At 64.7% G+C, this 223,963-nt stretch carries 228 protein-coding genes, 9 pseudogenes and 2 riboswitches (2 of these 239 cut by a window edge); of the genes and pseudogenes, 115 read left to right on the top strand and 122 right to left on the bottom strand.

The window, feature by feature from the left end; genetic code table 11:
• Window positions 1–919, top strand: the 3' end of a protein-coding gene (locus LWC34_RS46570; RefSeq protein ID WP_372496787.1) for an iron ABC transporter permease. The gene continues 1,103 nt to the left of window position 1, outside the view; only the last 919 of its 2,022 coding nucleotides appear in the window; its start codon lies beyond the left edge, outside the window; the stop codon is at window positions 917–919.
• A 24-nt stretch (window positions 920–943) separates the two neighbouring features.
• Here the strand turns inward: LWC34_RS46570 and LWC34_RS46575 are convergent, their stop codons facing one another.
• Entirely contained in the window at window positions 944–2,395 is a 1,452-nt protein-coding gene (locus LWC34_RS46575; RefSeq protein WP_372496788.1) for a long-chain-fatty-acid--CoA ligase, read from the bottom strand.
• An 85-nt stretch (window positions 2,396–2,480) separates the two neighbouring features.
• Here LWC34_RS46575 and LWC34_RS46580 point away from each other — a divergent pair, with 85 nt between their 5' ends.
• Together LWC34_RS46580 and LWC34_RS46585 are read left to right on the top strand one after the other, a co-directional pair.
• Complete coding sequence (locus tag LWC34_RS46580; RefSeq protein WP_233731756.1) at window positions 2,481–3,704, top strand: PucR family transcriptional regulator; 1,224 nt, start codon at window positions 2,481–2,483, stop codon at window positions 3,702–3,704.
• 105 nt (window positions 3,705–3,809) lie between these two features.
• On the top strand, window positions 3,810–5,096 hold the full coding sequence (locus tag LWC34_RS46585; protein WP_233731758.1) for an MFS transporter: 1,287 nt from the start codon (window positions 3,810–3,812) through the stop codon (window positions 5,094–5,096).
• A 67-nt stretch (window positions 5,097–5,163) separates the two neighbouring features.
• Here the strand turns inward: LWC34_RS46585 and LWC34_RS46590 are convergent, their stop codons facing one another.
• Window positions 5,164–7,947 (bottom strand): RICIN domain-containing protein, encoded by a 2,784-nt coding sequence (locus LWC34_RS46590; RefSeq protein ID WP_233731760.1) that lies wholly within the window; start codon window positions 7,945–7,947, stop codon window positions 5,164–5,166.
• Window positions 7,948–8,186: 239 nt separating this feature from the next.
• Here LWC34_RS46590 and LWC34_RS46595 point away from each other — a divergent pair, with 239 nt between their 5' ends.
• The 3 genes from LWC34_RS46595 to LWC34_RS46605 all read left to right on the top strand — a co-directional run bounded on the left by LWC34_RS46595 (window position 8,187) and on the right by LWC34_RS46605 (window position 14,250).
• Window positions 8,187–9,242 carry a hypothetical protein gene (locus LWC34_RS46595; protein ID WP_233731761.1) on the top strand — a complete coding sequence of 352 codons (1,056 nt, stop codon included), beginning with the start codon at window positions 8,187–8,189 and terminating at the stop codon, window positions 9,240–9,242.
• A 109-nt stretch (window positions 9,243–9,351) separates the two neighbouring features.
• On the top strand, window positions 9,352–13,602 hold the full coding sequence (locus LWC34_RS46600; RefSeq protein WP_233731762.1) for a DNA/RNA non-specific endonuclease: 4,251 nt from the start codon (window positions 9,352–9,354) through the stop codon (window positions 13,600–13,602).
• A gap of 108 nt (window positions 13,603–13,710) precedes the next feature.
• Complete coding sequence (locus tag LWC34_RS46605; protein ID WP_233731763.1) at window positions 13,711–14,250, top strand: SMI1/KNR4 family protein; 540 nt, start codon at window positions 13,711–13,713, stop codon at window positions 14,248–14,250.
• 308 nt (window positions 14,251–14,558) lie between these two features.
• On the opposite strand, the gene LWC34_RS46610 is transcribed toward LWC34_RS46605, so the two are convergent.
• The gene (locus tag LWC34_RS46610; RefSeq protein ID WP_233731764.1) at window positions 14,559–15,149 is read right to left on the bottom strand and encodes a carboxymuconolactone decarboxylase family protein; all 591 of its coding nucleotides are present in this window, start codon (window positions 15,147–15,149) and stop codon (window positions 14,559–14,561) included.
• 72 nt (window positions 15,150–15,221) lie between these two features.
• On the opposite strand from LWC34_RS46610, the gene LWC34_RS46615 reads away from it, so the two are divergent.
• A complete protein-coding gene (locus LWC34_RS46615; RefSeq protein ID WP_233731766.1) occupies window positions 15,222–16,214 on the top strand; it encodes a LacI family DNA-binding transcriptional regulator in 993 nt (330 codons plus the stop codon).
• On the opposite strand, the gene LWC34_RS46620 is transcribed toward LWC34_RS46615, so the two are convergent.
• Window positions 16,194–16,910 carry a GNAT family N-acetyltransferase gene (locus tag LWC34_RS46620; RefSeq protein ID WP_233731768.1) on the bottom strand — a complete coding sequence of 239 codons (717 nt, stop codon included), beginning with the start codon at window positions 16,908–16,910 and terminating at the stop codon, window positions 16,194–16,196. The genes LWC34_RS46615 and LWC34_RS46620 overlap by 21 nt on opposite strands.
• 128 nt (window positions 16,911–17,038) lie before the next feature.
• Between LWC34_RS46620 and LWC34_RS46625 the strand changes: the two genes are divergently transcribed.
• Window positions 17,039–17,833, top strand: coding sequence for an SAM-dependent methyltransferase (locus LWC34_RS46625; protein WP_233731769.1), 795 nt, complete (start codon window positions 17,039–17,041; stop codon window positions 17,831–17,833).
• An 8-nt stretch (window positions 17,834–17,841) separates the two neighbouring features.
• Here LWC34_RS46625 and LWC34_RS46630 read toward each other — a convergent pair whose 3' ends face one another.
• Window positions 17,842–18,321 (bottom strand): hypothetical protein, encoded by a 480-nt coding sequence (locus LWC34_RS46630; RefSeq protein WP_233731770.1) that lies wholly within the window; start codon window positions 18,319–18,321, stop codon window positions 17,842–17,844.
• A gap of 161 nt (window positions 18,322–18,482) precedes the next feature.
• On the opposite strand from LWC34_RS46630, the gene LWC34_RS46635 reads away from it, so the two are divergent.
• Complete coding sequence (locus tag LWC34_RS46635) at window positions 18,483–18,872, top strand: hypothetical protein (RefSeq protein ID WP_233731771.1); 390 nt, start codon at window positions 18,483–18,485, stop codon at window positions 18,870–18,872.
• Between the two features lie 187 nt (window positions 18,873–19,059).
• A complete protein-coding gene (locus tag LWC34_RS46640) occupies window positions 19,060–19,359 on the top strand; it encodes a hypothetical protein (protein ID WP_233731772.1) in 300 nt (99 codons plus the stop codon).
• Between the two features lie 34 nt (window positions 19,360–19,393).
• Here the strand turns inward: LWC34_RS46640 and LWC34_RS46645 are convergent, their stop codons facing one another.
• Genes LWC34_RS46645 through LWC34_RS46660 form a run of 4 tightly spaced genes read right to left on the bottom strand, consistent with a single transcriptional unit; the run spans window position 19,394 to window position 23,790 of the window.
• On the bottom strand, window positions 19,394–20,509 hold the full coding sequence (locus tag LWC34_RS46645) for a lipase family protein (protein ID WP_233734089.1): 1,116 nt from the start codon (window positions 20,507–20,509) through the stop codon (window positions 19,394–19,396).
• Between the two features lie 28 nt (window positions 20,510–20,537).
• The gene (locus LWC34_RS46650; RefSeq protein WP_233731780.1) at window positions 20,538–22,016 is read right to left on the bottom strand and encodes a flavin-containing monooxygenase; all 1,479 of its coding nucleotides are present in this window, start codon (window positions 22,014–22,016) and stop codon (window positions 20,538–20,540) included.
• Entirely contained in the window at window positions 22,013–22,858 is an 846-nt protein-coding gene (locus LWC34_RS46655) for an SDR family oxidoreductase (protein WP_233731782.1), read from the bottom strand. The genes LWC34_RS46650 and LWC34_RS46655 overlap by 4 nt, the downstream gene beginning before the upstream one ends.
• The gene (locus tag LWC34_RS46660) at window positions 22,855–23,790 is read right to left on the bottom strand and encodes a patatin-like phospholipase family protein (protein WP_233731785.1); all 936 of its coding nucleotides are present in this window, start codon (window positions 23,788–23,790) and stop codon (window positions 22,855–22,857) included. Before LWC34_RS46660 ends, LWC34_RS46655 begins: the two co-directional genes overlap by 4 nt.
• 49 nt (window positions 23,791–23,839) lie before the next feature.
• Here LWC34_RS46660 and LWC34_RS46665 point away from each other — a divergent pair, with 49 nt between their 5' ends.
• Window positions 23,840–24,475: a TetR/AcrR family transcriptional regulator gene (locus LWC34_RS46665; RefSeq protein WP_233731787.1), complete on the top strand. Its 636-nt coding sequence runs from the start codon at window positions 23,840–23,842 to the stop codon at window positions 24,473–24,475.
• Here LWC34_RS46665 and LWC34_RS46670 read toward each other — a convergent pair.
• A complete protein-coding gene (locus tag LWC34_RS46670; RefSeq protein ID WP_233731789.1) occupies window positions 24,444–25,556 on the bottom strand; it encodes an RNA ligase RtcB family protein in 1,113 nt (370 codons plus the stop codon). The genes LWC34_RS46665 and LWC34_RS46670 overlap by 32 nt on opposite strands.
• Before the next feature lie 192 nt (window positions 25,557–25,748).
• On the opposite strand from LWC34_RS46670, the gene LWC34_RS46675 reads away from it, so the two are divergent.
• Entirely contained in the window at window positions 25,749–26,708 is a 960-nt protein-coding gene (locus tag LWC34_RS46675; RefSeq protein WP_233731791.1) for an alpha/beta fold hydrolase, read from the top strand.
• On the opposite strand, the gene LWC34_RS46680 is transcribed toward LWC34_RS46675, so the two are convergent.
• Both LWC34_RS46680 and LWC34_RS46685 read right to left on the bottom strand, forming a co-directional pair.
• A complete protein-coding gene (locus LWC34_RS46680; RefSeq protein WP_233731792.1) occupies window positions 26,645–27,694 on the bottom strand; it encodes a glycoside hydrolase family 113 protein in 1,050 nt (349 codons plus the stop codon). The two genes, LWC34_RS46675 and LWC34_RS46680, sit on opposite strands and share 64 nt — an antisense overlap.
• Window positions 27,695–27,749: 55 nt before the next feature.
• On the bottom strand, window positions 27,750–28,193 hold the full coding sequence (locus LWC34_RS46685) for a nuclear transport factor 2 family protein (protein WP_233731794.1): 444 nt from the start codon (window positions 28,191–28,193) through the stop codon (window positions 27,750–27,752).
• A gap of 128 nt (window positions 28,194–28,321) precedes the next feature.
• Between LWC34_RS46685 and LWC34_RS46690 the strand changes: the two genes are divergently transcribed.
• Complete coding sequence (locus LWC34_RS46690; protein ID WP_233731795.1) at window positions 28,322–29,053, top strand: helix-turn-helix transcriptional regulator; 732 nt, start codon at window positions 28,322–28,324, stop codon at window positions 29,051–29,053.
• A gap of 47 nt (window positions 29,054–29,100) precedes the next feature.
• Here LWC34_RS46690 and LWC34_RS46695 read toward each other — a convergent pair whose 3' ends face one another.
• The 10 genes from LWC34_RS46695 to LWC34_RS46740 all read right to left on the bottom strand — a co-directional run bounded on the left by LWC34_RS46695 (window position 29,101) and on the right by LWC34_RS46740 (window position 37,128).
• Window positions 29,101–29,322 (bottom strand): hypothetical protein, encoded by a 222-nt coding sequence (locus tag LWC34_RS46695; RefSeq protein WP_233731796.1) that lies wholly within the window; start codon window positions 29,320–29,322, stop codon window positions 29,101–29,103.
• Entirely contained in the window at window positions 29,323–30,150 is an 828-nt protein-coding gene (locus LWC34_RS46700) for a siderophore-interacting protein (RefSeq protein ID WP_233731798.1), read from the bottom strand.
• A 14-nt stretch (window positions 30,151–30,164) separates the two neighbouring features.
• On the bottom strand, window positions 30,165–30,479 hold the full coding sequence (locus tag LWC34_RS46705) for a DMT family transporter (protein ID WP_233731808.1): 315 nt from the start codon (window positions 30,477–30,479) through the stop codon (window positions 30,165–30,167).
• Window positions 30,480–30,514: 35 nt separating this feature from the next.
• Window positions 30,515–30,580: riboswitch (guanidine-III (ykkC-III) riboswitch) on the bottom strand.
• 28 nt (window positions 30,581–30,608) lie between these two features.
• Complete coding sequence (locus LWC34_RS46710) at window positions 30,609–31,166, bottom strand: hypothetical protein (RefSeq protein WP_233731810.1); 558 nt, start codon at window positions 31,164–31,166, stop codon at window positions 30,609–30,611.
• A complete protein-coding gene (locus tag LWC34_RS46715; protein WP_233731812.1) occupies window positions 31,124–31,603 on the bottom strand; it encodes a redoxin domain-containing protein in 480 nt (159 codons plus the stop codon). The genes LWC34_RS46710 and LWC34_RS46715 overlap by 43 nt, the downstream gene beginning before the upstream one ends.
• A 236-nt stretch (window positions 31,604–31,839) precedes the next feature.
• Window positions 31,840–33,183 (bottom strand): IS701 family transposase, encoded by a 1,344-nt coding sequence (locus tag LWC34_RS46720; protein ID WP_443667751.1) that lies wholly within the window; start codon window positions 33,181–33,183, stop codon window positions 31,840–31,842.
• 130 nt (window positions 33,184–33,313) lie between these two features.
• Window positions 33,314–33,586 (bottom strand): hypothetical protein, encoded by a 273-nt coding sequence (locus LWC34_RS46725; RefSeq protein ID WP_233731814.1) that lies wholly within the window; start codon window positions 33,584–33,586, stop codon window positions 33,314–33,316.
• Between the two features lie 16 nt (window positions 33,587–33,602).
• Entirely contained in the window at window positions 33,603–34,010 is a 408-nt protein-coding gene (locus LWC34_RS46730) for a transposase domain-containing protein (RefSeq protein ID WP_284051942.1), read from the bottom strand.
• A gap of 6 nt (window positions 34,011–34,016) precedes the next feature.
• The gene (locus LWC34_RS46735; protein WP_233722715.1) at window positions 34,017–34,847 is read right to left on the bottom strand and encodes a transposase family protein; all 831 of its coding nucleotides are present in this window, start codon (window positions 34,845–34,847) and stop codon (window positions 34,017–34,019) included.
• A gap of 1,249 nt (window positions 34,848–36,096) precedes the next feature.
• On the bottom strand, window positions 36,097–37,128 hold the full coding sequence (locus LWC34_RS46740; protein WP_233725474.1) for an IS110 family RNA-guided transposase: 1,032 nt from the start codon (window positions 37,126–37,128) through the stop codon (window positions 36,097–36,099).
• 299 nt (window positions 37,129–37,427) lie between these two features.
• On the opposite strand from LWC34_RS46740, the gene LWC34_RS46745 reads away from it, so the two are divergent.
• Window positions 37,428–38,525 (top strand): AI-2E family transporter, encoded by a 1,098-nt coding sequence (locus LWC34_RS46745; protein WP_233731816.1) that lies wholly within the window; start codon window positions 37,428–37,430, stop codon window positions 38,523–38,525.
• Window positions 38,526–38,574: 49 nt separating this feature from the next.
• Here the strand turns inward: LWC34_RS46745 and LWC34_RS46750 are convergent, their stop codons facing one another.
• Window positions 38,575–39,240: a TetR/AcrR family transcriptional regulator gene (locus LWC34_RS46750; RefSeq protein ID WP_233731818.1), complete on the bottom strand. Its 666-nt coding sequence runs from the start codon at window positions 39,238–39,240 to the stop codon at window positions 38,575–38,577.
• 111 nt (window positions 39,241–39,351) lie between these two features.
• On the opposite strand from LWC34_RS46750, the gene LWC34_RS46755 reads away from it, so the two are divergent.
• The 3 genes from LWC34_RS46755 (at window position 39,352) to LWC34_RS46765 (ending at window position 40,836) form a co-directional block, all read left to right on the top strand.
• The gene (locus LWC34_RS46755; RefSeq protein ID WP_233731820.1) at window positions 39,352–39,732 is read left to right on the top strand and encodes a hypothetical protein; all 381 of its coding nucleotides are present in this window, start codon (window positions 39,352–39,354) and stop codon (window positions 39,730–39,732) included.
• Between the two features lie 188 nt (window positions 39,733–39,920).
• Window positions 39,921–40,562, top strand: coding sequence for an MBL fold metallo-hydrolase (locus tag LWC34_RS46760; RefSeq protein ID WP_233731822.1), 642 nt, complete (start codon window positions 39,921–39,923; stop codon window positions 40,560–40,562).
• On the top strand, window positions 40,468–40,836 hold the full coding sequence (locus LWC34_RS46765; RefSeq protein WP_233731824.1) for a hypothetical protein: 369 nt from the start codon (window positions 40,468–40,470) through the stop codon (window positions 40,834–40,836). The genes LWC34_RS46760 and LWC34_RS46765 overlap by 95 nt, the downstream gene beginning before the upstream one ends.
• 57 nt (window positions 40,837–40,893) lie before the next feature.
• Here the strand turns inward: LWC34_RS46765 and LWC34_RS46770 are convergent, their stop codons facing one another.
• A complete protein-coding gene (locus tag LWC34_RS46770; RefSeq protein ID WP_233731825.1) occupies window positions 40,894–41,562 on the bottom strand; it encodes a GntR family transcriptional regulator in 669 nt (222 codons plus the stop codon).
• 105 nt (window positions 41,563–41,667) lie between these two features.
• On the opposite strand from LWC34_RS46770, the gene LWC34_RS46775 reads away from it, so the two are divergent.
• From LWC34_RS46775 to LWC34_RS46790, 5 genes are all read left to right on the top strand, one after another.
• Window positions 41,668–44,007 (top strand): helix-turn-helix transcriptional regulator, encoded by a 2,340-nt coding sequence (locus LWC34_RS46775; RefSeq protein WP_233731826.1) that lies wholly within the window; start codon window positions 41,668–41,670, stop codon window positions 44,005–44,007.
• A gap of 119 nt (window positions 44,008–44,126) precedes the next feature.
• Window positions 44,127–44,249, top strand: a complete 123-nt coding sequence (locus LWC34_RS57540; protein WP_284051893.1) for a hypothetical protein — start codon at window positions 44,127–44,129, stop codon at window positions 44,247–44,249.
• 57 nt (window positions 44,250–44,306) lie between these two features.
• Window positions 44,307–45,038: an ABC transporter ATP-binding protein gene (locus LWC34_RS46780; protein WP_233731827.1), complete on the top strand. Its 732-nt coding sequence runs from the start codon at window positions 44,307–44,309 to the stop codon at window positions 45,036–45,038.
• Window positions 45,038–46,264 (top strand): ABC transporter permease, encoded by a 1,227-nt coding sequence (locus LWC34_RS46785; RefSeq protein WP_233731829.1) that lies wholly within the window; start codon window positions 45,038–45,040, stop codon window positions 46,262–46,264. The genes LWC34_RS46780 and LWC34_RS46785 overlap by 1 nt, the downstream gene beginning before the upstream one ends.
• A complete protein-coding gene (locus tag LWC34_RS46790) occupies window positions 46,261–46,851 on the top strand; it encodes a hypothetical protein (protein WP_233731830.1) in 591 nt (196 codons plus the stop codon). The genes LWC34_RS46785 and LWC34_RS46790 overlap by 4 nt, the downstream gene beginning before the upstream one ends.
• Here the strand turns inward: LWC34_RS46790 and LWC34_RS46795 are convergent.
• Window positions 46,834–48,117 (bottom strand): cytochrome P450, encoded by a 1,284-nt coding sequence (locus tag LWC34_RS46795; RefSeq protein WP_233731832.1) that lies wholly within the window; start codon window positions 48,115–48,117, stop codon window positions 46,834–46,836. The genes LWC34_RS46790 and LWC34_RS46795 overlap by 18 nt on opposite strands.
• The gene (gene sigJ / locus LWC34_RS46800; protein ID WP_233731834.1) at window positions 48,114–48,974 is read right to left on the bottom strand and encodes an RNA polymerase sigma factor SigJ; all 861 of its coding nucleotides are present in this window, start codon (window positions 48,972–48,974) and stop codon (window positions 48,114–48,116) included. The genes LWC34_RS46795 and sigJ overlap by 4 nt, the downstream gene beginning before the upstream one ends.
• A gap of 50 nt (window positions 48,975–49,024) precedes the next feature.
• Between sigJ and wrbA the strand changes: the two genes are divergently transcribed.
• From wrbA to LWC34_RS46820, 4 genes are all read left to right on the top strand, one after another.
• Window positions 49,025–49,666: an NAD(P)H:quinone oxidoreductase gene (gene wrbA, locus LWC34_RS46805; protein WP_308200248.1), complete on the top strand. Its 642-nt coding sequence runs from the start codon at window positions 49,025–49,027 to the stop codon at window positions 49,664–49,666.
• Window positions 49,663–50,130: a nuclear transport factor 2 family protein gene (locus tag LWC34_RS46810; protein WP_233731836.1), complete on the top strand. Its 468-nt coding sequence runs from the start codon at window positions 49,663–49,665 to the stop codon at window positions 50,128–50,130. The genes wrbA and LWC34_RS46810 overlap by 4 nt, the downstream gene beginning before the upstream one ends.
• A 71-nt stretch (window positions 50,131–50,201) precedes the next feature.
• A complete protein-coding gene (locus LWC34_RS46815; protein ID WP_233731839.1) occupies window positions 50,202–53,189 on the top strand; it encodes a 3-keto-alpha-glucoside-1,2-lyase-like domain-containing protein in 2,988 nt (995 codons plus the stop codon).
• Between the two features lie 132 nt (window positions 53,190–53,321).
• Window positions 53,322–54,491 (top strand): integrase core domain-containing protein, encoded by a 1,170-nt coding sequence (locus tag LWC34_RS46820; protein WP_284051782.1) that lies wholly within the window; start codon window positions 53,322–53,324, stop codon window positions 54,489–54,491.
• A gap of 100 nt (window positions 54,492–54,591) precedes the next feature.
• Here the strand turns inward: LWC34_RS46820 and fgd are convergent, their stop codons facing one another.
• The 3 genes from fgd to LWC34_RS46835 form a co-directional block, all read right to left on the bottom strand.
• A complete protein-coding gene (gene fgd, locus LWC34_RS46825) occupies window positions 54,592–55,590 on the bottom strand; it encodes a glucose-6-phosphate dehydrogenase (coenzyme-F420) (RefSeq protein WP_233731840.1) in 999 nt (332 codons plus the stop codon).
• Between the two features lie 40 nt (window positions 55,591–55,630).
• Window positions 55,631–56,554 (bottom strand): CE1 family esterase, encoded by a 924-nt coding sequence (locus LWC34_RS46830; protein WP_233731842.1) that lies wholly within the window; start codon window positions 56,552–56,554, stop codon window positions 55,631–55,633.
• A 90-nt stretch (window positions 56,555–56,644) separates the two neighbouring features.
• The gene (locus LWC34_RS46835; RefSeq protein WP_233731844.1) at window positions 56,645–57,430 is read right to left on the bottom strand and encodes an SDR family NAD(P)-dependent oxidoreductase; all 786 of its coding nucleotides are present in this window, start codon (window positions 57,428–57,430) and stop codon (window positions 56,645–56,647) included.
• A 24-nt stretch (window positions 57,431–57,454) separates the two neighbouring features.
• Between LWC34_RS46835 and LWC34_RS46840 the strand changes: the two genes are divergently transcribed.
• The 4 genes from LWC34_RS46840 to LWC34_RS46855 all read left to right on the top strand — a co-directional run bounded on the left by LWC34_RS46840 (window position 57,455) and on the right by LWC34_RS46855 (window position 62,760).
• Entirely contained in the window at window positions 57,455–58,042 is a 588-nt protein-coding gene (locus LWC34_RS46840) for a nitroreductase family protein (RefSeq protein WP_233731846.1), read from the top strand.
• 37 nt (window positions 58,043–58,079) lie between these two features.
• Window positions 58,080–60,710, top strand: coding sequence for an AAA family ATPase (locus LWC34_RS46845; RefSeq protein WP_233731852.1), 2,631 nt, complete (start codon window positions 58,080–58,082; stop codon window positions 60,708–60,710).
• Between the two features lie 62 nt (window positions 60,711–60,772).
• A complete protein-coding gene (locus LWC34_RS46850) occupies window positions 60,773–61,537 on the top strand; it encodes a creatininase family protein (RefSeq protein ID WP_233731854.1) in 765 nt (254 codons plus the stop codon).
• Between the two features lie 203 nt (window positions 61,538–61,740).
• Entirely contained in the window at window positions 61,741–62,760 is a 1,020-nt protein-coding gene (locus LWC34_RS46855) for an alpha/beta fold hydrolase (RefSeq protein ID WP_233731856.1), read from the top strand.
• Between the two features lie 46 nt (window positions 62,761–62,806).
• On the opposite strand, the gene LWC34_RS46860 is transcribed toward LWC34_RS46855, so the two are convergent.
• Window positions 62,807–63,184 (bottom strand): ADP-ribosylglycohydrolase family protein, encoded by a 378-nt coding sequence (locus LWC34_RS46860; RefSeq protein ID WP_233731858.1) that lies wholly within the window; start codon window positions 63,182–63,184, stop codon window positions 62,807–62,809.
• A gap of 18 nt (window positions 63,185–63,202) precedes the next feature.
• Window positions 63,203–63,373, bottom strand: a complete 171-nt coding sequence (locus tag LWC34_RS46865; protein WP_233731860.1) for an ADP-ribosylglycohydrolase family protein — start codon at window positions 63,371–63,373, stop codon at window positions 63,203–63,205.
• A 50-nt stretch (window positions 63,374–63,423) separates the two neighbouring features.
• On the opposite strand from LWC34_RS46865, the gene LWC34_RS46870 reads away from it, so the two are divergent.
• Both LWC34_RS46870 and LWC34_RS46875 read left to right on the top strand, forming a co-directional pair.
• Window positions 63,424–63,741 (top strand): transposase, encoded by a 318-nt coding sequence (locus LWC34_RS46870; RefSeq protein WP_233722568.1) that lies wholly within the window; start codon window positions 63,424–63,426, stop codon window positions 63,739–63,741.
• Window positions 63,738–64,649 (top strand): IS3 family transposase, encoded by a 912-nt coding sequence (locus LWC34_RS46875; RefSeq protein WP_233722569.1) that lies wholly within the window; start codon window positions 63,738–63,740, stop codon window positions 64,647–64,649. The genes LWC34_RS46870 and LWC34_RS46875 overlap by 4 nt, the downstream gene beginning before the upstream one ends.
• Before the next feature lie 177 nt (window positions 64,650–64,826).
• On the opposite strand, the gene LWC34_RS46880 is transcribed toward LWC34_RS46875, so the two are convergent.
• Genes LWC34_RS46880 through LWC34_RS46890 form a run of 3 tightly spaced genes read right to left on the bottom strand, consistent with a single transcriptional unit; the run spans window position 64,827 to window position 66,387 of the window.
• A complete protein-coding gene (locus LWC34_RS46880) occupies window positions 64,827–64,970 on the bottom strand; it encodes a hypothetical protein (protein ID WP_233731862.1) in 144 nt (47 codons plus the stop codon).
• Window positions 64,967–65,557, bottom strand: a complete 591-nt coding sequence (locus LWC34_RS46885) for a DedA family protein (RefSeq protein ID WP_233731864.1) — start codon at window positions 65,555–65,557, stop codon at window positions 64,967–64,969. The genes LWC34_RS46880 and LWC34_RS46885 overlap by 4 nt, the downstream gene beginning before the upstream one ends.
• Window positions 65,554–66,387, bottom strand: coding sequence for a hypothetical protein (locus tag LWC34_RS46890; protein ID WP_233731867.1), 834 nt, complete (start codon window positions 66,385–66,387; stop codon window positions 65,554–65,556). The genes LWC34_RS46885 and LWC34_RS46890 overlap by 4 nt, the downstream gene beginning before the upstream one ends.
• Before the next feature lie 91 nt (window positions 66,388–66,478).
• On the opposite strand from LWC34_RS46890, the gene LWC34_RS46895 reads away from it, so the two are divergent.
• The 3 genes and pseudogenes from LWC34_RS46895 to LWC34_RS59185 form a co-directional block, all read left to right on the top strand.
• Window positions 66,479–67,078, top strand: coding sequence for a TetR/AcrR family transcriptional regulator (locus LWC34_RS46895; RefSeq protein ID WP_233731868.1), 600 nt, complete (start codon window positions 66,479–66,481; stop codon window positions 67,076–67,078).
• 93 nt (window positions 67,079–67,171) lie between these two features.
• Window positions 67,172–67,825: a GntR family transcriptional regulator gene (locus LWC34_RS46900; protein WP_233731870.1), complete on the top strand. Its 654-nt coding sequence runs from the start codon at window positions 67,172–67,174 to the stop codon at window positions 67,823–67,825.
• A gap of 52 nt (window positions 67,826–67,877) precedes the next feature.
• Window positions 67,878–67,961 (top strand): annotated as a pseudogene (locus LWC34_RS59185) (xanthine dehydrogenase family protein molybdopterin-binding subunit); the annotation flags it as partial.
• Between the two features lie 45 nt (window positions 67,962–68,006).
• On the opposite strand, the gene LWC34_RS46905 reads toward LWC34_RS59185, so the two are convergent.
• Both LWC34_RS46905 and LWC34_RS46910 read right to left on the bottom strand, forming a co-directional pair.
• Complete coding sequence (locus LWC34_RS46905; RefSeq protein WP_233731872.1) at window positions 68,007–68,600, bottom strand: MarC family protein; 594 nt, start codon at window positions 68,598–68,600, stop codon at window positions 68,007–68,009.
• Between the two features lie 8 nt (window positions 68,601–68,608).
• The gene (locus LWC34_RS46910) at window positions 68,609–70,189 is read right to left on the bottom strand and encodes an MFS transporter (RefSeq protein WP_233731883.1); all 1,581 of its coding nucleotides are present in this window, start codon (window positions 70,187–70,189) and stop codon (window positions 68,609–68,611) included.
• Window positions 70,190–70,372: 183 nt separating this feature from the next.
• On the opposite strand from LWC34_RS46910, the gene LWC34_RS46915 reads away from it, so the two are divergent.
• Window positions 70,373–71,416 (top strand): class I SAM-dependent methyltransferase, encoded by a 1,044-nt coding sequence (locus LWC34_RS46915; RefSeq protein ID WP_233731884.1) that lies wholly within the window; start codon window positions 70,373–70,375, stop codon window positions 71,414–71,416.
• Here the strand turns inward: LWC34_RS46915 and LWC34_RS46920 are convergent.
• Genes LWC34_RS46920 through LWC34_RS46935 form a run of 4 tightly spaced genes read right to left on the bottom strand, consistent with a single transcriptional unit; the run spans window position 71,406 to window position 74,985 of the window.
• Entirely contained in the window at window positions 71,406–72,410 is a 1,005-nt protein-coding gene (locus LWC34_RS46920; protein ID WP_233731892.1) for an LLM class flavin-dependent oxidoreductase, read from the bottom strand. The genes LWC34_RS46915 and LWC34_RS46920 overlap by 11 nt on opposite strands.
• The gene (locus LWC34_RS46925; RefSeq protein WP_233731894.1) at window positions 72,388–73,557 is read right to left on the bottom strand and encodes an MAB_1171c family putative transporter; all 1,170 of its coding nucleotides are present in this window, start codon (window positions 73,555–73,557) and stop codon (window positions 72,388–72,390) included. Before LWC34_RS46925 ends, LWC34_RS46920 begins: the two co-directional genes overlap by 23 nt.
• Window positions 73,547–74,476 carry an ImmA/IrrE family metallo-endopeptidase gene (locus LWC34_RS58440; protein WP_233731895.1) on the bottom strand — a complete coding sequence of 310 codons (930 nt, stop codon included), beginning with the start codon at window positions 74,474–74,476 and terminating at the stop codon, window positions 73,547–73,549. The genes LWC34_RS46925 and LWC34_RS58440 overlap by 11 nt, the downstream gene beginning before the upstream one ends.
• Window positions 74,473–74,985: a hypothetical protein gene (locus LWC34_RS46935; RefSeq protein ID WP_233731896.1), complete on the bottom strand. Its 513-nt coding sequence runs from the start codon at window positions 74,983–74,985 to the stop codon at window positions 74,473–74,475. Before LWC34_RS46935 ends, LWC34_RS58440 begins: the two co-directional genes overlap by 4 nt.
• A 344-nt stretch (window positions 74,986–75,329) precedes the next feature.
• Between LWC34_RS46935 and LWC34_RS46940 the strand changes: the two genes are divergently transcribed.
• Window positions 75,330–76,562, top strand: coding sequence for an MFS transporter (locus tag LWC34_RS46940; protein WP_233731897.1), 1,233 nt, complete (start codon window positions 75,330–75,332; stop codon window positions 76,560–76,562).
• Here LWC34_RS46940 and LWC34_RS46945 read toward each other — a convergent pair.
• Window positions 76,447–76,818, bottom strand: coding sequence for a winged helix-turn-helix transcriptional regulator (locus tag LWC34_RS46945; RefSeq protein WP_233731898.1), 372 nt, complete (start codon window positions 76,816–76,818; stop codon window positions 76,447–76,449). The two genes, LWC34_RS46940 and LWC34_RS46945, sit on opposite strands and share 116 nt — an antisense overlap.
• A gap of 97 nt (window positions 76,819–76,915) precedes the next feature.
• Between LWC34_RS46945 and LWC34_RS46950 the strand changes: the two genes are divergently transcribed.
• Window positions 76,916–77,311 (top strand): nuclear transport factor 2 family protein, encoded by a 396-nt coding sequence (locus LWC34_RS46950; RefSeq protein ID WP_233731899.1) that lies wholly within the window; start codon window positions 76,916–76,918, stop codon window positions 77,309–77,311.
• On the opposite strand, the gene trpC is transcribed toward LWC34_RS46950, so the two are convergent.
• Window positions 77,303–78,091 carry an indole-3-glycerol phosphate synthase TrpC gene (gene trpC, locus LWC34_RS46955; RefSeq protein ID WP_233731900.1) on the bottom strand — a complete coding sequence of 263 codons (789 nt, stop codon included), beginning with the start codon at window positions 78,089–78,091 and terminating at the stop codon, window positions 77,303–77,305. The two genes, LWC34_RS46950 and trpC, sit on opposite strands and share 9 nt — an antisense overlap.
• Window positions 78,092–78,159: 68 nt before the next feature.
• Here trpC and LWC34_RS46960 point away from each other — a divergent pair, with 68 nt between their 5' ends.
• A complete protein-coding gene (locus LWC34_RS46960) occupies window positions 78,160–78,771 on the top strand; it encodes a phosphoribosylanthranilate isomerase (protein WP_233731901.1) in 612 nt (203 codons plus the stop codon).
• A 15-nt stretch (window positions 78,772–78,786) separates the two neighbouring features.
• Here LWC34_RS46960 and LWC34_RS46965 read toward each other — a convergent pair whose 3' ends face one another.
• Window positions 78,787–79,443, bottom strand: a complete 657-nt coding sequence (locus LWC34_RS46965) for a TetR/AcrR family transcriptional regulator (RefSeq protein WP_233731903.1) — start codon at window positions 79,441–79,443, stop codon at window positions 78,787–78,789.
• Window positions 79,444–79,695: 252 nt separating this feature from the next.
• Here LWC34_RS46965 and LWC34_RS46970 point away from each other — a divergent pair, with 252 nt between their 5' ends.
• The 5 genes from LWC34_RS46970 (at window position 79,696) to atzF (ending at window position 87,290) form a co-directional block, all read left to right on the top strand.
• A complete protein-coding gene (locus LWC34_RS46970; RefSeq protein ID WP_233731905.1) occupies window positions 79,696–80,532 on the top strand; it encodes an urea amidolyase associated protein UAAP1 in 837 nt (278 codons plus the stop codon).
• Between the two features lie 25 nt (window positions 80,533–80,557).
• A protein-coding gene (locus LWC34_RS46975) for an IS5 family transposase (RefSeq protein WP_233723324.1) occupies window positions 80,558–81,435 on the top strand; the annotation gives its coding sequence in 2 pieces (ribosomal slippage) (window positions 80,558–80,896 and window positions 80,899–81,435; 876 coding nt in all).
• Between the two features lie 28 nt (window positions 81,436–81,463).
• Window positions 81,464–82,081, top strand: a complete 618-nt coding sequence (locus LWC34_RS46980) for an urea amidolyase associated protein UAAP2 (RefSeq protein ID WP_233731906.1) — start codon at window positions 81,464–81,466, stop codon at window positions 82,079–82,081.
• Complete coding sequence (gene uca / locus LWC34_RS46985; protein ID WP_233731907.1) at window positions 82,078–85,632, top strand: urea carboxylase; 3,555 nt, start codon at window positions 82,078–82,080, stop codon at window positions 85,630–85,632. The genes LWC34_RS46980 and uca overlap by 4 nt, the downstream gene beginning before the upstream one ends.
• Window positions 85,629–87,290, top strand: coding sequence for an allophanate hydrolase (gene atzF / locus LWC34_RS46990; protein ID WP_233731910.1), 1,662 nt, complete (start codon window positions 85,629–85,631; stop codon window positions 87,288–87,290). Before uca ends, atzF begins: the two co-directional genes overlap by 4 nt.
• Window positions 87,291–87,335: 45 nt before the next feature.
• On the opposite strand, the gene LWC34_RS46995 is transcribed toward atzF, so the two are convergent.
• On the bottom strand, window positions 87,336–88,190 hold the full coding sequence (locus LWC34_RS46995; protein WP_233731912.1) for a lactonase family protein: 855 nt from the start codon (window positions 88,188–88,190) through the stop codon (window positions 87,336–87,338).
• 326 nt (window positions 88,191–88,516) lie between these two features.
• On the opposite strand from LWC34_RS46995, the gene LWC34_RS47000 reads away from it, so the two are divergent.
• A complete protein-coding gene (locus LWC34_RS47000) occupies window positions 88,517–88,663 on the top strand; it encodes a hypothetical protein (RefSeq protein ID WP_233731914.1) in 147 nt (48 codons plus the stop codon).
• A gap of 64 nt (window positions 88,664–88,727) precedes the next feature.
• Here the strand turns inward: LWC34_RS47000 and LWC34_RS47005 are convergent.
• Window positions 88,728–89,210: pseudogene (locus tag LWC34_RS47005) on the bottom strand (phosphatase PAP2 family protein).
• Between LWC34_RS47005 and LWC34_RS47010 the strand changes: the two are divergent.
• The 7 genes from LWC34_RS47010 to LWC34_RS47040 all read left to right on the top strand — a co-directional run bounded on the left by LWC34_RS47010 (window position 89,209) and on the right by LWC34_RS47040 (window position 93,612).
• Window positions 89,209–89,430 carry a hypothetical protein gene (locus LWC34_RS47010; protein WP_233731915.1) on the top strand — a complete coding sequence of 74 codons (222 nt, stop codon included), beginning with the start codon at window positions 89,209–89,211 and terminating at the stop codon, window positions 89,428–89,430. The pseudogene LWC34_RS47005 and the gene LWC34_RS47010 overlap by 2 nt on opposite strands.
• Before the next feature lie 219 nt (window positions 89,431–89,649).
• Window positions 89,650–89,874: an AfsR/SARP family transcriptional regulator gene (locus tag LWC34_RS47015; protein ID WP_233731916.1), complete on the top strand. Its 225-nt coding sequence runs from the start codon at window positions 89,650–89,652 to the stop codon at window positions 89,872–89,874.
• Window positions 89,875–89,976: 102 nt separating this feature from the next.
• On the top strand, window positions 89,977–90,339 hold the full coding sequence (locus tag LWC34_RS47020) for a hypothetical protein (protein ID WP_233731919.1): 363 nt from the start codon (window positions 89,977–89,979) through the stop codon (window positions 90,337–90,339).
• Between the two features lie 20 nt (window positions 90,340–90,359).
• Window positions 90,360–91,028, top strand: a complete 669-nt coding sequence (locus LWC34_RS47025) for a TetR/AcrR family transcriptional regulator (protein ID WP_233731920.1) — start codon at window positions 90,360–90,362, stop codon at window positions 91,026–91,028.
• A 137-nt stretch (window positions 91,029–91,165) separates the two neighbouring features.
• On the top strand, window positions 91,166–91,411 hold the full coding sequence (locus tag LWC34_RS47030) for a hypothetical protein (protein WP_233731922.1): 246 nt from the start codon (window positions 91,166–91,168) through the stop codon (window positions 91,409–91,411).
• Between the two features lie 3 nt (window positions 91,412–91,414).
• Window positions 91,415–92,635, top strand: a complete 1,221-nt coding sequence (locus LWC34_RS47035; RefSeq protein ID WP_233734092.1) for an alpha/beta fold hydrolase — start codon at window positions 91,415–91,417, stop codon at window positions 92,633–92,635.
• A 38-nt stretch (window positions 92,636–92,673) separates the two neighbouring features.
• A complete protein-coding gene (locus LWC34_RS47040) occupies window positions 92,674–93,612 on the top strand; it encodes a Dyp-type peroxidase (RefSeq protein WP_233731924.1) in 939 nt (312 codons plus the stop codon).
• Here LWC34_RS47040 and LWC34_RS47045 read toward each other — a convergent pair.
• Window positions 93,609–94,928, bottom strand: coding sequence for a neutral zinc metallopeptidase (locus tag LWC34_RS47045; RefSeq protein WP_233731927.1), 1,320 nt, complete (start codon window positions 94,926–94,928; stop codon window positions 93,609–93,611). The genes LWC34_RS47040 and LWC34_RS47045 overlap by 4 nt on opposite strands.
• A 240-nt stretch (window positions 94,929–95,168) precedes the next feature.
• Between LWC34_RS47045 and LWC34_RS47050 the strand changes: the two genes are divergently transcribed.
• Entirely contained in the window at window positions 95,169–96,140 is a 972-nt protein-coding gene (locus LWC34_RS47050) for a MucR family transcriptional regulator (protein WP_233731929.1), read from the top strand.
• Here the strand turns inward: LWC34_RS47050 and LWC34_RS47055 are convergent.
• Complete coding sequence (locus LWC34_RS47055; RefSeq protein ID WP_233731931.1) at window positions 96,109–96,624, bottom strand: PadR family transcriptional regulator; 516 nt, start codon at window positions 96,622–96,624, stop codon at window positions 96,109–96,111. The genes LWC34_RS47050 and LWC34_RS47055 overlap by 32 nt on opposite strands.
• Before the next feature lie 51 nt (window positions 96,625–96,675).
• Here LWC34_RS47055 and LWC34_RS47060 point away from each other — a divergent pair, with 51 nt between their 5' ends.
• A complete protein-coding gene (locus tag LWC34_RS47060) occupies window positions 96,676–97,551 on the top strand; it encodes an MBL fold metallo-hydrolase (protein ID WP_233731944.1) in 876 nt (291 codons plus the stop codon).
• Here the strand turns inward: LWC34_RS47060 and LWC34_RS47065 are convergent.
• The 7 genes from LWC34_RS47065 to LWC34_RS47095 all read right to left on the bottom strand — a co-directional run bounded on the left by LWC34_RS47065 (window position 97,536) and on the right by LWC34_RS47095 (window position 104,453).
• Window positions 97,536–98,879 (bottom strand): DUF6297 family protein, encoded by a 1,344-nt coding sequence (locus tag LWC34_RS47065; protein WP_233731945.1) that lies wholly within the window; start codon window positions 98,877–98,879, stop codon window positions 97,536–97,538. The two genes, LWC34_RS47060 and LWC34_RS47065, sit on opposite strands and share 16 nt — an antisense overlap.
• Complete coding sequence (locus LWC34_RS47070) at window positions 98,879–99,463, bottom strand: ABC transporter ATP-binding protein (RefSeq protein ID WP_233731946.1); 585 nt, start codon at window positions 99,461–99,463, stop codon at window positions 98,879–98,881. Before LWC34_RS47070 ends, LWC34_RS47065 begins: the two co-directional genes overlap by 1 nt.
• Window positions 99,464–99,503: 40 nt before the next feature.
• On the bottom strand, window positions 99,504–100,463 hold the full coding sequence (locus tag LWC34_RS47075) for a glycine betaine ABC transporter substrate-binding protein (protein WP_233731949.1): 960 nt from the start codon (window positions 100,461–100,463) through the stop codon (window positions 99,504–99,506).
• A complete protein-coding gene (locus LWC34_RS47080; RefSeq protein ID WP_233734094.1) occupies window positions 100,460–101,170 on the bottom strand; it encodes an ABC transporter permease in 711 nt (236 codons plus the stop codon). Before LWC34_RS47080 ends, LWC34_RS47075 begins: the two co-directional genes overlap by 4 nt.
• Window positions 101,171–101,208: 38 nt before the next feature.
• Window positions 101,209–102,306 (bottom strand): ABC transporter ATP-binding protein, encoded by a 1,098-nt coding sequence (locus LWC34_RS47085; RefSeq protein WP_308200250.1) that lies wholly within the window; start codon window positions 102,304–102,306, stop codon window positions 101,209–101,211.
• Window positions 102,296–102,946, bottom strand: a complete 651-nt coding sequence (locus LWC34_RS47090; protein ID WP_233731950.1) for an ABC transporter permease — start codon at window positions 102,944–102,946, stop codon at window positions 102,296–102,298. The genes LWC34_RS47085 and LWC34_RS47090 overlap by 11 nt, the downstream gene beginning before the upstream one ends.
• Before the next feature lie 397 nt (window positions 102,947–103,343).
• Complete coding sequence (locus LWC34_RS47095; RefSeq protein ID WP_233731953.1) at window positions 103,344–104,453, bottom strand: hypothetical protein; 1,110 nt, start codon at window positions 104,451–104,453, stop codon at window positions 103,344–103,346.
• An 82-nt stretch (window positions 104,454–104,535) separates the two neighbouring features.
• Between LWC34_RS47095 and LWC34_RS47100 the strand changes: the two genes are divergently transcribed.
• Window positions 104,536–106,128, top strand: a complete 1,593-nt coding sequence (locus LWC34_RS47100; protein WP_233731955.1) for a hypothetical protein — start codon at window positions 104,536–104,538, stop codon at window positions 106,126–106,128.
• Here LWC34_RS47100 and LWC34_RS47105 read toward each other — a convergent pair.
• A complete protein-coding gene (locus tag LWC34_RS47105; protein ID WP_233731959.1) occupies window positions 106,118–107,059 on the bottom strand; it encodes a helix-turn-helix domain-containing protein in 942 nt (313 codons plus the stop codon). The two genes, LWC34_RS47100 and LWC34_RS47105, sit on opposite strands and share 11 nt — an antisense overlap.
• A gap of 118 nt (window positions 107,060–107,177) precedes the next feature.
• Between LWC34_RS47105 and LWC34_RS47110 the strand changes: the two genes are divergently transcribed.
• Together LWC34_RS47110 and LWC34_RS47115 are read left to right on the top strand one after the other, a co-directional pair.
• Window positions 107,178–107,987 carry an alpha/beta hydrolase gene (locus LWC34_RS47110; protein ID WP_233731961.1) on the top strand — a complete coding sequence of 270 codons (810 nt, stop codon included), beginning with the start codon at window positions 107,178–107,180 and terminating at the stop codon, window positions 107,985–107,987.
• 54 nt (window positions 107,988–108,041) lie between these two features.
• Window positions 108,042–108,266, top strand: coding sequence for a hypothetical protein (locus LWC34_RS47115; protein ID WP_233731962.1), 225 nt, complete (start codon window positions 108,042–108,044; stop codon window positions 108,264–108,266).
• 39 nt (window positions 108,267–108,305) lie between these two features.
• Here LWC34_RS47115 and LWC34_RS47120 read toward each other — a convergent pair whose 3' ends face one another.
• On the bottom strand, window positions 108,306–108,782 hold the full coding sequence (locus LWC34_RS47120; protein ID WP_233731964.1) for a carboxymuconolactone decarboxylase family protein: 477 nt from the start codon (window positions 108,780–108,782) through the stop codon (window positions 108,306–108,308).
• Window positions 108,783–108,908: 126 nt separating this feature from the next.
• Here LWC34_RS47120 and LWC34_RS47125 point away from each other — a divergent pair, with 126 nt between their 5' ends.
• From LWC34_RS47125 to LWC34_RS59190, 9 genes and pseudogenes are all read left to right on the top strand, one after another.
• Window positions 108,909–109,790 carry an RNA polymerase sigma-70 factor gene (locus LWC34_RS47125; RefSeq protein ID WP_233734096.1) on the top strand — a complete coding sequence of 294 codons (882 nt, stop codon included), beginning with the start codon at window positions 108,909–108,911 and terminating at the stop codon, window positions 109,788–109,790.
• Between the two features lie 102 nt (window positions 109,791–109,892).
• On the top strand, window positions 109,893–111,080 hold the full coding sequence (locus tag LWC34_RS47130; protein ID WP_233731966.1) for an LLM class flavin-dependent oxidoreductase: 1,188 nt from the start codon (window positions 109,893–109,895) through the stop codon (window positions 111,078–111,080).
• 38 nt (window positions 111,081–111,118) lie between these two features.
• Window positions 111,119–111,508, top strand: coding sequence for a MarR family winged helix-turn-helix transcriptional regulator (locus tag LWC34_RS47135; RefSeq protein WP_233731968.1), 390 nt, complete (start codon window positions 111,119–111,121; stop codon window positions 111,506–111,508).
• Window positions 111,505–112,170, top strand: coding sequence for a CE1759 family FMN reductase (locus LWC34_RS47140; protein ID WP_233731981.1), 666 nt, complete (start codon window positions 111,505–111,507; stop codon window positions 112,168–112,170). Before LWC34_RS47135 ends, LWC34_RS47140 begins: the two co-directional genes overlap by 4 nt.
• A 48-nt stretch (window positions 112,171–112,218) precedes the next feature.
• Window positions 112,219–112,782, top strand: a complete 564-nt coding sequence (locus LWC34_RS47145; protein WP_233731983.1) for a hypothetical protein — start codon at window positions 112,219–112,221, stop codon at window positions 112,780–112,782.
• Between the two features lie 186 nt (window positions 112,783–112,968).
• Window positions 112,969–113,208, top strand: a complete 240-nt coding sequence (locus LWC34_RS47150) for an MFS transporter (protein WP_233734097.1) — start codon at window positions 112,969–112,971, stop codon at window positions 113,206–113,208.
• Window positions 113,209–113,232: 24 nt separating this feature from the next.
• A complete protein-coding gene (locus LWC34_RS47155) occupies window positions 113,233–113,868 on the top strand; it encodes an MFS transporter (RefSeq protein ID WP_233731986.1) in 636 nt (211 codons plus the stop codon).
• Window positions 113,865–114,281 (top strand): Dabb family protein, encoded by a 417-nt coding sequence (locus LWC34_RS47160; RefSeq protein ID WP_233731991.1) that lies wholly within the window; start codon window positions 113,865–113,867, stop codon window positions 114,279–114,281. Before LWC34_RS47155 ends, LWC34_RS47160 begins: the two co-directional genes overlap by 4 nt.
• Window positions 114,282–114,283: 2 nt before the next feature.
• Window positions 114,284–114,583 (top strand): annotated as a pseudogene (locus tag LWC34_RS59190) (nuclear transport factor 2 family protein); the annotation flags it as partial.
• Window positions 114,584–114,691: 108 nt separating this feature from the next.
• Here LWC34_RS59190 and LWC34_RS59195 read toward each other — a convergent pair.
• A pseudogene (locus tag LWC34_RS59195) lies at window positions 114,692–114,913 on the bottom strand (hypothetical protein); the annotation flags it as partial.
• A gap of 84 nt (window positions 114,914–114,997) precedes the next feature.
• On the opposite strand from LWC34_RS59195, the gene LWC34_RS47170 reads away from it, so the two are divergent.
• Window positions 114,998–115,210 (top strand): hypothetical protein, encoded by a 213-nt coding sequence (locus LWC34_RS47170; protein WP_233731994.1) that lies wholly within the window; start codon window positions 114,998–115,000, stop codon window positions 115,208–115,210.
• Between the two features lie 157 nt (window positions 115,211–115,367).
• On the opposite strand, the gene LWC34_RS47175 is transcribed toward LWC34_RS47170, so the two are convergent.
• The 3 genes from LWC34_RS47175 to LWC34_RS47185 form a co-directional block, all read right to left on the bottom strand.
• Window positions 115,368–115,877: a hypothetical protein gene (locus LWC34_RS47175; RefSeq protein WP_233731997.1), complete on the bottom strand. Its 510-nt coding sequence runs from the start codon at window positions 115,875–115,877 to the stop codon at window positions 115,368–115,370.
• A 68-nt stretch (window positions 115,878–115,945) separates the two neighbouring features.
• Window positions 115,946–117,145 (bottom strand): ATP-binding protein, encoded by a 1,200-nt coding sequence (locus tag LWC34_RS47180; protein WP_233732000.1) that lies wholly within the window; start codon window positions 117,143–117,145, stop codon window positions 115,946–115,948.
• A gap of 10 nt (window positions 117,146–117,155) precedes the next feature.
• Entirely contained in the window at window positions 117,156–117,497 is a 342-nt protein-coding gene (locus tag LWC34_RS47185) for a nuclear transport factor 2 family protein (RefSeq protein WP_233732002.1), read from the bottom strand.
• Between the two features lie 104 nt (window positions 117,498–117,601).
• On the opposite strand from LWC34_RS47185, the gene LWC34_RS47190 reads away from it, so the two are divergent.
• The 7 genes from LWC34_RS47190 to LWC34_RS47220 all read left to right on the top strand — a co-directional run bounded on the left by LWC34_RS47190 (window position 117,602) and on the right by LWC34_RS47220 (window position 122,988).
• Entirely contained in the window at window positions 117,602–118,096 is a 495-nt protein-coding gene (locus tag LWC34_RS47190; RefSeq protein WP_250109475.1) for a nitroreductase/quinone reductase family protein, read from the top strand.
• Window positions 118,091–118,230: riboswitch (cobalamin riboswitch) on the top strand. It overlaps the preceding gene by 6 nt.
• Window positions 118,231–118,261: 31 nt before the next feature.
• The gene (locus tag LWC34_RS47195; RefSeq protein WP_233732004.1) at window positions 118,262–119,203 is read left to right on the top strand and encodes an ABC transporter substrate-binding protein; all 942 of its coding nucleotides are present in this window, start codon (window positions 118,262–118,264) and stop codon (window positions 119,201–119,203) included.
• Window positions 119,200–120,231: a FecCD family ABC transporter permease gene (locus LWC34_RS47200; RefSeq protein ID WP_233732005.1), complete on the top strand. Its 1,032-nt coding sequence runs from the start codon at window positions 119,200–119,202 to the stop codon at window positions 120,229–120,231. The genes LWC34_RS47195 and LWC34_RS47200 overlap by 4 nt, the downstream gene beginning before the upstream one ends.
• Window positions 120,228–121,013, top strand: a complete 786-nt coding sequence (locus tag LWC34_RS47205; protein WP_233732006.1) for an ABC transporter ATP-binding protein — start codon at window positions 120,228–120,230, stop codon at window positions 121,011–121,013. Before LWC34_RS47200 ends, LWC34_RS47205 begins: the two co-directional genes overlap by 4 nt.
• Window positions 121,014–121,102: 89 nt before the next feature.
• Entirely contained in the window at window positions 121,103–121,594 is a 492-nt protein-coding gene (locus LWC34_RS47210) for a winged helix-turn-helix domain-containing protein (protein ID WP_233723037.1), read from the top strand.
• On the top strand, window positions 121,573–122,178 hold the full coding sequence (locus tag LWC34_RS47215) for an IS630 family transposase (protein WP_233732007.1): 606 nt from the start codon (window positions 121,573–121,575) through the stop codon (window positions 122,176–122,178). The genes LWC34_RS47210 and LWC34_RS47215 overlap by 22 nt, the downstream gene beginning before the upstream one ends.
• 30 nt (window positions 122,179–122,208) lie before the next feature.
• Window positions 122,209–122,988 carry an HAD family hydrolase gene (locus tag LWC34_RS47220; RefSeq protein WP_284051895.1) on the top strand — a complete coding sequence of 260 codons (780 nt, stop codon included), beginning with the start codon at window positions 122,209–122,211 and terminating at the stop codon, window positions 122,986–122,988.
• Window positions 122,989–123,073: 85 nt separating this feature from the next.
• Here the strand turns inward: LWC34_RS47220 and LWC34_RS47225 are convergent, their stop codons facing one another.
• The 4 genes from LWC34_RS47225 to LWC34_RS47240 form a co-directional block, all read right to left on the bottom strand.
• Window positions 123,074–123,895, bottom strand: coding sequence for a chitosanase (locus LWC34_RS47225; protein ID WP_284051896.1), 822 nt, complete (start codon window positions 123,893–123,895; stop codon window positions 123,074–123,076).
• Window positions 123,896–124,107: 212 nt separating this feature from the next.
• Window positions 124,108–125,151 (bottom strand): right-handed parallel beta-helix repeat-containing protein, encoded by a 1,044-nt coding sequence (locus tag LWC34_RS47230; protein ID WP_233732008.1) that lies wholly within the window; start codon window positions 125,149–125,151, stop codon window positions 124,108–124,110.
• Entirely contained in the window at window positions 125,151–127,067 is a 1,917-nt protein-coding gene (locus LWC34_RS47235) for a hypothetical protein (RefSeq protein WP_233732014.1), read from the bottom strand. Before LWC34_RS47235 ends, LWC34_RS47230 begins: the two co-directional genes overlap by 1 nt.
• Window positions 127,068–127,120: 53 nt before the next feature.
• Window positions 127,121–128,320 carry a family 8 glycosyl hydrolase gene (locus LWC34_RS47240; RefSeq protein WP_233732015.1) on the bottom strand — a complete coding sequence of 400 codons (1,200 nt, stop codon included), beginning with the start codon at window positions 128,318–128,320 and terminating at the stop codon, window positions 127,121–127,123.
• A 292-nt stretch (window positions 128,321–128,612) separates the two neighbouring features.
• Here LWC34_RS47240 and LWC34_RS47245 point away from each other — a divergent pair, with 292 nt between their 5' ends.
• On the top strand, window positions 128,613–129,470 hold the full coding sequence (locus LWC34_RS47245) for a hypothetical protein (RefSeq protein WP_233732016.1): 858 nt from the start codon (window positions 128,613–128,615) through the stop codon (window positions 129,468–129,470).
• Between the two features lie 3 nt (window positions 129,471–129,473).
• Here LWC34_RS47245 and LWC34_RS47250 read toward each other — a convergent pair whose 3' ends face one another.
• Together LWC34_RS47250 and LWC34_RS47255 are read right to left on the bottom strand one after the other, a co-directional pair.
• A complete protein-coding gene (locus LWC34_RS47250; RefSeq protein ID WP_233732019.1) occupies window positions 129,474–130,931 on the bottom strand; it encodes an aldehyde dehydrogenase in 1,458 nt (485 codons plus the stop codon).
• Window positions 130,932–130,947: 16 nt separating this feature from the next.
• Entirely contained in the window at window positions 130,948–131,391 is a 444-nt protein-coding gene (locus tag LWC34_RS47255) for a MarR family winged helix-turn-helix transcriptional regulator (protein WP_233732022.1), read from the bottom strand.
• Window positions 131,392–131,556: 165 nt separating this feature from the next.
• Between LWC34_RS47255 and LWC34_RS47260 the strand changes: the two genes are divergently transcribed.
• The 3 genes from LWC34_RS47260 (at window position 131,557) to LWC34_RS47270 (ending at window position 133,112) form a co-directional block, all read left to right on the top strand.
• Window positions 131,557–131,763 carry a hypothetical protein gene (locus LWC34_RS47260; protein WP_233732023.1) on the top strand — a complete coding sequence of 69 codons (207 nt, stop codon included), beginning with the start codon at window positions 131,557–131,559 and terminating at the stop codon, window positions 131,761–131,763.
• Window positions 131,764–131,773: 10 nt separating this feature from the next.
• The gene (locus tag LWC34_RS47265; protein ID WP_233732026.1) at window positions 131,774–132,088 is read left to right on the top strand and encodes a hypothetical protein; all 315 of its coding nucleotides are present in this window, start codon (window positions 131,774–131,776) and stop codon (window positions 132,086–132,088) included.
• Window positions 132,089–132,449: 361 nt separating this feature from the next.
• On the top strand, window positions 132,450–133,112 hold the full coding sequence (locus tag LWC34_RS47270) for a C39 family peptidase (protein WP_233732039.1): 663 nt from the start codon (window positions 132,450–132,452) through the stop codon (window positions 133,110–133,112).
• Window positions 133,113–133,138: 26 nt separating this feature from the next.
• Here the strand turns inward: LWC34_RS47270 and LWC34_RS47275 are convergent, their stop codons facing one another.
• Window positions 133,139–134,170: an ArsR/SmtB family transcription factor gene (locus tag LWC34_RS47275; RefSeq protein ID WP_233732042.1), complete on the bottom strand. Its 1,032-nt coding sequence runs from the start codon at window positions 134,168–134,170 to the stop codon at window positions 133,139–133,141.
• 50 nt (window positions 134,171–134,220) lie between these two features.
• On the opposite strand from LWC34_RS47275, the gene LWC34_RS47280 reads away from it, so the two are divergent.
• On the top strand, window positions 134,221–135,252 hold the full coding sequence (locus LWC34_RS47280) for a Gfo/Idh/MocA family protein (RefSeq protein WP_233732044.1): 1,032 nt from the start codon (window positions 134,221–134,223) through the stop codon (window positions 135,250–135,252).
• On the opposite strand, the gene LWC34_RS47285 is transcribed toward LWC34_RS47280, so the two are convergent.
• Genes LWC34_RS47285 through LWC34_RS47295 form a run of 3 tightly spaced genes read right to left on the bottom strand, consistent with a single transcriptional unit; the run spans window position 135,237 to window position 137,128 of the window.
• Window positions 135,237–135,761, bottom strand: coding sequence for a MaoC family dehydratase (locus tag LWC34_RS47285; protein ID WP_233732046.1), 525 nt, complete (start codon window positions 135,759–135,761; stop codon window positions 135,237–135,239). The two genes, LWC34_RS47280 and LWC34_RS47285, sit on opposite strands and share 16 nt — an antisense overlap.
• 12 nt (window positions 135,762–135,773) lie before the next feature.
• Complete coding sequence (locus LWC34_RS47290) at window positions 135,774–135,998, bottom strand: hypothetical protein (RefSeq protein WP_233732047.1); 225 nt, start codon at window positions 135,996–135,998, stop codon at window positions 135,774–135,776.
• Window positions 135,999–136,012: 14 nt separating this feature from the next.
• Complete coding sequence (locus tag LWC34_RS47295) at window positions 136,013–137,128, bottom strand: inorganic phosphate transporter (RefSeq protein WP_233732049.1); 1,116 nt, start codon at window positions 137,126–137,128, stop codon at window positions 136,013–136,015.
• A 540-nt stretch (window positions 137,129–137,668) separates the two neighbouring features.
• On the opposite strand from LWC34_RS47295, the gene LWC34_RS47300 reads away from it, so the two are divergent.
• Complete coding sequence (locus tag LWC34_RS47300; protein ID WP_233732051.1) at window positions 137,669–140,767, top strand: ATP-binding protein; 3,099 nt, start codon at window positions 137,669–137,671, stop codon at window positions 140,765–140,767.
• Between the two features lie 16 nt (window positions 140,768–140,783).
• Here LWC34_RS47300 and LWC34_RS59200 read toward each other — a convergent pair.
• Window positions 140,784–141,880, bottom strand: a pseudogene (locus tag LWC34_RS59200) (RNA-guided endonuclease TnpB family protein).
• A gap of 107 nt (window positions 141,881–141,987) precedes the next feature.
• On the opposite strand from LWC34_RS59200, the gene LWC34_RS47310 reads away from it, so the two are divergent.
• The 3 genes from LWC34_RS47310 (at window position 141,988) to LWC34_RS47320 (ending at window position 146,663) form a co-directional block, all read left to right on the top strand.
• Window positions 141,988–142,134 carry a hypothetical protein gene (locus tag LWC34_RS47310; RefSeq protein WP_233732056.1) on the top strand — a complete coding sequence of 49 codons (147 nt, stop codon included), beginning with the start codon at window positions 141,988–141,990 and terminating at the stop codon, window positions 142,132–142,134.
• Window positions 142,135–142,211: 77 nt separating this feature from the next.
• Window positions 142,212–143,600: a lipase/acyltransferase domain-containing protein gene (locus tag LWC34_RS47315; RefSeq protein ID WP_233732058.1), complete on the top strand. Its 1,389-nt coding sequence runs from the start codon at window positions 142,212–142,214 to the stop codon at window positions 143,598–143,600.
• Between the two features lie 3 nt (window positions 143,601–143,603).
• Window positions 143,604–146,663: a CHAT domain-containing protein gene (locus LWC34_RS47320; RefSeq protein WP_233732061.1), complete on the top strand. Its 3,060-nt coding sequence runs from the start codon at window positions 143,604–143,606 to the stop codon at window positions 146,661–146,663.
• A 56-nt stretch (window positions 146,664–146,719) separates the two neighbouring features.
• Here the strand turns inward: LWC34_RS47320 and LWC34_RS47325 are convergent, their stop codons facing one another.
• Both LWC34_RS47325 and LWC34_RS47330 read right to left on the bottom strand, forming a co-directional pair.
• Window positions 146,720–147,283, bottom strand: coding sequence for a DJ-1/PfpI family protein (locus LWC34_RS47325; RefSeq protein ID WP_233732063.1), 564 nt, complete (start codon window positions 147,281–147,283; stop codon window positions 146,720–146,722).
• 255 nt (window positions 147,284–147,538) lie between these two features.
• A complete protein-coding gene (locus LWC34_RS47330; protein WP_233732066.1) occupies window positions 147,539–147,832 on the bottom strand; it encodes a hypothetical protein in 294 nt (97 codons plus the stop codon).
• Between the two features lie 24 nt (window positions 147,833–147,856).
• On the opposite strand from LWC34_RS47330, the gene LWC34_RS47335 reads away from it, so the two are divergent.
• Genes LWC34_RS47335 through LWC34_RS47350 form a run of 4 tightly spaced genes read left to right on the top strand, consistent with a single transcriptional unit; the run spans window position 147,857 to window position 150,921 of the window.
• Window positions 147,857–148,903 (top strand): Gfo/Idh/MocA family protein, encoded by a 1,047-nt coding sequence (locus LWC34_RS47335; protein WP_233732068.1) that lies wholly within the window; start codon window positions 147,857–147,859, stop codon window positions 148,901–148,903.
• A gap of 36 nt (window positions 148,904–148,939) precedes the next feature.
• Complete coding sequence (locus LWC34_RS47340; protein WP_233732071.1) at window positions 148,940–149,989, top strand: hypothetical protein; 1,050 nt, start codon at window positions 148,940–148,942, stop codon at window positions 149,987–149,989.
• The gene (locus LWC34_RS47345) at window positions 149,986–150,291 is read left to right on the top strand and encodes a hypothetical protein (protein ID WP_233732074.1); all 306 of its coding nucleotides are present in this window, start codon (window positions 149,986–149,988) and stop codon (window positions 150,289–150,291) included. Before LWC34_RS47340 ends, LWC34_RS47345 begins: the two co-directional genes overlap by 4 nt.
• 39 nt (window positions 150,292–150,330) lie before the next feature.
• Window positions 150,331–150,921 (top strand): hypothetical protein, encoded by a 591-nt coding sequence (locus LWC34_RS47350; protein ID WP_233732077.1) that lies wholly within the window; start codon window positions 150,331–150,333, stop codon window positions 150,919–150,921.
• Here the strand turns inward: LWC34_RS47350 and LWC34_RS47355 are convergent.
• Together LWC34_RS47355 and LWC34_RS47360 are read right to left on the bottom strand one after the other, a co-directional pair.
• Window positions 150,813–151,340 (bottom strand): siderophore-interacting protein, encoded by a 528-nt coding sequence (locus tag LWC34_RS47355; protein ID WP_233732079.1) that lies wholly within the window; start codon window positions 151,338–151,340, stop codon window positions 150,813–150,815. The two genes, LWC34_RS47350 and LWC34_RS47355, sit on opposite strands and share 109 nt — an antisense overlap.
• Window positions 151,341–151,567: 227 nt before the next feature.
• The gene (locus tag LWC34_RS47360) at window positions 151,568–151,972 is read right to left on the bottom strand and encodes a hypothetical protein (RefSeq protein WP_233732082.1); all 405 of its coding nucleotides are present in this window, start codon (window positions 151,970–151,972) and stop codon (window positions 151,568–151,570) included.
• Window positions 151,973–152,244: 272 nt separating this feature from the next.
• Between LWC34_RS47360 and LWC34_RS47365 the strand changes: the two genes are divergently transcribed.
• Both LWC34_RS47365 and LWC34_RS47370 read left to right on the top strand, forming a co-directional pair.
• A complete protein-coding gene (locus LWC34_RS47365; protein ID WP_233732084.1) occupies window positions 152,245–153,501 on the top strand; it encodes a GTPase domain-containing protein in 1,257 nt (418 codons plus the stop codon).
• Between the two features lies 1 nt (window position 153,502).
• Complete coding sequence (locus LWC34_RS47370; protein ID WP_233732087.1) at window positions 153,503–154,138, top strand: hypothetical protein; 636 nt, start codon at window positions 153,503–153,505, stop codon at window positions 154,136–154,138.
• Window position 154,139: 1 nt separating this feature from the next.
• Here the strand turns inward: LWC34_RS47370 and LWC34_RS47375 are convergent, their stop codons facing one another.
• Window positions 154,140–155,159, bottom strand: a complete 1,020-nt coding sequence (locus tag LWC34_RS47375) for a LacI family DNA-binding transcriptional regulator (protein ID WP_233732088.1) — start codon at window positions 155,157–155,159, stop codon at window positions 154,140–154,142.
• 73 nt (window positions 155,160–155,232) lie between these two features.
• Entirely contained in the window at window positions 155,233–155,712 is a 480-nt protein-coding gene (locus tag LWC34_RS47380; RefSeq protein ID WP_372496793.1) for a winged helix-turn-helix transcriptional regulator, read from the bottom strand.
• A 73-nt stretch (window positions 155,713–155,785) separates the two neighbouring features.
• Here LWC34_RS47380 and LWC34_RS47385 point away from each other — a divergent pair, with 73 nt between their 5' ends.
• Together LWC34_RS47385 and LWC34_RS47390 are read left to right on the top strand one after the other, a co-directional pair.
• Complete coding sequence (locus LWC34_RS47385) at window positions 155,786–156,946, top strand: MFS transporter (RefSeq protein ID WP_233732090.1); 1,161 nt, start codon at window positions 155,786–155,788, stop codon at window positions 156,944–156,946.
• Window positions 156,943–157,791 carry an alpha/beta fold hydrolase gene (locus LWC34_RS47390; protein ID WP_233732092.1) on the top strand — a complete coding sequence of 283 codons (849 nt, stop codon included), beginning with the start codon at window positions 156,943–156,945 and terminating at the stop codon, window positions 157,789–157,791. The genes LWC34_RS47385 and LWC34_RS47390 overlap by 4 nt, the downstream gene beginning before the upstream one ends.
• Window positions 157,792–157,816: 25 nt before the next feature.
• Here the strand turns inward: LWC34_RS47390 and LWC34_RS47395 are convergent, their stop codons facing one another.
• The 4 genes from LWC34_RS47395 to LWC34_RS47410 are packed head-to-tail and all read right to left on the bottom strand — an operon-like array spanning window position 157,817 to window position 162,188.
• Window positions 157,817–159,127 carry a GH1 family beta-glucosidase gene (locus LWC34_RS47395; protein ID WP_233732097.1) on the bottom strand — a complete coding sequence of 437 codons (1,311 nt, stop codon included), beginning with the start codon at window positions 159,125–159,127 and terminating at the stop codon, window positions 157,817–157,819.
• A 3-nt stretch (window positions 159,128–159,130) separates the two neighbouring features.
• Window positions 159,131–159,946 (bottom strand): carbohydrate ABC transporter permease, encoded by an 816-nt coding sequence (locus LWC34_RS47400; protein ID WP_233732099.1) that lies wholly within the window; start codon window positions 159,944–159,946, stop codon window positions 159,131–159,133.
• A complete protein-coding gene (locus tag LWC34_RS47405) occupies window positions 159,943–160,917 on the bottom strand; it encodes a carbohydrate ABC transporter permease (RefSeq protein ID WP_233732101.1) in 975 nt (324 codons plus the stop codon). The genes LWC34_RS47400 and LWC34_RS47405 overlap by 4 nt, the downstream gene beginning before the upstream one ends.
• 2 nt (window positions 160,918–160,919) lie before the next feature.
• A complete protein-coding gene (locus LWC34_RS47410) occupies window positions 160,920–162,188 on the bottom strand; it encodes an ABC transporter substrate-binding protein (protein WP_372496794.1) in 1,269 nt (422 codons plus the stop codon).
• A 152-nt stretch (window positions 162,189–162,340) separates the two neighbouring features.
• On the opposite strand from LWC34_RS47410, the gene LWC34_RS47415 reads away from it, so the two are divergent.
• Window positions 162,341–163,351, top strand: a complete 1,011-nt coding sequence (locus LWC34_RS47415; protein ID WP_233732104.1) for a LacI family DNA-binding transcriptional regulator — start codon at window positions 162,341–162,343, stop codon at window positions 163,349–163,351.
• Here the strand turns inward: LWC34_RS47415 and LWC34_RS47420 are convergent, their stop codons facing one another.
• Both LWC34_RS47420 and LWC34_RS47425 read right to left on the bottom strand, forming a co-directional pair.
• Window positions 163,352–163,789: a hypothetical protein gene (locus tag LWC34_RS47420; RefSeq protein WP_233732106.1), complete on the bottom strand. Its 438-nt coding sequence runs from the start codon at window positions 163,787–163,789 to the stop codon at window positions 163,352–163,354.
• A gap of 63 nt (window positions 163,790–163,852) precedes the next feature.
• Window positions 163,853–164,458 carry a class I SAM-dependent methyltransferase gene (locus LWC34_RS47425; RefSeq protein ID WP_233732107.1) on the bottom strand — a complete coding sequence of 202 codons (606 nt, stop codon included), beginning with the start codon at window positions 164,456–164,458 and terminating at the stop codon, window positions 163,853–163,855.
• A gap of 66 nt (window positions 164,459–164,524) precedes the next feature.
• Here LWC34_RS47425 and LWC34_RS47430 point away from each other — a divergent pair, with 66 nt between their 5' ends.
• A complete protein-coding gene (locus tag LWC34_RS47430) occupies window positions 164,525–165,115 on the top strand; it encodes a helix-turn-helix domain-containing protein (RefSeq protein ID WP_233732109.1) in 591 nt (196 codons plus the stop codon).
• Here LWC34_RS47430 and LWC34_RS47435 read toward each other — a convergent pair.
• Window positions 165,109–165,735 (bottom strand): maleylpyruvate isomerase family mycothiol-dependent enzyme, encoded by a 627-nt coding sequence (locus LWC34_RS47435; RefSeq protein ID WP_233732111.1) that lies wholly within the window; start codon window positions 165,733–165,735, stop codon window positions 165,109–165,111. The genes LWC34_RS47430 and LWC34_RS47435 overlap by 7 nt on opposite strands.
• Before the next feature lie 107 nt (window positions 165,736–165,842).
• On the opposite strand from LWC34_RS47435, the gene LWC34_RS47440 reads away from it, so the two are divergent.
• Window positions 165,843–166,634, top strand: a complete 792-nt coding sequence (locus tag LWC34_RS47440; RefSeq protein WP_233732113.1) for an NHL repeat-containing protein — start codon at window positions 165,843–165,845, stop codon at window positions 166,632–166,634.
• Window positions 166,635–166,686: 52 nt separating this feature from the next.
• Here the strand turns inward: LWC34_RS47440 and LWC34_RS47445 are convergent, their stop codons facing one another.
• The 4 genes from LWC34_RS47445 to LWC34_RS47460 form a co-directional block, all read right to left on the bottom strand.
• Complete coding sequence (locus LWC34_RS47445; RefSeq protein WP_233732115.1) at window positions 166,687–168,348, bottom strand: cellulose binding domain-containing protein; 1,662 nt, start codon at window positions 168,346–168,348, stop codon at window positions 166,687–166,689.
• A gap of 243 nt (window positions 168,349–168,591) precedes the next feature.
• Window positions 168,592–169,539 (bottom strand): hypothetical protein, encoded by a 948-nt coding sequence (locus LWC34_RS47450; protein WP_233732119.1) that lies wholly within the window; start codon window positions 169,537–169,539, stop codon window positions 168,592–168,594.
• 47 nt (window positions 169,540–169,586) lie between these two features.
• Window positions 169,587–170,555, bottom strand: a complete 969-nt coding sequence (locus LWC34_RS47455) for a LacI family DNA-binding transcriptional regulator (RefSeq protein ID WP_233732123.1) — start codon at window positions 170,553–170,555, stop codon at window positions 169,587–169,589.
• A gap of 259 nt (window positions 170,556–170,814) precedes the next feature.
• Window positions 170,815–171,177, bottom strand: coding sequence for a VOC family protein (locus LWC34_RS47460; protein WP_233734102.1), 363 nt, complete (start codon window positions 171,175–171,177; stop codon window positions 170,815–170,817).
• Window positions 171,178–171,319: 142 nt separating this feature from the next.
• On the opposite strand from LWC34_RS47460, the gene LWC34_RS47465 reads away from it, so the two are divergent.
• A complete protein-coding gene (locus LWC34_RS47465) occupies window positions 171,320–172,003 on the top strand; it encodes a DJ-1/PfpI family protein (RefSeq protein ID WP_233732128.1) in 684 nt (227 codons plus the stop codon).
• Between the two features lie 76 nt (window positions 172,004–172,079).
• Here the strand turns inward: LWC34_RS47465 and LWC34_RS47470 are convergent, their stop codons facing one another.
• The 4 genes from LWC34_RS47470 to LWC34_RS47485 all read right to left on the bottom strand — a co-directional run bounded on the left by LWC34_RS47470 (window position 172,080) and on the right by LWC34_RS47485 (window position 176,420).
• Entirely contained in the window at window positions 172,080–173,348 is a 1,269-nt protein-coding gene (locus LWC34_RS47470; protein WP_233723845.1) for an IS110 family RNA-guided transposase, read from the bottom strand.
• A 218-nt stretch (window positions 173,349–173,566) separates the two neighbouring features.
• Window positions 173,567–174,880, bottom strand: coding sequence for an NAD(P)/FAD-dependent oxidoreductase (locus LWC34_RS47475; RefSeq protein WP_233732130.1), 1,314 nt, complete (start codon window positions 174,878–174,880; stop codon window positions 173,567–173,569).
• A gap of 76 nt (window positions 174,881–174,956) precedes the next feature.
• Complete coding sequence (locus LWC34_RS59205) at window positions 174,957–175,610, bottom strand: cytochrome P450 (protein WP_233732135.1); 654 nt, start codon at window positions 175,608–175,610, stop codon at window positions 174,957–174,959.
• A gap of 48 nt (window positions 175,611–175,658) precedes the next feature.
• Window positions 175,659–176,420: a class I SAM-dependent methyltransferase gene (locus LWC34_RS47485; RefSeq protein ID WP_233732136.1), complete on the bottom strand. Its 762-nt coding sequence runs from the start codon at window positions 176,418–176,420 to the stop codon at window positions 175,659–175,661.
• Window positions 176,421–176,479: 59 nt separating this feature from the next.
• Here LWC34_RS47485 and LWC34_RS47490 point away from each other — a divergent pair, with 59 nt between their 5' ends.
• From LWC34_RS47490 to LWC34_RS47500, 3 genes are all read left to right on the top strand, one after another.
• Window positions 176,480–177,121: a TetR/AcrR family transcriptional regulator gene (locus tag LWC34_RS47490; protein WP_233732146.1), complete on the top strand. Its 642-nt coding sequence runs from the start codon at window positions 176,480–176,482 to the stop codon at window positions 177,119–177,121.
• A 74-nt stretch (window positions 177,122–177,195) separates the two neighbouring features.
• Window positions 177,196–177,576: a hypothetical protein gene (locus tag LWC34_RS47495; protein WP_233732147.1), complete on the top strand. Its 381-nt coding sequence runs from the start codon at window positions 177,196–177,198 to the stop codon at window positions 177,574–177,576.
• Entirely contained in the window at window positions 177,569–177,985 is a 417-nt protein-coding gene (locus LWC34_RS47500) for a hypothetical protein (RefSeq protein WP_233732150.1), read from the top strand. Before LWC34_RS47495 ends, LWC34_RS47500 begins: the two co-directional genes overlap by 8 nt.
• 154 nt (window positions 177,986–178,139) lie before the next feature.
• Here the strand turns inward: LWC34_RS47500 and LWC34_RS47505 are convergent, their stop codons facing one another.
• Window positions 178,140–181,280: an AfsR/SARP family transcriptional regulator gene (locus LWC34_RS47505; protein ID WP_233732153.1), complete on the bottom strand. Its 3,141-nt coding sequence runs from the start codon at window positions 181,278–181,280 to the stop codon at window positions 178,140–178,142.
• A 95-nt stretch (window positions 181,281–181,375) separates the two neighbouring features.
• Between LWC34_RS47505 and LWC34_RS47510 the strand changes: the two genes are divergently transcribed.
• Entirely contained in the window at window positions 181,376–181,618 is a 243-nt protein-coding gene (locus LWC34_RS47510; RefSeq protein ID WP_233732157.1) for a hypothetical protein, read from the top strand.
• 210 nt (window positions 181,619–181,828) lie between these two features.
• Window positions 181,829–182,158, top strand: a complete 330-nt coding sequence (locus LWC34_RS47515) for a winged helix-turn-helix transcriptional regulator (protein ID WP_233732159.1) — start codon at window positions 181,829–181,831, stop codon at window positions 182,156–182,158.
• Here the strand turns inward: LWC34_RS47515 and LWC34_RS47520 are convergent.
• Window positions 182,155–182,508 (bottom strand): nuclear transport factor 2 family protein, encoded by a 354-nt coding sequence (locus LWC34_RS47520; RefSeq protein WP_233732160.1) that lies wholly within the window; start codon window positions 182,506–182,508, stop codon window positions 182,155–182,157. The genes LWC34_RS47515 and LWC34_RS47520 overlap by 4 nt on opposite strands.
• Window positions 182,509–182,748: 240 nt before the next feature.
• Between LWC34_RS47520 and LWC34_RS47525 the strand changes: the two are divergent.
• Window positions 182,749–183,081 (top strand): annotated as a pseudogene (locus tag LWC34_RS47525) (helix-turn-helix domain-containing protein); the annotation flags it as partial.
• Window positions 183,082–183,142: 61 nt separating this feature from the next.
• The gene (locus LWC34_RS47530) at window positions 183,143–183,958 is read left to right on the top strand and encodes a helix-turn-helix transcriptional regulator (RefSeq protein ID WP_233732161.1); all 816 of its coding nucleotides are present in this window, start codon (window positions 183,143–183,145) and stop codon (window positions 183,956–183,958) included.
• Here LWC34_RS47530 and LWC34_RS47535 read toward each other — a convergent pair.
• Entirely contained in the window at window positions 183,955–184,392 is a 438-nt protein-coding gene (locus LWC34_RS47535) for a nitroreductase family deazaflavin-dependent oxidoreductase (RefSeq protein ID WP_233732163.1), read from the bottom strand. The two genes, LWC34_RS47530 and LWC34_RS47535, sit on opposite strands and share 4 nt — an antisense overlap.
• A gap of 359 nt (window positions 184,393–184,751) precedes the next feature.
• Between LWC34_RS47535 and LWC34_RS47540 the strand changes: the two genes are divergently transcribed.
• Together LWC34_RS47540 and LWC34_RS47545 are read left to right on the top strand one after the other, a co-directional pair.
• Window positions 184,752–185,756 (top strand): ABC transporter substrate-binding protein, encoded by a 1,005-nt coding sequence (locus LWC34_RS47540; RefSeq protein WP_233732166.1) that lies wholly within the window; start codon window positions 184,752–184,754, stop codon window positions 185,754–185,756.
• Between the two features lie 312 nt (window positions 185,757–186,068).
• On the top strand, window positions 186,069–186,479 hold the full coding sequence (locus tag LWC34_RS47545; RefSeq protein ID WP_233732169.1) for a MarR family transcriptional regulator: 411 nt from the start codon (window positions 186,069–186,071) through the stop codon (window positions 186,477–186,479).
• A 2-nt stretch (window positions 186,480–186,481) separates the two neighbouring features.
• Here LWC34_RS47545 and LWC34_RS47550 read toward each other — a convergent pair whose 3' ends face one another.
• From LWC34_RS47550 to LWC34_RS47605, 12 genes are all read right to left on the bottom strand, one after another.
• The gene (locus tag LWC34_RS47550) at window positions 186,482–186,808 is read right to left on the bottom strand and encodes a hypothetical protein (RefSeq protein ID WP_233732172.1); all 327 of its coding nucleotides are present in this window, start codon (window positions 186,806–186,808) and stop codon (window positions 186,482–186,484) included.
• 15 nt (window positions 186,809–186,823) lie between these two features.
• A complete protein-coding gene (locus tag LWC34_RS47555; protein WP_233732175.1) occupies window positions 186,824–187,486 on the bottom strand; it encodes a methionine ABC transporter permease in 663 nt (220 codons plus the stop codon).
• Window positions 187,486–188,499, bottom strand: a complete 1,014-nt coding sequence (locus LWC34_RS47560) for a methionine ABC transporter ATP-binding protein (protein ID WP_233732177.1) — start codon at window positions 188,497–188,499, stop codon at window positions 187,486–187,488. The genes LWC34_RS47555 and LWC34_RS47560 overlap by 1 nt, the downstream gene beginning before the upstream one ends.
• A complete protein-coding gene (locus LWC34_RS47565) occupies window positions 188,496–189,437 on the bottom strand; it encodes a MetQ/NlpA family ABC transporter substrate-binding protein (RefSeq protein WP_233732188.1) in 942 nt (313 codons plus the stop codon). The genes LWC34_RS47560 and LWC34_RS47565 overlap by 4 nt, the downstream gene beginning before the upstream one ends.
• Window positions 189,438–189,581: 144 nt before the next feature.
• A complete protein-coding gene (locus LWC34_RS47570) occupies window positions 189,582–190,595 on the bottom strand; it encodes a methyltransferase (protein ID WP_233732189.1) in 1,014 nt (337 codons plus the stop codon).
• Between the two features lie 207 nt (window positions 190,596–190,802).
• Window positions 190,803–191,792: an ABC transporter substrate-binding protein gene (locus LWC34_RS47575; protein WP_233732190.1), complete on the bottom strand. Its 990-nt coding sequence runs from the start codon at window positions 191,790–191,792 to the stop codon at window positions 190,803–190,805.
• Window positions 191,793–191,862: 70 nt separating this feature from the next.
• The gene (locus LWC34_RS47580) at window positions 191,863–192,801 is read right to left on the bottom strand and encodes an NtaA/DmoA family FMN-dependent monooxygenase (protein ID WP_233732203.1); all 939 of its coding nucleotides are present in this window, start codon (window positions 192,799–192,801) and stop codon (window positions 191,863–191,865) included.
• Window positions 192,798–193,202: an LLM class oxidoreductase gene (locus LWC34_RS47585; RefSeq protein WP_233732205.1), complete on the bottom strand. Its 405-nt coding sequence runs from the start codon at window positions 193,200–193,202 to the stop codon at window positions 192,798–192,800. The genes LWC34_RS47580 and LWC34_RS47585 overlap by 4 nt, the downstream gene beginning before the upstream one ends.
• Window positions 193,195–194,313: an acyl-CoA dehydrogenase family protein gene (locus LWC34_RS47590; RefSeq protein WP_233732208.1), complete on the bottom strand. Its 1,119-nt coding sequence runs from the start codon at window positions 194,311–194,313 to the stop codon at window positions 193,195–193,197. The genes LWC34_RS47585 and LWC34_RS47590 overlap by 8 nt, the downstream gene beginning before the upstream one ends.
• 16 nt (window positions 194,314–194,329) lie before the next feature.
• Window positions 194,330–195,475: a cytochrome P450 gene (locus tag LWC34_RS47595; RefSeq protein ID WP_233732221.1), complete on the bottom strand. Its 1,146-nt coding sequence runs from the start codon at window positions 195,473–195,475 to the stop codon at window positions 194,330–194,332.
• A 95-nt stretch (window positions 195,476–195,570) separates the two neighbouring features.
• Entirely contained in the window at window positions 195,571–196,590 is a 1,020-nt protein-coding gene (locus tag LWC34_RS47600) for an alpha/beta hydrolase (RefSeq protein WP_233732222.1), read from the bottom strand.
• A gap of 31 nt (window positions 196,591–196,621) precedes the next feature.
• Entirely contained in the window at window positions 196,622–197,971 is a 1,350-nt protein-coding gene (locus LWC34_RS47605; protein WP_250109476.1) for a cytochrome P450, read from the bottom strand.
• A gap of 140 nt (window positions 197,972–198,111) precedes the next feature.
• Here LWC34_RS47605 and LWC34_RS47610 point away from each other — a divergent pair, with 140 nt between their 5' ends.
• On the top strand, window positions 198,112–198,936 hold the full coding sequence (locus LWC34_RS47610; protein ID WP_233732224.1) for an SAM-dependent methyltransferase: 825 nt from the start codon (window positions 198,112–198,114) through the stop codon (window positions 198,934–198,936).
• 39 nt (window positions 198,937–198,975) lie between these two features.
• The gene (locus LWC34_RS47615; RefSeq protein ID WP_233732229.1) at window positions 198,976–199,302 is read left to right on the top strand and encodes a DUF6191 domain-containing protein; all 327 of its coding nucleotides are present in this window, start codon (window positions 198,976–198,978) and stop codon (window positions 199,300–199,302) included.
• Here the strand turns inward: LWC34_RS47615 and LWC34_RS47620 are convergent.
• Window positions 199,244–199,618 (bottom strand): YccF domain-containing protein, encoded by a 375-nt coding sequence (locus tag LWC34_RS47620; protein ID WP_233732231.1) that lies wholly within the window; start codon window positions 199,616–199,618, stop codon window positions 199,244–199,246. The genes LWC34_RS47615 and LWC34_RS47620 overlap by 59 nt on opposite strands.
• Window positions 199,619–199,820: 202 nt before the next feature.
• Between LWC34_RS47620 and LWC34_RS47625 the strand changes: the two genes are divergently transcribed.
• Window positions 199,821–200,639 (top strand): hypothetical protein, encoded by an 819-nt coding sequence (locus LWC34_RS47625; RefSeq protein ID WP_233732237.1) that lies wholly within the window; start codon window positions 199,821–199,823, stop codon window positions 200,637–200,639.
• Window positions 200,640–201,130: 491 nt separating this feature from the next.
• On the opposite strand, the gene LWC34_RS47630 is transcribed toward LWC34_RS47625, so the two are convergent.
• The gene (locus tag LWC34_RS47630) at window positions 201,131–201,952 is read right to left on the bottom strand and encodes an NAD(P)H-binding protein (RefSeq protein ID WP_233732239.1); all 822 of its coding nucleotides are present in this window, start codon (window positions 201,950–201,952) and stop codon (window positions 201,131–201,133) included.
• 91 nt (window positions 201,953–202,043) lie between these two features.
• On the opposite strand from LWC34_RS47630, the gene LWC34_RS47635 reads away from it, so the two are divergent.
• Complete coding sequence (locus LWC34_RS47635; protein ID WP_233732240.1) at window positions 202,044–202,205, top strand: hypothetical protein; 162 nt, start codon at window positions 202,044–202,046, stop codon at window positions 202,203–202,205.
• On the opposite strand, the gene LWC34_RS47640 is transcribed toward LWC34_RS47635, so the two are convergent.
• A complete protein-coding gene (locus LWC34_RS47640; protein ID WP_233732241.1) occupies window positions 202,192–202,599 on the bottom strand; it encodes a VOC family protein in 408 nt (135 codons plus the stop codon). The two genes, LWC34_RS47635 and LWC34_RS47640, sit on opposite strands and share 14 nt — an antisense overlap.
• Before the next feature lie 135 nt (window positions 202,600–202,734).
• Here LWC34_RS47640 and LWC34_RS47645 point away from each other — a divergent pair, with 135 nt between their 5' ends.
• The 5 genes from LWC34_RS47645 (at window position 202,735) to LWC34_RS47665 (ending at window position 207,637) form a co-directional block, all read left to right on the top strand.
• On the top strand, window positions 202,735–203,199 hold the full coding sequence (locus tag LWC34_RS47645; protein ID WP_233732243.1) for a carboxymuconolactone decarboxylase family protein: 465 nt from the start codon (window positions 202,735–202,737) through the stop codon (window positions 203,197–203,199).
• Window positions 203,196–203,936, top strand: a complete 741-nt coding sequence (locus LWC34_RS47650; RefSeq protein ID WP_233732244.1) for an isocitrate lyase/PEP mutase family protein — start codon at window positions 203,196–203,198, stop codon at window positions 203,934–203,936. Before LWC34_RS47645 ends, LWC34_RS47650 begins: the two co-directional genes overlap by 4 nt.
• Window positions 203,937–204,114: 178 nt before the next feature.
• A complete protein-coding gene (locus LWC34_RS47655; RefSeq protein WP_233732253.1) occupies window positions 204,115–205,323 on the top strand; it encodes a helix-turn-helix domain-containing protein in 1,209 nt (402 codons plus the stop codon).
• Between the two features lie 83 nt (window positions 205,324–205,406).
• On the top strand, window positions 205,407–206,573 hold the full coding sequence (locus LWC34_RS47660; protein ID WP_233732255.1) for an ATP-binding protein: 1,167 nt from the start codon (window positions 205,407–205,409) through the stop codon (window positions 206,571–206,573).
• Window positions 206,574–207,349: 776 nt separating this feature from the next.
• Window positions 207,350–207,637: a response regulator transcription factor gene (locus tag LWC34_RS47665; protein WP_233734105.1), complete on the top strand. Its 288-nt coding sequence runs from the start codon at window positions 207,350–207,352 to the stop codon at window positions 207,635–207,637.
• Here the strand turns inward: LWC34_RS47665 and LWC34_RS47670 are convergent.
• The 3 genes from LWC34_RS47670 to LWC34_RS47680 are packed head-to-tail and all read right to left on the bottom strand — an operon-like array spanning window position 207,585 to window position 210,093.
• Window positions 207,585–208,379 carry an ABC transporter permease gene (locus LWC34_RS47670; RefSeq protein ID WP_233732256.1) on the bottom strand — a complete coding sequence of 265 codons (795 nt, stop codon included), beginning with the start codon at window positions 208,377–208,379 and terminating at the stop codon, window positions 207,585–207,587. The two genes, LWC34_RS47665 and LWC34_RS47670, sit on opposite strands and share 53 nt — an antisense overlap.
• Complete coding sequence (locus LWC34_RS47675; protein WP_233732257.1) at window positions 208,376–209,116, bottom strand: ABC transporter ATP-binding protein; 741 nt, start codon at window positions 209,114–209,116, stop codon at window positions 208,376–208,378. The genes LWC34_RS47670 and LWC34_RS47675 overlap by 4 nt, the downstream gene beginning before the upstream one ends.
• Window positions 209,113–210,093, bottom strand: coding sequence for an ABC transporter substrate-binding protein (locus LWC34_RS47680; RefSeq protein ID WP_233732260.1), 981 nt, complete (start codon window positions 210,091–210,093; stop codon window positions 209,113–209,115). The genes LWC34_RS47675 and LWC34_RS47680 overlap by 4 nt, the downstream gene beginning before the upstream one ends.
• Before the next feature lie 171 nt (window positions 210,094–210,264).
• Between LWC34_RS47680 and LWC34_RS47685 the strand changes: the two genes are divergently transcribed.
• Window positions 210,265–213,108: a CARDB domain-containing protein gene (locus LWC34_RS47685; protein WP_233732266.1), complete on the top strand. Its 2,844-nt coding sequence runs from the start codon at window positions 210,265–210,267 to the stop codon at window positions 213,106–213,108.
• Window positions 213,109–213,162: 54 nt separating this feature from the next.
• On the opposite strand, the gene LWC34_RS47690 is transcribed toward LWC34_RS47685, so the two are convergent.
• Window positions 213,163–213,999, bottom strand: coding sequence for an ADP-ribosylglycohydrolase family protein (locus LWC34_RS47690; protein ID WP_233732268.1), 837 nt, complete (start codon window positions 213,997–213,999; stop codon window positions 213,163–213,165).
• A gap of 83 nt (window positions 214,000–214,082) precedes the next feature.
• Here LWC34_RS47690 and LWC34_RS47695 point away from each other — a divergent pair, with 83 nt between their 5' ends.
• A complete protein-coding gene (locus LWC34_RS47695) occupies window positions 214,083–215,555 on the top strand; it encodes a PQQ-dependent sugar dehydrogenase (RefSeq protein WP_233732270.1) in 1,473 nt (490 codons plus the stop codon).
• A gap of 107 nt (window positions 215,556–215,662) precedes the next feature.
• Here the strand turns inward: LWC34_RS47695 and LWC34_RS47700 are convergent, their stop codons facing one another.
• The 8 genes and pseudogenes from LWC34_RS47700 to LWC34_RS47735 form a co-directional block, all read right to left on the bottom strand.
• Window positions 215,663–217,237 carry an ABC transporter ATP-binding protein gene (locus LWC34_RS47700; protein WP_233732273.1) on the bottom strand — a complete coding sequence of 525 codons (1,575 nt, stop codon included), beginning with the start codon at window positions 217,235–217,237 and terminating at the stop codon, window positions 215,663–215,665.
• Window positions 217,234–218,112: an ABC transporter permease gene (locus tag LWC34_RS47705; RefSeq protein WP_308200293.1), complete on the bottom strand. Its 879-nt coding sequence runs from the start codon at window positions 218,110–218,112 to the stop codon at window positions 217,234–217,236. Before LWC34_RS47705 ends, LWC34_RS47700 begins: the two co-directional genes overlap by 4 nt.
• Before the next feature lie 5 nt (window positions 218,113–218,117).
• Window positions 218,118–219,068 (bottom strand): annotated as a pseudogene (locus LWC34_RS47710) (ABC transporter permease).
• Window positions 219,065–220,615: an ABC transporter substrate-binding protein gene (locus tag LWC34_RS47715; protein WP_233732279.1), complete on the bottom strand. Its 1,551-nt coding sequence runs from the start codon at window positions 220,613–220,615 to the stop codon at window positions 219,065–219,067. The pseudogene LWC34_RS47710 and the gene LWC34_RS47715 overlap by 4 nt, the downstream one beginning before the upstream one ends.
• Window positions 220,616–220,631: 16 nt before the next feature.
• The gene (locus LWC34_RS47720; protein ID WP_233732281.1) at window positions 220,632–221,045 is read right to left on the bottom strand and encodes a thioesterase family protein; all 414 of its coding nucleotides are present in this window, start codon (window positions 221,043–221,045) and stop codon (window positions 220,632–220,634) included.
• Window positions 221,038–221,960 (bottom strand): annotated as a pseudogene (locus LWC34_RS47725) (3-hydroxyacyl-CoA dehydrogenase NAD-binding domain-containing protein). Before LWC34_RS47725 ends, LWC34_RS47720 begins: the two are co-directional and overlap by 8 nt.
• A complete protein-coding gene (locus LWC34_RS47730) occupies window positions 221,957–222,835 on the bottom strand; it encodes a beta-keto acid cleavage family enzyme (protein WP_233732284.1) in 879 nt (292 codons plus the stop codon). Before LWC34_RS47730 ends, LWC34_RS47725 begins: the two are co-directional and overlap by 4 nt.
• A gap of 791 nt (window positions 222,836–223,626) precedes the next feature.
• Window positions 223,627–223,963, bottom strand: a pseudogene (locus LWC34_RS47735) (TetR/AcrR family transcriptional regulator); its annotated part runs 320 nt beyond the window's last position; the annotation flags it as partial.

Raw genomic sequence — 223,963 nt, forward strand, 5'->3', positions numbered from 1 at the left:
GATGCTCGGCGACCGCATGGTGTTGCTCGGAGACCTGGTGAACTGGGTGTCCGGTAAGACCGGCAACGCGCTGACGTTCGTGCTGGACCAGCGTCTGCCTCGGGTCCTCGCCGCTCTGACCGCAGGTGCCGCGCTCGCGGTTTCTGGCTGTGGCATCCAGGCGGTGAGCCGTAACCCGCTCGCCGAACCGGGCCTGCTAGGTATCACGTCCGGTGCCGGTCTCGGCGCCATCGCCCTGATCACGTTCGTGCCGCTGGCTGGCGCGTTGGAGATCACGGGCGCGGCGGCGTTGGGTGCGGCCGTGGCGTTCGCCCTGGTCTACGGCTTGGCGTGGCGTTCGGGGTTGGACACGGACCGCCTGGTGATCATCGGTATCGGGCTGTGGTCGGGCGGGATGGCCCTGATCACGCTGCTGATCGTGACCTCGGACCCGTGGAATACCGCGAAAGCCCTGACCTGGCTGTCCGGTTCGACGTACGGCCGCACGATCGAGCAGGTGCTGCCGAGCGCGATCGCCCTGCTCGTGCTGGTTCCGCTGCTGTGGACGCGGCACCGCGAGATGGACCTGCAGAGCCTCGACGAGGACACCCCGCGGATCCTCGGCCTGCCATTGGAACGTTCCCGCACGCTGATCCTCATCGCCTCGGGCATCCTCGCCGCGACCGCCGTGGCCGGGATCGGTGTGGTGGCGTTCATCGGCCTCGTCGCGCCCCATCTCGCCCGATCCCTTGTCGGCGGACGCAATGCGCGCGTCCTGCCCGTCGCCGCGGCACTGGGCGCGATCTTGGTCAGTGCCGCGGATACATTGGGCCGCACCGTGATCGCGCCCGCTCAGATACCCGCGGGCCTGGTGATCGCGCTCGTCGGCACGCCGTACTTCGTGCTCGTGCTCTGGCGCATGCGCCCAACTACCTCGTGAGTGGTTAGTCGTGTTCTAACACGACTAACCACTCACGAGCTTGATCTGGCGTTTCAGGATCTTGCCGGTGGCGTTGCGGGGCAGTTCGGCCGTGATCCGCACGATCCGCGGGTACTTGTAGGCGGCGACTTTGCCTTTGACGAAGTCCCGCAGCTCGTCGGCGGTCGCCGTGGCTGCGGGCTTCAGCGCGACGAACGCGGCGACCTCCTCGCCGAGCGAGTCGTGCGGCACGCCGATCACCGCCGCCTCACCGACCGCGGGATGCTCGTGCAGGACGTCTTCGATCTCCCGTGGATAGACGTTGTAGCCACCACGGATGATCATGTCCTTCTTGCGGTCCACGATGTAGTAGAAGCCGTCCTCGTCCTGGCGGCCGAGATCGCCGGTGTGGAACCAGCCGTCCCTGATCGCCTTCGCGGTCTCGTCGGGCTTGGCCCAGTACCCCTTCATCACGTTGTGGCCCTTGATCACGATCTCGCCGATCTCCCCACGCGGCACGTCAACGCCGTCCTCGTCGACGAGCCGGAACTGAACGCCATCGACCGGTGTGCCGATTGAGCCTGCCCGGCGCTTGCCAATCACGTTGAACGACGCGATCGGCGAGGTCTCCGACAGCCCGTAGCCCTCCATGATCGCGCAACCAAACGCTTGCTCGAACCCGGTGATCACGTCCATCGGCAACGGCGCCCCACCCGCGAGACAGACACGCAGCGACGACAAGTCGTAGGACGCCCGGGAAGGATGATTCGCCAGCGCCACGTACATCGTCGGCACACCCTCGAACACCGTCACCTTGTCCCGCTGCACAACCTCCATCGCCTTCACCGCGTCGAACCTGGACAGGAGCGTCAGGCATCCGCCGACGGCCACGGCCACGTTCAACCCGACGGTCTGGCCGAAAACGTGGAACAGCGGCAACGCGCCGAACACCACGTCCCCGGCGACGGCCTGGGTGAGGGCGCGCACCGCGATCTCCACGTTGCGAACCAGATTGGCGTGCGTCAGCTCGGCGCCTTTCGGCTGTCCGGTGGTGCCCGAGGTGTAGAAGATGACCGCGGTGTCCTCATCGGACCTGTCGACCACGCCTTCGATGGGCGCGCCCGAGGTCAACGACTCATCGACTACGACGCAGGGCGCGTCCGGCACGTCAGTCATAGCGAAGATGACCTTGGCACCGGAGTCGCTCAGGTAGTACGCCACCTCGCGCTCTTTGAACATCGGGTTCATCGGCACCACGACCGCGCCCGCGCGCAAGGTCGCGTAGTACAACACCGCGAACTGCGGCACATTCGGCAACATGATGCCGACCCGGTCACCTGGCCCCACCCCGAGCTTGGCAAGCAGTCCAGCGGCGCGTTTGGTGGCGTCGTCGAGCTGCGCGTACGTCAGCACGGTGTCATCCAGCCTGATCGCGGGGCGATCCGGATGCAGGGCGGCAGTTCGGACAAGGTTCGCGGCAAGGTTCACGGGGGTCATAGTCGACAGAGATCGCACGCCACGCCTATGTTCAGCGGTACAAAACATCCACGAGTTCGGTGTGCGGCGATGACACACTTGGTCCGTGCGTAGCAGTCAACGAGGACTTCCCGACGAGGACGTGGCCAAGCTGGTGGCTGAGGCCGAACGACGGCTGCCCGAGCTGTCCGAAAGCACGTTCAAGAAGGTCCAGACGACCATCAAGGTGTACCGGGCCGGCGTCGCCGTACCGTCCGACGAGCTGCGGCAGTTCGTGGAAGCCAATCTTCGCGAGATCGTCAACGGCCTGCTGGCGCCGGGTGAACCCGAACTGACCATGGCGCGCACGACCGGCAAGCGCCGTGCCGAGCAAGGCCTGCCGCTGCCTGAGGTGGTACGCGCGTTCCGGATCGGGTTCGCCGAAGTCTGGAAACTTCTGGTCGAGGCAGCCGAACGCGGCGGACCGGGCATGGTCAAGACACTGGTGTCGGCGGCCACCATCCTCTGGGACCGCGCCGACGACTTCGCCGAGGCGATCAGCGAGACGTATCGCGCGACCGCCGCCGAACTGGCGGCGCGGGAGCGTGAGCAGCGCTCGGCGCTGTTGGAAGCGTTGTTCTCCGGGCAGCGGCTCGATCAGGCCGCGCTGTGGCAGATCTCGGAGTTGCTGCAGATGCCGATCGACGGCGTGTTCCTCGTGGTTGCCGCGGAGTCCCCGGAGCTGGGCAAGGAAGCGTTGCCGAGCATCGAATCCAGGTTGGACGCGAGCAACCTGGGCTCCGCGTGGCGGCTGACGCCGGAGGCGCAGGTCGGCGTGATCTCCCTGCGTTCCATGGCCGCGCAGGCCTCCGTGCTCGAGTTGTTGCGGCGCCACGCCACCTCGCGCATCGGCGTGAGTCCCGCGTTCAGCGGCCTGGTGAACACGCCGCGCGCGTTGCATTTCGCCACGGTCGCGGTCGCCGGTTTGCCGTCGACCCAGCCAGGCGTGTTCCAGTTCGACGATTCCCCGCTGACCGCGTTGGTGGCCAGCGCGCCAGAGGAAGCGACCCAGCTTGCTCACCAAGTGCTCGGCGCGGTCCTGCGGCTCGAAGATGAAGGCGTTGTCCTGCTTGAGGCCCTGCAGGCATGGTACGACTGCGCGGGGTCCACAAAGGACACAGCGGACCGGCTGTTCTGCCACCCGAACACCGTCCGGTACCGGTTGCGCAGGCTGCAGGACCTAACCGGACGTTCGCTGACAAATCCGGCACACCAGGCGGAGCTGCTGACCGCGTTGCGCGCGATCGGGACGTACCCGAAAGGGGAGCCGTTGCCGCCGCCCTTGGCATGACGTGACAACCGGACGACGTGGATGCTGTGGCGCGACACATGGGCCACAGCAGGTCGCCGCTTCTACGGTTCGAGAGGATCCCACCCGCTCGCACCGAGGTGATTCATGTCCGTTAGCAGCAGCACAGTTTCGCCAACCCGCGGCCGCAAAGCCGCGGTCGCCGCGATGGCGGCGGCGTCGATCGAGTGGTACGACTTCTTCATCTACGCCACGGCCGCGGCACTCGTGTTCGGCAAGGTCTTCTTCCCCGGAGTCAGCCCGGTCTCGGCGATCCTGGCCTCCTTCGCCACCTTCGGTGTGGGGTTCGCGGCCAGGCCATTGGGCGGTGTCGTGTTCGGACACTTCGGCGACAAGCTCGGCCGAAAACCCATGCTGGTGGCGTCCCTGCTGCTGATGGCCGTGTCGACGACGCTGATCGGCCTGCTGCCGACGTACGCGACGATAGGTGTGTTCGCGCCATTCGCACTGGTACTGCTGAGAATCTGCCAAGGACTGGCGATCGGCGGCCAGTGGGGCGGAGCGATGCTGCTGGCGATCGAGTCCGCGCCGCCAGGAAAACGCGGGCTGTACGGAAGTTTCGCGCAGGTGGGCGTGCCGATCGGAATGGTGCTGGGCAACACGGTCTTCCTGGTGGTCGCGGCCTTCGTAAGTCCGGCCCAGTTCGACGCCTGGGGCTGGCGAGTGCCGTTCCTGCTGAGCTCGGTGACGGCATTGGTCGCCTTCTACGTCCACCGCCGGATCGACGACCCGCACGAGTACACCCAACCGCCGGGCAAGCGCCGTTCACCGGTGATCGAAGTGGTCCGCCAGCACCCGAAGGCAGTGTTGTTCGCGTCCAGTGTGTACATCGTGTTGAGTGCCGCGTTCTACATCCTCGCGGCCGGTCTGCTCGACTACGGCACCCGAACGCTCGGCATCCCGAAAAGCTCGATGCTGCTTGCGGTTCTGGTCAGCGTCAGCTCGATGGTGTTGACGCTGCCGCTGTTCGCGGCGCTGTCGGATCGCGTTGGCCGTAAGCCTGTGTTCGCGGTGGGTGCGGTGGCCACCGGGATATCGATCTTCGCCGTGTTCCCGTTGGTCGAGACACTGAACGTGGGACTCGCCATCCTCGGCCTGGTGATCACGATGACCACGATCGCCATGATGTACGGGCCGCAGGCTGCGTTGTTCGCTGAGATGTTCCCGGCGCACCTGCGGTATTCGGGGGCTTCGCTGGGGTATCAGATCGCCAACGTGATCGGCGGCGGCTTCGCCCCGTTCGTGATGGTGCTGCTGCTGGAATCCACCGGAAGCTCGATGTCGGTGGCCGTGTACGTCGCCGTGCTCGCAGTAATCGCCTTGGTAGCACTGGCTTTCATCTCCGACAACCATGAAGTGGAAGCCCGCCAGTAAAGTGCCTGGTCAGCCCTCGTGAGTGGTTAGACGTGTTCTAACCCTGCTAACCACTCACGAGGTTTTGTTAGCTGACAGGGACGATCGTCCAGCGCTGGTTCGGCTTGACCAGGTCGACACCCATAACGACACGCGGGCCGTCGACCGAGATTTGCTGCGCTTCAGCCACGTTACCCTGCAGGTCGCGCAAGGCCACCGTGCCGTCAGGGGCGGTGGTGAACTCGAAGACTGCCGACGCGTCGGCACAATCGGTCGTCACCAGCCGGATAGACGGTGTGGCTGCCATGTTCGTCCTGGACAGCAGGCACTTCCCAGTCTCACGGTTCTGCAGCTTGTACTGGTTGTTGCCCAGTTTCTGCAGGTTCCAGGTCTGGCGGCGCACCAGTGGCCCAGTTTGGCAGCTAGCCAGTCCCGCGTCCTCCGCGACGTTGGGTGCCTGAATGCAGTGCCCGGACTCGAAGCTCTTGATCTGAACGGCGTTCGCGGCGACATCGACCGTGCTGTAGGCGATAGTGAGACCGCCCGAGTGGTTCTTGTCGATCCGGCCCTTCTCGAACTTTTGCCGGAACAACGAAAGCGTGTTGAAGCCGTTGTCCAGCGGAGCGCCCATGCCGGTCTCGAAGCCCATCTCGGCGAACTTCTTGTGGATGTCGCCGTTGACAACCAGGTTGCCGACGTTGGGTACGTGGTAGATGGAACCGCTGACGAACCGCTGGAAGACGATTCCCTTGTCGCCGTGGGAAGTCGGGTCGTTCAGCGGGTAGCCGTACGTGCCGGTCTCCCCGCCGGTGGCGGTCCACGTGTTGCCGACGATGCCGTAGATCATGCGGGCGCCCGTGTCCGGGCTCCAGATGAAGTACAGGTTGTCCCCGCCTGCCTTCGGCTTCTGGATGCGGATCACCTGACCCTTGCCGTCCTTGGTCGGGGCCTGGTCACTGAGGAAGCCGCCGAGGGTCAACGGATGCGGGCCACCCAATTCGAGCAGCTTGTCGAGTACTGGGCCGTTGTAGGCCACGTTCGCGCCCCACAGTGGATACGGGCTGTGGAACTCGTAGGTCTGGAACAGCCGCCCCTTCTCGTACTGCTGGTATCCGGTATACCACCCCGGCCAGTCGATCACCGGGTCACCGATGGGCTTGCCAAGGCTCTCGCGCAGCTTCGCGTCCGCGAGGTAGCGCCTCTGGATGGGCAGCAACAGCTGCGGCGGCTCGACGAAGTAGACGGCCGACTGGCCCGCGCGCTCGTTGTCCAGTGCGGTGCTGATGTGCAGGTAGCTCGACGGGTCCGTGTGCGGGTGGAAGGAGATCCCGGCACCGTTGCGCTTCACGCACCACGTGGACTCGGCCTTGAACTCAGGGGTGCCATCGATCGGTTCGACCTTGGTGCCCACGCGGTACTTCGGCGGCACGGAAGGCTCGGACTCGGCATCGTCCGCAGCCTCGGACCTGGCCTCGCCCGCAGCCGGGTCGGACTCGGCAGGCGGGCCGCCCTGTGCCGGAACCTCTGCCTGCGCTTTGGCCTCGGGCCGCGGGCCAACCCGCAGGTAGTGGTTGGGGCGGGTGACCGACTGGAACGAGAAACAGGCCGGGTTGGCAAGGCCTGCCTCGATCTTCCAGAGTCCCCGCTGATAGTTGGACGGGTTCCAGCGCGCCCAGGTGCCGGAGTCGAAGATGTAGTGCTCCTGACCCTGGTGAGTCTGGAGGCGGAACGACTGGGTCTGGTGTTCGTACTGGCCTGTGCGCAGGAACTTCTCGCGGTCGATCGGGCTGCCTGCGAGTGCGGCGTCGGCGGCCTTGACCAGTTCGAGGTATACGAGGCTGTTGACGGCCCGGGTGCGTACCTCGGTGATCTGGCGGATGTACTCCTTGTCGCGCCGGTCAAGCTCGATCTCGATGTCGCGCAGGCGTGCGTCGCGTGCACCAGTGTCGATGAACTTCTTCCACTCCACCGGGTTGCGGCTGCGGACGGCTGCTTCGGCTGCGCCGTAGACCTCGGAGGAGCGTGGTGCGCCATTCCAGACCTCGATGACGAAGTCCTGGTCGCTCAGGTCACGTACTCGGTTGTCCGCGACCTTGCCCAGTGCGTGGTACCAGGCGTTGGCCTTGGCCTCCCGCGCCAGTGCGGCGGCCTTTTCCGCCTCGGTCTTCTCCTTGTCCTCCCGGATCAGCCGGTCGAGGTCCTTGCGGTGCTCGTCGTGGATGCCGACGGTGAGGAAGGTCCACTGCGCCTCGGCGCTGCCCGCCAGCGCGACGCGTGCGGCTTCCTTGACGGCGATGTCCTTGTGGTTGTCGGCATTGAGCTCGAGGTGGACGATGAAGTCGAAGACGGGCTTTGCCAAGATCGTGTTGTCGACCTGGATGCTCAGCGCCGCGGCGGCTTTGGCTTTGGCTTCGCGCTCTTCGGCCTGCCGCTGCCGCCGTTCGTCGACGATCCGCAGATCCTCGTTGTGCGCGGTGTAGATCCCGGTTTTGATGAACTCGTTGCACGCGGCGTCATCGGCGGCGAGCGCCGCGATGGCCGCTTCCCTCAGTTTCTGGTGTTCTGGTTCGAGCGGCCGCTGCTTGTCCAGATCGTCGGCCTTGTAGTACATCGCGGCGACGAAGTCGCGATCGTTTAGGACCAGCAACTCAGGGCCCGCAACAATGCCAAGCACTCTGGCCGCTTCGCTCTTCTCCCGTTCCGAGGCCTGCACCGCGGCTGCGGACCGGACTGCGGCGACAACCGGCGTAGCGATCACTGTGGACAGTGTCATGCCTGCAGCCGCGGCGATCGCGGTGCAGGCTATGAGCCTTCTCAGGCCACCCCGGCGCCGTGCTCTGGGCACGGCGGATGAACCCCTGCGTCTACTCACGGACGAACCTCCCCTTGACAACGCGTGCGACCGAACTTTGTCGGTTACTCACTCGCGCTTCGAGAAGCCTTTCCGTTGAGCTGTGCCCAGGCAAATCATTTCAGGTCAGATGTAACCATTTCGTGATCTGCATCGTGATGCACATCACCGCGCTTTACGTGCGTAGCGTGACTGTGTCATAGTCAGCGCGCTGTGTACGCACACAATTCCAGGGGGGACTTGGAATGAATAGGCGCACGATGCTCAATGCTGCCCTTGTCGCAGTATTGAGCATCGGCATAGGGACCACAGTTACTGCGACAAATGGATTAGCCGAAGGCGGTTTGTCAGGCTTTTCGGCGGTCGAAGATTCACCCTTGTATCCCATCGTGAGGCAGAACGCGGTCTATCATCCCGAGGCGTTCGTTCGAGTAGCCGCATGGCACGCGATATGGTCCGATGAGTGGGAAACGGCGCTACCCGAATACATCGCTACGGGCTACAACGAAGCCAGGCAGCGCGCCAGCCAGAACCACGCGCGCAATCGCGACTTCATCCAGCGTGTCGTGAACACCTACAGCCCCCGGTACTCCCCGAAGGTCCATAGCGAAGCGCAACGCGCGCTGCGGGGGACGGACGCGGATCGCGACCAGTTCGTCCGCACCGGGTTCGCCGCGGCGAAGGCGATGGACGAAGCCGCGCGTGAGGCCGATGAAGAGCGCAAACAGCAGATTCTCCAAGCCGATCGTGACTTCGTGTCGTCGTTGGCCGTGAAGGATCCAGGCGAACATGTGCGGCTGGCGGCCCAGCACGCGATGCGCGCCGGTGGCATGGATGTCGACCTCCGCGCCTTCTATGCGTCCGAGTGGATGGCGGCCGCCGCGGTGGATCTCGACGTTTTCCGGCTCCGCAGCCAGGAAGCCGGTATTCGCTATCACGCGGTGATTCCCCGGTTGATCGCAGATGCCCAAGACGCTGAGCGAGAGGCGCTGGCGGCCAGTGGCGCGGCGGCCGAACAGGCACGCGCGGTCGCGGCCCGGGCGTGGGCGACGACAAAGGAAAAGGCTGAAGCGGCCCGTCAGACCTGGGAAGACGAAGCAGCGGCTTGTGCTGAGCAGGCACGATACTGGCGAACCATCATCGAACGGGCCAAGGCCAATATCGGCCCTGAGTGGGCGGCGATCGCGACAACTGCCGACAAGAATCGTGGCAGCTGGGCGACGGAAGGAAACTTTGCCGACGGTCAATCGACACACTTCGGCGAAGTTCAGCAGCAGGCGCAAGACGGCTACGACCGTATGACGAACCCCGTCTAAACCCGTCAACTTCTTTCATTCCTGAATAACTCATTCCCTCTTTCGGCTTGGAGAGCAGGGTCGCTTTCGCATGAGAAAATTACCTAAAAGATCGGTCATTCTCGCCGTGGTGTTCGCACTCATGGCGGGAATTGCCGGCCAGGACGCGGCCGCGGCACCGCCGGAGCCACAGGCCTCTCAACAACAGCAGCGGCAACAACCGCCGCAGCCCGCAGCCGCGGAACCAGACCCCGAGTTGGAGCGGCTGATCGCGCAGCTGGAGCGCGACCTGATCGCCGACATCGTCGGATCTGACAACGAGGACACGGAAGTCCGCGCGGCCGCGCAGGACACACTGCGCAAGATCGACGCAGGCGACCGCGGCGCGTATCACGTCTTCTTCAACCAGAAGTACCAGGAAGCCAAGGCACAGGCCAAGAAGCGCAAGGAAGCGGCCGACGCTGCCAACCGGGCACAGATCGAACCCCTGCGCGGCACAGGTGGACCGGCATTTCGTGCGGCGGTCGAGCGCGCGTTGCAAGGCGATGCCCGGGAACGCGAGTCCTTCCTGGAGTACGGACGCGACCTTGCCGCAGAGCAGGACCGCAAAGCCGGTGCGCACGAGAAAGAACTCGCCGACCGTCGGCGGTCACTTGTCCAGATGGCCGCTGCACTCGGTGGCCCAGAGGTGACAGCTGCCGCGAATGCCGCGTTGGCGAAGGGGGACGCGGCGATCGCGGAGTTCCTCAAGACCGGGTACATCGCGGCAGCCACGCGGGATGCGGAGAACCGGGAGAAGCATCTCGCGGAGTTGGAGCGTCAGCGCAAGGAAGCCGAGGCCGCCTCGGAGCTGGCGCAGCGGACCGCGCGGGCGATGCGTGCCCGGCAGAACCTGCTGGCGGCCCACGCCGATGGTGTGAAGGCGCTTGAGCGTACGGCCAATGACATGACCTCAGCGGCGATCGCATCGCGGGAGGCATCCAGAGTTCTGGCCGCGGATGTGGCCGGGGGTACGTATCACCCGGAGTTGTACCAGCGGGCCAAGGATGAGGTGGCGCGGCAGCTGCGTTACGCGGTGACCGATGCCGAGCAAGCCCGGGTCGCAGCAGCCGGAGCACGCACGCAAGCCGCCATTCTGGTCGAGAACCAGATGCCGCATGGCACGCAATGGGCCAAGGTTGTCGAGGGTATGGCCGCGTCGGCCGAGGCGGCGAAGTTGGCTGCGCAGTCAGCGGTGCACGCGGTGGACGCGATCGCTGCGGAAGCCGCGGCCACCGACGCCACAGAGAAGGCCAAGGCGCATTTGGAAAATGCCAAGCGGTGGAGGGAAACCGCTGAGTCTCACGCCGCGTCGGCAGCGAAACTTGCTGCGGCTGCTAAGGAAGAGGCTGTGGCCGCGGCAGACGCGGCAGCTCGCGCGAAGCAAGCTCGTGCGGACGCGGAAGCCGCGTTGCGCAGTGCTCAGACGCATGCGGCGAACGTGAAGCGGGCGCGTGCGGACGCTGAACGTGAGCGCGATGTTGCTGCGGCCAAGCGGGCTGAGGCGGAGCGGTGGCGGGACGAGGCCGCGCGCAAGCGCGCGGAGGCCGAAGCCAAGGCCCAAGAGGCCAAGCAGCATCGCGACGTCGCACAAAGGGAAGCTGACAACGCTGAGCAGAAGCAGCGGGAAGCCGAGGCGCAGCAACGTATTGCCGCGGAGAAGCGGCAGCACGCACAGGGCCAGGAGCAGATCGCCGCGGACGCGTCGCGCAATGCCCGTGCGCAAGAGAAGATAGCCATGGACGCCGATCGGGATGCTCAAGCTCAAGACGCCAAGGCCCGGCAGGCCAAGGAGAACGCTCTGGAGATCAGGCGTTCGGCAGACACCTTGGAGCAGAAGGCCAAGGGGTTGGAAGAGTTGGCGCGTAGGGCCTCGCAGGCCTCCGAGATCGCCCAAGCGGATAAGGACAAAGCTTGGGCTGCGGCACACCAGGCCCGCGCCGAGGCCAACACCGCACACGAAGCAGCCCGCCAAGCAGATATCGCCGCTGGCGAAGCGGGAGTGGCCGCACAGCGGTCACGTCAGGCTGCAATCGAAGCCGACGCCCACGCAGGTCGTGCGCGAGCGGCCGCGGATGCCGCACAAGCGGCCGCATCGGCGGCTCGGGCTGCTGCGAATGAGGCTGAGGCTGCGGCGGAAAAGGCTCGTTCAGCAGCCAATGAAGCGCGAGCCGCCGCGGCGCGCGCGGATCACGCGGCTGACCGGGCTGAGGCTGAAGCGGCAGCCGTACACGCGGCAGCGATGCGCGCCAACGCTGCGGCGGAGGAAGCCACCGCGCAGGAAGCGCGTGCGGCCGAGCACGCCCGCAAGGCCGCTGATTTGGCGAACCAGGCGGCGTGGGAGTCAGCCAAGGCGTTGGACGCGGCGCATCGAACGCAGGACGAGGCCAACGCGTCGGCGATCGAGGCAGCCACCGCAGCCAGCCAGGCAGGCATCGCTACTCGTGCGGCGGCTGCGGCGCGGCTGGCCTCGTCGGGTATCGCCGATCCGGCGAACCGGGCGATCGAGCTGACCAGCCCGTTCGCCGCGGACGATCTGGACTCCGACTTCGTGGCCATGGTGGCCGCGCGCGCCAAGGACATTGGCAACTCACAGGTCGAGGCCGCGAACCAGTCGGCGCAACGGGCGAACGAGCAGTCGCGGATCGCGGCAGAGGCAGCAGCGGCCGCCCAGGGTGAAGCGAAAGCGGCCTTCGAGGCTGCTGCCGCTGCGGCGAAATCGGCGGCGGAAGCAGCTAAGTCCGCGGCAGAAGCACAAATGTCGGCAGCGGCGGCTGCGGTTGACGCGGCTGCGGCACGTGCGGCGGCTGCGCAAGCCAACTCCCTTGATGCCGAGGCGCAGGCTGATGCCCGTGCCGCTCGATCGGCGGCGAACCAGGCAGCGGCGGACGCGGCATTGGCCGGTCGTGCCGCGGACAAAGCCGAAGCCGACGCTCGCGCGGCCCGGCAAGCCGCAGATCAGGCCACCCGTGCGGCGAACGAAGCCAGCGCTGCCGCTACCCGCGCGGAACAGGCCGCTGCAGCGGCGAAGGCTGCCGCCGACCAGGCACAGATCGACGCCGAGGAAGCCCGTAAAGCGGCCGATCGCGCACTGCAGCATGCCAAAGATGCTGAGGAAGCGGCCAAGAGGGCAGAGGAGTACGCCAGGAACGCCGAGAAGCAAGCCGCGAACTCCGAGGCCAGTGCCAAGGACGTCATGGCGATGCTAGCTGAGATCGACGCGGAACTCCGTAAAGAGAACGAGGAACGCCAGCGGCGCGAAGTGGAGGAGGCGATCAACGACGACAGCGAGGTTCTGGACCTGACCGCGGAGGAGGAAGACGCGCTCCGCAAGGCGAAGGGACAGTCGGCTGTCGACGAATTTCGCGCGAACAGGGGCAAGGCCAACAAAAAGCTCGAGAGGTTCATCGTCGAGCAGGGCGGGCAGATCCTCCTCGATCTGATCGGCTGGCCCGACGCTAAACGCTGCTTCATGGAAGGCGACTTCATCTCCTGCGTGTTGACCGCGATCAACGCGATACCCATCCTGAAGCTGGCGAGGGTCCTCACCCAGATCCCCGACGCCGTCACCGCCACGATCCGGATCGTCAAGGGGCTACGTACCTTTAAGGACGTCATGGTCGCCGCCCGCAAGGTGACCACAAAACTCAGGGATCTGGCACAGAAGTGGATCAGATGCAACAAGACCGGTGGGAAGAACAGCGCGGCTTCCGACTGTGACCTGGGAGAAGAACCATGGCCTCCCATTCGTGACGCCAATGTTCAACCCTTCGACGATTTGCCGGCTGACCCATTGCCAATTCCTCACCCGCACAATCTCTACATCGCAAAGGCCGAACCTGAGTGGGATGACGACAACAATTGCCGCGAGGGTGGTGCTCCGTGGTCGACGAACAGTGACGTCGCCCCCTTCGACTACAACGGTGGACGCGACAACGAAGTGCGCGCAACTGGCGGATTTGCGTGTACAACCCATGTCGTTCATCGGTGGGGGGAGCCAGCTACTCCCGTTGGTTATCAATCGGGACGGCATAACCGAGGTCATCTCATTGCGTCGACATTCGGCGGCGAGTTTGTTCTCAAGAACATCGTTTTGCTTCACAAGGAAGCGAACTCTGTCATGAACATTCACATTGAAGAGAAGATTAGACGTGCTCTCGATGTGCAAGACGGGCGGCGTGATCAAGTGTATATGCGAGTCATTCCCGTGTATGACAAAAAGACTGACGTCGAGCCTAAAAAACTGTACATCAAGGCTTGGGGAATGGATCGAAAGAAAAAGTTCCGGTGCATCGCAATTGTTGAGAACAATCCCAATCCGAAGCAGCCCGTCTGTCGATAGGGTTGAAATGGTATAGCATGTCGTCACGCCTGGCCGATGCTAGTCGTCGGTCAGGCGTGATAGTGTCGACATCATCATTGCGTGCCAAGTTCAAGGGGTTGTGTGTCGATGGCTGACTATCGCGAGATTGTCGACCGAATCGCGCTTGTCGTCGGCTGGACTGACTCTGTTTCCCCTGCGTTCGATTGGGCTACGGTCGAGCATGATCTGGGGTTTCAATTCCCTGGCGACTATAAAGAATTTATGGCGCGATTTCCTTCTGGGCAGTTTCGCAACTCGATCGAGCTGTACAACCCGGTGCAGGATGTCGGCAGTCTTGCCGAGTTCAAGAGGCATTTCGAGCGAAAGCTGAACGCGCTTCGAGTGGTCCGCGAGGGGCGAGAGGATGACATGCATCCGCCGTTCCCTGAGCCGGATGGTGTCGTTCCTTTCGCTGATGACGCGGAGGGTGGGACGCTCTTCTGGGTTCCACGGTCACCAAACCCAGACGAGTGGTCCGTTGAGCATCAGGCTCGCGGCAATCCTGCCGAGTGGACGAGAACGAAGCCGACGATGACGGGAGTGCTCCTCGAACTCGTGACCAGTCGCGGCGAACGCAACATAATGCATTGGGATGTGTCCCGTCATCCGGGATTCCTGCCTTATTGACAGATTCATCGAGCAATCGTTGATCGGTTCCGGTGGTTTACTGTGACCGCGCTACGCGGAATAGCCTGTAGTCGTTGACAGTCTCGAAGCCGATACGGGCGTAGACCGGTGATCCGGAGGAGTGGCGAGTTTTGTGTTAGGGCAGACGCAGCCCGGATGGCTGGACGAGGATGAAAACGTCGATGACGGCGATCTTGCTCGAACTCGCGATTAGTTGAAGCGAAGGCAACATCTCGGCGTGGACATGTCCAAGCGCGGCAAATCATTCGAGCCTTTCATCCTCGGATAGATAATCGTGATATGCCCCGTCAGTCACGGTGGAGTGAGGCCGCGACTTCCGGTGTGAGCCCGGCGAGGGACTCGGTGCCGAGTTCGCCGTGCTTGAGGCCCAAGGTTTTGAGGAACTTCTGCTGGCCCATTGTCAGGCCGATGAAGTAACCAAGTTCGACGAGTTCGGGCTCGGTGAAGTGCTTGTGCAGCTCCGCCCACACCTCGTCGTCGGCCATGGCCGGGTCCCACGCGATCGCTTCCGCCCAACGCAGTGCGGCCTTCTCGCGGTCGCCGAGGACGGTCGACTTTCGAAACTCGATGACCTCGTCGAATTCACGCTCCGTCAAGCCAGCCTCGGCTCCCAGGTGCGATCGCTGGCCTGCGCAGTAGCCGCAATCGAGGGTTTTGGCGATGAAGACTCGTGCCAGTTCCTTGATGCTGTGATCGAGGACGCCTTCTCTGAACACGAGCTGCCAGGACTTGGTGAAGGTGCGCAGGACGTCCGGCACGTGCGCGCGGATGGCCTGGCTTTCCAGGCGTGGAGTTCCGTACTTGCGGGACTGCTCAAGCGCTTCGGCCAGTTCTGGGTCGGTTACCGACTCCGGCGGTACGTAGCTGATCCTCGGCATGGTCGGCCTCCTTGTGGCAATCGATTGCACCTCTAGCATAGTATGTTGGCAATCGATTGCCAAGGAGTGAGTATGCCGAGACCGACCCTCGCTGATGTCGCCCGGGCGGCTGGCGTGCATCCGGGAACGGCATCGAGGGCGTTGAATCCCGATCTGCGCGGTCGGATCGCGGAGGAGACGACGAAACGGGTCCGCGAGGCCGCTGAGCGGCTCGGTTACGTTGTCGACTCGGTCGGCCGCAGCCTCCGGACCGGGCGAAGCCGCACGATCGGCGTCCTTGTCCCCGATCTGACCAACCCCGCGTTCCCTGGAATGATCCGGGGCATCGAGGACGAGTTGCGCGTGCACGACTACGCGGCACTGCTGGCCAATACCGACAACGAGGTCGAGCGGGAAGCCGAGCTTGTGGCGACGTTGAAGGCGCGGCAATGTGACGGCTTCATCATTGCCTCCGCTATGCGCGATGACCCGGTTGTCCGCGAACTCGTGACAGCGGGGGACAAGGTCGTGCTGATCAACCGTCTCCTCGACGACACGACGGCATCCGCGGTCGTGAGTGACGACCAGTCGGGCATCGCCGCGGCGGTCCATCACCTGCACGGCTTGGGGCACAACGCGATCGGGCACATCGCAGGCCCACGAGATCTGTCGATCACGCGGACAAGGCGCGTCGCCTACGCCCAAAGCATGAAGGCTCTCGGGCTGCGCGGCTACGTCGTGCTCGCTGAGGCGTACACCGCACCGGCCGGACACGATGCGGCGCTACGCCTGCTCAAGCGGTCCCGAGTCACCGCGATCGTCGCTGGCAACGACATGCTCGCGGTCGGCTGTTTCAAAGCCATTGAACAACTTGGGCTTTCTTGTCCCGAGGACATCTCTGTGGTCGGCTTCAACGACATGCCGCTGGCGGCTCATCTTCGTCCGGCGCTGACCACAGTGCGAATGCCGCAGTACGACATGGGCGTGCAAGCGGCGCGACTGGTCATGAAAGCTGACTTGTCACCCGAAACTGTCGTCCTGCCGACGGAACTCGTGGTGCGTGCTTCAACTGGGCACGTGGAATAGGTTGTATTCGCCGACAGTTTCGAAACCCATCCGGGCATAGACCGGAGTGCCTAAGGGGGTCGACTGCAGCGTGCCGATTCGAAGCCCGCGTTCCTGCCCGGCGCGTAACGCGGCCACGGTCAGCGCGGTTCCGATGCCCTGGCAGCGGTGCGGCTCGGCGGTGGTGACCACGTAGATCCCGGCAACATCGTGTGCGTCGAGCATTTGGGCGGTGCCGACGGCTTGACCATCGATGCGTGCGACGACCCGGACGGTGTTCTGCCACTCTGTCTCGACACGCACGCAGTCGTCGACCAGTTCCGGCGCCACGCCAAGGGAAGGCGCCCAGGTGGACACGAACTCGCCCACGTTGTCGTCGACGGTTTCGATCTTCACGCGCGGCGGACATTCGACCTCGGCGACACGGTCGAGCCGGATTGTCATGATGGGCCACGTGAGGATCTTCGCCGCTCCTCGATCGGTAAGGCGGCGCGCAGTTTCCGGGGCGCTGTCCGGGCCTACCCACCACACCCATGGCACGCCTGCCAGCTGCGCGATGGCGTCGTCCACGTTGTCGTCCGATAACCGGAGGACGCCGTTGAGCATGGGATTGGCTAATCCGCTGCGGTAGTAGACGAGGCTGTCGGCCGAGCGGTCGGCGATTCCCCAGCCGAGCCAGTAGTCCCGGCAGTTGGCCAGTTGTGGGTCCAGATCCATGACTTTTTCCTTCGTCGTCGCGAGGCGTTGTGTGCTCATTCGCAGCAACGGCGGAGAAAGTTAACCGGGCATTCGTCGAATCCTGTTCAACAAAGGACAAACGGTGTCCGTCGTGAGATCATCGGCTGGTGATCGAGGAGAACGCGTGGATCCCCGACGGTGTCGACCAAGGCCTGCCCAGCGCCGCCAGGGTCTACGACTTCCTCCTTGGCGGGGCGCACAACTTCGCCATCGACCGGATGGTCGGTGAGAAGGTTCTCGCCGTGCAGTCCAACGGACGGCAGATCGCCGGGTCGAACCGGGCCTTCATGGGCCGCGCGGTCCGCTACATGATCGATCAGGGCATCACCCAGTTCCTCGACCTCGGCTCCGGTATCCCGACAGCGGGGAATGTCCACGAGGTCGCCCAGCGGGCCAATCCGGATTCCCGTGTGGTGTACGTGGACTACGACGAGGTCGCGGTGTCGCATAGCGCGTTGATACTCGCGGGCAACGACAACGCGACTGTTGTCCGCGGCGACCTGTGTGAACCGAGCGAAGTGCTTGAGACGCCTGAGGTTGGCAGGCTGCTGGACTTCAAGAAGCCGATTGGTTTGCTGATGGTCGCGGTGTTTCATTTCGTTGCGGATGAACGTGATCCGGCCGCGATCGTGGCTCGATACCGCGATGCCTTGGCGCCAGGGAGTTTGTTCGCGTTGTCGCACTTGACCGCCGACCACGCGCCAGAGGCGATGGCCGGGGTTGTCGAGGCGATGCGCAACAGCCGCGATCCGATGTACTTCCGGCCGTACAACGAGGTCGCGGCCTTGTTCGACGGGTTCGAACTCGTCGAGCCAGGCGTGGTCAGTGCTCCACTGTGGCGCCCTGATTCAGGGATTCAAGAACCTGTCGAAGGTGTCTACGCCGGGGTTGCCCGTAAGTAGGGCGCCGCTCACCAGGTATCACTGACCACCCACCAGCGTTGCCCGTCGTGCATCAGGATCGCCTGCGTCTCGCCTTCCTCCTCTGGCTCGCCACCAGGGGTTTTCGCCGCGATACCGGCATAGTGGACCACGGCGAGCGCGCCGCCCTTTTTGTCCACCTTCGACACGCTGATGATCTTGGTGATGCGTTCGTACCAGCCGGTCTGGTCGTGCACTTCCTGGACGTCCTTGATGAACGTGTCCAGCGGGCGGTTGTTGACCACCGGCAGGCCTTGCTCGTTCTGGCCGATGTACGCGAACAGGACGTTGGGCAGGCACAGCGAACGCAACCGGTCGCTGTTCCACGGGCCTTGGGGGCCGTTCACCGACTCGTGCAGAGCTCGCACGATCGCTTCCGGCGAGGCCACGTCCTCCGGACGCGGGGTGGGCACCATGGCCGCGAGCTCCTCGTGCGTATAGCTCCATGGCTCGTAGCGTTGATCGGCCATAATGGACCACCATTCAATGAACGTCAGAGGTTCTCATCCCGCAGAATGATTCTGGCTTAACACTATCGATCTATCCTGCTTCACGCCGCAGGGCGACGCGCCCGCGCCGATGGTGTCTTTAGTGTCTGATGTGGAGTCCCGGACTGAGGAGAGATGGTCGAATGGACGCAAGGATGTTGTTGGGCGCCACCGCCGTCATCGGCGTGCTCGTCGGTGCTTCGGCGTGTTCGAATCCCAGCGGCAAGTCGTGGGCCATCACCTACGAGGTGACCGACCAGGCTGGTGGCACGTTGTCGGAGGTCAACTACTCGAAATCGCCCAACCGCTATCAGGACGAGGTCACCCAAAGCGCCGTGCCCGGCCCGGTCGGCGTGCCGTGGAAGATGGAGGTGGTGGTGACCGCGGGCCAGAGGGCCGAGGTGACCGCCAAACCGACCGGGAAACTCCGGTTGACCTGCCGGATTCTGTTGGACGGCACGAAGGAACTCGCCCGCGCTACCGCGCCCGCGACTGGTGAGCCAGTGACGTGTGCGAAGCAGACGGATTCGTGACGAGCCGAGCGCCGGTGATCACGATGAGTGTCATGCGCGGCAGCGCTGCGATGAATGGTCCGCATTGTCTTCGCTGGGAGCGGCAGGCCAATAGCGCCGGACCATGCCGCCAGGCCTATGGGCGGGGCCGCGTGACCGGCATCGCGGACGCGCACCTGTGTCCCGCTTGATGTGGGAGAGTTGGTGCGTGGGGAAGCGTGAGATGGACGATGAACAGCGCGAGCGGATGCACGCCCTCAAGCTGTTGACCTGGCGGGGAGTGGTGATCGGTGGCGCGATCCTTGGCGCCGCTATCGTCGCGGGGATGGTTCTCGACGACGACTGGACGGCGTACCTTGTCTCGGGCTCACTGAGCCTCGTGCTGACCGTCATCACGTTCGTATCCCACTGGCGTTACATCCGGCGCGGGCCGTTTCCCCGACTGCCCGCGAGCATGCGTGATCGAACCACCCCTTCGTCCGGTCAGGATGGGGATCTCGCTGGGTGACCTCGAAGTCTGTGGCGCCGCGTCGGCGTGCTGGTTAGCGGCAGGTAGTGGGCGCGGGTGTGCCGGTGAAGCGGTGTGCTAGCCAGTCGAGTGCGGTGGGCATCGCGGCGAGGTAGTTGACGATGTGACCGATGGCTGTGCCTGGCAGCACGGTCGGGGCCTGGATTTCATGCAGCTGCACGGTCGCCCCGAGCCGGCACCAGTCGACAGCTGTGGCCCTGATCGCATGTGCGGGAACGATGTCGTCGTTGTTGCCGGTGACCATCAAGACGGGGGCGGCTGGTTTGGTGGTGCCGAGTTTGTGGGCGGTGAGGATTGCGCGAGTTTTCGGCGACGCGGTCAGCATGGCGGTGATGGACTGGCCGTTCGTGGTGAAGTCGCTGTGTCGGCGGAAGCCATAGGTGAGTGCGGTTTCGACGATGCACTGGGTGGCAGTCTTCGTGAGCATGGTCTTGCCCGTAGCGTTCAGACCCGCGGCGATGACCGGTTTGGCTTCGGGGTATGCCGCGATGATTCCGTTGAGGTAGTAGCCGATGGCACCGGTGAGCAGGGTGCCGGACGCCTTGTCGGCAAGTGCGGCGATGTCGGTTGGGGCTGCGCCGCCTGCGGCGCCGCCGCCTTGCGAGTAGCCCCAGAATGCCACTGGGCCAACCCGGGATGTCAGGCGTTGGGCGGCGCGGGCGGCGTCGATCATGGCGTGGGCTTCGGCGATGGGGTTCAGATATGTGTGCGTTCCTGGTGTTCCGAGGCCTTGGTAGTCGGTCACGACGACCGCGTATCCGAGGCGTAGCAAGGAGTCCATGGCGAGCAATTCGTAGCCGACCATGAGGTCGAACGGTGGCTGGTAATGCACGGCCGTGTTCAGCAGTTTTGACGGCGCGCACTGGTCGCCTTGGCCGTGGGTGCCGATGGCGAGGCTTACCAGCGGGCCGGACCACCGCGTGAGTGGGAGCAGCAGGGTGCCGGTGACCGCGATCGGGGCGCCGTGCACGTCCGTGCTGCGGTACATGATCCGCGTTGCCTTCGCGGGGAGTGGTACGCCGAGCGGGGACGATTCGCTGCGGATGATGTCGCCTGGCCTGCCAGGCCACAGGGGCGGTGGCGTGTAGAAGTCCGTGGTGGCGAGCGCGGGAGGGCTGAGTGCCAGCATCGCGGCCACGACGATTACCCCGCGCGCTTCATCGGGTCAGGGTGTAGTCGGCGATGGGGAAGCTGCCCGCTTCACGCAAGGCGCTGACGGTCGACGATGGCCGGAGCAATGTGGCTTCGCCGTGCGGGTTGAAGTAGTAGCTGTTCGCCGTGGCGCAGTGGCCAAGCACGAATACCGAGTCGCCGAGCTTCTCTGTCATCCGGGTGAGGAACGCGTCGTTGGCTGACTGGGTGACTTCGAAGTCCGTCGCGCCGCGCTTGTGCATCGCGGTGAACAGGCGGTCGATGTGCCGCATCTGGGTTTCTATGGTGGTGAAGTAGGACAGTCCCGAGTACGAATATGGGCTGTTGAGGGAGATGAAGTTGGGGAACTTCGGAATCGTCACGCCCTCGTAGGCTTGGAACCTGTTGTCGCGCCACCATTTTCCGAGGTCACGGCCTTCTTTGCCGATGATCTCGAACGCGGGGAAGTTCGCGTCCCACAGGTCGAAGCCGGTCGCGAGGACCAGGACGTCGATATCTCTGCGCTGGCCGTCGGTTGTGACGATTCCGGTTGGGTCGATCTTGGCGATCGAGGTCGTCTCCAGGGTGACATGCGGGCGGGTGAACGCGCGGTAGTAGGTATTCGAAAATGTCGGGCGTTTGCAGCCGAACGAGTAGTCCGGCGTCAGTTTCCGGCGCAGTTCAGGGTCACGGACCTGGCGGCGCAGGTGGGCGCGGCACCACAGCTCGCCGACCCGGTTGGCCGCACGGAGCTGCTTGTAGTGCAGTACGCCGGACACCATCAGCAACTCGAGGATGGCGCTTCCGGTGAACCGGGCGAGACGTTGAGTCAGCGGGACAGTTGCGAAAGCGCGCCGCAAAGCGGGTGGCACGGGGAAATCCAGCTTTGGGCTGACCCAGATTGGGGTTCGCTGGTAGACGGTTAGTTCGGCCGCTACTTTCGAAAGTTCTGGGATTAGTTGAACTGCGGTGGCTCCTGTGCCGATCACGGCGACACGCTTGCCCGCGAGGTCGTAACCGTCATCCCAGGCAGCGGTGTGGATGACCTTGCCTTCGAATGTGTCGACTCCCGCAATGTTCGGCATCTTCGGCTGGGACAGGAAGCCGGTTGCGGTGAGCAGGTACTTCGCGGTGACGGGCATGCCGTCGCGCAGCGATACGACCCAGTGGTCGGTGTCCCACACCGCGCCCGTCACCACGGTGTTGAACCGCATGTATTTGCGTAGGCCGTACTTGTCGGCGACGTGGGAGGCGTAGCGCTTGAGTTCCTGGCCGGGCGCGAACAGGCGGGACCAGTTCGGGTTCGGTTCGAACGAGTACGAATACGTGGCCGACGGGATGTCGACGGCCAGGCCGGGGTAGTGGTTGACGTGCCACGTCCCGCCGAGGTCCGACTCACGTTCGAGAATCAACAGGTTGTCGAAGCCGAGCCGGGTGAGCTGGATCGCCGCACCCATACCGCCGAACCCCGCGCCGACGACGACGGCGTCGTACTGCGTGCTCATGCTTCCTCCCGGTTGGCGTGCTGGTTGAGGCGGGCTCGGTAATCCGCCCGTGAAGGAGTGTCGGGTCGCAGCGCGCGGTCGCCTCGGACGAGCTTGCGCACGGCGTTGAGCGCGGGTTCAGGCAGAAGGTTGGAAAGGGTCGCAAGGCCGCCGACATAGCCAGGAACAGCGACTTCAGCGGCACGCGTCCGCACGGTGTCCACCACGGCACCCGCGATACGTTCCGGTTTGACCTTGGGAATGGGACGCATGTCCAATCCGGACGACAGTGCAGTGTCCACTGCGGAGGGAAGCACCGCGGTCACGCTGATGCCGTTCTTCGCGTACTCAAGGCGGGTTGCGGCGGTGAGGCCGACAACGGCGAACTTGCTGGCGTTGTAGATCGCCAGCCCTGGTACGGGGAACTTTCCGGCGAGGGACGCGACGTTGACGATGTGCCCCCGGCCGCGTTCCAGCATTCCCGGCAGGGCCAGGCGCATGCCGTGGATCACGCCAAACAGGTTGATGTCCATGGTCGCTCGGTTGATCTCGTCGGACAGGTCGTGAAAAGCGCCGTTGGGCATGATTCCGGCGTTGTTCACCAGAACTGTCAAAGGGCCGTTGGCTTCGGTGGCTTCGGCGAGGAACGTTGCGAAGGAGACGGGGTCGGTCACGTCGAGATGGTGCGCGGTGCCGCCGATCTCTGTTGCGGCGCGCTTGGCGGACGTGACGTCAATGTCGCCAATGGACACACGGGTGCCCTTGGCGGCCATGAGTTGGGCCGTCATACGGCCGATGCCCTGACCGGCGCCAGTGATCGCCACGTGCGCGCCGGACAGGTTGATCACCGGATATCGAGTCATGCCTTCACTCCCTGTCGCTCAAATGCCTGAGCCACGGTCACGGCCGCGGTCGACAACGCGGTGCTGAGCACGTGTTCGCGGCGCCGTGCGTCCATGAAGTTCGCGCCCATCGCATCGAGGTCCTCCGGCCCGGGCTCGATGCGCACCACCCGGATACCGGCTGCTCGCAGCATTCGTGCCTCGCTGTCCACGCGTCTGGTCATCGCTGTCCTCAGTAGACGTTCCACACGGGACAGACCGCTCGCAGGGGCGCCGCCTTCGCTTGACATTGGGGCGATGATGACGACCTCGTCGAGCCCGCGCCCGAGAAGCAGGTCGGCCGAGGTCGTGGACACCGTGCCGCCGTCGAGGAAACGCTGTCCGCCTACAACAACCGGCGGGAACCAGCCTGGAATTGCCCAGGAGGCAGCGATCGCCTCGCCAAGCCGTGCCTCAGGCGCGCCTGGAGAGCCGAACGCGACGCGATGCCCGGCCAAATCCGTGGCGATGCACCAAGTCGCTGGATGAGGAACCCAGCCATCTGGCGCCAAGGCGGCACCGAGGTCACGCAACCACGTCGCGTCTCCACGTCCCTGGGGCAGCAGACCGGCGAGACCGGCGAGCCGGTCCACTTCGCCACGGCGTGCTGCCCGCGTCAGCCCAACTGCTGGCCAGCGTGGCGACGGGACCGGAGGGAACCGTCCGGGCGAGCGGCCCACATGCGCCGCGACCAGGGGATTGGCGTCCGAAGAGCCGGTGAGTGCGCCGAGGATCGCGGCGCTGGAGATGCCCGCGCCCAGCATGGCCACCGCTTCCGCCCCGGCGGAGGTCCCGACCAGGACGTCAGCGGTCCGCGGGTCCGTCGGCAGCGCGTCGAGGATCGCGGCGGTCCAGGCGAAGCCCAGCGTGCCGCCACATCCGACCACCACAGCCCGTGCGGAACGGTGTGTCATTTTCAGAACGATATGTCATTCCTGAGTCCACGGCAATAGGATGGGAGCCATGACGACGGAGACGACGCCGGTCAGCCGGGCCGAACGGAAGAAGCAGGAACTACGCCGCGAGATCATCGAGGCCGCGTTCGACTGCTTCGCCGAACGCGGCTACCACGCCACCGGCATCGCCGACATCGCCGCCCGCCTTGGCATGGGCCACGGCACCTTCTACCGGTACTTCCAGAACAAGCGGGACATCGTCGACCACGTCATCACCGACCTCGTCGAAACCGTGGTCGCCGCGCTCGCCGCCGAAAACGCGCCAGAAGCGGTCAACAGCCTGGCTGAATACCGCGTGCAGAGCGCACGGATCGGCGACGCGCTCGGCGTGATCTTCGGCAACGACCCCCGGATGGCCCGGTTCCTGCTGCTCGAAGCCGCGGGCATCGACGCCGAAATGCGCGAACGCGTCCTGGACTTCTACGAGACGGCAGCCCAGTTGACCGCCGCGTACCTGTACCACGGCGTCAACCTGGGCTACCTGCACGCGGACCTCGACGTCGACGCGACCGCGCGAGCCATCAACGGGATGGTCATCGCGGGGGTCCTCACGTCATTGCGCGACCCGGGCCCAGGGGTTCAAGCCCGGATGAGCGCCGCGATCCGTCGCGTCATGTACGACGGGATCGCCGCTCGCGCTTAGCCGCGTCGGGCGTCTTGTAGGTGACCAGGGGAAGTGTAGTGGCCACGGGCGTGGCCAGCTTGTGCTCGACGAGGTCGCCGATCACTTGCTCGATGCGCTTGTAGGCAGTCGGCGCCTCTTCGAACAGGAGCTGACGGTCGCCGCACACCACGTAAGACCCCACTGGCGTCTTACGTAACTGTTCGACCGTGTGCTTGACCTTGCCGCGCCGAAGAGCGTCGGCACGCGACATCTTCCGGCCGGCGCCGTGGGCCACCGAGTAGTTGGCCTCCGCTCCGGCGTGTGCGGCCACGAGGTACGAATGGGTGCCGCGAGTGCCAGCGATCAGCACGTCACGGCCGTCACCAGGCGCCACTCCCTTGCGGTGTAAGTAGATACCGTCACGGATCTCCACCAGGTTGTGGCATTCGTCCACGATCGGCTCGGTAGGTTCGGCTCCCAGGGCAAGGGCGACCCTGGCCGCCATCAACCGCCGGTTGAGCGATCCCCAACGCACGGCGTTGTCGTGCGCCGCAAGGTATGCGGGTGGGTCTGCGGCTGGACCGGCACCGTGGACTTCGGTGTGGGCGCGCAGGATCCGTTCGCCGAGCCCACGTGATCCACTGTGGACGATCAGGACCAGGTCCTTGGCGGCAAGTCCGAGCCGGGAGGCGTGGTCCGGCTCGAACACGGTGTCGATCCGGGCCAGCTCGACGAAGTGGTTGCCTCGGCCCAACGTGCCAAGTCCTTCGGTGTGGCCGCCGGGAATGTCAGTGTCGACAAAGGACCAAGCGGGGTCGTTGGGGTCCGGTTCGCTGTCGAGATCTGGGAACCGCGCGGCCAGCCGTTCAGGGATGGCGCGCTTGAGCTTGATGGGGAAAACAGCGATACCGCAACCGATGTCGGAGCCCACGAGGAATGGATACAGCACGCTCGATGCCATGGCGGCGCCGATGGGCGCGCCCTTGCCGGGGTGCAGATCCGGCATGGCGGCGACGTGCAGCATGCCGTCGAGGGCGGCCACTTGGTGGCACTGCGCGACGGCATCGGACTCGATCCAACTCGTCGGCGAAGCGAACACGGTAACGGTGGACTGCTTCACAGGCTGGGTAGACAAAGACGCTCACTTCAGGGAAAGGGGATGGCATGAGGCCACTGATCACTGGGATCTGTCCGTCAGAACGTCATGCGCACACGATCTCGCAGCCCATCGCGGGAAGCAACCGATTTTCGGGTTGCCAGGCGTCAACAGCCTGTCCACAAAAGAGCAACGCGGCCGTCATAGGTTCGGCTTATGCCGAACGTATCCAGACGCACGCTGATCCGTGGCACAAGCGCAGGTGCCCTATCGCTTGGTCTAGGCGCCGCCAACGCTCCGGTGGCTGCCGCTGACCTGCCGAAACTTCCAGCAGGCTTTGTGAGCCGGTTCGTGGATACGGGTGCGTTGCGTCAGCACGTGGTCGTCGGCGGCGACGGCCCGCCGTTGCTTCTGGTGCACGGCTGGCCGCAGACCTTGTACGCCTGGCGCCTGACAATGCCCGCGCTGGCCAAGAAGTTCCGTGTCATCGCCGTCGACCAGCGGGGCATGGGCCTGACCAGCAAGCCGAAAACCGGCTACGACACCGGAACTCTTGCCAACGACATGGTCGCGCTGATGGACGCCCTTGGCCACCAGCGCTTTGCCATGGTCGGGCATGACACCGGGATGTCGATCGGCTATGCCGTGGCCACCGATCACCCGGACCGTCTTGATCGCCTCGTCGTTGCCGAGGCGATCATCCCCGGTTTGACTGAATCACCGCCATTGTTGTTGCCCAGCAAGGCAAACGAGCGGCTGTCACATTTCGGCTTCAACCGGCTTCCCGCCGAGGTGAACGAAAGGCTTGTCCGTGGCAGGGAAGATGTCTACTTTGGAGCGAAGTTCGCCGGGTCAGCCGTGCGGAAACTGCCCGATTACGCCGTCAGGTACTACATCAGGACGCTCGCGCGTGATCCTGAGGCGCTGCGCGGAAGTTTCGAGTGGTACCGCGCGCTTGACGAGACGATCGCGCAGAACGAGCGGCGCAAAACCCGGCTGCTGACGTTGCCCGTCCTGGCGGTCGGGGGAGCGGGCAGCGCCGGTGAAGGTGTTGCGAACACAATGAAACTCGGCGCGTCCGATGTCCATAGTGTAGTGGTTCCGAACTGTGGTCACTGGGTTCCCGAAGAGGCTCCTGTTGAGCTGGTGGCCGCGTTGACGGCTTTCCTGTTGTAGTCCGCGATGGCGGCGAACGCGGCCTTTGGCTCCCAAGGCATGTCGGGATAGGTCGTGCCGTGTTCGCCGTCAAGCATCTTGACGATGCTGGGACTGGCCATGTCGAGCTCATCGAAGAAGCCGTCGAGGGCGAACAGAAACACAAAGGTGCTGTCCACGCCGCCGTCATTGAACGTTTCCAGTAGCTCGCGGATGTATCTGGCCTGGCCAGCTTCGTCGCGGACGTACTCGCCGTTCAGCCGGGCTGGCTGGCCGTTGTCGTATTCGACGATCTCCATGAAGCGGGCGCCCGCGTCACCCGCGCCACGGTAGGCGCCGCTGCCGAACTCCGTGATCGCGACCGGTTTCCCTTGCGCGACAATGTTTCGGACGCCGTCAGCGAACTGGTCGGCGACCTCGGCCGATCGGTAGAGGTCCACGCTCACGATGTCCAAAAGCGACCAGTCCACACGCTCCAGTGGTATGGCCGCGTATGTGACTCTGCCGCCGAATCGTTCCCGCACAAGCGGAACTGCCTTGCCAAGGAACTCGTTCACGCGCGCGCTGATCTCGCTGACCCGCTCGGCCAGACGGTCCCGCTCGGTCAACAGCGCTTCGAGCCGATCTTCCTGCGTGTCGCCGGGCAGGAATCCCTTGTTCATCAACGTCAACTCGGCTCCGGCGACGAACACGACCTCCGCGCCTTGCTCTCGGAGCTGTTCCGCGCGCTCGGCGCAATCGGTGAACAGCGCCAGCATCTCGTCGGCGGTCAGTTCAAGCGGGTAGGGCGAGAACCAGACCTCTAAGCCCAGGTCAGCGGCAATTTTGGCGGCCTGCTCCAGTCGCTCGGCGTTGCCGCCGGTGATCCGCACGGCGGTGCAGCGCAGGTCGTCGCGGATGATGCCGAGCTCGCGTTTGACCAGGTCAAGGTCGAAATTCTGGCGAGAGATCGTCCCGTCGCGGACGAATCCCGTGTCATAGGTGATTGCCGTGTGCTCGCATGGCACCACGCTAGGAGAAAATATGCGTGCACGCAAGTTTGCGTGCACGCAGGTAGTGTGTTCACTCCCAGGCTGGCAGGTCGTCGTTGAACGCCTGCATCACCGCGTAGCTGTCCAGGTAGTCGCGCCAGTGCGTCACCTTCCCGTCGGTCACGGTGATCACCGACACGAAACGGTTGGTGTACGGGCGATTCGTCTCCACCACGTGCCCCTGCACCGAGTACTCCAGCACCACCACCGAGGCCTCGCGGTCGTAATGCACGGCCAGGTCACCCGCGCTTTCCAGCTGCATCGTGTCCCCGTAGGGCCGATAGAGCTCGGCAAGCGCGTCGCGGCCTTCGACCCGTCGCGGGTAGCTCGGCACGGTCACCACGAATTCGGTGACGATGTCGTCGGCAAGCAGGTCAAAGAACTGCTCGCCATCGACCTTGCCCTTCAGTCCCTCCTTGATCACATCGAAGAACGGCTCCAACGCCTTGAAGTCATCGAGGTTCGCCACGGTCATTTTCGGCTCCTGTTCATGGGATTTGCCCTGACTGGCGCCACGGTATGACGAAACCAGGACAGCTTCTGTCCTGGTAAGGACGACCCGGGTCGGATTCGATGCCGTAACCGAGATCACGCAACTTCGCGATGTCACGCCTTGACGACGAGGAAGCGCTCGCCGTCGCTGTTGCCTTGCGGGAAGCCGCATTGAGCGGGGTGCTCGGCGGGGATCAGGCCGCGCTGTCCGCATTGCTGAAGTTGCAACGCCTCTTGCCTCCGCGGCTCGCGGACCGGTTGGCTGGATTGAACGCGGCCGTCGAGCACACCCCGCGAATCGGTGAATCCGTTGTCTCTTCAGCGGTTCTGCTTGAACTGGCCTCCGCGTGCCGTCGTGGCGAGCGGCTTCGAATGTCCTATCGGGACATGAACGCGCGGGAGACGATCCGGGAGATCGATCCGTATCGCTTGGTGCGTACCAGTCATCGGTGGTACGTCGTCGCCATGGATGTCGCGAAAGGACAGTGGCGGACCTTCCGCGCGGACCGGGTGATCGACGCGCGTACGACCGGACACGCGGTGCATCTGGTGGATCCGCCGGACGCCGCGCGTCTCGTCGCCGAGATGCTGGTCAGCGATTACCCGCTCTACACCACCATTCGCCTGCCTGTCCCGGTTGACCAGGCGAAACGGATCGTCCCACCAGGACGCGGCGTGCACGAACCCGCTGCCGACTGCTCCACTTTGGTCACCATCGGTGGTGTGGACGCCGACGACCTGGCCACGTATCTGATCAGCCGGGCAACGACGCTGCAGGTGATCTCCCCGGACGAGGTGCGGGAGGCGCTACATCGCCGACTGCGCGAGATCCTCGGTCAGTAGCCGGGGCCCACTTTGGCCACTTTGTCCGGTCGCGCGTCGGCAGCCAGCTACGCCAGCGTGCATGCGGCCGAATGTCCCACGACGAAAGGCTTTTCCGATGCCGCGTCGACCGCGGTGAGCACAGTGGACACCTGGTCGTCGAGGGTGGTCGACGCCTGCGCGGGAAGGGCGATCGGCACCGGGTGGTGGCCGAGTTCCTCCAGCACAGGCACGACGTCATCCCACGCGGATTCGTCCAGCCACAGCGCGCGGAACAGGAGGACGTCCACTCAGGCGCCCTGTTCCGCCTCGACCTGCTGGTTCCACTCGCGCTTGCTGGACTGCCAGCCATCCTCGTCCATGCCCCGGCGCCAGTAGCCCGAGATGGACAGCTGGGACATCGGGATTTCCCGTTCGACGCGCAGGTAGCGGCGCAGCTCCTTGACGAAGTTCGCCTCGCCGTGGACGAACGCCTGCACCCGGCCTGCCGGGAACTCGACCGCGCGCACCGCCGTCACCAGGTGCTCGCCGACAGGCTGGCCTTCGCGGTACAGCCACTTGACGTCGGCGTCGGCTGGCGTCTCCAGCTTCTGCACCTCGTCGGCGTCTTCAACCTCGATGAACACCTTGGCACGCGCGCCGGACGGCATGTTCTCCAACGCGGACGCGATGGCCGGCAGGGCGCTTTCGTCACCGGCAAGAAGGTGCCAGTCAGCATCGGCATCCGGCGCGTAGCCACCGCCGGGACCCATGAACCGGACGAGATCGCCAGGCTTGGCCTGCGTTGCCCACGGACCAGCGATCCCGGCGTCGCCGTGCACCACGAAATCGACCCAGATCTCCGGAGTCTCCGCGACCCAGCGACGGATCGTGTACGTCCGAATGACCGGCCAAGCCTCCGCGGGCATCGTCTCGCGGATGACGCCGACGTCGAACGGCTCGGGATAGCTCACGCCCAGCGGCGGAAAGAGAATCTTGATGTAGTGATCCGTGTATTCGCCGACAGTCAGCTCGGCAATGTCCTCACCGCCCAAAACCACCCGCACCATGTGCGGCGTGAGCTGCTCCACGCGGGAGACCACACCTGTCCTCGCCTTGCGGCCGCGACGTTCTGCCATGACTACAACCTACGTCAGTGCAAGACCTTGAGCCCGACGACGCCCGCGACGATAAGCACGAGACAAGTGATCCGTCCGGCCGACGCCGGGTCACCCATCGCAACCATGCCGTACACAGCGGTGCCGACGGCGCCGATGCCGACCCACACGGCGTACCCCGTGCCAATTGGGACTGTTCGCAATGCGTACCCAAGGCCAAGCATGCTGATCACAAGCGCGGCAACGAAGATGATGGTAGGCAAAGGTTTCGTCAGCCCGCGAGACGCGCTGAGGGCAGCGGCCCAGACGGTCTCGAACAGTCCGGAAACCAGAAGAGCGATCCACCCCATGATGACGACCTCCGCAGCAATGTAGCTCCAACATCACTGCGTCGTCTTTGCTTGACCGGGTACGACGCGCTCGTCCGGGTTCTGTCTCGAAGATAGCACGCATTCGTTGTGCCGCACCGGTGTTTCCGGTCACCTGAAGGTGAGGGCGTATGCCTCGACACCGGGCGTGAGTTTGAGGTCCAGCACCGCGTGCTTCGCAGTGTCCGAATCGACCAGGGTGTACAGGGTTGGCGCGCCGGACACTTGGATCGTCTTGCCTTCACTGGTGACCGCTCCCGTGCCACCGACGACGAGGTGGACCTTCCTGGCCTGGTAGTCCAGTTTCAGCTCGGCACCGTCGCCTGCGACGAGCCTTTCGGCTCCAGCTGTCCATGTCCCTGCCAGGGCGAACTCGTTCTGCCTTGTGGCTTTCGGGAACTGGTAGTTCGTGGGTTGGTCGGGAATCAGTTGTGTTTCAGCGTTCCGGTAGCCGAGGTAGAGCTCTGGGGTCTGGGCTCCGGTCGGTGTCTTGTCGGGGACGTCTGTTGGAGCGGGCAACTTGGCGATGGGGTTGGCTTCCAGGAGGAGCTGACGGATCTGCTGCTGGGTTTGGGCGTAATCACCTTCACCGAACTGGGTGTGCCGGATCTGGCCAAATGCGTCGATCAGGTACTCGGCGGCCAGTACCGGTTCTTGTACGCCTTCCATGTGGCGTAGTCATTGTCGATCGCTACCGGGTACCGCATGCCGGGGGCTCGCGCCTGGTCGGTGACGTTGCTGATGTCGTGCTCGAAGGCGAATTCCGGGGTGTGCACACCGATGACGATGAGTCCCGAGTCCCTGTAGGTCTGTTCCCGGGCTTGGATGTGCGGCAGTGCGCGTTGGCAATTGATGCAGCTGTAGGTCCAGAAGTTGATGAGGACGACTTTGCCCCGCAGGTCGGCGATGCTCAGCTTGGGGGTGTTGAGCCATGCCGTGATGCCAGTCAGTTCAGGCGCGGCTGTCAGCTCTTTCAATTGCTGTGGCGCGCCGGGAAGTTCGATCGCTTTTTGGAGAGCGGCTGTGTAGTCGGGGACCGTGAGCTGCAGGCCGTCCGTGAGGTTGAGACTGATGGCCAGGGCTACTACGAGCAATGGGATGCCCACGCCGATGGCGAAGGCTGCGGTGAGTAAAAGGGGTCGAGGCCGATTTGGCCGGACGCTCCGAGAACCGTGATCGTCGCTAGGACTGGGCCTGCGCACGGGACGTACAAGACGCCTAGAGCGAGGCCGGTGAGGAAGCCGTTTCCGCTGGGCTTTTTCCCGCGGATACGGATGAATGGGCGTTCCAGCAGCTCGCCGATTCGGCGGGAGATCAGGCCTAGTACGGCAGCAGCCATTCGTTAGCTGACCTGGGTGATCTTGATGTCGCGGGCGAGTCTGGCGCGTTTGTGGAACCAGCGTGATCGTGCTTGATGCCTGCGGCGCCAGTTCACCCAGTGGGTTGCGTGTCCAGGTGGTCGGGGTGTGGTGGTGCCGGCGATCAGATGCTTGATTTCGGGGATGGTGAGCGGGATCAGGCCGGGATCAGCGGGTGGGAGCTGGTCGGGGTGTAGGGGTTCGGGGGCTTGACTGTCGGTGCGGTCGCGGAGCAGTGCGGCGGTGACCGCGCAGACCGCAAGAGCGGCGCATACAAGCACGGCGTGTCGGGCGATCGCGGTGTAGAGCCTGACCTGAGCCTGGTCCAGGCCGAAACAGTCTTTGCCGAACTCGAATCCTTCCTCGACAGGCCAACGCAGCCCGGCGGCGCGGATCAGCCGGGTCTTGGTGAGCAGTGCGCTTTCGGGCACGTAGCAGTAGTGGAAGGCCAACTCGCCGGTGCGCAGGTGTTTGCGGATGAGGAGGTAGTGGCGGGCCGAGTTGGTGGCGATCCAGGCCCAGGCATACCACCGGTCGCCTTTGGAGCCCTTGCCGGCCGAGCGGATTTCCCACTGTCGCTCGCGTTTCAGCAATGTCTTCGTGGCCTGGTCGCAGGACAGCTCCATGCCGCTGGACAGGATGATCCGGAAGTTCTTCTGAACCCGCAGCACATAGGCTTGCTTGTCGGCCTCGAAGTGGGCCCGCAACTCGGTGCAGCTGCCGTAAACCTCGTCCCCGCAGTAGAAATCAGGCCGGAACCCGTCCGCGGCCACCGTCGTGCAGATGTCGATGGCCAACTGTCCTTTGGTGCGGAACGTCAGATCCAGGGGAAGCGCCGAGCGCAGCGACGTCACCGGGTCGCTGATGTGCTCTTCGGGAATCCACTGTTGGAACCCGATCAACGCATGCCCGACACCTTCGCGCACATAGGACAGGTGCACCGTGTTGATCCCGTTCTCCACCCGACCCGCGCAGCCCAGATGCTGCCGTTTGACACCCGCGGTGGCTTCACCTTTCTTCTGCTGCCCCGTCTCATCCAGCGCCCCGATCACCAACTTCCCGCGCCGGCGCCCGCCCTTGCGGGCCGCTTCCTCCAACCCGGACACCGCGAACCGCCGGATCTGCGCCATCGCCTCGGCCTCGTCCCACACCGCCCGGTTCAGCAGCCGCTGCGTCCGATCCGGTGTCCGGTCCCCGACATACTCAGCGATGGTCCAGCCGTTCCGTTTCGGCAGCTCGCTTGTCACCGCCCGCACGTACTTACGCGCCTGCACGAACGGCTCGATCCGCCGAAAACACGAACGCAGCCGTTCGGACAGCTCACCCAGTTTCCGCCCAGCCAACCGAGCACCTATCCTGGCAGCCGCAGCCGCCTGCGATCCTGTAGTTCTCACAAACACATGATCAACAGGCGGCTGCCCCATGTCGCCACCGGCCCCAGCTACACATCCCCACAGGTCACAACCCGAATGGCTGCTGCCGTACTAGGCTGAGCAGGACCAGGACGACGATTCCCGCGGTGCGTAACAGGGCATTGGGCAAGTTCAGCGAGTTGAGCAAGATCGCGCCGAACAGTGTGGTCAAGCCGAAGCTGAGGACCAGTCCAGCGACGATCCGGTACGGCTTTCGGGTTCCCGCACTGGTCAGAACGACGGGAAGGACGGGAAGGACGCAGGGAGAGATGCTCGTGACGATGCCAGCGAGCAGTCCAGCGACTACCAGCGTGACCACGCGTTCCTCCCGATCGTCACCTGTTCAACTGGTGATGACTTTGCCGTGGGTTGATGGGTGTGTCAAAGTCACCTTGGTTGTTGGTGGCGGGGAGATCGAGCACGGTTCCGTCGAGGCTTATCAGTCGCCAATCACGCAGCCACGCGCCCCGGGTGGCAGGCTGCGCACGGGGGACCTCGACCCGTTCGAACAGTATCTGCAATGGGTCTTCTCCCGGCCGGGCTCGAGCTTTGGTGAGCGCGCCGCTGGTGGGGACATGCCACTTGTCCGTCCAGCTGCCGAAATATCGCAGTCCCTGGACGAGTTTGCGCATGACTTCCTCGTGGCTCTCGCCGCTGAACAAACACAGCGCGAGTACGAAATATATGGTGACACGACCTGGTAGCAGCCGTGTCCGTTGCCCTTCGCAGTGAGGTGATCTCAGCGACTTTCACGCGATCTTGCCGTGTTCGAAATGCGTGAGGACAAGGGCGGCTTTGACGATGTCGCCGATCTTGCTGGGGCTGGCGGTGAGATGCCGCAGGCTGCGCCAGCGTCCGGTGAGTAGGGCGAAACCACGTTCGCCCAGACACCGTAGGCCACGCAGCAGAGCGTTGCGTGTGCGGGTGTCCACGTCGAGGACCTGGCCATCGGCAGGCTGTTTGACCGGGGTGTGCACGCCGATGCCGGCACCGTCGTAGCCGCCATCGGCCAGCGTCGGCAGATCAAGGTGCGAGGCGGCCCAGTACAGCGCACCCAGCACATGCTCGCGCGCCACGGTCAAGTCATGGAGTGAACCGGGCTCGACATCCGAGACCCACCACGGAAAACCGTCCGGCGCGCACAGCGCTTGGATGTTGCCGCCGTGCTCGCGGGCTTTGCCGGAGTACCACAGGTCGATCGGCTCGCCTTTCACGCTCAACGTTTTCTCGCTACAGCGATCGGCGGAGAAGACCTTTCCATCGAGGATCACGTAGGCCGTGCCCTCATCCTTGGCCCGCTGCAGGGCCTCATGCAGGTCCGGCGCCTGCTCGGCGAGCACGATGACGACCTCATCCAAGTAGCGGTAGCCGGTGGCGCGGGAGATGCCGTGATCGCGAGCCAGGGCGGGGACGTCGGTGTTCTGCCGGAACCAGCGCAGGCCCAGCACCGCGTGGCGAAAGCAGGTCAACGCCCTGCTGTTCTTGCGGGTGCCGCGTCGGCGGCGTTCGGCGTGCAGCAGCCGGCTGAGGTAGAGGGCCAGTTCACGCGGGACATCGAGCATGGCACGATACGCAATCACGGGGAGCCTTCTGGTCCGGACTTGATCTTCGCAATCCAGTTCTACCAAGGGCTCCCCGCCCATCTTTCCCCGGGTCTCACCACTCCCCAGTACATCGACCAGCGCTCGTCCGAGCAGCTTCGCGGCTCAACAAACGAACCAGAATCTTGGTGAGATTACCTCAGTCAGTGGCCATCAGTACTTCATCGACCAGATCTCGATGGAACAGGCGCGTCAGAATGCCGATCCCGATGGAATCGACCACTCGATACCGACTGTCATCAATCACGCCATCCACGCCGACGGACACTATTCGTCATCGCCATCCACGCCAGATCTTCCCTAGTAAGAACATTCTCACCAGAACAACCCGTCGTCTATCCGCAACCCTAAAAACAATCAACTCCCCACCAAACCTTAAGTCAGTGGCATTGCCGCGCGGGGCGATGCCACTGACTTAAGTATTCTGGCTGGTCGCAAGCGGCGCAGGGTCGATTGTCGGTGGCGTTGATGTCCACAATGGACGTTTGATCGTCGCATGAGTCTCACTTGCCCCGTGCGTCACTCCTGTTACCCGGGTTGGTGCCGTGAAGGTCACCTTCGCGGCGTCCAACGCGCCAAAGGTTCCCCTCGTGGATCGTGGCGGGCGTGAATGAAGGCCACTGTGGACAGTCCCGTCCATTGGTGGCGCGGGTACGCGGTGCTTGCGGGTCGGGCCACTCGCGTTCCGCACCTCTCAAGATCAACCTCGCGCCCCACGCCCGCAGGCCACCTCTGAGGTGCGAGAACGCCCTTAAAATAAGTCAGCGGCATTGCCGCGCTGGGTTCCCGTGTCATCTATGAAGGAGCGGGGCCGGTCAAGTCCGGGGGATTGTTTTTCTGGGTTTTTCTGGCGATCGCGGGCAGGGAGGTCCGCGGTGTGGGGGTCAATGACTGGCCCGGAGGGCCACCCCTTCCGCAGGAAGGGGCGTGGTCTTGACGCCGATACCGTCGGAGATGTCACGCTATTCAAGCCAGGAAAATTGTGTGGTGTGGTCCCCTTTTTTCGTGGTGGGTTCGTGTGAGGTGTGTGGTCGCGTTCGCCGGTGCCCGGAAATAGTCCGGGTGACAAAGACCAACCCTCGGGGGCTGGTTGTCGGTCATCTATCCGCTGGGTGTGTGCATGGTGAGGTGCGACCGTGGCCAGGCGGGATCAATCAAATCGACGACCACGCCACCCCGGGGGTGGGGGTCAGACACGGGCCGATCCGCGCCTGGTCACGACCAGTCCTCATCCGGCCTGCCGCGGGTGCAGGGCGCGGATGTGTCCGTCCCGCAGGCCATAAAACACCAGCGTGAGCAGGCGGCGGGCGACCGCGACGGTCGCGATGTTGCGGCCCCGCCGCTCCTGGATCCCCTCCCGGGTGGCCACCAGCCAGCCTGTGCCGGCGGGGACTTTCTGGGCGGCTTCGACCACCGCCCAGCGCACCAGCCGAGAGCCCTGTTTGGTGATCCGGCCCCGGCGCACGCTCCGGTCCGATTCGTGGTGTTTCGGGGTCAGCCCGGCCCAGGAACACAACTGCCGCGGCGAGCGAAACCGGGTGATGTCACCGATCTCGGCGATCAGGACCGCGGCCAGGATCGGGCCGACACCGGGGATCTGTTGCAGCACCAGGTATCCCGGATCAGCCGCGACGTGGCGGGTGATCAGACTGGTGACCACGGCGATCTCGAAACCCAACGCCTCGATCAACCGGCACTGACTGTTCACCCTCGCCCGGAACGGCGGATCCAACGGCGCTTCGGCCAGCAGGGCCCGGCCCCGGACCCCGAACACATCACTGACCGGCAGCCGGACGCCCTGCTTGGCCAGCACCGCGTGCACCCCGGCTTTCACCCCGGTCCGCAGGTTGACCAGTTTCGCGCGGTGACGCACCAGCTCCCGCAGGCCACGCACCCGCGGTGGCGCGATCCAGCCCTCAGCCAACCGGCCCCGCCACAACACCTCGGCCAGATCCGCCGCGTCGCGCCAATCGGTCTTCACCCGCCGCGTGGTCCAGCCCTTGATCCCCAGCGGATGCGCCAAATGCACCCGCGCACCCGCCTCGGCCAGCGCGTCCGCGGCCCAATACCAGCCATACGTGGCCTCCAGCACCACCTCCGGGCACCGTCCGGCCTTGCCGATCTCGGCCATCAACGTCATTGGGTCGTTGTCGATCCGCACCGCGTCCAGTCGCTCACCAGCGGCGTTCAACCGCACGATCACCGACCGATGCCGATGTAAATCGATCCCGACGTACTGTTGTCCGTCATACTCAGACACCAGGGGCCTCCCTTGCGTGAGATTTAAGGCAAACCCGAGTGTCCGCTCGGAACCCACCAGGAGCGAGGCCCCGCTCCTTCATCACATCAAATCGAGTCGCGGTGACCACCGAAACGCTGGAACAGGAACAAAGCCACAGCAACAACGCTGGAACAGGAACACGGCCACAGCGACCCAGCTGGAAACCGAAGCCAAACCATGAAGGGCACACACCAGAAGCGAAGCAGAGCCGCAACAACACCGGCCCCACCACCGCGTCCTTCCCTCCTCACCGGCCCCTGGATGTCTAAAGTGACCGAATGCGCGTCACGCTGAACGCCACCAAGACCCGGACCGCGTTGCGTATCTCGGCACGCGTCTCCTTGGACATACTGCTGGTCCTGCTGATGACGGCGGCAGGACTCTGGATCCTTGGCTGGATGTGGCCGGTGATCTGGCCACTGGTCATAGGCCTCCTACTCGCCACGCTCACCTGGCCGATGACCCGCTTCCTCCGACGCCACGGATGGCGACCTGCCCTGGCCGCGTCAACCGTCACGGTCACGTTCCTGCTCGGCTCAATGGGCACGATCGCCCTGATCGCAGTCCCGGTCGCGGCTCAGGCTGACGAGCTGACCCAAGGCGTGATCGATGGCATCACGCGACTCCGTGAATGGGCGGCCGGGCCACCGTTGAACATCAGCAACGATCAGGTGAGCGCGGCCCTCGACACCGCGGTCGCCCGCGTGCAGAACAGCATCGGCGACATTCTCTCCGCCACTGTCACGGGCGTGGGCGCGGTGGCGAACGGTCTGATCACGGCAGTGCTGGCGTTGTTCCTGATGTTCTTCTTCCTCAAGGACGGCCCGAGGTTTCTGCCGTGGCTGACGAGGCAACTGCCCGGCCGTCTTGCTGACGACGTCCCGACTGTGGCGTCGCGTTGCTGGGAGACGCTCGCATCCTTCGTACGGTCGCAGGCGTTCGTTGGTCTGCTGGACGCCGTGTTCATCGGGCTTGGGCTCTGGATTGTCGGCGTGCCGTTGGTACTTCCCTTGTCTGTGCTGACGTTCGTCGCGGCCTTCGTACCCATTGTTGGTGCGTTGTTCGCGGGTTTTGTCGCTGTTCTCATCGCGTTGGTGTCTAACGGGCCGACGGATGCGCTGATCGTGCTCGCCATCATCGTCGTTGTGCAGCAACTCGAAGGGAACGTGTTCCAGCCGATGTTGCAGAGCCGCAGCCTTGGCCTGCACGCGGCCGTCGTGCTGTTGGCGGTCACACTCGGCGGCACGTTGGCGGGCATCACTGGCAGCTTGGTCGCGGTTCCACTCGCCGCCATGATCGGCGTGGTGTGGAGCTACATCCGTGAGCAGCTGAGCGACCCGGAACCTGAGCCAGCTACCACCACGGACGCTGCCTAGGCCTTGCGGCGGCTGGATTTGTCCGCTGCGAAGGTTCTCGGTTGTCCGCCTAGTTGCGAATGGTCAGCAGGCCGGTGATCAGAACTCGTACATCTCGGCTGAACGTCTGCGCGAAGTCGACGTGTGAGGAGGTCAGCCGGGGGTCGTCGATCGCCTCGCGAACCGCGGGGCCGGGATTCGCGAACGGCCACAGCCCAACGATCACGACGACCGAAGTGTTGACGAGCTCAATGGCGGCCTCCGAGTCGAGGCCGGGCACACGCGAGGCGATCATCTCGGCGAGGCGGAGCAGTTGCTGGCGGTTGCCGAGCTTGAACTCGCGAATCACCGCGGGCGAGACGTTACGTTCCAGCACCGCGGCGAGCACGCTCCACAGCTCGCACAACATCGGGCGCTCGGCCAGCGAAGTCGCCCACACGTCGGCGACCTGGCTCACCACGTCGGGGTGAGACGGCGGCGGCAGCCGGTCCTCCAGCTCGTCGAGCCATTCCTGCCGGGCTCGCTGCAGCAACTCCAGAAACACGGCCTCGCGGGTTTCGTAGTACCGCACGATCCCGGACTTCGAGCCGCCGAGCCGCCGGGCGATCTCGCGCAGGCTGATGTCCTGCGCGGGCCGCTCGGCCAGCAGCTCCTGCGCCGCGTCGAGGATCGCCTTGCGGCGCAGGAGCTGCTGTTCCGGCCGTCGGGCCCGCTGAAAAGGGAATATCTCGTCCACCACATTCAGGATAACAGTCCACTGGACTCTTGTTACGAGTCCGGTGGACTGTTAACGTGAAATATGAGTCCACTGGACGCATAAGGAGTTTCAACGCTGAGAGGAGTTCTCATGTCTGGCCCGTTCATCTTCATCGCCACCAACAAGGTGCTCGACCGCAAGCTCGAAGACGAGAAGAACCGCATGCCCGGCTGGGTGCGGTACATCCAGGAGCGCGAGCCGCGCACGATCGGCTTCCACGAGTACCGCAGCGCCGACGGCACCGAGGTGGAGTTCGTCCAGATTCACCCGGACACCGACTCGTTCGAGCACCACCTGCGGGTGGTCGCCGAGTCTGACATGTCCTTCAAGGATACGCTGTCCGGCACGACGAGCATCCGGATATACGGCCAGCCGTCCGAGGCGATCTTGGAAATGCTCAATCAGCAGGCCGGGGCCGGAGTTTCCGTGACGATCCTGCCCGAGCACTTCGGTGGTTTCACGCGTTCCTGAACAAGATCAAAAGGCTCATTGATGATCGTCATCAACGGGTCTTTTTGTGTTCCCGAAATCCCTGTGACACGTTCAACAGTGCTCTGAGCTGGCCTGATGTGTACGTTGTCGGCATACAGATATACAGATACCGGTATCCAGAAGACTGCGGTTCTTCAATAAGTGGACCGAGGGAAGGGAAGATCGAGATGTCCGACCAGCTGACCCGACGAGGAATACTCGCTTTTGGTGCTGCCGCAGGCTTGAGTGCGACGGCTCTTGCCGGTTCGGCGCACGCGCAGACGACCCCGAAACCGACGTTTCTGCCGTTGCCGCTGGAGTCCAAGCCGCGCCCGGTACCGCCCGAGGGCTACATCCTCGACCGCGTCGGCGACGCGATGTATGTGGTTACCGCGGGCGGGAACCAGACGCCGTTCGTCGTCACGCGGATCGGCGTGGTCCTGATCGACGCTCCGCCGAGCCTGGCCAACTTCCTGCCCGCCGCTATCCGCCGGGTTACCAACAAGCGCGTGACTCACATCATCTACAGCCACAGTCACGCCGATCACATCGCGGGCGCCGCCGCGTTCGGCAACGTGTTCCGGATCGCGCACGAGGAAACCGCGCAGACCATGCGGATCGCGCGTGACCCGAACCGGCCGATGCCGACCACGACCTTCCGCGACCGCTACCACCTGAACGTCGGCGGCGAGCGTTTCGAGCTGTCCTACCCCGGCAACAACCACGGCCGACAGTGTGCCCGGAATCCTTACCGCGCACGACCAACTGGCCAAGCTGCCCATCGAGACGTTCGTCGGCGGGCACATCCACCGGCTCGGCACCCCGCGTGACATCAAGGACTCGCGCGACTTCACCTACGACCTGTGGCACACGACGCGGCGGGCCGTCGCCGACACGAAGATCGCCGACGCCTTCGCGCAGGTCGAGCCCGGCAACCAATGGGGCGCCTTCAAGGTGTACTACCAGGCCATCGCCGACATCGTGGAACCCGAGATCATCCAGCGCTGGGGCACGAAGCTGGGCGGCGTCGACATCTGGACGCGCGACAACGCGACCACCATGGCGGTTTCCCTGCTGCTCGACGCACCCCGCAACGTCCAGTGACGCCTTACGCGCCGGGTGAACGCACAGGCACCCGCGGCGCAGGCCGACGCTGCCTGATCAGTCAGCGGAATCGCCGATGTGGCCTTGAAGGACGTCAAAAGCGCGCCTGCGATGCACCGCGAAAAGGTCGAGAGCCGTTTCGGTGTCGCGCGCACGTAGGGCGGCAACGAGCTCGCGGTGTTCATTGGGAATTGCTGACAAGTAGCCGTCGGAATTGAGGCCGACCCGCGTCAGCAGGAACAAATGGACCTGCGAACGAATCGCGTGCCACGCGTCCTGGAGGCGTTGGTGGTGTGTGGCGGCATAAACGGCGTCGTGGAACTCGATGTCGCAGCGGACCATCTCGTGTTCGTCCGAGGCCCGTTCCATCCGCCGCGCCGCGTCCGCGATGGCCGCTATGTCCTCATCCGGAGCGTGGGCGATCACCAGCCCGACAGCGAGGTGTTCCAATGCCGCACGCAGACTGTCCAATTCGGATACGTCCTGCGCGGACAGTGTTGTCACGGTTGACCCGCGGTGCCATTCGCTGCGGACAAGGCCTTCGCGTTCCAGCCGGAGTAAGGCCTCGCGCACGGGCCCGCGGCTCACGCCGAGTGCCTCGGACAGTTCCACCTCGCGCAATTGGCTTCCTGGCGGGTAGGCGCCGCCGAAAATGGCGTCCCTGATCCGGTCTGCCACTTCGTCTGCCAGCCCCCTGCGACGTGCGGGAGCGACCTTGCCAGCCATGTCACAATGTTAACAAGGTCAAATCCCTTGTGGCCGGTGGCGAAGAGAAGACAATGTGCCCATTGCCACCGTTTCGAACGCTGGCCGTCTGATTTAATCACTCAAATGCGCGACGGGGCACGAAACCAGCTCGCGAGTCGAGTCACCAGCTTTGTCGGCCGTGACGGGCTGCTGGCCGATCTGCACGACCTTTTGCGACGCTCCCGGCTGGTCACTCTCGTCGGACCGGGCGGGGTCGGCAAGTCACGTCTTGCCGCGGAACTCGACCGGCGGCACGGCGAATCCTTCGGCGCGGTAGCGGTTGTCCGGCTGGTTCAGGTGGCCGAGGCCGGCGCGGTCGAGCGGGAAATGGCCGCCGCGTTGGGAATGGTCGACCACTCCGCTCGGCCGGTGTACGAAGGTCTGGTCGAGCACCTGCGCAGCCGCGGCGAAGTGCTGGTGATCCTGGACAACTGCGAGCACCTGTGGGAAGAGGTCGGCGAGCTCGTCGGCGGCCTGATCGAGGACGTCCCCAGCGTGCGGATCCTGGCGACCAGCCGGTCCTACCTCGGTGTCGCCGGCGAGCACCTTGTGCAAGTCCCACCGCTGTCGCTGACCGCCGTAGACCACAGTGGACACTCGCCGGCGATGACGTTGCTCGTCGACCGGATGCAGGCGGCCGGTGTCGTCACGGATGTGGCCGCCGACGAATCCCTCGCCGAGCTGGTGCGCTGGTCGGCGGGTTTGCCGCTGGTCCTCGAGCTGATCGCGGTCCGGCTGGGCAGCGGCCTCGGCTCGGCGAAGATCCTCGAACGGTTGAACGGCGGTCGACTGCTCAGCGCGACCAACGCGCGGGTGAGCCGTGGCGTGCAACCGCACCACAAGACGCTGCACCACGTCCTGGACTGGTCGTGGAACCTCTGCACCGAGCAACAGCAGGTCCTGCTCACCCGGATCGCCGTGTTCGGCGGCAGTTTCGACCTCGACGCGGTGGAAGCCGTGTGCTCCGGCGGCACGATCGAGCGCGAGGAGGTGGTCGACCTGATGGGCGAACTGGTCCAGCAGTCGCTCGTGGCGGCCACATCCACCGGCCGATACCGGCAACTGCAGCCGATTCGTGAGTACGGACTGCGAAAGCTCGCTGACTCAGGCGAGGAACCGCGGATCCGTACGGCGCACTGGGCGTACTTCCGCCAATTGGCCGAAGGTGCCGCGACCGGATGGTTCAGTGCCGACGAAGTGCGGTGGCTCAACCAGATCCGGGCGGATCTGCACAATTTCCGCGCCGCGGTCAACTACTGCGCCCTCTCGCCGGAGACCGTCCCTGCCGGGCTGGAGATCCAGTTCAACCTGACCAGGGCGCGGTCGTGGTTCTTCTTCGGCATGCTCAACGACGGCACCGAACTGCTCGACCGGATGCTCGAGCTCGCGGACCTGCCGGTCGGGCCGGAACGCATCGGCGTCACCGCGTTGATGGGATTCGGCCTGTTGTGCCGTGGTGACCAGGCCGCCGCGGCCAAATGCCTTGACCTGTGCCAGGACATGGCGCGCCAGGCAGGCATCACTGACCACCCGGCGCTGACGTTCTTCGCGGGATCGCACGCGTTGTTCTTCGACGCGTCCGAGGAGTCGATCCCGGTACTCCAGCGGGCGTGCGCGCAGTTCGCCGAGGCCGGGCCCGCTTTCCGGGGCGATCACGCGATGGCCGAGCTGCTCGCGGCGATCGCGGGCGGGCTCGTCGGCACGCCTGATGACGCGCAACTGGCCGACCAATGCCTTGTCAACGCCGAAGCCAGCGGCGCGGAATGGGCGATCAGCTGGGCACTGTGGGCGAAAGGCCTCACGCCGCTGATGCACGGCGACCCCAGAACCGCGTTCGCGTTGATGAGGGAGGCGTTGTCCCGTCAGGTCACCCTGCGGGAGAAGTGGGGGACACTGTGGTCGGTCGAGGGCATGAGCTGGGCGATGGCATCCCTGGTCACGTTGCTACAGCTGGACAACGCGGCGGCAAAACGGGCGGTCGAGCTGCAGGGCGGCGCTGAGCAGCTGCAGAAGGACTGCGGTATCGCGATCGGCGGCCTTGTCCCGATGAGACGGCAGCGCGAGCAGGTCCGCAAGTCGATGCTTGGCCTGCTCGACGAGGCCGAGTACAACGCGGCCTACGAACGTGGCGCGGCGCAGGCCCGCAAGGACTCCGAGGAGTTCCTGATGGGCGTGCTGAATCTCGGCGTTCCCACGTCGGACAGCGGCAGCATCGACGGGTTGTCCAAGCGGCAGTTGGAAGTGGCGCTGCTCATCGCGGACGGCCACACCACGAAGGAGATCGCGGCCAAGCTGTACCTCTCGACAAGGACCATCGAAGGCGTGATCCAGTCGCTGTTCGGCAAACTCGGCGTCACCCGGCGGGCCGCGATCGCCGCGTGGGTTACCGTCCAGCGGTCACACTCGCCACGTAACGGGCAATAGGTCGCATATCGCCGCCGAAAATTCGGTCCGCAAGGCCGAAAATGCGGATATTCGTCTGGCGTCTGGCGGCGTACTCCGGAACGATTTCTCTCAGACCGGACGAAGGTGGTGAAGGATCCATGGCAGCAGAGCGTGAGCCCGGCCAGCGAAACGACGAACAGACGCTGACCCAGCCGCAGACCGGCAAGCTGCACAAGGACGCCTGCCAGCGCGACCAAAGGCCGTCTCGCGGTCCTTGGTGAGGTGGATACACTCGTTCCCCTGTGTAGCAGTTCTTGGCAGGACTCCGGGGGGAGCGCGTGGATATCACGCTGCACGGCGTGAGCTTCGGCTACGGCCGTAAGCCGGTATTGCGGGACATCGACTGGACGATCAGACCTGGCGTGACCGGTCTGCTCGGCGAGAACGGGGCCGGCAAGACCACACTGCTCTCGGTTCTGGTCGGCTTGCTCCGGCCGAAATCCGGGTCAATCACCCTGCCTGGCGACACCACACCCCGGTTCGGTTTCGTCCCGCAACGGTTCTCACTGCCTGGTGAAATGCGCGCCGCCGATTGTGTGCAATACACCGCATGGATCAATGGGGTGTCCCGTGCTGCCGCTCCGGCTGCGGCTGAGCGAGCGCTTGCTTCGGTGGATTTGAGCCACAAAGCTTCTGCTCGGGTCCGGTCGCTGTCCGGCGGGCAGCGGCAACGGCTGGGTGTTGCCGCCGGATTGGCGCACGACCCGGACGTGTTGGTCCTGGACGAGCCCACGGTCGGGTTGGACCCTTCCCAGCGCGTCCGGATCCGTGAGGTGATCGCGAAGATCGGCGAGACCCGGACGGTTCTGTTGTCAACGCATGTGCTTGAGGACGTTCGGTTCCTGTGCCAGCGGGTGGGTGTGTTGGCTCGGGGCAAGCTCGCTTTCGACGGTACGGTCGAGGAAATCGAGGCGAAGATCGCGGGTGACGGTTCGGCGCCGAGCCGGTTGGAGTCCATTTTGGAGCGTGGCTACCGGACTTTGCTCGACACCCTTGGAGACGACGACTGATGCGCAGTCCGCTGCGGATTGTCGTGGTGCTACCGGCTGTCGTGATCGCCGTGATCGTGCTGGTCTCGACGTGGCCGATGCTGACGTGGCCGTATCCGCGATGGGCGCAGACCTCGGCGCAATGGCACCAGCAGTTCATGTGGACCGGCGCGCTTGCCGGGACCACGGCTTGCTACTACGCCTTCAGGCTCAATGCCGCCGATCGCATGTGGACACAGCCGCGGGCACCTCGGCTCGGTATCCGGGTTGTGCTTGCGCATCTGGCTTTGCTGATGGCTTGGTTGCTTGGCGCTTACGTGCTCGCGTTGCTGCCGCTGACTGTCCGGGGCGGGATCGGTTCGCCAGCGTTGCTGGTGATGCTGTCCGGGGTGTTGGCGATGGCCGCGGCGATCGCCATTGGGTACGTGCTCGGGACGCTGGTCCCGTCGGCCGTGATCATGCCGATCACCGCTTTGCTGCTGTATGCGTCCTTCGTGATCAGTGGGATCTACGGTGACGTGGTCGGCCCGGTTTCTCCTGTGCTCTATGCGGAACCGCAGATGGGTCAGACGGAATCCGCGCAGCTGGTCGCGTTCCGCCTCGCGTTTTTCGCCTTGATCACCATCGCCTCGGTGAGTCTGGCCGCGCGCACCATGCGTCGTCGTGGCAACGGAAACCGTGGTGTCGTTGTGGACATTGCCGCGCACGTGGCCGCCCCGGTCGCGCTGATCGCGATCGCACTGTCCAACGCACCTATTGTGTTCACAGTGGACCAATCGCCGCCGCGGGTGTGCCGGGATGTGCGTGGCGTCAACTACTGCGTGCACGAAGCCATCGCGCCACAGCTGCCCGACATGATTTCCACTGTGGACACGGTGTTCGCCAGATATGGCGCCCCGCCGCCGTTCGTCCGCCGAGTCTGGGACGAAGCGCTCTTGATCGACGGTGATTCGCGGGTACCGGAAACCGAAGGCACGATCGCGGTGCGCTTGACCGGCGACGGCCGTATCGTGCCCGCTGGCCTACCAGAGGCGATTCTTGGCATCTATCTGTGCCCTGCGGAAGCGACCAACACCGAGGCCATGGTGAACCTGCTTGTCGATTTGACCGACTATCTCAAGGATGGGACCCCGCCAAGCCGCAGCCTGACAGGGATGTCCGAGAAGCAGATTCAGGACTGGTTGCGTGTCCACGGCGAGAAGCTCAGGGCATGCACGCTCAAACCGACCGATATCCCGCGCGCATGATCCGCGTCTTGCTGCTGAGCCGCGGCATCCCCTTGGTCATTCTGGCAGCCGCGCTGATCGCCGGTGTGAGTGCGGTGATCGGCTCGCATGTGATCGACATCGAGTTCTCGCCGGTGAACCCCAATCGCATCCCGGTAGCCGAGTTGTGCGCGATCGTCTCGGCGACGATCACGGCTGTGCTGATGCGTCCGCGTTTCTGGGAATGGGATCGCGGCAGCATTGGCATGCGTGCCCGGGTAATCGCTGTCGTGAGTTCCGCGGTGGGCATCACCTTGCCGATGGCGTGTGTTCTGGTTTTGGTTCCTGGCCTTCCGGATTTCGTGCCTTGGGTGTGGGTGTTGACCAACGCCTTTGTTCTTGTGGCTGTGGTGCAGGTGCTGGCGCCGTTCATCGGCGCGCTTTCCGCGGGCGTGACGGCTGTGTTGCTGTGGTTGAGTTTTGGGTTGCTGCACAACGTGAAACCGGATCTCGCCTGGCTGCTGCCCACGTCCAGCTACGCCGAAAGGACCCCGGACTGGCTGGCCGCTGGGATCCTGATCGTCCTCGCGTTGCTAGTCCACGCTCGTACGCTAGGCCGGGCGCGGTGACACCGTCATCCGGATGTCGTCTTTGGCCCACAGCACGAATCGTTCAACCGGAACGACTTCATGCCCGGGCACTGGCGTGAAGTCGAAGCGTTTCATCAGAACCGCGAGGATGAGTTTGATCTCGACCATGGCCAGTGCGGCGCCTTCACAGCTGCGTGGCCCGAAACCGAACGGGATGAACGCGAACTTCGGCCGTCCCTCGGTGGTGAACCGGTCGGGATCGAACTTTTCCGGGTCCGGCCAGTACTCCGGATTGAGGTGTATCGCCCAGATCGGGTACAGCAGCGTTGTTCCCGCCGGGATCAGGTAGTCGCCGAGTACCAGATCCTCCGGCACTTCCCTGGCTGCGTAAGGACCGGGCGGGTAGCGCCGCATCGCTTCCTTCACAACCCGTTCGAGGTAGTCGAGCGAGCGGAGTTCGTCGTACGTCGGCGCTTGCCGGTCGCCAAGCACGCGATCCAGTTCGTCACGCAGCCGCCCGGCGATCTCGGGATGCTGGGCCAGCAGGTGCAGCGCCCAGGACACCGCCACTCCGGACGTGTGATACCCGGCCATGACGACCGAGAGCGCGGTGTCCCTGATCCGTGCCGGATCCCAGTCTGTCTCCGCCAACTTGGTCACGAGGCCCGCGTCCGGTCGACCGGCGTTCAGGATTCGCGTGATCGTCTCCCGGACATGCGCTAACGCCGCTGCGGCCCGCTCCGGGGAGATGCCCGAGTCCAGGCCGAACTGCCGCCCCACCTGCTCGGCGATCACGTCACGGAAGGCCGCGCTGGTCTGCCGCGCCGATCCCGGTTCCGTTCCGATCGCGAACTCGCAGATGAGCTGCAACGACAGCTCGCTGAGGTCCTCCTGCAGCGCGATTTCCCCGTCGTAGGACGCCCAACGGTCCGCCAGTTCGGCGGTGAGCCTGGTGAACTGCCCGAAATGTGCCTCGTGGGAGCGGTGGTTGCCAAGGGCGGACAGCAGCAACCGCCGCCACGGCACGTGTTCCGCTTCCCCGATGGTCTGCAGATTTCCGGCTTCGAACAGCGGGGACAGGAACTCGAAGAGCTCATGCGGCCTACGGTTGATCCTGGACGTGCCCGCCAGCAGTTCCGGGTCCGCGACGGAAACAACGCGCGTTCCCGGCAGCTCGAACCGGGCAACCGGGCCGAACTTCGCGTGCAGCTCCAATTGGAACGTATGCAAGCCGCCCGCTGCCGCGATGTCCGCCAGATTGCCGTTCGGTGGCGTGCCAACCGGTCCGGGGATCTCTGAGGTCACTTCTCGATTGTCCACGGCCGGAGTTTCTCGGGGTTTCGAACGGCCCAAATATGCCGGATCCGCTCGTCGGCGATGTCGAAGGCCATCACAGCCGCGACGATGCCGTCGTACTGGATGACCAGGCCGGGCTGGCCGTTGACGGTTTGTTCGAGGAAGACGGCGTCGGGTGCTTTGGTCAGCAGGTCGACCATGTAGTGCGCGATCGTCGAATTGCCGTGGATCGGGTGCAGTGCGGCGGTTGCCAGTCCGCCGCCGTCGCCGATCACCGTCGCGTTCGGGTCGAGCAGGCCGATGAGCGCGTTGATGTCCTTGGCCCGCCATGCCAGTTTGAAGTCACGGATCACGTTGGCGCGCTGTTCGCGTGGCGTCGCCGGGATCTCGGCGATCCGGCGCCTGGCCGAGGTGGCCAGCTGACGGCACGCTGCCGGGGTGCGGCCGACGATTTCCGCGACTTCCGGGAAGGGATAGCGGAAGACGTCGTGCAGGATGAACGCCACACGCTCGGCCGGGGTCATCGATTCGAGCACGACAAGGAACGCCATGGTGATCGACTCGTCGAGGGTGATCCGGTCCGCCGGGTCAGCGGCTGAGGCTTCCGGCAGCGGCTCAGGGACCCATTCGCCCACGTAACGCTCACGTCGCGCGCGTGCCGAGCCAAGCAGGTCCAGACAGATGCGACTGGCGACCTTGGTCAGCCAGGCCGCCGGGGTTTCGATGGCTTCCTGCTGCTCACGGGTCATGGCGTACCAGCGGGCGTAGGTTTCCTGCACGACGTCCTCGGCATCGGCCAGTGACCCGAGCATGCGATAGGCCAGGTTGATCAGCTGACGCCGCTCGTTCATGATCGCGCTGGTCATAGGTCCCCTTTGGTTGTGGTCACCATTTCGACGAAACAGCGCACCCAACTGTGAGGACCTCACACTACGACGGCCTGTCTCGTCGTACGGGCATGGTCAACGCGACAATCATCTACTACAGCGCCACGGGCACCGTGCATGCCTTGGCACAGGCCGCTGCCGAGGGCGCGGAGAAGGCGGGCGCGGACGTCCGGCTGCGCAAGATCGCCGAAACGGCCACGCCTGAAGCCATCCAGGCACGGCCGGAATGGGCCAAGCACGTCGAGAACACCGCTGACATGCCCGTGGCGCACCTCGACGACCTGGCATGGGCCGATGTCGTCCTGTTCGGCACGCCGACGCGGTTCGGTAACCCGGCGAGCCAGCTCAGGGCGTTCATGGAGACCACAAACGTGTTGTGGTTCCAGGGGAAGCTCGCGAACAAGGTGTATTCGGGTTTCACCGCGTCCAACACCCCGCACGGTGGCCAGGAGTCCACGCTGCTGGCCCTGGCGAACACCTTCTACCACTGGGGTGGCGTCATCGTGCCGCCTGGCTACACCGACCCCATCCAGTTCCAGTCCGGCAATCCGTACGGGACCTCGCATGTCGTGGCCGATGGGCCGCCGGGCGAAGTGTCCTTGCAGGCAGCCCGGTATCAGGCGAGGCGTGCCGTGGACATCGCGGCCGCCCTTGAGAAGGGAAACAAATGAGGGATCTTCAGGCCATCGCCGATCGCGTCGAGATCGAGGCGCTGCGGGGCGAGTTCACCGATTCGGCCATGTCACGGGATTACGACCGGTTCGCCAATCTGTTCACTGTGGACGGTGTGTGGCGGATTCCCGGTGCGGCGGAGTTCTTCAACCGGGCCGATATCCGGGCTGGGATCGAGCGGTTGCAGGGCGGGTGGGAGTTCTTCACGCAGTCCATTCACCCTGGCGCCGTCGAGCTCAAGGGGGACACCGCGACCGGCCGGGTTTATGTCGAGGAGTTCGGGCGGTTCAAGGATGGCCGGTCGCACCGGAACTATTCCGTCTATCACGATCGCTATCTGCGTACGTCCGACGGTTGGCGGTTTGCCGAGCGCGTGTACGAAATGCGGTACCAGGACGACTCACCCCTGCTGGGCGAGGCCGTTCGGCCTAACTTTGGTCTGAACCCTGCATACTTTCGTTGACTTGCGACAAAAGCGTTCGTACGTTCGCTGGGCGCCAGGTGGAGATCCTGCCTCTTCCTCAAGGAGCAATGATGCTTCTCGCTGTCCACGAACGATGCCGCCAGTCGCTCGTCGCGGCTTTAGCCCTGTTCACTTTCCTTGCCCTGTTGGTCACCGCTCCGGCATACGCGGCCGCGCCGCCGCCACAACAGCCCGGAGTGACACTTCGGGTGTTCGATATTCAAACTGACCTGGATAAATTGTGCACAATCAAGTCGGGTCAAACTCCTAACGTCGACAAGCTGATGCCGGTCATCAACTGGACCGGCACGGCCGACTTCGGCATCGCCGATCGGTTCGTGTCCGAGGTGACCGGCAACATCAACATCGCCACCGCTGGCACCTACCAGTTCCGGCTGACCAGCGATGACGGTTCACGGCTGCGCATCGACGGCAACCTCGTGATCAACAACGACGGGTTGCACGGGCCGACCCCGGTCACCGGGTCGATCCAGCTCAGCCCCGGCTATCACGCGTTACGCATCGACCACTTCGACAACCTCTACGACCAGCAGGTCACGTTGGAATGGCAGCCGCCCGGCGCATCGGGCTTCGCCATCGTGCCGAACTCGGTGCTCAGCACCGACGCGGACGTCGTGCGCGTGACCTCGCCGGGACGCAAAGAGTGCGAGGGCGCAGCGGATTCACCCGGTGACGGGCTTCCGCTGACGTCCGTGCACCCGGGGATGACGCTGACCAACCTGCGCCCCAACGGTTTCCAGCCGCAAGTCACCGGCATGGACTGGCTTCCCGACGGCAGGCTGGCCATCGCCACGTGGGGCGGCTCGAACAACGTGCTCGGCGAGGTTTATCTGCTCAGCAACGTAACGGGCAACACGGATCCGTCGCGTGTGCAGGCGCAGCGTGTCGCGAGCAACTTGAAAGAGCCGATGGGCGTCAAGTACGTCGACGGCACGTTGTACGTCTCGGAAAAGCAGCGACTCGTAGAACTCAACGACACCAACGGCGACGGTGTGGCCGACGACTACCGGACGGTCGCGACCTGGCCGTTCGGCGGCAACTTCCACGAGTTCGCGTTCGGCCTGCTGTACAAGGACGGCTTCTTCTACGCCAACCTGTCGGTGTCGATCAACTACGGCGGCGCCACGACCGACCCGCAACCCGCGCCGAACCGCGGCACAACCATCAAAATCAACAAGGCGACCGGTGAAGTGTCGTACATCGCCGGTGGTTTGCGCACGCCGCACGGCATCGGCTGGGGACCGGAAGATGACATCTTCGTCACCGACAACCAAGGCGGTTGGCTGCCGGCGAACAAACTTGTGCGGATCAAGCAAAACCGGTTCTTCAACCACTACACCAACCCGGCTGGGCCGTTCGACGGCCAACCGGTGACCGCGCCCGTGCTTTGGCTGCCGCACAACGAAATCGCCAACTCGCCGAGCAACCTTGTGATGCTCCAGCAAGGAACCTTCGCCGGACAGCTCGTCTACGGCGACGTGACCTACGGTGGCCTGCAGCGCGCGTTCCTCGAGAAGGTCAACGGCGAATACCAAGGCGCGGTTTTCCGGATGACACAAGGACTTGAGTCCGGTGTCAGCCGGATCAGCCTCGGTCCGGACGGCGCGATCTACACCGGCGGTATCCACGGCGGCGGCAACTGGGGCCAGCCCGGCAAGCTCGCGTACGGCCTGCAGAAGCTGACACCCAACGGCACCAACACCTTCGACATCCTCGCCATGCGGGCTGTCCAAGGTGGATTCGAACTCGAGTACACCCAGCCGCTGTCGACCGAGACCGCGCAGAACCTGACGACGAAGTACCGGGTCTCGCAATGGCGTTACGCGCCGACCCCGGCTTACGGCGGCCCGAAGGTCGACGAGCAAACGCTTGCTGTGGCGAATGCGACGGTGTCCGCCGACCGTAAGAAGGTCACGCTGCAGATCCCCGGCCTGCAGGCTGGGCGGGTTGTGCACGTCCGTTCACCGAGGCCGTTCGCGTCGGAATCCGGCACCACGCTGTGGAGCACGGAAGCCTGGTACACCCTCAACTCGCAGGTCGGCGGCCCGCCGGCGAGCGTGACCTACGAGGCCGAACGGGCAACGCTGAGCGGTGGCGCGGCCATCAACACCGACCACCTGGGTTACCAGGGCACGGGCTTCGTCGACGGCTACTGGAACAAAGGCGCCGCAACGACTTTCTCCGTGAACGCGCCAACCGCCGGTACCTACAACGTTGGCCTGCGGTACTCCAGCGGCCCGAATCCTAGTGCTGGCACCAAGTCCGTGAGCGTGTACGTGAACAACACGAAGATCAGGCAAGTACGGCTGGCCGGCACAACCACCTGGGACAACTGGGCGGTACAACCCGAACAACTGCCCCTTGTCGCGGGAACGAACTCGATCTCCTACCGGTTCGATGACGGCGACATTGGCCACGTCAACCTCGACAACATCACGGTCACCGCGGGCACACGTGTCCAGTTGTTCAATGGCGCCAACCTGAACGCGTGGGAACTCCGTTCGGGTGGTGCCGCGCCGTGGCCGATTGCCGGTGGCTCAACGGAAACGCTCGGCGGGGACATCCGGACCAAGCAGAAGTTCGGTGACTTCAAGCTGCACGTCGAGTGGTACGAACCGCAGTATCCGCCGGACGTGACCGGTCAAGCCAGGGGCAACAGCGGGGTCTATCTGCAGGAACGCTACGAAATCCAGGTGCTGGACTCCTATGGGGACACCAGTCTCGGCAATGACGAGGCCGGTTCGATCTATTCGAAGAAGGCGCCGGACGTCAACGCCGCGACCGCGCCGCTGACCTGGCAGACCTACGACATCACGTTCCGGGCGGCGCGCTTCGACAGCGCGGGTGTCAAGACCGACAACGCCAGGGTCACGGTCGTCTGGAATGGCGTGACAGTGCACAACAACGTGGAAATCAACGGCCCGACCGGCGCCGGCGATCCGGAGAACGCCAATCCTGGCGCGATCAGGCTGCAGGATCACGGCGATCCCGGCGAAAACCCCAGATACCGCAACATCTGGATCGAACCGATCAACTGACGGTCTGTCGTGAGTGGTTAGCCATGTTCTAACCCGTCTTCAGTCTCATGAGAGTTGTCGCTAAGCGTGTCTCATCTGATGTGTCGCTTGATCACGCTATGACCTCGCGTCATGGCGGGAAAGCAGGCGAAGATGAGACTCATGGACGCGACCTTGATCGTGGACCCGGAGATCGACAACGTGGCCGAGTGGTGCCGGCTCAACGGCGTGAATCCACGCACGTTTTACCGGCACCGCGCCCGGATCCGGGCCGAGGGCGAGTGGCGGCCTCGCTCGCGTCGACCACACTCGAGCCCGGCCGCCACACCCGAACCGGTGGTCGCGTTGATCCTGGGGTTGCGTGAGCGGTTGGCGCCGGACAACGGCGCGGACAACATCCGGGCCGAGCTGGAAACACGCGCGAACAGCCCCGGCTGGCCGGCCGGTGCGCGGGTGCCGGCCCGGGCCACGATCAACCGGATCCTGGACCGGCATGGCCTGCTGGACAAGAACCCGAAGAAGCGCCCACGAGCGTCCTGGCGGCGGTTTTCCTATGCCCGACCGCGGGATTGCTATCAGATCGACGGCACCGAGCACACCCTCGCGGACGGCACCACCGTGGTGGCCATCGATGTGCTCGACGACTGCACACGGGTCTGGCTGGCCAGCCATGTCGCGCCCATGGAGACCACCACCGCCGCGCTGGAGGCCATCGCGGCCGCGGTGCGCGACCGGGGCGCACCCGGGCTGATCCTGGCCGACAACGGTACCGCCTGGACACACCCGCACCGCTCCCGCGACAAGAGCTTGACCAGCGAGTTCTCCCGAACCGTGTCCGCCGAGTACGGCAGCAGGGTGATCCACTCCAGCCCGTATCACCCACAGACCTGCGGCAAGGTGGAACGCCTGCACGCCACCGCCGACCGGCTACTTTCCCACCGCTGGCCCCAACCAGCCGGCAGCATCGCCGAGCTACAAGCCCGGCTGGACACCGTCCGCGAGCACTACAACACCCGCCGCCGACACTCGGCCATCGATACCACCCCGGCCCAGGCCTGGGCGCTCGCGCCCAGTCACGGCGGCCCGGGCGACCTGCCCCGCCAGGACGACGCCACCATCCACAAGATCAAGGTCATGCCCAACGGCACCGTCGCCCTGGCCGACTACCGCATCAGCGTCGGCCGCGACCACGCCGGCAGCACCGTCACCCTGCTGCGCTACGGCGATCGGGTCACCGCCTACACCACCAACGGTGACCCGATCGGACACCTCACCCTGGACAAAACCAAGAAATACCAAGGAAAAGTCGTCCACGCCGCCTAACCAGCACACCTAAACCGTGACACAACTACCGAGACACATCCTTGACACATCTCCCGGGACATGACACATGTTCTAACCCGGCTAACCACTCACGAGGCTTTCAGCCGAGCGCGCGCAGCCTTGGCACGATGTCCTCGGTGAACTGGGTGAGGAACCGTTCCTGGTCGTGGCCTGGCCCGTGGAAGACCAGGTGGTTGAGCCCAGCGTCCAGGTACGGCTTGATCTGGGCGACGGCCTCGTCCGGGTCGGAGGCGACAATCCACCGCTTGGCCACCTGCTCGATCGGCAGCTCGTCGGCGAGCCGTTCCATCTCGTCCGCGGTGTCGACGCTGTGCTTCTGCTCCGCGGTCAGGGACAACGGAGCCCAGAAGCGGGTGTTCTCCAGCGCTGCCGCCGGATCGCGGTCGTACGACAGCTTGATCTCGATGGTCTTGTCGATCGCGGCGACATCCCGGTTGGCGGCGGCCGCGCCTTCGGCCACCGCGGGCATCAGCTTCTCGGTGTAAAGGTCCATGCCCTTGCCGGACGTGCAGATGAAGCCGTCGCCTGAGCGGCCCGCGTACTTCGCGACAACCGGGCCACCGGCGGCGATGTACACCGGCACCGGCTCGTCGGGACGGTCGTAGATCCGCGCGCCGACCAGCTTGTAGTAGTCACCGTCCGCGTTGACCTCGTCCTCGGTCCACAGCGCCCGCATCAGCCGGACCGCTTCGCGCAGCCTCGCGAACCGCTCCTTGAAGTCGGGCCACGTCAGACCGGACACCGCGATCTCGTTGAGCGCCTCACCCGTGCCGACACCGAGAATGATCCGGTGGTTGTACAGCAGGGCCAGCGTGGCGAACGTCTGCGCCATGACCGCCGGGTTGTACCGGAACGTGGGGGTGGTCACGCTCGTTCCGATCTGCACCCGCTTCGTCCGCTCGCCGACCGCCGCCATCCACGCGAAGGCTGCCGGGGCGTGTCCACCATTGTGCCGCCATGGCAGGAAGTGGTCGGAGACCCAGACGCTGTCCAGGCCTACTTCTTCGGCGCGTACCGCGTACTCGACGAGGTCACGCGGGCCGAACTGCTCCGCGGAAGCCTTGTAGCCGATCTTCATGGCCTTACGATATGCCTTTGGCCGCGGGCATGCCGCATCGTCAGGGCAGCGGGTGAGTGGTGAAGAAGTCCCAGATCAGCTGCGTGGCGTTGACCGTACGAGTGGTCTTACCTGGGCCGCTCGTGGCCAGCGCGTCCGGCCAGGTGTGGTCGCCACCGGTGATCCGATAGTGCTCGACGACACTGCCCTGCGCGCAGCCAGACCAGCGCTGCCCGGTGACATCGGCCTTGGTGAAGAACGTGTCCGGGCCGGTCGTGCACTCGTCACGTTGGGCCCATTGGCCGAGCCAGGCCGGGATCGACGGGAGGTGCCTGGACGCGACGCCGTTGTACGGGATCACTGAGTCGGACGTGCCATGGAAATCGAGCACCGGCACGGCGCGCTGCGGCAGGCATGGGTCGCCGAGGTCGTAGAAAGCGGCCGCGACAGGAGCGATGGCCGCGATCCGACCGGACAACTGGCAGCCCAGTACGCCGACAAACCCGCCGCCGTTGGACTTCCCGGTCGCGTACACGCGCTGCTTGTCCACGCAGAACTGGGATTCGAGCTGGTTGAGGACGTCCGAGGTGAACTGGACGTCGTTGATGGCCGGGTTGGAGTACGGCGCGCCCTGCCAGCCGAGCTGGTCGTCACCCGTCTCGGTGCCCTGCGGATACACCGCGATCGCGGGCAACGCGTTCAGCCCGGTGTACTTCTCCATCGACTGGGGTGTCTGGCCGCGGCCGTGGAACGCCAGGATCACCGGCCGCGGTTCACCCTGCCGGTAGTCGGTCGGCACATGCAGCCGGTACGACCGGTTGACGCCGCCGGACGCGATCCTCGCGGTGACTGTCGTTCCGAGCCGAATCGTGGGCGCGACAGTGCACCCGTCGGCTTGGCCCGCTGCGGCGGCAGGCATGGACACGACACCGGCCGACACGGCGATGACCAGAGTGGACAGCACTCCGCGAAGCGATGGACGCATGATCAGCAGTCTTCCGTGATCAACAGGCCTCGCCAACCGACTGGCGCCAACACGTCGCGATGATCACCCTTTTGGCGCTATAACACATCCTCAGAAGGGATGATTGGCGGTCACGCCGCCGTCGACCCGCAGAGTCGCGCCGGTGATCCACCGTGCCGCGTCGGAAAGCAAGAACAGGCAAGCATCCGCGATGTCCGCTGGCGTGCCGAGACGTCCGAGCGGCGCGGCCCGGTGCCAGCGTTCGACCCCGTCCGGCCAGTCCTCGTCCAGCCCGGGACGATTGATCAGCCCTGGGCACACGACATTGACCCGGATTCCCGACGGGCCGAACTCCAGCGCGGCCGCGCGGGTATGCATGATCACGGCCGCTTTCGAGGCCGCGTAATGGCTGTGCGCGGGTGCGGGCACCTCACCTTCGATGGACGCGATGTTCACAATGCTCAGTGGCGTTCCCTCGGCGATCGCACGGTTGGAAACAGCCTGAGTCACAAGGAAAACCGCGCGCACGTTGACCTCGAAAACACGGTCGAACTCCGTGACATCCATGGACGTCAACGGCGACAACGGTTGCAGGGCGGCATTGTTGACGACACCATGAAGTGTGCCTGCCTCGTCCACTATGGCCTCGACAACGTCCGGATCGGACAGGTCGCCCTGAACTCCGTGCGCCGCAACGCCATACTTACGGCAAGCTGCCAGAACTGGCTGCAGCCGTTCGGGATGCGCGTTGGCGTGTGCGATCACGGTCGCTCCGGCTTCGGCGAGGCGGACGGCCACACCCGCGCCGATCCCGCCGCTGGCGCCGGTCACCAGGACCGTCCGGTCACGAAGGCGGAGGAGTTCATCGACCGGCGGCGCGGTCAAGTTGTCGGGCATGCGGCTGAGAGTACGGTCGCTGCCATGGAGTTCCGGGAAGTGGTGCGCCGGCGCAAGATGGTCCGGTCCTTCACGGCCGAGCCGGTCGCCGCGGACGTGGTCGAGCGGATCCTCGATGTCGCGCGCCGAGCGCCCACCGCCGGGCACAGCCAGGGCGTCGAGTTCGTGGTGATCACCGAGGAAACCACGCGGAACGCGATCGCGAAGCCGTCCGACGAGCTCTTCGCGCAGTCCGGGCACCACAATTTCGTGGCACAGGCACCCGTGCACATCGCGATCTGTGTCAGCCCGGAGATCTACCGGTCCCGATACCGCGAACCGGACAAGATGCAGGCGGTCTCGGACGTACCGGATGACGATCTCTGGGCGATCCCGTACTGGTACACCGACGCGGGCGCGGCCTTGATGCTCCTGCTGCTCGCCGCGGTCAACGAGGGCGTCGCGGCCGCGTTCGCCGGCGCCGGACGTGCGGGAGATGCTGGGCATTCCCGGCGACTATGTCTGGATCGGTACCGCCCTGCTCGGTCACGAGGCCGCGGACGCCCGGCGGTTCGGCGACGTCAGCGCGGTTTCTCGGCCCCGGCGGGCTTGTCGCGACGTGGTCCACAATGAGCGGTGGTGAGCCGGGTTTCGTACCAGAATGAGTGAGATGGGCGCACTGATCGGTCGAGAGCGGGAGAAAAAGACCCTGTCGGAGTTCGTCGACGGGGTCCGTGACCACGGCGGCGCCATGATCGTCCGTGGCGAGGCCGGAATCGGCAAATCCGCGCTCGTCGCCGAGGTGACCGCGCTCACGGCCAATATGCGGGTGCTCAAAACGACCGGTGCGGACTCGGAACAGCATCTGCCCTTCGCTGGTTTGCACCAGCTGCTGCATCCGGTTCAGCGCGAGATGGACACACTTCCCGCCGCGCAGCGAGACGCGCTCAGTGCGGCGCTTGGTCTTGCTGACACGCAGGCGCCGAACATCTATCTCGTCGGCCTTGCCACCCTGAACCTGCTTGCCGATCTGGCCGCCAGCAAGCCGTTGTTGTTGATCGCCGAGGACGTGCACAGTCTCGACCCGTCCAGTGTGGACGTTCTCGCGTTTGTCGCTCGCAGACTGGAATCCGAGCCGATCGTGCTGATCGCCACGGTCCGGTCAGGGGAGTGCACCCGGCTTGACGAAGCCGGGCTGCCGTCGATGATGCTCGAACGTCTACCCGACGACGCGGCCGCCGACTTGCTCGACATTGTCGCGCCCGATCTCACGGCGCCGGTCCGTGCGCGATTGCTCGCCCAGGCGGCGGGCAATCCCTTGGCGTTGACTGAATTGCCGCGTAGTGGAATGTCGGTGCGGCTGGAAGAGGCTTTTACCGCCCGGGTCGCGGGGTTGCCCGACGAGACCCGCGAAACCTTGTTGATCGCCGCGCTCAACGACAGCGGCTCGCTCAAGGAAACCTTGGACGCCGCGGCCGTCGACATCTCGGTGCTGACGCCCGCGGTCGAGGCGCGGTTGATCGAAATCGACTATGGCACGCTGACCTTCCGGCACCCGCTGATGCGCTCGGCGATCCCGCAAGCAGCGGATCTCGGGCAGCGACAAGCCGCGCATCGCGCACTGGCCGAGGTGCTCGACAGGCAGCCCGAGCGGCGAGCGTGGCACCGGGCGACGGCCTCGACCGGGCCGGATGACGCCGTCGCAGCCGATCTGGAAGCCGCGGCCGAGCACGCGCTGCGTCGCGGTGACGTCGCGGGAGCCGTGACCACCTTCGAACTTTCCGGGCAGCTGAGTGAAAACGCGCTGCAGCGGGCCGAACGGCTCCTGCAAGCCGCCGAACTGGCCGTCGAATCCGGTCGTAAGGACGTCGTCGTGCGGCTGCTGCGCGACATTGGCGAGTTGACCGCGGAGCAGCAAGCACGGGCGACGTTGATCCTGAGCGATTTCGAGGACGGCCTGCGCTCCACGACCGGCCCGATGGAGCTGGCCGAGCTCGCCGAATCGGTCGCCGCGGACGGCCGGACCGACCTCGGCTCGCGTATCCTGTGGAGCGGCGCGATGCGGTGCTTCTGGGTCGAGCCGGGACCGACCGCCCGGCAGCGGGTGATGTCCGCGGCGGACTGCTTGCTCCCCGATGACCTTGATCCCCGCAAGGTCGCGATCACGGCCTACATCAGCCCGTTCTCGCGTGGCGAGGCGGTCGACGCTGGCCTGCGCCACCTCGCTGGTCACACCGGTGGAGATCCCCTGGTCGAACGGTTCCTCGGCAGCGCGGCAATGCAGTTCGGGGCGTTCAAGGAGTCCGCGCGGCTGTCCGCGTCGGCTGCTTCCGGTCTGCGTGCCCAGGGCAGGCTTGGGCTGCTGACCAGGGCGTTGGCCGTGCACGCGTGGAGCTCGGTGCGCCTGGGCAATGTGGCGACCGCGCTACCGGCGGCTGTGGAGGCTGGGCGGCTCGCGCAGGAGACGGACCAGCCGTTCATGCGGGGTCTGAGCTTGGCTGTCCAAGCCGAGATCGCCGCACTTCGGGGTGACTGCCAGGCGCAGGCGGTTGCTGCCGAGGCCGAGCAGATCGGGCTCGCGGTTGGCGCGCGGCCAGTTCTTGCCACCGTGCAGATCGCCCGTGGGATCGCCGCGCTGGGCCAGGGGCGATACGCCGACGCGTTCGCGGATCTCCAGCGGCTGCACGACCCCGCCGATCCGGCGTACCAACTTGCCTTGCGCTGCTACACCTTGCCGGAATTGGCCGACGCGGCCGTCCGAACCGGCCAGCCTTTGGACTCAGTCTTGTCCGAAATGGAGGAATATGGGCGGTCTGCGGGTTCGCCCGCACTCCACATCGGCCTGCGCTACGCCAACGCAGTGCTCACGCAGCAGGAGGATGCGTACGTGGCCGCGCTGAACGCCGACCTCTCGGGCTGGCCGCTCGAACGCGCCCGCATCCAGCTCGCGTTCGGCGAATGGCTAAGACGGCACCGCCGCGCCGCGGAATCCCGCGCTCATCTGCGGGCCGCTCGCGAGACGTTCGACGCGCTCGGTGTCCTCGCGTGGAGCGAGCGCGCACGTGGCGAGCTGCGTGCCGCTGGTGAGGCGAGCCCTCGACGTAGCCCTGATGCCCGTGACCAGCTGACCGCCCAGGAGTTGAGCATCGCGCAGCTAGCGGCCAAGGGGCTGACGAATCGTGAAATCGGCCACCGTCTCTACCTTTCGCACCGTACGGTAAGCACGCACCTGCACCGCATCTTTCCCAAGCTGGGCATCAGTTCCCGCGCCGAACTCGGCGCCGCGCTCAAATCCGCGTGACGTACAGGGGGACCGTCACCTGACGGACGCGGGTCGACGCCGCGAGTACTTACCGTCCGGCCGTGCCCGAAACGAAAGAAGTCAGGTGGAATCACCTCACGGCCGCTGAGCTGAACGAACTCGCCGCCCGCGGCGCAGTCGTGCTTGTTTCGATCGGGTCGACCGAGCAACACGGCCCGCACTTACCGACCGGTGTCGACGACTTCATGGCGGCCGAGGTCTGCCGCCGGGCCGCGATGTTGATCGACGATGGCCCGCCGGTGATCGTGGCGCCGTCCATCCCGTTTGGTCTCGCCGAGCACCACATGCTCTTCGGTGGCACGCTGACGCTGTCGCTGACCACGCTGCACGCACTGCTGCGAGACCTATGCCGGTCCATCGACCGTGCTGGATTCAGCGGGATCCTGATCGTCAACGGGCACGGCGGCACCATGACAGCGCTGCACGCTCTGACCACGGAACTGACCGCCGAGCTGAACATCCCGGTCGGGTTCACGAACTACTTCGCCGCCGGGCGCACAGTGATCCGGGAAATCCTGGAAACCCAGGACGGCCTGATGCACGCCTGCGAAGGCGAAACCTCGATGATCATGGCTGCGTTGCCCGAACTGGTGCGGACCCAGGAGCTGGACAACGCGGTCGGGCCCGCGATCACGTTGCCTGCCGAGTCAACCGATCCGGTGTATTTCGCGGTGCCATTCCGTGCCATCACCGAATCAGGAGTGGCAGGCAACGGGAACAAAGGAACGGCCGAGAAGGGCGAACGCTTGCTCGACGGCTGCGCCCAGGCTTTGGCCGACGCGCTGGCCGCACGGAGGCACTGGTGATGCGGGTGTGGGCTGCCAGCTTCAGCAACGGTGGACACAGTCGCAAGCAATGGTCGACACACGCTTCAGCAACGGTGGACACACGCTTCAGCAACGGTGGACACACGCTTCGCCTTCATCATCGCCAGCCTGCTCTTCGGGATCGGTGAGGCTCCGCAAGGGCCAGTCAGCAAGGAAAAAACGGTACTGGAAGGAGCAATGACATGATCAACAGAAGGCAGTTCTCCACGGGTGGCGCGGCCCTCATCGCCACAGCTTCGCTCGCCGCGTGCTCGTCATCGGACACCGGCCCAGCGGCAGCGCCCGCGACCACAACAACGTCGAAGAACACCTCATTCGGCCCACTGAAACAGGTGCAGGCCGGTGTGCTGAACATCGGATACGCCGAAGCCGGTCCTGCCGACGGACCAGTGGTCATTCTCTTGCACGGCTGGCCGTACGACATTCATGCCTTTGTGGACGTTGCACCTCTGTTGACAGCAAAGGGATACCGGGTGTTGGTGCCGTACCTGCGTGGTTACGGCACGACGACGTTTCTGAAGGGCGACACGGTCCGCAACGCCCAGCAGACCACGTTCGCCTCGGACATCGTCGCGTTCATGGACGCGCTCAAGGTCGACAAGGCTGTCCTCGGCGGATTCGACTGGGGTGCAAGGACTGCGTGCGTGGTCGCGGCCCTGTGGCCGCAGCGGGTCAAGGCACTCGTGTCGGACGGTGGATACATCATCACGTGCCTGAAAGGCAACCTGCAGCCGCTGCCTCCAGTGGGCGAATTGGCTTGGTGGTACCAGTATTACTTCGCCACCGAACGCGGCGTGATGGGTTATACGAAGAACCGGCACGACTTCAACAAGCTCATCTGGCAAGGCGCTTCGCCGAAGTGGCGCTTCGATGACGCGACCTACGAGCGCAGCGCCACCGCGTTCGACAACCCGGATCACGTCGCCATCGTGATCCACAACTACCGGTGGCGGCTGAGCCTTGCACCGGGCGAGCCTGCTTACGACGCGCTCGAGCAGAAGCTGGCGGACGCTCCGGCGATCACGGTGCCAACCATCACCATGGCCAGTGACTTCGAAGGGGCCGCTGCCGACGGCATGGCGTACCGCAGCAAGTTCACGGCGAAGTACGAACACCGTGTCCTCAATGGAATCGGCCACAACGTCCCGCAGGAAGCACCGGAGGAGTTCGCCAAAGCCATCCTCGACGTCGACAAGTTCTAGCTGCATAGGCAGCGCGCAACAGCTGGCCCTGGGCCACCACTTGCCCTTAGTCCCGCTCCGGTGCGCCAGAACTCAGCTCGGCCAACTGGTCCGCGTATTCGATGCGTGCGACCCAGTCCGCTGGCCACGCCGCCAAACCGTGCGCGGCGCCCGCGAACGCTCCGGCCAGTGCGGCGATCGAATCGGAGTCGCCACTGGTCCGGGCGGCCCGCGTCAGGCATCGCACTGGGTCGTCGGCGTGCCGGATCGCGCAGTACAGACCGGTCGCCAGCGCCTCCTCGGCGATCCAGCCCTCGCCGGTGGCAAGGCATGCGTCCATGCCATCATCTGGCCGCGCGAGGCCAGCCATCAGCAGCTCAATGATCGCGGCACATTCATCCCAGCCGCGGGCGATGAAGTCGGCTGGTGTGGTCGCGCCCGGCATCTGCCACAGGGATCCCAGTCAATCCGCTAGGTAGACCGTGCGCCGTTCTTTGCAGCGGGCTAGCAGCGCGGCGGGCACGTCGACGAGGTTGAGCCCGTCGACCAGCAGTCGCGTCGCGTAGGCGGTGAGCTCGGCGGCGGCCAACGCCGTGGGGTGGCCGTGGGTCATCGCGGCCTGCAGTTGCGACATGTGCTTCCCCTCGTAGCGTGGAGACCTGAACCAAGAGAGATGATCAGGTCGTGGGAGATAAGAGGCGCCGGTTTGATCCGGAGTTTCGGGCGGGTGCGGTGCGCATCGTGTCCGAGACCGGCAAGTCGGTGGCGCAGGTCGCACGGGATCTGGGGATCAGCGCGTACACCCTGCACAACTGGGTACAGGCCGACCGGCGCCAGACCGGGCAGCCCGCAGACGGGTTGAACGAGGCCGAGCGTGCGGAGTTGGCCCGGCTGCGGGCCGAACGAGCACAGTGGGCGAAGGAGAAGGCCGAGTTGGAGATGGAGCGTGATGTGCTCAAGCGCTCCGTGGTCCTGTGGGTGAAGGACGCGATGAACCAGTGATCGTGGCGGAGTTCATCGCGTCCCAGAGGACCAAGCACGGTGTCCCGCATGCGATCGCCTGCCGGGCCTTGGAGGTCTCGCAGTCCTGGTTCTACAAGTGGATCAACCGCAAGCCCACTGCCCGTGATCAGCGGCGGGAGCAGTTGGATGAGCAGATCAGGAGGTTGTTCACTGTTTCGGGTGAGACCTATGGCAGTCCCCGGATCACCCGTGACCTGCGGGAGGCCGGCTGGAAGGTCTCGGAGAACACCGTGGCGGCGCGGATGGTCGAGCTCGGTCTGGCCGGACGACCGCCGAAACGCCGGCGGTCGCTGACCCGGCCGGGGAAACGGCCAGTGGCTCGCGATCTGGTTCGGCGGAACTTCACCGCGGTGGCACCGGATGTGTTGTGGTGCGGGGATGTCACGCAGATCGACACCGATGAGGGGCCGCTGTATCTCGCGACCACTGAGGATCTGTTCTCCCGCCGGATGCTGGGTTACGCGATGTCCGCCCACCATGACGCGGCTGTGGTGGTGGCGTCGCTGCGGATGGCCGCGACCACCCGGGGCGGGGACGTGGACGGGGTGATCTTCCATACCGACCGCGGATCGGAATACACCGCCGCAGCGACCGCGGCGGCCTGCCGGACGCTGGGTGTGGTGCAGTCGATGGGCCGGGTCGGGTCCGCATTGGACAACGCCGCGGCCGAGGCGTTCAACAGCACACTCAAGGTCGAATTCGTACACCGACACCGGTTCACTACCCGAGCTGAGGCGCGGATCAAGGTCGCGACCTGGATCGCGGACTTCTACAACACCACCCGCCGGCACAGCGCCAACGACGGCCTGGCCCCGATCCCGTTCGAGCATCAGATGGCACACGCACGAGCAGTATCAGCGACGCAGGTCAGAACCGAAGTGGCATAAACCGTCTCCACGATCTGAGGGGATTGACAGACACCCCGGCAAGGGTGTCGAGGTCAACCTCGGGCAGCAAACCGACCGGGGTGACCCGCATGTTCGCGCCGCATCCCTTGGAACCCGTGATGGTCGCGTCGACCCATGGCTCGCCTTCCGCCAGCCCGCCGCATGCGCGTAGACACGTCATCCCGGCGCACGGTTGTTGTCCGGACTGTGTGCCCACGCCACGAACTGCTCGCGCAACCGTGGATCGAGGACGCCAGCGGTGTATTGCTCGACTCCGTGCAACGCCCATGCGACTGCGAGCGCCGATCGACCCGCCGTCACGTTCCCTGATGCGGTGCGGGATGCACGAGGACCTTGCGTGCCAGCATGGTCGCGATGCCCAGTGCTGCCAGGCTGACGCCGAGTACCGCGAAGATGTTGCCGCCGGACAACGTGTTCACGACGTACCCGACCGCGATGGCGCACGTGGTCCAACCGAGCGCGGCCACGGCGACAACTGACCCGAACCGGCGTGTGCCCATTCCCTGTTGGGCAGCTGTGAACACGACCGCCGACCGTCCCGCTGGGATGAACCGGCTTGCCAGCGCCACGGCGAATGGTTGCGACGTAAGGGCTTCGGTCAGTGCGTGATGTCCGTTCCTGAGTGGACCGAAGGTTGACACCAGGCGGGTCAGCCGTTCGCGATGGCGGACTCCGAAGTGGTACGCGGCCAGGTCGCCGATCCATGAGAGCGCGGCGGTGTAGACCACTAAGGCAAGGACGTCGACGGGCTGATCGACGCTCGCGGCCGTGATTACGACGAGCATGCCGGTCGGGACGATCGGCAGGTAGACGTCGCCGAGGATGAACAATGCGATTGCGAGGTACGCCCACGGCGACTCGGCCAATGAGCTCACGATGTCGGTCATGCCGTCGTCTCCTTGACGCGGTCCGGGCGGGGGCGTGCGATGATCCGGCGGCGTGCCAGGTAACCGGCGAACAGGCCGCAGGCCAGGAAGAGCAGTCGTTCCAGTGCGGGCGGAGCGTCCTCCGGCTCGTCGTACCCGCCGTCCTGCAGGCCAGCCATTTGCTCGAAGTGGTTGTGTGAGCCAGGGAAGAACGCCTCGTCGGCGGCGTACAGAACCGGGAAGGTCAGCGGGCCGCTGAACAGCGTGGACACGGCCCACTGGGTGACGTGCACGCTCTCGTGCTCCGAGGCCCGCATGACCTGGCGTCGGGTCATGTCGTTCTCGGTCGATGTCAGGTAGACCGTGCCGTACATGGTTCCGGCCCGGGCGAATCCGTCGTTGGCGCGTGCCAGCGTGAGTCCGTTCAGTGCTGACCTGCAGACCGTGCCGTCGTTGAGGGATGAGTAGAGCAGGACGCCGCCGGAGACTGGAGCGTTCACGACGGTCCGGATAGTCTGCCAAGTGCCTCCGGTATCGACTCCCCACCTGGCCATTTGCGTCGGGGTCACGTTGACCACCTCGGGGCAGATCGGCGGCCTCGTGGCCACCGTCGTGGTGACGAAGAACCCGGCGAGGACGACCTGCAGGCTGGCGGCGGCGACGACCAGCACAGCCCGGCGCCGGGACGGCCGGTGGTTGTGTGCCGTGCCGACGATCGCCAACACCAGGCCGACGATCCCGCCACAGAGCAGGCAGGCCGCCCACCATGCGACGGCGCGTGCGGTGAACCGCCTTGGCTTGGCGGGCAACGGAAGGGGAGCGCCGCCCTGCCTGGTCAACTGGATCGTCACGGCCGTCTCGTCTCGGTCTCCGGTGTGGTGATCCAGTTCTAATACGAAACGGACCGTTTTGCAAGACGGTCCGTTCTGTTATTCTGTGCACATGACAACCCAGCAGTCCTCCGGACGGCGTGGCCGAGGCCGTGTGCGCGACGCCGCGACAACCGAAGCCATCCTGGTCGCAGCCATGGACTTGCTCGCCGAACGCGGCCTTGCGGCGTTCACGATCGAGCGGCTGGCGGCGAAGGCCGGAGTGAGCAAGGCGACTATTTATCGCTGGTGGCCATCGCGGGGCGCGGTCGCGCTCGACGCGTTGCTGGCGACGGTTGAGCCCCAGGTGCCTTTCCCCGCGGAAGGTGACTTCGAGGCAGTGATCCGGGATCAGGTCACTTCGCTTGTCCGGATCTTCCGTGACGATCCTGCCGGTGACGTGATCAGGGCGCTGATCGCCGAGTCGCAGGCTGATCCGGATCTGGCCGCGGGCTTTCGGGAGCGGTGGCTGGAGCCCCGGCGGGTTGCCGGGCGGGCCGTGTTCCGGCGGGCTCAGGAGATCGGGGAGTTGCGGACCGATCTCGATATCGAGACGGCGATCGACCTGATCTATGGGCCGGTCTACTTTCGGCTGCTTGTCGGGCATGAGCCGTTGAGTGACTCCTTTGCCGCTGACATCACCGCTTATGCCATGCGGGGGCTTCGGCCATAGGTTCGTGCACCTGGCGCATACCGGCCATGCCACCTCCTTATGCTGTCTACAAGATTGTTGACAATCGTGTAGACGATTCCTGCCGTCAAACACGTGACACGCGCAGGTGAGATCGGCAAGCAAGCCGCATTGGACGCGCTACGCACCGCCATCGGCAACGGCGACGTAGCCCCAGGCCAGCGCCTCGTGGAAACAGAGCTGGCCGAACGCTTCGGAGTCTCACGAGCCAGCCTCCGCGCGGCCCTCATCGACCTGACCGCGGAAGGGCTGGCCGAACGCATCCCCAACCGGGGCGCCCGAGTCCGAGTGATCACGGTCGAAGAAGCCGTGGCCATCACCGAATGCCGCATGGCACTGGAAGGCCTGTGCGCGAGCAAGGCCGCCGAGAAGGCAACGGCCGCCCAGATCGACATCCTGCAGACGCTGGGCGAGACCATGTCCCACGCGGTCGAGGTGGGCGATGCCGTCAAGTACTCGTCGCTCAACCGTGCTCTGCACCAGTTCATCCGCGAGGTCGCTGACCAGCCAGTAGCCAACGATCTGCTTCAGCGGCTGGCACAGCAGATCGTCCGGCACCAGCTCCGGTTGGCGCTCCGACCCGGCAGGCCGCGGCAGTCGCTGGCCGAACACCTCGCGATCATCCGCGGTATCGCCGATCACGACCCGGACGCTGCCGAGGCGGCGGCGCGGGCACACCTGCGCAGCGTGATCGAAGCCCTCAAGGAGACGAAGGGAAATCCTCGATGAGCGGACCACTCCTGGTGATCAGCGCGTACGCTGGGGACTCGTGTGGCGCGCGGCTGGGGCGATCGCCAACGCGGTGTACCACGCGACTGGGCGAAGGATCCGCGACTTGCCGATCACACAGGACAAGCTGCTCTGAACCCCAGCGGGCCGTGACCCCAGCACGTCACGGCCCGCTGTTGCGTCAGTTGATCTCCTCGATGATGTGCAGTTGCTCGAGGCCGCTGATGATCAGGTCGACGCCCAGCGCCGCCAGTAGGACGCCGAGGATGCGCACGAGCACCCAGGCATACGTCATCTTCAGGTAGCGCAGGAGGATTCCCAGGATGGCGATGGCTGCGAAGTCCAGTGCGATGACCGCGACATAGGCGCCTGCGAGCACGTAGGTCGTTGACCACGTGCTCGCGTCGGCCATCAGGAAGAGGTAGGCGACTGCCACTGGGTTTGCGTAGAACGAGGTGGCGAGCTCGTGTGTTCCTCCTGTTTGGTCGTGGCCCGTTTCTTGCTTGCGCCCCAGTACTAGGTCCAGTGCGTGTACGAACAGGATGACCCCGCTGGCCAGCATCAGTGCTCCGCCGCTGATGTGGAACAGCTGGATCAGCAGCCTTCCGGCCACGATCACGAACAGGCCGGTGGCGATGGCGGTCGCGGTCGTGGTGAACGCGACGCGCCAGCGCCCGCGGGCATCCGCTCTCTGAGTGTCCACAACGAACGCGAGCAGGATTTTCGGCGGTCCGACGACAGCGATCAGGATGCTGAACGCCTCCACAAAGGTCATACCCGCCATCATCGAGCCGGGTCGGGACCTCCGCCATTCGGAACAGTATGAGTGGACGGAGTGTTTGGCGCCGTCGGTGGCACCCGGCGTAGCACGACCAGCACGAAGGCCGCGATCAGAACCGACCCGCCCGCACCGATCCACGCCACCCAACGCAAACCGTCGACGAACGTACTGCTGGCAGCGAAACGCAGTGCGTCGCCCAGTGCGGTGGGCAGGGTTGCGGCTACCTCGAACGCCGATCCGAGTGTTTCCTTTGCCTGGGCAAGGGTTTCTCCGGGCAGGCCCGCTGGCGCCGTCTGTTCGAGTTCGCTGCGGTACACCACGGCGCCGAGGCTGCCGAGCAATGCGATGCCGGTCGCGCCGCCGAATTCGTTGGCTGTCTCGGAGATCGCCGCAGCCGCCCCAGCGCTTTCCTTGGGCACGGTCGCGAGTACGAGATCTGTCGCAATTGTTGCCACCGCACCGATCCCGGCGGCCATCACGAGTTGTGACGCCACCACCCAACCCACGCCGGACTCCACGCTGACCTGAGCGAACAGGACGAAACCCAAGCCGCCCAGCGTCAGTCCTGTTGCGACGATCAGCGAAGGCTTGATCTTCGCCGCTATCCCCGTCGCCACGCTCACCCCGACGAACATCCCGGCCATCCCAGGCAGGCTCCACAGTGCTGCTTTGAGCGGGCCGTAGCCGAGGACCAGTTGCAGGTACTGCGAGACGAACATCCCGAGTCCCGCAAGGACAAGAAACGTGATCGCGCACGCCACGACGGCACCACTGAACTGAACTCGGCGGAACAGTCGAACGTCGATCATTGGATGTTCGGCAGTCGACATGCGGCGCAGGAACAGCGCGCCGAACGCGAGGCCCAAAGCGATCGAACCCACGTAGCCCCAGGCGAACCCGTCGGCCGCCAGCTTCTTCACGCCGTAGATCATCGGCAAGATCGTCGCCAGCGACAGCACTGACCCGAACAGGTCGAATCGGCTAGCCGTCGGGCTACGGAACTCTGGCAGCAGGATCGGGCCGAGGACCAGCAACAACACCATGACTGGCACGTTGAGCAGGAATACCGATCCCCACCAGAAGTGCTCGAGCATGAATCCGCCGATGATCGGCCCGACGATCGCACCGCCCGCGAACCCCAGGGTCCACACGCTGACCGCGACCTGGCGTTGCCGTGGATCGTGGAACATGTTGCGGATCAACGAAAGCGTGGACGGCGCCAGCGTCGCGCCCGCGATCCCGAGCAGTGCGCGTGCGACGATCAGCATCTCGGTCGACTGGGCGTAGGCCGCGGCGATGGAGGCGAGACCGAACAGCGCCGCACCGGCGAGCAGCACTTTGCGCCTGCCGATCCGGTCGCCGAGTGTCCCCATCGTGATCAGGAAACCGGCGAGGACGAACCCGTACAGGTCGAGGATCCACAGCAGTTGCGAACTGCTCGGCGCCAGGTCGGCGCTGAGGAACGGCAGCGCGTAGAACAGCACCGACAGGTCCATCGAGACCAGCAGGCACGGCAGAACGAGGACGACCAGCCCGAACCACTCGCGCCGGGTGGCCAGCTGGCGTGATGCCACCAGGTCCATGAAATCCCCCTTGGATGTTTACGTTGCAAACAGGCGATGTGAACAACGTATACGCAAGGTCAGGGCGGATGTAAAGCGGATTCAGCTCGGGTGGTGTGTACGGTGTAACCATAAGTTGGCGAGCTTGCGCATGGTTGTCCGTCAGCGATTGCCCGGCCTGGTGCGCGCGTGTACGGATAAGGCATGGCTGAGGACAGTGTTAGCGAGTTTCTGACCAGGGTTGTCGAGGACAGCGGTGCCGCGTTCGCGGGAGTGAGCACGTCCATCGGCATCCGGCTTGGTCTGTACCAGGCGATGGCTGGTGCCGGGCCGATCACCGCCGAGCAACTCGCGGACCGGACCGGCCTGGTCGAGCGGTACGTCGTGGAATGGCTGGCGGCCCAGGTGGCCGGGCGGTACGTGGACTTCGACCCAGAGTCCACTTCGTACATCTTGCCGGAGGCGCATGCCGCTGTCCTTGCTGACCCGACATCACCCGCGTACGCCGCCGGTTGGTTCACGATGCTGAAATCCTTGTACGCCACGGAAGATGCCTTGGTCGACGCGTTCCAAACCGGGAGTGGTGTTGGCTGGCAGGACCACGGTCCGGAGTTGTTCGAAGGTGTGGCGGCGTTCTACCGGCCTGGTTACGTTGCCTCGCTGATCTCCGAGTGGTTGCCCGCATTGCCTGGTGTGGTTGAGAAGCTGCGCGACGGGGTGTCGGTCGCGGACGTCGGATGCGGGTTCGGGCATTCCACTGTGCTGATGGCGCAAGCGTTTCCACTGTCCAGTTTCGTCGGGTACGACTTCCATGAACCGTCCATTGTGAACGCGCGAAAGTATGCCGATGGCGTGCTCAACCTGAGGTTCCAGAAGGCGTCCGCGCAGGACTTTCCGGGCCCGTCCTACGACCTGATCACGTTCTTCGACTGCCTGCACGACCTCGGTGACCCAGTCGGCGCGCTCCGGCAGGTCGCGCGAACCCTCGCTGACGACGGCGTCTGCATGGTGGTCGAGCCGAACGTGTCAGCGAACGTCCTTGAGAACCGCAATCCGATCGGCCGCGCGTTCACGGCCACGTCCGTCAGCTTGTGCCTTCCCGCTGCCCTGGCGCAGAACGGCCCGCACGCGCTGGGCAATCACGCGGGGGAGGAGAAGCTGCGCGAGATAGCCGCGGAAGCGGGCCTGACCGGCTGGAAGCTCGCCGTCGAAACGCCGACGAACCGGATCTACGCCATCACCCGGTGACGCTGAGCCGCTCAACGAGGGATGCGAGCAGCTCGTACGACCGGCGGCGGGCTGCGTGGTCATACACCGGAGTCGTCACCATGATTTCGTTGGTACTGGTGTCATCCAGGACCTTTTGCAGCTGCTTGGTCACGGTGTCCGGGCTGCCGACAAGCACACTTCCGGAACGTACGGCGATTTCGGCACGATCGTCCTCCGTGTACGGATACGCCGCCGCGTCCTCAGGGCTCGGCAGTTGGATACGGTTGCCCCGGATCCGGCTGAGCACCTTCAACCGGGTCGAGCCCGCGAGCCATTCGGCGCGTTCGTCATCCTCGGCGACGATCACCGAAAGGCTGACCAAAAGCCGTGGCGAGGAGGCCTTTTCCCGATAGACGCGCGCAGCCTCGCCGGTCATCTCCAGGTTCAGGTGACCGGCGTAGGCATACGCCAATCCAAGCGAGGCGGCGATCTCCGCACTGTTGGGGGAGGAACCGAGCAGCCACACCGGCGGAACATTGCCTCCGACAACAGGAATAGCTTTGATCCGGGCATCCTGGGCAGGATTCAGCCAGCCCAGCAGCTCCTCCAGCTGTTCACGGAACGGCTTCGCCGTCCGCTCCCGCTCGGGACGAACCCGTTCCACCGCGGAACTAGGACCGCCTGGCGCGCGCCCGATCCCGAGGTCGATCCGTCCTGGATGGAGTGCGGTCAGCGTGCCGAACTGTTCTGCCACAACAATAGGAGCGTGATTCGGCAGCAGCACGCCACCCGCGCCGACGCGCAGGTGCTGCGTGCGGTTCGCGAGGTGGTTGACCAGGACGGCCGGGGCCGAGCTGGCTACGCCGCGCATGCTGTGGTGTTCGGGCACCCAATAACGGTGGTAGCCCAACGTATCCGCGAGGATGGCGAGATCGACGGTGTTCTCTAGCGCTTGCTTTGGCGTGGATCCCTGCACGATCGGCGAGGTGTCCAATACCGACAGACGAACGTCAGCCTGCCGAAGCCCGCTCATGGTCGTCCTTCCCGAGCACCCCACGGGTGCGAAGCTCGTCTGCCACCGCGGTCATCCACTCGGCCCGGCTGCGCCAGTCCGGGAAATCCGGTTCCAGCCGTGGATACGGCGGCTCAGCCGGTTCCGAGGAGCCAGCCCATTTGCGTTGTTCGGCGCGTTTCCGCAAGCCCGCGGCGATGGCCTCCGCGGCCACCTTGGGGTCACGGATGTCCCCTGTCGGCTGTGGACAGTCCCTGGCCAGCTCGCTCAGCCCGTCGGTGATTTCCGTTGTGACACGGTCGAAGTCGCCCTGTGTGCCATCGAGCGCGACATAAGGGAACTCCGCGGTCAGCGTCCGCCACAACGGCAGCATCCGCTTGCTGAAGCGGGCACGTACCGAATTGTCGAGGCGCGCGCGAACCGCCACGACGATCGTTGCCAGTGGCACCAACGCCAAACCAAGCGCCAGAACGAGTTGCCCGCCCAGCTGGCCAATGGAGTACAACGAAGTCAGCCAGTCGGGATCGAAGGTGGTGTCGATCTGACGGCCGAACTGGCGGACCAGCACCACACCGTCCACACCGATCGCCATCGCGGCCGACCCGACGATGACGATCCAGAACGCGGCCCGCGCCCAGACGTGACTGAGTTTCCGGCGCAACACCATGGCACGCCGGACACCGACGAACCACACGGTCAACGCGTAACCCGAAACCGACAGGTACCAAGCGGTGCGTTCCCAGTCGCTGTAGCGCTCCGGGCTCGCGGCCGGACGGCGGATCCCGTCGACCGAGATTTCCTTGACCACGACCATGACGATCAGCGCGGCCACCAGGAAACCCAGCTCTATCAGGGCTTTGCGCCTGCGCTGGGCGGCCGGGCGGTCGGTGTTGGCCAGCAGGAAGAACGTGGCCCAGCAGTAGGCCATCGCCATCCAGCAGCCGTTGAGGATGTAGCCCCAGACCTCCGGCCCGAAGAAGTCCTTGATCGGCTGCAGGAGCGGGGTCTTGATGCCGAACGTCGCGGCGAACGCGAGGAACACGAGCCCCAACGTGAGGACCCGGAGAGCTGGATCTCTCGGTCTGCGGGACAGCTGCACGATCTCCCAGATCATGACGGCGCAGATGACCACGCCCTTGGCCCACCGGATGACCAGCTCAACGTCCATACGTGAAACCAAACGCCCCTGCGATGCTCTGCTCGGCCGACCCCGCGGCATGCGGCAGCCGGTTCGGCTTCGGTCGTTGCTGCGCCAGCCGCGCCAACTCGCGGGCGCCGACCTCAGCCTCCCACTCACGCCAGTCGCCGTACGCACCGGCTACTGGATCTTCGGCCGCGCCGACACCGCAGGTGAAAGAGTCACTCATGGTGAGGTGGTCGCGGACGATGTGCATGACCTCGTGGAAGATCACCAGCGACTGCTGCGGAGCGGGGGAGTCGCGTTCGACGAAGATCCGGTCGACGTCCCGGCTTGGCGCCAAGTGCCCGACTCCGGACGTGCCGCCGAGATCGGTCGCCTTGACCTTGATCCGCCTCCCGCGCTGCTTGGCGAGCCGTTCGCACAGGTCATGCGGGGTGAAGGGCAGCGCCAACCCGAGTTTGTCGACCAGGCCGCAGCACAACTCACGCAGCTGCGCCATGTCCATTGGCGTCGGTGTCATCCCCATAGTCCCGCCGTCGTGCCCCGGCTGTACGTCGGCATCATGCCACGTTCGGATAGTGCCGGTGTCTGCACGTTCGCGCAATAGTGCGCGGCGCACATGTTCGCGCTGGGTAATGACGGGAATCCGGCAGATCCAGTAGGCGAGCAGGCCGCACTCGCGCAACCCACGGACCAGCAGTTCGTCGCGGATCCGGTCGGCGACGGCCAGGTCGTCACCGAAGTACGCCGGGTCGATGCCGAAAAACTCGGCCAAGGCAGCCAATTGGCCAGGCTCAGGCGCGGCTCCCGCGCGCAGCCGTTCGACGGCAGCTCCGCCTGCTTCCTCATTTGTGTAGGGCCGCCAGGCACCGGTGGCTGGGTCGCGCGTGACGACGACCTCGAACAGCCAGTTGAGCCGCTCAGCGACGGACCCGGGAGCGGTCACGCCTCCTCTTCGTCATCGTCGACCAGTGCCTTGGCCAACGCGCGCATCATCGAGGCCTGTTCACGGGCGGTCCTGGCGTTTCCGGCCGCATCTCGGCGGGCGGTCCGCGTGACACCGGAGGCCCGCAGGGCTTCTTGCAGCTCACGGGCGGCGTCGCGCAGCTCGTCCTGTGCTTGACGGCTCTCGGCGAGTTGCTGACGCAGCCGCTGCTCACGTTCGTCCAGGTCACGCTCGACTTGGGCAGTCACCGCGGGGTCGGTGAAGTACCCGACGGGGACGTCGAAGAACCAGGCCACCGCCTTGAGGGTGCGCAGGGTGGGGTTCTGCTTGACGCCTCGGCGCAGCTCACTGAGGTGTGACTCGGACATGTCCCAGCCCTCGGCCCGGCAGGCCGTGACAACCTCGCGGTTGGTGAAGGTCCGGTCCGGCGAGTCGGCCGGTCGTAGCACCTCGAACAGGCGGTTCAGCTGTGTGCTCAAACTGCCTGGTGGCTGCTCGTCGTGTGTCATCGCATATCTCCCGCAGTATCAGTAGCACTGCCGTGCGCTGTGGACAACACGCGCCAGCCCAGCGTCGCCGGTGTGCGTTACTACTGCATCTTTGTCACGCTTCAGCGTAGCGCAAACCCCTATTCGTGTTTTATAGTTTCGCTGAAGCGGCCTGGGGGTTCGCTTCAGTAGGGGGTAGGTTCGCTCGGCGAACCGGACATGGTGGGGGGAAGATTGGCTGGTACTGCCGGAAAATGGGCAGTACCAGCCCCCAAATTCGGCTAAGGTCGGGCACAGAATCGGGTAGCAACGCGCGCTAGGTGGTTGGGCAGGCGCGCCAGTCTTTGGCGCGCTCTGGAGACCCGATGTCCTACCGAGCCCTGCTCAGGGCAGTCAGTCCTGCCTTCTTCCCGCTTGGCCTGCTGGCGCGGCTGCCGTACGCGATGGCGCCGCTGGCAACGTTGATCCTGCTCGAATCCGCGACCGGCAGCTTTACGTTCGCGGGCATTGCTGGCGCCGCGCAGTGTGTCGCCATCGCCGCGGGCGGTCCGGTGGTTGGCGCGCTAGCCGACCGTTACGGCCATCGCGTCGTTGGCGTGACGGCTGCCGTAAGCAACGTCATCGCGACGCTCGCGTTGTTGCCAGCGAGTCAGATGGATCGTCCGGCGATGTTCCTCACGGCCACGCTGACCGGGCTCACGCAGCCCCAAGTCGGTCCGCTGGTGCGCGTCTACTGGTCGCATACTGCGGAAATCCGTTTGCTGCCAACGGCTTTGTCGTACGAGGCAGCGGTCGACGAGACCACGTTCGTCCTCGGCCCCGCCCTGGTCGGTTTGTTGACTCCGATATCGCCAGTCGCGCCGGTAGTGGCGACGGCTGTCCTGCTCACCCTCGCGACATTCCCCTTCGCGCTACTTCACGCGCGACCGCACGTCGCCTCTGCCGAGCGAACCGCGCAGAAGCTGCCGCGCTGGTCGATGACTGCGATGTTCCTTGCCATGGCGGCAATCGGTGCCGTGTTCGGCGCTGTCCAAACTGGCGTCACCGCGTACGCCGACAGCATTGGACAACCGGCCGCGGCAGGTCTCATCTACGCTGAATTCGGCATCGGCAGTGCCCTCGCTGGCGCCGCGTGCGCGTGGTTGCCGCGGAAATTCAAGCAGCACCAACGCTATGTGACATTCTCCGTGACCCTGTTCCTAGGCACCCTGTCCCTATTGGTGTTTCCCGTGCCTGTGGCCATTGCCGTCGCTAGCATCACGGTTGCCCCGTACATGGTCAGCCTCTACGCGTTGACGGAACGGTTGGCGCCGCCGCAAAAAGCCGCGATCGCCGTGACCATTCTTTGCGCGGGCGGGCCTCTCGGCACCGCAATAGGCCGTGCGATCGCGGGAAACCTCGCCGACGAGCGCGGCGCCGAAGGTGCTTTCCTTGTGGTGCCAATAACTTCCGCCGCCGCGCTGATTCTGGCGGTCGCTGCCTTCAGGCATGTTGGCCGTCGTAGTGTTCGCGGGCCGCAAGGACTTCCGGGATGTGCAGTTCCGCCCAGTCGACCAGTGTCCGGAGTGGACCGTAAAGGGTGTGGCCGAGGGGCGTGAGGCGGTACTCGACGCGCGGCGGGACCTCGGCGTACGCCTTGCGTTCGACGAGGCCGTCGCGTTCGAGGTCACGCAGGGTCTCGGTGAGGACCTTGCCGCTGATGCCGTCGAGTGCCGTGCGGATGTCGGTGAAACGCAAGTGGTTGTCCGCGAGCACGGTCACGATCATCGCGGTCCACTTGTTCGCGATCCGCGCGAGCGATGTCCTCGATGGACAGGTGCGGGCCAGCACGGTCCAGTCGACCTGCTGTGACATGGCTCACGCTCTCCCAATGGTTACGTTGAGGTAATTGGTTACTGATCCTCACCATAAACGGCGTCCAGCATTGTTATCAACCCGGAGGGAACGCGCCATGAGCGTGGCAGCCGTCGCTCAGAAGTACTTCGACGCCTTGGAAGTCAAGCAGTTCGACGTGGTCGCAGGCATGTTCGCCGACGACATCGTCTGGCATCAGCCGGGCGACAACCGGTTCTCCGGCACGCACCGCGGCTCCGGTGCCGTCAACGCCATGATCGGCGGGATGATGGAGGTCAGCCGGGGAACGTTCGCACTGTCGTTGCGGTCGGCGCCGATGGTGAACGGCGATCTGGTCGCCGCCGAGGTGCGGTTCGGCGGCGAGAAGGAAGACGCGTCGATGGCGCAGGACGGTGTCGACGTGATGCGCGTTTCCGGTGACCAGATCGTCGAGGTGTGGCTGTACTCCAGCGACCAGAAGGCGGAGGACGCCTTCTGGGGGCCACTAGCGTGAACCGGCCTTGCGGATGAACTCGCCGACCGATGACCGTGGATCGCCGGACTTGACCAGGGCTTCGCCGACGAGGACGACGTCGGCGCCCCACTGGTAGTAGTCGGCGACGTCCGCCGGGCCGCTGACACCGGACTCCGCGACGCGGACCCGGTCGTCCGGGATCTGCGGCACGAGTCGCTGAAGGACCGTGCGATCCACGTTCAACGTGGTCAGGTCACGGGCGTTGATGCCGATCACCTGCGCGCCAACATCGACCGCGCGCGTGAGTTCGTCCTCGGTGTGTGCCTCGACCAACGCGGTCAGCCCGATCTCCGTTGCCAGGCCGAGCAAATCCTCCAGTTGCCCGCCTGGCAGCGAGACCACCATGAGCAGCGCGAGATCCGCGCCCCACGCCCGTGCCTCCCACAGCTGGTACGGCGTTACGATGAAGTCCTTGCGCAGCAACGGAACGTCGACGGCCTTGCGTACAGCGGCCAGGTCGGCCAGCGAACCACCGAAACGGCGTTGCTCGGTCAGTACGCTGATCGCGGCCGCGCCGCCCAGTGCGTATTCACCTGCCAGTGCGGCCGGGTCGGTGATCTCCGCGAGCGCGCCCTTGCTCGGGCTCTTGCGCTTCACCTCGGCGATGATCGACACCTCTGACGTGCGGAAGCCCGGCATTGGGTCCACAGTGGGCGGTATGTCCGCGGCGCGTGCCTTCAGTTCGTCCAGCGAGACTTCGCTTTGCCGCACGCTCAGGTCTTCGAGAACACCCGCAACAATGCCGTCAAGCACGCTCATTTCGATGCCTTTCTGGTGTCGATGTGTTCATGCTATGCCGATGTTCTCGTTGACGTATCCTGCTTGCCGTGTATGTGAAGGTGTGTGGTCTGCGGACCGAGGGTGACGTCGCCGCGGCGGTTGGCGCGGGTGCGGACGCGGTCGGCTTCGTCTTCGCGGCGAGCCCACGCAAGATCGACATTCCCACGGCGCGGAAACTCATCGCTGACGTGCCGCCGAACGTGCTGACGGTTGGCGTGTTCCTCAAGCAACCGGCCGAGGAGGTGCGCGAGATCGCGCTGGCGACCGGGGTCGGCATACTCCAGCTGCACGGCGACTATCCACATGAGACATTCGCGGAGCTGGCAGAATTCCGCCTGATGCGGGCGACTTCGCTCACCCCGGAAACGGACATTACCGTCGGCGCGTTTGGCGAAGAGCTCCTCCTGCTGGACTCGCCGCAGGCAGGCTCCGGCGAGCGGTGGGATCTCACGCCGATCGCCTCGTCCCGTCCGGAGGGGCAGTGGCTGCTCGCGGGTGGGTTGAACCCGGGGAACGTCCGGGCCGCCATCGACGCGGTGCGGCCGTGGGGCGTTGACGTGTCCAGTGGGGTCGAGTCCAGCCGTGGCGTGAAGGACCACGACCTCATCCGCGCGTTCGTAGCCGAGGCGAAACGTATAACCGCTGATAAATCCTCGTGAGTGGTTTCGCCGGTTCTAACCGGCGAAACCACTCACGAGGATTTTCGCCGCTGTACGCAGGTGTTCCGTCGGTGTGTGATGCCCGGCGAGCCGCAAAACTCCGTCCGCGCCGTGGTGAGCGTGCGCGTCGATGTCGAGATCCGGCTCATCGCGCCGCACGATGGCAATGCTCTCGACCAGCCCGAAAGCCAGATCGGTCCGGGTTGATGCGGGCGCGTCATCCGGAATCTGGTCTATCAACGCCCGATATGCCGCCTTCAACTCCGCGCGTTCGGCCCGGAAAGACGCCAGTCCGGGCGATGCCACCTCCGGCAAGAGGTACAAGGCGCCGAGGTTGAACCTGCCCGCGCCGAGCAGCCGGATGTCCGAGTACGCCAGGGCCCACAGCTTCGTGGCCGCGTCCGCTTTAGCGTCCGGCATCGACCGGGCGACCTCCAATGACGGCAACACCGTCTCGGCCAGCAACGCGCAGAGGATGTCTTCCTTCGCCGGGAAGTGGTAGTACAGCGTCGCTTGCCGCAGACCTGCGCGTTCGGCGATCGATCTGGTTGTCGTCGCCGCGTATCCCGTGGCCGTGAACAACTCCGCTGCTGCTTCCATGACGGCACGCTTCGCGTCATGGCTGCTTGCCATGGCTCCGCTGGCGCGCGGCCGTCCCACCCTGCTGGTCACACCTAGATCTTGCCAGGCCCGGCCGATGATCGGGTGTCTTCGCTCGTCGATCGTCACCCTCTGCTAGCGGGTGCTGTCCGCCCCGGGTCTTGCCGTTGGCCTTGCCCGGGGTTCGCGCTCGCCGAGCACCAACACCACGGTCGTTGTCAACGTTATTTCGATCGCTTGATTGAAATTTCTGACCTGCATAGACGTCGGAGTTCGGGGGTACTAGGGTCGCCAGGAGGTAGCCGTTGCGGAAGGAGCCCTGCCTTGACCACCGCCACCACATACGGCGCACGAGACCACGCGCGCGCCCAGGATGGCACCGTTGTGGAGGCCATGCCGACCATCCCCGCGTCGAACTGGCCCGAGCCGCCGGGAGGCGTGGCAGCCGAGAAGCTTGTCTGGGCGGAAACCGTCGCTGGCGGCGGATACACGCACAAGGTCCTGGCCCGTGGCACCGAGTTGCGGCTCACCGACGTGCGCGGCGACGCCTGCGCGCACCTGCTGTTCTACAACGCCGACGCACCCTGGGAGCGGTTGAATGTCGCTGACACAGTCAAAGTTCAGTGGAACGCTTACGTTGGCCGGTCCATGGCGCTGCTGTCTGACCAGGCACGAGTCCTCGCCACGGTCGTAAGCGACGCCTCGCAGAAGCACGACGCGCTGTGCGGAACGTCAACCGTCGAAGGCAACACCGAACGCTACGGCGACGGCAGTCCGCAGAGTGATTCGCCGGCTGGGCTTGGGCTGTTCACGCTGGCCGCCGCCAAGCACGGGCTCGCGCCACGGGACATTCCGCCCAGCCTGTCGCTGTTCCAAGGGGTCCGGGTCGAGCACGACGGCTCCCTTGAGTTCGAAGGCTCGGCTGGCGCGGGCTGTGAGGTCGTGCTCAGGACCGAGATGCCGGTGATCGTGCTGATCGTCAACGTGCCGCATCCGCTTGACCCACGGCCCGACTACACCGTGACGCCGTTGCAGGTCCTGGCTTGGCGCGCCGAACCGACCACCCCGGACAGCCCGGAGTGGAACGCCACCCCGGAAACGCGCCGCGCCTTCGAGAACACCGCCGACTACCTGACCGCTAGGGCCTGTTTCACAAGTTGATCAAGGTTTGAGATGATCTTGATTCGTGGGGCGTGGTGATCTGACCAACGAGCAGTGGGCGAAGCTGGAACCCTTGCTGCCCAGGGGCAAGAAGCCTGGCAGGCCGCCGAAGCATGCGAAGCGGAAGCTTATTGACGGGATCCGGTTTCGGGTTCGAACCGGTGTGCCGTGGCGGGATCTGCCGGAGCGTTACGGCCCGTGGGAGACGGTGTATGGCTTGTTCCGGCGGTGGCAACGGGATGGCACGTGGAAGAGGATTCTGGTCGCGTTGCAGGCGGACGCGGACGCTGCGGGCCTGATCACCTGGGATGTCAGCGTGGACTCCACGGTGGCTCGTGCGCACCAGCACGCGGCTGGTGCGCGTCAAAAGGGGATCTCCAGAAGGAGTCTCCGGGCGGGGTCGAGGTCGAACCGGCCGATCACGGGCTGGGGCGCTCCCGAGGCGGGTTGACGACCAAGACTCACCTGGCGGTCGAGCAGGGACAAAAGCCCTTATCAATCGTGATCACCGCTGGCCAGCGAGGTGACTCGCCCCAGTTTCAGGTGGTGCTCGACCGTATCCGGGTACCCCGGCGGGATCGCGGTCGGCCGCGCTGCCGCCCGAATCGGGTGCTCGGCGACAAAGCCTACGGGTCCCGCGCCAACCGCGCCTACCTGCGCAGGCGCGGTATCCGCTGCACCATCCCGGACAAGGCCGACCAGGTCCGCAACCGCAAGAACAAGGGCTCACACGGAGGACGACCACCCGCATTCGACAAGGAGATCTACAAGCAACGGCACGCTGTCGAGTGCGGGATCAACCGTCTCAAACGAAACCGAGCCGTCGCCACCAGATACGACAAGCTCGCCGTTCGCTACGAAACCACGGTCACCATCGCAGCGATCAACGAGTGGCTCCCATGACTTTCGAAACAGACCCTAGGGGGATCGCGTGACGAACACAGTGCTGGATACCGAAGTCGCCGCGAGGGCCCCGTTCTCCACGATCGTCCGGCAAGGCCAGGTGCTGAGCATCATCGACCTCGGTGGCAACCAGGCCGTCGACTTCCTTGTCTACGACGCCGCGGACACGAGCAAGCGGTACAGCGCGGCGGTCACGATCGCGGCTCAGCGCAACATCTTCCTCACCACCGGTAGCGTGCTGCGGACGCAGGAAGGCGCGCCGCTGATGACGGTCGTCGCCGACACGTGCGGCCGTCACGACACGCTCGGCGGCGCGTGCAGCAAGGAATCCAACACCTTGCGGTACGGCCAGCACACCCGGTTCCAGCACGCCTGCGTCGAGAACTTCCTGATCGAGGGCGCCCGCTGGGGACTGGGCAAACGGGATCTGGTCAGCAACGTCAACTGGTACATGAACGTGCCGGTCGAGAAGGACGGCACGCTCGGCATCGTCGACGGTATTTCCGCGCCAGGACTGGAAGTCCAGTTGCGGGCCGAGACGGATACGCTGGTGATCGTGTCGAACTGCCCACAGATCAACAACCCGTGCAACGGGTTCAACCCGACTCCGGTGCGGATGGTCGTCACCGAAGGCGGCGCCGGGTGAAGCTGCTGATCGCCAACCGCGGCGAGATCGCCACCCGGATCATCCGCAGCGCACGTCAGCAGCAAATCCCCTGTGTTGCCGTGTATTCGGACGCCGACCGGATGTCGCCGCACGTCCGGACGGCCGATGAAGCCGTCCGGATCGGCCCGGAGGCCGCCCGCGACAGCTACCTCAAGGCCGAAGTGGTCATCCAAGCCGCGCTGGACACCGGCGCGGACGCGATCCACCCCGGCTACGGCTTCCTGTCCGAGGACGCGGAGTTCGCACGCAAGGCCGAAGCGGCCGGTGTCCGGTTTGTCGGCCCGACGCCGGAACAGCTGGAAGTGTTCGGCAGCAAGCACACCGCGCGCGAGAAAGCGATCGCGGCCGGAGTTCCTCTTTTGCCTGGCACCGGGCTGCTCGCGACCGTGGACGAGGCGTTGTCCGCGGCTGCGGAGATCGGCTATCCGGTGATGCTCAAGGCCACCGGCGGCGGTGGCGGGATCGGCATGCGCGCCTGCCACACCGGCGATGAGCTGCGGTCGGCCTGGGATTCGGTGCAGAGCATCGCGGCGAAGAGCTTCGCGACTTCCGGCGTGTTCCTTGAACGGCTGGTGCAGCGGGCACGGCACGTCGAAGTCCAGATCTTCGGCGACGGTGAAGGCCGCGTGCTCGCGCTCGGCACCCGTGACTGCACGCTGCAACGGCGCAATCAGAAGGTCGTCGAGGAGTGTCCGGCGCCCGCGCTGCCCGACACCGTGGTCAAGCGCTTGCTCGAATCCGCGATCGCCCTCGGTGAGTCGGTGCGGTACCGGTCGGCTGGCACGGTTGAGTTCGTCTACGACCCGGTCCGCCAGGAGGAAGCGTTCCTGGAGGTGAACACGCGCCTGCAGGTAGAGCATCCGGTGACCGAGGCGGTGTACGGAATCGACCTCGTGGCGTGGATGCTCCGACTGGCCAACGGCGACAAGGGAATGTTCGACACTGTCCCGCAGCCGCAGGGCCACGCCGTGGAAGCGCGCGTCTATGCCGAGGATCCCAACGCCGGCCATCGCCCGAGTGCGGGATTGCTGACAGGAGTCCATTTCCCGGTCGACGCACGCGTGGACACCTGGGTAGAAGCCGGATTGACCGTCACGAGCCACTACGACCCGTTGCTGGCCAAGGTCATCGTCACGGGTACGGACAGGGCTGAGGCCCTTGAGCGGCTCGGTGAAGCACTGGCCCAAACCCGGATTGACGGCATTCGTACCAACTTGGGCCAATTGCGCGCGGCCGTGCGGCATCCTGAGGTGCTTGACGTCCAGCACGACACGGCGACCTTGGACGACGTGCCCGATGCGGACCCGCACATCGAGGTTTTGCGCGGCGGTACGTCCACCACTGTGCAGGAATGGCCTGGGCGCACGGGTTATTGGCACGTCGGGGTCCCGCCGAGCGGGCCGATGGACGACTTGTCGTTCCGGCTTGGCAACGTCGCCGTCGGCAACGACGAAGGCGCCGCTGGGCTTGAGTGCACTGTGGATGGTCCTGCGCTGAAGTTCAGCCACGAAACCGTGGTGTGCGTGACGGGCGCTCCCGCTGAGATCACTGTGGACGGTTCAGCGGTTCCACAGTGGAAACCGGTTACCGTTCCCGCTGGCGCCGAACTCGACATCGGGCCGAGCAGCCTCGGCCTGCGTACCTATGTCCTGGTGCGTGGCGGGCTGGACGTGGCCACATTCCTTGGCAGCAAAGCGACATTCACCCTGGGGAAGTTCGGTGGCCACGGCGGCCGGGCGCTGGCCACAGGTGACGTTCTTGAGCCTGGTGGTGAACCTGAAACCCCTGTGGGTGGGGACGTTTCCAGCGATCAGCGTCCGGAATTCGGGCAGCACTGGGAGATCGGTGCGCTCGAAGGCCCGCATGCCGCGCCGGAGTTCTTCACGCCTGAGGACATCGACGAGTTCTACGCGGCAACCTGGAACGTGCACTTCAACTCCGCGCGAACCGGCGTGCGACTGGTCGGCCCCAGGCCAGGCTGGGCACGCGAGGACGGTGGCGAAGCAGGGCTGCACCCGTCGAACATCCACGACACGCCGTACTCGGTCGGCGCAGTGGACTACACCGGTGACCTACCGATCCTGCTCGGACCGGACGGCCCCAGCCTCGGCGGGTTCGTGTGCCCGGCGACTGTGGTCACGGGCCAACGCTGGAAACTGGGCCAACTGCGGCCCGGCGACACCGTCCGATTTGTACCTGTCGATGCCGAACAAGCCACCGAGTTGCGCAGCAGGCCCGCGGGTAGGGTCACTCCTGTCAAGCTGTCGGACGGTGGTGTGCTCGACCGGATGGCGTCTACTGAGGACCGTTCGGCCGTGACCTACCGGCGCAGCGGCGACGACAACGTGCTCGTCGAATACGGGCCGATGAAGCTCGACCTCGCGCTCCGGATGCGCGTGCACGCGCTGGCTGAGCGGCTGGCGAAGGTCGACGTACCGGGCATTGTGGACATCACGCCCGGCATCCGGTCGCTGCAGGTGCACACCGATCCCGACCAGCTGTCGGTCAGCAAGGCGCTTGGTCTTGTCCGTGAACTGGAACAGGAACTGCCCGCGACCGGTGACCTGGTGGTGCCAAGCCGATCGGTGCGATTGCCGCTGTCCTGGGACGATCCCGCGACACGCGAAGCGATCCAGCGGTACATGGCCGGTGTGCGTTCGGACGCGCCATGGTGCCCGTGGAACATCGAGTTCATCCGCCGGATCAACGGTCTGTCCAGTGTGGACGACGTGTACCGGACCGTTTTCGACGCCTCGTACCTGGTCCTCGGACTTGGCGATGTGTACCTGGGCGCGCCAGTCGCGACGCCGCTGGATCCACGGCACCGCCTGGTCACCACCAAGTACAACCCGGCGCGAACGTGGACCGCGGAGAACTCCGTCGGCATCGGCGGCGCGTATCTGTGCATCTACGGCATGGAAGGGCCGGGCGGCTACCAGTTCGTTGGCCGGACGGTGCAGGTGTGGAACGGCTGGCAGCAGCGCGGATCGTTCGAACCGGGATCGCCGTGGCTGCTGCGGTTCTTCGACCGGATCTCCTGGTATCCCGTGTCGGCGGAGGAACTCCTCGACATGCGCGCGGCCAGCGCCGCAGGGCAGCTCGAACTGGACATCACGGACGGCGAGTTCGCGTTGGCCGACTACGAGCGATTCCTTGACGACAACGCCGAGTCGATCGCCGAGTTCCGGGCCCGGCAGTCGATCGCGTTCGAAGCCGAGCGGCAAGCGTGGGCTGCGGCCGGTGAGTTCGACCCGAAACCCGAACCGGAACCGGTGCTCGCCGCCGCCACGAAGGTGACGGCGCCGCCAGGCGGCCGGGTCGTGGAAGCCCCGTTCGCGGCAACGGTTTGGCGGGTCGACGTTCAGCAAGGCGATCGAGTCGGCAAAGGACAAGCGTTGGTGGCGCTGGAGGCGATGAAGACGGAAACGCAACTGTTCGCGCCAGCGCAAGGTGTGGTGGTCGATCTCTTGGTGCAGCCGGGAACTCAGGTCGCGCCAGGCACTCCGGTTGTCGTCTTGGGGCCCGCATGAGTGCGGTCGAGCGGGTCAAGGCGGCGTATCGCCGGATCGCGGAGGTTGACCGGCCGGAAGTGTGGATCACGCTGCGCGACTCGGACGAGGTCCTCGCCGAAGCGGCTGGGGTCCGGCAGGATCTGCCGCTTGCGGGTTTGGTGTGCGCGGTCAAGGACAACATCGATGTCGCGGGCATCCCGACCACCGCCGCATGTCCGGCTTTCGCTTACACGCCAACGAAGAGTGCGACGGTCGTGCAGCGGTTGCGGGATGCGGGCGCGGTCGTTCTCGGCAAGACCAACCTTGACCAGTTCGCGACGGGCCTGGTCGGCACGCGTAGTCCGTCCGGCGCGGTCCGGCACGCGCATCGGCCGGACCGGATTTCCGGCGGGTCCAGCTCGGGTTCCGCTGTCGCTGTCGCTCTGGGGATCGTGGACTTCTCGCTTGGCACGGACACGGCCGGTTCCGGCCGGGTTCCCGCTGCTTTGCACGGCATTGTCGGGTTCAAGCCGACGCTTGGCCTGCTGCCGAACACCGGCGTGGTCCCGGCGGCGCGTCCATACGACAGCGTCAGCGTGTTCACCGCGGATCTCGCGCTCGCGCAGCGCGTGATGGCAGTGCTGGCAGGCCCGGACGTGGCGGATCCAGGCAGCCGGGACTGGCCCGTTTCGGTACGGCTGGCCGCCGGTCCGCGGCCTGTGGTGGCCGTCCCGACGCCGGAAGGCCTTGCGCCGCTTTCCGTCGAGGCACGTGCCGCTTTCATCGCGGCCGTCGAATCGCTGCGCTCTTCCGGTGTCCATGTGTCCGAAGTGGACATATCGGTGTTCGTCGAATCGGCGAAGCTGTTGTACGACGGTGCCCTTGTCGCGGAACGGTACGCGGCCGTCGGCGAGTTTCTCGCGGAGCATCAAAGCGAAGCCGATCCGACCGTGTCGGGCATCATCCTGGCCGCTGGAAAGCTGCCCGCCCACCAGCTCGCCTCAGACCAGGCACGTCTTGCGGCCGCGCGTACGGCCGCTTCCGTTGTGCTGGAAGGAATCGACGCGCTGCTGTTGCCAACGACAGTCGGGCATCCGACGCTGGCCGAGGTCGCGGCGGATCCCGTTGGCGTGTACAGCAAGCTCGGCACGTACACGAACTTCGTGAACCTCCTGGATCTGGCCGCGGTCGCGGTTCCGGCGGGACAGGCCGATGGCAGTCCGTTCGGGGTCAGCGTGATCACCCGTGCGTTCGACGACCAGGTGGCGCTCGACCTCGCCGCGCTGCTCACCGGCGAGGTCGCACCCGAGCCGTTCGCTCCTTCCGTTGGGCTCGCGGTGTTCGGTGCACACCTACGCGGCCGGCCGTTGAACCACCAGTTGACCAGCCTTGGCGCGAGGTTCGACGGCGAGATCGCCACCGCGCCGAAGTATCGGATGTTCGCGCTGCCAACGGATCCGCCCAAACCAGGTGTGGTCCGGTCGGAAGATGGCGCGTCTCTGCGAGGCGAACGCTGGCTGCTGTCAACGGCCGCTCTCGGCACGTTCCTCGCCGGGCTGCCTGCTCCGATGTCGCTCGGCCGGATCCGCCTGGACACCGGTGAGGAAGTCCTTGGCTTCCAATGCGATCCAGTATCCGCGGCAGCGGGCAAGGACATAACGACCTACGCCAGCTGGCCTGCGTGGCCAGGGTCGTGAGTGGTTAGCAGGGTTAGAACACGGCTAACCACTCACGAGCTTTGATCAGGGGATTAGGACCATGCTGTGGGGGCCGCGGGTTACCGGGACGCTGTGTTCGGTGCGGACCAGGAGGGGCCTGGGGTTCAGTGGATCGCTGTCCAGGCGCCAGAAGTCGATCGTGCCGCCGGGTTTGGTGTCGTCGAAGTGGTCGTAGTTCGTGACGGCCAGATACCGGCTGGACGCGTCGAACACGGCCGCTTCGGGCAGGATGCCGTCGAACGGGTAGTCGCCGATCCGCTGGAACCTGCCGGTGCTCTGCTCGAAGGCCATCAGCGACAGCGATGAATGCCAGGTTTTGCGGGCGTCGCCGGTTGGCACGTAGCTGCGTTCGAGATTGGTCGTCACCACGAACCGGCCATCCGGGCTGATCGTGATGCCCTCGGGGGAAACGCCGGTTTCGGCGACACTGACGAGTGAGTTCGGAATTTCGGCTGGCTTGTCGGACAAGCGCAGGCTGATGACACTTCCACGTGGTGCCTCGGTCCAGAAACCGGCAACATCAGGGCCCCACTGCAGGTTGTTGGCCAGCACATGGCGGCCATCCGGCGTCCACACCGCTTTGAAGGGGTATTTACCGGCCAACACCTGATTTCCCCACGGTTGCAACGTCACAGTGTCACCTTGCCGCTGCACCCGGGCGAAGGCGACGCTGCCGACATCGGCCAATGCGGCGGCAATGAAGTTGCCGCTGGGATGCCAACTCACGTGGGTCATCCGCGTAGCTGCCGCGATTCCGGGAAATGGCAGGTAAGTGGGCGTGCCAAGGCGGCCGTTGCGGAACGGCACGAAAGCGATCCCGCGCCCGTCGCTGGGGTGCAGCGGTACTGCGAGCATGTCCCCGGCCGGGTTGATTTCCACGGTTTCGAGGCGTTTCCCGATATCCGCCCGCTGCAGGACGCGGGGTGCTCGTGCATCGCTGATGTCCGCGACTGTCAGTGTCTGTCCTGGGGGGGAGTTCGTTGAAGCGCTGTTGCGCAGGGGTCGCCTGGCGAAAGGTCTCGGCGACGAACGCGTAGCGGCCATTCGGTGAAACGGACACCGCGGATGGCGCGCCAGCGACCGAATTGCTGACCTCGGTCTCGTACGACCGGACAGGGCGGCCATTTCCGGTCAGCGGGACTATCGACAGGGCGTCCCGGCCTTCCCGTGGGCCGAGCAATTGGTCGACGTAAGCCGACGCCACCATGTCCGCGTCCGATATCGACACCAACGCGCGGCCTTTGAAATCCAGCGGCACCCGGCTCGTCGAATTGTCTGGCGGCAGCTGTGTGTTCACCGGTGCGGCAGCGACAAGCGTGACCAAGGCCAAGACCAGCACGGCAGTGCCATGACGTGGCAATATCAGCACCTCGAAAAGGATCGGCGGACCGAATACTGTCGAGATGCTATGAATAGTTACGTAAAGTTATTGTTGTGCCAAATGTCGGTATTGTCGTGCCGAATAGGGGTATATACGTGCCGGATGGCGGCACAACTAAACGCGACGAGGGTTATTCCACCGACGATGTCCAGGACGTAGTGATGACCGGTGACGAGGACGACGAGCGCGGTGAGCAAAGGGAACAGTCAGACCAGCCAGGCGGCTCGTGGACTGCGTTGACGCAGCATCGTCCAAGCGGCATAAGCGCTCCATGCCGTCCAGGCGACGTGCATGCTCGGCATGGCCGCCAGCAGGTTCTTCGTCCAATGTGGAGTGCGTGACTCGCCGCCGAGAATGTCGTACGTCGCCATGTAGTCCACGACCCCGGGCAAGGCGAATCGTGGCGGTGCGGCCGGAAAGGCCCACACCATCACGAGATCGAGGACCATCATCACCACGAGAACGGTCCGCAGGCGCCGGTAGTGCTCGGAACGTGCGAGATAGAGCCAAAGCGGCATGGCCGGTACGGCAAGGACTGAGCCGGTAGAAGCAGCCGGTCAGGTAGATCGCGGCAGGCTGGTCGAGCATCCACTGGTTGAGCGGGTGCTCGATCGCGATCCCGAGCGTCTGCTCCACGCGTTGGACGAGCAAGGCGTTGTCCGTCGCTGCCGGGTTGCCACGGTCCACCGCGGCCCTGACCAGACCGAAAACGATGTAACCGCCGATCAGCAGCGGTAATTCCAGGTACCACGTCGGCCGGTTGCGGAGCACCAAGGACATCGTAGGGAGGCTACGGCAGGCGCGGCCACGATCCAGCGCTTTCAGCTGATCGGCACACTGCACGCGAAAACCCATCGACGGATCCGGGTGAACGGGGTTGCGAAACCGAAACGACCTGAGTGAACCGGTCGACACACGGGCGCGTAGTGACAACGGGGATCAGGGGCGGATATGCAAGTGCGGATTCTCGGACCCGTCGACGTGACAGTGAATGGCATCCCGCGGCCGGTGCGTGGCCTGCGGCGCAAGGCAGTGCTCGCCGTGCTCGCGTTGCGGGCAGGAGAGATCGTGAGCGCGGATCGGCTCACCGACGTGGTGTGGGACGAGGAAGCGCCCAGGACCGCGGCGAACACATTGCAGAGTCACGTGTCGTACCTGCGGGGTGTGCTTGGTGCCGGGTAGCGATCGTCGCAAGGCCGCCCGGGTATGCCCTGAACGTCAGCGATCGGACCTTCAAGCCGCGCAACGCCTGATCAGGCAGGGTGGCAGACGGCAGATCCGGCCGTGAGCGCCTCGCACTTCCGGGCAGCGCTGGCGTTGTGGCGTGACCGGCCGTTGGTGGACGTGGTTAGTGTGTCGTGGTTGGCGGATCAGGCCGAGCGGAAAGGTCAGGCAGAATTGAGCTATTGGCTGACTGCGGCGGGTGTCGCCATGCCGTCGCCAGGCTCGGACATGCCGTACGCGATGCTGGCATCCGGACGTTGGCAGCAAGCCGCGAAGATCTGGCGAAACGCGGGCTGTACTTACGAATACGCGGCTGCGCTGTCCGAAAGCGACCGTCCCGACGACCCTGGCGAAGCGCTGACCACAGTGGACAAGCTTGCCGCCCGCGTGCGCGCCCTGTTGACAACGTATACTTCACGGTAGTCGTTCCGTGAAGGAGGCCCATGCCGCGGGAGGTGGCCGCGAACAAGCGGCCGAGTCTGAGCCTGCCGTTGATCGTGTCAACCGCCACCGTGCTTGCTGATGAAGGCGGCTTGGACGCGGTCACCATGCGCGGTGTCGGCGAGCGGCTCAACGCCACCGGAATGGCGCTGTACCGGCATGTAGCGAACCGGGACGCGTTGATCGAGCTGATGGTTGACGCGGTCGTCGCCGAGTTCGCGTATCCGGAACCGCGGCCGATCGGCTGGCGTGCGGCGCTGGAAGCGGTGGCACGTCAGGACTGGCGTTCCTACTTCGCGCATCCGTGGGTGCTCAAGGCAACGGCGTCCTCAAGGCCGCCGATGGGCCCGAACACGTTGGCGGCCATGGAGTGGGCGCTGGCCTCATTCGACAACCTCGGGCTGTCCGGCCGTGAGCAGCTTTTTCTGCTGGGAACCGTTGTCTCCTTTGGCCAAGGCCTTGCGTTGACTTGGATTCACGAGCGGCAGGACGACACGACCGAGTGGTGGGAAGGCCGGATCAACGACTCGGGGGATCGCTACCCGCGTCTTGTGGCCGTCACGGCTGCGGTCGGCCCTGACAGCCGAACTGGGACGTGGATCGACGAGGAGTTCGAGTTCGGCCTTGCCCGCGTGCTCGACGGTATCGCGGACTACCTCGCGGCACGCTGAAATTCATTGGTACGCATGGGATTTCACTGGTGTTCAGTGTCCAAAATGGCTCGTTTTCGCCGGTTGATAATTCGTAAAACAAGGTCTACTCAACCCTCGTGAGATTGAAACGACTGTGCGTCGCGAGCATTGTGGGAATGACTGTGTTCGCAACCGTTCCCGCCGCGAACGCCGCGCCGCCGAGTCCTCGGGTGCCCCAGCTGCAGTGGACTGACTGCGGTGATGGATTTCAGTGCGCGAGCGCGGAGGTGCCCTTCGACTACCGGCGTCCGAATGGCCGGACGATCAACCTTGGCATGACCCGCAAGCTCGCGCCCGATCCGACGAGGCGGATCGGGTCCTTGTTCTTCAGCCCAGGCGGGCCGGGAGCCGGACTGGACTAATGGATCCGGTTCTTCTATCCGACCGCCACACCCGAGCTCCAGGCCAGGTTCGACCTCGTCGCCTTCGACCCACGCGGAACCGACCGAACCGCACCGATCACCTGCGGCACACCGGAAGAATATCGCCGGATGTGGGAAGCAGACACCGCACGACCAACGCCAGGCGGCTTCGAGCGAGCGGTCAACCAGGCGAAGACGTTCAATGAACTGTGCATGCGTGACAGTGCCGAGATGCTTCCGTATGTCGGCACGGAATACGCCGCCCGCGACCTGGATTTGCTGCGCGCGGCTGTCGGCGACGAGAAACTCAGCCGGGCTGGCTTCTCGTACGCGACCTACCTGGGAACGGTCTACGCGAACCTGTTCCCGGACAAGGTCCGCGCGATGTCCTTGGACAGCGCGGTCGACCCGTACGGCTACGTGCACACGAACCGGATCTTCAGAAGCGAGTACGACCAGTTCGTGAACCAGGACCAAGGCCTGGAACGGTTCCTTGCGTGGTGCAAGGGCGCGCCGACGTACTGCACGTTCGGCGGCGGCGATCCACGTGCCGCGTTTTTGCGGCTGCAGCAGAGGTTCGACGACGCGCCGGTCCGCTCGGGCGATGGGACGGTCCTCGTCAACGGCTTCACCTTCAGTTTCCAGGTGATGGCCAGGCTCAGCGGTGGAAAGGTGCGCTGGCAGATGATGGCCAACGAGCTGGTCAACGCCGAGCGGGGAACGGGCTACTTCATGACGGCCAACACCGTGGCTGACGACCCAGCGTTCCTGATGCGCAACACCGCGATCGAGTGCGCGGACCGCCCGTTCCCCCGGAGCTTGCCGATGCTGAGCTCGGTGAACGCCGCCCAGGTGAAGTCGGCGCCCCTGCTTGGCCCGGCCTTCGCCCACGGATTGCCCAGCTACGACCAGTCCCACAGCCCCGCGTGCGTGCAGTGGCCCGCGCAACGCAGATCGAACTACACGGGAGCGTTCAACGCCAGCGGGAAGACGCCGATTCTGGTGGTGGGCAGCACGGGTGACCCGGACGTCCGGTTCGAGGACTCAGTGACTCTCGCCAACACGCTCACCAACGCCCGGTTGCTCACGTTCAAGGGCGAAGGCCACATCGCGTACCGCAACAGCGCGTGCGTCCGGGACAAGATGACCATCTATCTGATCAACCTGACCATGCCGTCACCGAACGCGGTGTGTGACGACGACCTGGTCCTGCCTACCGGCTGAAAGCGGCCTGGTCTGCGCGGCTCAGCTAAATTGTGCCCATGACTGGTGGTCGTCCGCAGCTCGAGGCCGAGGTGCAGAACGTTTTCGGGTCCCTCACGCACGCCGCGGTCTTTCTGATCGTCACGATCAACCCTGGTGGCGAGGACGAAGCCAAGCAGCTGCTGGCGAACGTGACCGGGCTGGAGCGGACCGTGGGCTCGCGGTCGCTTGGCGGGGCTTTGTCCTGTGTGGCCGGTGTCTCGGCGTCGGCGTGGGACCGGCTGTACGGGGACCCGAAGCCTGCTGAGCTGCGTGACCTGCCGGTTTTCGCCGGGGAGAAGCATCAGAGCGTCACAACTGACGGTGACCTGATGTTCCACATCCGGGCGGAGCGGATGGACCTGTGCTTCGAGCTCGCCACGCTGATCATGCACGAGCTCGCCGGTGCGGTGGCCATCGTGGACGAGGTGCAGGGGTTCCGGTACTTCGACGGCCGTGACGTGCTGGGGTTCGTCGATGGGACGGAGAATCCGGTCGGGGCCGAGGCGTACGCGGCGACCCTGGTGGATGACGACGAGGCCTTCAACGGCGGCAGTTACGTCATCGTCCAGAAATACCTGCATGACATGGCGGGCTGGAACGGGCTCACGACCGAGGCGCAGGAGCACGCGATCGGCAGGCGCAAGCTGTCCAATGTGGAGCTCGCGGAGGGCGTGCAGCCGGACAACTCCCACGTCGCGCTGACCCAGGTCACCGACACCGACGGGACCGAGCTGAAGATCCTGCGGGACAACATGCCCTTCGGCCGTCCTGGCTACGGCGAGTTCGGCACGTATTTCATCGGTTACGCCAAGTCGCCGAGCGTGGTCGAACGCATGCTGGAGAACATGTTCGTCGGCGCACCGCCCGGCAACTACGACCGCATTCTCGACTACTCCACGCCGGTCACCGGAGTCCTGTTCTACTGCCCGACGGTCGATTTCGTCGAGCAGGACTAGCGGTACTTCGCCACACACGTCTCCGCGTCACGCAGGAACCCATCGCGGAACGCCTCCACGCGCGCGAACCCTGAGGACGTGCTGACGCCTTTCGCGTCGGCGGCGATCAGGCTCTTCGGCGCGAGCATTTCGGCCACAGCTTCATCCAGGTCGCCGGGGGACAGCTCCAGCGCGGCGCCTGCGCCGCTGACGATCGTGGCCGCCCATGTGCCGGTCAAGCACGCGGTCCGTTGCCCGGCCGAAGGTCCCTCGATCGGGAGCCCGGCCGTCTTCTGCGCGGACAGTGCGTACCGCGAGGCGATCTCGGCGAACGCCGCGAAGTCACCGATCCCGCCCTCGCGTCCACGCCTTGGCGGGGTACCGATCTTGACCAGGTCCTGCATGTTCAACGAGACCACGTTCGTGCTCGGGCAGTACGCGACCGGGGTGGTCAGCGGCGCGTCCGCGCACCTGGCACGCGCCCGGGTCACGGTTGACTGGGCACGGGGGAAGGCCGCGCGCAAGGTCCTGATCAGCTGCTCCTGCAACTGTGGGTCGTCAACCCGGATGTTTCCCTTGCCCAGCCCGGTGTCCAGGTCGCGAGGGCTGAACTTCTGCTGGGTGCTGCGCTGGCTGATCTCCGCGATGTCGATCCGCGCGCATCGCGCCGGGCCTTCGCTGAACCCGAACTGGAACGCGGTGACTCGGTCGAACGCGCTGCCGTGCGCGCCTTTGGCGTCGAACTCGCTGCCGACCGTGTCCCTGATGAAGAACAATGTGGACAGAATCGGGTTCAGGCCTTCACCGGCGTCGAGTTTGAAGCTCTTGGATTTCCCATCGGTCGTCCAGCGGAAGTACGCGCCGGTGTAGCAGTCCGCCTGTTGTTCGCGCACGATCGTCGGGGTTCCTTGCCGCTCGCCGAGCCGAAGTTGTACGGCGTGGCCGATTTCGTGCGCCAAAACCGCGACAACCGAAGCCTCACCGAAGGATTCGGACAGCATTGGCAACAATTCGCCGCGGTCCCAAGCGATCGAGTCGTCGGAGGGGCAATAGAACGCGTTCGGCACGCCCGCGGTCTTCGTGCCGCAGAACTCCTTGCTGGCGCCGGTGGAGTCGTAGGACACCAACCGCTTCACCGGCGCGAATTCGCCGTTGAACGTGGCGGGAAACGTTTCCTGCCAGAACGCGTGCACGTCGGCGACGGCGTCCGCGGCCAGTTTGTCGATCGTGCCACCGTCCCCTCCGGACACTGGCAGGTCGATTTTCGGGGCTGCGGGTGCCTGTGCGCACGCGACGACCGTGGCGACTGCTGCGATCGCGGTGATGATGCGAAACATGGCGGCCTTCCCCGAGGTTCACCGACCCCGGCTGGGATCGGCTCAGCCACCACACGGATGCCGCGGTTGCCCGGTTGAGTGACCTGGATCACTGCTTGGCTTACGTCGTGAGTGGTTAGCAGGGTTAGAACACGCCTAACCACTCACGATTGTTCCGGGCGCGGCCGCCGGTGGCAGGTGTTTCCCGTTGACAAGTTCGCAGACCCGACTAGTCTCATTGTGACTAGATGAGTCGGGGAGGTGACCGGGGTGGCTGTCGGCGCGGTCGAACGCGAGGGCGACCTCGTGCAGTGTCACCTGTGTCAACGCTGGTTCAAGTCGGTCACCGCGCATCTCTCGTCGCACGGATGGGACCACCTCTCGTACCGCGAGGCCTTCGGGCTCGAGCGAGGCGTTTCGCTCGAAGGAGACGCTACCCGCAAACGGCGCGCCGAAATCATGCGCAAGCGGCGAGTATTGGACTCGAAGATCCGCGAGGGCGTCGAACGCGGGGTCGACATGGCGCGCTCAGGTCTGTTGGCCAAGGCAGCCGCCGAAGCGGCACGAGGGCGTCCGCAGCCCGAACAGCGCAGGCGGAAAACCCTGCGGACCTTGGCCGAGATCGGGCCGGAAGCACGCGCCGAAGGCCGACGGCGGCAAGGCGTCGAACAGTTGCGGCAAACCGCGGCCAAAGCGGCGGCGCGACTGGGCTACGAAAGCATCGGCGAGCTGGTACGCGACCGGGTCGAGCAAGGCGCGAGCCTGGCTGCGATCAGCCGGGAAGCCGGTCTGCACAAGGACTGGCTGTCGCGCAAACTGGCCATTGTGGACCCCCGAGCCGCCGAATTCGCCGCACAGACCGACTGCCGGTTGGACGCGCCATGGCTGCCCGTGGTCCGTGACCTCGGCTTTCCCGACGTGGCCAGCTACTTGACCGACCGGCACGAAATCCGGCACGAAACCGTCAGGGCGATCGCCGGGGAAACCGGCTTCTCCCGGAAGGCCGTGGAGTCAGCCCTGGCAAGGCACGGGCTTGCCAAGCAGCCGCACGCCCGTAAGCGCAACGCGTTGCGGGAACGGGTGACCGCGATCGCCGAGCGGTTCGGGTTCCGTGACATCGCCGCCTACCTGGCCGATCGACGGGACGCGGGATGGAGCTGGCAAGCGATCGCCGAGGAAGCCGGGCAGTCGCAGACCTGGATCAGGCGCCGGGCGCGCGAAGCAGGTCTGTGACGAAACCCAGCGCCGCGCTGGCGTTGGTGTGCCGCCAGGCCGCGAGCACCGCGTCGAATCCCGCTTCCTGACGCTCCTTGGCCAGCGCGCTGACGATCGGTTCGAGCACGTCCCGCTGGCGCCGCAGCAAAGGCCGGGGGTCGATGCCGCGGTGATCCAGCAAAGCCAGCTTGACCAGCAGATGTGACCGCATGTCACGGACGTGCATGACCGGCTCACTCAGCCACCCGTCAACCGCGCGAGCGCCAGCCGAGGTGAGCTCGTAGATCGTGCGCTGCGGCCCTGGACCGGACTCGACGGTCACCGGTTCGATAAACTCCGCGGCTTGCAGCCGGTTGAGCGCTCGGTAGATCACCGGCCGCGCGATGTGCCAGACGCGCCCGATCGCGCCGTCGGCTGCTGTGCACGCGGCGATGGCGAAGCCGTGCCGTGGCTGCTCACGCAGCAACGCCAGCACGGTCCACTCCGGCAACCCCCAGTTCATGTCTTGGAGGGTACGGTCGAGTGGCTTAGAGTGCCGCGCAAGGGGGAGTGCATGGACGAGATCGGGCAGTTGAACGCACAATCGGCCATTCGGTCGATCGAATTCGACGACGTGCGGGTCACCTACGTCGTCGACGGGGCGATAGAGATCCGACCGGAGGCGTTCTTCCCGGCGCTGCCCGCGGAGTTCTGGCGGGACACCCCGGACGCGCTGACCGATGGCGGATTCGTCGCGATGAGCGCGGGCGGGCTGCTGGTGGAGCGTGCCGGGCATCGGCTGCTCATCGACGCGGGCTACGGCCCGGTTCAGGCCACGACCCCGATCGCGACGATCAAATGCGGCGCGCTGCCGGAAACGCTGGCCCAGTTGGGCGTCAAACCCGACGACATCGACGTGTTCGCGATGACGCACCTGCACATCGACCACACCGGATGGGCCTTTGTGGACGGTGAACCGACCTTCCCGTCGGCGGCTTACCGGGTGGCGCAAACGGAGATCGACGACGATGTCCGCTCGGTCGGCACGCCCGAACCCGAAGTGCTCCGCGCGTTCCGCAAGACGGCGACGACCTTCACCGACGGCGACGAGATCGCGCCGGGCGTCTCCGCGATCGTCACGCCAGGGCACACCGCTGGCCACACCACGTACCGCATCACGACCTCCGCCGGGCGCAAGATCCTCGCGTTCGGCGACGCCTTCCACATTCCGGCGCAGATCAGCCACTACGACTGGCAGTCGGCCGCGGACGCGAGGGACGTCCTGCAGGCGCGCGCCCGGCTGCTTGGCGAACTGGAGCAGCCGGACACCATCGGGTTCGGAACCCATTTCGGCGACCAGGTGTTCGGCCGGGTCCTCCGCGAGAAATCGCTTGTCTGGCAACCGATTCCGGCGCCCATCCGTGGCCAGCTCGATCAGAGGTACAGCTGAACAGCGGCCACGAACAGCAACAGCAACGGTCCACGGATCAGCTGCCGGAAGAAGTCCGGTTGGACCATGCCGAACGGTGTGTCGACGGCGGCGCCGGAGTAGTCGAAGGAGGGCTGCGTGGCGCGGCGATACGCGAACCCGACCGCGCCGATGGGCACGATCACTAACGCCAACGCGAAGCCGGTGGCTGGACTCGTGAGAAGCGTCCACGCCACGGCCATCGCCGAGGGCACCACCAGGTGGGTCAGGTGCAGCCAGGCGTCGCTGCCGCCGAGACTCCGCCGTAACGGCGCTGACCTGCAGATAGTGCGCAGCCCAGCCGCGAATGGCATGACCGCGATCGTGCACATCAGCAGCTGGACCGTTGCCACGAACACCTCTGGGATCAGCCGGTCGGCGGCGTATGGCGTGAGCAACAGCCCGGCCCAGACGTAGAACGCGGCCCGGTTACGGAATGCCCGGCGTATGTCGGCGGACAGCATTGCCACGTAACGGATTCCACGCAGCGGACGGCTGGCAACCCGGCCGATGCGACGCCATTTGCGCGCAGCCGCGATCCCGGTGAACAGTCCAATGTCGAACCAGCTCACCGCGACCCTGGTGGCCGTGAGCATGTCCGCGCCACCGGCGAGCGCGGCCCGATCGAGCCTACCAAGTACTTGGTAGGCACGGACCACGGCGAAGATCGGCGGTATCACGACAGCGGCGACCATGATCGGCAGATCGATAGCCGGAGGCGTCACGAACACCGCCGAACCGGCCGTCAGCACACCGACCACAGTGAGCACAGTGGACAGACGGTTGCCGTCTTTTCCGCTTTCCTGAAGAAGGACACATACCGCAACCAGCCCAGCGGCCAATCCGGCGCCGACCGAAGTGCTGAGCAGCCTGCCAGCCAGATCGGCTCGCAGTAGCGCCGAGGACGCCAGGCCAAGCAGTCCGCCCACGATTGTGGCGATCACGACCATCCACCAGAACCTGCGGCCCAGCAACGAACGACGGTTCAGTGGCGTGGACAGCAGCCAGAACTGAAACGGCCCACCTGCCACGACCGGCCCGAACATCAGCAGCGCACGGATCAGCAGCCCAAGCCCGAGCACCGCGCAGCCGACGAAAAGCCATTGCGCCACAGGCAGATTGGTGACCACAGGACCGACCGGCGGAGCCGTGATCATCCGCCGAACGGCCTGCACCAGAATCCCGCCGTAGATCAGGAGTCCAAGCAGGACCATGTAGATCTTGTCGTTACGTTCCCGGCGCGCCTGCACCGGCCGCGACCGCAGCCGCGCGGCCCGAATCTCCGCGCGGATCACCCGGACCGTGGTCATCAGCCCAGCTCGATCCGGATGTCCGCGACCGCGTCAACCAACTGCGGATCATGCGAGGCCAGCAGGATCGCGCAGCCCTGCGCCTTCTCGTCCTGGAGCTTCTCCGCCAGCCACGCCCGGCCAGCCACGTCCAGCCGCTGCTCAGGCTCGTCAAGGACCAGCAGCCTGTGCGGCCGGACAAGGCAGGCGCCGAGCGTGAACCGCCTGCGCTGGCCACTGGACAGGGTGACGGGCAACTGGTCACGCTGGTCTTCGAGGTCCAGCTCGGTCAGCACCTCGGCCACGATTTCGCCGGGCTCGGCCACCCCGTGCGCCCGTGCCAGCAGCTCCAAATGCTCAACAACCGACAGCTCAGGGAAGAAGTCGGCGTCGTCAAGCGCGCACGCCATCGCGGCCCGCACCTTCGGGTCGCTTTCCACCAGCCGCTCGCCGTCGAACAGCACGTCACCATCGTCCGGAATGTCCGCGCCGACAACACAACGCAGCAAGGTGGTCTTGCCGGAGCCGTTGGGTCCGATCAAGGCCGCGGCGCGTCCACTTGGCAGGTCGAACGACACGGCATCGAGCACCACCAGGTCGTTCACCCTCGTGAGTGGTTAGCAGGGTTAGAACCCGGACAACCACTCACGAGGTGACGAAGCCTTCGCGAGCCAGCCAGTCACGGGCGACGACGGCGGGATCGCGGCCGTCGACGTCGACTTCCGCGTTGAGTTTGCGCATGGTGTCGTTGTCGAGCTTGGCCAGTATCGGCGCCATCACCTGCGCGACCTGTGGATGGGCCGCGTCGAAGTCCTTGCGCAGGGTGACTGTGGCGTTGTACTGCGGGAAGAACTTCCTGTCGTCTTCGAGGACCACCAGGTTCAGCGCGAGGATCCGGCCGTCGGTGGTGAAGACCTCGCCGAAGTTGCAGTTCCCGTTCGCTGTCGCGGTGTAGATGGTGCCCGTTCCGAAGACCTTGACTTGCACGGATCGTGGGTCGAAGTCGTAGGCCTTCGCTACGCCGGGGAAACCGTCCCTGCGGCTGACGAATTCGGTCTCCAGGCAGAAGATGCCCTTCGACGAGTCCTTTTTGATCAGATTGACCATGTCGCTGGTGGTCTTGAGGTTGTTGGCACGCGCGAATTCCTGCGTCACAGCGAACGCGTAAGTGTTGTTCACGGCCGAATACGGCAGCCATACGATGCCGTTCTGCGCCAGGTCGGCGTCGCGGACGGCTTCGTACTGCGCGCGTTCGTCCGGGATCGGGTCGGTGTTGCCGAGGTAGGAGATCCAGCCGGTGCCGGTGTAGTCCCACGACAGGTCGATATCCTCGGTCAACAGAGCTTGGCGGGCGCTGTTGGAGCCCTGGATGTTGGTCATGTCACGGACATCCGCGCCCGCCGCGGTCAACGCGACTTCCGCGATATAGCCGAAAATGTGGCTCTCGGTGAAGTCCTTCGAGCCGACCGCGACGGCCACATTGGACAGTTCGGGGATCGGTTTGACGGACCGAGGACCGACTTTGAACGGCAGCGTGTACGAGGTCTCCAGGCCACAACCGGCGAGCAGTCCGGCCGTGGCGACCAACGCGGCAAGACGTTTCACCGCAACCCCTTCGGTCCGAGATACGTTTCCGCGATCGTGCCGAGCCAGTCGACAAGCAGCGCCAAGGCGACGGCGAGGACGGCGCCGGTGATCAGCACAGTCAGCCGGGAAAGCTTGTATCCGGTGTCGATCAGCAGGCCGAGCCCGCCGCCGTTGACGAATACCGCCAAGGTCGCCACACCGACCGCGTGCACAAGCGATGTACGTGAACCGGCGAGGATCAGCGGGATCGCCAGCGGCAGTTCGATCCGGCGCAGGACCGCGAACCCGGACATCCCGATGCCGCGGCCCGCGTCGACCAACGCGTAGTCCACCTGCTGCAGGCCGACCATTGTGTTACGCAGTACGGGAAGCAGTGAGTAGAACGTGATCGGGATGACGGCGGCCCACAGGCCTTCCCAGCCGGACAACAGGAAGAACAGCACCAGGATGCCGATCGACGGCGACGCCTGCCCGATCGTCGCGACCGCCAGGAAGAACGGCGCCGCGGGGCGGGCCCACTGCCTGGTCAGCACGATCCCGAGCGGCACCGCGATGACCATCACCAGCGCTGTCACCACAAGGCTGATCACCAGGTGGTCCCAGACCGCGTCGAGCAGGACTGGGCCGTTGATGCTCTGCCGTTCGATGGGGTCAAGGTCCTGCGTGAACGCCCACACCAGCACGGCCGTGACCAACACGACCACAGCGATCGGCTGGGCGAACATCCGTATGCCGGTCGCCCGCTTGGTCTCGACTGCGGCTGTCACACTGTCTCCCGCAGTTCTCGGACCATCGACATCACGGTGTCGATCTCGACGAGTCCGACGTACTCGCCGCGAGCTCCGGTCACGACGGCGTTGCCGCCCTCGGTCAGGATCGCCTCAAGCGCGTCCTGCAGGGTCGACTCGTTCGACACCATGTCCCGGATTGGGCGCCGTACTTGTGGTTCACGCACATGCACCCACGCGATCGGCCTGCGACGCACGTCGAGCACCAGTGCGAAGCTCTTACCCGCTTCCCGCAGACGGCGACGGACCTCCGCCGGTTCGTCCTGCGTGGACACAGTGACGTCGGCCTGTGTCAGCTCGACGTCACGAACTCGCCGCAGCGTCAACTGTTTCAGCGACGCACCGGCGCCAACGAACCCGGCGACCGTGTCATCGGCTGGGTTGGCGAGCACTGCTTCGGGTGTGTCGTACTGCAGGATCTTGGACTGGTTGCCGAGCACGACGATCCGGTCGCCGAGTTTGACGGCTTCGTCGAAGTCGTGCGTGACGAACACGATTGTCTTACGCAGCTCGGCCTGCAGGCGCATGAGCTCGTCCTGCAGGTTGCCCCGGGTGATCGGGTCGACCGCACCGAATGGTTCGTCCATCAGCAAAACCGGCGGATCGGCTGCCAATGCCCGCGCCACACCGACCCGTTGCTGCTGCCCGCCGGAGAGCTGACGCGGGAAGCGGTCCCGGTATTCGGCCGGGTCGAGCCCGACCAGATCGAGCATCTCCTCGACCCGGTCGGCGACCTTTTTACGCTCCCAGTCAAGCAAACCCGGGACGACGCCGACGTTCTGGCCGACCGTCATATGCGGGAACAACCCGGCTTGCTGGATGGCGTAACCGATGGTGCGCCGCAACTTGTCGGGGTCGAGAGTGGACGTGTCCTTGCCGCCGATGGTGATCTGGCCGGACGTCGGCTCGATCAACCGGTTGATCATGCGCATGGTTGTGGTCTTGCCACACCCGGATGGCCCGACGAAGACCACGATTTCCCCTGCGGGAATGGTGATCGAGAAGTTGTCGACCGCGGCCGGACGGCGACCGTACCGTTTGGTCACGTCGGTCAGCTTGATCTCACTGGCCACGGATCCCCCTCGAAGTCGTGTAACGGCCGATCAGCACGAAGATGCCGTCGAGAATGAGCGCGAGTACGACGATGCCGACCGTGCCCGCGATGGCCTGGTTGGTCGCGTTGGCACTGCCCGCCCGTGTCAATCCGGCGAAGATCTCGACACCGAGCCCAGGCCCGCGGGCGTAGGCCGCGATCGCCGCGATCCCCATCAGCATCTGCGTTGACACCCGCATGCCAGCGAGAATGGCTGGCCAAGCCAGCGTCAGCTCGATCCTCGTGAGCACGCCCAACCGATTCATGCCGATACCACGGGCGGCATCGGTGATCGCACCGTCCACACCGGCCAGTCCGACGATCGTGTTGCGCACGATCGGCAACAGGCCATAAAGGACGAGCGCGGCGACCGTCGGTGGCGCGCCAAGCCCGAGAACGGGAATGAGCAGCCCAAGTAGCGCGAACGACGGAATCGTCAGGATCGCGCTCGTCAACGCGGTCGCGATGGTCGAACCGGCGGGGCTGCGGTAGACGGCGACGCCGACCGTGACACCAACGAGCGCGGCGAGGATCGTACATTGGACGACCGCGCTGACGTGCAGCAACGACTCGCTGAGCAGCCTGCTCCGGCGGTCGTGCACGAAGTCCCAGAAGCTCACGGCCCTCCCCAGGGTTGATCAACGACACCGCAAGGTGCCCAGGGGCGGACCGGGATAAACATTCAGGTCCGAAATGGACCGCCAGCGAGCGGGTGGCGTGCCGTGAAGGCCACCCTCGCGGCGTTAGACGCGCGAGGGCTTCCTTTCGCGCGTTGGATGCCAGTGCCAGGAACCGAGCACGTCCTTGCGTTGGCTGCTCTCGCGCGCACCTTAGAGTTAGAGTCCACTATGGATAAAATCGCCTCGTCAGTCACACGTGCCACATCAGCCTCACCTATCACGCAACGCAACGCCGCGAAGGCCACCTTGACTGCACTCAACGCACCAAACTCGGCCCTCACGCCCTCGAATAGCGTGTTTCCCGCGAACAGCGGATTTATGGGCAACTTGAATTGCATCAGTCGGCGACCAGGTGCCAGGGCTGACCGTGCTCCTCGGTGATAGCGACGACAAGGCGGCGTGACACATGCGCGGACAATCCGTCCGCGAACTGGTTCGACGGGCGCAAGCGTGCGTTGACATCCGACGAGGCCGGGCCCTCAAGCGCGCCAAGCAAGAACGAGCCGGAAGAAACCCCGAGCAGATCAAGGGCGGCCCACGCACCTCGAACACGCTGGCCGCCGACGCGAACACCATGATCAGGGGCAGTCGCATAGAGCTGATCGGCGATGTCGCCGACCCGTTGGGAAATCCGGAGCGTGAGCTCACGGGCGGAGCTGCGGTCCAGATCCCTGGCACCGCCACGGCGGGCAGGCGGAACGGGTGGGTCGGACCGCTGGATGGGGGCGTCGAGCTGGTCCTGGTCGAACAAATCCGTCTGCGTCGGCATCGGTGACGGCAGCGGCTGGCCGATCGGGCCCGTCATCCCAGGCAACCGTCCAGACCTGGTGAACAAGTCGATGGTCATGCCCAGACCAGTCGCGTATGCCCAGGACATGGCCAGTGGGTACGTCCCATGGTGATGCGACCACGGCAGCAGGCTGTTCAAGCGGTCACGTTGCTGGGCTGTCACGCGCGTTGGTGGCGCCTCCGAGCGGCCGCGTGCCTCACCGGCCAAGGTCAACCCCGGACGGTCGAACAGCAGGTCCGGGCGGGTTTTGGTGGCGCTCAAATGCCCGGCGAGGGCCGTCGGTAGGACGTCGATATGGGTCGCCGCGTCCTGCCATTGGTACGCGGCCTGAACGGTCGCCGTGAGCATGCCGAGGCCGATAGACTCGCTGACGAACCGACGGATATGCGCGGCGCTGGCCCGGAACGGCTCCTCGCGCAGCCGGAGGGGATTGCCCTCCAGGTAGCACAGCACCGGGCGGAGCTCGTGCTGGCGGGTTTCGTATCTGATCGGGCCGCTGGCCGGGACTGCCAGTGCGTTCACGCTGATCGCGTAGCTCAGGTCGACGGGCAGCAGACGGTCGGCCGCGACCCGGTGGATGCCGTCCACCTCGGGATATGGATCGACGTAGCCGGGCCGCTCGGTCCAGGCGAACTGCCGCAAGGTGATCCAGGCCACCACCGCAGATTAGCCGTGAGAAGAAAACCGCAAGGCCGCTCGGGTCGAATGGACCGGCCACTATGGACGGGGAGTGAGCTCGATGCGGGTATGGGTTGTGCTGTTCGCGCTGGTCGCCGGGCTCTTGGCGGGCTGCGAGGACGAGCCGGAAGGACAGAAAGGCCCGAACACGAAACCCGAGCCCGCGCTGGCCGCGCGCTTCGCCCCGCTGGTGTTCCTCGCCAACGGCGAATCGCACCTGCCGATGGACGCGACCGAGTACGCGCGACAGTCCTCGCTGTGGTTCGCCGACGCGCGCTGCGATGACGTCGAGGTAGCTGGCCGTGTCGAACCACAGAAGCTCGGCAAGGGACCGGATCTCTACAGGTCAAGCCGGTGTACGTCCGTGGCGGTCAACGACACCGACTTCCCGGCTGAAGACACCGGGTTCTTCCTGCGTCCGCCCGAGTCCACCCGCACAGGGCAGGGCGTGGGCGCGCCAGCGTACTGGGAGTACCACGAGCACGAAGGCAAGGCGGCTTACCTGTACTGGTTCTTCTACGGCTACAACAAGTCCGTCAACGTGCACGAAGGCGACTGGGAACGGATCGCGGTCCAGGTCCAAGGCGGCAAGCCGACGGCGGTGACGTTCTACGGGCACGGCCGCACACCGTGTGCCTTGCCGTGGGAGAGCCAGCAGCTAGCCAAGATCGATGACCACCCGCAGATCTACTCGGCCAAGGGGTCGCACGCGTCCTATCCGGACACCGCGAATCTCTCCTACGACCGGCGCTCCGCGGGGACTCAGTGGAATACGTGGGAGCGGCTGCTCCCGGTCGAGCAGGAGCCGTGGTTCGGGTATCGGGGCTGGTGGGGGCCGCAGAGCTGGATTCCGTTCAACGGATTCAACGGGCCGATGGGCCCGTATCCGCAGCGTGGCCTCAACGTGTTCCCCGAGAAGCAGTGCGACGAGAAGGAACCGGAGATCACCGCGCAGCTCCCGCAGGCGTTCGAAGGCGAGTGGGAGACGCGTGATCCCGCGACGCAAAAGCCGGAGTCGAAGCCGTACCACATGCGTGTCAGCCTGGCGAAGGACAAGAGCACGGTCCGTTACCGCACGACCTGGACCGATTCGAACCCCAAGCTGGCATGCGATGGCACGTGGGCGGCGACCGCGGCGACGGACAAGTTCGTACAAATGCATGAGCAGATCGTGACCACGTCCGCAGGCGACTGCGTTCCCGAAGGAACTGTCAACCTGACGCCCGACGGCGACGCGCTCAAGGTCGTCGTCCGCGGTGGCAGGATCACGATGACAGCCAAGCTCTACAAGCGGACCGAACCTGCGAACGAACAAGCTGGTGCGCTGGAACGGTTCGAGGAGTACCTGCACGCGGTCGGCAACGAGAACCTCGACGTGGTCTGCGAAATCGCCGGGCCCGGCGCCAAGAAGGCCGAGCAGAAGGGCTTCGGCCCGTGCCGCACGACGATGCCCATCATGTTCAAGATGTTCTCGCCACAGCAGAAAGCCGCCCTGCGAACGGCCACTGTGGACAAAAGTCAGGTGATCGAGAAGCCGGGCGTTGTCGAGGTCCCCGCCACGGCCGTGCGTGCGGGCAGCGTCAAGTTCACGTCGTCCAACCTCGGTGACTACACAATGACCCTGATGAACGGCAAGTGGTTCGTCACCGACTGACCATCCGGCGCCATTCGCTCGGTAGAAAGCCATACGCCGCACGGAATCGCCGGGTGAAATGCGTCGGATCCCGGAAGCCCCACCGCAACGCGATGCTCGCGATCGACCGGGAGCCCGGGCCGGCGAGCTCGGCCTTGGCGTGCTCAAGACGAGTACTGATGATCCACTGCTCAAGGCTCATGCCTGCCTCGGCGCACACGCGGTAGAGATGGCGCGGGGAAAGCGCGAGCGCGATGGCGATGCTCGCCGGACTCAGCTCGGGATCGTGCAGGTTTTGCCTTACGTAGGCCCGAATCTGCGTGATCAAGGTCTGCTCGACGATGTCACGGCGGTCCGGCGACGCGTCCAACGCGGTCACGATCAGCGCACGCGCCAGCTCGATCGCCGCAGACCCGAGCATGTGCGCCGCCGGGCTCGCGCTGAGCGTCTCCGCCTGGCTCGCCATATCCGCGATATGCCTGCTGACCAGGCCGTACAGCGGGCTGGCCGTCAGCCGGAGGCTTGCCTGTCGCACCAGGTCGGCAGGCATGCCCAGCTGATCGACCGGGATGTTGAACGACTGCGCAGCGCCCGGCCCGCTCCACGCGTAGTCGAACGGTTTGCTGACGTCCACGAGCAACGCCTCACCGGCCGACAGCGCACGTGTCGCCGGTCCGCTGCGATGCCGGGCGGTTCCTATTCCGTGCACGCCGATGGCGATGTGTTCACCGGATGCCGAGCGAGCGGCTTTTGCCGTCCTGGTAAGGCAAACCCCGTTGGACTCGGCACGAAAGATCGCCGCGGCACCGAACGGCCACAACTCCAAGCGGCCGCGCACAGGTTCGTCAGCCAATGTCACCTGGGAGGCGCCTGAGGTGTCACGCATGGCCGTGATCAACGCGTCGCGCCGGTCGCGTTGGGCGAGTGCTGAGGTGTCGAGCAGAACGGCCATGCGGTTTCCTTTCACCGGCGGTGAAGGCCGACGGCACGGCACTGTGAGCCGATTCGGCGTGCTGCGAATGATCCTAGGCTCACGGAACCGGGCTTGAACTCCCCCGAAAGGCGGCGAAGTGAAGACCATCGTCCTCGTGCACGGCTTCTGGGTGACCCCACGCAGCTGGGAGCACTGGGTCTCGCACTATCAGCAGGCTGGCTACAACGTGGTCGCGCCAGCGTACCCCGGCTTCGAAGTGGAGGTCGAGGCGCTCAACGCCGACCCGACGCCGATCGAGGAAGTCACTGCCCCGCAGATCATCGCGCACCTCGAGGCCGTGGTCAGCGGGCTGGACGAGCCGCCGATCATCATCGGCCACTCCGCGGGCGGCGCGTTCACCCAGGTCCTGCTGGACCGCGGGCACGGCGCGGCAGGCGTCGTGCTGAACTCCGCGCCGACCGAAGGCGTTCTGGTCACGCCGTTGTCCCAGATCCGCTCGACATTCCCGGTGTTGAAGAACCCAGCCAACCGGCACAAAGCCGTCGGGCTGACCCTTGAGGAGTGGACGTACGCGTTCACCAACACCTTCACCGACGAGGAATCCCGCGCGTTGTACGAGCGCTACCACATCCCGGCGTCCGGCAGGATTCTGTGGAATGGCGTTCTGGCGAACCTTCAGCCAGGGCCGCAGGACATTCACGTGGACTACCACAACGACAACCGCGCGCCGCTGCTGTTCGTGTCCGGCAGCGAAGACCACATCATGCCGCCGAAAGTGCAGCGCTCCAACGCGAAGCACTACAAGTCCGACACCATCACGGAAATCAAGGAGTACGAAGGCAAAGCGCATCTGCTGCCCGCGCAGGAGGGCTGGGCGGAGATCGCCGACTACGTCCTGGCATGGGCCGTCGAGCGGGCCGGGTGGCCCGCGCCCGCTGGCGCCTAACCACTATGGTTTAAGGCGTTCTGCTCGACAGTCCCCACTGACAGGAGCATGACCATGGCAGTTTCCGCTGATCTGGCGAAGCAACTCGACAAGGCCTACGAGGAAAAGACCGTCGCGGAGGTACTGGACGCGCCAGTAGCCGCACTGTCCGGGGTCAGCGAGGGCGACGCGGAGAAGCTGGCTGCGGCCTTCGGTATCAAGACCGTGCGCGACCTTGGCACCAACAAGTACTTCAAGCTGGCAGCGGCACTCAACGAGCTCGACGCAGCCGCCAAGTGACCCGAAGGATGCCCGGGGCCGAGGCCCCGGGCATCCCGCTCAGTGTTCGAACATGCCCGGCACGTACGAACCCGCCGGGTTGCGCACGATCACGTTCATCCGGTTGGCCGCGTTGATCAGTGCGACCGCGCAGATCAACGCGGCGACCTGGTCGTCGTCGTAGTGCTTGCGCACCTGGGCCCACGTCTCGTCAGACACACCTTGGTGGTGGTCGGCGAGACGGGTGCCCTCCTCGGCGAACGCCAACGCGGCCCGCTCGGCCTCGGTGAACACGGTCGCTTCCCGCCAGACGGCGACCAGGTTGAGCCGGATCGAGGTCTCCCCACGGGCCTCGGCGTCCTTGGTGTGCATGTCGACGCAGAAACCGCAGCCGTTGATCTGGCTGGCGCGCAGCGCGACCAGCTCCTGTGTCGTCTTCGGCAGCGACGACTGCTGGAGCACCGTCGCGGTGTTGGCGAACCGCTTGCCGAACTTGCCGGCGAGCTCGTTGTCGAACAGGTTGAATCGGGCTTCCATCGTCTCGTCCTCACTCGTTCTGCTGCACTGGACGAACACCAGATGCCGCCCGCCCGGACCCTGTGACAGCTCGGAGAAGTGACGTGGAGCACGTCACAAAACGGAGGGCTGCGGCGTCGGATGGACATGGATGACCGCGCGACCGAGGCGTTCCTCGCCCACCGGAACCTGCTGTTCACCGTTGCCTACGAAATGCTCGGCTCCGCCGCTGACGCGGAGGACGCCCTGCAGGAGACCTGGCTGCGCTGGGTGGGCGTGGACCTCGACACGGTCCGGGACCATCGCGCTTACCTGGTCCGGATCGCGACCCGTCAAGCGCTCACCCGGCTGCGCACGCTCGGCAGGCGTAAGGAGTCCTACGTCGGCCCGTGGCTGCCTGAGCCGCTGCTGACCTCGCCGGACGTGGCCGAGGACGTCGAACTGGCCGACAGCGTCTCGACGGCGATGCTGCTGGTGCTGGAGACGCTGACGCCGACCGAGCGGGCCGTGTTCGTGCTGCGTGACGTGTTCGACTTCGGCTACGACGAGATCGCCGAGGCCGTCGACAAGAGCGCCGCCGCGGTCCGTCAGATCGCGCACCGGGCGCGGGCTCACGTCGCCGCGCGCAGGACGCGTGGGGTGGCGTCTGCCGCCGAGACTCAAGGCGCGATGCACGCGTTCCAGCGCGCCGTCGAGACAGGCGATCTGCAGTGCTTGCTGGACGTTCTCGCACCGGACGTCGTGCTGATGAGCGACGGCGGCGGGATCAAGCAGGCCCTGCTAAGGCCGATTGTCGGCGCTGAACGGGTGGCTCGCGTGCTCGCGGTCGGGCTTGAGCGGATCCACAACTTGCTCACGCTGGAGCCTGCCCAGGTCAACGGCTATCCGGCGCTGGTGTTCCGGCTCGATGGCGAGCTGGACAGCGTGATGACGCTGCGGATCGACGACGGCAAGGTCACCGGGCTCTACACCGTGCGTAACCCGGAGAAGCTGTCCCATATGGACAAACAGACCGAGTTGTGCCGCTGATCACGGCGGGAATGTGCCAGCGCCCCGGCTGGTTCAACTGCATGCAAATGCATATACTTGGCGCACTGGCGGAGCCAGGAGCAGCGAAGATGTGGAGGAGTCATGCAGTTCGGATTGTTCTCGGTCAGCGACATCACGCGCGATCCGGTGTCCGGCGAGACCCCGAGCGAGGCGGAGCGGATCGACGCCGTCGTGCGGATCGCGCAGCACACCGAAGAGGTCGGGATGGACGTGTTCGCCATCGGTGAGCACCACAACCCGCCGTTCTTCTCGTCTTCGCCGACCACCTTGCTGTCGCACATCGCGGCGACCACCAAGCGCTTGATCGTGACCACTGCGACCACGCTGATCACGACAAACGACCCGGTGCGCATCGCCGAGGAATACGCGATGCTCCAGCACCTGTCGAAGGGCCGCGTGGATCTGATGCTCGGCCGCGGCAACACCGCGCCGGTGTACCCGTGGTTCGGCCAGGACATCCGCAACGGTCTGCCGTTGGCGCTGGAGAACTACAACCTGCTGCACCGGTTGTGGCGGGAGGACGTGGTCGACTTCGAAGGCAAGTTCCGCACGCCGCTGCAGGGCTTCACCTCCGTCCCGCGCCCGCTGGACGACGTGCCGCCGTTCGTGTGGCACGGCTCGATCCGTACCCCGGAGATCGCCGAGCAGGCCGCGTTCTACGGCAACGGTTTCTTCGCCAACAACATCTTCTGGCCGAAGGAGCACTACGTCCGGCTGATCAACTTCTACCGGCAGCGTTACGCGCACTACGGCCACGGCACCGAGGCGCAGGCCATCGTCGGCCTCGGCGGACAGGCGTTCATCGCGAAGAACTCGCAGGACGCCATCAAGCAGTTCCGTCCTTACTTCAACGAGGCCCCGGTCTACGGCCACGGCCCGAAGATGGAGGACTTCATGCAGATGACGCCGTTGTCGGTGGGCAGCCCGCAGGAAGTGATCGACAAGACGCTGACCTTCCGCGAGTACTTCGGCGACTACCAGCGCCAGCTGTTCCTGATGGACCACGCGGGACTGCCGCTCAAGACCGTGCTCGAGCAGCTCGACCTGCTCGGCGGCGAGGTCGTGCCGGTGCTGCGCAAGGAGTTGGAAGCCAAGCGTGCCCCGGAGGTACCGGACGCGCCGACGCATCAGAGCCTCGTGAAGGCGAAGTACGGCGACAACCCGCCGCGCCAGCCGCGCCCGAACGCCAACCGTGGCGACAACGTCACCGGAGCCTCGCCGTACCAGGACAGCGACCCGGCCTTCGAGGCCAGCTACCCGGCGCTGTGAACACCGGCAAGACGGCCAACGCCGCGTGGGAGGCCTTGATGGCCGCCCACGTGAGGTTGATGCGGGATTTCGCGGCGCAGGACATCTGGCACGAGGCGACGATGCGCGAGTACGACGTGCTCTACACGTTGTCGAAATGTCCTGCGCCGCTGCGGATCGGCGAGCTGCACAAGCACTTGCTGCTCAGCCAGCCCGCCCTGTCACGGATGGTGGACAGGTTGGTGGAGCGAGGTTTCATTGAGCGGCTGGCCGCTCCGGAGGATGGCCGTGGCGTGCGGTTGGCGTTGACGGACACCGGCCGCAAGGTGCAGCAGGACATCGGCCGCAAGCACGCGCGTGACGTCGCCCGCGCGGTCAGCACGCGGCTCAATCCCGAAGAACTCAGGCAACTTGAAGCGATTTGCAAGAAACTGGCAGGGGACTCATGAGCACTTTCAAGGTCGTCGCGGTTTCCGCGGGAACCAGCGATCCTTCGTCGACACGGTTGCTTGCTGACCGTACCGCTCAGCGCGTCGCCGCGTTGGCGGGGGAGCGTCAGCATTCGATCGAACTCCAGGTCATCGACCTGCGTGAGTTGGCTACGGAAATCACCACGGCACTGGTGTCCCAGCTGACCGGTCCTCGCCTGACCAAGGCGATCTCCGCGTTGGGCGACGCTGACGGGCTCATCGTCAGCACACCGGTCTACAAGGCCGGGGCGAGTGGACTGTTCACGGCGTTCTTCCAGATCCTGGACAACGACTTGCTGATCGCCAAGCCGATCGTCCTCGCGGCGACCGCCGGAACCGCCCGGCACGCGTTGGTCGTGGACGAGCAGTTGCGCGGATTGTTCGCGTTCATGCGGACCACGGCCGTGCCGACCTCGTTGTTCGCCTCCACTGAGGACTGGAGTGACCCGGCGCTCGCCAAGCGGATCGACCGCGCGGCCTTCGAGTTGCTGCTGCTGATGGAAAGCGGCTTCGCCAAGCAGGTCAGGGGCGAGTCGTGGCAGAAGTACCAGCACGAGTTCGGCAGCGCCGGTGGCACGGAGTTGTCGATCGATCTCGACTCGGACCTGATGCGTTTGGCCACGGGTGGCTCGGCCAAGTAGGTTCCGGCAGTTTGGCCCGCAGCAGTCGCGCCAAGTAGGTTTCCCGCTGTGACAGCGCAGGTGCCTGATGAGGTGTTCTTCGAGCGAGGCTGGTACTCGTTGACCGCGGTCGACGGTACCGGCCTGTTCGACCCGGAAGCGCACGACCTTGAGCCGATGACGGTCAGCTCCTCATGCTGGCGCGGCCACATCTGCGGCTATGCCGTCAGTGAAGGGCGCCTCCTGCTGCGGGACCTGATCATCGCGTCCGAGGATCCGCCACCCCTGATCCGCAAGGTCGTGCCGGTGCGGGACGGGGACGAGGACGATCAGCAGTGGCTCTACCAGAATCTGGAAATCCCAGTCGCGTTCACCGGGCGCCTGCTGATCGGCGACGGTGACATCAAGGGCCGCCCCTACCTCAACATGGGATTCAAGCCCGCCTGGATGTACCGCGAAGTCCACGAGCTCACTTTCAAGGCTGGCGCGTTGGTCGACGCCGCCGACCGTTCCGCGCAGTTGGCGGCGGTGCGCGAAACGGGCCCGCCCACCCAGCCCACGGCAGGAGAATCGACCGCGGACTGGGTCTCCCGGACGTTCTCGCTGAGCTACCACTACAGCTGGCCTACGTAGACAGCGAATAGGCGATTTTCGCCGACGCGACCACCCCGCCGCCGCTGCGAATCTCGTCATCGTGAACACACCGAGCCGGACGGCCAGAGCGACGGTGTTGGCCGCGGCGATCATCGCGCCGAGCGCACCCGCGGCGGAACGGTCACGGACCGTCTCGGACGGCGGCCGCTGCTGGTCGGCAGCCTCCTGCTTTACGCCCTCGCGGGCACGGCGGGTTACTTCGTCAACGACTTGTACGTCCTGCTGGCTACGAGGGCACTGCTCGGTGTGGCGGTCGGCGGGATCATGACCGCGATCAGCGCGACGATCACCGACTGGTTCGAAGGCGCGCGCCGAGCATCCTTCCTCGGGCCGCAACAGGCCTTCGCGAGCCTCGGCGGCGTCATTTTCCTGCCACTGGCAGGCGTTCTAGCCGCAGTGGACTGAAAGGCGCCGTTCTGGATCTACGCCGTGTCGGCGCTCATCCTGCCGTTCGCGTTGGTCGCGATCCCACAGAGAACCCGAGCCGCGGAAGCCAAGATCGAGGCGAAATCGGAGCAGCAGAAGCGGATTCTGGGGATCTACGCGCTGGCTCTCGTTGCCACACTTGTCTTCTACATGGCGCCGACACAACTTCCTTTCCTACTAGTGGAATTCGGCGTCGGCCCGGCACTCACCGGCGCGGTGGTCGCGGGCAGCACGGTCACCGGAGTCATTGGCGCGCTTGCCTTCCCGCTTGTCCGCAACCGGCTGAGTCCCAGCATGATCACCACCGCCAGCGTTCTTCTGCTTGGCGTCGGATGGTTGCTGATCGGGATAGCTGGAAACGTCGTCCTGGTCGTGATCGGACTGCTCGTCGGCGGTGTCGGCGTCGGACTCGTCGTCCCGAACCTGAACCTGCGGCTGGCGGAGCTGGCACATCCGCTGCGGCGCGGGAAAGTCCTCAGTGGACTCGTCAGCGGCATCTTCCTCGGTCAGTTCCTGTCACCGCTGGCCGTGCAACCACTCGTTCAGACCATCGGCATCGCCGACGCCTTCACATACAGCGGTGTGGCGCTCGCGGTCGCCGCGACCGTTTTCACCTTCAAGGAAAGGAAAGTTCGATGATTTACCACGGAAACCGGTTCACCCTCAAGCCGTACGCGGCACCCGAGCAGGTCGAAGTCGCTATGGAAAGCCTGCGCAACCAGGGCAGGGTCATTCCGTCGGTGAAGTCCTTCGTCGTCGGCCGCGATCACGGCGGCGAGTACGAATGGGGCGCCACGTACGTCATCGAGGACCTCGAAGGCTACTGGGAGTACCTGATCCACCCCGCGCACCTGAACACCGACCGGGTCGGGCTGCCCCTTGTCGACAAGTTCGTCTCGTTCGACATCACCGACGAACTCGACCCCGACATGGGCGCGAAGATCGCCGAGCTGCACAAGAGGCGCTACGACACCATGCCCGACATCAGCAAGCTGGTCGCCGACCTCGGCGAATACACCGGCAGCGCTGCCCATGGAAAGCACGGAGAATGATCATGCCATTCGACCGGCTCGTCGGTGAGTGGACCAACATCTGGAACGGCAACCTCGCGCTGATCGACAGCGCGATCCACCCCGACTTCATCGCGCACGCCGCCCCGCTCACCGGCGGACCGGCCACGACCACCGAAGGCAGGGACCACCTGCGTACGTGGGTCAGCGCGAACCACACCGCGATGGACGACCTGCGGTTCACCACACATGTCGGCCCGTTCGTGGACGACCCGTTCATCGTCCTGCGGTGGCACGCACAAGGCCGCGAGATCGAGTTCTACGGCACCGACATCCTCAGGGTGGTCGACGGCAAGATCGCGGAGTACTGGGTGAACTCGGACAGCCTGTGGTTCGCACAGCAGATGGGCATCGGTCGTGCCAGGGCTCAGAAACAGCCGTGCGGCAACCTCTTTGGACGTCTGGCCAGTGGCTACGAGCCGCGCGATGTGCATCTCCTGGACGGTGAGTTCGTCGAGGGTGTTCGCCGATCGGTTCCGCGCTTGTGCGCCCGTCGCGCGCAGTTCGTCCGCGGCACGGCGGGCGAAGGCGTCCATCCCGATGGTGGAGAACATCTCGTGCGCAGTACGGAGTTGGTTGCGGGCGTCAGCCTTCGATTCTGGCGCCGCAGCCATTCTCCGTACAGCAAGTGCGCTCTGGCTCGGTAGGGCGGTGTATCGAGCAGGCCCAGAGCTTCCTGGTAGTCGTCCTCGTTTCCGGTGACCAGGCCGCGTGCGTACGCCTGGACACCAAGCGCCCACGGGGTACCGCTGGCCTGTGTCCGTTCGGTGAACGACTCCAGCTCGGCCGCGGCGATGTCGGCCGAGTCGCACCGGATCGCGGCCTCGATCAACTCCGGCTGGGCGATTCCCGTGAGGAACAGATCGCCCGCGGCGACGGCCTTGCGTGCTTCGGCCAACGCCACCGGATAGTTGGCGAGGCCGTTGTTAAACACAGCCGCTGACCAGTGAATATTCGCTTCCAACTGGCCGAGCCCGCGTGCCGAGGCCACCGCGGACACGATCTCGATCAGCTCGGCTGCTTCCTCCTTGCGGCCACGCAGCGCGGCGAGGTGCAGCCGGGAATAGGTCATCGACGGCACGCCCACCGCGTCCGCGATCGCTTCCTCCTCGGCGATCGCGTCCGTCGCCGCGGCGACATCGCCGTCAGGACGTTCTGGACCGCCAGCTGGGCGAGTCCGAGCCGGAGCACGGTCGGCGACCCGGAGCTGCGGCCGGTTTTCATCAGCCACTCGACGATCGTGGCGTGCGCGTGCTCGTCCCAGAGTTCACCGGCGATCATCGTGGCCAGCGCGGGCCGCTGGGTCCATATCTCGCTGTCGGCAAGCACTTCCCGCAGCGCGGGGGCAGCGGTCTTGTGCCCGGACGTGGTCAGCTGGACCAAAGCGTCAAGGATGTCGCCAGCGGGCGCGGCGGAGCGGGCCGCGTCGAGCACGGTGTCCATCACGCCACTGCCCCGGCCGACGACCATCGCCATTTCCAGCGCGTCCGTCAAGCATCGGCGAGACCAGGCGGGGTCTATGTCCGCGAGCCGTTGGGCAGCGCGCAACATGAACTTGGGACCGTTGCTGTCGCGCATGAAGGAAACCTGACCACGCAACAGATCGACCTTTGCGTGCGTACGTTCGTCTCTGGGCTCCACGGTTGTCAGCAACGCGTCCGTGGCACCCGCGTCGAGTTTCGCTTGCGCGGCGGCGAGCGTCCGGTCGAGGCGTTTGTCATTGTCCGCGGATAGCGCGGCCGCGCGTTCCAGGAAGGCTGCGGCGGCAGCAACCCCGCCACGCCGCTACGCGAGCGCGCCCTCGACGCGGAGGCTTCCAGTTCCGTGGCGATGTCTTCGCTGGGCCCGGTGCCGGACTGGGAGCGATGCCAGGCTCGCCGGTCGGGATCCGTGTCCGGGTTGGTGACGTCGGCGAGCACCCGGTGCACGGTGTGCAACTGGCCTGGTTGCGCGGCCCGATACACGGCGGATCGCGCCAGTGGATGGCAGAAGTGCACGCGGGTACCGAACTCGATCAGGCCAATAGCTTCCGCCGCGCCACCAGCCGTAGTGTCGATGCCGAGTTGCTTGGCGGCCATCCACAGCAGGTTCGGATCCCCGGTCGGATCCGCGCTCGCGAGGGTCAACAGGAGCCGGACCTCGTCGTCCAGGCTTTCCAACCTGGCCTGGAAGCTGCTTTCAATCCGGGTGGTGACCGTCGTGCTGTCCGGTGGCGCGAACCCACCCGCCTTCGGCAGCTCAAGCAGGGCCAACGGGTTGCCGCGTGCCTCGGCGACGATGCGCTCGCGTACCTGTTCGTCCAGGGTTGCCTTGAGCAACGCGCGCGCCTCGGCGTCCGGCAGGCCATTGAGAACCAGGCTGGGCAGTTCTTCCAGACCGTGCCGTGCCGTGAACACCATCGCCACAGGCTCGGACGCGATCCGTCGCGCGAGAAACGTGAGCGCTTTCGCCGACGCGTCATCCAGCCAATGCGCGTCGTCAACGAGGCACAACACAGGACGGTCCTTGGCGGCCTGACCGAGCAGTTGCAACGTGGCCAGGCCAACCTGGAACAGCTCCGGCGTACCGGTCGCGAGCCCGAAGGCAACCCGCAGCGCATCCGGCAGATCCGCCCGAACCGGCACGCAGAGCTGGTGCAAGGCGGCAAACGGGAGCTCAGACTCGAATTCTGAGCCGGATGCCTCGATCACGGTGAAGTCCGTTGCCGCCTGCCGAACGTGGTCAAGCAGGGTGCTCTTGCCCATGCCCGGCTCACCGCGGAGCACGAGCACGCCGCCGCTGCCATCGCGCGCCGCGCTGAGCAGCTCGTCGAGCCGCCTGACCTCGTCCTGTCTCCCGACCAGCATGGCTCCGAACCTACATGGGAACCTTGTCCAAGAACCCGTGCACGGTTTTGATCTTGCCGTCGGCGAGCACGATCACGTCGAAGCCGACCACGATATCCCCAAGATCCCACGTGAACCGCGCGATGTCATGATGCCCGTCAACCGGCCCAAGGCTGAACGTCAGCCCAGCGAACTGCTGCTGAACCGCGCCAACCATCTGGTCGATCGCTGCCGGACCGCTCGCTGTGCCAAGGGGATCGGTATAGGTGGCGTCCGATGTGTACAGCTCCTCGATGAGATGCTTGCGCTTCACCGGGTCCGTCTCGTTCCAGCTGTCGATGTAGCGCTGTGCGGTGATTTCGTATTCGGTCATGACTTAAGCTTGTCCACCCTCAAGCGCATAGCGATTACGTCGGAGGTCATGCCCTCGGCTACCGTGTGTCCGGCTCAGCGGCTGAAAGTCCACAATGGACTCCAATGAAGCGAGGACAGCACATGCCCGAATTGCGGCGATTTTTCGCCGGTATTGGCAAGACCAAGGCGTTGGCGGCGATCGGCCGCCGCCTCGCGCCAGCCGACCGGTGGGTGCTGCGGGCCACCGGCGGAAGGTTCGGCGTGGGAACGCCAATCGGGCTCCGAACCTTACTGCTCACCACAATCGGCCGGTCAAGCGGCCAGAAGCGCGAAGTCCCCCTGCTGTACGTGGAACGTGACGGCAAGTACATCGTGATCGGCTCGAACTGGGGCGGCGAACGCCACCCCGCGTGGTCGTCGAACCTGCTCGCCAACCCGGGCGCGGTCATCGCGCTCCGAGGCAAGCGCTTGGCCGTCCATGGCCGGTTGCTGGATGGTGACGAGCGGCAGGAGATGTGGGACGCCGTCGCATCGTACTGGCCCGCGTACAACAGCTATGCCGACCGGGCTGACCACCGCAAGATCAGGGTCTTCGTGCTCGAACCAGTTCCGAGGTAGGGTGTGCGCGCCGGTCCGCCCTGGGCCGGTTTCGTTCAGGCATCAGGAAGCCGGTGTGAGTCCGGCGCGGTCCCGCCACTGTGACCGTGACCTCGTCACGGAAGTCAGGAACTGACCTGTTCGGACGGCCCCAGCTGGGACGTGGACATCCCGGACGGAGTGGTGATGGTGCGTGCACGGATAGTTCTGCTCACTGCGCTCGTGGCTCTCAGTGGCTGCGCGGAAAGCAAACCCGCCGCGACCGCAGAGGGGGTGACGATCGACAACTGTGGGACGCGGATCACGTTCGACGGCGTGCCACAGCGAGTGATTGGTTACTACCAGCATCCGACCGAGATCATGGTCGCGTTGGGACTCCAGGACAAGATCGTCGGCACGGCCTACCCGGACAACGATCCGTTGCCGCGTTATGCCGATGTGTACACCGCGATTCCGAAGATCTCCGACAAGGACGCGTCCTTCGAGCAACTGCTCGCCAAGACGCCGGATCTGGTCTACGGCGGTTACGACAGCACTTTCGACGACAAGGAAGGCCGCTCGCGCGAGGCGTTCACCAAGGCCGGGATCAAGACCTATCTCAGCCGCGAGGCATGCAACGACCGTGCGGTCACAATGGACGATGTGTGGGAGGAATTCCGCACGGTTGGACGGATCTTCCAGATCCCGGAGCGCGCCGAAGCAGTGATCACCGAGCTGAAGGCGACCGTCACCAAGACGACAACACGGCTCAACGGTGTCCAGCCGGTGAAGGTCTTCGTGTTCGACAGTGGCGAAGCGACCGCGTTCACTTCTGGCGGAACGGGAATCGGCAACGAGGTCATCAAGCTCGCCGGTGGACAGAACGTCTTCGCCGATACCCAGAAGGACTGGGCCGATGTCTCGTGGGAGCAAGTGTTGCAGCGGTCACCTGACGTGATCGTCATCTACGACTACTTCGGCACACCGGCCGTGGACAAGAAAATCGAGTTCCTGCTCGGCAAACCGGAGCTGGCCTCGGTGCCCGCGATCAAGAACCGCAAGTTCTCGACGTTGACGTTGCAGGACACGGTTCTCGGCGTCCGCGCGCCCTACGCGGTCGAAAGCCTCGCCAAGCAGTTGCACCCATGAAACTCTCCTACCCGGCCGCGATGGCAGGGCTGACCCTGATCCTACTTGCTTCGATGGTCGCTGGAGTCGGGATTGGATCGATCGCGATCGCGCCAATGGACGTGATCACCGCTGTGCTGCACAAGATCATGCCGGATCTCGTCACGCCGACAGGACCGGCGTACGTCGACGCGGTCATCACCAACACTCGTGGGCCGCGGGTGATCCTGGGCGCGATCGTCGGCGCGGGACTGGCCACTGTGGGCATGGTACTGCAGGCGCTCGTGCGTAATCCCCTTGCGGATCTCTACCTTCTCGGGATTTCGTCCGGCGCGTCGGTTGGTGCTGTGGCGTCCATCCTGACGGGATTCGCTTTGTTCGGCGCGGCTTCGACCTCGGTGGCAGCTTTCATTGGGGCGATGGCGGCACTTCTGGTCGTGTACTTCGTCGCGCGAGCCGGTGGACGCCTCACGACCGTCGGGCTCGTGCTCGCGGGCGTCGCGGTGGCGTACGTGCTGTCCGCTGTGACGAGCCTGATGCTTCTGGTTGCCGACAACGCACAGCACGCTCGGCAGATTCTGAGCTGGCTGATCGGTGCACTAGGTGGCGCGACTTGGTCGCTGTGGGTTCCGCTGGTGGCTGTTGTCGTCGGCCTTGTCATCCTGATGGCGAACGCCCGTGCGCTCAATCTCCTGTACGCGGGCGAGGATGCCGCGATCTCGATGGGACTGGACGTACCCAGGTTCCGGATCACTATGTTCGTCATCACGTCCTTGCTGACGGGGTTGCTGGTCGCGGTCAGCGGGCCGATCGGCTTCGTCGGGCTGATCCTGCCGCACGCCGTACGTTTGGTCGTGGGCAGCGACCACCGCCGAGCACTTCCCGCAGCGGCGTTGGCGGGAGCCTCTTTCCTTGTGCTCGCGGATATCGCCGCGCGGACTTTGGCTTCACCGATGGAGATCCCGGTCGGCGTCTTCACGGCGTTGTGCGGTGGCCCGTTCTTCCTGTGGATGGTTCGACGCCAGACTTGGCGAGGGGCGAAGGCATGACCGCGCGCGTTGAGGTTTCCGGCGTCAGTGTGGAGCTCGGTGGCAGGCCCGTGCTGCGTGACGTCTCCCTGGACGCGAAGCCTGGGGAAGTGGTCGGTATCGTCGGCCCGAACGGCTCGGGAAAGTCCACTTTGCTGCGTGCGATGATCGGAATTCTCCAGCCGTCAGCAGGAAACGTCCGCATCGACGGTCTCGATGTGTTGAAGACAAAGGCACGTGACCGCGCCCGGATACTCGCGGCCGTGTTGCAGGACGCGACCGGCGACTTCGATCTCACGGTGCAGGACGTGGTGATGATGGGTCGCGCCTGCTACAAGAAGGCTTTCGAACGGGACAACGATCGCGATAGGACAGTCGTGGCCGACGCCTTGGCCGCCGTCGACGCTGGCGACCTCAAAGACCGCCAATTCGCATTCCTGTCCGGCGGGGAACGGCAACGTGTACTCATCGCGCGTGCGATCGCGCAGCAGCCTCGGGTGCTGGTGATGGACGAGCCGACCAACCACCTCGACCTGCGGCACCAGTTCGATGCATTGGCACTGCCCAGAAAACTCGGGGTGACGGCCGTGATCGCGTTGCACGATCTGAACCTTGCCGCTCACTACTGCGACCAGTTGCATTTACTGCACCACGGTTCGCAAGTCCGTTCAGGGACACCGGAAGAGGTTTTCGACTCGGCGACGCTGGCCGAGGTCTACGGTGTCGCTGGCGTTGTGACTTCGCATCCAGTCACCGGTCGTCCGCATATCATGCTTGATCCAGGTGAAACAATGAACAAGTGACTACAGATCATGAAAGGCCAGGGTTGATCTTGTCCTTGGGCGGCGTGTCCTCCCGGATCCTGATCGATTCATGATCTACGCAGGGATGGATGAGGTACGCGGATGGAGGTGGCCTTTCCGAGCGGGGCAGGGCCACACGCGAAGCTGTCCGGTTGCAGGCGGCCCAATGGTTCGCCCAGGACGTGCCGGCCGCCGAGATCGCCCGCAGACTGCGGGTATCCACCAACGCGGTCTATACCTGGCGGCGTCGATGGCGTGCCGAGGGTGAGGCAGGGCTGGCGTCGAAGGGACCGGGCGGATCGTCCTGCCGGCTGGACCAGCCACGACTGGACAGGCTGGCCCAGGCTGTGGAACAAGGCCCAGCCGTGCATGGGTTCGGCGAGGATCAGCGCTGGACCCTGGCTCGGGTCGCCGATCTGATCGCCCGGCTGTTTCACACCCGCTACACGCTGCGCGGGGTGTCGTATCTGCTGCACCGCATGGGGTTCTCGCCACAAGTACCCGCCCACCGCGCGATCGAGCGCGACGAGCAGGCGATCGCCACCTGGCGGCGGGAGGTATGGCCGGCGGGAAAACGGTAGCGGCGCAGCAAGGTGCTTGGCTGTGTTTCGAGGACGAGGCCGGGCAAACGCTGCGCCCGCCGAAAGCCCGCACCTGGGGCCGCCGGGGCCAGACACCACAGATCCCGGTGTCGGGCAAGGGTTCGGGCCGGGTATCGGTCGCCGGGCTGGTATGCGTCCGGCCCGGGCACCGGCCCCGGTTGATCTACCGTGTCCGGACCCACCGCGGCCGCAAGGGGGAACGGCGCAGCTTCGCCGAAACCGACTACGCCGCCCTGCTGGACGCCGCACACCAGCAGCTCGGCGCCCGGATTGTGTTGATCTGGGACAACCTCAACACGCACACCAGTCACGCGATGCGCAAACTGGTCGCGGCCCGCGACTGGCTACACGTGATCCAACTCCCGCCCTACACCCCGGACCTCAACCCGACCGAGCACGTGTGGTCCCACGTCAAACGCAACCTCGGAAACCTCATCGTGCACGGCATCGACCAGCTCACCGCCATCGTGAAGAACCGACTCAAACGCATCCAGTACCGACCCGGGCTGATCGACGCGTTCTTCGCCCACACCAGACTGAACCTCGAACCACAACCGCCGTAATCCTGGCCTTTCAAGATCTGTAAGCCACTGTTGGTAGCGACCGATTTGGATGGCACGGTAGTCCGTTCTGACGGAACCATCTCAAGCCGCACGGTGGCGGCGTTCGCGAAGGTGGAACAGGCTGGGGCAGAGTTCGTCGCGGTCACCGGGCGCCCACCGCGACTGATGGACGAAGTCGCGGAAGCCTTCGGCAACCGGGGTATCGCGATCTGTTCCAACGGCGCTTACCTGTACGACATGCACACCAGGCAGGTCGTCGCCGAATACACCATCACCGCAGCCGACTTGGTCGACGCGGTCGGCAAACTGCGCGCGGCGATCCCGGATATCGGAATCGCCGTGGAACACGCGACTTCACTGGCGGCGGACGCGCTTTACGAGCCCTGGGACTGGGATCGAGGCGTCACGATCGAACGACTCGAAGACGCCGCGTTGTTGAGCCGCCCAGGGCCGAAGCTGCTGGCCCGGCATCCCGCGATGTCCAACGACGAACTACTCACCATCGCGGCACCGATACTCGCCGGTCTCGTAAACGTCTACCATTCCAACGGTTTGCGCCTGATCGAAGCAACCGCGCTGGGCGTCAGCAAAGCGGCCGCACTGGCAGATCTGGCTTTGCACAAAGGCATCGACCAGGCTGACGTGATCGCATTCGGCGACATGCCCAACGATCTGCCGATGCTCGAATGGGCCGGAACGGCATATGGAGTCGCCAACGCCCACCCGGACGTGCTGGCCATTGTGGACCATGTGATCGGCGGCAACGAAGATGACGGTGTCGCCGAGGTCCTCGAAGCCCTCTATAGCTAACGGGCCAACCCCCTCGGAGCTGGCCCGTTGTGCCGTGACGGCCACTATCGCGACGTCAGACGCCGGAAAAGTGGCCCTCACGCGTTTACTTGATGGAGAACGAGTCCCCGTAGACCTTCCAGGACAACGGCGTCTTGAGGTCGAAATTGCCGTTCTTCAAGAAGACCCGCTGGGCCGTGTCGACCCTGCTGGTGTCGGAGTGCGCCTCTTCCTGCTTCATCGCCCACACGCGCGCGTCGAGGAAGGCGTTGAGGTACGCCGTCTCGTCGCCGCCCTGAGCCGGCGTCTTGGCCTTGGCCATCGCGCGCTTGCGGATGTTGCTGAAGCTGGTGTTGTCGCCACCGTCACCGTGCATCACGATGGCGTCGTAGTAGGCGAACTGGCCGAGCGTGCGCAGGCCGTCCTGCTTGGCCCGGTTCACCGAAGGGTTGAAGTACACCCGGTCCCGCTCGGCTTCCTGGGTGTCCTGGAAGACCTTGTCCTTCGCCGCGGTCTTCCAGTCCTTGGTGTAGTTCGGGTCGAGGCCCTCGTGCGAGTCCGAGCCGTCGACCCGCTCCAACGCCGGCAGGTACTTGGCAAGGACGTTGCCAGGCTTGCGCTTGGTGTACGCCTGGACGAGCTCCAGCATGTCGTGCGTGCCAGAGCAGAAACCGATGATGCCCGCGGTGTAGCCACGGCCGTCACCGATGTCTTCGATGTACTTGAACTGTGCCCGCCAGTCCAATGAGGAGTTCTCCGCACTGGACACGATCTTCATCGCGATTTCCTTCTTGGCCGGGTCGTCGAGGCCGACGGCCGCGACGGACACCGACTGCTGCTCGGCACCCGGCAGGCTTGCCTGCGCGGACACACCGGCGACCGGAAGGAAAAGACAGGCAGTGCAGACAGCCGCGAGGGTACGCGTCATTTTCACAGGGATTCCTCCTTGCAGGGGGAGAAGTGTTACTGAGTCAACCGCTCGGCGAGTAATTCGTCAAGACTCTTTCCGAAACGATTTTCCTTGGCTACCAACGAATGTCAGGTATTTCCGGGCTGTTCATTTATGAATGTGATCGTCCCGTGCATAAAAGAAAGACGGCGCCTGGACCGGAGGATGCCAGGCGCCGTCGGTCGGCGGTATCAGGGCGTGACAGGCACGTTCGTTAGCCCTTTCTTCGCCGACGACACCGTGTTCGACGCATACACGGTGTTGGGTTTGTCCTTGCACTGCGACACTGTGGTGATCCGGATGGCATACTCACCCGCATCACCGAGGTCCGACTTGTTGTTCCGCCAGACATTGCCGCACCCGCTCGGGAACTTCGGGGTGGTGCTGATGCTGTGTGTCTCGTAACCGTTGGCGAGAACACCCGGCTTGGTGAACGTGCCGGTGTTGTTCTCGATCGTGTAGCTGGTTCCCTTGACGTCCACCCACGAGTCGGCCGAATGCTCGCCGACGATTCCCTTGCCGTTGAAGGTGTTGCCCTTCACGACACCGTTCTGGGTGCCTTCCTTGATATCGATGTGCTCACCGGTGACGTTCGGCCCGATCGTGTTGCTCAGCACCTGAACCCGATCGGACTTGTCCACACCACCGCTGTTGCCGTGGCACGTCCAGTTCGACACGGCCGAGCCGATGTAGACGCCTTCGCCGTATCCCTTCTGTACCAGGCCGGTGTCGGTGATCTTCGAGTTGCGGATCACGCTGTCCGCTGAGGACCGCCTGAAGTGGACAGCCTCCTCGTCGACGTGATGCACGTACACGCCGTCGATCACGGTGTGGTGCGAGATGTCCGCGACTATGCCCTTCTTGGACTCCGCGACCGTGAAGCCGCTCAGATTCCAGTATGGAGCGTTGTACAGCCACAGTCCGTAACCGGAATCCCAGCCGTTGGTCGGCACTGGACAGTCCGGCGCCTCACCCGACGGGCCGTCGTTGATCAGCACGGCGTTCGCCGGGCCGGTCAACGTGATCGGCTTGGACGACGTCCCGGCCTTCGCCGCGACGAACGAACCGCGATACGTGCCGCTGGCCAGCTTGATCGTCTGCCCAGGTGCCGCCTTGGCCAACGCCGCCTGGAGCTGGGCAGCGGTACTGACGTTCACCGTTTCCGCCTGAGCCGTCTGTGCGGTGCCGAGCAGTGCCGTCCAGGCGAGCACGGCGACTGCGACTTTGCCTTTCATCAGCGGCCCGCGTTCTTCAGGAACAGTGACTGTCCGTTTTCGGTCTTGGTCGCATCGATGCCGTGACCGCCGGTGTAGTCGCGTTGTTCGTTCTTCGCCCAGTCGGCGATCGGCGTACCACCCACATCGAGGTGCTTGTAGCCGGTGCCGTTCCAGCCGAAGATGTAGATCCGTTGCTTGTCCGGGTAGTACTCCTGGAACGGACCGTTGGTGGCCAGCTGCTTGGTCATGGTGTTGTTGAAGAAGACGTTCTTCGGACCGGACGCGCCGGACCACTTGACGGCCTTCTTACCGGCGCCCCACCAGATCGGGAACCAGTTCGAGTCGTCAGGACCACCGCCACCCTCGTCACCGCAGTTCGCGCGGCAGTTGCCCGAGCGGTGCCCGTAGTTGACCTTCACGGTGTTGAGCTCGAACAGGTTGTTGCGCTCCCACCCACCGTGCAGGTTCAGGTCCGAGTCGAAGTCGTTGCCGATCACGACGTTGCCGGAAGCCGACCACTGGAAGGTGAAGTGCCGGAGGTTACGCGAGGTGTTGCCCGAGTAGAGGGAGTCCCAGACGCGGGAGCCACGGAAGTATCCGTTGCCGCCCTTGCCCTTGTTCCACGAGCCGTCCAGCTCGTTGTTCACGATCTGCAGGTTCTTGGCTTCCTCGGTGACGATCGGGTGCGAGCCGGTCATCTCCGCCTTCATGCCACGGACCCACGAGTTGGCGGCCCACTTGAACACGATTCCGTGCATTTCCGCACGCGGGTCCATGTTGCCGTAGTTGTTCACGGCCTCGGCCTTGTTCAGGTTCGGCATGTCCTGCGTGAACGTGAAGTTCTCAAACCCAACGCCCACAACGGGATCCACCAGCGGAGCGGCCTTCGAGTCGTACGCGCCACCGGCGAGCGGCGGTGAACCGTCCGATGTGGAGTCCACCGGGACGTCGAACTCCAGCGGCTTGTCCAATGTGATGGTTCGCTGCGAGGTGTTGACCGACGCGATCGTGAAGATCTGCTGACGCATGTGCATGTTCAGCAACGGCCACGTCGTCGGCAACGCCTGCTGTTCCTGGTAGAACTTCTGTGAGTTCGCCGCACGGATGTTCACGAACTCGCCCGCTTTGAGGGCGGTGATCGATCCGCTGGAGGCCAGGTGCACGACCCGGTCGCCGGTGCGGGCGGAGAATCCCTTGTCACCGGCCTTTTCCCGCAGCTTCACGCCGGACTTCCAGTGCACGTTCACCGTGCCCTCGAAGATGTCCTTGCGGTTGGCCGGTGCCGAGCTGTAGTCGCTGGAGTAGCTCGAGTGCACACCACGCGACTGCACCCGGAACAACCCGCGACCTGGCCACAGCCAGCCGCCTTTGCCTTGGCCGTACGTCATCCCGTCTTCGTCCCAGTCCGATTTGTCCTCGGTGAGCGCGTCGTACAGGGTGTTGTTGTCCGGCCGGTAGACCACCTTCGTCTGCGTCATCCCGGCACCGCGGATGATCAGATAGTCGGCGTCCACATGCAACTCACGCGTCACCACCAGCTCACCGGCTGGCAACGTGATCAGGCTCAACTTGTTGTAGTTGGCCGAGTTCGAGCAGGAACTCTTGATGGCGTCGATGGCCGACTGCAAACCGGCCGAGTCGTCGGCGCCGTCGTTCGGCTTGACGTTGTACTGGCTGCTCAACTCCTGCGGCGTGATCTGGCACGTCTGGTTGGAGTTGACATCACCGGCACCAGGCAGGTTCTGCCCGCCTCGGTATCCGCCCTTGCTCCAGTCGTACAAGCCGTTGACGGCTGCCCGGCGGTTGCCGGCCGATGTGTCCAGATTGGTCATGGCGCCTGCGCCGGGAGCGGCTTGGGCTCCGCCTTGGGACAGCGTGGCCGCGGCGATGACCGCGACCGCGCCGAGACCCAGAGCTGCGATGCGTCGGGACATGGTTGAAGAAACCTCCAGTGCGGGGCGGCGGGATGGGGGCTTCCTTCTCTTGGTCAGGGAGCGACGAAGTTGCCGGACAGGATCAGCAGAACCTGCAGGGTGATCCCGGTTCCGTAGTAGTCCGTCGCGTCCGGGCTGAATCCGGTGATCTGCGTGAACAGCTTGTCCAACCAGGCCTGGCTGCCAGGGTCGGTCATCGCGGCGACCGCGAAGGGGGCGGTGAAGCAGGGGTGTTCGCCCTTTTCGGTCGGTGCGCCGGCGAGGGTGTAGCCGGAGCCGATCTTCGCTGGATCACCACCGGTCGCGGTCTGGATCCACGCGTTCATCTTGCGTACCTGGGCAAGCGCGGCGCTGCCAGGTGCGGTGATCGCGTCGGCGCCAAGCCGCCACGGGTCGCGGCAGGCGTTCCAGCTGTACGCGCCGTCGTACTTGCCTTCGAGGAACTTGCCGGACGGCGGTTTGGGTGTGCTGTTGGTGTTGATGACGAAGTCAGGAAGCAGCCCAGTCTTCGAGGCGTACTGGGATTGCAGTTGGCTGACAGCGTTTTCGGCCTTGCTCCGGACCTGACCCCACGTCGAGTCGTCGGTCGCCTTCTGGAAAGCGCGGAAATGGCCGGGCATCCAGTCGGACGAGCGGGACGCGGTCGCGTACTTGCCGGAGTTGCCCCAGTCACCAAGCAGCGTGAACTTGGTGCTGGCACTGACTTCGGAGGCCTTGATCGCGTTGATCACCCGAGTGGCTTCGGCCTTGTAGTTGACCGAACCGGAAGAACCCCACACCTTGTCGGCGATCAGCAGACCGTAGGCGATTTCGAGGTCACCGTCGGTCGCCGAGTCGCTTCCGTTGACGCTCTTGCAGTTCGCGTCCTGCTCGGCGGCGTGCAGATCCTTGTTGTTGACCGAGGGATGAGCTTTGACGAACTTCAGAATTCCGTCGAAGATCGTCCTGGCCTGGGAGTCCTTGCCCGCCATCATGGCGGCGATGGTCATCCCGTAGCCCTGGCCCTCGGCTACGAACGGGTGGTCGGCGTCCTTCGACAGCACCGCGTACGTGCCAGAACCGCACTTGGTGGACAGGAAGTTGGCCTTCCAGAAGTTCCAGTACTTCGTCACCGCGGCGTCCTGGGTGGCCTGGGACGCCGACGGCCGGAGCGTGCCGGACACGTAGGGCGTGCCCGCGGCCGTCGCGGGCGTCGCGATGGCTCCAGCGATCAGAACCGTCGTTAAAGCCAGTGTTCGCAGGGGTTTCAGCATCTTCTCCTCGCTCGAGTTATGCGACGCAGGGTGTCAACTCAGTGGCGGCGAGTGCCAGTGAGCGTGACATGCGGGGAGAACCTTGGTCAATACTGTTAGGAAACTTTCCTAACTATAGTGTCCGATTCGTGCCTGAACTGGGCAGTTCTGACGTGGCGAAGTGGGCAAATCGGGCGCCTAGTCCACAATGGAGGGTTTACGGAATTGGTTCAGATGCCCTGTCCAGCGATGATCGTCCGTTCGGTAGGCGAACGGGGAGGTCTCCCGAGGTGGCGCGCTTACCGTGCGAGGCATGGCTGAACTGAACGTGCGTCACCACAGGCAAGTCCGCCCGGACGCGGTCTACATGGCCGTTGTTCTTTGGTGGACGGCCGCGGGCCTGACCATGGTGCCCGCGTTGATCGGTCTGTACGACACGCTCGGACGAGTCGGATGGAACGACCGGTTACTGATCGGTTTCGTTCTGGGCGTGGCACTGGTGATCGTGGCCATCAGGAAGTTCGACCGAGGCCAACCTGTTGCCAGAACAGTCCTGACAGGGTTGGCCGTGTACTACGCCTGGACCCTGGTAGTCGGCCTGACCGTGATCACCGCCGGAAAAGCGGACGGCCTGATTGTCGTCTTCTTGATCGAGGCAGCCAGGACAGCGACCGCGATCGCGGCGGCGATTCTCGCGTTCACTCCACGGGCCCGCAAGTACTTCGATCAAGGCGGCGCACCGGGGGAAGCGACGCGGTGGCCCGCTTGGCTGTGGGGCGTTGGCATCGCGGCGCTCGCGTTGCAGTTCGGTGCCGAGTTCATTGACAGTCTGCCGAGCAACGGTCGCAGTTGGACACGCTGGGCAACGGGATCCAATGCGCTCGGTGACGCGTTACTGGCGAGTTTCCTGCTGTGCTTGGTGCCTGCGTACGCGTCGATCGCCCGGCAGTTCTATTTCGCCAGGCAGTGGGCGCGCGTGACGTTGACGGTTCTTGGCGTCGTCGCCGCAGTTCTCGCCACGGTTCAAGTCCTTGACGCGCTGGATCGCAGCAGTGTCAGTGATCTGGCCGCACTGAACGCGGTGTTCGCCGCGATCCAAGTGCTCGCCACGGTCGGCGCGATCGTGTGGTCATACCTGCCCGCGGTCAACGCGGACTTCCGCCGTCGTTAGGCCTTACCCGACAACGAATGGATCCCGGGTGCCGCCGCTCAGCTCGACCCAAACGGCTTTCTCCTCAAGGTACTCGTCGATAGCGTGGATCCCATTCTCTCTGCCGATGCCGGAGTCGTTGTAGCCACCAAAAGGAACCGAAGGTGCCACAACCCGATAGGCGTTGATCCACACGGTGCCAGCTTTGATCCGGGCGGCAACCCGGTGACTGCGGTGGATGTCCTTCGTCCACACGGCACCGGCAAGGCCGTAAGGTGTGTCGTTGGCCAGTTTGACGGCTTCGTCCTCCGAGGTGAACGGCAGAACTGTCAGAACCGGGCCGAAAACCTCCTCGCGGTACACAGTGGACTGTTGGGTGATCCCGGTCAGCACGGTCGGCTGGATGAACAGGCCGCCGGGAGTGGCGCCGCCACATGCCACGGTCGCGCCCTCATCCCGTGCCACCTCAAGAAAACCGAGGACCTTCTCGAATTGAGGCGTGTTCGCGACCGGCCCCATCTCGGTCGCGGGATCCGTGGGGTCGCCAAGCTTGATCTCGGCCGCACGAGCACTCACCAGTCGCACGAGTTCATCGTGCACATCGGAATGCACGATCAACCGAGACCCAGCCATGCAAGTCTGGCCCGTCGCCGCGAACACGCCAGCCACGATCCCATTGGCGGCAGCGGCAAGGTCGGCATCGGGGAACACGACCTGCGGGGACTTCCCGCCAAGTTCGAGGGTGACTTTGCGCAGATTCTGCGCCGCGGCAACAGCAACGGCCCTGCCAGTCGCGGACGAACCTGTGAACGCCACCTTGTCCACCCCGGTGTGCCCGGCGAGAGCGGCTCCGGTTTCACGCGACGAACCCGTGACGACATTGACAACGCCCGGCGGGAACCCTGCTTCGGTGACCAAAGCGGCAAACCCCAGCGTGGAAGCCGGGGAGTGTTCGGAAGGTTTGACCACGACCGTGCACCCGGCGGCCAACGCGGGCGCGAGTTTCCACGTCATCAGCAGCAAAGGCGAGTTCCACGGCGTGATCGCGGCGACGACACCGACAGGCTCACGGCGTGTGTAAACGAGGTAGTTCGGGTTGGGTGACGGAATCTGGCGGCCTTCGATCTTGTCGGCAAGGCCGGCGTAATAGTGATACCAGCTGCCAAGCGCGGTCAGCTGCCCGATCATCTCCCGGTACAGCTTGCCGGAATCGTTGACCTCCAAGCGCGCGAGCTTCTCGGCGTCCCGTGCGACAAGATCGCCAAGAGTCCGCAACAGGCTCGCGCGGGCGAATCCGGTCATCTCGCCCCACGGACCGTCCAAAGCGGACCGCGCGGCCGCGACAGCGGCGTCCACATCCTCCGGCCCGCCGTCCGGGATGAGCGCCCACGGCTGACCGGTATAGGGGTTTTGTGACGTGAAGGTGCGGCCGGACACCGCGTCGACCGCCTTGCCTGCGATGAGCATGGCGAAACGTTCCATGCGTCGAGGCTAAACCTCACGACCCCAGATGACGATGCATAGCGGCCATCGCAGTGGCGAATCCGTCGAACTCCTTGTCCGTCAACCCTTCCCGAAACAAATGACGAACAAGCTCAGCATGCCCAGGGGCCGCGGTCTTCAGTTTCGCCCAACCCTTCTCGGTCAGGTAGGCAACCACCCCGCGATCGTCACCGGGTGAGTCGCGGCGTGCGACGAAACCTGCCTTCTCCAGCTGGGTCACCTGGTAGGTCAGGCCACTCTTGCTGGTCACGGCTGCTTGCGCCAGCTCCGTCATGCGCAAGCAGGCGTCGGGCGCCTCGGACAACCTGCTGAGCACTTCGTATTGCGGATGGGTCAGGCCTGCGTCCTGCTTGAGCTGCTGCTCGATGCGCCGGTTGATGGTCGCCGTGATCTGCAGGAAGTCATGCCACGCAGCGAGTTCCGAGTCATCCAGCGCCATGTCCTGAGCGTAGTGGACATCCTTTCCACTCAGCGGAACCCGGGTTGTTGAAATTTGCACTTCCTCTTATGGTCTTGTTCGAATTTGAACTAACTAGGAGGAATCGCATGGTCACCACCGAGGTCCGTCCAACGGTAGGTCACGACACTGGCCTGGTTGTCCTGCATGAACTCGACGGCCCGCACTCTGCCGCCAGACATCCTGGAGAAGGACGTTTCGGCTTGGTCGAGGGTGTACGCAGCCTTGCCTGGCAAGGAGTTTTCCTCGACCCGGGCGCACGCGGACGCTTTGATCGAGGTGACGGACGAGGAGATCTCGGCCGCGTCAGTGGATTCGCTGATCACATTCATCGAGACACAAATCCCCGGCTAGGGTTCCGTTCATGGTGAGCTTGGCCATCAACGAATCGGGCGATTCCGCAGTGGCCATGAAGCTGGCGACTGACGCCTGGGAATTGAACGTCCAGGCTTCGGCAGCGGACTTCATGCGGCTTCGCGAGATCGACAGCGCCGACTGGCTTGCTCGCCGTGCCCTCGCCGTCGGCCGTTGCGCTGGTGTGCCAGTGTTCTGGGTGTCGAGTGGTGGACAAGTTACGATTCTCGTCGGCCATGACGATCAAACATGGGACATCGCAGTCACGGTGCCGTTGGCCACCGTGCACAAGATTGTTGCGCTCGCCGAACAACACGAGGGCTGACCACCTGTTCGCTGGCTTGATGGTCTCGAGCATGGCTGGATCGGGGTGAGGGGAAGATTAGGCGCGTTGAACGCCGCGAGGGTGGCCTTCACGGCACTCGACGTTAGTGTTCCAAAGGCAGCGCGGTCTTGTACCCGTCGGCCGGGTTGTAGTCGCGCTGCACCTCGACGTAGACGCGAGCGAGCGCGTGGCGGTCGTACTCGGTCATGGTGCCAACGCCAAGGCACGTGTACGCCGATTTACGTGCTCAACAGTCGGATTCATCCTGAATTGAATCTCGTTGTGGCTTTGCTGTCCGAGCGTAGAGTCGGATATGTGGCGCGCCGCCGTTTTCGTCCCTGCACATGAAGGAATCGGCGAGATGAGACTCAAGGCATTGGTTTTGACGCTGACTACTGTGACCGGTCTCGTGTGCGCGCCTTTGGCTGCCGTCGCGAACACGAAGAATGTTGTGCAGCCGCCGGACTGGGTGAAGGCCATGCCAGCGCCCGCCAAGGTCGAGGGCGTCGGCGCGTTGGCCGTGCTCAACATCCAGTACCAGGTCCAGCAAACCGGTTACTGGTGCGGGCCCGCGGCGACAAGGATCGCGATCTCGGCGAAGAAGAGCAACCCGCCCAGCCAGGCCACGCTCGCGCAGCAACTGCCGACCACGACCAATGGCACCGACTGGATCGGCCAGGTCACGCGGGTTCTGAACAACCACATCGGCACGGGCTGGTACGAGACAAAGGAAATGCCGAACGACCCGCCAACGAAAGCACAGCGCGATCTGCTGTGGCGTGACATCGTGCTGGACATCAACAACGGCTACGCGATCGTGGCGAACATCGTTGCCCCGCCGAACAATCACCCGCCTGGCTACCCGAACTACACGGTCTGGCACTACTTCACCGTCATCGGCTACGACAGCTCGGACATGACCGTCAAGATCGCCGACCCGGCCAACTTCGGCGGCAACCAGATCTACTGGCTGACCTTCAACCAACTGGCGACCCTCATCCCGCCAAAGGGCTATTCCGCCTGATCAGACCTCGTGAGTGGTTAGCCGGGTTAGAACACGGCTAACCACTCACGAGCGAGTAGGGCAGCGCCGCGTTTGGACAGTGTGTGCACGGCCGAACCGTTGCGCCGCTGGGTGTTCACCAGACCGGCGTCACGCAGGACCGCCGCGTGCTGGGACGCGCCGGAAGGCGTGGTTCCGGTCGCGATGGCCAGTTCCTTGGTGTTCAGGTACGGCTTGTCGGCGATCACTTGCAGCACAGTGGCCCTGGTCCGGCCGAGCAACGCGTCAAGGGATCGGGCGTTGGGAGCAAGCGATTGCTTAGTCGCCCAGCCGATCACCGGATCGACCGGATACACCAGCACCGGACGCAAGGCCGGATCCGCGAACGTCATGGAGGTCTGCCAGCAGAAGAACGACGGCACGAGCACGAGCCCACGTCCGTCCAGATACAGATCCTGATCGACCGGATACGCGACCTCAAGCACCGGCGCACGCCACCGGGTCGATGGGTGCAATGTGGACAATACGTGCTCAAGCCCGTGTGTCATCGCCATTTCGGCGCGCCGCGCCCAGTCCTCGCGGATGTGGGAGTTGAACACCTGTGCGTACGGCAACAGGGCTTTGGCGTGGTACTGGCGGATCCGGTCGGCCAGTGTGCGCATCATCTCCGCGTCGCCACCGGCGATCCGCCACGCCCAGCTCGGCAACCTGGTCTGCGAAGCCAGCCTGGTCATGTCGGCACGCAGGGTGGCGCTGCTGGTGCTCAGCACCGCTTCCAGCCCATCGTCCAACGAAGGACTGTCCACGAAAGGCGTAAGGAAATCCGGCGAGTAACCCTTTGGTGGGGCCAAAGTGGTCAGAATGTCGCCCGTCGGATGCAACGCGGTCCGCACATCACGTCGCCACGGTCCGAAAATGGCCGCGCCACGCCGCGTTTGCAGCAGGTGCAGGCTAAGCAGCACCTCCCACAACGGATGCGGATATGCCCTGATCCGGATCCTGGTCAGGTCATCGGCAGTGAAGTGCACCCGCAGCATTTCCCGCCCCCGGTCGATCGCAGCGGTTCCCCTACCAAGCATGATGAGCCGACAGACCCTGCGCAGTCCACCGTGAAGGGACATTTCAGACCATGAGCACACTTCCCGCGCCGCGGACCCCGGACCCGATGGACGCTCCGGCGGTGCGGTGGGGAATCCTCGCGCCGGGCTGGATCGCGAACCTGTTCTGCACCGCGCTCAGGCAAGGAACCCGCCAGGAGATCGCCGCGATCGGGTCACGCAGCTACGACCGTGCCAAGGCATTCGCGGACGAATTCGACGCGGTCGCGGCCTATGGCTCGTACGAAGAGCTCGTGAACGATCCGCAGGTCGACATCGTCTACGTGGCCTCGCCGCACTCCGAGCACCACCACCAGGCGCGCCTCGCCCTTGAAGCCGGAAAGGCCGTGCTGGTCGAGAAGGCGTTCACGCGCAACGCCGCCGAAGCCCGTGACCTGGTTGACCTGGCGCGCTCGAAGAACCTGTTGCTGATCGAGGCGATGTGGGCGCGGTTCCTGCCGCACTACGACGTCATCCGCCAGGTGGTCGAGAACGGCCTGATCGGCGACATCACCACGGTGTACGCCGACCACGACCAGCCGCTGTACCCGAACGGGCCCGAGCGGCTGTCGAACCCCGCACTGGCCGGTGGCGCCCTGCTTGACCTGGGCGTTTACCCGATCTCGTTCGCCGAGTTCGTGCTCGGCCAGTTCACCTCGATCACCGCGGTCGGCACGTTGACCGACCTTGGCGTGGACAGCCAGCAGACCGTTGTCGTCACGAACGCGGCAGGTGCTCAGGGCGTGCTGCACTCGTCGATGCTGGCCAGGTCGGCCACCACGGCTTCGGTGTGCGGCACGGCTGGGCGTCTGGACATCGGCGGCCCGTTCTACGAGCCGAACTGGATCAAGATGTACGACCGTGATGACCAGCTCGTCGGCCAGCACGAGAAGGTCGCCGACATAGGGCACGGCGGCCTGCGCTACCAAGCCGCCGAAGCCGCGCGCTGCCTCACCGAAGGCCGGACGGAGTCAGCGGTTTTCCCGCTCGACGCCACCCTGCGGGTGATGGAGGCAATGGACAACGTCCGCGCCCAGCTGGGCGTCCGCTACCCCGGCGAGTGATCCAGACCGGCGGCTTTACGGGACCGTTCGTCCCACACGGGCTCGACGGACGCGAATTCGGGCCCGTGGCCGCGCCGGTAGACCAGCAGCGTCCGTTCGAACGTGATCACGATGACCCCGTCCTGGTTGAAGCCGATCGTCCGGACCTGGATCACGCCTGCGTCCGGCCGTGAGGCCGACTCGCGTGCACTGAGCACTTCGGACTGCGAGTAGATCGTGTCGCCCTCGAAGACCGGGTTCGGCAAGCGAACCCGGTCCCAGCCGAGGTTGGCCAGCACGTGCTGGGAAATGTCCACCACGCTCTGCCCGGTCACCAGTGCGAGGGTGAACGTCGAGTCGACCAGCGGTTTGCCCCACTGGGTCTGCCCGGCGTAGTGCCGGTCGAAGTGCAGTGGCGCGGTGTTCTGGGTTAGCAGCGTGAGCCAGGAATTGTCGGTTTCGGTCACCGTCCGGCCAAGCGGGTGCTTGTAGACGTCCCCGACCACGAAATCCTCGAAGTACCGTCCCATGCGCCTATCCTGTCACCGCGCGATGACCAGGTAGATCCCGTAGCCCACGATCGCCGCGCACGCGAGGAAACACAGCACCGACACGACTGTCGGCCCTGCCACGGAACGACCATTGGTCACGGCGGCCTCACGGCGGTCCAGCGCGATGATGCCGAGCGAGAACAGGCCGATCGTGCCGACGCCGACGACAAGCGCGACAAGGAAAACCTCGCCAAGCGCACCCCAGTTGACATGCATCCTGCTGCTCCTGTTCAGACCGTCGCGTGCGCGGGGACTTCGTTGACGTTGCTCGCGTCCACCGGGTGACGCCGCGAGGCCAGGTAGATCCCCGCGGCGATCGCAGCGGCGACGACCGCGACCACGACTGTGCCGAGCGTGCCCTGATCGGCGGCCTCACCCGCGAGCGCGCCGACGACTGCGGCGGCAGGGAGCGTGAGCAGCCACGCGATCACCATGCGCCCGGCCGTGCCCCAACGGACCTCGGCGAGCCGCTTGCCCACACCCGCGCCGATCACGCCACCGGAACACACATGTGTGGTCGACAGGGCGAAACCCAGCTGCGACGAGGTGAGGATGACCGCGGCCGCGCTGGTTTCGGCCGCGAAGCCTTGCGGGCTCTCGATGTCCGTGATGCCTTTGCCCAGGGTTCGGATGATTCGCCAGCCACCGAGGTACGTACCGAGCGCGATTGCCAGCCCGGCCGACAGGATGACCCATAGCGGCGGTGGCGATCCTGCGGGCAACGTACCTGCGGTGATGAGCGTCAGCGTGATGATGCCCATGGTCTTCTGGGCGTCGTTCGTACCGTGCGCCAAGGAAACCAGCGATGCAGATGCGATCTGGCCGACCCGGAATCCGCGCGTACGAACGGAATCCTGTGTCCGGCGAGTGATCGTGTACGCCAGGTAGGTCGCCAGCGCCGCGACGGTGCCTGCGATCAACGGGGACGCGACGGCCGGGATCAGGACCTTCTCCACGACGGTCCCGAAGTGGACGGCGTCCGAGCCGGAGGCGACCCAGGTCGCGCCGATCAGCCCGCCGAACAAGGCGTGCGACGAGCTGGACGGCAGCCCGAGCAGCCAGGTCGCCAGGTTCCAGATAACCGCGCCGACCAGGCCGCCGAAGATGACCGCTGGGCCGATTCTGGTCTCGTCGACAATACCGCTGGAGATCGTCCTGGCGACCTCGATGGACAGAAAAGCGCCCGCCAGGTTCAGCACGGCGGACAGCCCGACCGCGACCTTCGGCCGTAACGCGCCGGTGGCGATCGACGTCGCCATGGCGTTGGCCGTGTCGTGGAACCCGTTGGTGAAATCGAATGCCAGCGCGGTGATGACGACAATCAGGACGATCAGGGAAACGTCCACGCACCCTCCCAGATCCAAAGTGACCAGTGCCGGGATGACTTTCCCGACCATAAGCCCGGAAATAGAACAGCGGGTGAACGCGGCGAATTCGTGCCGGGCGTGGCGTGTCCACCGTTCCGGCACACCGAAATGTCCGTTCCGGCACACCGTGTCCACCGTTCCGGCACACCGTGTCCACCGTTCCGGCACACCGTGTCCACCGTTCCGGCACACCGTGTCCACCGTTCCGGCACACCGTGTCCACCGTTCCGGCACACCGTGTCCACCGTTCCTGCACACCGAAATCCCGCGGCATCGCCCACTGGTCATTTCACTGTGCCGGAGCGGACATTTCATGCTTCAGGAATGGTGGACACACTCTTCAGCAAAGGTGGACACGGCGGCGGCGCCCAAGCCCGCGTCCCGGGGTGTCCGGTTGCGGTCATCAGGTTGCTTTGTTGGCGCCTTGTGTGACGACATACCTTGACAGATCGCAATGTTCGGTGAGCGCGGGATCAGCGAGTTAGTGTGTAGCTTCCTGGGGTGAGGGGAGGGACAGTCATGTACCGGGCCATTGTCGCGGTCGATGTCGAGGGGTTCTCCAGCCGGACGGATCTGCTTCAGGCGGCGACAAGACGCAACCTCTACGAGTCGCTGGAACAGGGGTTCACCGAAGCCGGAATTCCGTGGGCCAGCTGCGATACCAGCCAAGACCGAGGCGACGGCGTGCTGATTCTCGTCCCGCCGGACATCGCACACGTCTACCTCGTCGACCAGTTGCCGCACCGGCTCGCCGCGGCGTTGCGCCGCAACAACGCCATCTACGCCGTCGAAGCGCGAATCCGGCTGCGGGTGGCCGTGCACGTCGGCCAGATCGACTCCGACGGCAAGGGAATTGTCGGGCACACCGTCAACTTCGTCTGCCGGATGCTGGAAGCACCGGCGCTCAAGGCGGTCCTCGCGGCCTCACGCGGCGTGTTCACTCTGATGGTGTCCGACAACTTCTATCGCGACGTCGTGAAGAACGATCCGGCGATCCGGCCGGAGAATTACCGCGAGGTCTTTGTCGGCGTCAAAGAGGAAAGCACGACGCCAGCGTGGATCCGCGTACCGGACGACCTCGTCATGCCCACGTCCGAGCCCGGTCAGGCGATGGCCGACGTGGACGTCGAGATCCGCCGCTACGGCCTGCCATCGGACTCGATCGTCGCGAGTTCCTTGCACGACGGCGAAGAACTGCGGGAAGAAGAGTGGGGTTTCCGGCCGGACGAGTTGTCGGCGGCAGACTATCCAGCCCTGCCGCCTGCGGAATCGCGGCCGCGCCTGCTGGATCGCTTACAGCCGTTGATGCGCACGGTCGTCGGCCGCGTTGTCACCCCCAAGGCACGCAACGTGGGCTGGCATTCGCCAAGGGAACTGCCCAACGACGTCCCAGGTTTCAGTGGACGCAACACAGAACTCGACCGGCTCGACGGGCTGATCGACAAAGTCGGCGTCGCGGTGATCGACGGCCCGGCAGGCGTGGGAAAGACCGCGCTGGCGGTGCATTGGGCGCATCGGATGGCGGGGCGATACCCGGACGGCCAGCTATATCTGAACTTGCGGGGATTCGACCCGCACCAGCAGCCGATGTCCCCGGCGGACGCACTGCGAAAACTGCTTGGCGCGCTGAACGTGAACGCCCAGCGGATCCCCGCTGACCTCGACGAACAGGCCCGGATGTTCCGGTCGGTGCTGGCCGGGCAGCGGATGCTGATCGTGCTGGACAACGCCCGCAGCGCTGATCAAGTACGCAAGCTCTTACCCGGCCGGTCGACCTGCTTTGTCCTTGTGACCAGCCGAAACCGGCTGGAAGACCTGATCGCGTGGGACGGCGCGGTCCGCGTGAACCTTGACGTCCTGCCGCAGCCGGACGCGATCGCCCTGGTCACCGAGATCGTCGGCAAACAACGTGTCGCCGCCGAGCCAGAGGCCTGTGCCGAATTGGCTGCCCTGTGTGGATATACGCCGTTGGCGCTGCGGATCGTGGCCGAGCGCGGCGCGGGCAACGACGACGTCCTGCTGGCTGACCTCGTCACTGAGCTGTCGGCTGAGAAGAACCGCATGCTCGACCAGCTGTCCAACGGGGACGGGTCAGCCGCAGTGCGGACGGTGTTCTCGTGGAGCTACAACGCTTTACACCCAGACGCCGCCAGGTTGTTCCGGTTGCTGGGACTGCACCCGGGGCCGGAGATGAGCAGCGCGGCGGCCGGTGCGCTCGCGGGCTTGGCGCCCACGCACGCCCGGCAACTGCTGGGCACGTTGGCGGGCGCGCACATGCTGGAGGAGGTCGGCCGCGACCGTTACCGGTTGCACGACCTGCTCAGGATGTACGCGGCCGAGTGCGCGAACGACGCCGAAACCGAGCTGGACCGCGAAGAAGCCGTCCGCCGAGTCCTGAACTGGTATCTCTACAGCGCGGACGCAGCCGCTCGCGTCCTTGCCCCGCAACGACGTCGCGCCGCGCTGCCCACATTGACCGGTGTGCAGGAACCCGAGGCGTTCGAGACGTATCACGAAGCGTTGACCTGGTTCAAAGCCGAGCGCGCCAACCTGGTCGCCGCGACCATGCAGGCCGAGCAGGCGGGGGAGTACGCGGTCGCGTGGAAACTTCCGGCCGCGCTGCTTGGCTTCTTCAACCTGCGCAAGCACTGGGCTGACTGGATCAGCGTGCACAAGATCGCCTTACAGGCCACGCGCAAGCTCGGCGACCCGTACGCGGAAGCGTGGACGTTGAACAGCCTCGGCATCGCGTACTACGACTTACGCTGGTTCACCAAGGCCGCGCAGTATTTCCAGCGCGCGTTGCAGATCCGGCGCGAGGTCGGCGACCGCTACGGCGAAGGCAGCACGCTGGACAACCTGGGCAACACGCTGCGGAAACTGCGGCACTTCGACGACTCGATCGAGTGCTACCAACGCGCGCTGGAGATGTTCCGCGAGATCAGCGACCGGTACGGCGAAGGCAGCACGCTGCGCAACCTCGGTGGCGCGTACCGGGGACTGCGCCGGTACGACGAAGCCGTAGATCACTACCGGCAGGCGCTGCAGATCTGGCATGAACTGCGCGAGCACTACGGCGAAGGCCTGACCCTGAGCAATCTCGGCGACATCCACCGCAAACTGGGGCGCCCTGAGCAGGCAATCGAATGTTACGAGCGCGCGCTGCAGATCTGCCGCGACATCGACAACCGCTACGGCGAAGGCGCTGTGCTGGACAACCTCGGCGACGTCTACGAGGACCTCAACCGCCACGAGGACGCGATCCTGCACTACAACCAGGCCTTGCGGATCTCGCAGGAGCTCGGCGACCACTTCGCCGAAGGCAACACCCTCGACAACCTCGGGTGCGCCAACTACCGGGCCGGTGACCACGAAGCCGCACAGCAGTTCCTGCAGCAGGCGCTCGTCCTGCGCGAGGAGATCAACGACCGCCGCGGCGAGGCCATCACCCGCCACCACCTTGGCGTGGTCTGCTCGGCTGCCGACGACATGGTCGAGGCACATCAGATGTGGCGGCAAGCGTTGGAGATCTTCGACGAGCTCACCGAACCGCACGCCATCCAGATCAGGGTCGGCTTCGACATCGACGAGCAGAACGATTCCCCGTTCGATATTTGAGACCGATTCTTTACGGTCATGTGCCCGTCCTGAAGGAACGAGCTGTCGCCTGTTCCTCCTGTTGAGGGCTGCCGATAGGCTTGCTGCTGCCTTCCTGACTGGCTGCCAGGGTGGGCGCTGCGTTTGGGCGCATGACTTCGCCCCAGCACACGACACCGCGCGCCGCGATGTTGCGTGCCGCGTTGTGGTCGGCGTGCCCAACGAAGCCACACTGGCCACAAATAAACGACGCCTGCGAGCGCCGGTTCTTCTTGTCGGTCCACCCCCGCACTGATGGCACTGCTGCGAGGTATAGGCGGGATCGACCTGTACCAACGCCACCCCGGCCCGTTGGGGTTTGCGAAGCCGTACCCGCTCGCGGATACCCGTCAGCTGCTCGACGGCGATTCCGCGCCCGGTGCGTTCAGCCTCGGCCACGATGCTCTTACTGATCTGGTGGTTCACATCAGCGGCGAACCGCGACTCCTTTCGGCGGCGTTTCTTCAACAACCGCCGTGCGGAGGAGGTCTTCTTGGCCTGCAACCGTTTCCGCAGACGTTGCTGCCTTTTGCGGTAACGGTTCAACCGCGCACCCGACATCCGTACACCATCGGACGTAGTCGCGATATTGACGATGCCACGGTCGACCCCGAGAAACCCGTTTACTGGTTCCTGTTGAGGTGTTTCGGGCGTGTCAATGCCGGCGTGCAGGACCCAGACTCCGTCTTGACAGAGCAGATCCGTTTCACCGATTGCCGGCTGGGAACGCAATTGGGCGAGATGCCGTGGATTTCCCACCATTCGCACATTACGCAGCCGCCCGGTTGTGGTCCAGATCGACACCATGCCCACGCGGCCTGCTCCACCCAACTGCCAGGACAAGCAACGGGCGTCAAACGGCTGGCCCGCCTGCGAACGGAACATCACCGGGGTTGTCTCGACCTTTAGGCGACGTGCTGACCCTCGTGGCCCGTAGTTCCCAGCAGCGAGGTTGGCTCGCAACGTCGCGTAGGCGTCACAGATTTTACCGATCACGCGTATCGCTGGCTGTGCCGCCAGCCCGAACCGCTCCCGCAATTCGGCGTAAAACTGTTTCTGCACCTCGAACTTCCGAAATATCTTGGCAAGGTGCATCTGCTTTGACAGCCACGACGCCGCAGCGTTGCGGGCTTTCAGGGTCGACCGATGCCTGCGCAGGTGTGGGCAGTAGACGCACCTGCACCACTTGCTTCACACCGACAATGATCGCATCGGCCTACGCCACCCAGCATGCCTATCCGACCAGTGCCAAGAACCAGGGCGTGGCGCATCTCCCGACCAGGATCGTCACCCGCATCGAACAGGTCGCACCAGAGGCGCACATGGCGTCGGCGTACGAAATCAGGTGAATCGATTGCGAAGACCGTAACGACGGAAAGATCGACCCCGAGGGTGTGATATCAGCTCGCCGCCGAGGGGGTAGGTCATGCCGAAGGGTATTGGGGACGTTGTCGTTCTCATTCCGGGTATCTCCGGATCCGTGCTGGAACGCGACGGAAAGGAGGTATGGGCGCCATCGGCCGGTGCCGCACTGCGGGCCGTTCTTTCGCTTGGCGGCAGCATTAAACGCCTCACGCTGGACGGCGACGATCCATCAGTCGATGATCTCGGTGACGGCGTGGTGGCCACCAGGGTGATGCCGGATCTGCACCTGCTTCCCGGCCTTGACTGGAAGATCGACGGATATACCCGGTTCAAGCGCCGAATGATCGAAAACCTCGGTTGCGTGCCGGGCAAGAACTACTTCGAACTGCCCTACGACTGGCGGCGCGACAACCGGGTCGCGGCCAGGAAACTGGTCCGCAATGCCCACGATTGGCTGGCCGCGTGGCGTGCCGAATCCGGCAACGCGGACGCCAAGCTTGTCCTGGTCGGGCATTCGATGGGCGGCCTGGTCGCCCGGCTCTACCTTGAGCTGCTCGACGGCTGGCGCGACACCCGGTCGTTGATCACGTTCGGCACGCCGTATTCGGGATCGATCAACGCGCTGACGTTCCTCGAGAACGGGTTCGCCAAGGGCTGGGGTCCGTTCACGCTGGATCTGACCGACATGATCCGGTCCTTTACGTCGGTCTATCAACTGCTGCCGTCCTATCGGTGCCTCGCTGGACCGGGTGACACCTGGTTGAATCTGGACGAGGCCGAATGGCACGGCCTCGACACCGGCCGGTTGACCGATTCCCTTTCGCTGCATCGGGAATTGCGTAAAGCGGTGGACGACAGGATCGACCGTGACGATCACGGATACACCGTCCGCCCGGTGATCGGGAGTTTTCAACGAACTGGATGGGCCGCGCGGCAGGAAAATGGCGGAATCACCGCGCTGTCGATGCGTGCATTGCGCGAAGAAGGCGGCGACGGCACAGTCCCGATGGTCTCCGCGGCGCCACACGAATTGCTCAAGGGCTACCAGAACGCGTCATTCGTGAGTCAGAAGCACGCTTCGCTGCAGAACGACGACTCGGTCCTTGATCACGTCGCGGGCGTGGTGACGAGCGCGGAACAGTCGCCAGTGGACGTCTTCCCCGCCGAGGATGAAGCCGTTTGCCTTGAGGTGGACGACGTCTCCACAACCGAACCGATGGTCATCCGCGCCCGCCCGCGCCAACCGGGCACCGAACTCGTCGCATCCGTGACCCCGGTGCTCAACGGCAGCACGACGCAGGTGCCGCTGATCGAATCCGGCGATGGTTGGTGGGGCACCGAGCTGTACAACCTGCCGCCCGCTGACTATCGCGTGACGATCGGCGGCGACAGCGCGCGGCCGGTGACTCATGTGGTGAGCGTCGTCGATTTGGCGACGCTGGAGGACTGAGTCATGTTCGAACCGTTTGACATCAGCGTCTTGGGGGCGGGCAAACACGTCTGGGTGTCCGCCCAGTCGCGGCAGGGCTCGGTTTTCGGCGTCGCCCGTCGTCCACCGGAATGGGGCCTTGGGGAAGCGACTCCCGCGGAGTGGCTGACCACCAACGTCCGTCAGGCGCACCAGGTCGGCGATCGTGCACTGGAAGTCGGGCAAGTGTTGCACGACTTGGTTTTCGGCGAGCCTTCCATCGCCAACCTGCTCGCTCAGACCCGTGGCGTCGCGGCCGCCGACGGCGCGCAACTGCTTGTTCGGGTGCTTGCGGCGCCACAGGAAGTCAGCTCGTGGCCGTGGGAACTGATGCCCGATCCCCAGCAGCCCAGCCGTTTCCTGACCATGGCGCGAGATGTGCATTTGGTCAGGGCCGGTCGGTCGCGGACGTATCCGGTGCGGGAAACGACCGTCGACCCGCCGCTGAACGTCCTGCTGGTGATGTCCAGCCCGTTGATCGCCGATCCTAATGAGACAGAGACTCCGTTCGACCTGTGGGCCGAGAAACGCAGCCTGCTCAGCACTTTGCAGCCGTTGGTCGACCGAGGCGTGCTGAACGTGGTCGTTGAGGATCGGCCGACGATCGAGCGGTTGCGTGAGCGGATGTGCGCTGAGCGGCGCGGATTCCACGTCGTGCACTACCTCGGACACGCCAATCCATATGGCCTCCGGTTGCAGCAACGCGGCGGCCGGGGATTGTTGGTGCGTAGCCAGGATTTCGCGATGCTGCTGCAGCAAATGCCCGATCTTCGGCTCGTGGTGTTCGCCGGATGCGAGACGGCACGCGCGCCCGCAGGCGCGCAGGATGCCCCGGACAGGTATTCCACTGCGGACGTCTGCGTCCGGGACGCGTGCCCGATGGTCGTGGGAATGCAGGCCGTGCTGCCGTTCGGGACGGAACGGATCTTCACCAAGTTCTTCTACGAAGCCCTTACCGGCGGCCAGACCGTCGCCCAGTCGCTGCGGCTGGCCAGGCACGCGATCGCTGACGACGGTTCTCGCCTGCTCAACTGGGCCGTGCCGAGCCTGTTCGTCGGCGGCAGCGAGCCCGGCCAGGTGATGAACCCGGCCGCGCGCGCGACACCACCACCGCCACGACGCCATTTGGCGCTGAAACTCGGGATCCGGCAACGTGAGCTGCGGTTCATCGCCCGGCTGAACCAGATCCGCGAGGCCGTGGACATGCTTTCCGGGCACACGTCCTCCCGGCTGCTCGTGGTCATCGGCCCGCCGGAGACCGGCAAGACTTCGCTGCTCGACCGGGCGATCGAGGAACTCGACGAGGGCATCGCCAGCCTGTTCATCAGTGCCAAACGCTTGCTCAGTTTCGAAGACCCGGTGCTGGAGCTGGCCAAAGTGGTCGCCGAGCGGATCGACGCGAGCGGCTACGTGACCCCGTCGCGGCAGGGCAAGCTGGACTCCGACGCGTGGTGGGAACGTCTGCTCGAAGATCTCGCCAGGGTCCCGTTCGCCCTGGTCATCGACGACGGCGACCTGTTGCGCAGCCCGACGCGAGCCAGCGAGCGGCTGGCGCACGCGCTCGGCCTGATCACCATGCGCCGCGGCTCAGCGCGGCTCGCGGTCATCGCCACGGACGAGCTCAGCGTGCTCACCGCGCCGCTCGGGCCCGGCGAGGCCCGCACAATCCGTCTGCAAGCGTTGTCGTGGGACGAGGTCTGGCAGTGGATCCGCCGAAACCTCCCGGTGCTGACCCGGATCAAGAAGGCCGAGCTGTGCGGGTATTACGCCAAGCTCCCGCACCTTGAGCAGTGGGAACGGCTCGCCGAGGAGATCATGGACCGCGGGATCACCGACGAGGTGCCGGACCTGGTTCGTCAGATCGCGGGCTCGCTCAACGCTGGTGGGCCAGAGGCGGCGCCGCCGCTGTTCGACTCCCCGGTAAATCCGCACGTTGTCAGGGTCGCTGTGGCTGGGCCGCACAGTGTGCGTAAGGGCGAGCAGTTCGTCGAACGGATGACCCGCGTGGCCGCGGAAAACCATGTGGCAGGGCGGATGGCTGGAGTGTCCAGTTCGGACCGTTCGCTGTCGCTGGCCGAGTTGCTGGTGATCCGGACGCCGTTCTACGACACCCCGACGCCTCTGGCCAGCGACGTGCTGGCGTGGGTGATCCAGGTGCTCGACGCGGGCGCCAACGTGATTCAGGTCGACTATGACTTCGGTCCGTTGCCAGCTGAGATCCTCGATCGGGCGGCTGCGGAGAACCGGTTGATCATCCAGGTCCGCGGCGACGTGATCATGGTCGGCGACGCCCGGTTCGCCGAAGACCAGTCGGCTTTGCTGGAAGCGGCGATCTTGGTGTGGGCGACCGACCGCAACCTCAAGGCGCAGGATGTCCGGCAGGTCCTCGTCTCAACGGCTTCCTCCGACGGTCGACTCGATCTGGATGCCGCGCTGTTCCAGGTCCGGTCGCAACAGTTGCTCGATGCCTTGGAATGGGGCCCGTTGGAGCTGGACGCGCTGCTGGCCGAGACCGGAATGAAGCCGGAGCTCGTTGTGCCTTTGCTGGAAAGGCTGCGTACGGCCCGTAAAATCAAGAAGGTCGGGGTGGAACGCTACGAGAACCCGGAATCCTTGCACAGCGCGTACAAACGCCTTTGCCTGCAACAACTTGGCCGGGTGGACGAGACCGAGTTCAGGAAACTGGACTCCCGGGTCGGTGCGCTCGCCCGCCGCCGTAGGTTCACCTCCGACGAGCCACGAGCTCTGTGGAACACCGGAGACGACGGCCGCAGGCTGATCGCCTTGGTGATCACGAAGGCCCGTCCCGACCTCGGCACGCCGGACATCGTGATCGACGGCATCACCGAGCCACGTAGCCCGATGGAGCAACTGCTTGCTTTGGAAGCTGCGGACGAAATGCTGGAACAACTGTCCACTCACGACCGTGCCCGGTTGCGGGTTGCCTTGCGTGCCGCCCAATCCCACGGCCGTTCCGTGGAACTGAGCGACACACGGTCGGAGCTGGCAACCCGCCTCGCCGATCGACTCCCGGAAGTCGCCTGAACAGCTCGTGAGTGGTTAGCAGGGTTAGAACACGGCTAACCACTCACGACAGGCTCTCACCCCACCGGTGCCACCTTGCGCAGGTGCTCGATGAAAGCGCGCATCCAGCTCGGGTGGTCGGGCCACGCGCGACCGGTGACCAGCTGGCCATCGATAACCGAGGCGGCGTCGACAAACTCGCCACCGGCGACCGTGACATCCGGGGCCAGGGCGGGATAAGCGGCCAGACGCCTCCCATCGATGGTCCCGGCCGCCGCCAGCAGCAGCGGGCCGTGGCACAGCGCGGCAACGGGAGCGTCGGCGTTCATGAAGTGCCGGATGATCCGCTGGGCGTCGGGATCGTTGCGGATGTACTCGGGCGCGCGGCCACCGGGAACAACGGCGGCCACGTAGTCATTCGGCTCGACATCGGCGAAGGCCACATCCGCCTGCCAGGTGTGGCCGGGTTTTTCGGTGTACGTGTCGAATCCGTCGACGAAGTCGTGCACGACGAACTGGAGTTTCTTCACCGACGGCGCGGCGATGTCGACTTCGTACCCTTCCTCCTGGAGGCGCTGGTACGGGTAGAAGACCTCGAGTGTCTCGGCGGCGTCGCCGGTGAGAATCAGAACTTTCGGCATACCGCTATTCTCCGCCCGCCCTGACGCCGGAGCGCAAGTCGACAATGGGGCGATAACCCGCCCGAAGTGTGGCTACAGTGGACAAAGGGGTCAGAACGTCAGCGGGCTCAGCGAAAAGATCTTCCCGTTCGGCGTACCCCGCCGGTGTCCACCTGTGGAATCGGCCGACGGCGGACTAGGAAGGTGCACCCACCCCTCGTGAGTGGTTACGCCGGTTCTAACCGGCGTAACCACTCACGAGCTCTGACCAGGCACTCAGGTGCCGAGCTGGTCGATGGCCTGAGCAGCTTCCTTCAGATCAGCGCCCGTCGCCTCGCGGTATGCCCGGACAGCCTGGATCTTCTTGCCCTCCGCCAGCAGGGCCTTGACGTGGCCGAGCTCGGGCTCCGGCAGCTCAACCCCAACGCCAGCGGCGATGGCGTCGAGTTTCTGCTCAACGCGCGCAAGCCTGCGATCCAGCCGGGCGATCCTGCGGTCACCACTGGTCGCGGTCAAAACCACGGCACCGATCAACACGGCCGCGCTGAGCAGGAGAAGTCCGACGTCCACGGTCAGGCAGCATAGTGTCGTGGGGTGACCAAGTTCGCGATCGTGGGGTCGGGGTGGCGTGCCGAGTTCTACTGGCGGCTCGCGGCCGAGCTCGACGGCCTTGACTGCGTCGGCGTCGTCTCCCGCCGCCCGAAGCAGCTTCCCGTGCCGGTCTGCCTTGACCTCGACGAGTGCCTCCGGCAAGCCAAGCCGGACTTCGTGGTCACGTCCGTCCCGTGGTCCGTGACGCCGGGCTTGATCACCGAATTGGCCGGTCGTGGCGTGAAAGTGCTCGCCGAAACCCCGCCGGCGCCGGATCTCGACGGCCTCCGCGAACTCTGGGCCGACGTGGGGGACAAGAACCTGGTCCAGGCCGCCGAGCAGTATTCACGGATGCCCGCGCACGCCGCACGGATCAATCTCCTGCGCAGCGGCGTGATCGGCGAAGTAACCAGGGCGGACGTGTCCTCCACGCACCAGTATCACGCGGTCTCGCTCATCCGGGCACTGCTCGGCAAAGGCCGCGGGCAGGCCGAAATCCGGGCTTTCCGGGCAACCACCCCCCTGGCTGATCCGCTGTCGCGTGACGGATGGGCCGACCCTGTCGAGATCAAACCGGCCGTGACGACCATCGGGACCATCGAGTTCGACGACGGCGGGTTCGGCCTGTACGACTTCACCGACAACCAGTGGCACAACCAGCTGCTCATGCGGCGTCTGCTGGCCCGAGGCAGCAAAGGCGAGCTGCGTGACCAGGACGTCGTCCGGCTGACCGAGGACCGCACGATCGTGCGTACCGAGATCGTCCGCAGGCAGACCGGATACGACCTGGACCTCGACGGTTACGACACCGACCACATCACGTTCGGCTCCGACGTCCTGTACCGCAATCCCTATCAGGGCAAGCGGTGGAACGACGAGGAAATCGCCATCGCCACGCTGCTGCAGGACACCGCGGCCTGGGCGCAGGAGGCAGGGCCGGAACCGTATCCGCTGGCTGACGGCATCCATGATCACCGGCTCGCGCTGGCCATCGAGGAAGCCGCGGATCGGGACACGACGGTCCGGGTGAACCACGAGCCCTGGCATTAAAAGAAAAACGCAAGACCAGCGTGATCCACTGGCAAGGTGGGTTTCAGGGTCGACTCCGAGGCCGTCGATTCGATGGCGATCATGATGGGGCGTGCGTGTGACGCGGCTCAGTTGTTCCATGCGCACGCCCTGACCGGGGCCGCCAAAGCAGGCAAGGGGATGCTGCTCGACACCGTGTTCGAGGCGTTGGACAAGTACCACGCCTTCGCCAGCTTCAGCCTCGAGCGCGGCTGGCACCTCGCCGGTGCCTGCTCGGAATCGCTGGCGACAGCCGCGAAGTACTACCGGGAAACCGAAGACGCGGCCGCCATGGACGCGACCTTCCCACCGCCGGTTCAACCGGCGCGCACGTTTCCCATGCAGTACAACCCGCCGTGGCGCGCGTTCAAGGATGTTTACGACGCCGCAGAGGATCCGCGCAAACCGGGCACCGACTACGTCGGCACCGCGACGCCCACCGGCCACAGCGACGGCTGGCCGGTCATCGAGATCCCCAGTGTCGTCACCAAGATCCTCGCCAAGATCTCGGTCGCCCAGCACGTCAGGGACTTGCTGAAGGCCGTGACCGGCACCGACTGGATCGAGAAGATCACCCGGTACGTCAAGGGTGACTGGGTCGAACTGATGCGACAGGGCATGGCGTTGCGGGACGTTTCCGTGGCATACGGCCGAATCGGCGCGAACGTGATGCGCGGCTGGGGCGATCTCGGCCCGCGATGGAACGGTAACGCGGCCGCGACCGCACGGGACTGGCTGTGGGACTACGCCAGGAATGCCAGCCTGTTCTCCGGCTTCTGTGATCAGGCCGGTGTGGCGGTACAGAATTTCGCACGCTCGGCGTACCACGGGATGCAGGCCTTGAGCGTCGCGATCGACTGGCTGTTGGACGCGCTGATCGACGTCCTGCTGCGCGCATCGGACATATCGCACGAGGTTTTCGCCGGTGTGTTCGCCAGTGTGAGCAAAGTGGACGACGCACTTGACTTGATCGAAGCCGCGGTGCACGCCTTCAAAGGCGTGGCGGCGTTCCGTGTAGGGACCGTGGAGTGGCCGGTGCTTGAATACAACCACCCAGCAGTGTCATGACAAACCTGTGGGCGACAGTGGAAGGCCGTGCTGCCAGGCGAGAACAGCTGGGCGTCCTGGCTCAGGGCAAGGGTTTCCTTGCGGAGTTCGCCGGGAATGTGCTTGCTGGCACGGTGGAACTGGATGCGATTCTGCGTCTGTCCATTGTGCCTGAGGACGTGCTTGACGCGGTCCACGGCTTCGCCGAGCGGTGGACCTCCTTGCCGGATGAGGAGAAGTACGTGCTGACACACGCGTGGGAGGACAACGTCCGCCGGACGATCGAGGCGCTGAACGCCCGGCCGGCCGTGCGGAAGTGGTGAATGGGCAGTGCCTGAAAGGGCGCTGGAAGGGGAGAAGAGATGAAGATCGGAATGAAACTAGCCGTGGCGGCGAGCGTCTGCGCACTGGCGGCAGGGTGCACGGGGTACAAAGAGCCGATTCCCGCGACCGTGACGGACAACTCGGCGCCATCCACGCCGTCGTCCACGGCGCGGCGGGACCTGGATCCGGCCGCTGTCGCGTGGCTGAACGGTTTCTGCGGAGCGGTACACGGCTATCGCCTGGCGAACAACAAAAGACTTGAAGGCGCTCCACGGGAACAGGTGATGACCAAGGGTTCGTCCAGTAAGGACCTCGGCGAGATGGCCGAGCTGGCTGGAAAGACGGTCACCGAGCTGACCGCGTTGCCGCCCTCGCCGTTCAAGGGTGGCGACAAGGTGAAGCAGGACTACTTGGCGAAGTTCACCGCCGCGCGTGACGCGGCCGCCGAAGGCAAACGAAAGGTCGACGCGGCCAAGGGCGACGGCTGGATGGACCCGGGCACCAAGGCACTGGACGCCACTCAGGCCGCGGTCAGCGATACCACCAACCCGCTGGGGTCGTTCGAGACCGCCGACCCCGTTTTCGGTGCGGCCGCTGTGAAGGCGGACAAATGTAGCCCTAGTTCCTGACGCGGGCTTGCTTTTCCGTGACGCCAATAGCCAAGGAAGGTGACTGTGGACTTCGGGATCTTGCGTTCCTGCACGAGGAATCGGCGCACGCCGGTCGCGAGTCCACTTTCACCGGCGACCCACGTGTAGTCCAACTCGTCGGGCAGCGTGGCTGATTTGACCGTCTCAAGGGCAAGCCTGCCAGGGATGTCGCCGGATCCGTTGCGGGCAAGCCAATGCACCTTGACGTTCGGCGGAGTGGACAGTTCACGGAAGTCGTCGCTGTGCGGAACTTCAAGGTACACATCGGCATGCAGGGTGTCCGGCGCGTTGTCCAGAATGGCCAGCACGGCGGGCATCGCGCTCTCGTCGCCGGTCACTGTGACCGTCACGAAGTTCTCGCTGGTCCGGGCCGTGCGGGCGACCATGGCCCTGATCATCGTTCTACGCTCTGGCGGCTTGACTCGCGACATCGAACCCCATCCAATGAACTAGGTTAGGCTACCTAACTAATTGGATGGGTGGGGGCAAGCAAGCCCGGTTCGGACGTTCACCGAACTCAGCACCCTTAGCGTGTCGGAGACGGGAAGACCTCGGTCCTGATGAAGCGCGCCATTGTTTTCGGCGGAAGCATGGCGGGCCTGCTGGCGGCCCGCGTGCTCAGTGATCAAGCCGCTGACATCCCGGCGTGCGGCACGACGTTCCTGAACGCCTCGACCAACGCGTCCTCGGTGGCGTAGAAAGCCTTCAGCATCGGGAAGGAGCCCGCTGCGTACGTCGGCGACGTCGGATCCGCGAGAACCGCGGCGTGTTCATCGGGCAAAAGGTACGTTGTGGACTCCGGATCGAACTCCACATAGCGTCCTGCTGCCTGCGCGGTCAGCCATTCCAGCACGTACCGCTCGACCAAACCGGTCTTGCGAGCAAGTTGCCCCGACGTCATCGGCCCGGCGCCCGCCATCGCCTCGTACAGGCCAAGTCGGATGCCGATGGACGTGGACACACCAGCGAACGCCGCCCCGCTGTCCTCGGCGACCCGAATCAGAAAATCACTGACACGACTTAGGTCCACCTGACCATCGGACCACGGCATAACAGTGTATGCAATCGGCACTGTCCACATGTCACAACCTCGCCACGATCTTGGGTCATGAGTCGGTAAAGAAGGTCGCCCGGACGGCGATCAAGTCGGCGTTGCTGTTGTTCGGCGGCTTGTGCCTGCCGCGCGCCCCGTATGCCCACTGCCATCGCGCCAATCAGGGCTGGCCCTGATTCCAACCGGCTTCCCACTGGCCACCATGGTTTCCATACGGCCGTTCCGAGTGGTGAACGGGGGAGTGAGCCGTGGAGATCGTGGCGTTGGCGGCTGTGGTTGTCGCCATCATCTGGGTGATGCGCCGAGTCAAGGCCCGCAGGCCTGGCGCGGGCAACAACAAGAAAGTGGTGGTCAAGCCGCCGGTACCGAAATTCCGAGTGGTCACGCTCGGCCTGCAGGGATCAGGCAAGACATTGCTGCTCACGAGCATCTACCGGCGGCTGCAGGCGCCGGGCAACCGTGGTTACTTCCTGAAAGTGCCGTACACCCAGCTGATCGAGCTGAACAAGTGGTACCAGGAAGTGGCCAGCACGGACGAAGACTGGCCGCGCGGCACGACCAGGGGCGAGATGCGGGAGTTCGACTTCAGCGTGATGTCACTGGTCGGCACGCAGGCCACGGCCATGCTCGACATCGGCTACCTGGAGTACCCCGGCGAGTTGCTGACCGACACGGACGCGCCTGGGTCGAACGCGCAGCAGCGCCTGTTGACCGCGATCAACCAGGCGCACGCGGTGATCGCGATCATCGACGGGCTGCGGATTCTTCAGACGTACCAAGGTGATCGGCGTGGGCGGTCGATTCTGCAAACCACGCTCGATGCCATGGTCCACTGTCTGCTGACCACGCCGGCGCCGGTCGTCTTCGTGATCACGAAGTGGGATCTGCTCGATCAACTGCATCAGGACGAGAACATCCGGCTCGATCTCGTGCAGCGTGTGCTGATGGGCATCGAGGGGTTCCGTGATCTGGTGAACGTGCACAGCACGCGCCGGATTGTCCGGCTGGTTCCGGTTTCGGCTGTCGGGCATGACTTCGCCGAGTTGCGCAACGGTGTTGTCCGTAAGCGGGCTGACGGGCATTTCGAGCCGTCCAATGTGGAGGTGGCGCTGGCCGCGGTCGTGCCCGATGTGCTCAACCAGGTCGAGTTGTCCCTGGATTTCACGACACGGCAGGCGATTCTGGCTCAGGTGCACAAGCAGACCAGGATGTCTCCCGGTGAGGCGGTACGTTCCTTGGCCGCGTTCTTGTCCGAACGCGCGGGCAGGGTGCTGGCGACGTCAGTGGGCGGAGGTTTGCTTGGTGAGGCTGGGTTGGCCCTGTTCATGGACTCCCGTGCCGAGCCGGATGCGGACTATCAGCGGCGGATCGCGGCGTTGAGCGACGCCGACCGCAGGGCTGAGGAGTTGGTGCAAGCCAGGCGCCGGGTCGTGCAGTCGATGCAGAACCAGGTCAACATCCTGGAGGCCAAGCTGCCGTCGTCCCGGCTGCAGGGTGGTGCCTGACATGGCCGCCGCGCAGGGCTGGCCGTTTCTGGTGGCGAGGGGTCGGCAGAGCGGCTACACCGTCCGGCTGGCGCCCGATTTCCTGATCAAGACGCGGGAATACGGGCTGCTGGAAGAAATCGCGGGGACGGGCGGCCAAGTCGCGAACGTCAAAGGGTTGGCGGTCGTCTGGGCTGAGCACACCGTGACCGGCTCGGACATCGATGCGGCTGAGGCACCGAGGGACGAGCACAGCAGGCCCCTGCACCTGATGTACGGCTTCGTCAGTCCACACGGCACGATCGATCAACCGTCCGAAGTGGACCTGTCGCGGTCGCGGGAACTAGCGCTGGAGACGTTCCGGCGATTTCTGGCTGACGAGCGTGAATTCACCTTGGAGCCATCAGGACCATTTCCGCTCGCTTCGTCGATCGCTCCGCTGGCGGTCCGGCCGCCGGTGGTGACTCGGCGGGTCGTTCCGTTCGCTTTGGCCGGGGCCGCAGCCGTTGCCGCGGTCTTGGTGGCAATAATGTCCTTTGGCGGCGAGAATCCGCCACCGCCACCGCTGCCATGCACCACACCGACGCCAGTCGTCACGATTGCTCCGAGCGCCGCGCAAATGTGTCCGACACCCGTGCCGTCCCGACGCAATCCCTGAGCTACTTTCTGATGTACGCGGCGGTGCTGGATCGCACGACAAGGCTCGTCGCCAGCTCGACCCGATGATGCTCGACCTGTCCGCCGCCTGTCAGGGTGATCGCCATCCGGGCACCGGCGGCGGCCATCTCCCGCAGGGGCTGGCGGACTGTGGTCAGCGGCGGCCCGACCCACCTGGCCACAGGCAGGTCGTCGAAGCCGATAACACTGAGATCTTCCGGGATCCGCAGCCCGGCCGCCCGCGCGGCCTCGTACACGCCAACGGCCTGCAGATCACTGCCCGCGAACACAGCGGTCGGCCGGTTGTCCAGCGCGAGTAAAGCAAGCATTTGTTTGTGCCCGGCCTCGACGTGGAAATCTCCGTACCGCACCAGATCCGGGTCAACGGTCAAGCCCGCGGTTTCCAGCGCGGCCCGGTAACCGTCCACTCTGGCCCGGCTGCAAAGGACGTTCGGTGGCCCGCCGATCATCGCGATCCGCTTGTGCCCCAAGTCGATAAGGTGTCGGGTCGCAGTCAGACCACCCTGCCAGTTGGTCGCGCCGACGGAGTGCGTCTGCCCCGTTGGTTCACCGACCGGATCGACCACCACGACCGGGATGTCGCGGGCACGCAGTTTGGCGAGCTGGTCCGCGCCAAGGTCGGAGAACACCGCGATCACCCCGACTGGACGACGGGCCAGTACGTTCTCCAGCCAACTCTGCCCCGGCCGCAGCAGGCCCTGCGACTCGGACAGGACGACTGCCATGCCGTTCTCGACGGCGACTTTCTGGACGCCACGGATGATTTCCAGGGCCCACGAGCTCTCCAGTTCGTGGAACATCAGCTCGAGCAGGTTCGACTTTCGGTACCGCTCGTCGGTCCGGCGCTGGTAGCCGTGCTTGCGGATGATCTCCTCGACCCGCTGCCGGGTAGCGGCGGCGACGTCCGGTCGTCCGTTCATCACCTTCGAAACTGTCGGAACCGAGACCCCGGCTTCCGTGGCGATGTCGGCAATCGTCACCTTGCGCGCTTTGCCAGGCATGCGGGGAGTCTACGCCAGCCGGATCAGCGGTCAGCGAAAGTGGATGGCCGGTCTTTCGAAACTATCGGCGGGTTTACTCGTCGCCTCGGCGCTTGGTGATTGTCGTGTCTTCGGGCGTCAGAGGCCTGCCGTCCTGCGACAGGATCTTCACCTTCGCGACCGGTTGACGGTTTTCCTTGTCGATCAGGCGGGTGCGGGTTTCCGCTGGCTCGAACAGGTGCTCCTCGCTCCACTGTCGCAATGCGACGAGCACGGGGAACAGACCGCGACCTTTCTCCGTGAGCACGTACTCCTGATACGGACTGCCGTCGCTGGCTGGGACGGTGTGCAGGATCCCATGCGCGACAAGGTTGTGCAGGCGCGCGGACAGGATGTTCTTGGCGAGACCCAGGTTTTTCTGGAACTCGCCGAACCTGCGCAGGCCGTCGAACGCGTCCCTGATGATCAGCAGGGACCAGCCGTCGCCCAATGCGTCCAGTGGACGGGCGACGGGACAGGTCGCGTCCTCATGACTGGTTCGCTTGGGCATGGGCACCGCCTCTCGTGGTTTCACTTTAAAACGATAGTGGTTGCACAATGAAACCGCACTATGCAATGCTGGTTGCAAGTTGAAACCAGGGGGTGTGATGAAGACAAGCACGCGGGCGAGTCCCATGCTGTTCGCAGTCGCGTGCGGGCTGGCGGTCGCCAACGTCTACTACGCACAGCCGCTGCTCGAAGTCGTTAGCGCTGACCTGGGGATGAGCCACGCGACAGCCGGTGTGATCGGCACGGTCACCCAGGTTGGCTACGGCCTCGGCCTGCTGCTCATCGTCCCGCTCGGTGACCTGCTGAATCGTCGAAGCCTTATCGTCGGGCAAACGCTGCTTTCGGCCGTAGCCCTCATTGCAGTCGCGGCAGCGCCAACCGCACCGATGCTCCTCGGCGGGTTGACCGCGGTCGGTGCGCTAGCGGTCGTGACGCAGGTCCAAGTCGCCTACGCGGCCAGCATGGCAAATCCGGGGGAGCGCGGCCGGGTCGTAGGCGTCGTCACGAGCGGAATCATCATCGGAATCCTGTTGGCACGCGCGGTGTCAGGCGCTGTCGCCGACATCGCGGGTTGGCGAGCGGTCTATCTCCTGGCTGCCGCAGCAGCCCTCGGAACCGCAGGACTGCTGTACGCCAAGCTGGCCGGGGAAACACGCGAGCGCATGTCCTATCCGAAGCTCATCGGATCGGTGTTCACGTTGTTCGCCGAAGTGCCCATCCTCAGGACACGAGCCGTCCTCGCACTGTTGATCTTCATGGCGTTCACGGTGCTCACGACCCCGATGGTGCTGCCACTCAGCGCGCCGCCGTACAACCTGTCGACGACCGAAACTGGCCTGTTTGGACTCGCGGGCGTGATCGGCGCGCTCGGTGCGTCCCGGGCGGGGCGACTCTCGGATGGGGGGCACGGGCAGCGTGTCACGGGCATCGGCCTGGCGGTGATGCTCCTTTCCTGGATACCGATCGCGATGTTGCCGCAGTCGTTGTGGGGCTTGGTCATCGGTGTGCTTACGATCGACTTTGGGCTGCAGTCCGTGCACGTCGCCAACCAGAGCCTCATCTACCGGACACGACCCGAAGCCCAAAGCCGCCTGACCGCCGGATACATGGTGTTCTACTCCATCGGCAGCGCCCTCGGTGCCATTGTGTCCACTCTCGTCTACACGCACGCCGGTTGGACCGGAGTATGCCTCCTCGGTGCCGGAATATGCCTGACAGCGCTCGTTTTCTGGGCATTGACACAACAAGGGAAAACATGACCCACTACCGCACGATCATGATCGACGGCCTGGAGATCTTCTACCGCCAGGCAGGCGATCCCGAGCGGCCAACTCTTCTTCTGCTGCACGGGTTTCCGGCCTCGTCCTTTATGTACCGCGAGCTGATCACGCTGCTCGAAGACGAATTCCACGTGGTCGCGCCCGACTATCCAGGCTTCGGCCACAGCGCCGCACCCACCAACTTCTCCTACACGTTCGACCGGCTCGCGGACGTCATCGAGCATTTCACCGAGGCTATCGGGATCACCAAGTACGGGCTGTACATGCAGGACTTTGGCGGCCCGGTCGGATTCCGGCTCGCACACAGGCACCCCGAACGCGTGACGTTCCTGGTGGTGCAGAACGCCAACGCGTACGAGGAAGGCCTGCCGGACAGCTTCTGGGGCCAGGCACGCGAACTCTGGAAAGACCCATCCGACGAGAACCGCGCGAAGATCGCCGAAGCCGCGATGTCGTCAGAAGCCTTGCGGTGGAACTACATTCACGGCGTGACCGACCCAGCCCGAATCAACCCGGACAGCTGGCTGCTGCAGGAAGCGTTGCTCAATCGCGAGGGCAACAAGGAAGCGATGGTCGACCTGCTCTACGACTACCGCACCAACCTTGAGCTCTACCCACAGTGGCAGGAGTACTTCCGGACCAACCAGCCTCCGACACTCGTTGTCTGGGGCCAGAACGACATCATCTTCCCGGCAGAGGGCGCTCATCCGTTCGCAAAGGACCTCAAGCAGATCGACTTCAACCTCCTCGACACAGGCCATTTCGCGCTGGAAGACCACAGCGCCGAGATAGCCGCCCACATCAAACGCTTCAACCCCAGCTAAACCCTCGTGAGTGGTTATGCTGGTTCTAACCGGCATAACCACTCACGAGGGCATTGGCGCTGATGACCTGGGCGTACCAGTGGGCGCTGGTTTTCGCGGTACGGACCTGGGTGGTGAAGTCGACATGGACCATGCCGAATCGCTTGGCGTAACCCTCGGCCCACTCGAAGTTGTCCACAAGCGACCACAGGAAGTACCCGCGCAGATCGACACCCCGATGGATCGCATCAAGCGCGGCTCGCAGGTGAGAATCGAGGAAGGAGACACGGTTGGTGTCGTCGATGCCGGGGAAGGCGGCACCATTTTCCGTGATGTAGAGAGGGATCCCCGGGTAGTCACGCTGAAGGCGGACCAGCAGATCCGTCAGTCCGGAAGGCACGATGTCCCAGCCGCTGTCGGTCTGCGGAAGCCCGCGATCAGGGAACTCGACATGCTCAGAGCCAACCCAGGGCGAAGGCAGTCGCACCTTCAAGCCGGACCGTACGTAGAGATCGCGGTAGTAGTTGATGCCAAGCAAATCCACGGGTTGACCGATCAGCCCAAGGTCGCCGGGTTTGATCGTCTCCGGCAGCCCGTAAGGCGCCAGGTCGGTCAACACGTCTACCGGATACGTGCCGTGCAGCACTGGATCGAGGAACATCCGGTTCTGCAGTCCGTCGATCCGCCTGACCGCGTCGTCCGCTGGATCGGCAGCGCGCACTGGGAACAAGTTCAACGTGATCCCGGCCTGTGCTGAGGGCGAGAACGACCGGATCGCGTGCATCGCGATCCCGTGCCCTAGCAACAGGTGATGGGCGGCGGCGACCGCAGCGTTCGGTTCGGTCCTCCCAGGAGCGTGGATCCCCGAGGCGTAACCAAGGAAAGCCGAACACCACGGCTCGTTCAGCGTGATCCAGTTCCGCACACGATCACCCAACAGGCGGGCGACCTTTTCGGCGTACTCGCCGAAGTGATACGCGGTATCGCGATTGGCCCACCCGCCGGTGTCCTCAAGAGACTGTGGCAGGTCCCAGTGGTACAGCGTTGCCCACGGCTCGATGTCGTTGTCCAGCAAAGTGTCCACAAGCCGGTCGTAGAAGCCCAGGTCTTCCATTCGCGGCCATGCGATGGAAAACCGGTATGCCTGCAGGCCGAGCTCGGACATCAACCGGACATCCTGAACCATCCGCCGGTAGTGATCAGCGGCCACATCCCCGGTGTCGCCATTGTTTACGGCGCCAGGCACACGACAGAAGGTGTCCCAGATGGACGGCACACGACCGTCCGATGTGGTCGCGCCTTCGACCTGAAACGCCGCTGTCGCGGCACCCCACACGAATCCGTCAGGAAACGTCACGGTTCATCCCTTCACAGCACCCTGCATGATCCCGGCGACGATCTGTCTGCCGAGTGCGACGAAAACGATCAAGATGGGAATGGTCGCCAGCGTCGTCCCAGCGAGCACCAGGGAATAGTCGATGTAGTAGCCGCTTTGCAGCTTCTCCAGTGCGACCTGGACAGTCGGATTACCCGCATCCAGCACGATCAACGGCCACAGGAAGTCGTTCCATGCGGTCATGAACGTGAACATCCCAAGGAAGGCGGCAGCGGGACGAACAGCGGGCAGGCAGACATGCCAGTACACCCGGATCATGCTGCAACCGTCCATCCGAGCCGCCTCAACGAGTTCGAACGGCACAGCATCCACTGTGTACTGCCGCATCCAGAAAACCCCAAGCGCAGTCACCAAATTGGGCACCATCACCGCCCACAACCCGCCAACCCAACCAAAGTCCGCCATGGACATGTACAGCGGAATGATGCCGAGCTGCGTCGGCACGGCGAGGGTCGCGACGATGAACAGGAACAGCGGATCGCGGCCGCGGAACCGGAGTTTGGCGAACGCGAACCCAGCGAGTGTCGAGAAGAACACGGTCGAGAAAGTCACCGATCCCGCCACGATCACACTGTTGACCAGCGCCTTCCAGAACTCAACGGAGTCGAACACGCGTTGCGCGTTCGCCAAGAAGTTGCCACCGGGGATCAGCGGAGGCAGTCGCTCGGTGAGCATGCCGCTGTCCCGGCTGGCCACCAGGTACGACCAATAGAAAGGAAACGCGGATCCGAGCACGAAGGCGCCCAGCAAGCCATAAATCCAGAACCCAGCTCGCTTCATCGTGCCAACCTTCTGGTCAGCAGGAAGTTCAGCGAGGCGATCACCAGGATCACCAGGAACAACACCCATGCCATCGCCGACGCGTAGCCGAAATGCTGGCTTTCAAACGCAGTTTGGTACATGTACAACGTCACCGTCTGGAACTGGTTCGTTGAGCCGCCGTTGTTTGATCCTGGCATGGCGTCGAACAGCTTCGGCTCGGTGAAGATCTGCAGTCCACCTATGGTCGATGTGACCACGACGAAGATCAGCGTCGGCCGTAGCAGCGGCAGTGTGATCGAGAAGAACCGCCGGATCGGCGAAGCCCTGTCGACAACGGCTGCTTCGTAGATCTCACGCGGGATCGCCTTCATCGCCGCCAAAATGATCAGCGCGTTGTACCCGGTCCAGCGCCAGTTGACCATGATCGCGATGGCTATGTGGCTGGCGAAGCGGTTGGCTTGCCAGTCGATTCGGTCGAGACCTAGCAGCTCGAACAGTGAGTTGACCAAGCCGTAGTTTGGTCCGAACAGGTTCGCGAAGATGATCCCGATCGCGACCAGCGACGCCGCATAAGGCAGCAAAACGCCTACCCGCCAGGCGGTTGGCATCCGCAACCTTGCGTTCAGCAAGGCCGCCAACAACACCGCGATCACGATCTGCGGCCCGCTGGACAACAGGAAGATGCTGACCGTGTTGGTCAGCGTCCGGTAGAACTGGTCGTCGCCGAACAGCTCGATGTAGTTGTCCATTCCGATGAATGCCGGGTTCGAGTCGCCGAGTTCCCAGTTGAACATCGAGACGTATCCCGTGTACAGCAAGGGGAACAGGCCGACCACAGCGAACACCGCAAAGAACGGTGCGATGTAGAGATACGGCGATGCTTTGACGTCCAATCGCGACAGCCGGTCCCGCCACGGCACCCACCGCCGTGGCGGGACGGTCGCGATGTCTGCTGTGGACGGTGCTGATCGCGCCGTCGTCTGTGACATCGCTACCTGACCAGCTTCTTCGCGCCGTCGACCGCCTGCTTCCAGCCGTCTTCTGGCGAAGCACCCTGCTCGACGGCCGCCAGCGCGGGGCTGGTCACGTTCTCCTGGATCTGCCCGTCCCGTGCTCCTTTGTACTGTGCCTTGGTGACTTTCTTCGCCTGGTTGGCGAACAGTTCGCCGACCTTCGTCGCGCCGAAGTAGTCGTTGGTGAACGACAGCAGCTCGGGTGACTCGATCGCTTTGACCTGGCTCGGGAAATTGCCGGTTGCCTTGAACGCCTTGAGTTGCTGTTCCGGGGCGGTCAGCCAGGCCGCGAGTTCGGCGGCTTCCTTCGGATGCTTGCTTTGCTTTGGCACGGTCAGATACGAGCCGCCCCAGTTTCCGCCGCCCTCCGGGAAGGCCTCCACGACCGCCCACTTGCCCGCGTTCTCTGGGCCTGCCTGGGCCTTGATCACGCCGAGCATCCAGGATGGGCAGGTCTTCGTGGCGAACGCGCCCTGCTTGAAGCCGCTGTTCCACTCGTTGGAGAACGCCGTCAGTTTCGCGGTCTGGCCACGCTTGGCCGCCGCGGTCACCTTGTCCCAGCTTTCCTTGATCTTGGGATTGGCTTCGATCGCCAGGCTGTCGTCCCGGTTGATGTAGCCGGTGTCCAGCTGGTTGACCATCGCGTTGAAGATCTGTGACGACGAGTCGAACCAGGCCTTGCCGGTCGCCTTCGTGTACTGGTCACCCGCTGCGAAGTACGAGTCCCACGTGGCAAGCATTTCCTTGAGTTTCGCTGGTTCGGTCGGCATGTTGGCTGCCTGCAACAGGTCCGTGCGCACGCACATGGCGAGCGGGCCGATGTCGGTGCCGTAGCCGATCAGCTTGCCGTCCTTGGCCTTACCCGTTTCGTACTTCCACGGCAGCCACCTGGACCGCAGGTCCTCCGGGCCGATCTCGGCAAGGTCGTTGAACTTGTCGGCCTTGTCGATGAACGTCGAGATGTGGCCCTCTTCCAGGGCCTGGACGTCGGCGAGGCCGGATCCGGCGCTCAGCTTGGTGAGCATCTCCTGGTGGTACGGCCCGCCCTGGCCGGTCTTCCGGTGGGTGATCTTGATACCCGGGTGCGTGGCCTCGTATTGGCTGATCAGGTCCTCGTAGCCGAACTCGGTGAACGTGGCGATCGTCAACTCGATCGGGCCGCTCGATGCCTGCGGCGGAGTTTCGCTCGACCCGCCGCAGCCGGCTAACAGTGCCAAGGCGGCGGCGCTGATGACTGTTCTTCGCACTTGGTGCCCCTCAGTGGACGGGATGTCTGGGAGCGCTCCCAGATGTGCGGCGAGTGTGGTCCTTGTGCTGACGCATGTCAAGGCCCAGGTATCCGGGAGCGCTCCCACAACGCCGTATTAGTCTGGTGGGAACTGCTGATGGGAGGCTCGGGGTGCCGGATCAAGGTGGGCGCCCGACGTTGGAGGACGTCGCGGCATACGCGGGCGTGTCCCGTTCGACGGTGTCGCGCGCGTTGAACGAGGAGATCTACGTCAGCCCGCAAGCTCGCGAGAAGGTCCTCGCGGCGGTCCATGACCTGGGCTATTCGCCGAATCAGGCCGCCCGGTCGCTGGTCACGAAACGTACCGGCGCGGTGGCCCTGTTGTTGTCAGAGCCCGAGTCGATGGTGCTGGATGATCCGTACTACCTGATCGTGATGCGGGCCGCGTTCCGGGAACTGGCCACATTGGGCAGTCAGATGATCGTGATGTTTGTGGACAGTCGTGAGGACATCCCGCGAACGATGAAGTTCTTGGACGGCGGGCACGTCGACGGAGTGCTGGTGTTCGCACCACACATCGGCGATCCACTTGCGACTGCGTTGCGCTTGTTGCGCGTTCCGGTGGTGTTCGGTGGATCCTCGGTGATCAGCGGCCTATACACAGTGGACTATGACAACAGGTCCGGTGCCCGACTGGCCGTCGAACATCTGCTGGGCAAGGGGCGTAAGCGGATTGTCACTGTGGCCGGGCCGCAAGACCAACGGTCTGCAAGGGACCGTCTGGCCGGATGGCAGGAAACCGTTGCCGCTGCAGGGATGGATCCGGCTGGGATGGCCGAGGCCGCGGACTTCACCCAAGAGGGCGGTGATGTGGCGATGCAGTGCCTCCTGGAGCGCGTGCCCGACCTGGACGCGGTGTTCGCGGCTTCCGACCCGATGGCGGCAGGAGCGATCGGGGCCCTGCGGTCCGCGGGCCGCAGGGTTCCCGATGATGTCGCAGTCGTTGGGTTTGACGACAATCCGCGTGTGGCGCCGAGCTTGGAGCTGACGTCGGTGCATCAGGATCCGGCTGAGCAGGTCGGCGAGATGATCCGGATGCTGCTGCAGTTGCTGGCAGGCGAGGAGCCAACAGAGCGGCAGTTGGTGCTATCGGTGTCCCTGACCACGAGAAACTCCGCGTGATCACTGTGCCTCAGACGGGCGTTCCGATGTCAGCGCGATCCGCCCGTCGGTCCACGCCGACAGGTGGCTGTCGAGTTTCGCCAACGATGGACCTCGCACGTGATGCCAATGCACTGCGAGTGGCGTGCCGAACAACGACCTGAACCTGAGTAGGAGACCTGGCCCGGAACCCTCGGGTTCCGGCATCTGACGAAACGGATACACGCACAACGCCTGACGGCCATGGACCGGTCCGGGAAGGACGGCGACCGCGTGAACTTCCTGCCACCCAAGCCGAACAGTCACTCCATGGCCGTACGACTGGTGATACTCGATCCCGTCAGGTCCGAACCGGACAGCCGGGTCATCCTTGCGGGCAGGCGTCGGCCCGCCAAGGTACGTGTTGATCGTGCTCAACAGCGGGCTTTTCGGCCGGTAGAACAACGATTCGTCACCCACTGCACAGCTCCTCCCACGATCGCTCGTCGAGCCTAAACAGCCGGCCCGGGAGCCCTCCCCAGGTCAAGCGCGGGATCGCACCGCGACGACGGTGTCGGTCACGGTGGCAATCTGTCCATTCGGGCCCTTGGCTTCGCGCTGGGGTGCTTCCAGACGTTCGGGTTGCCACCGCGACGGGTCCAGCCCGAGCCCGTCGTAAACCTCCTGCGGTGTAGGGAAATAAGTGTCGGCCGGTGCGGTTGACCACGGGTGCAACGATCCATGGTCGACGATCAACAGCAGTCCTCCTTGCGCCAATGCTCCGGCGGCCTCGCGCAACGCGGCAGCCCGGTCGAAGTCGAACGGTGTCAGCAGGTACTGCGCGTTGATCAGGTCGAATGGGCCGCCGGGAAAGGTTTCGCCGAGATCATGGCGCTCGGTGGTGACGTGGACGCCATTGGCTTCGGCGTGCTCGATGGTGCGGCGCAAGGCCGACTCGGCGATGTCGACCGCGGTGACCTGCCAGCCTTCGCGTGCCAGCCACACGGCGTCGCCACCTTCACCGCAGCCCAGATCCAGCGCCCGACCAGGCTTTTCACCTGAGACGGTGGCAACCAGAAGGGGGTTGGGCGTGCCCTTCCAACGCCGATCGCCGTTGTAGCGGTTCTCCCAGTAAGTGCGTGCGTTCATGATCTGAGCGTCGCCCGGGACTTGCCGGACTTGCAAAGTTCCATGCCGATCCGGCAAATTCTAGGGATGGATGAACTGCGTGACGTGCTGGACGCGGTCGGTCCGAAGCTGCGTAGCCTGCGGAAACAGCGTGACATCACGCTCGCCGGCCTGTCCGCGGCGACCGGCATTTCCCAGAGCACCCTGTCCCGGTTGGAGAGCGGCAGCAGGCGGCCGAACCTTGAGTTGTTGTTGCCGCTGGCCAGGGCCTATGGCGTCCCGCTCGACGAGTTGGTCGGTGCGCCTGCGATGGGTGATCCGCGTGTGCACCTACGGCCGGTGAAGCGGCACGGGATGACGTTCGTGCCGTTGAGCAAGCGCCCGGGTGGCATTCAGTCGTTCAAGCTGGTCATCCCGCCGAGGCCGAAAAGCTACCAGCCGGAGCTGCGGACACATGAAGGCTACGAGTGGCTCTATGTGTTGGATGGGCGGTTGCGGTTGCTGCTGGCCGATCACTATCACGTGTTCAAGCCGGGGGAGGTTGCGGAGTTCGACACGCACGTCCCACATTGCCTGATACCGGACGACGATCGGCCCGTCGAGCTGTTGATCCTTTTCGGACCGCAAGGCGAACGTGTGCATCTTGGGGGTGGGAAGGAGTCTCGAAGGGACTATTGACCTAGCTGTGCGGCCCCCGGTCCCGTGAACTCAGCCGCCTCCACTGTCCTTCCTGTCAGCAGCATGAGCAGGGCCTCCGCCCTTCCATGCACCTCCGGCCCGGTGCCGTTGGACCACTCCACATCGGTGGCGACCAGTCGCAGGCCTTTGTCTTTCCGAGGATTGGTCATGATTGTCAACGGCCACCGTGCCTTGGCGAAGAACTCCGCGACCAGACGGAAGCTCTCCGGGTTCAGCGCCGTCGACTTGCCCAGCGGCCTGCGGATGTCAATGGCGTGCACGACCGCGTCCGCCAAAGCGGCCGCCTCCGGAGTGCCCATCGGCCGCAGGCCCTTCTCGGCCGTCACGACCAGCTGGTCCAGGATCGCCTCCGGGCCTTGGCGAGCCCAGTGCCGTGCGGCCTCCGCATTCCCTTTGTTCACACGGAACCCGCTGCGCGCCATGAACTTCATGGTCTCGATGGGCGATGCGGCCGGTGCCCAGGCGATGTGAGCGGCGACTTCCTGCACTGTCCACTCGGAACACAGGGACTGTGTTTCCCATTCCGCGGGCATCAATGTGCGGAGGAATTCGATGTGTTCGACGCGCTCCGCCTCAATCAGGTCTGCTAACCCGGTCATCGGGACATTGTCGCCGCTGTGGCGAGATGTCGCCAGTGCCGTGAACCGGTCGTGACCTGCGGGCGTAAGTGATCGCTGACCGATGTTCAATCAACGGACGGAACTCGATGAGACTCGCTGCACTCGGCCTGGCAACCGCGGCCCTGACTCTCGCGGTCGCGGCACCCGCGACCGCGGCCACCGCGATCACCTGTCCATCCACCACCTGCGTCAACATCGCTACCAACACAAGCCACGCCTTGCACGGTGTCGGCAGTGATGGTCAGGGCAACGCGTACGCCACCACCTGGGACGGCAACCTGATCAAGGTGAACACCAAGGCCGTTGTGGCCAGCGGTCTCGGCAATCTGCGGGGTATTGCCGCCGACGCGACCGGTGTCTACGTGGCCGAGTTCAACGGCACGGTCCTCAAGGTCGACCCGGCGACCGGGGCACGTCAGGTCATCGCCAGTGGTCTGAACGTCTCCTTGCAGGGTGTCGCCAGGCATCAAGAGCTGACGTATGTCGTTGGTGGCAACAGCTTGTACGAGATCGGCACCGCCACACGGGTGGTCAGCAACTCCATCGGCATGGGCATGGACGTCGCCATCCACGGCACGACAGCGTATGTCGCAGACCTTGGCGGCAAAATCAAGCAGGTCGATCTTGTCACCGGCTCGACAAAGGACCTGCTCAAGGGAGCCTACGATCCGACGCACGTCGGCGTCCTCGGCGACGGCACGGTCTACTTCATCGAGGCGGGATTCCTGTTGCACCACGTGGATCCCCGGACTCAGCAGGACACTGTGCTCGGTGAGCTTCGTGGGGTCAACGCTATCGACTTCAGCCTTGAGCCCAACGGGAAAGCGTTGGTTTCCGACTGGTCCGGCAACGGCAAGGTCTGGCAGCTGACCGTCTGATGAGAACAGACGGCGCCTGGGTGAGCAGGAGCACCAGGCGCCGTCTGCTGCTTTACGGCGTCACCGGGATGTTGGTGAGGCCCTTGGGTGCGTTCGTCGCTGTGTTGGAGGCGTACACCACGTTGGGATTCGCGGCGCACTGCGAGACCGAGGTGATCTTGATGGCGTACTCGCCCGCTCCACCGAGGTCCGATTTGTTGTTACGCCACGTGTTGCCGCATCCGTTGGCGAATGCCGGTGTCGTGCTTGGATTGTGGGTTTCGTAGCCGTTGGCGAAGGTGCCGGGGCTGCTGAAGGTGCCGGTGTTGTTCTCGATCAGGTACCCGGTTCCCTTCACGTCGACCCAAGAGTCGGCTGAGTTCTGGCCGCTGATCCCGCGTCCGTTGAACGTGTTGCCGCGGATCACGCCGTTCGCGGTGCCTTCCTTGACATCAATCGGTTCCGCCGCGATGTTCGGGCCGATCGTGTTGCTCAGCACCTGGACACGGTCGGCCTTGTCCACGCCGCCGTTGTTGCCGTGGCACGCCCAGTTCGAGCCCGCCGAACCAATGTAGACGCCTTCACCGTAGCCCTGCTGAACCAGACCAGTGTCGGTGATCACCGAGTCACGGATCACACTGTCGCCTGAGGACTTCCTGAAGTGCACGGCTTCCTCGTCCACATGGTGCACGTACACACTGGAAACCACGGCGTGGTGGGAATTGTCGATCACAATGCCCTTTTTGGACTCGGCAACGGTGAAGCCGGTCAGGTTCCAGTAAGGCGCGTTGTACAGCCAAAGCCCGTAGCCGGAATCCCAGCCCGCGGTCGGCGCCGGGCAGGACGGCGCCTCACCGGATGGACCATCGTTGATCAGAACGGCGTTTCGCGGTCCGGTCAACGTGATGGGCTGAGCCGAGGTTCCTGGCTTGGTCGTCAGGAACGATCCACGGTACGTCCCGGCCGCGAGCTTGATTGTCTGGCCAGGGGCTGCGTTGGCCAGCGCAGCCTGCAGTTGCGCGGCAGTGCTGACGTCGACAACCGGGCCGCCACCGCCGCCCGACGAGGTCTTGACGGTGACCGGCGAGCTCGCTGCGGACGTGTTCCCGGCGGCATCGCGTGCACGGACGCTGAACGTGTACGAGGTGTCGGCCGAGAGCCCGGTGACTGCTGTGGACGTCGTCGAGGACGTTGCCACGACAGTGTTTCCTTGCAGGACCTGGTATTCGGTCACGCCCACGTTGTCCGTGGACGCGCCCCATTCCAAGGACACCGAACTCGACGTCACACCGGTTGACCGCAGGTTGCCAGGGACGGTCGGGGCCTGGTTGTCGACGGGCGGGGGAGCGCCGCATGCGACGCCGTTCACCGTGCAGCCAAGGGGAGTGCCGAGACCTGCGACGTTGAAGCCGAAGCTTTCGCTCGCGCCAGGAGCGATATCGCCGTTATGTGTGGCGTTGGTGAACTTGTAGTGCTGGCCGGTCTGGGTCCGCACCGAGCTCCACGAGCTGCTGACCCTGCTCCCGGCAGGCAGATCGAATTCGAGAGTCCACGTCGTGGTCGCGGTGTCACCGCTGTTGGTCAGCGTGTACGTGGCGCCGTAACCGCTGTCCCATACCGAGGTCTGGGTGAACTTGGCGGTCAGCTGCGGCGCTGCCTGCGCGGCAGGGGTGACACCGACTAACGCGGCGAACACCGTCGCGGTGACCAGAATCGTGCCCCTGGTTCGGGACATGGGCGGAAACCTCCGAGTGCAGGGCGGCGGTTTCCGATGAGCGTGACACGGTCACAGCGAGCAGGTCAATACTGATAGGAAACTTTCCTAACAATTACTGACGGGTTGCCTTGAGGATGAACGCCGTGTCAGCGCCACGCGACGGCGGCTCCCATGTCGACGTTTCAACATCGTGAAACCCGGCTGAGGTGGTGGCAGGCCTCCTGACCCGATTCGGAGGATGATCAAGGAGGGACCAGCAGCCTAGTAGCGGCGCCAGTTCTCGGTACGGCGGAGCCGGTCGAGCAGTTGCAGTGCCAGCTCCCGTGCTACCTCGGGCGCGTTCGTGGCGAGCGCGGGCGCTGTCAGTGCCTCGTCGCCGTTCGAGGTGATCGAATCATGGTTCCACTGATGGGGTCTTGGGAAGTTTTCCAAGGCGAACATGGTCGCGGGATCGCCGAGCCCGAGGTTCTTCAACGGCTTGAGCTCGACGACCGGTACGACCTGCTCGGTATTGGTGGTCAACCGGCCGATCAGGCCGACCAGCCTGGTCAGGATCGCTGTCGCGGAGTCCTCGTCGATGAACGCGATGTGCGCCCGGCCACCGGTTGGCAGGATCTCCCACGCGGCCATGTCGGCGTTGACAGCCATTCGTGCTCCGCCGAATCCGCCTGGCTCGGCCAGCGCGCTGGGACATGACACGGTCGTCTCGTAGTACTCGATGCGCTGGACAAGCTCGTCGGCGTCGGCGACGAGTCCGGACTCCCTGATGGCGCGGACCATGCGGTCAGGAAGGTCGCGCACCTGCGCAGCGGTGTACTTGAGCGCGTTGACTTGGATCACGTGCAGCGCCAACGTGACGCGTGACCACTGCTCCTGCGACATCAGCAGCCCGCTGTGGCTGCGCACTCTCGACAAAGGTTGCCACACAAGTGGTTCACGCTTGGCCGGAACGTTTCGCAGTGCCGTGACGACCTTCACGAGCAGGTCAGGGACCGAGCTGAACTCGGCGAACTGGCCGTTGCCCGCCGCTCCTGCCTGGCGGAACCCGATGATCGGAATGCCGAGCCGGGTGGCCTCGTCGAAGTTCTGATCAGCGCCGCGGCTGGTGAACAGGTACACGTCGGCGTACGCCAATGGCGAGATCTGGTGGCCAAGGGCGTGCACCATGGCAGGCAGTTCTTCGTGCTCCGACGAAACGAAGACCTTCATCGCATCCTCCTTGCCGAAGTGTCGCCACAGCACGCGAACGTGTTAACTCACGCGCTGTCGCCGTGCACGAGTTCCGGCATCACGAGTTCGCCGGGATCGCTTGTCGGGCCGGCGATCTCCGCGACCGCGCGGGCTACAAGGGTGTCAGCGATGTATCCAATGGGGATGGACAACGTCGTCAACGTCGGGGTGAGAAGCTTTCCGACCATGCTGCCGTCGAACCCGGTCACCGCAAGATCGCTTCCGACAAGGATTCCGCGCTGGGCCGCGGCCGAATAGACCGCGCTGGCAAGGACATCACTGCCGGTCACGACGGCTGTCGGCGGGTCGTCCAGCAGGACGTCGAGCGCGGCCGAGACGTGCCGAGGTTCCGGCGATGGGCTCACGACCCTGGCAGGAAGGCCGGATTCGGTTACTGCCGCACGGAATCCGGTTTCGCGGGACACGTCCCAGCTTCCCTGCGGCGCGTATCCGAAGAACGCAAGGCGTTTGTGGCCCTGCTCGATCAAGTACGTTGTCACCGCGTGGATCGCGGCTTGGTTGTCGATGTCGACCCAGTTCTGCGGCTGTTCAGGTGCTGTCCGGCCGAAGCACGCGAAGGGAACCCCGCGTGCTGCCAACGTTTTCACGCGGACGTCGTTCGGCTCGATGTTGGCGAGGATGACCGCGTCCGCGACACCTGCTTGCAGCAATTCGTCGGTTTCACCGGGTGTTAGGACGAGATGATGACCCCGCGCCCCGGCCGCTGACGTCAGCGCCGACATGAATTCGAGCATGATCGTTTTGCCGGTTGGGAAATCCCCGGCCGAGATGGGGTACGCGAGGCTTCCGCTGCGCCTGGTCCGCAGGCTGGCCGCGCCGGAATGCGGCCGGTAGTTCAGGCTGTCGATGGCGGCGAGGACTCGTTCGCGAGTCGCCGAACCCACGCGCCCGGTCGAGCGCAGGACGTTCGACACCGTCTGGTGTGAGACGCCTGCTTCGCGGGCGACGTCGTGAATCGTGGTTCTGGTTGACACGAATGTCCCCTTGACTTCATCCGCTGCGGTGGGATGCTGGTTCGCGGCAATGATAGAACGTTAAACCAGCGAGCCGTCCATGGTTGAGCGGCGGCTCGTGCCCGCGGCCACGGCATGCGTAGCTGGGAGCCTTGCCCACTCGGTGTGGGGCAGGCCGGTTCCGGTCAGTCGAGGTGGTGGCGTAGGTGCGTGTGATCGACGGCTGCCGCTGCTGTCGTTCACCTGCCGTCCACAGCAGCGTGAACGACAGCACGCGAACTCAGTCAGGGATGTACAGACAGAAGGGATGCCCGGCCGGATCGAGAAAGACACGGACCTTGTCCTGTGGCTGGTAGTCGGCGAGCACGGCGCCGGTTGTCAAGGCGTGTGCGCTGGCGGCTTCGAGATCGTCGACCGCGATGTCCAGGTGCAACATCATCAGTTGCTGTCCTGGATGAGCTGGCCATGCTGGCCGTTCGTAGAGCTCCTCGGTCTGGAACGACAGCCCGGTGCCGCCGCCCTTCGGCCTGATCGTGACCCAGGTCTTCTCCCGCTCGATCACTTCCCAGCCGAGCAGTTCACGGTAGAACTCGGCCAGGTCACCCGCGTCGGGTGCGTCAAGGACGACTGAGGTCAACGTCATCTGTGCCATGACTGCGGAGTACCCACCCGAGCGGATGCTGTCACACCCCAGCTACGTACGACGAAAGCATGGGCGATTTCGGGAACTCGACGGCGGGTCTCAGCCGACTAGTGGGCAGAGGACTTTCACTGGGAGGTAGACCTTGCAACGCCGTACTTTCCTGCGCGCGTCCGCCCTGTCCGCGGGCGTGATGCCGATGGGCGCGCCGATCGCCGAAGCCGAGCAGTCGACACTGCGTGTTCAGGTCCTAGCTTACGAAGGCGCGGAAGAACTCGACTTCGTCGCACCCTTTGACGTGCTGGCCATGGCTGGCCACATGAGCAACAACCGCATCCGTACCACCCTGGTCTCGACCAACAAGCCCACCACGATCACAGCATCGAAAGGGATGCGCATCGAAGTACCGCGCGGGTGGTCGCCGCAGGACGCTGACATCCTTGTGGTGCCGGGCGGTGGGTTTGCCAACCGACCGGGATCGGGACTGGCCAAATTGTTGGCGGACAAGGTGTTCATGCGACGCCTCGCGGCTGTCGAAGCCGTCACGGTCGGTGTCTGCACCGGCGTGATGGCTTTGTCCGCGGCTGGATTCACCAAAGGCAGGTCCGCCACCACGCACGCGGGCGCCAAGGCGGATCTCGCCGCGCAAGGCGCGACGGTGATCAACGCGCGCGTGGTCGACGACGGCGACCTCGTCACCTGTGGCGGCATCACGTCCGGTTTGGACGCTGCGATCTGGCTGGTCGAGCGGTTTCTTGGCCCGCAACTGGCCACCCAGGTCGAGACCGTCATGGAGTACGAGCGCCGAGGCACGGTCTGGCGTAGCTGATCCGAAAATCGATGGTGAGTGGGCAGGCCGAAGGCACCCGGCGTAGCGCAGCGGAGCCGGGTTGGTAGTTGGGTTGTCAGGCCGCGGGTTCGAGGGTGACGCGATAGCCCAGAGCGGCCAGTTGGCTGATGTGGTTGCGGACCTTGCGTTGAGTGTTGGTGTGCTGGACGAAGTAGTCGGCGCCGAGGTCACGGAACCGGGCGTTGGGGTCGGATAACAGGTGCCACATGATCACGAGAATGGAACGGCCGACCGCGACGATGGCCTTCTTGGCGCCACTGCGGCGAGCGATGCGCCGGTAGCGTTCGCCGAGAAAAGTGTTGGTCCTGCTGGCGGACACTGCGGCCTCGCCCAGGATTCGGGCCAGGTAAGGGTTGCCGTGCCCGGTGGCAGCTTTGCCTTTCTTCTTGCCGGCCGACTCCGACACCCCGGGAGCGAACTTGGCCCAGGAACACAGGTGGCCCGGAGTTGGGAAGCGTGCCATGTCCAGCCCGATCTCGGCGATGGCTACCTGGGCGGCGGTGCGCCCGACGCCGGTGATCTCATCAAGCTGGTCGACCGCTGTGGCGAAAGGGGCGATCAACTCCTCGATCGCGGCATCCACTCGGGCGACGTCAGCGATCCCGGCATCCACCCGGGCCAGCATGGTCGACAACAGGAACGCGTGATGATCGGTGAAAAACCCGGTGAACGCCTCTTCCAGCCTGCCGATCTTGCGCCGCATCGAGGTGCGGGCCAGCTGCGCGAGTACCTTCGGGTCCCGCTGCCCGGCGACCAGCGCGGCCAGCATGGCCCGGCCGGACACCCCGAAGATGTCCGAGACCACCACCGAGAGCTTGATCTGGGCATCTTCCAGGAGCTTTTCCACCCGCTGCTTCTCCGCGGTGCAGACCTCGACCAGGTCACGCCGATACCGGGTCAGATCCCGTAGCCGGCGGATCGGTGACGGCGGGACAAAACTGGGCCGGATCATCTGCCGTTCGGCGACCTTGCACAACCACACCGCGTCCAATCGATCCGTCTTCGGCCGGCCGGGCAGATGCTTGACATCGCGGGCGTTGACCAGCCAGGTCTCGAACCCGTGCGCCTCCAACAGGTAGAACACCGGCTTCCAATAGTCCGATGTGGACTCCATGACCACCCGGGTCACGCCCAGCCCGGCCAGCCGATCAGCCAGCACCAGCAACGACCGGGTCATCGTCGAGTACGGCCGGACCTCCTGCAGCCGCTTACCCGGACGCGCCTCATCGGGCACCCGGACACAACACATCACCTCGGCCTTACCGATATCCAACGCGGCCACCCGCGCGATGATCTCCTCGTTGTCCTGTGTCTGCTCCAACATCGGCCTCTCCCCGAGCGTCCGGCGGGGCGGCTACCCGCGGGAGCCCAGGCAACAACGAATCTGATCCGCGTGCTCGAAGCAACAATCAAGGGCCCACCAAGGGCTCCCAGCGTCCGACTAACGCACGGCCTTCACAGACCATAGAGACAACGACGTCAGCGGGCAGCCAACACCGATTTTCACCCCTCAACGGGCGTCTTCACCAGAGGACAGACTGACTAACGCCCGAACTCTGGGTCACTCCCGGCAATGAACGCCTGCCGGGGGTGTTCCACCGACGCCAACGACACGATGTCCCTGCCGTAGAACACAGCCGTCAGCCACACGGCCAGCACCCGCACCTTGCGTTCCCAACTCGGCACGGCAAGGACGTGATAACCGCGGTGCATCAACCAAGCAAGGAACCCCTTGATCACGATCCACCGCCACTGGAAGATGCCCCGGCCGATCCCGAGTGTGGCCACAGCGCCAAGGCTGTGGTGCACGTAATCCTTGGGCTTACGGCCCCGCAACGACTTCGCGATGTTCTTGGCCAGCAACTTGCCCTGGCGGTACGCGTGCTGAGCGTTCGGCACCGTGAGCGCACCAGGCTTGTCCGACGCAAGGTCAGGCACAGCGGCGTTGTCGCCCGCTGCCCACGCGTCCTCGACCCCTGGGATACGCAGATCCGCGGTGACGATCATCCGGCCGAGCTCGTCCACCGGAAGGTCGGTGTGCTTGTGCACCACCGGGTTCGCCGCGTTGCCTGCCGTCCACACGATCAGGTTCGAGTCGAATTCCTCGCCGCTCGACAGCACGATGTGACCGTCCACAGCGGACGCAACCGTCGTGTTCAGGTGCACGTGGGCGCCGCGCTTCTCCAACGACCGCACGACCCACGAGCCGGGGCGGTCGGTGACCTCGGGCAGGATCCGCCCGGCCGCTTCGACCAGGTGGAACCGCAGCTCGCTCGCCTCCAGCTCCGGGTACCGCTTGAGCACGGCCTTGGCCAGCGAGAACACCTCCGCGAACCCTTCGACGCCGGTGAAACCGCCGCCGACGAACGTGACCGTGAGCAGCCGTTGCCTTGTCGGGCCCGGTTCGAGCACCGCGGCACGGTCGAACGCGGTCAGCAACCGGTCGCGGATGGCCACGGCTTCCTCGATGTGTTTGAGCCCGATCGCGTGTTCGGCGATGCCCGGCACCGGGAACTTCCGGATGACCGCGCCCGCCGTGACCACGATGATGTCGTAGGTGACGTCGAACGTCGGCCCGTCCATGGGGCAGACGGTGACTGTGCGGTTCTCGTGGTCGATCTGGGTCACCATCCCGGCCACGAGCTTGGTGCGGCGCAGGTGCCTGCGCAGCGAGATCGCCGCGTGTCGCGCCTCGATCGAACCGGCCGCGACCTCGGGAAGGAACGGCTGGTAGGTCATGTACGGGCGGGGATCGACGAGTATCAGCTCGGCCTCGTCCTTACGCAGCTTCTTCTCGAGTTTCCAAGCGGTGTAGAAGCCGGCGTAGCCACCGCCGACCACCAGGATCTTGCGCATGACGTCCCCTTTCTCTTCTCACAGGCTTGGACGGCACAGCCAAGCCCGCTGTGACAAGCCAGGGACGTGGCTGTGGTCACTTGGTCCGCACGGGCAGAACCTCGAGGTCGCGCATCAAGGAGCTGGTCCGCCAGGTGAGCGTGTCGGGATCGACGGCGAGGTGCAAGTCGAGCACCCGCCCGATCGCGATCCGGCCTTCCAGACGGGCCAGCGGCGCGCCGAGGCAGTGGCGGATGCCATGGCCGAACGCGACATGGCCGTTCGTCGAGCGCGAGATGTCGAGCTTGTCTGGTTCCTCGAACCCGGCATCGTCGCGGTTGGCGGACAACAGGGACACGAACACGAACTCGTTGGCAGGGATCGGCACACCGCCGATTTCGATGTCCTCGGCCGTGAACCTGAGCGTGCCGGTGTGCAGCGGGCTTTCGTACCGCAGCAGTTCCTCCACGGCGTCCGGCATCCTGGCCGGATCGGCACGCAGCGCGGCCACGCCTGATACGCGGGATGAAAGGCCGACGAACGCGGGAACATATCCTTGAGCAGTTCGGTGGAGTGACAGAGTCCGTGGATCGGTCAGCACGGCCTTGACGTCCTCGTGCCTTGTCACCAGCCAGCCGTTGATGCCGCTGGGTATTTTCACCGGTCGGACCGGTGCGGCTGTCCGGAACTCGGCTTCGAGCTCGTGCGGGGTCTGGATGAAGGTCTCGGTGAGCTCCAAGGACTCCGTCATACTTCGATGGTGCCCCGGGCTCGCGATATGCGCCCTGGCAAGTAACAGTCAGTCGACGATTACTTCGAGATATTCCGCTGGTGTGGCCACAGATCCGTCGCGTGCGGTGTTGAACCGGGCCATTACCTCCTTCAGTTCCTCGGTCAGCGTGTTCTGCTGATCCGCGTCCAGCGCGTCGAAAGTGGCTTTGACCGGTCCGAGTGTGTGACGCAGGAAAGCGACGCCCTTGTCCGCGGATTCATGCTGAGTCATTGACGTGTATTTCGTGAGTCTTGGGTTTCCAAAAAGCTCGCGGACGAAATCCTCGTCACCCCACCTGAGCGGTTCGGTGCCGATCGTCCCCGTTTGGTATCGCGCCAAAGTCGCCATGCACTGACCGACAAAGCCGTCAGCGGTCCACGAGGTCACGCCGATCCGTCCAGAAGAGACTCTCCGCAACTCGGCCGCGGCTTTCTTGGCGTCAGCCGCGAACATCACCGCGAAGGTGGACACGACAACGTCGAATTCGCCGTCCTCGAACGGTAAATCCTGGGCGTCAGCGACCACAGTGGCGATCTCGAAACCTTCGGCGGCGGCGCGTTCCCGTGCGGTGTCAAGGAAATCGGCGACCAGGTCGATCGCTGTGACCGCGCCGCCGCTGCGCGCCGCGAGGAGTGTGGTGGTTCCTGTGCCCGCGCCGACGTCGAGCACGCGGTCGCCTGGTTTCACGCCCGTTGACTGAACCACTCGCTCGTGCGCCGAGGTGTGGTGTGTCGCGAGGGCTCTGAGATTGCCCGCCGCCCAGATCCGTTCCGCATCATTTGAGGTCATGTGGCGAGTATTGACTACACGAGCCATGTAGTCAATGGGTCACGAGATAGGGTGTCGGCGTGAACAGCCCTGGTGGCCGGTCGTACCACTCGCCTCGGCGCGAAGCGCAGGCGAAAGCGACCCGTCGGGAGATCCTCGAAACGGCCCGCAGGCTGTTCCGGGAACAGGGCTACGCCGCGACAAGCGTGCCGGTGGTCGCGCGCGAGGCTGGCGTGTCGACCAAGACGGTGTACTTGTCGTTTCCCACCAAACGGCAGCTGCTGCTGTCGGTATGGGACCTCGCCCTGCACGGCGACGACGAGCAGATCCCGGTCGCCGACCGGGACTGGTTCCGCGAGATGATCGACGAGCCGGATCCCAGCAGGCAGCTCTACCTGTACTGCTGCACCGCGCACACCAAGGTCCGGTTCGCTGACGTGCTCGAGGTCATCCGCGGGGCGGCGGCGGCCGATCCCGAGATCGCCGAGCTGTGGCAGAAGATGCAGGCGGAGTTTTATGACAACCAGCGCCGGATCGTTGTCGCGCTGGATGAAAAGGGTGGCCTGCGGCCGGGGTTGAGCGTGGACGACGCCAACGATCTGCTGTGGACGCTCAACCACCCGACGGTTTTCCACATGCTCGTGGCCGAGCGCGGCTGGTCACCGGAGAAATACCGAGATTGGCTCTATGCCACCCTGCGTCAGCAGTTGCTGGGCGAGTAGGCGGCATCCGGCTGGCCCGGTGTCAACCCGTACGCTGTGCCCGGGCGGAGTGCCGAGGAGAGGGAATTCGCTGGATGGTCGACGTGCTCGCCACCGTGCTGACCTTCGCCGCCATCGCTTTGGCGGTCTGGGGTGTCGTACTGATAGTGCTCAACAAGCGGTTCGCGCTGAACCAGCCGTACGGCCTCGCCCTGGCAGGCGCGGCGCTCGTGCTGGAGCTCGCGCTGATCGGCCAGCTGGTCACCGGCCTGGTCAACCTGTTCACGACCGACCGCGTGGTCGACAAGCTGACGTTCATCAGCTACCTCGCAGGCCCGGTCGTGATCCTGCCGCTGTCGGCCTACTGGGCAGCGGCTGAGCGCAGTCGTTGGGGCTCAGGGGTTCTGGTGATCGGCTGCCTGTCCATCCCGATCCTCATCCTCCGGCTGCGGCAGATCTGGGACGGCCATGGCTGACCTTCGCGAGGCCACAAGGTCCGGGCCGGGCCGCATCCTGATCGCGGTGTACGCGATCTTCGTGATCGCGGCGACGGCCCGCTCAGCGGTCCAGATCGCGTCCCGCTTCGACCGGGCGCCACTGGCGTACCTGCTGTCCGCCCTGGCCGCGGTGATCTACATCGTCGCGTTGGTGTGCCTGATCAAAGGAACGAGGACGTCCCGGCGGATCGCCACGATCTCGTGCATGGTCGAACTCGTCGGTGTGATCGTGGTGGGAACCGTCAGCCTGTTCGCACCGGAGCTGTTCCCCGAGCCGACCGTGTGGTCGCACTTCGGCCAGGGCTACGGCTTCGTGCCGGTGATCCTGCCGATCCTCGGGTTGTGGTGGATCAAGGCGTCCGCGAAACCGGCCAAGCCCCGGACGTGAAGCCCAGAAGACCATTCCGGCCTGTCGGCTCCGCCACCCAGAAAGCAGCGGAGCCGACCCCCAGTCGCATCTACCCCAAAAGGTAAAAACGTTTCCTTCGGCCACCGTCGACTATGCCGCACCGAGCGGGGACAAACCTTGCACGGACCTTGAATCAGCAGGTCACAGCGGATCTCACCAGGCGGACAAGCTCCTCGGTCTCCGGTGCGCCGATCTCGGTGAAGATCTCAAGCGCCCGCTGCCAGTGCGGCACGGCGGCCTCGGCGCCCCGCGCGGCCTGCGTGATCAGGCCACGCACGTGCAGCGCACGCGCTTCGAACAGGCGCTGACCGCCGGTCGCGACCAGCTTCAACGCGTGCTCGATGTGCATGCCTGCGTGCTCGATGTCGTCCATCGCCAGGCAGCTCGCGGCGAGCTCGGTCAACGCGGGCGCCTCCAGCACGCGCATGCCGGTCTCGTACATGGTGTCCAGGGCTTCACGGGCATAACCCATCGCCGTGGCGATCTCGCCGAGGCGCCGGTGAGCGATCGACAGGCCAATGAGGACAGACACTTCGCCGTAGCGGAAGCTGATCGACCGGGACAGCGCCAACGCGGCCGTGTAGCCCTCGATACTCTCGGTCAGTTTGCCGAGCCTGCGTTGCACGGTCGCGCTGATCTCCAGCGCGCCTGCCTCGTAACGGCGTTCGCCGATCTGGCGGCTGAGCACGAGCGCGTCGTGCGCATGCGACCGTGCTTCGGCGTATCGGCCGAGGTCGCAGTACGTCTCCGCGAGGCAGACCAGCGAGTTGCCGGAGAGGTAGTGGTATTCCGTCTCGTACGCGATGTCCACGCACTGCTTGTGGCAGTTGGCGGCCTCGGTCAGGCGCCCGGCCGTCCAGTGCGCGAGGCCGAGGCCGTTCAGCACGTAGATGGACGCGAACTGGTCGCCGATCTGCTCACAGATCGCCAGCGCCTGGCTGTGGCACGCGACCGCTTCCTCGACATGGCCGAGCGACAGTTGCGCAACCCCGATGTAGTTGATCGCACGGGCGCGTAGCACGTCATTGGCTGCCTTCTCCGCCAGCGCCAACTCGGCTTCGTGGCAGCGCATGGCCTCGTGCGGCTGGCCGAGCTGCGAATGCACGCGGCCGAGGTGGTGCACTGCGTCGGCTTCGGCGAGAAGATCACCGATCGCCTTGGCGACGTCCCGTGCCCTGGTGTGTTTGACGATGGCTCGCTGGTAGTCGCTCAGGTTGTACGAGATCAGGCCGCTCATTGTGAGGACCGCTGCTTCCGCGCGCTGATCACCCGAGCGTTGCGCTGCCGCGAGGGCGGCCTCGCACATCGCCAGCCCGTCCGCGGCGTGCCCACGGTTGACGAAGTATTTCCGTAGTGCCAGTGTGATCTGCGAGGCGTAGTGGCACAATTCGGTGCTGCTGGCTGCATTTCCGACCATGGCGGCCAGGTTCGCGCGCTCGTCGTCCAGCCAGTAGGCGGGCGCGTCCGTGATCGCTTCCGTGTAGTAATCCAGCAACCGCCGGTCACACGCGGCCAGTTCGGTGGTTTCCTCGGTGCGCGCCCGATCCGCGGCGTAGTCACGGATCAAGTCGTGGAACTGGAAACGCTCCCCGGGCCGTGGGGTCAGCAAGTTCGCGGCAACCAGCCGGTCGAGGGCGCGGCGGATCACCGCCTCGGACTCCTCGCCCGTGGCCGCGCACGCGACCGGCACGGTGAAGTCCGCGCCCGGAACGCGGCCAAGCAAGCGGAACAACCGCCGCGTCGGTTCGTCGAGTGCCTGATAGGACAAGTGAAAAGTGGACCGGACAGCGACGGACGGATCGCCGTCGACGGCCAGTTCGGCCAGCCGGTCCGCGCGCAGTCGCTCGACATAGTCGGTGATCAGGCCGTGTTCGCTGCCAAGCAGGTTGGCGGCCACGATCCTCAGTGCCAGCGGCAAATACCCGCACAGCCGGGCAAGTTCTTCCATGGGTTCGTCGTCGACCGCGCCGAGAAACGATCTCAGCAGAGTCAAGGACTCGTTCTCGGACAACACATCGAGACGGATCACGCGTGCGTCATTGTGTACGGTGAGTGTCCGCAGATCGCCTCGGCTGGTGACCAGCGTCATCGAGTCCGGATTGGACGGAAGCAACGCGCGAACCTGGTCGGGGCCGACCGCGTTGTCCAGCACGACAAGCAGCTTGCGGCCCGCGGTCATCGACCGGTAGAGCGCGACCTGTTCGTCCACTGTGACCGGTACCTGCTGCGCCGGTGTGCCCAGGGCGCGCAGGAACTGGGTCAACGCCTGCGCGGTGGAAACCGGCGCCAATGTGTCGTATCCCCGCAGGTCAACGAAAAGCTGGCCGTCCGGGAAGCGCGATCGGACCCGATGTGCCCAGTGCACGGCCAAAGCCGTCTTGCCGACGCCACCAGGGCCAGCGATCACGATCGTCCGCGCGTTCAGCCGGTCCAGCCGGGCAAGGTCGGTGCGCCTGCCGGAGAATGTCGTCAAGTCCGCCGGAAGCTGCATGGGGATCGTGGCTGCTTGGTTCGTGGGTTGCTCGTCGGGCATCCCTTCGCGCAGCACGGTTTCATGTGCCTGGCGTAGCCAAGTCCCTGGCCGGGCACCGTATTCGTCGGCCAGCTTGCGCCTGATCGACTCGTACACCGCCAATGCGGCCGAGTTCTGGCCGGTGTGGTGCAGGGCGAGCATCAGCGACGCCCACAACCGTTCCCGCAACGGATACTTCGCGACCAGGCCACGAAGGTCCGGGATCAACGTTTCGTAGTCGCCTGATCGCAGGTCTGCGGTAACCCGCAGTTCCAGTGCGGTCATCCGCAATTCGGTCAGCCGCGCGGCTTCGGCACCGAGCAAACCGTTGGTAACACCGTCGAATGCCTGGCCACGCCACAGCTCCAAGGCGCCACGCAGGTGCGCGGCCGCCTGCTTCGGGCGGTTGTAAGTCAGCATGTCACGGGCGTTTTCCACGGCATTCTCGAACTCGGTGAGGTCCACCCCGCTCTTGACACTGATCCAGTACCCGGATCCGTCGCCGCGCAGCACATCCGGCGCACCTGCGGCACGGATGGCCCTGCGCAGCGTCGAGACGTAACTCTGGATCATTCCGCGCGCCGAGCTCGGCGGTTTGGTGCCCCACACAACGTCGATCAGCGCGGACGTGTCCACCATCCGTTCCGGATGGACGAGAAGCGCCGCGAGCAGCGCCCTCGGTTTCGCTCCGCCAAGGGCGACCGGCGTGCCGTCGACCTCCATGGAAACGGTTCCAAGCACGCGAAATCGGACCGTTGTCATCTCGTATCCCCCCAGTCTTCACGGTCTCACGAAGAGGACGCGTGAGGCTCAGCGAGGTTCTGCGCTGTTCAGCTGGACACCTGAAGTCCGCGGGGATGACTGTACTCTGGGAAGCCGCCGAACCGGTCAAGGTTCGCACGGTACTGGACACACTGGACACAGCGAAACCGTTCGCTTACCGCGTGTTGTGGGAAGTCCTAGATTCATCCGGTGATCCGGAGGCTGTAATGGTGCGGTTCGTCGGCGTGACGTTCTACGTTCCGGTCTGCGGAAAGAGGCTGCTGTGGATGAACATGGCAGCCGCGCTCGTGCCAGCAAGGACTTTCCTTATGGTGTAGTGCTTCCTGTTCTCTTCGCTTGGGAGGTCAGGCCAGAACCTTCGCCACGTGCTCGGCCTGCCGGGCGAGCGCGAGTGCCGAGGGAAAGCGGCGGTGGGATCCATGCTCACGCCGAAACTCACGCGGCGTCCATAGTCGGCAATGCGCGGATGGTGTTGGACACCCGTGTCCAGTGGCAAAGAAGGCATTACCGGCTTACTTTTGGTAAGTATGTCGACGCGCCAGATCCCGCCCGTGCTCAACGAGACCTCGTGCCGAGGGTTCGAAACGGCCATCGAGGCCATCTCGAAACCGTGGACCGGCGCCGTCCTGCACGTGCTGGCGCTGGGAGTGCGGCGGTTCGGTGAGATCGCCGCGATGATCGACGGCATCTCGCACCGGCTGCTGTCCCAGCGCCTCAAGGAGTTCACGGCCGAAGGCCTTGTCGAACGGACGGTGGTTCCCGCAACGCCGGTTGAGCTGACCGGCAGTGGCAAGGACCTCATCGTGGCGCTGCAACCGCTGGTGCGGTGGGGCGCCGAACGCACTGGATCACGCTAGATCTCGTTGTTCCACATCCGGAACATCAGGCACTTCCCGCGCTTGTCGAACGTGACCGTCCACAGGTTCAGGAACGTGCCCAGTTCCTTGTAGACGCCGGTGCCCTTGATCGCGGCGGTGTCGCCGTTGATCATCAGAATGGACCACTCGAACTCCCATCCACCCTCCTGCCACTTCTGCCGTGACAGCCACCCTTCGACGATCTCGGCACGGCCGATCCAGTCGGTCACGTACGGCCACTCGTGGTACTCCGCTGCCGGGGCGAACAGCGCTTTGATGTCCTTTGGCGATGCCGTGCGCCACGCGTGCACGTAGGCATCGACCCAGGCTTCGACTTCCGTGGTTTGCATACCTTCAGCCTGCGAGCCGTCATCGCGCTGAGGAAGGCCGCGACTTCCTGGGTGCGGCACTCCCAGGACCGGGTCCGGTGCAGGTCTCAGACCCGGTCAAGGCAGAAGTGTGGAGCAAACCGGTACCCGGACCTTGACTTTGAGCGACAGTTATTTGACTCTGTGCGACATGCCGGTGCGCCGATCGCGGCGTACGAGTCGTTCTTCGGCTCGATCGTCCATATAGGACGTCCGGTCGTGATGCTTCGGGTGCCGGCGGCTCTCGCGTCGCGCAAACTGAAGGCCAGCAACGCACATCTGCGTAATCTCGCGCTGGCGTTCATCGCCGAACAGGCCCCCGCTCGCACAGACCTGGTGCAACGGGTCCGTGCGGCGCTCTTCCAAGCGCTTGTCAACCTTCGTCCCCGCACGCTGCAGCGCGGGCTGCGTGAGCAAGGCACGAGCTACAGCGAATTGCTCGACAGTGTCCGCAGGCAGGCGGCCCGCCGCTACCTGACCGGAACCGACTTGCCGATGAGCCGGGTCGCGGTTCTGCTTGGCCTGTCGGAACAATCCGCGCTGACCCGATGTTGCCGCACGTGGTGGCGCGAACTAGCCGTCCGGAACTCGTTGAACGTCGTACTAGCATGGCGGTGTGGGCGAGCACCGGAACACCGAACTTGGCGCCTTCCTCCGCTCCCGGCGTGCGGCGCTGACACCAGCGCAGATCGGCATCGCCACGCACGGCACCTCTCGTCGAGTGCCGGGTCTCCGGCGCGAAGAGGTCGCGCGGCTCGCGGGGATGAGCGTGAACTACTACACCCGCATCGAGCAGGGCGAAAACCACCAGATGTCCGATTCGGTGCTCGAAGCGATCGCCACCGCGCTGCGCCTGGACGAGACCGAGCGTATGCACCTGCTGCGCCTGGCCTGGCCAACCCAGATCGCCCGCGGCCCACTCGGCCCTGAGACAGTCCGTGACTCACTGCGAAACCTGCTGGACAGCGCGAACGACCAGGCAGCATGGGTGATCGGCAGACGCGCCGACCTGCTCGTCGCGAACCGCCTCGGCTACGCGCTGCTGGGCATCAGCCCAGATTCGCGGCCCAATTTGGCGAGGCGGATGTTCCTCGAGCCAGCCGCACGTGACCTGTACGTGGACCGCGAGGCGGCCATGCGGCTCTCCGCATCGAACCTGCGGATCTCCACCCGTGAGCACCCCGACGACGCTGAGCTCGCCGAACTCGTGGCCGAGCTGTGCGCCGAAAGCCGCGACTTCGCCCGGATATGGGCGACACATCCGATGACCGACTGCCATCACACGGTCCGGAGATTCAACCACCCGGTGGTGGGCCTGCTGACGTTGAACGAAGAAGCGTTCCGGCTGCCCGACGCACCAGGCCAGCGCCTGATCTTCAACGGCGCCGAGCCGGGATCAGACTCGGCCCGGCGCCTGAAACTCCTGACCTAGTTCACTCGGTCGAGGACGAAGACAGGGATGACCCGGTCGGTTTTGGTCTGGTACACCGCGTAATCCGGCCACGCCTCAACGGCCCGCTCCCACCACGTGTCCCGTTCCGCGCCCTCGATCTCGCGAGCCTCGTACTCACTCCGATCGGCGCCATCCTGCAGTTCCACGCGTGGATGAGTCTTGATGTTGTTGTACCACTGAGGATTCTGCGGCGCCCCACCCAACGACGCCACGACCGCGTACTGGCCGTCGTGCTCGACCCGCATCAGCGGCGTCTTACGGAGCTTGCCGGACTTGGCGCCAACCGTGGTCAGGATGATCACGGGCTTGCCTTGCTGCAGACCGCCTTGCTGCCCGTTCGATTCTTCGTACAACGCGACCTGGTCGCGTGCGTAATCGGCAGTGCTGGGCGCGTACTCGCCTTCGAGAGCCATGAATCGATGATCGTCGAGTGGGTCCGCTCCCTGCCACTCCACATCGTGGGTACCCAGGCGGCAACGGCACCTCGATTCGACATCGTCTAGTATTAGGCCGATCAAGTGAACCGCGTCGAAACCGCTTGACGGACAATCACCTCAATTCCGTTGCGGCACATGCAATTTACGGAGACGCGTTGACATCTCATCTGGTCTGGACCAGCGGGATTGACAGGAGTCTGTCACGGATTCCTGTTCGTGGCAGGGATTTGGCAGGGCGCGCTGGCCAGACTTGGTGGACACCCGCTCGGCTTGAGCGCGGCCTCTGTCAGGCCGGGTTCGGAGCGGAACCTGCCAGAATCCTTGGAGTGTCATCGATGCCTCGTCGGGTGCTATCCGCCGCGTTCGCTGTGGCGGCTCTGCTGGTGAGCGGATGTTCCGCGATCACAGGGGAGTCAAGCGATCCCGCTCCCTCCGGCCCGCTGGAGAAGTCCCGGATCAACGTCGCGATCCTGCCGACGGTGGAGATCGCGCCGCTGCAACTGGCGATCCGCAACGGGTTCTTCCGTGAGGAAGGCCTTGATGTCAACGTCACGATCGCGGGCAGCGGCCAGCAAACGGTCGAAGGCATGGTGAACGGCCAGTACGACATCGTCTATTCCACGTATCCGCCGCTGATTCTCGCGCACTCCAAGCGGATCGCGGACGTCAAGATCGTCGCGGGCAACTCGTACGCCGCGCCGCGCACGGCGATGTTGATGAAGCGCAAGGACTCGCCGCTCAACACCGCGGCCGATGTGGCGCACAAGAAGGTCGCGGTCACCGCGAAGGGCACGTTGGCCGAACTCATGGTCCGCTCGGCGATCGCCACGCAGAACGTCGACCACAAGAGCATCACGTTCGTGGAAATGCCGTTCCCGGACATGCCGACCGCGTTGAACGACGGCAGGGCCGACGCCGCGATGATGGTCGAGCCGTTCGTCACGGCGGCCGAGCGCTCGGTTGGTGCGAGTCCGTTGCTTGATCTGGCCAGCGGTCCGCTGAACGACTTGCCGTTCACGGGTTTCGGCGCGACGGGCACGTTCGTCAACGCGAATCCCAAGACCGTCGAGGCCTTCCAGCGCGGTCTCGCCAGGGCGACCGACGCGTCGAGTGACCGTACGAAGATCGAGCCGCTGCCGGAATTCGCCAAGATCGACAAGGATGTCGCCGCGTTGACCAGGCTGCCGGTGTTCCGGGCCAACCTCGACCCGATCCCGATTCAGCGCATCGTCAAGCTGATGACCGACTTCGGCCTGCTCAAGGAACCGGTTGACGTCACGCCGCTGCTGTTGAAGCCGCCACCCGCACGACCGCGGACGACGGCAACACCGCAGAACTGAATCAGAGCCGGTCGGCAGTCATTTCACAGGTCCCTTTGGTTTGGGCTTGAGGTTGCCCTCCTCCGTCCCCGCTAAACGGTGCATCTCCGACTGGCACGTGGTCGATAGGTATCACTATACCGGTATAGGTTGTGAATGTCACGTATAAGCCGCTGAACCGCGGCTTTGATGGAAATATAGAGATGGATGTACGCATCGGGCAGATCTATGATTAGTATTGGCTGCATGTCAGAAGGGCGCAGCCTCACTTCCCGCGAACAGCACGTGTGGCGCTCGTACCTTACGTTCAAACGGCGTCTTGACAATGCGCTCGTGCAGCACTTGCAGGCGGATTTCGGGCTGTCCGCGGCCGATTACCTGATCATGGCCAACCTGGCCGACGCGCCGCACTCGAGGATGCGCACGTACGAGTTGATCGAGGCGACGCGGTGGGAGAAAAGCAGGCTCTCCCACCATCTCAAGCGGATGGAGCGGCGCAGGCTGGTGCGGCGCGTGCCGACCGACAAACTCAGGTCGCCCGCGTTCATGCTCACCGAGGACGGCGAGCAGGTGATCGCCGAAGCCGCGCCCGCGCACGCCGACCGCATCCGCCAGCTGTTCTTCGACGCGGTCGACGAGGAGTTCCTCGGCCGGTTCGTCGAGATGTGCGAGACGGTCCTGGCCCGGATAGACCGGCACGGCATGGGCGACATCGCGCCACCTGGCCAATCCACAGTGGACTGACGTCAGCTCGTGGCCAGCACCCATGCCGTAACCACGGTCGCGGCGAAGATCAGCCAGCCGGTGAGGATCGCGATGGTGACCGGGTGGCCTTGACGCAGCCAGCGGATCCCCAGCAGGCCGCCGACGATCATGCCGAGGACCGCCCCAGCTGGGGAGAGCCACATCGCCACCATCTGGCCGTCCGGCGAGCAGATGAACCGCACGCTGGTGCTACCGCAGCCCGCCGAGCTCATCTGCAGGATCACGCCGAGAAACATCCCGGCGAAGAACGCCGGGATGAGCGACAACACGCCGACGGTCAGCCGCCTCTTCTGCGCCGCGTCCACCATGGCCGAGCAGCTTAACTACCTCCGCAGCACCCGTCGCGCCAGGCGGTTGCCCACGAACTGCGCGAGCTGCACCAGCACGATGATGATCGCGACCGCGACAGCCGTGACACCCCAGTTGAACCGCTGATAGCCGTAGACGATGGCGAAGTCGCCGAGGCCACCGCCGCCGATGGCGCCCGCGACCGCGGACATGTCCACCACGGCCACGAACACGAACGTGTACCCGAGGATGAGCGGCCCCAAGGCCTCCGGCACCAACAGCGTCGTGATGATCCGCCACGGGCTCGCGCCCATCGCCCGCGCCGCCTCGATCACGCCAGGGTCGATCGTGACCAGGTTCTGCTCGACGATGCGGGAAATGCCGAACGTGGCCGCGGCGATCAGCGCGAACGTGGCCGCGGCTGTGCCCAGCTGCGTGCCGACCACCGCGATGGTCACCGGGCCGATGGCCGTGATGAAGATGATGAACGGGATCGGCCGCACGATGTTCACGACCACGTTCAGCACCGTGTGCACCGGGCGGTTGGCCAGAATCCCGCCCGGCCGGGTGCTGTAGAGGGCAATGCCCAGCAACAGGCCGAGGAAACCGCCGACGATCATCGTGGCCGCGACCATCCACAGGGTCTGCCCGACCGCGTCGATCAGGACCGGCCGCAAGGTGTCCCAGTTCGTGCCCATCAGACCAGTTCCTCCACGTCCGTGGCGGCGCGCAGGTCCGCGATCAGCTTGTCCACCGCCGCGTCCGCGCCGATCAGCTCGAGCGTCAGGCTGCCGAACGACGTGCTGCCCAGCTCCTTCACGCCGCCGTGCACAACCTCGAACCGCACGTCGTAGCGGCTGATCGCCTCGGAAAGCACCGGCCCGATCCGCCGGTCGTCGCTCACCCGCGCGATCACAAGGCGTCCAGGGTGACGTTCCCGGATCCGTGCCAGATCGGCGGGATCCGGGCGGGCGCGCAGCACGGTCTCGACGAACGTCTTGGTCGTCGGTTCCCGCGGCGCGGCGAACACTTCACGCACGGGACCGTGCTCGATCACCTTGCCGTCCTTGAGCACGGCGACACGGTCGGCGATCTCGCGTACGACCTCCATCTCGTGCGTGATCACCACGATCGTCACGCCGAACTCGCTGTTGACCCGCTTGAGCAGGCGCAACACCTCGCCGGTCGTCTCCGGGTCCAGTGCGCTGGTGGACTCGTCGGCCAGCAGGATCTTCGGGTTGGTCGCGAGCGCACGCGCGATGCCGACCCGTTGCTTCTGACCACCGGAGAGCTGATCGGGGTACTGCCACGCCTTGTCGGCGATCCCGACGAACTTCAGCAGCTCAGTGACCCGCCGTTCCCGGTCGGCCTTCGCCCACCCGGCGACCTTGAGCGGATAGGCGACGTTGCCGAAGACCGTGCGCGACCGCATCAGGTTGAACTGCTGGAACACCATGCCGATGCCCAGCCGGACCTCCCGCAGGCGCCGTTCGGACAGCTTGGTGATGTCCACGCCGTCGACGAGGACTTCGCCGGATGTGGCCCGCTCCAACGCGTTGATCAGCCGGACGAGTGTGCTCTTCCCGGCGCCGGAATGGCCGATGACCGCGTAGATCTCGCCGGCGTCGATGCTCAGATCGACACCGGCGAGCGCGGTCACGTCGCCGAAATTCTTGCCAGCGCCGCGGAATTCGATGATGGGAGTGCTCACGACCGGCTGGCGCGAATCGTGTCGGCAAGCCGGGCAGTGATCGCGGTCAAATCAGCCGCGGAACGATCGACGAGCACAGCGGTGTTCTTCGACTCGGCCTTGACCTCGTTGGCCACCCGCACGTCCTTGTAGATCTGCGCGACCTTGGCGTAAACCGGATTGTCCTTGTCAGCCGCGCGCGCAACGATCGCGTTGATGTACGGCTCAGCCGACGGATCGGCCGGGTTGTCCGCGAACAACGCCTTCGACGGGTCAAGACCGCCGTTGAGCGCGAAGTTGTTGTTCACGATCGAACCGTCCACAGAGGGCAGTGAAGCGACGGTCTGCGCGGCGTCGACGGGAGTGACGCTGACCTTGGAGCGCTCCTTGTCGATCTCCGCGGGCGTGGAAAGCACGGTGCCGCCGCCCTTGAGCACGATCAAGTTGGCCTTCTGCAGCACCAACAACGCCCGTGCCTGGTTGGTCGGGTCGTTCGGGATCGCGATCGTGCCACCGTTCGGGATGTCCGCGACGCCTGCGTGCTTACGCGAGTACAGCGACAGCGGCACGATGTAGGTGGACGCGATCGGCGTCAGCGTGTCGTTGTTCGCCACGTTGTAGTTGGTCAGGAACAGCAAGTGCTGGAACAGGTTCAGGTCGATCCGGCTCTGTGACAGCGCGGGGTTGGCCTGCGTGTAGTCACTGAAGTTGACGACCTGCAGGTCGATGTTCTGCTGCCCAGCCAGATCCCGGAACGTGGTCCAGTACTCCGCGCCCGCCTCGGTCGTGCCGATCCGGACAGTGGTACGGCCTTCGGCGGTGTCCGATCCCCGTGTGGCGAACAGCACAACGACTGCGGCGATCGCGACGACCACCACGACCGCGACCCCGATCAGCAAGCCCCGGTTGCGCTTAGGCTTCTCCGGGAGCCCGGATAGTGTGTTTTCCTGCTCGGCCATGACTGCCTTTCCCCTGTTGTGAAGATCGGCTGTCACTCTGGCCAACCAAGGGGCGCGGAACCAAATCGTTCCACACCTCGGACGCGATTGGCATTGTCACAGGCTTTCTGTTAAAGAGTTCGATGTGGACGGCTGTGGCGCCGGTCATAGTGTGATCCGCCACAGCGACGTGATCTCCGCGGCCCGGTACTCGGCGAGGGGGTCGCCCGGTCGTGCCTTGTGCCTCGGCCGGATGGTCAACTGGTCCTTGGTTTCCAGCCCTGCTTGGGTGATCAGCTTGTGGGTCGTGGTTCGCAGTCCCAGCCGCTCGGCGAGGTCGGAGACGATGAGCCAGGCTTCGCCTTTGTCGGTCAGGTGTTCTGGGAGCTTGTCGAGGAATCCCCGGAGCATGCGTGAGTCCGGGTCGTAGATGGCCGCGTCCAGTGGTGCTGAGACTTCTCCGGGCAGCCAGGGCGGGTTGCAGACCACGAGGTCGGCTTTGCCTGTGGGGAACAGGTCTTGGTGCTGGATCTGGATCTTCTTGCCGAGGTTCAGTCTGGTGACGTTGTCATGGGCGCAGTCGACCGATCGTTGCTCGATGTCGACGGCGACAACGCTTTCGGCACCCCGCTTGGCCAGGAGCGCCGCGAGCACGCCAGTGCCGGTGCCTATGTCGAATGCCTTGTGGGGGTTCGGCCATGGGGCATTGGCGACAAGATCGATGTATTCCTGCCGTGTTGGCGCGAAAACCCCGTAGTGCGGATAAATCTTGTGGCCAAGTGCATGGACGTGCACGCCTTTCGTGCGCCACCTCTGCGCTCCCAGTGCGCCGAGGATTTCGGTCAATGGCATGCGCTGCTTGAGGTCTTGGCCAAACGCTTGCTTGCAAGCTTCGGACACGTCGGGGGTGCTCGGGAGGTTGAGCTCGAAGTCCGGGCTGATGTCGACCTGGACGCGGCTGAGCAGGTGGGCACGCCGAGCTGTGGTTTTGCGGTAGTTATGAAACGTCTTGGCTGAGCTTTCCTGCGGTCGGACGCGGCTCAGCCTGCGCTTCATCGCCGCGAGCAACTGCAGGGCGTTGCGGAAATCGCCGCGCCACAGCAGGATCCGGTTTTGCTTGGCCAGTTTCACGGCATGGTCGGCTTTCAGCGCGTCGCCAACCTCGATGATGGTCTCCACCTGGACTCCCAAAGCCGGTGGGAGCCGTCCTCGGCGGCAGAAGCGGAGAAGGCCGTCCGAAGACGGCTCGATCCGATGGGGAACGAACGGACCGTCTACTCGGACGGACCGCGCCACACCACCGAACCAGCAACAATCACACGAAAGACCTTACCACCCCTCGTGAGTGGTTATGCGGGTTAGAACACGCATAACCACTCACGAGGATCAACCAGCGAGGATCATGGTGTTGGCGTCGATCCTTTGCTGCAGCATGCCGAACTCGAGCATCAGGTCGGGGATTCGCTGCAGGCGGTTGGCATCCAGCCTGGTCGGGAACCCGCCAAGGTTCACAAGGGCCGCGGTCTGCGGATCGATCTTGGCGTAACCCGGAAGCAGTTTCTCCACCTTCGACCGGTCGGCGCCCGCGGCTTCCTGGCCCTTGGCGAAGGCCCGTTGGAAGGCGGCGATGGTCTTCGGGTTTTCCCGGGCGAACCGGCCTGTCGTGCCATAACCCGCGATAGGAAGATCGGCCGTAGGCCCGGTCGCCGCGTCGAACAACTGCACGGCCCCGTAATCCTTGCCAGCCTGCGTGATGAACGGCTCGGCGAGCAACGCCGCGTCGACGCGGTTGGCGGCGAGGGCCGCGCCCATGTCCGTGTACGGCATCTCGACGAAGGTGACCCGGTCGGCGTCGACGTCGTTGACCTTCAGCGCTGACCGGATGCTCACTTCCGCCAGGCTTTGCTTGGTCGTCACCGCGATCTTCTTGTCAGGCAGGTCGGTGATCTTCTTCGCGGGCGAGTTCGGCCCGGCCAGCACCATCCACGTGTTCGGTTTGGCCACGTATCCGTCCGCGACGAACTTCAGGCCTTCGACGTTCTGTGCGATGCCTTTGGCTTGGGAGTTGAAGAAGGACAGGTAGTTTCCGAAGACGATGTCGAAGTCCGACTTGTCGCTGACCAGGTTCGGGATCGCGGCACCCGCGCCCTGGATGTTGATCAGCTTGACGTCAAGGCCTTCCTGCTGGAAGTACCCCTCCTGGATGGCGAGATGCACCGACGCCACGTCCACGACTGGCAGCAGGCCGAGGCGGATCGTGGACTTCTCGACCTTGTCCGTTGGGCCCGCGTTGGTGTCCGACGAGCCGCCGAGCAGGCCGCAGCCGGTCAACGAAGCGAGCAGGGCGGTCACGATGCCAAGGGCGGCCAGCCGCATTACTTCTCCCGACTGTGGCAAGGGGGTTTACGGATGGCCACTGTAGGGATCTTGTTACGCGACCACAACCCTATCGCGTTATTTGTCCACGGGCAGGGTGCGGAGGTCGCAGGCGCGGCCCATTGCCGGGGAAGAACTTTTCCCGCAAAGTCCCTGGCCGGTAAGAAGACTGCAGCAAGCCACGGGCTTGCAGAACCGGGACGACATGGTCGACGAACTCCGCGAAACTCGTCGGAGACACCACGTATTGCAGGTTGATGCCGTCCACTCCCACGGCTTGCCATGAGCCGATACTGTCGGCGATTTGTTCAGGAGTGCCTGCCAGACGCTTGTTACCGATCCACCGGATCAGCTCGCCGAGCGTCCAGTCATCCCGATCGGTCGCGTTGAGCAAGTCCCGGACCGGCTGCGCGATGCCAGGACGTTTCCGCAGCTCACCCACGGGAGTCGAGGATCCATCGGAAGCGAAGTCGTGGTGCAGGAACACGCTCATCCTGGCGAGATTGCCTTCGATCGTCTGCCGTGAAAGCAATTCCTCGCTACGCCTGCGCGCCTCCTCCTCGGTGCTGCCCACAACGTAAGCCTGCGGAACGAAGATCCGCACGGCCCGTCCCGCGGCGGCACGGCGAACGTCGGCGACGACCTGAGCGGCCGCGGCAGGCGTGGTCGCCCTGATGAACAGAGCCTCGGCATGGCGCCCGGCAAACGAGCGTCCGGTTGGTGACATCCCGGCCTGGAACAACAGCGGCGTCCGTTGTGGCGATGGCTCGCTCAAGTGTGGGCCGTACACCGTGTAATACGGACCGGAATGGTTGATCTCGTGCACCTTGGCAGGATCGGCGAACTGCCGTCGGTCCCGGTCGCGCACAACGGCATCGTCTTCCCAGCTGTGCTCCCACAGCTTGTAGACGGCCTGGACGTAGTCCTCCGCGCGGGCGTATCGAGAGTCGCGATCGGGCAGACCGCCGTGGCCGAGGTTCCGGCCAGCGCCTGCCAGGAAGGTCGTCACGATGTTCCACGCCACTCGCCCGCCGTCAGATGGTCCAAAGTAGACATTTTGCGGGCGAATGGATACGGATGTTCCTGCAGGATGTTCTGGGTGAAAGTGAAACCAAGATGTGAAGTGTGATGGGCCAGTAAGGGAATCAGTACGGACGGATCGCCGGTCGGGAACTGCATGCCCTCGTAGACCGCAGCGTCCCGTGAACCCTGATAAGTGTCGTAAGGCGCGAGGACATCTGCGAAGAAGATCGTGTCGAACATCCCGCGTTCGCACAGCTTCGCCAGCTCGATCCACATCTCCGGCGAGTTGTACGCCAGCTGTGTACTGTCCGGTTCGGCCCACATTCCCTGCGTGTGGTGTGAAGGCGTGAACATGGTGAAGGCGTTGAACAGCATCCGTTCAGGCATTGGCTTCCTCAAAGAGGATCGCGCTGATCCGGTCACGGCACACCTCGACCGAGTACGCCATCACCCAACCCGCATAAGCGTCCCGAAGGATCCGTTGGATCGGCGACGTACTCAAATATCCAGACCCGCCACCGGCTTTCAAAGCCAGCTGCGCCGCGTCCACGGCAACCTGATTCGCCAGAAGCTTCGCGCGTAGGGTGGCCGGATTGAACTCCAGGGAGTTCTGGTCGGCGAGCCACGTCATGTGCCGCGCATACATCCCCGCTGCCGCAAGGCGACTATCCACATCGGCCAGATCGAACCGAAGCCACTGCATGGTGGCGAGTGGCTCTCCAGTGGTAGGGATCTTGCGTGAACGAGCATGCTCGATCAACGCGGCAATAGCGGCATCCGCCACACCGAGGGACAAGAACGCGATACCGCCACCGATCCGGTTAGGACGGTGGCCTGTCGAAGGTGGGCAGCGTCGCTCCGAGAGCAAGAGCGTGTCACGGAAGTCCACCAGACGGCTTCCGTTGGCGCGCAGGCCCATCGTGTCGCCGATCGGCAGGTACTTGATCGTCTCGTCGGCTGCGGCGCCGAAGAACGTTGGTTTGTCGTCGATCAGCACGTTCACCAGGAAATGATCGGCGATCTCGCATCCCGAGGTGAACCGTTTCGCGCCGGACAGCCGGAACCCGCCATCAGCAGGCTGTGCATGCTGTTGGGGTAGAAGGAAAAGATTGCCTCCTGACGGCTCGGACAAGGCATTGGCGAACCGGCGGCCAGCGAGGTACTCCGATGCGTAGAACCGTGCTGAGTCAGGCGAAGACATTTCCACAAGACCCATGGCCGCGCCGACGTGCATGACCCAGATACACGCGGTGGACGGACATCCGGCCGCGAGCAACCGGACAATCTCGCCATAGCTGCGGTAACTGAGGTTCTCCCCACCGAAATCCCGTGGCAGCAGGGCAGCGTCGAGTCCGCTGGCATGCAGTGCTTCGAGATTCGCGCGGGGGACCTCGGTGCTTTCGTCGTACGCGGCCGCGGTCTTCGCGAACTCCGCTGCGAGCTCAGTCGCCGTGTCTACCCAGTGCTGTTCTTCCGGCGGTGGCCCAAGCGGATGCATTCGTCACTCCTCGTGGTCAGCTTCCCGCGATTTTACGGCCGGAGGTGGCCAGCAGCCTGCGGGCGCCGTAGAAGATCGCGTTTTCGGTGAGTTCAGGCGGTTCGACCAGCGTCAGCCCGAGCATTCGGCGCGAAACCGTACTGAACACCACCTGCAACTCCGCTCTGGCCAGCGCTTGGCCAAGGCATTGGTGTGCGCCGTAGCCGAAGGCGACATGATGCCGCGCCGCCCCCCTGACATCGAGCGTGTCAGGGTCCTGAAAAGCCTGTGGATCCCGGTTGGCGGTCGCCTTGACGACCACCATGCCCTCGCCTGTCCTGATCAGGGTCCCGCCCACCTCGATATCGGCACGCGCGACGCGGCGCGCCTCGGTGTGTGTGATGCTGAGGTAACGCAACAGCTCCTCCGTCACATCGTGGTCACGAGCAGCGCGCCACTGGGAAGGGTTCGCCAACAAGGCCGCGATACCAAGGCTGATCATGCAGGCGGTCGTGTCATGCCCCGCGATCAGCAACAACTGCCCGATTGTGGCGATCTTTTTTGACGGCATACCGGTCGCGGCCAAACTGCCGAGAACGCCTGTCTTGTGCGGCAAAACAGCCAGATAGCCGTTCAGTTCCTCGCTCGCGGCGAGCGCGGCGGCCGGATCGGGCTCGTTCATCACCAGTTTGCTTGCCACATCTTGGAAATACGCCCGGTCATGGTATGGAACACCGAGCAGCTCACAGATCACGAGCGACGGGACCGGCAAAGCCAGCGACGCGACCAGGTCGAAGGGCTGCGGACCCGCGAGGATCCGGGAGACGTGCTCGTCGACGATCTGCTGGATCCGTGGCCGCATCGCCTCGATCCGTTTGACGGTGAAGTCCGCTGTGAGCAACCGGCGTTGCCTGATGTGCTCGGGCGCGTCCAACTGCATCAGCGTCAGCATGCGGGTGTCACGTGCCTTGCTGATCGCGTTGGTGTGCGGAAAACCGGGATGATGCGGGTCAACGCTTACGCGAGGATCGGACAGGACAGCCCGGACATCCTCGTAGCGGGTGATCATCCACGGTGTACTGCCGTCCCACAGTCGCACGCGCGCAACGGGTTCGCCAGCAAGTCTGCGCATCAGTTCCGGGGCCGGGTCGAACGGACAAGTGCGTGGCATCGGAAAGTCCATGCCTTCGAGCCTGTCAGTGAACCAGTCCCGGAGACTTTTCCCTCGCGACAGCGGCGCCACGAGGGAAAGGCTCAATCGGGGGTATAGCGAACGTGTCAGGTGCCGACTACCGAATTGGCCCACTTGACGACGGCCGCGTGATACAGCGGCGCGTCCGGCGCGAAGTTGAGCGAGTGGCCGTAGCTGCCGACCACGTACGTCTTCAGGTTGGCCGCGGGGGAGTAGTACGCCGCCTCGGAGCGGCGCAGTGTGTCCGCGTTGGTGCAGTCAGCCGCGAGCAGGCCGCAGAACGCCGGGTCCTTGCCCATCGCCAGCATCACCGGGACCTCGATCTTCTTCGAGTACGGCAGGATCGCGCCGAGCAGCAGCGTGTCGACGACCTCGCCGGGCGCGAACACGTCCTTGGTCTCCTCGTCGGCCTCCGGCACGCCGGAGACCCGCTGGCCCGGCATGTGGAAGTCGGCGAACCTGGTGCCCGCGATGGTCGTCAGGTACCCGACGTCCAGTGCCCGGTCGGCGAACTTCGGGTCAAGTCCTGCCGGGATCAGCGATGCGAAGATCGGGACCGCGCCGAGCAGGTTCACCCCATGCGTCAACCCGGTGATCAGCACCGCGTCGACATCCTTGTACGTACCGGCTTCGATGATCGAGATCGCCGAGCCGACGGAGTGCCCGCCGAGGATGACCTTGTCGTACTGGGATACGCCGTCACCGGCGCGCACCTTCTGGATCACCTGGTGCACAACGGTTGCCTGGGTGAACGCGGTCAGCGCGGCCGCGAGCGGCGTGCTGCTGCGGCCGCTGCCGAGGCGGTCGAGGGTGAGGGTGGCGTAACCGGCTTTGTTCATGGCGAGCCGGAACGAGCGGGTTTCCGGCGTGTGCGGGAAGTCCCAGTAGGCCATGTTGTACGAGGCGCCGGGGACAAGGACCTGGATGGTCTCCGCGCCGGTCGGCTCGCAGAGCTTGCCGTACATGGTTTGCGCGGAACCGGCCAGCGATACCGGGAAGTTCACGTCCCGGCACGTGGTCGCGGCGGTCGCGGGGGCCGCGGGGAAACCGATGAGCGCGGCCGTGAGGGCAGCGGTCAACGCGGGGACGAGACGCCGTGCTCGCACGGAAAATACCTCCACTTAGGACAGTGAGATCTCAGACGACCCGGGGGACGGCCGTCATGGGCAGTTGACTCGGGTACGCGGCACCGGTGACCTTGATCCGCACATGCCTGCCCGGCACGGGAACCATCCGCCACCGCGACCCGATGGTCGCGGCCGCGATGGCCATCTCGGCGAGGGCGAAGTGGTTGCCGATGCACTTGCGCGAACCGTCACTGAAGGGCACATACGCGCCCGGTGGCGGTGGTGGGGTCTTGGCCGCGTCCCAGCGATCCGGGTCGAACCGGTACGGGTTCGGATAGAACCGTGGATCGTGGTGCAACGCGTGCGGGCTGAACACGACCTCGGTCGCCGGTGGGACGACCGTCCCGTCGAGGTCGACATCGGTGTTGGTGCGCCGCATCAGCAGCCAGATCGGGTAGCGGCGCAGCACTTCCTTGGAGATCTGGCTGGTGTAGGTCAGTTTCGGCACGTCCTCGTACGTCACAGGGCGACCGCCGAGCGCGTCGATCTCGTCGTGCCAGCGTTCCTGGATCTGCGGATGCCTGGCGATTTCGTGGAAGAACCAGGACAACGCCAGCGCGGTTGTCTCGATCCCGCCGGTCAGCAGGGTGACGACCTCGTCGTACACCTGCTGGTCGGTCATTGGCTCGCCGGTGTCGTCGTCCCGCGCGGACAACAACATCGAGAGGATGTCACCGCGATCTTCTTGCTGCTCACGGCCTTCCGCGATGACCGCGAGCACGATCGCGCGCAACCGCTCGATCGCCTGGTCGAACTGACGGTTGCCGGGAATCGGCAAATGGGTGACGAAACCCGGTGACAGCGCGCGGATCATGCCTTGTTTGATCACGACCGGCATCGACCGCTGTGCTTCGGCGATCGCCGCGCCACCGAGTTCGGTGGTGAACAGCGTGCGCCCGGCGATCGTGACGGACAGTTCCTGCATCGCCTGGTCGAACTCGACCACTTGGTTGGGCCGCCACGAGTCCGCGATGGCCGCCGAGACCTCGGACATCTTGCCCGCGTAGTCCGCGATGCGGTTGATGTGGAACGCGGGTTGCACCAGCCTGCGTTGACGGGCGTGGAACGGATCGTTGGACATGGCGATCCCGTTGCCGAAGAACGGCCGGAACCGGTCGAACAAGATGCCCTTGTCGAACTTCTTTCCATCGGTGACAAGAATCTGGTGGATGAGCGCGGGGCTGGTGACCGCGTACGCGGGCAACGGGCCGAGGTAGACCTTGACGACATCACCGTGCTGCGCGAGCGAGGACGTGAAACCGAAGCGTTGTCGCAGTAAGGAAGGCGTGTGGCCGAGCAGTGGCCAGCGCCCGGGTGCGACCGGCATGGCGCTCAGCGTGCCGGGGGAACTCACGGACATCCGCTCCTCGCGGTCGTGACAAGTCGACCACTCACCGTAGAGGTATTCGGCCGCAAGGACGAGTACCCGATCGGGTAATCACAGGGGGTATCCGGTCCCGGTACTGTGCACTGTCGCCTTTTGACGCGGGAGGTGCGGTGATGACCGAACAACAGACGCAGAACTGGATTCCCGACGAGGTCGACACCTCGGTGCCGAGCATGGCGCGGACCTATGACTTCCTGTTGGGTGGTGCGCACAACTTCGCGGTCGACCGGATGGTCGCCGAACAGGCGGAAAAGGCGATGCCTGGCGCGGCGAAGATCGCCCGGCTCAATCGCGCGTTCCTCGGCAGGGCAGTGCGTTTCCTGATCGAAGAAGGCATAACGCAGTTCCTCGACATCGGTTCCGGTATTCCGACGGTCGGAAACGTGCACGTGGTCGCGCAACACGCGAACCCGGAAGCCCGCGTGTTGTATGTGGACAAAGACCCGATCGCGGTGGCACACAGTGAATTGATGCTCGGCAACAACGACAATGCGGATGTCCTGCGGGCGGACATGCGCGACCCGGAGAGCATCGTGAACAGCTCGCAGGCCCGGCGGTTGCTCGATTTCGACAAGCCGATCGGGATGCTGCTGGTGATGATGATCCACTGGGTGCCGGACGCGGACGACCCGTGGTCGCTGATCGCGCGCTACCGCGAGGCATTGCCCGCGGGCAGCTATGTGGCGCTTTCGCACGTGACCGCCGAGACGCGGGAAGACCAGGTCACCGAGGTGCAGGGAAAGATCCGCGAGTCACGCAGCGCGGACCAGCTGACCCCGCGGACCTACGACCAGGTGCTGCGGATGTTCGACGGATTCGAGCTGGTCGAGCCCGGTCTGGTCGGCTGCGGCCTGTGGCACCCGCGTGGCCCCGGCGACATCGCCGACAACCCAGAGCTCAACCAGCAAGTTTATGCGGGCGTAGGAAGGAAGCTGTAGCTCTCGGAACCGGCGCGGTGGCTGGGTCGTTAGGCGCTCGTGGAGAACGCGCTGGCGTTGAGCGGCCCAGCGGCTGTGTTGCTGCTGATCCTGGTCGGCTCATGGGAGCTGATCAGGAAGAAGCGGCGTAAACAGAGCGGAACGCCGCTGGCCGAGACGTACATCAACGAGTTCACCGCGGTGTTCTACGGCTCGAAGCGGATGCAGCTGGAACACCGCGACTCGGTGGCGATCTTGCGTGAAGAGGACGCACAAGGTGCCCCGCCGTCCGCGGTGGACTTGGCCAAGGGCACCGTCGTGGTCCCGGTCAGCTGGACGGAACGATCTGCGAACCCAGCGGAACAAGGGAAATCGGGATCATCTTGAAGTTCGCGATGCCAAGCGGAATCCCGATGATGGTCAGGCACAGCAGGAACCCGGTGACCAGGTGGCCGAGCGCAAGCCACCAGCCCGCGAAGATGAACCAGATCACGTTGCCGATCACTGACATGGCGCCAGCTTCGCGCCGCTGTTCGATTGTGCGCCCGAACGGCCACAGCGCGTAGTTCGCGATCCGGAACGACGCCAGCCCGAACGGGATCGTGATGATCAGGATGCAGCACACGATCCCGGCGACCACGTAGCCGACGGCCATCCAGAAGCCGCAAAGCACCAGCCAGATGACGTTGAGCAGCGTTTTCATGACACCAGTCTGGCATGAGGTTTCGGTGAGCCCGTGATTCGGCTGCCCTGGTCGGTGAGAGCTAGGGCCGCATCGGGCTCTTAGTCCGTTCGGGTGTGTTATCAGACCGGTGTGGGTGCGGCCGTAACAACGCTTCCGGTGTTTCCGTCAACAGAATGTGGAAAGGGCACGGAGTGGCAGGCGGGCATTCCGCTTCCTGCTAGTGGGGACAAGCATCGCAACCGCGGTCGCGGCGGTGGTGATGGCCTACTTTGTCGAGACGCGATACCCCAGCTCGTCTACCGACCCGCCCGCACAGACCGTGGGAACCAGGCCACCGGCAACCGAGCCCACGGAAGGCCAGCCGTCCGCGCCACAAACTGCCGGGTCACCCAAACCGACCAGGCCGCCCACATCGTCGACTGGCTCGCCGCCCTTACTCACCGACTTCATGGCCGACTGCGAGCGAGGCGTCGAGAAATGGAAGCTGGGCCAGGTCGTCTACCCCAAGACCTTCGCCATGGAGCTGGGCGTATCCGCGGTCTACGTCGCCGCGGTCGACATCCGCGACATCCCGGCGCCACCCTCACAACTGGTCTCCGCGCCCGAAGTACGCAGCGAGGCCATCGCGGTGAAATGCGTGCTCAGTGCCCGGATCGTGGTTGACCCGTCGATGCAGGTGGACAATCCCAACTGGGTTTCCCGCCAGTTCAACCCCGTTGGTTCGCTGAACTGGTCGTGGCACGTCAGCGCGACCCAACCGGGCAGTCGCGAACTGAGGCTTGAGCTGCAACCGGCCGTCGTTGACCGGAGTGGCCTGCAGCTGGCAACGGGATCGGCGTGGGAAACAAGCACGTTTGTCACCAAGGTCGAGGTGAACGCCTCGGCGCCACAACGGTTCGGCCAGTGGTGGTCGGACAACTGGCCGGTGCTCCTGCTTGTGGCAGGGGGCATCGGCGCAGCTGTCCTCGGTTTCGTGAAATGGACGGGCAGACTCGGCAAAGAAGTGCGCTCGGCCCGCAAGTCCTGGCGCAACCACTAGTGGCTCGTCTCAAATCGTTGACCAGGTAATCGAGCCTCCAGGCGGTCCATAATAGACGGTCAATCGCCACATGCGTCACACCTGCCACACCTACCACACCTGTGCCCCATGTTGATGCCGTGAAGGTCACCTTGACGGCGTTGAACGCACCGAATCTTCCCCTCGCGCAGGCCTACCGCCCGCACGGCGCCGCAGGACACCAGGGTGACCGCGGCCATGACGGCCTCCGCGCTGTGTCACCAGGGAAACGTGCAGGTCACCGACCTGAACACCGGTCCAACGACGCCCGATCACCACTCCTGAAACTCCTGGCACTGGCGTGAGACGCCCCTCGCGAACAGACGCGAGCGTGACCAATACGGGACAACGCAGAAGGCGACTCTCCACCGAGGACATGCCGCATCCGGGGCCACTCGGACCACCTCGGATCGATCCTCGCTAGCGGACACCGGCTCCGCCGAATAAACGCGGCAACCTTACGGGACACACCACTAGCTGAACGCCGCCGCGTTTTCCCGCACCCATTGGGCGAAAGGCCTTGCGGGCTTGCCGGTCACGAGTTCCACGGTCGGCTGGGGGACGGTTGCTTCCTCGACCGGATTCTCCATCAGGTCAAGGAAGAACGCGACATACTCCTCGGAATAGCCGCATCCGCGCCACTTGGCTATCGCTTCCTCTTTGGTCATCTCGATGTACGTGATCTCACGCCCGAGAACCTGGCTGATGATGCGGACCTTTTCCCCGTGGGTCAACGACTCCGGCCCGGTCACCATGTACTGCTTGCCGGAGTGACCCGAACGGGTCAGCGCGGCCGCGGCGACGGCCGCGATGTCGGCGTCGTGCACCATCGCGCTTCGGAAGGAGCCAAAGCCTTCCCTGGCAACACCTTCGGTACGGATCGAGTCCGCCCAGTCAAGCGCGTTGGACATGAACTCGCCCGGCGCGAGCGCTGTCCATTCCAGACCGCTGGCCTCGACCGCTTCCTCCAGCGGGCTCTTGGTCAACTCGCCTTTGAGGACGGTCACCCGGCTCGTGCCCGCTGCCTTGGCCACAGCCATGATCTCGTCGCCATTGGTCAATGGTGAACCGTCGACCCCGTTGAAGTTGATCATGTGAGCGGTCATCACGCCGTCGAAGGCCGCTGTAAGGCTTGCCGCGTCAGTCAATTCGCCCTTGACCGCCTCCACTGAGGATGGCAGGTTCGCCGACGCGGGGTCGCGGGTCAGCGCACGAACACCGTGTCCATCCGCAAGTAGTTGTGCCACAAGGGGTCGGCCGACGTTGCCGGTCGCGCCGGTTACCAAAATCGTCATGAACGAGACAATATTGACGATTTCGGCCAAGGCGCGTCCTCAATTGGGATGACACGGTCAACCTGTCGTCAAAAGGCTCAAAGGTCGCGGCGTGTTCCTGGACGACGTCCGGTTCGGCGAACTCGTCAAGCATTTCCCTGACATGTCACAGCGCGGCCTGTGCGCCTACTCCGCCAAGAAGGACCACATCGCCGTCAGCATCGACGGCCTGCCCTGGGTGCCGCTGCCGTTGCCGCCGCTCACCCGCTCGTGATGTTGACCATCCAGTTGATCCCGAACTTGTCCACCAGCGAGCCGAACTCGTCGCCCCACATCTGCTTCTCCAGCGGCACGGTGACCGTGCCGCCCTCGGCGAGCGCCTCGAAGTAGCCGCGCAGGTCGTCGGCGTCGTCGCCGCTGAGGCTGACGGTGATGTTGGTGCCCGGGTTGTAGTTCATGCCGGGCGGGGTGTCGGACGCCATCAGGGTGTAGCCCTTCGGCGTCTCCAGTTGGCCGTGCATGATCTGGTTTTCCTGCGGCGTGCCCGCCATGCCGAACTCACCGAACGTGTTCAGCACGAGTTCTCCGCCGAGCACGCTCGCGTAGAATTCCATCGCCTGCCGGGCGTCGCCGTTGTAGCTGATGTACGGGTTGAGTCTCGAAGCCACCGGATCTCTCCTTCGCAACGGGGAAGAAGGTCAGCATCGTCGCACTTGGCGGCGCCTGCGGCAACCAAACTGGACTACGATCTCGCGGCAAAACTGGACCTCGGATGTGGACAAGTTCCGGATAGCGTCAGTGTCATGACAGAGCGAATCCAAACCACGATGGGTGTCCCGAAAGCCTTCAACCATCTGCTTGGGATGAGCCAGGCGGTCGAGCAGGCCGGTATCGAGGCTGGCGTGGACCAGTTGCTGCTCGAACTGATCAAGATTCGCGCGTCGCAGCTCAACGGGTGCGCCTACTGCCTGGACATGCACACCCGTGACTCGATCAAGCATGGCGAGAACACGCGCAGGCTGTTCGTGCTCGACGCCTGGCGCGAGACGGACCTGTTCACCGAGGAGGAACGGGTCGCCCTTGAGCTGACCGAGGTGATGACCCGGCTGGCTGACACGCGCGAGGTCTCCGACGAGCTGTACCAGCGCGCGATGAAGGTCTTCAACGAGGCGCAGTACCAGGCCGTCATCTGGCTCACGGTCGTCATCAATTCATTCAACCGGGTGAACGTGCCCGGTCGTCCGAACCTGCCTGAGGAGGCAGCTTGAGCACGTCAGCCTTGCGGGCACTGCACGTGCCCGGAACTCCGTTGATCTTGCCGAACGTCTGGGACGCCGCATCGGCGAAACTCGTCGAACAGGCCGGATTCCCGGTCGTGGCAACGGGTTCCGCCGCCGTCGCGGAGTCCCTCGGGTACCCCGACCACCATGGCACGCCGGTCGAGACGGCATTCGCGGCGTTCGCCCGGATCACCCGTGCCGTGTCGGTCCCGGTGACCATCGACGTCGAAGGCGGCTACGGCCTGCCCGAGGCGGTCTTGGGCACGCGGCTGTCCGATATCGGCGCGGTGGGCTGCAACTTCGAGGACACCGACTTCGAGAACGGCGGTCTCGTCGAGGCCAACAAACAGGCGGACCGGATCGCGGCACTGAAAGGCGCGTTCTCTGAGCTGGTTGTCAACGCCAGGGTCGACGTGTTCATCACCGCGCAGGACCAGAAAGCCGTGCTGGACGAGGGAATCGAGCGGGCGCGGGCGTACCTGGCCGCGGGCGCTGACTGCGTCTTCCCGATCTTGATCCGCGATACCGAGGTGCTGAGGACGTTCACGGAAGCTGTCGCTCCGGCCGCGGTCAACACGGTCTACCTGCCCAACGGCCCGGACTTCGCGGGACTCGCGCAGCTGGGGGTTGCGCGGATCTCCCTCGGCCCTGGCCTGTTCCACTTCGTGAAGACACAGCTGCAGGAGAAGCTGACGCAGATCGCGGCAGGAGAACGCCCTTACTGATCGGGGTGGCGCTTTCGGGTCACGGCAGGCATTGTTGGGTGAGCGGCCAGCAGTGCCTGGTTACCTCTTCCGGGGCATACGTACTCCGATCGTGGGGCATACGTATTTCGCACAATTGCGGGACACGCTGGTCATCCAGGACCGTTGAACCTCGCGCAACCAGCGGAGGTGGCCCTCGATGTACGCCGTGCCCGACCGGCCAACGGTTGACTCGACCTTGGGCGAACGGGTGGGGGTACGCCGAAGGCAACAAGGCCTGTCCCGCCGGGCCGTCGCCAACCTCGTCGGACGCAGCGAGGAGTGGCTGCGCCAGGTCGAACGCGGCCAGCGCAAGCTCGACAGCATCGAAGTGCTCACGCATCTGGCCCGCGTGCTGCACATCGACGATCTGACCGAGTTCCTGGGCTGGCGCGACGACGAGACCGCCCGCAACGAGCCGAACTGCGGACCGCTGACTGAGCGGTTGCGTGACGTGTTGATGCAACCGCTCTTCATGGCCGAGCCCGTGCGGACCCCGCCGGTGCCACGGCTGTGCATGGAACTGGACCATCTGCTGGCCACGTGGTGTGAGTCGGCGCGCCGGTACACCGTGGTCGCCAACCTGCTGCCCTGCCTGCTCAAACGGCTTCGCGGGGTTTCGAAATCGGGGGAGCAGTCGCCGGAGCTGGCCGCCGCGCTCACCCAGGCATACGGTCTGGCCTGCGCTTTCGCCGCCCGGATGAACGATCACCACCTGGCGTGGATCGCCGCTGACCTGTGCATGGACGTCGCGGTCGAATCCGGGGACCCGGTGCTGATCGGCGCGGCAGCGGTGCATCGAACCGCTTGCATGCGGGCCATGGGGTACCTGCCGCAGGCTCGTGAGTTCGCTCAGGAGTCGGCGAACCGGCTGCAGACCGACCGCGAGGAAGTGATCAAGGGCGCGTTGTTGCTGCAGGCCGCCGAGGCCGCGGCGGCCGACAACGAGCCCGACGAGGCCTTCGCGCTGCACGCGCAGGCCAGGGCGATCGCCGACCAGCGGGAGAAGGACGACATCGTCGCGTCCATCTACTTTGGACCCACCGAGGTCGGGATCAGGGAAGTCGGCCTGCTTGTCCGCCTTGGCAGGCTGGACAAGGCGTTGCGGCTGGCCCGGACCGTGTCGATGCCGACAGAAGCACCGCACGGCACGCAGATCCGGCACCTGGTCACGATGGCGTTCGCGTACACGCGCACGCGGGACGACGTCGCCGCGGTGTTCGCGCTGAACCGGGTCGCCGCGATCGCGCCCGCTGACCTGCGCTTCGACCCGTTGGCCCGGCAAGCCATCCGTGGCCTGACCAAACGCGGCCACGTCCTCGTCGCGGAAGATCTTGCGAAGCTCAGTTCGGAGGCTTGCCTGGCGTAGCCCGGATGGCGGATGAGGTTCACTCGGTCGGGTATTCCCGGCGCGGGTAGCATCCACACGACCTGACCAGGACGTGGAATGCGGTGAGTGACCTGTCCGACCTGACGAGCTTTGTAGGACGGCAGGCCGAAGTTGACCAGGCCGGCCGGCAACTCTCCGTCAGCAGGCTTGTCACGTTGACCGGACCGGGTGGCGCGGGTAAGACACGGCTGGCGACGCGACTCGCTCAAGACTACGTGGACGACGCGCGTTTCATCGCGCTGGATTCCTTGCGCGACCCCGGATTGCTCGCGCAGACCGTCGCCGCGGAACTGGGTCTGCGGGACGTTCCCGACGAACCGACCAGCCGAGTCGTCGAGTTCCTCAAGGACAAGTCGCTCCTGCTCGTGCTCGACAACTGCGAGCACATGGTGCAGGCCTGCGGAACACTCGTCGGCAAGATCCTCGACGCGGCACCTGACGTCCGCATTCTTGCCACGAGCAGGCATGTTCTCGGCGTCGGCGGCGAACAGTTGCTGCCGGTCAACCCATTGCCTGTGCCCCAGGTACGTAACGGCAAGCTGGTTGGTGACTCCTCGGCGGTGACGTTGTTCGCCGATCGTGCCGCCGCTGCCGCACCAGGGTTCGAAGTCACCGAGGACAACCAGGAAACCGTCGTCAAGATCTGCGAACGCCTTGACGGCATGCCGCTCGCGATCGAGCTGGCCGTGGTGTGGCTGCGGGTGCTGTCGCTGAAGGAACTGCTGGCGCGCCTTGACGATCGCTTCCGGCTGCTGTCGCGGGGTGAACAGACCAAACCAGCCCGTCACCAGACGCTCGGTGCGACCGTCGACTGGAGTTACGAGCTGTGCTCGCCTGAGGAACAGGCGCTGTGGTCACGTCTTTCGGTGTTCGACGGCGGTTTCACCCTCGCCGCCGCCGAGGCCGTGACCGCGTTCGACAGCTTCGAGATCCTGTCGCTGATCGCGGGCCTGCTGGACAAGTCTGTGCTGATCAGGGACACGGCGGCGATGTCGCGCGCTACCGGATGCTGGAAACCATCCGGCAGTACGGCCTGGACCGGCTGCGCCAAACCGGCCAGGAGAACGAGTTCCGTGCCCGCCACAGCCGATACTTCCTCGAATTCGGCCGCTCGGTCGCCTCGGAATGGTTCGGGCACAAGCAATTCGAGCTGGTCGCGGAAACCCGCCGGGAACACGCGAACCTGCGCTCGGCCTTGGATTTCGGCCTGTCCGACGGCGACGGGCTGACCGGCGCGTGGCTGGCGGTGAGCCTGCACTTCTATTGGCTGAACTGCGGGTTCTTCGGTGAAGGACGCCGGTGGCTCGATCGGGTGCTCGCCCTTGCCCTACCGGATGACGTGCGGGTTCACGCGTTGTGGATCAACGCGTATGCCACGGCAGGGCTCGGCGAAGGACCGGCCGCCATCCGAATGGGCGAGCAGGCAGTCGAGTTGGCGCGGAAACTGGGCGACGAGGAACTGATGTCGTTGGCCTTGTATGCCCGCGCGACCACGGCACTCGTGACCGGTGATTATCCGACGGCTGACGCGTGCTACGGCGAAAGCGTCGAATGCTACAACCGCGTTGAAAACCCTGGCGCACGGTTGTTCCCGCCTTATGCCGCGCGGGGCATGACCGCGGCTTTCTGCATGGATGCCAAGCGTGCCCTGGAATTGGGGGAGCTGGGAATCCAGTATTCGGCGCCACGCGGGGAACAATGGGCGCGAGCGTACGCGCATTACGCCCTCGCGATGGCTAAATGGATGCTCGGCGACTTGGACGCGTGCATGCTCCAGGCGGCCGACAGCATCAAATTGCACTTGCGGTTCAATGACTTGAGCGGGTTCGTGATGGTCGCCGAACTACTCGCCGCGATCGCACTGGCCAACCAGCAAACCGAGCGCGCCGCCGGAATTCTCGGTGTGGTGGAACGGGTCTGGATGGAGGTCGGCGGTTCGCTGCTTGCCGGATCCCAGCCGTGGCTGGTCCCGCACCAGGCCTGTGAACAGCAGCTGCGCAAGATCATGGGCGACGACCGGTATGTCGAGGCTTTCACGATCGGCACAGGCAACGGCGTTTCATTGTCGTCCGCGGCCGAATACGTTCTGTCCGGTCGTGACCGCAGTGGCCCGTTGACCAAACGGGAACTGCAAGTCGCCGATCTGGTCGCACAAGGCGCCACGAACAAGGAGATCGCCGGGCGTCTCAACATTTCCCGCCGTACCGCCGAAGTCCACGTCGATCACATTCTGCGCAAGCTCAAGTTCGCCTCGCGCGCCCAGATCGCCGCGTGGGTCGCGGAAAAGAACTAAGATAATCGCCTTCCGCCCAAGGCAGCAGGCGTCGTTCGAGCCAGACCAGCCCGTAGAACAACACGATGCTCATGACCGCGAGCAACGCCATCGCCGCGAACGCCAACGAAGTATCGGCGCTGGCACCGGATTGGACGATCACGTAACCAAGGCCCGCCTTGGCGCCGACGAATTCCCCGATCACCGCACCGATCACGGCGAGTGAGATCGCCACCTTCATCCCGACGAACACCTGGGGCATGGCGTAGCGCAGCCGGAGTTTGAAGAATTCCTGCGAGCGGGAGCAGTCCATCGAGCGCAGTAGTTCGACCAACTCGGCTGGTGTCGACTTCATCCCGGACGCTGTGGAGATCACGATCGGGAAGAAGCAGACAAGGAACACCATGATCACCTTGGGCGCCATGTCGAAGCCAAGCCATACCACCAGGATCGGCGCGATCGCGATCTTCGGCACCGCGTTCACCGCGAGCAGCAACGGGTAGATCATCCGCTCGAGGATCTTCGACGACACGATCAGCAGTGCGATCGGCACTCCGGCGATCAGCGACAGCAGGAACCCCTGGACGGTCTCCCACAGCGTGACGCCCGCCTGATCGAGCAGGAACCCTTGCTGTGCAATGTAAGCGTCGAAGACATCCTTTGGGCTCGGCACAAGGTAGGTTTCGATCGAGAACACGACCGTGGCCAGCCACCACAGCCCGATCACCACAGCGAGGCCGGCAATCGGCAGGACTATTTTCATGCTGGCGCCAACAGGTCGTGCAGTTCGTTGCTGATCCTGGCGACGTCAGCCGCGTGCGCGTTGCGGCCGAGCGTGCGTGGCCGTGGAATGTCCACAGGGACGATCCGGTGGATCCGGCCTGGCCGCGGCGTCATGACCGCGACCCGGTCGGAAAGCAGCACGGCCTCGTCGATCGAATGTGTGACGAACACGATCGTGGCCTGGTGATCCAGCTGGATCCGTTGCAGCAGCTCGGAAAGCTCGGTCCGCGTCAACGCGTCCAACGCGGAGAAGGGCTCATCCATCAGCAGCACCTTCGGACTCTGAATGAGCGACCGGCACAGTGACACCCGTTGCCGCATGCCCCCGGAAAGCTCGTGCGGGAGACGCCTTTCAAACCCTTCCAGGCCAACCGATCTGAGCAGCTCGTGCGCCCGGTCGGGGTAGCCGCGCCGGTTCAAGCCGAAGATCTCGACCGGAAGCATCACATTGGACAGTACGGAACGCCACGGCAGCAAAGCGGGTTGCTGGAACATGAACGACACGTCCCTGCGCGGCTTGGCAACCGGTTCGCCTTGGACAGTGACGGTTCCCTCGGCAGGTTCGAGCAACCCGGCGATGATCCGCAGCAGTGTGGACTTGCCGCAGCCGGATCGCCCGATCAGCGTCACGAACTCGTTGGCCGCTATCGACAGATCGATACCGGCGAGCGCCTCGACCTCGCCGAAGGTGTGGCGCACCCCAGCGATCTCGATCATGGCGTGGCCACGAGATCCTTGGACGTCACCGAGTTCTCCGGGATCGCGCCCGCCTCGACCAGCAGCTGGATCGTCTTGGCCACCCGGAACTCGTCCGAGCGGCCGACCGGCCCGTCGGTCGGCCGGACATAAGGCAGCATCAACGCGACCTCGGCGGCCGCGGCCGCCGCGTCCTGAGTCGGCTGGTATTTCTTCAAGATCTGCCCGGACTCCTCCGGGTGCTCAATGGAGTACGCGAGGCCTTTCAGCAATGCTCCACGGAATCGCTCCACCAGTTGGGGATTCTTGGTCGGCAGGTCTTTCTTGGTAACCAGCGCGTTGCCATAAAGATCGGGAAGGACATCGCCATACGGCAGCGCGCTGGCTTTCCGGCCCTGCGCGGCCTTCTCGATCAGCGGGACACCGACGACGAACTGGCCGATCCCGTCGACCTGGCCCGCAGCGAGCAACTGCGGCAGGGCAGGCGGCTGGGACGGCACGAACTCGACCTTGGTGTGATCGATCCCGGCTTGCTTGGCGTACACCGGGAACATCAGCTGGTTGGTCGATCCCGGCTGGTCACCGATGCGTTTGCCGACCAGGTCGGCGGGTGTCTTGATGCCTTTGTCAGTCAACGAGACGATCGCCGCCAGTGACTTCTGGTGGATCATCGCCACCGTCGTGACCGGCAGTTTCTCCTTCGCGACTGTGATCGCGGTTGCGGTGAAGTCGCCGACGCCGAAGTCCGCGCGCCCGCTCGCGACCAGTTTGAGCACGTCGACGGTCGCGGTGCCCGGGTTGATCGTGACGTCGAGATTGGCCTCCTTGAAGTAGCCCTTCTCTTGCGCCACATAGGCGTACGCGTCACGGCCGAACGTGCTGAACGACGTCAGGTACGTGACTTCGTCGGCGTTGCCGCCACCGGCTGGCTCCGTGCCCGGAGTCGAGCACGCGGTCAACGCTGCCACTGCCATTGCTGCCAGGAGGTGTTTCCGCATCGGCGCTCCCCATCGGCGTCGTCGTGAAATCCTGACCATATCGGTTCCGGGTTGCCCGATCAGCCACATCGTGCCGGGTTTATCGGGCATTGCGGCAAGCGGCGGCTTCTTTTCTGGAAAAACCGGATAGATTGATGCCGTTTCTTTGGCAGCGGGCCGGAAGAAGAGGTCATGATTCCAAGAAGATCGCCGCGCGGGCTGGCCGTGGCCACGCTTGTCGCCGGGCTCGTCCTTGCCGGTACGGCCGTCCCCGCGCTGGCGGCGGATACAAACCTAGCGGTAGGCAGGTCGATCACGGCATCGTCTGTGATCGGAAACTTCGCCGCCACCAAAGCCAACGACGACGACCCAACGTCCTACTGGGAAGCCGCACCGGATACATACCCCAATACCCTGACGGTCTCGTTGGGCGCCAACGCGGACATCACCTCGATCGGCCTGCGCCTCAACCCCGCGCCTGAATGGGGCCCGCGGACGCAGACCGTCGAGGTCCTCGGTCGTGAGCAGTCGTCGTCGGCCTTCACGAGCTTGGTCGCGTCCACCGGCTATACCTTCGACCCGGCCACAGGCAACCGCGTCGACATCCCTGTTTCGGCGAAGGTCGCCGACGTCCAGCTGCGGATCACTGGAAACACGGGCGGTTCGGGCGGTCAGATCGCCGAGTTCCAGGTGTTCGGTACGCCCGCGCCAAACCCCGACTTGACCGTCACGGGCGTGACGGCGCCTGCTACCTCGGAGGACTCGCCGGTCACGGCCACGGCGACGGTCGCCAACGTCGGGCCGCTGGCCTCTGACCGCCCCACGAACGTCACGTTCTACGTGGACGGTGCCAAGGTCGCCACAAGCCAGGTCGGCCCACTCGCCGCCGGAGCTTCGGTGCCCGTGTCGGCTTCCTTGGGCCGCTTCGACGCCGGGGCGCGGCAGCTTTCGGCCCGTGTCGACGAGGCCACGCAGATCTTCGAGGAGAACGAGCAGAACAACTCCTCCTCGGCCGTGGCGCTTGTCGTCACCCCGGTTCGCAGCGCGGACCTCGTCGCCGATGTCCGGTGGGAGTCTTCGTCGCTCACCGCGGTCATCCGTAACCAGGGAACCGTGCCGACCGCAGGGATCGTTCAGCCCATCGTGGTGACGGTGGAGGAGGCGTACACGGGCAAGCGTTCTGGGACCTTCTTCGGGATTTCTGTCGGTCGCCTCGCCCCGGGTGCTTCTTCCCAGGTTTCGGTGGGTAAGTGGCATCCGCGCTCGGATGGCAAGTACATCGTGCGGTCGACGGTCTCTGTCGACTCAGCCGAGGTTCCCATCAAACGCGCCAACAACGTCTCGGCGCGGGACGTGTTCGTCGGTTGTGGTTCGGCGATGCCTTACGACACTTACGAAGCCGAGGACGCTGCCCTTGGCGGCGGTGCTGCGGTCGTTGGTCCCAACCGGACAATCGGCGACCTCGCGGGCGAGGCTTCCGGCCGTAAAGCCGTGACCTTGAACAAGGTTGGCAGCTCGGTCGAGTTCACCACTCGTAAGCCAACCAATACCTTGGTCACCCGGTTCTCACTGCCTGACGCACCTGCTGGCGGCGGCATGGACTCGTCGCTTGACGTGTATGTGAACGGCAAGTTCCTCAAGCCGATCCCGTTGACCTCGCAGTACACCTGGCTCTACGGCCCCGAGACCTGGCCGGTCAACGACCCGGCGGCGGGCCCGCCACGGCACATCTACGACGAAGCCAACCTGCTCCTCGGGGTCAACGTCCCGGCCGGAAGCAAGATCAAGCTGGTCAACTCCAGGGCCGTATCGACTGCCGTGGACTTCGTCAGCGTCGAACAGGTCGCGCCCGTCGCCAACCCGGACCCCGCCCGGTTCGTCACCCCGACCGGTTTCACCCACGACGACGTCCAGTCCGCTGTGGACAAGGTCCGCACGGACATCACGGGCGCTTTGCAGGGTGTCTACCTGCCCGAAGGCTCCTACACCAACCCCACGAAGCTCAAGATCGCCGGGACTGCGATGAAGGTGATCGGCGCGGGCCCATGGTTCACCCGCTTCCACGCACCGGCCACTCAGGACAACACGGACGCGGGCTTCGACGTCGCGCCATCCGCGAGCGGCTCGACGTTCACGGGGTTCTCGTACTTCGGCAACTACAAGACCCGGATCGACGGACCGGGAAAGGTTTTCGACCTGACCGGAGTGTCCGGACTGACGTTCGACAACCTGTGGATAGAGCACACGGTCGTCGGGATCTGGGGCTCGAACGTCCACCAGACGACAGTGCGGAACTCTCGTTTCCGCAACACTTTCGCGGATGCGGTGAACCTGACGAACGGAAGCTCGGACAACCACGTCATCAACAACGAAGCCCGGACAACGGGAGATGACAGCTTCGCCTTGTGGGCGGCGACGGACATCTTCGACGGCGACCAGAAGAACAACCTTTTCGAACACCTGACCGCGATCCTGCCGTGGCGCGCGGCGGGAATAGCGGTCTACGGCGGCCAAGCCAACATGTTCAAGAACATCTACATCGCCGACACCCTGGCCGGAACCGGTGCGACGATCAGCTCGCTGAGCTTCGCCGCCCCGATGCGTGACTTCGGCCCAGCACATACCGTGGTCAGCGATGTGACGATCGTCCGAGCGGGCGGCCACTTCTTCGGCGCGCAGACGTTCCCGGCCCTCTGGCTTTTCTCGGCGACGAACAAGTTCCAAGCGATCCGAGTGTCCAACATAGACATAGTTGATCCGACGTACAGCGGAATCATGTTCCAGTCGAACTACGTGAACGGTCAGCTGGTCAACCGGATCCAGGACACGGAGTTGCGCAACATCACGATCACCGGAGCCCGTAAGTCCGGTGACGAGTTCGACGCGAAGTCCGGCTTCGGACTGTGGGCCAACGAGTTCCCCGAACCAGGCCAAGGCCCGGCGGTCGGCGAAGTCACGTTCCACGGCCTGAAGCTGAAGGGAAACCACACGGACATCCGAAACACGACCTCTACCTTCACAATCCACGGGGTATAGCGCGTCCCATGGTTTGTCGTGAGTGGTTATGCCGGTTCTAACCGGCATAACCACTCACGACAGCAGCCGGGAATTCAGCTGAGCCAGGTACTCTCGCCCGTAGGGGCCGTTCTCCAGTCCTTCCACAAGAGACTCAGGCAAGTCCTGTGTGTACTCCACCGACCTCGACGCCGCAGCCAGCGCCACCGTCGCCACGGTGTCCACATCCCCAGTGAAGGCAACACAATCCCGAAGCAGCCCACTCATGGTCGTATTGCCAGCCAACGCGGTCAACGCGGCCGTCACACTCATCCGCCCCTTTGACCCAACCTTGCCCCGCCAAACCCGGCCCCAACCACCCCGGGAAACCTGTCCATCAATCCATTTCCCAACCTCAGCAACGGGCCCAAGCCCGTAATGGCAGTAATGCACAGCCAAAGCAGCCGCCTGAGCAGCCTCCACACCCTCAGGAGTGTCATGCGTGACCCGAGCCTGTACCGATGAATGGTGCATAACGTCGGCGACCTCAGGCAACAGCCCTATGGGCCCGGAACGCATCGCCGCCCCACTCTTCTCACTGTCCGGCCGGATGCGCGCCAGAAAGTCCGCGCCATCCCGAACTTCCTGTAAGAACAGGTAAAACCGCCCGGCATACCCCTCCCGGGGATCTCGCTGAAAGACCTCGACAAACCTCGACGCCAAGTTCAGCGGCGTCCACGCGTCACCGGAAACCAGAGCTTCCGCCACAGCCAACGTCATCTGGGTGTCGTCTGTGTACTGGCCTGGCTTGATTCCCAGGTGTTGTCCGTGCTGTACGTACCCGGTCAAGTCGTTGCGCGCGGCCACAAAGCTCGCGGGCGCGTACTCGAAGCCTGCGCCATACGCGTCGCCTACGGCCAATTCGACCAACATGATTCCTCCTAGTGTCGGATTGATTGTGCCGGATTGCCCCAAACGGATATCGTCGCGAAGATCATTTCGGCAGTATGGGTGTTATGAGACGGACAACCCTGCTTTCAAGTGCGTTGACCGTGGTGCTTCTGGTGTCCCCGCTTGGTGGGACAGCGCTGGCGCATCCGCCGGACAACCCCTACGACAACACATATTTCGCGCCGGTGAAGACCGGTGGCGTGAAGATCGGCCTCGAGAAGGTCGTCGACGGGCTCACCGCCCCGCTCAAAGGTGTTCGCGCACCTGGCCACGACGACCGGTTGTACGTCATCGACCAGGTCGGCAAGCTCGTGGCCGTCAACCTCAAGACCAGCGCGTTGACCACAGTCCTTGACGTGAGCTCGCGCCTCGTCCCGCTGGGTGTCGGTGGACCGAACACGTTCGACGAGCGTGGTTTCCTGGGAACCGCGTTCCACCCCGACTTCGCCCGCAACGGTTTGCTGTACACGTGGACGTCCGAGAAGGCCACGGCCACGCCAACATTCCCGACCACGTTGCCAGCGGGTGTCGCACCCGATCACCAGAACGTCTTGGCTGAGTGGACGATGACCGCGGCCGGAGTCGACCCGGCCAGCCGTCGCGAGCTCATGCGGATCGACTGGCCACAGTTCAACCACAACGCTGGGGACATCGCATTCGGGTCGGACGGATTGCTTTACGTGCCAACCGGTGACGGCGGCGGCTCGGACGACGAAGAAGTCGGCCACGCAGGCGGCAACGCGCAGAACGCGACCAACCCGCTCGGCGACATCCTGCGGATCGACGTGAACAAGCGGGATTCCGCCAACCAGCAGTACGGAATCCCGGCGACCAACCCGTATGTCGGGCTGCCGGGCCTGGTCAGCGAGATCTACGCGATCGGGTTCCGCAACCCGTGGCGGCTGTCGTTCGACGGCGACAAGCTCTATGTCGGTGACGTCGGCCAGAACGACATCGAAGAGGTCAGCCTGGTCGTCAACGGCGGCAACTATGGCTGGCGGATCAAGGAAGGTACGCTCTTCTTCAGCCCCAACGGAACCAAGGCCGGGACCGCCCAGCGCAAGCCGCTCGGGCCGGTGCCGCCCGGATTGCAGGATCCGATCGCGCAGTACGACACCCACCACGAAGGTCACTCGGTGATCGGCGGGTTCGTCTACCGTGGACACGAAATCCCGCAACTGCGCGGCAAGTACGTGTTCGGCGAATGGTCCCGGTTGTTCAGCACGACCGCGCCGACCAACAACTACGGACGCATCCTGTATCTGGAGGAACGCAGGTTCGGGCTGGACCGGGTGATCGACACGCGTGGCTTCGCTGACGAAGCGAAACGCCTGGGGCTGACCGATCTCAGCCGCCCGCATGCCGCGTTCGAGCAGTCGTTGTCCGTCTTCGGGTTCGCCGAGGACGCGAGCGGCGAGCTCTACGTCCTCGGCAACCGCGGCGGTGTGCCGTTCGGCAACGGCGGCGTGATGTTGAAGTTGACTAGGCCATGTCTCGAAGCCCCCGTCCGCGATAGCCGGGCCGGATGCGGCCCCTGACGCCACCGCCAGAACGCCGAAAGACAACCAGTATTCCGACGTCCTGGCGGCGACGCCAGCAACCGCCCCGCTGTGTCCCGACTCCGGCCTCCGGCCGGGGCAGGCTCTCATCGAACGGGGACTTCGAGACACGACCTAGAGGCTAGGTGTGTTGCGAGCAAGGCTTTGGTGTAGTCGTGCTGTGGATCGTCAAGGATCTGGTCGACGTCACCGATTTCCACGATCTCGCCACCGTGCAAGACTGCGACACGATCGGCGACCTGACGGGCCAGCGCGATGTTGTGCGTGACGAACAGCATCGCCATACCCAGCTCGTGGCGTAGTTCACCGAGCAGGTCGAGGATCGTGGCCTGTACCGATACGTCCAAAGCGGACGTAACCTCGTCACAGACGAGCACTCGTGGTGTCGTCACGAGTGCCCGGGCAATGGCCGCGCGCTGCCGCTGACCGCCACTGAGCTGGTCAGGCAGACGGTGCGCGGCCGTTGCCGACAACCGCACCCGATCCAGCATCTCGGCCACGCGCGCCTGCCGTTGTGCCCGAGTCATGTCGGTGAGCCGCAACAACGGCACCTCAACAGACTGCGCGATCGTCTTACGTGGATTGAGCGACGAGAACGGGCTCTGGAACACGTACTGCAGATCCCTCAACTGCTCTGCCGCCCTGGCCTTTGTAGACGGTGCCAATTCCGTCCCGGCCAACGCGATGGAACCGGAATAGTGAGCCAGTCCAGAGATACAGTGCGACAGCGTCGTCTTGCCGGATCCCGATTCACCGAGCAGCATGACGCATTCACCAGCCCGGACGGCCAAGTCGATCCCACGCAACACCTGAGTGTCCCCATAGGACACCGAGACACCTTTCACGGCGAGCAAAGCGTCGTGGCCGGCGGGCTTCTTGTCCGACTCGCCGCTGAGGCTGGGCACTGCGGCGACGAGTTCCCTTGTGTACGGATGTTCCGGCGTACGCAGGACCTTGTCCGTGTCGCCTGATTCAACCACCGACCCGCGATACATCACGGACACCCGATCGGCGATCTCGGCGACCACCGCGAGGTCATGCGTGATGTACAAAGCAGCGGCGCCATGATCCTTGGTAAGCTGACGGATTGTCCGCAGCACCAAGGACTGCGTCATCACATCCAGACCGGTCGTCGGTTCGTCCAGCACAACGACCCTGGGACGACAGGCGAACGCCATCGCGATACCGACGCGTTGCTGCTGCCCGCCGGACAACTGATGCGGATACCGCCGCTGATAGGCAGGATCGCTGGGCAGACCGACCTCTTTGAGAACTTCCTTGACCCGGTTGTCCGCCTCGAATCCGTGGTTCTCCAACACTTCCCGGATCTGTTTGCCGATCCGGATACCCGGATTGAGCGACAGCGCCGGGTCCTGCGGAATGTAGGACACGGTCTTGCCACGCAACGCGCGCCGGGCACTCTCGTTCAGCGCCAGAATGTCAGTGTCCATTGTGCCCGTGTCTATTGTGACCGTACCGCTGTTGTTGACTAGGCCAGTCCGGAAGTGACCGAGCGCGGCCAGGCCCGCGGTGGTCTTGCCGGACCCGGATTCGCCGACCAGCGCGAGGATCTCACCGGAGGCAATGCGGTACGAGACTCCATTGAGGATCTTCTCGTCATCGATGGTCTCAACGGACAGATCCTGAACCACAAGGTTCATCGGTTGCCTCCCCGTCCGGCCGCCGCTGAGGCCAGCGAGTCGGTGATCAGGTTCGTACCGACGGTCAGCACGGCGATCGCGAGCACTGGCAGCAGGACGCCCCATGGCTGGACGACAAGGGCAATCCGGTTCTCATTGATCATCAAGCCCCAGTCCGCGGCGGGCGGTTGGATGCCAAGACCGAGGAACGACAGCGAGGCCACGTATCCGATCGAATACGTCAGCCGCAGGCCGAGTTCGACCATCAGCGGCCCGGTGATGTTGGGCAGCACCTCACGGAACAGAATGAGCCAGCGCGCGGTCGCGTACATCTCCGCTGCCCGGATGTATTCGTTGCCGACGACCGTGACCGTGGCTTGTCGTGCGACACGGGCAACTCTCGACGCGTGACTGACCCCGATGACCAAGATCAGCAACCAGCCCTCAGGACCGATCATCGCGATCGCCAGCAGCGCGAACATCAACTGCGGGAACGACATCAGCACGTCGTTGCCACGCATGATCAGGCTGTCCAGGAGCCCTCCGCTGTACCCGGCCAGCATTCCCAGCGCCGCGCCGAGCACAACGCCGAGGGCCGTGGCCAGTGCCGCGTAGAGGAGCAGCGATGTCCCACCCGCCAGGAACCGGGTCAGCACATCGCGCCCGATGCCGTCCGTGCCCGCGATTCCGTCTGGTTTGAACGGTTTACCGGCGAAGTCGTTCGCCTCGAACCCGGTGATCCACGGCCCGACCCATGGCCCGACGACCGCCACGAGCACCACCGCGGCAGTGAGTGCCGCGCCGATTTTGGCCTGCCGGAACGACCACGCGCGCCGGAACACTCCGGGCGGCTGCGTCGCGGTGACCGGTTCCGGCGTCTCGATTGCCTTGTCCATTGTGGTCATAGCGTCATCCTGAGCTTCGGATTGGTCAGGATGCCGATCACGTCGGCAAGCAGGTTCACCACGATGTACAGCGCGGCGATGAGCAGCGTGACCGCCTGGACCACTTCGACATCCCGGTTGTTCACCGCGTCGATCAACGCCTGGCCGATCCCGGGATAGCGGAACAGGAACTCCACCACCACGACACCACCGGCCAGCCACGCCAGCTGCAGCGCGATCACCTGGGCCACCGGCGCGACCGCGTGCGGCAAGGCGTGCCGGGTGATCACTGTGCGTTCAGGCAGGCCCTTCAGGCGCGCCATTTCGACGTATCCGCTGTCCAGAACGTCGATCATGGTCGCGCGCATCATTCTGGTGATGTACGGCGTGACGACCAGCACCAGCGTCAGCACGGGCAACACCAGCTGAATCGGTCTCTCCCAGACCGCCTCGCCAGGCGCGGCGAGCGTGACCGACGGGAAGATCCTGAACACCGTGGTGGACAGCATGACAATCAGCCCGACACCGATCACGAACTCCGGCAGTGCCGCGATCACCAGACTGATGCCAGAAACCGTGTGATCTGCGGCTTTGCCCCGGCGCATCGCGGTCCACGTGCCCAGGATGAGCCCAACCGGCGCGCTGATCACGGCGGCGGCGATCAGCAGCACCAGCGATGCCACGACCCGGTCGCCGAGCAGGGCGTTGACCGAACTCTGGGTGGCGGTGGACGTTCCGAGGTCGCCAGTGAAGACGCCCCCGAGCCACTCCAGGTACCGCTGTCACACGGGATCGTTCAGGTTCAGCTGCTCGTGCAGGGCCGAGATCCGCTCGGGTGTGGCTTGCTGGCCGAGGATCGCGCGGGCCGGGTCGCCGGGCAGCAGCAGGGTCGCGATGAACACGAACAGCGTGACCAGCCACAACACCGCGAGGCTGACCAGGATCCGACGGAGAATCAGGCGAGTCATCGCGTACCTCCCAGCCAGACGTGCCGGAACTGGTAGCCGGACAACGAGATCCCGGTGCGGTCAGGAACCAGACCGGCGACGTACACCTGGTAGGCGTCGACCTGGTTCATGAAGCCCCAGATGATGTTGCCGCCGCGCTCGTATTCGATCCGCTGCGCCTGTGCGACGAGATTGTCTCTCGTGGACTTGTCCACTGTGGTCCGTGCTCGTTTGATCAGGTCTTGGAACTCGGGATCAGTCCAATGTGTCTCGTTGTACGGCGAGTCGGGCATCGACCCTTGTGCGACCTGTGGCAGGTAGTTGCGCGTGTACCAGAAGGACTGGGCGAAGTCCCATGACAGGTAGTCCTCGCCGAAGAACGTTGTCGTGTCCAGGCGGTTGATCCGCACCCTGATTCCCGCGTCTTGCGCCTGGCGCTGGAAAACCTGCGCCGCTTCGACCGCGCCCGCCTGGATCGGCGCTGTGACCAGCTCGACTTCCAAGTTCCCCTTGCCTGCCGCAGCGAGCAAGCGCTTGGCCTCGGCAATGTTCCTTGTCCGCTGCGGCAAATCCCGGGCGTACGCGTCGTCGAAGGGTGCGTACAGGTCGTTGCCGACCTGCCCTTGTCCACTGAGGACCTGGTTGATCATCTGTTCCCGATCGACAACCACACGCATCGCCTGTCGTACGCGCACATCGTCGAACGGCGGCCGATCGGTCCGCATCGTGAACGGCAACCACGTCCCGGTCGGCGAGTCGAGCACACGGATCCGTGGATCACTGCGCAGCACCTCAACCAACGCAACCGGAACCTGGTCGATAGCATCCACTTGAGACGACAGCAACGCATTGATCCTGGCGTCATCCTCGGTGAAGTTGATCAGCACGAGCTCATCGAGATAGGGCTCGCCCGGCCGCCAGTAGAGCTCGTTGCGACGGAAGACGCTCTGCAGGCCCGCGGTGAACGACCCGGCCTTGAACGGCCCAGTGCCGATCGGTTTGCCGGGGGAGAAATCGGCGGGAACGATACCCATCACGTACTGGCCGATCAGGTCGTCGAACACCGCGGACGGTTCCTTGAGCTGGAATTGAACAGTCCGGTCCCCGGTCGCGACCACCCGCTCAAGCATGGTCAGGTTGGCCGCGCCACCCTTGGGATCGTTCGGGTCCAGGATTCGCTGGAAGCTGGCCACGACGTCACGCGGAGTGACCAGGCGTCCATCATGGAACCGGATCCCGTCGCGAATGACCGCGGTCCACGTCCGCGCGTCAGGAGAAGCGGTGATCGACTCCGCGACCAACATCTCCAGCTTGTACTCATGATTGCGATGGGCAAGCGGCTCGAACAGATTGACCGTGCGCGCAATGTCCGGATTGGTCGCCGGAATGTGCGGATCGAGCGTGTCCTTCGCGCCGCCGCCAGTCACGCCGACACGCAGCGTGCCGCCACGTCTCGGCGGCCCGGCAGGTGGATCGACGGCTGCTTGACCGGTGCCGCAAGAACTGAGGAAGGGAGTCGCGCCGAGCAGAGTGAGGAATCCTCGGCGATTGACCTGTAATTCGGCCATGGTGGTGGGAGGCTTTCTAGGAAATAGCACGTCCTGCGAAGTCGGGGGCGGGGGACAGATGGTGTCTGAGACGTTCCCGCGCATGCTCGGGAAAAGGTGCGGTTGTGCCGCCCCGGACATGCAAAGCGAGGAGCTCCTCCGTGGCGACAAGGGTGTCGCCGACAAACATTTCGTGACAGAACCGAACCTTCTTGTCAGCCACATCGATGGTGACCGTCGTGACCCTCAGTTCGGCGTCCGGCGTGACCTCCCGTAGGTACCGGACATGAGCCTCGACCGTGTAGAGAGAGTTGCCCTCGTTGGGGTCGATGCCGGCATCACCCATCATGGCGGTCGTGGCGAACCCGAAAACCATGACGTAGAAAGGTTCGCTGAGGTGTCCGTTGTAGTCGATCCACTCTGGACGGACCATGTCGTGGTACTCAAGCATGGCTGTCCCTGAGTGCGCGCTGGATCGCGATGATCGCCCGATCCCGCTCCCTGACGAGATCCTGAATGGATCGCCCATTAGCCTCGTCAAGGCAACCGTCGACAACGCGATCGCGCAGCTCCTTGGTCAACTCAGGAGCGTCGAGCCGAGTCCACGGAGACTTCAAAGAAGGTCCAAAGTGGTCGAGCATGTGCGCCATCCCACCCTCACCCCCAGCGAGGTGAAAAGTCAGCAGGGGCCGTGAATCGGCCAACGCAAACCTGGCCCATCGGTGATCGAAAGGTCGATCTGCTCGACGGTGGCCTCACCATTGGCAACCATGTGCAAAGCCTCACGCCACATCGCCTCCTGTAACCGGTTGGCGATGAACCCAGGAACCTCCCGATCCATGACGATCACGGTTTTCCCAGTACCCCGGTAAAAGTCGGCAGCCCGTTGAACGGCCCACTGCTGCGTGAGATTCCCGCCAACAACCTCGACAAGCGGGATGAGATAAGGAGGATTGAACGGATGCCCAACCACAAGCCGCTCAGGGTGCGTGGCGGCGACCTGCATTTCGCTCATGCCATACCCGGACGTCGACGACGCGATGACCACGTCCGGCGACGTCACAGCATCGATGTCCGCCAGCAGCTTCTGTTTCAACTCAAGTTTTTCCGGTGCACTCTCCTGAACAAAGTCAGCCTGGTCGGTCGCTTCAGCCAGCGTCCCGATGACGCTAAGGTTCGCCTTGTCGGCATGTTCGGCCAACCCGAGCTCGGTCAACGCAGGCCAAGCCGCATCCACGAGCCGCGTGAGCCTGTCTTCGGCATCCGGAGCCGGATCCCAAGCCTTCACCCGCATGCCGCGTGCGAGAAAGTGCGCGACCCAACCCCCACCGATGACGCCCGCACCCACGCAGGCCACGGTCTTCACTTCAACCCCAGTTGGGCACGCGCCTCATCAGGGCTCGCGGTCGTCCCGCCAAGGTCCTCAACGATCTGCACGGCCCGCTCAACCAACTGCCCATTGGTCGCCTTGACACCCTTGCTGAGATAGAGGTTGTCCTCAAGCCCAACCCGAACATGCCCGCCAAGCAAAGCGGAGTGCGCGACCCACTTGAGCTGATCCCGCCCAATCGCGAAGGAAGCCCACTGCGCGTCCGCGGGAAGCATGTGAACCATCGTCTGAAGCAGTTCGGGATTCGCGGGCGCGCCATAAGGAATCCCCATACAGAGCTGGAAGAGCGGAGGCGGAGCGATGAGCCCCTCATTGATCATCTTGGTAGCAAACCACAAATGCCCAGTATCGAAGATCTCAAGCTCAGGTTTGACCCCGAGTTCAAGGATGCGTTGCGCACCAACCCTGAGCATGTCCGGAGTAGACACATAGAGTTGGCTGCCCTCACCGAAGTTGAGCGATCCACAGTCGAGGGTACAGATATCGGGTAGGAGTTCCTCAACATGCGGCAACCGCTGAAGCCCATTGACAAAATCGGTCCCGTCAACGGGTTTGAGCGGATCCTCCTGATCGATAACGAGATCCCCGCCCATCCCAGCGGTCAGGTTGATCACCACATCAACCCCAGAATCCCTGATCCGCTCCACAACCTCCCGATACAAACCAACATCGCGGGACCCCTGCCCACTGTCCACATCGCGAACATGAATATGCACAACGGCCGCACCCGCATTGGCGGCCTCCACCGCGGAGGCCGCGATCTGCTCCGGCGTAACCGGAACATGCTCACTCTTGCCAACCGTGTCCCCTGCGCCAGTGAGCGCGCAGGTGATGATCACCCTGTCCTGCACGGCGTCCCTTCCTACTCTGGTCAACGTATGTGGACGTCAGCCACCGAAGCCCTATCCAAGAAACCTGCCTGTGGACAACAGACCCGTTAGTGATCTTGTGCCCCAGTCCCTGTCGGTGCCCACCGCTAAACTGGCAACCGGGGGGCGAAGGCCGCGCTGCGGCTCATTTGGCCCGCGATCAAGGTGCGGTCTGCTGGTCACGTGATGCTGTTGTGGTTCGAGCGATGCAGTTGTAGGTCGCTGCTGTGGCCTGTGGCCTGTGGGCAACTGGCCCCTGCAGCGCAGTTTCTGTCGGTAGCCGCCGGTAAACTGGAAATCGGGGGCCGGAGGCCGCACTTCTGGTCGGGTGGACCGGTTTCCTATGACTTTGTGCTTGGCGAACTGTGTTGTTCCGGGTATCCACGGTCAACTGCTGACGCCTGTGGACAACTCGATCGTCGCCGTTCTCGCCCCGCGGTTTCTGTCGGTGCCCACCGGTAGGCTGGTGAACGGGGGCCAGAGGCCGCGCCACCGAATTCGGCAACGCTGTTACGCCCATTAACCGAGCTTGCCAAGGCAACACGGTCACTGTTCACCATGCCCGCCAAGGTGACTGGCACTGTTACTGCCGTTCACGGGCTAGTCGAAGCCCCGCTGTTACGACTGTCCACAAGCTCATCGGGGCCATAGGACCGTCACAGCCCCCACAAGCTCATCAAGGCCATAGGTCCGTTACAGCCGTTCACCGGAGTTCGTCCCGACCGCCACCGATGCCCGCTGTTACCAGCGTTCACCTCGCCAACGCCCAGCTGTTACTGCCGTCTACCAGCAGACCCAGCGATATTCTGTTCGATGAAGTCGTGCAACAAATCCCGCATCGCGGCAACCGAACTCCCCGGCCGCCCGGTCAGCACCTGAATCCCGAGGCCGTCGATCAAAGCGGTCAACTGGGCGGTGGCCTTGTCCGGATCCTGCGCCACGAACACACCCTGTTCCTGTCCACTTCGGATGGTCATGGCGATCGTGTTGTACCAGCGGTCATAGGAATCCCAATACAGCGACCGCATCTTCGGGTTGATCGCGCTTTCGTTCCACACCTGCAGCCAGACTGACCACTCGTCCCGCAGCAGCCCGTCCTTCGGCAACTGC

The sequence above is a fragment of the Kibdelosporangium philippinense genome (assembly GCF_021390435.2).
Taxonomy (GTDB): Bacteria; Actinomycetota; Actinomycetes; order Mycobacteriales; family Pseudonocardiaceae; genus Kibdelosporangium; species Kibdelosporangium philippinense.

Excerpts from the sequence above, each read along its gene's own strand:
- LWC34_RS46575 (WP_372496788.1), bottom strand. The coding sequence starts at position 2,395 with ATGACCCCCGTGAACCTTGCCGCGAACCTTGTCCGAACTGCCGCCCTG.
- LWC34_RS46585 (WP_233731758.1), top strand. The coding sequence starts at position 3,810 with ATGTCCGTTAGCAGCAGCACAGTTTCGCCAACCCGCGGCCGCAAAGCC.
- LWC34_RS46595 (WP_233731761.1), top strand. The coding sequence starts at position 8,187 with ATGCTCAATGCTGCCCTTGTCGCAGTATTGAGCATCGGCATAGGGACC.
- LWC34_RS46605 (WP_233731763.1), top strand. The coding sequence starts at position 13,711 with ATGGCTGACTATCGCGAGATTGTCGACCGAATCGCGCTTGTCGTCGGC.
- LWC34_RS46610 (WP_233731764.1), bottom strand. The coding sequence starts at position 15,149 with ATGCCGAGGATCAGCTACGTACCGCCGGAGTCGGTAACCGACCCAGAA.
- LWC34_RS46615 (WP_233731766.1), top strand. The coding sequence starts at position 15,222 with ATGCCGAGACCGACCCTCGCTGATGTCGCCCGGGCGGCTGGCGTGCAT.
- LWC34_RS46620 (WP_233731768.1), bottom strand. The coding sequence starts at position 16,910 with ATGGATCTGGACCCACAACTGGCCAACTGCCGGGACTACTGGCTCGGC.
- LWC34_RS46630 (WP_233731770.1), bottom strand. The coding sequence starts at position 18,321 with ATGGCCGATCAACGCTACGAGCCATGGAGCTATACGCACGAGGAGCTC.
- LWC34_RS46635 (WP_233731771.1), top strand. The coding sequence starts at position 18,483 with ATGGACGCAAGGATGTTGTTGGGCGCCACCGCCGTCATCGGCGTGCTC.
- LWC34_RS46645 (WP_233734089.1), bottom strand. The coding sequence starts at position 20,509 with ATGCTGGCACTCAGCCCTCCCGCGCTCGCCACCACGGACTTCTACACG.
- LWC34_RS46650 (WP_233731780.1), bottom strand. The coding sequence starts at position 22,016 with ATGAGCACGCAGTACGACGCCGTCGTCGTCGGCGCGGGGTTCGGCGGT.
- LWC34_RS46655 (WP_233731782.1), bottom strand. The coding sequence starts at position 22,858 with ATGACTCGATATCCGGTGATCAACCTGTCCGGCGCGCACGTGGCGATC.
- LWC34_RS46660 (WP_233731785.1), bottom strand. The coding sequence starts at position 23,790 with ATGACACACCGTTCCGCACGGGCTGTGGTGGTCGGATGTGGCGGCACG.
- LWC34_RS46665 (WP_233731787.1), top strand. The coding sequence starts at position 23,840 with ATGACGACGGAGACGACGCCGGTCAGCCGGGCCGAACGGAAGAAGCAG.
- LWC34_RS46675 (WP_233731791.1), top strand. The coding sequence starts at position 25,749 with ATGCCGAACGTATCCAGACGCACGCTGATCCGTGGCACAAGCGCAGGT.
- LWC34_RS46685 (WP_233731794.1), bottom strand. The coding sequence starts at position 28,193 with ATGACCGTGGCGAACCTCGATGACTTCAAGGCGTTGGAGCCGTTCTTC.
- LWC34_RS46690 (WP_233731795.1), top strand. The coding sequence starts at position 28,322 with ATGTCACGCCTTGACGACGAGGAAGCGCTCGCCGTCGCTGTTGCCTTG.
- LWC34_RS46700 (WP_233731798.1), bottom strand. The coding sequence starts at position 30,150 with ATGGCAGAACGTCGCGGCCGCAAGGCGAGGACAGGTGTGGTCTCCCGC.
- LWC34_RS46705 (WP_233731808.1), bottom strand. The coding sequence starts at position 30,479 with ATGGGGTGGATCGCTCTTCTGGTTTCCGGACTGTTCGAGACCGTCTGG.
- LWC34_RS46710 (WP_233731810.1), bottom strand. The coding sequence starts at position 31,166 with ATGGAAGGCGTACAAGAACCGGTACTGGCCGCCGAGTACCTGATCGAC.
- LWC34_RS46745 (WP_233731816.1), top strand. The coding sequence starts at position 37,428 with ATGCGCGTCACGCTGAACGCCACCAAGACCCGGACCGCGTTGCGTATC.
- LWC34_RS46755 (WP_233731820.1), top strand. The coding sequence starts at position 39,352 with ATGTCTGGCCCGTTCATCTTCATCGCCACCAACAAGGTGCTCGACCGC.
- LWC34_RS46760 (WP_233731822.1), top strand. The coding sequence starts at position 39,921 with ATGTCCGACCAGCTGACCCGACGAGGAATACTCGCTTTTGGTGCTGCC.
- LWC34_RS46770 (WP_233731825.1), bottom strand. The coding sequence starts at position 41,562 with ATGGCTGGCAAGGTCGCTCCCGCACGTCGCAGGGGGCTGGCAGACGAA.
- LWC34_RS46775 (WP_233731826.1), top strand. The coding sequence starts at position 41,668 with ATGCGCGACGGGGCACGAAACCAGCTCGCGAGTCGAGTCACCAGCTTT.
- LWC34_RS57540 (WP_284051893.1), top strand. The coding sequence starts at position 44,127 with ATGGCAGCAGAGCGTGAGCCCGGCCAGCGAAACGACGAACAGACGCTG.
- LWC34_RS46785 (WP_233731829.1), top strand. The coding sequence starts at position 45,038 with ATGCGCAGTCCGCTGCGGATTGTCGTGGTGCTACCGGCTGTCGTGATC.
- LWC34_RS46790 (WP_233731830.1), top strand. The coding sequence starts at position 46,261 with ATGATCCGCGTCTTGCTGCTGAGCCGCGGCATCCCCTTGGTCATTCTG.
- sigJ (WP_233731834.1), bottom strand. The coding sequence starts at position 48,974 with ATGACCAGCGCGATCATGAACGAGCGGCGTCAGCTGATCAACCTGGCC.
- LWC34_RS46810 (WP_233731836.1), top strand. The coding sequence starts at position 49,663 with ATGAGGGATCTTCAGGCCATCGCCGATCGCGTCGAGATCGAGGCGCTG.
- LWC34_RS46815 (WP_233731839.1), top strand. The coding sequence starts at position 50,202 with ATGCTTCTCGCTGTCCACGAACGATGCCGCCAGTCGCTCGTCGCGGCT.
- LWC34_RS46820 (WP_284051782.1), top strand. The coding sequence starts at position 53,322 with ATGAGACTCATGGACGCGACCTTGATCGTGGACCCGGAGATCGACAAC.
- fgd (WP_233731840.1), bottom strand. The coding sequence starts at position 55,590 with ATGAAGATCGGCTACAAGGCTTCCGCGGAGCAGTTCGGCCCGCGTGAC.
- LWC34_RS46830 (WP_233731842.1), bottom strand. The coding sequence starts at position 56,554 with ATGCGTCCATCGCTTCGCGGAGTGCTGTCCACTCTGGTCATCGCCGTG.
- LWC34_RS46835 (WP_233731844.1), bottom strand. The coding sequence starts at position 57,430 with ATGCCCGACAACTTGACCGCGCCGCCGGTCGATGAACTCCTCCGCCTT.
- LWC34_RS46840 (WP_233731846.1), top strand. The coding sequence starts at position 57,455 with ATGGAGTTCCGGGAAGTGGTGCGCCGGCGCAAGATGGTCCGGTCCTTC.
- LWC34_RS46845 (WP_233731852.1), top strand. The coding sequence starts at position 58,080 with ATGGGCGCACTGATCGGTCGAGAGCGGGAGAAAAAGACCCTGTCGGAG.
- LWC34_RS46855 (WP_233731856.1), top strand. The coding sequence starts at position 61,741 with ATGATCAACAGAAGGCAGTTCTCCACGGGTGGCGCGGCCCTCATCGCC.
- LWC34_RS46860 (WP_233731858.1), bottom strand. The coding sequence starts at position 63,184 with ATGCCGGGCGCGACCACACCAGCCGACTTCATCGCCCGCGGCTGGGAT.
- LWC34_RS46865 (WP_233731860.1), bottom strand. The coding sequence starts at position 63,373 with ATGTCGCAACTGCAGGCCGCGATGACCCACGGCCACCCCACGGCGTTG.
- LWC34_RS46885 (WP_233731864.1), bottom strand. The coding sequence starts at position 65,557 with ATGACCGACATCGTGAGCTCATTGGCCGAGTCGCCGTGGGCGTACCTC.
- LWC34_RS46895 (WP_233731868.1), top strand. The coding sequence starts at position 66,479 with ATGACAACCCAGCAGTCCTCCGGACGGCGTGGCCGAGGCCGTGTGCGC.
- LWC34_RS46905 (WP_233731872.1), bottom strand. The coding sequence starts at position 68,600 with ATGACCTTTGTGGAGGCGTTCAGCATCCTGATCGCTGTCGTCGGACCG.
- LWC34_RS46910 (WP_233731883.1), bottom strand. The coding sequence starts at position 70,189 with ATGGACCTGGTGGCATCACGCCAGCTGGCCACCCGGCGCGAGTGGTTC.
- LWC34_RS46915 (WP_233731884.1), top strand. The coding sequence starts at position 70,373 with ATGGCTGAGGACAGTGTTAGCGAGTTTCTGACCAGGGTTGTCGAGGAC.
- LWC34_RS46920 (WP_233731892.1), bottom strand. The coding sequence starts at position 72,410 with ATGAGCGGGCTTCGGCAGGCTGACGTTCGTCTGTCGGTATTGGACACC.
- LWC34_RS46925 (WP_233731894.1), bottom strand. The coding sequence starts at position 73,557 with ATGGACGTTGAGCTGGTCATCCGGTGGGCCAAGGGCGTGGTCATCTGC.
- LWC34_RS46935 (WP_233731896.1), bottom strand. The coding sequence starts at position 74,985 with ATGACACACGACGAGCAGCCACCAGGCAGTTTGAGCACACAGCTGAAC.
- LWC34_RS46940 (WP_233731897.1), top strand. The coding sequence starts at position 75,330 with ATGTCCTACCGAGCCCTGCTCAGGGCAGTCAGTCCTGCCTTCTTCCCG.
- LWC34_RS46945 (WP_233731898.1), bottom strand. The coding sequence starts at position 76,818 with ATGTCACAGCAGGTCGACTGGACCGTGCTGGCCCGCACCTGTCCATCG.
- LWC34_RS46950 (WP_233731899.1), top strand. The coding sequence starts at position 76,916 with ATGAGCGTGGCAGCCGTCGCTCAGAAGTACTTCGACGCCTTGGAAGTC.
- trpC (WP_233731900.1), bottom strand. The coding sequence starts at position 78,091 with ATGAGCGTGCTTGACGGCATTGTTGCGGGTGTTCTCGAAGACCTGAGC.
- atzF (WP_233731910.1), top strand. The coding sequence starts at position 85,629 with ATGAGTGCGGTCGAGCGGGTCAAGGCGGCGTATCGCCGGATCGCGGAG.
- LWC34_RS47000 (WP_233731914.1), top strand. The coding sequence starts at position 88,517 with ATGTCCGCGTCCGATATCGACACCAACGCGCGGCCTTTGAAATCCAGC.
- LWC34_RS47010 (WP_233731915.1), top strand. The coding sequence starts at position 89,209 with ATGGCCGGTACGGCAAGGACTGAGCCGGTAGAAGCAGCCGGTCAGGTA.
- LWC34_RS47025 (WP_233731920.1), top strand. The coding sequence starts at position 90,360 with ATGCCGCGGGAGGTGGCCGCGAACAAGCGGCCGAGTCTGAGCCTGCCG.
- LWC34_RS47030 (WP_233731922.1), top strand. The coding sequence starts at position 91,166 with ATGACTGTGTTCGCAACCGTTCCCGCCGCGAACGCCGCGCCGCCGAGT.
- LWC34_RS47040 (WP_233731924.1), top strand. The coding sequence starts at position 92,674 with ATGACTGGTGGTCGTCCGCAGCTCGAGGCCGAGGTGCAGAACGTTTTC.
- LWC34_RS47045 (WP_233731927.1), bottom strand. The coding sequence starts at position 94,928 with ATGTTTCGCATCATCACCGCGATCGCAGCAGTCGCCACGGTCGTCGCG.
- LWC34_RS47055 (WP_233731931.1), bottom strand. The coding sequence starts at position 96,624 with ATGAACTGGGGGTTGCCGGAGTGGACCGTGCTGGCGTTGCTGCGTGAG.
- LWC34_RS47060 (WP_233731944.1), top strand. The coding sequence starts at position 96,676 with ATGGACGAGATCGGGCAGTTGAACGCACAATCGGCCATTCGGTCGATC.
- LWC34_RS47065 (WP_233731945.1), bottom strand. The coding sequence starts at position 98,879 with ATGACCACGGTCCGGGTGATCCGCGCGGAGATTCGGGCCGCGCGGCTG.
- LWC34_RS47080 (WP_233734094.1), bottom strand. The coding sequence starts at position 101,170 with ATGTTCGCCCAGCCGATCGCTGTGGTCGTGTTGGTCACGGCCGTGCTG.
- LWC34_RS47100 (WP_233731955.1), top strand. The coding sequence starts at position 104,536 with ATGCGGGTATGGGTTGTGCTGTTCGCGCTGGTCGCCGGGCTCTTGGCG.
- LWC34_RS47105 (WP_233731959.1), bottom strand. The coding sequence starts at position 107,059 with ATGGCCGTTCTGCTCGACACCTCAGCACTCGCCCAACGCGACCGGCGC.
- LWC34_RS47115 (WP_233731962.1), top strand. The coding sequence starts at position 108,042 with ATGGCAGTTTCCGCTGATCTGGCGAAGCAACTCGACAAGGCCTACGAG.
- LWC34_RS47120 (WP_233731964.1), bottom strand. The coding sequence starts at position 108,782 with ATGGAAGCCCGATTCAACCTGTTCGACAACGAGCTCGCCGGCAAGTTC.
- LWC34_RS47125 (WP_233734096.1), top strand. The coding sequence starts at position 108,909 with ATGGATGACCGCGCGACCGAGGCGTTCCTCGCCCACCGGAACCTGCTG.
- LWC34_RS47130 (WP_233731966.1), top strand. The coding sequence starts at position 109,893 with ATGCAGTTCGGATTGTTCTCGGTCAGCGACATCACGCGCGATCCGGTG.
- LWC34_RS47135 (WP_233731968.1), top strand. The coding sequence starts at position 111,119 with ATGGCCGCCCACGTGAGGTTGATGCGGGATTTCGCGGCGCAGGACATC.
- LWC34_RS47140 (WP_233731981.1), top strand. The coding sequence starts at position 111,505 with ATGAGCACTTTCAAGGTCGTCGCGGTTTCCGCGGGAACCAGCGATCCT.
- LWC34_RS47160 (WP_233731991.1), top strand. The coding sequence starts at position 113,865 with ATGATTTACCACGGAAACCGGTTCACCCTCAAGCCGTACGCGGCACCC.
- LWC34_RS47175 (WP_233731997.1), bottom strand. The coding sequence starts at position 115,877 with ATGCGCGACAGCAACGGTCCCAAGTTCATGTTGCGCGCTGCCCAACGG.
- LWC34_RS47180 (WP_233732000.1), bottom strand. The coding sequence starts at position 117,145 with ATGCTGGTCGGGAGACAGGACGAGGTCAGGCGGCTCGACGAGCTGCTC.
- LWC34_RS47185 (WP_233732002.1), bottom strand. The coding sequence starts at position 117,497 with ATGACCGAATACGAAATCACCGCACAGCGCTACATCGACAGCTGGAAC.
- LWC34_RS47190 (WP_250109475.1), top strand. The coding sequence starts at position 117,602 with ATGAAGCGAGGACAGCACATGCCCGAATTGCGGCGATTTTTCGCCGGT.
- LWC34_RS47195 (WP_233732004.1), top strand. The coding sequence starts at position 118,262 with ATGGTGCGTGCACGGATAGTTCTGCTCACTGCGCTCGTGGCTCTCAGT.
- LWC34_RS47200 (WP_233732005.1), top strand. The coding sequence starts at position 119,200 with ATGAAACTCTCCTACCCGGCCGCGATGGCAGGGCTGACCCTGATCCTA.
- LWC34_RS47205 (WP_233732006.1), top strand. The coding sequence starts at position 120,228 with ATGACCGCGCGCGTTGAGGTTTCCGGCGTCAGTGTGGAGCTCGGTGGC.
- LWC34_RS47210 (WP_233723037.1), top strand. The coding sequence starts at position 121,103 with ATGAGGTACGCGGATGGAGGTGGCCTTTCCGAGCGGGGCAGGGCCACA.
- LWC34_RS47215 (WP_233732007.1), top strand. The coding sequence starts at position 121,573 with ATGGCCGGCGGGAAAACGGTAGCGGCGCAGCAAGGTGCTTGGCTGTGT.
- LWC34_RS47225 (WP_284051896.1), bottom strand. The coding sequence starts at position 123,895 with ATGACGCGTACCCTCGCGGCTGTCTGCACTGCCTGTCTTTTCCTTCCG.
- LWC34_RS47230 (WP_233732008.1), bottom strand. The coding sequence starts at position 125,151 with ATGAAAGGCAAAGTCGCAGTCGCCGTGCTCGCCTGGACGGCACTGCTC.
- LWC34_RS47235 (WP_233732014.1), bottom strand. The coding sequence starts at position 127,067 with ATGTCCCGACGCATCGCAGCTCTGGGTCTCGGCGCGGTCGCGGTCATC.
- LWC34_RS47240 (WP_233732015.1), bottom strand. The coding sequence starts at position 128,320 with ATGCTGAAACCCCTGCGAACACTGGCTTTAACGACGGTTCTGATCGCT.
- LWC34_RS47245 (WP_233732016.1), top strand. The coding sequence starts at position 128,613 with ATGGCTGAACTGAACGTGCGTCACCACAGGCAAGTCCGCCCGGACGCG.
- LWC34_RS47250 (WP_233732019.1), bottom strand. The coding sequence starts at position 130,931 with ATGGAACGTTTCGCCATGCTCATCGCAGGCAAGGCGGTCGACGCGGTG.
- LWC34_RS47255 (WP_233732022.1), bottom strand. The coding sequence starts at position 131,391 with ATGGCGCTGGATGACTCGGAACTCGCTGCGTGGCATGACTTCCTGCAG.
- LWC34_RS47260 (WP_233732023.1), top strand. The coding sequence starts at position 131,557 with ATGAACTCGACGGCCCGCACTCTGCCGCCAGACATCCTGGAGAAGGAC.
- LWC34_RS47265 (WP_233732026.1), top strand. The coding sequence starts at position 131,774 with ATGGTGAGCTTGGCCATCAACGAATCGGGCGATTCCGCAGTGGCCATG.
- LWC34_RS47270 (WP_233732039.1), top strand. The coding sequence starts at position 132,450 with ATGAGACTCAAGGCATTGGTTTTGACGCTGACTACTGTGACCGGTCTC.
- LWC34_RS47275 (WP_233732042.1), bottom strand. The coding sequence starts at position 134,170 with ATGCTTGGTAGGGGAACCGCTGCGATCGACCGGGGGCGGGAAATGCTG.
- LWC34_RS47280 (WP_233732044.1), top strand. The coding sequence starts at position 134,221 with ATGAGCACACTTCCCGCGCCGCGGACCCCGGACCCGATGGACGCTCCG.
- LWC34_RS47285 (WP_233732046.1), bottom strand. The coding sequence starts at position 135,761 with ATGGGACGGTACTTCGAGGATTTCGTGGTCGGGGACGTCTACAAGCAC.
- LWC34_RS47290 (WP_233732047.1), bottom strand. The coding sequence starts at position 135,998 with ATGCATGTCAACTGGGGTGCGCTTGGCGAGGTTTTCCTTGTCGCGCTT.
- LWC34_RS47300 (WP_233732051.1), top strand. The coding sequence starts at position 137,669 with ATGTACCGGGCCATTGTCGCGGTCGATGTCGAGGGGTTCTCCAGCCGG.
- LWC34_RS47310 (WP_233732056.1), top strand. The coding sequence starts at position 141,988 with ATGATCGCATCGGCCTACGCCACCCAGCATGCCTATCCGACCAGTGCC.
- LWC34_RS47315 (WP_233732058.1), top strand. The coding sequence starts at position 142,212 with ATGCCGAAGGGTATTGGGGACGTTGTCGTTCTCATTCCGGGTATCTCC.
- LWC34_RS47320 (WP_233732061.1), top strand. The coding sequence starts at position 143,604 with ATGTTCGAACCGTTTGACATCAGCGTCTTGGGGGCGGGCAAACACGTC.
- LWC34_RS47325 (WP_233732063.1), bottom strand. The coding sequence starts at position 147,283 with ATGCCGAAAGTTCTGATTCTCACCGGCGACGCCGCCGAGACACTCGAG.
- LWC34_RS47345 (WP_233732074.1), top strand. The coding sequence starts at position 149,986 with ATGACAAACCTGTGGGCGACAGTGGAAGGCCGTGCTGCCAGGCGAGAA.
- LWC34_RS47350 (WP_233732077.1), top strand. The coding sequence starts at position 150,331 with ATGAAGATCGGAATGAAACTAGCCGTGGCGGCGAGCGTCTGCGCACTG.
- LWC34_RS47355 (WP_233732079.1), bottom strand. The coding sequence starts at position 151,340 with ATGATCAGGGCCATGGTCGCCCGCACGGCCCGGACCAGCGAGAACTTC.
- LWC34_RS47370 (WP_233732087.1), top strand. The coding sequence starts at position 153,503 with ATGGCCGCCGCGCAGGGCTGGCCGTTTCTGGTGGCGAGGGGTCGGCAG.
- LWC34_RS47375 (WP_233732088.1), bottom strand. The coding sequence starts at position 155,159 with ATGCCTGGCAAAGCGCGCAAGGTGACGATTGCCGACATCGCCACGGAA.
- LWC34_RS47385 (WP_233732090.1), top strand. The coding sequence starts at position 155,786 with ATGAAGACAAGCACGCGGGCGAGTCCCATGCTGTTCGCAGTCGCGTGC.
- LWC34_RS47390 (WP_233732092.1), top strand. The coding sequence starts at position 156,943 with ATGACCCACTACCGCACGATCATGATCGACGGCCTGGAGATCTTCTAC.
- LWC34_RS47400 (WP_233732099.1), bottom strand. The coding sequence starts at position 159,946 with ATGAAGCGAGCTGGGTTCTGGATTTATGGCTTGCTGGGCGCCTTCGTG.
- LWC34_RS47405 (WP_233732101.1), bottom strand. The coding sequence starts at position 160,917 with ATGTCACAGACGACGGCGCGATCAGCACCGTCCACAGCAGACATCGCG.
- LWC34_RS47425 (WP_233732107.1), bottom strand. The coding sequence starts at position 164,458 with ATGAACGCACGCACTTACTGGGAGAACCGCTACAACGGCGATCGGCGT.
- LWC34_RS47430 (WP_233732109.1), top strand. The coding sequence starts at position 164,525 with ATGGATGAACTGCGTGACGTGCTGGACGCGGTCGGTCCGAAGCTGCGT.
- LWC34_RS47435 (WP_233732111.1), bottom strand. The coding sequence starts at position 165,735 with ATGACCGGGTTAGCAGACCTGATTGAGGCGGAGCGCGTCGAACACATC.
- LWC34_RS47440 (WP_233732113.1), top strand. The coding sequence starts at position 165,843 with ATGAGACTCGCTGCACTCGGCCTGGCAACCGCGGCCCTGACTCTCGCG.
- LWC34_RS47445 (WP_233732115.1), bottom strand. The coding sequence starts at position 168,348 with ATGTCCCGAACCAGGGGCACGATTCTGGTCACCGCGACGGTGTTCGCC.
- LWC34_RS47450 (WP_233732119.1), bottom strand. The coding sequence starts at position 169,539 with ATGAAGGTCTTCGTTTCGTCGGAGCACGAAGAACTGCCTGCCATGGTG.
- LWC34_RS47460 (WP_233734102.1), bottom strand. The coding sequence starts at position 171,177 with ATGACGTTGACCTCAGTCGTCCTTGACGCACCCGACGCGGGTGACCTG.
- LWC34_RS47470 (WP_233723845.1), bottom strand. The coding sequence starts at position 173,348 with ATGTTGGAGCAGACACAGGACAACGAGGAGATCATCGCGCGGGTGGCC.
- LWC34_RS47475 (WP_233732130.1), bottom strand. The coding sequence starts at position 174,880 with ATGCGCAAGATCCTGGTGGTCGGCGGTGGCTACGCCGGCTTCTACACC.
- LWC34_RS59205 (WP_233732135.1), bottom strand. The coding sequence starts at position 175,610 with ATGACGGAGTCCTTGGAGCTCACCGAGACCTTCATCCAGACCCCGCAC.
- LWC34_RS47485 (WP_233732136.1), bottom strand. The coding sequence starts at position 176,420 with ATGACCTCAAATGATGCGGAACGGATCTGGGCGGCGGGCAATCTCAGA.
- LWC34_RS47495 (WP_233732147.1), top strand. The coding sequence starts at position 177,196 with ATGGTCGACGTGCTCGCCACCGTGCTGACCTTCGCCGCCATCGCTTTG.
- LWC34_RS47500 (WP_233732150.1), top strand. The coding sequence starts at position 177,569 with ATGGCTGACCTTCGCGAGGCCACAAGGTCCGGGCCGGGCCGCATCCTG.
- LWC34_RS47505 (WP_233732153.1), bottom strand. The coding sequence starts at position 181,280 with ATGACAACGGTCCGATTTCGCGTGCTTGGAACCGTTTCCATGGAGGTC.
- LWC34_RS47510 (WP_233732157.1), top strand. The coding sequence starts at position 181,376 with ATGACTGTACTCTGGGAAGCCGCCGAACCGGTCAAGGTTCGCACGGTA.
- LWC34_RS47515 (WP_233732159.1), top strand. The coding sequence starts at position 181,829 with ATGTCGACGCGCCAGATCCCGCCCGTGCTCAACGAGACCTCGTGCCGA.
- LWC34_RS47520 (WP_233732160.1), bottom strand. The coding sequence starts at position 182,508 with ATGCAAACCACGGAAGTCGAAGCCTGGGTCGATGCCTACGTGCACGCG.
- LWC34_RS47535 (WP_233732163.1), bottom strand. The coding sequence starts at position 184,392 with ATGGCTCTCGAAGGCGAGTACGCGCCCAGCACTGCCGATTACGCACGC.
- LWC34_RS47540 (WP_233732166.1), top strand. The coding sequence starts at position 184,752 with ATGCCTCGTCGGGTGCTATCCGCCGCGTTCGCTGTGGCGGCTCTGCTG.
- LWC34_RS47550 (WP_233732172.1), bottom strand. The coding sequence starts at position 186,808 with ATGGTGGACGCGGCGCAGAAGAGGCGGCTGACCGTCGGCGTGTTGTCG.
- LWC34_RS47555 (WP_233732175.1), bottom strand. The coding sequence starts at position 187,486 with ATGGGCACGAACTGGGACACCTTGCGGCCGGTCCTGATCGACGCGGTC.
- LWC34_RS47565 (WP_233732188.1), bottom strand. The coding sequence starts at position 189,437 with ATGGCCGAGCAGGAAAACACACTATCCGGGCTCCCGGAGAAGCCTAAG.
- LWC34_RS47575 (WP_233732190.1), bottom strand. The coding sequence starts at position 191,792 with ATGCGGCTGGCCGCCCTTGGCATCGTGACCGCCCTGCTCGCTTCGTTG.
- LWC34_RS47585 (WP_233732205.1), bottom strand. The coding sequence starts at position 193,202 with ATGCCTGAACGGATGCTGTTCAACGCCTTCACCATGTTCACGCCTTCA.
- LWC34_RS47590 (WP_233732208.1), bottom strand. The coding sequence starts at position 194,313 with ATGCATCCGCTTGGGCCACCGCCGGAAGAACAGCACTGGGTAGACACG.
- LWC34_RS47595 (WP_233732221.1), bottom strand. The coding sequence starts at position 195,475 with ATGGACTTTCCGATGCCACGCACTTGTCCGTTCGACCCGGCCCCGGAA.
- LWC34_RS47605 (WP_250109476.1), bottom strand. The coding sequence starts at position 197,971 with ATGTCCGTGAGTTCCCCCGGCACGCTGAGCGCCATGCCGGTCGCACCC.
- LWC34_RS47610 (WP_233732224.1), top strand. The coding sequence starts at position 198,112 with ATGACCGAACAACAGACGCAGAACTGGATTCCCGACGAGGTCGACACC.
- LWC34_RS47620 (WP_233732231.1), bottom strand. The coding sequence starts at position 199,618 with ATGAAAACGCTGCTCAACGTCATCTGGCTGGTGCTTTGCGGCTTCTGG.
- LWC34_RS47630 (WP_233732239.1), bottom strand. The coding sequence starts at position 201,952 with ATGACGATTTTGGTAACCGGCGCGACCGGCAACGTCGGCCGACCCCTT.
- LWC34_RS47645 (WP_233732243.1), top strand. The coding sequence starts at position 202,735 with ATGACAGAGCGAATCCAAACCACGATGGGTGTCCCGAAAGCCTTCAAC.
- LWC34_RS47655 (WP_233732253.1), top strand. The coding sequence starts at position 204,115 with ATGTACGCCGTGCCCGACCGGCCAACGGTTGACTCGACCTTGGGCGAA.
- LWC34_RS47665 (WP_233734105.1), top strand. The coding sequence starts at position 207,350 with ATGGGCGACGACCGGTATGTCGAGGCTTTCACGATCGGCACAGGCAAC.
- LWC34_RS47670 (WP_233732256.1), bottom strand. The coding sequence starts at position 208,379 with ATGAAAATAGTCCTGCCGATTGCCGGCCTCGCTGTGGTGATCGGGCTG.
- LWC34_RS47675 (WP_233732257.1), bottom strand. The coding sequence starts at position 209,116 with ATGATCGAGATCGCTGGGGTGCGCCACACCTTCGGCGAGGTCGAGGCG.
- LWC34_RS47680 (WP_233732260.1), bottom strand. The coding sequence starts at position 210,093 with ATGCGGAAACACCTCCTGGCAGCAATGGCAGTGGCAGCGTTGACCGCG.
- LWC34_RS47685 (WP_233732266.1), top strand. The coding sequence starts at position 210,265 with ATGATTCCAAGAAGATCGCCGCGCGGGCTGGCCGTGGCCACGCTTGTC.
- LWC34_RS47690 (WP_233732268.1), bottom strand. The coding sequence starts at position 213,999 with ATGTTGGTCGAATTGGCCGTAGGCGACGCGTATGGCGCAGGCTTCGAG.
- LWC34_RS47695 (WP_233732270.1), top strand. The coding sequence starts at position 214,083 with ATGAGACGGACAACCCTGCTTTCAAGTGCGTTGACCGTGGTGCTTCTG.
- LWC34_RS47700 (WP_233732273.1), bottom strand. The coding sequence starts at position 217,237 with ATGAACCTTGTGGTTCAGGATCTGTCCGTTGAGACCATCGATGACGAG.
- LWC34_RS47705 (WP_308200293.1), bottom strand. The coding sequence starts at position 218,112 with ATGGACAAGGCAATCGAGACGCCGGAACCGGTCACCGCGACGCAGCCG.
- LWC34_RS47715 (WP_233732279.1), bottom strand. The coding sequence starts at position 220,615 with ATGGCCGAATTACAGGTCAATCGCCGAGGATTCCTCACTCTGCTCGGC.
- LWC34_RS47720 (WP_233732281.1), bottom strand. The coding sequence starts at position 221,045 with ATGCTTGAGTACCACGACATGGTCCGTCCAGAGTGGATCGACTACAAC.